This is a genomic window from Pseudomonas sp. GL-R-26 (assembly GCF_019947365.1).
Taxonomy (GTDB): domain Bacteria; phylum Pseudomonadota; class Gammaproteobacteria; order Pseudomonadales; family Pseudomonadaceae; genus Aquipseudomonas.
Genome location: NZ_JAGYGI010000002.1, coordinates 1 through 230,686, shown reverse-complemented (window position 1 = coordinate 230,686; position 230,686 = coordinate 1). Strand labels below are relative to the sequence as shown.

At 60.5% G+C, this 230,686-nt stretch carries 195 protein-coding genes, 4 pseudogenes and 1 riboswitch (1 of these 200 cut by a window edge); of the genes and pseudogenes, 111 read left to right on the top strand and 88 right to left on the bottom strand.

Annotated features, from left to right (window positions below):
* Together KGA96_RS04240 and gpmI are read right to left on the bottom strand one after the other, a co-directional pair.
* A protein-coding gene (locus tag KGA96_RS04240) for a murein hydrolase activator EnvC family protein (protein WP_046040875.1) crosses the window boundary here: on the bottom strand, positions 1 to 512 show its 5' portion. 784 nt of this gene lie to the left of the window's left edge; 512 of the gene's 1,296 nt are visible here — the first part of the coding sequence; it begins with the start codon at positions 510 to 512; its stop codon lies beyond the left edge, outside the window.
* Between the two features lie 251 nt (positions 513 to 763).
* A complete protein-coding gene (gene gpmI / locus KGA96_RS04235; protein ID WP_046040876.1) occupies positions 764 to 2,293 on the bottom strand; it encodes a 2,3-bisphosphoglycerate-independent phosphoglycerate mutase in 1,530 nt (509 codons plus the stop codon).
* A gap of 152 nt (positions 2,294 to 2,445) precedes the next feature.
* Between gpmI and KGA96_RS04230 the strand changes: the two genes are divergently transcribed.
* From KGA96_RS04230 to secB, 3 genes are read left to right on the top strand one after another with little or no spacing between them, the layout of a single operon-like run.
* Complete coding sequence (locus KGA96_RS04230) at positions 2,446 to 2,859, top strand: rhodanese-like domain-containing protein (RefSeq protein ID WP_046040877.1); 414 nt, start codon at positions 2,446 to 2,448, stop codon at positions 2,857 to 2,859.
* A 1-nt stretch (position 2,860) separates the two neighbouring features.
* Positions 2,861 to 3,115 carry a glutaredoxin 3 gene (gene grxC / locus KGA96_RS04225; RefSeq protein ID WP_008047737.1) on the top strand — a complete coding sequence of 85 codons (255 nt, stop codon included), beginning with the start codon at positions 2,861 to 2,863 and terminating at the stop codon, positions 3,113 to 3,115.
* A 56-nt stretch (positions 3,116 to 3,171) separates the two neighbouring features.
* Positions 3,172 to 3,657 (top strand): protein-export chaperone SecB, encoded by a 486-nt coding sequence (gene secB, locus KGA96_RS04220; protein ID WP_046040878.1) that lies wholly within the window; start codon positions 3,172 to 3,174, stop codon positions 3,655 to 3,657.
* Between the two features lie 132 nt (positions 3,658 to 3,789).
* Here the strand turns inward: secB and trmL are convergent, their stop codons facing one another.
* On the bottom strand, positions 3,790 to 4,245 hold the full coding sequence (trmL, locus tag KGA96_RS04215; protein ID WP_046040879.1) for a tRNA (uridine(34)/cytosine(34)/5-carboxymethylaminomethyluridine(34)-2'-O)-methyltransferase TrmL: 456 nt from the start codon (positions 4,243 to 4,245) through the stop codon (positions 3,790 to 3,792).
* On the opposite strand from trmL, the gene KGA96_RS04210 reads away from it, so the two are divergent.
* Entirely contained in the window at positions 4,244 to 4,684 is a 441-nt protein-coding gene (locus KGA96_RS04210; protein WP_046040880.1) for a hypothetical protein, read from the top strand. The genes trmL and KGA96_RS04210 overlap by 2 nt on opposite strands.
* Before the next feature lie 483 nt (positions 4,685 to 5,167).
* Here the strand turns inward: KGA96_RS04210 and ntrC are convergent, their stop codons facing one another.
* The 5 genes from ntrC to glnA form a co-directional block, all read right to left on the bottom strand.
* Entirely contained in the window at positions 5,168 to 6,604 is a 1,437-nt protein-coding gene (ntrC, locus tag KGA96_RS04205) for a nitrogen regulation protein NR(I) (RefSeq protein WP_046040882.1), read from the bottom strand.
* Positions 6,601 to 7,686, bottom strand: a complete 1,086-nt coding sequence (gene glnL / locus KGA96_RS04200; RefSeq protein ID WP_008047753.1) for a nitrogen regulation protein NR(II) — start codon at positions 7,684 to 7,686, stop codon at positions 6,601 to 6,603. Before glnL ends, ntrC begins: the two co-directional genes overlap by 4 nt.
* Before the next feature lie 228 nt (positions 7,687 to 7,914).
* Complete coding sequence (locus KGA96_RS04195) at positions 7,915 to 8,535, bottom strand: DUF4124 domain-containing protein (protein ID WP_223511721.1); 621 nt, start codon at positions 8,533 to 8,535, stop codon at positions 7,915 to 7,917.
* Positions 8,532 to 9,047: a DUF4124 domain-containing protein gene (locus KGA96_RS04190; RefSeq protein ID WP_046040891.1), complete on the bottom strand. Its 516-nt coding sequence runs from the start codon at positions 9,045 to 9,047 to the stop codon at positions 8,532 to 8,534. Before KGA96_RS04190 ends, KGA96_RS04195 begins: the two co-directional genes overlap by 4 nt.
* 211 nt (positions 9,048 to 9,258) lie before the next feature.
* Positions 9,259 to 10,665, bottom strand: a complete 1,407-nt coding sequence (glnA, locus tag KGA96_RS04185; RefSeq protein WP_008002929.1) for a type I glutamate--ammonia ligase — start codon at positions 10,663 to 10,665, stop codon at positions 9,259 to 9,261.
* Between the two features lie 328 nt (positions 10,666 to 10,993).
* Here glnA and thiI point away from each other — a divergent pair, with 328 nt between their 5' ends.
* A complete protein-coding gene (gene thiI / locus KGA96_RS04180) occupies positions 10,994 to 12,448 on the top strand; it encodes a tRNA uracil 4-sulfurtransferase ThiI (RefSeq protein ID WP_046041318.1) in 1,455 nt (484 codons plus the stop codon).
* Positions 12,449 to 12,587: 139 nt separating this feature from the next.
* The gene (typA, locus tag KGA96_RS04175) at positions 12,588 to 14,408 is read left to right on the top strand and encodes a translational GTPase TypA (protein ID WP_046041316.1); all 1,821 of its coding nucleotides are present in this window, start codon (positions 12,588 to 12,590) and stop codon (positions 14,406 to 14,408) included.
* A 206-nt stretch (positions 14,409 to 14,614) separates the two neighbouring features.
* On the opposite strand, the gene KGA96_RS04170 is transcribed toward typA, so the two are convergent.
* Positions 14,615 to 15,052 (bottom strand): YkgJ family cysteine cluster protein, encoded by a 438-nt coding sequence (locus KGA96_RS04170; protein ID WP_046041314.1) that lies wholly within the window; start codon positions 15,050 to 15,052, stop codon positions 14,615 to 14,617.
* Between the two features lie 256 nt (positions 15,053 to 15,308).
* On the opposite strand from KGA96_RS04170, the gene KGA96_RS04165 reads away from it, so the two are divergent.
* The 5 genes from KGA96_RS04165 (at position 15,309) to KGA96_RS04145 (ending at position 24,351) form a co-directional block, all read left to right on the top strand.
* Complete coding sequence (locus KGA96_RS04165) at positions 15,309 to 17,759, top strand: glycogen/starch/alpha-glucan phosphorylase (protein WP_046041313.1); 2,451 nt, start codon at positions 15,309 to 15,311, stop codon at positions 17,757 to 17,759.
* Positions 17,760 to 17,930: 171 nt separating this feature from the next.
* Entirely contained in the window at positions 17,931 to 21,137 is a 3,207-nt protein-coding gene (locus KGA96_RS04160; RefSeq protein WP_223465563.1) for a DUF2339 domain-containing protein, read from the top strand.
* The gene (locus tag KGA96_RS04155; protein WP_223465565.1) at positions 21,134 to 22,507 is read left to right on the top strand and encodes a DUF3999 domain-containing protein; all 1,374 of its coding nucleotides are present in this window, start codon (positions 21,134 to 21,136) and stop codon (positions 22,505 to 22,507) included. Before KGA96_RS04160 ends, KGA96_RS04155 begins: the two co-directional genes overlap by 4 nt.
* A 227-nt stretch (positions 22,508 to 22,734) precedes the next feature.
* Positions 22,735 to 23,745 (top strand): class 1 fructose-bisphosphatase, encoded by a 1,011-nt coding sequence (locus KGA96_RS04150; RefSeq protein WP_046041307.1) that lies wholly within the window; start codon positions 22,735 to 22,737, stop codon positions 23,743 to 23,745.
* A 3-nt stretch (positions 23,746 to 23,748) separates the two neighbouring features.
* Complete coding sequence (locus tag KGA96_RS04145) at positions 23,749 to 24,351, top strand: DUF924 family protein (RefSeq protein WP_046041304.1); 603 nt, start codon at positions 23,749 to 23,751, stop codon at positions 24,349 to 24,351.
* 117 nt (positions 24,352 to 24,468) lie between these two features.
* On the opposite strand, the gene KGA96_RS29835 is transcribed toward KGA96_RS04145, so the two are convergent.
* Both KGA96_RS29835 and KGA96_RS29830 read right to left on the bottom strand, forming a co-directional pair.
* On the bottom strand, positions 24,469 to 25,233 hold the full coding sequence (locus tag KGA96_RS29835) for a methyl-accepting chemotaxis protein (protein ID WP_404942359.1): 765 nt from the start codon (positions 25,231 to 25,233) through the stop codon (positions 24,469 to 24,471).
* Positions 25,234 to 25,326: 93 nt separating this feature from the next.
* Positions 25,327 to 26,349, bottom strand: a pseudogene (locus tag KGA96_RS29830) (cache domain-containing protein); the annotation flags it as partial.
* A 293-nt stretch (positions 26,350 to 26,642) separates the two neighbouring features.
* Between KGA96_RS29830 and KGA96_RS04135 the strand changes: the two are divergent.
* Together KGA96_RS04135 and KGA96_RS04130 are read left to right on the top strand one after the other, a co-directional pair.
* The gene (locus KGA96_RS04135; protein ID WP_007975531.1) at positions 26,643 to 26,897 is read left to right on the top strand and encodes a hypothetical protein; all 255 of its coding nucleotides are present in this window, start codon (positions 26,643 to 26,645) and stop codon (positions 26,895 to 26,897) included.
* Between the two features lie 30 nt (positions 26,898 to 26,927).
* Positions 26,928 to 27,497 (top strand): lipocalin family protein, encoded by a 570-nt coding sequence (locus KGA96_RS04130; RefSeq protein WP_046041300.1) that lies wholly within the window; start codon positions 26,928 to 26,930, stop codon positions 27,495 to 27,497.
* A 59-nt stretch (positions 27,498 to 27,556) separates the two neighbouring features.
* On the opposite strand, the gene KGA96_RS04125 is transcribed toward KGA96_RS04130, so the two are convergent.
* Positions 27,557 to 28,921 carry a formimidoylglutamate deiminase gene (locus KGA96_RS04125; RefSeq protein WP_223465567.1) on the bottom strand — a complete coding sequence of 455 codons (1,365 nt, stop codon included), beginning with the start codon at positions 28,919 to 28,921 and terminating at the stop codon, positions 27,557 to 27,559.
* Positions 28,922 to 29,067: 146 nt separating this feature from the next.
* Here KGA96_RS04125 and hutC point away from each other — a divergent pair, with 146 nt between their 5' ends.
* The 18 genes from hutC to mdoH all read left to right on the top strand — a co-directional run bounded on the left by hutC (position 29,068) and on the right by mdoH (position 52,215).
* Positions 29,068 to 29,778, top strand: a complete 711-nt coding sequence (gene hutC, locus KGA96_RS04120) for a histidine utilization repressor (RefSeq protein ID WP_173677901.1) — start codon at positions 29,068 to 29,070, stop codon at positions 29,776 to 29,778.
* Positions 29,779 to 29,788: 10 nt separating this feature from the next.
* Positions 29,789 to 30,358 carry a HutD family protein gene (locus tag KGA96_RS04115; protein WP_046041294.1) on the top strand — a complete coding sequence of 190 codons (570 nt, stop codon included), beginning with the start codon at positions 29,789 to 29,791 and terminating at the stop codon, positions 30,356 to 30,358.
* 490 nt (positions 30,359 to 30,848) lie between these two features.
* A complete protein-coding gene (gene hutU / locus KGA96_RS04110; RefSeq protein WP_223446450.1) occupies positions 30,849 to 32,531 on the top strand; it encodes a urocanate hydratase in 1,683 nt (560 codons plus the stop codon).
* A 77-nt stretch (positions 32,532 to 32,608) separates the two neighbouring features.
* On the top strand, positions 32,609 to 34,078 hold the full coding sequence (locus KGA96_RS04105) for a purine-cytosine permease family protein (RefSeq protein WP_046039588.1): 1,470 nt from the start codon (positions 32,609 to 32,611) through the stop codon (positions 34,076 to 34,078).
* Between the two features lie 69 nt (positions 34,079 to 34,147).
* Positions 34,148 to 35,116 carry an ABC transporter substrate-binding protein gene (locus KGA96_RS04100; RefSeq protein WP_046039590.1) on the top strand — a complete coding sequence of 323 codons (969 nt, stop codon included), beginning with the start codon at positions 34,148 to 34,150 and terminating at the stop codon, positions 35,114 to 35,116.
* Positions 35,117 to 35,186: 70 nt separating this feature from the next.
* The gene (locus KGA96_RS04095) at positions 35,187 to 36,038 is read left to right on the top strand and encodes an ABC transporter permease (RefSeq protein WP_046039591.1); all 852 of its coding nucleotides are present in this window, start codon (positions 35,187 to 35,189) and stop codon (positions 36,036 to 36,038) included.
* The gene (locus KGA96_RS04090; RefSeq protein ID WP_052960551.1) at positions 36,035 to 36,865 is read left to right on the top strand and encodes a glycine betaine/L-proline ABC transporter ATP-binding protein; all 831 of its coding nucleotides are present in this window, start codon (positions 36,035 to 36,037) and stop codon (positions 36,863 to 36,865) included. The genes KGA96_RS04095 and KGA96_RS04090 overlap by 4 nt, the downstream gene beginning before the upstream one ends.
* Before the next feature lie 183 nt (positions 36,866 to 37,048).
* Positions 37,049 to 38,572 carry a histidine ammonia-lyase gene (gene hutH, locus KGA96_RS04085; RefSeq protein ID WP_223511708.1) on the top strand — a complete coding sequence of 508 codons (1,524 nt, stop codon included), beginning with the start codon at positions 37,049 to 37,051 and terminating at the stop codon, positions 38,570 to 38,572.
* A 113-nt stretch (positions 38,573 to 38,685) separates the two neighbouring features.
* Positions 38,686 to 40,218 carry a histidine ammonia-lyase gene (gene hutH / locus KGA96_RS04080; RefSeq protein WP_046039596.1) on the top strand — a complete coding sequence of 511 codons (1,533 nt, stop codon included), beginning with the start codon at positions 38,686 to 38,688 and terminating at the stop codon, positions 40,216 to 40,218.
* A gap of 109 nt (positions 40,219 to 40,327) precedes the next feature.
* Positions 40,328 to 41,734, top strand: coding sequence for an amino acid permease (locus KGA96_RS04075; protein ID WP_046039597.1), 1,407 nt, complete (start codon positions 40,328 to 40,330; stop codon positions 41,732 to 41,734).
* Between the two features lie 17 nt (positions 41,735 to 41,751).
* Positions 41,752 to 42,957 (top strand): imidazolonepropionase, encoded by a 1,206-nt coding sequence (gene hutI / locus KGA96_RS04070; protein ID WP_046039598.1) that lies wholly within the window; start codon positions 41,752 to 41,754, stop codon positions 42,955 to 42,957.
* A gap of 10 nt (positions 42,958 to 42,967) precedes the next feature.
* Positions 42,968 to 43,771 carry an N-formylglutamate deformylase gene (gene hutG / locus KGA96_RS04065; protein WP_223465774.1) on the top strand — a complete coding sequence of 268 codons (804 nt, stop codon included), beginning with the start codon at positions 42,968 to 42,970 and terminating at the stop codon, positions 43,769 to 43,771.
* Between the two features lie 164 nt (positions 43,772 to 43,935).
* On the top strand, positions 43,936 to 44,892 hold the full coding sequence (locus KGA96_RS04060) for a choline ABC transporter substrate-binding protein (RefSeq protein WP_046039600.1): 957 nt from the start codon (positions 43,936 to 43,938) through the stop codon (positions 44,890 to 44,892).
* 208 nt (positions 44,893 to 45,100) lie between these two features.
* A complete protein-coding gene (locus KGA96_RS04055; RefSeq protein ID WP_046039601.1) occupies positions 45,101 to 46,006 on the top strand; it encodes an alpha/beta hydrolase in 906 nt (301 codons plus the stop codon).
* A gap of 104 nt (positions 46,007 to 46,110) precedes the next feature.
* Positions 46,111 to 47,082, top strand: a complete 972-nt coding sequence (gene pip, locus KGA96_RS04050) for a prolyl aminopeptidase (protein WP_046039602.1) — start codon at positions 46,111 to 46,113, stop codon at positions 47,080 to 47,082.
* Entirely contained in the window at positions 47,079 to 47,516 is a 438-nt protein-coding gene (gene dtd, locus KGA96_RS04045) for a D-aminoacyl-tRNA deacylase (RefSeq protein ID WP_008047807.1), read from the top strand. The genes pip and dtd overlap by 4 nt, the downstream gene beginning before the upstream one ends.
* A 321-nt stretch (positions 47,517 to 47,837) precedes the next feature.
* On the top strand, positions 47,838 to 49,652 hold the full coding sequence (locus KGA96_RS04040; protein ID WP_046039603.1) for a glucan biosynthesis protein G: 1,815 nt from the start codon (positions 47,838 to 47,840) through the stop codon (positions 49,650 to 49,652).
* Complete coding sequence (gene mdoH, locus KGA96_RS04035; RefSeq protein ID WP_223511706.1) at positions 49,645 to 52,215, top strand: glucans biosynthesis glucosyltransferase MdoH; 2,571 nt, start codon at positions 49,645 to 49,647, stop codon at positions 52,213 to 52,215. Before KGA96_RS04040 ends, mdoH begins: the two co-directional genes overlap by 8 nt.
* 209 nt (positions 52,216 to 52,424) lie before the next feature.
* On the opposite strand, the gene KGA96_RS29825 is transcribed toward mdoH, so the two are convergent.
* The 11 genes and pseudogenes from KGA96_RS29825 to ubiE form a co-directional block, all read right to left on the bottom strand.
* Positions 52,425 to 53,129 carry a methyl-accepting chemotaxis protein gene (locus tag KGA96_RS29825; RefSeq protein ID WP_411741582.1) on the bottom strand — a complete coding sequence of 235 codons (705 nt, stop codon included), beginning with the start codon at positions 53,127 to 53,129 and terminating at the stop codon, positions 52,425 to 52,427.
* Positions 53,130 to 53,279: 150 nt separating this feature from the next.
* Positions 53,280 to 54,341: pseudogene (locus tag KGA96_RS29820) on the bottom strand (methyl-accepting chemotaxis protein); the annotation flags it as partial.
* A 123-nt stretch (positions 54,342 to 54,464) separates the two neighbouring features.
* Positions 54,465 to 55,172 (bottom strand): 16S rRNA (uracil(1498)-N(3))-methyltransferase, encoded by a 708-nt coding sequence (locus tag KGA96_RS04025; RefSeq protein WP_046039609.1) that lies wholly within the window; start codon positions 55,170 to 55,172, stop codon positions 54,465 to 54,467.
* Positions 55,169 to 55,963 carry a twin-arginine translocase subunit TatC gene (tatC, locus tag KGA96_RS04020; RefSeq protein ID WP_046039611.1) on the bottom strand — a complete coding sequence of 265 codons (795 nt, stop codon included), beginning with the start codon at positions 55,961 to 55,963 and terminating at the stop codon, positions 55,169 to 55,171. Before tatC ends, KGA96_RS04025 begins: the two co-directional genes overlap by 4 nt.
* On the bottom strand, positions 55,960 to 56,412 hold the full coding sequence (tatB, locus tag KGA96_RS04015; RefSeq protein WP_223457562.1) for a Sec-independent protein translocase protein TatB: 453 nt from the start codon (positions 56,410 to 56,412) through the stop codon (positions 55,960 to 55,962). Before tatB ends, tatC begins: the two co-directional genes overlap by 4 nt.
* Before the next feature lie 10 nt (positions 56,413 to 56,422).
* Positions 56,423 to 56,695, bottom strand: coding sequence for a twin-arginine translocase TatA/TatE family subunit (locus tag KGA96_RS04010; RefSeq protein WP_007989280.1), 273 nt, complete (start codon positions 56,693 to 56,695; stop codon positions 56,423 to 56,425).
* A gap of 25 nt (positions 56,696 to 56,720) precedes the next feature.
* Positions 56,721 to 57,053, bottom strand: a complete 333-nt coding sequence (locus KGA96_RS04005) for a phosphoribosyl-ATP diphosphatase (protein ID WP_046039615.1) — start codon at positions 57,051 to 57,053, stop codon at positions 56,721 to 56,723.
* A complete protein-coding gene (gene hisI, locus KGA96_RS04000) occupies positions 57,046 to 57,447 on the bottom strand; it encodes a phosphoribosyl-AMP cyclohydrolase (RefSeq protein WP_007989281.1) in 402 nt (133 codons plus the stop codon). The genes KGA96_RS04005 and hisI overlap by 8 nt, the downstream gene beginning before the upstream one ends.
* 81 nt (positions 57,448 to 57,528) lie before the next feature.
* Positions 57,529 to 59,133: a ubiquinone biosynthesis regulatory protein kinase UbiB gene (gene ubiB / locus KGA96_RS03995; protein ID WP_223511699.1), complete on the bottom strand. Its 1,605-nt coding sequence runs from the start codon at positions 59,131 to 59,133 to the stop codon at positions 57,529 to 57,531.
* Positions 59,130 to 59,753 carry an SCP2 domain-containing protein gene (locus tag KGA96_RS03990; protein ID WP_223511695.1) on the bottom strand — a complete coding sequence of 208 codons (624 nt, stop codon included), beginning with the start codon at positions 59,751 to 59,753 and terminating at the stop codon, positions 59,130 to 59,132. The genes ubiB and KGA96_RS03990 overlap by 4 nt, the downstream gene beginning before the upstream one ends.
* Positions 59,753 to 60,523, bottom strand: a complete 771-nt coding sequence (ubiE, locus tag KGA96_RS03985) for a bifunctional demethylmenaquinone methyltransferase/2-methoxy-6-polyprenyl-1,4-benzoquinol methylase UbiE (RefSeq protein WP_007989286.1) — start codon at positions 60,521 to 60,523, stop codon at positions 59,753 to 59,755. The genes KGA96_RS03990 and ubiE overlap by 1 nt, the downstream gene beginning before the upstream one ends.
* Before the next feature lie 155 nt (positions 60,524 to 60,678).
* On the opposite strand from ubiE, the gene KGA96_RS03980 reads away from it, so the two are divergent.
* From KGA96_RS03980 to KGA96_RS03970, 3 genes are all read left to right on the top strand, one after another.
* On the top strand, positions 60,679 to 60,954 hold the full coding sequence (locus KGA96_RS03980) for a polyhydroxyalkanoic acid system family protein (RefSeq protein WP_015093124.1): 276 nt from the start codon (positions 60,679 to 60,681) through the stop codon (positions 60,952 to 60,954).
* Positions 60,955 to 61,198: 244 nt separating this feature from the next.
* Positions 61,199 to 61,621, top strand: a complete 423-nt coding sequence (locus KGA96_RS03975) for a phasin family protein (protein ID WP_008047828.1) — start codon at positions 61,199 to 61,201, stop codon at positions 61,619 to 61,621.
* 10 nt (positions 61,622 to 61,631) lie between these two features.
* Positions 61,632 to 62,480 (top strand): phasin family protein, encoded by an 849-nt coding sequence (locus KGA96_RS03970; RefSeq protein WP_223511693.1) that lies wholly within the window; start codon positions 61,632 to 61,634, stop codon positions 62,478 to 62,480.
* Positions 62,481 to 62,584: 104 nt separating this feature from the next.
* Here the strand turns inward: KGA96_RS03970 and KGA96_RS03965 are convergent, their stop codons facing one another.
* The 10 genes from KGA96_RS03965 to KGA96_RS03920 form a co-directional block, all read right to left on the bottom strand.
* The gene (locus tag KGA96_RS03965; protein WP_008047831.1) at positions 62,585 to 63,205 is read right to left on the bottom strand and encodes a TetR/AcrR family transcriptional regulator; all 621 of its coding nucleotides are present in this window, start codon (positions 63,203 to 63,205) and stop codon (positions 62,585 to 62,587) included.
* Positions 63,206 to 63,264: 59 nt separating this feature from the next.
* The gene (phaC, locus tag KGA96_RS03960; RefSeq protein WP_046039625.1) at positions 63,265 to 64,947 is read right to left on the bottom strand and encodes a class II poly(R)-hydroxyalkanoic acid synthase; all 1,683 of its coding nucleotides are present in this window, start codon (positions 64,945 to 64,947) and stop codon (positions 63,265 to 63,267) included.
* A gap of 116 nt (positions 64,948 to 65,063) precedes the next feature.
* Positions 65,064 to 65,918, bottom strand: coding sequence for a poly(3-hydroxyalkanoate) depolymerase (gene phaZ / locus KGA96_RS03955; protein ID WP_046039626.1), 855 nt, complete (start codon positions 65,916 to 65,918; stop codon positions 65,064 to 65,066).
* A gap of 156 nt (positions 65,919 to 66,074) precedes the next feature.
* A complete protein-coding gene (gene phaC, locus KGA96_RS03950; protein ID WP_056725720.1) occupies positions 66,075 to 67,754 on the bottom strand; it encodes a class II poly(R)-hydroxyalkanoic acid synthase in 1,680 nt (559 codons plus the stop codon).
* 259 nt (positions 67,755 to 68,013) lie between these two features.
* The gene (locus KGA96_RS03945; RefSeq protein ID WP_046039629.1) at positions 68,014 to 68,391 is read right to left on the bottom strand and encodes a gamma-butyrobetaine hydroxylase-like domain-containing protein; all 378 of its coding nucleotides are present in this window, start codon (positions 68,389 to 68,391) and stop codon (positions 68,014 to 68,016) included.
* 64 nt (positions 68,392 to 68,455) lie between these two features.
* A complete protein-coding gene (hslU, locus tag KGA96_RS03940; RefSeq protein WP_046039631.1) occupies positions 68,456 to 69,793 on the bottom strand; it encodes an HslU--HslV peptidase ATPase subunit in 1,338 nt (445 codons plus the stop codon).
* A 54-nt stretch (positions 69,794 to 69,847) separates the two neighbouring features.
* Positions 69,848 to 70,378, bottom strand: a complete 531-nt coding sequence (gene hslV, locus KGA96_RS03935; RefSeq protein WP_046031180.1) for an ATP-dependent protease subunit HslV — start codon at positions 70,376 to 70,378, stop codon at positions 69,848 to 69,850.
* Between the two features lie 287 nt (positions 70,379 to 70,665).
* A complete protein-coding gene (locus KGA96_RS03930) occupies positions 70,666 to 71,379 on the bottom strand; it encodes an SPOR domain-containing protein (RefSeq protein WP_007975583.1) in 714 nt (237 codons plus the stop codon).
* A 1-nt stretch (position 71,380) separates the two neighbouring features.
* The gene (gene argS, locus KGA96_RS03925) at positions 71,381 to 73,117 is read right to left on the bottom strand and encodes an arginine--tRNA ligase (protein ID WP_046039634.1); all 1,737 of its coding nucleotides are present in this window, start codon (positions 73,115 to 73,117) and stop codon (positions 71,381 to 71,383) included.
* 209 nt (positions 73,118 to 73,326) lie between these two features.
* Positions 73,327 to 75,546 carry a primosomal protein N' gene (locus KGA96_RS03920; RefSeq protein WP_223511685.1) on the bottom strand — a complete coding sequence of 740 codons (2,220 nt, stop codon included), beginning with the start codon at positions 75,544 to 75,546 and terminating at the stop codon, positions 73,327 to 73,329.
* A gap of 287 nt (positions 75,547 to 75,833) precedes the next feature.
* On the opposite strand from KGA96_RS03920, the gene rpmE reads away from it, so the two are divergent.
* The 3 genes from rpmE (at position 75,834) to KGA96_RS03905 (ending at position 78,327) form a co-directional block, all read left to right on the top strand.
* Positions 75,834 to 76,052 carry a 50S ribosomal protein L31 gene (rpmE, locus tag KGA96_RS03915; RefSeq protein ID WP_008047849.1) on the top strand — a complete coding sequence of 73 codons (219 nt, stop codon included), beginning with the start codon at positions 75,834 to 75,836 and terminating at the stop codon, positions 76,050 to 76,052.
* Between the two features lie 35 nt (positions 76,053 to 76,087).
* On the top strand, positions 76,088 to 76,876 hold the full coding sequence (locus tag KGA96_RS03910) for a thermonuclease family protein (RefSeq protein ID WP_223511683.1): 789 nt from the start codon (positions 76,088 to 76,090) through the stop codon (positions 76,874 to 76,876).
* Between the two features lie 182 nt (positions 76,877 to 77,058).
* On the top strand, positions 77,059 to 78,327 hold the full coding sequence (locus tag KGA96_RS03905) for a malic enzyme-like NAD(P)-binding protein (protein WP_223511681.1): 1,269 nt from the start codon (positions 77,059 to 77,061) through the stop codon (positions 78,325 to 78,327).
* A 130-nt stretch (positions 78,328 to 78,457) separates the two neighbouring features.
* Here KGA96_RS03905 and KGA96_RS03900 read toward each other — a convergent pair whose 3' ends face one another.
* Positions 78,458 to 80,899, bottom strand: coding sequence for a penicillin-binding protein 1A (locus tag KGA96_RS03900; protein ID WP_404942353.1), 2,442 nt, complete (start codon positions 80,897 to 80,899; stop codon positions 78,458 to 78,460).
* A 217-nt stretch (positions 80,900 to 81,116) separates the two neighbouring features.
* Between KGA96_RS03900 and KGA96_RS03895 the strand changes: the two genes are divergently transcribed.
* The 24 genes from KGA96_RS03895 (at position 81,117) to gspM (ending at position 108,935) form a co-directional block, all read left to right on the top strand.
* Positions 81,117 to 82,181 carry a pilus assembly protein PilM gene (locus KGA96_RS03895; RefSeq protein ID WP_223511679.1) on the top strand — a complete coding sequence of 355 codons (1,065 nt, stop codon included), beginning with the start codon at positions 81,117 to 81,119 and terminating at the stop codon, positions 82,179 to 82,181.
* Positions 82,181 to 82,747, top strand: coding sequence for a PilN domain-containing protein (locus KGA96_RS03890; RefSeq protein ID WP_046039643.1), 567 nt, complete (start codon positions 82,181 to 82,183; stop codon positions 82,745 to 82,747). Before KGA96_RS03895 ends, KGA96_RS03890 begins: the two co-directional genes overlap by 1 nt.
* The gene (locus tag KGA96_RS03885) at positions 82,744 to 83,367 is read left to right on the top strand and encodes a type 4a pilus biogenesis protein PilO (RefSeq protein ID WP_223511677.1); all 624 of its coding nucleotides are present in this window, start codon (positions 82,744 to 82,746) and stop codon (positions 83,365 to 83,367) included. Before KGA96_RS03890 ends, KGA96_RS03885 begins: the two co-directional genes overlap by 4 nt.
* Positions 83,364 to 83,891, top strand: coding sequence for a pilus assembly protein PilP (locus KGA96_RS03880; protein WP_046039648.1), 528 nt, complete (start codon positions 83,364 to 83,366; stop codon positions 83,889 to 83,891). Before KGA96_RS03885 ends, KGA96_RS03880 begins: the two co-directional genes overlap by 4 nt.
* 13 nt (positions 83,892 to 83,904) lie before the next feature.
* Entirely contained in the window at positions 83,905 to 85,974 is a 2,070-nt protein-coding gene (gene pilQ / locus KGA96_RS03875; protein ID WP_223511675.1) for a type IV pilus secretin PilQ, read from the top strand.
* 4 nt (positions 85,975 to 85,978) lie between these two features.
* Positions 85,979 to 86,497, top strand: a complete 519-nt coding sequence (gene aroK / locus KGA96_RS03870) for a shikimate kinase AroK (RefSeq protein WP_046039652.1) — start codon at positions 85,979 to 85,981, stop codon at positions 86,495 to 86,497.
* A 151-nt stretch (positions 86,498 to 86,648) separates the two neighbouring features.
* Positions 86,649 to 87,749 (top strand): 3-dehydroquinate synthase, encoded by a 1,101-nt coding sequence (gene aroB, locus KGA96_RS03865; RefSeq protein WP_046039654.1) that lies wholly within the window; start codon positions 86,649 to 86,651, stop codon positions 87,747 to 87,749.
* A gap of 10 nt (positions 87,750 to 87,759) precedes the next feature.
* Positions 87,760 to 89,352: an AAA family ATPase gene (locus tag KGA96_RS03860; RefSeq protein WP_223511673.1), complete on the top strand. Its 1,593-nt coding sequence runs from the start codon at positions 87,760 to 87,762 to the stop codon at positions 89,350 to 89,352.
* A gap of 505 nt (positions 89,353 to 89,857) precedes the next feature.
* Positions 89,858 to 94,303, top strand: a complete 4,446-nt coding sequence (gene gltB, locus KGA96_RS03855; RefSeq protein WP_046039656.1) for a glutamate synthase large subunit — start codon at positions 89,858 to 89,860, stop codon at positions 94,301 to 94,303.
* A gap of 125 nt (positions 94,304 to 94,428) precedes the next feature.
* Positions 94,429 to 95,847: an FAD-dependent oxidoreductase gene (locus KGA96_RS03850; protein ID WP_046039657.1), complete on the top strand. Its 1,419-nt coding sequence runs from the start codon at positions 94,429 to 94,431 to the stop codon at positions 95,845 to 95,847.
* A 253-nt stretch (positions 95,848 to 96,100) separates the two neighbouring features.
* Positions 96,101 to 97,168, top strand: a complete 1,068-nt coding sequence (gene hemE, locus KGA96_RS03845; protein WP_046039658.1) for a uroporphyrinogen decarboxylase — start codon at positions 96,101 to 96,103, stop codon at positions 97,166 to 97,168.
* 290 nt (positions 97,169 to 97,458) lie between these two features.
* The gene (gene gbpA, locus KGA96_RS03840) at positions 97,459 to 98,925 is read left to right on the top strand and encodes an N-acetylglucosamine-binding protein GbpA (protein ID WP_223465764.1); all 1,467 of its coding nucleotides are present in this window, start codon (positions 97,459 to 97,461) and stop codon (positions 98,923 to 98,925) included.
* Positions 98,926 to 99,002: 77 nt separating this feature from the next.
* Positions 99,003 to 99,551: a cytochrome b gene (locus tag KGA96_RS03835; protein WP_223511876.1), complete on the top strand. Its 549-nt coding sequence runs from the start codon at positions 99,003 to 99,005 to the stop codon at positions 99,549 to 99,551.
* 4 nt (positions 99,552 to 99,555) lie between these two features.
* The gene (locus tag KGA96_RS03830; RefSeq protein ID WP_223511671.1) at positions 99,556 to 100,098 is read left to right on the top strand and encodes a hypothetical protein; all 543 of its coding nucleotides are present in this window, start codon (positions 99,556 to 99,558) and stop codon (positions 100,096 to 100,098) included.
* Between the two features lie 8 nt (positions 100,099 to 100,106).
* Positions 100,107 to 102,026 (top strand): type II secretion system secretin GspD, encoded by a 1,920-nt coding sequence (gene gspD / locus KGA96_RS03825; RefSeq protein WP_046039661.1) that lies wholly within the window; start codon positions 100,107 to 100,109, stop codon positions 102,024 to 102,026.
* Between the two features lie 4 nt (positions 102,027 to 102,030).
* A complete protein-coding gene (gene gspE / locus KGA96_RS03820; protein WP_223511663.1) occupies positions 102,031 to 103,503 on the top strand; it encodes a type II secretion system ATPase GspE in 1,473 nt (490 codons plus the stop codon).
* Between the two features lie 3 nt (positions 103,504 to 103,506).
* The gene (gene gspF, locus KGA96_RS03815; protein WP_223511654.1) at positions 103,507 to 104,715 is read left to right on the top strand and encodes a type II secretion system inner membrane protein GspF; all 1,209 of its coding nucleotides are present in this window, start codon (positions 103,507 to 103,509) and stop codon (positions 104,713 to 104,715) included.
* Between the two features lie 3 nt (positions 104,716 to 104,718).
* Positions 104,719 to 105,174 (top strand): type II secretion system major pseudopilin GspG, encoded by a 456-nt coding sequence (gspG, locus tag KGA96_RS03810; RefSeq protein WP_223465757.1) that lies wholly within the window; start codon positions 104,719 to 104,721, stop codon positions 105,172 to 105,174.
* 3 nt (positions 105,175 to 105,177) lie between these two features.
* A complete protein-coding gene (gene gspH / locus KGA96_RS03805; protein ID WP_080925289.1) occupies positions 105,178 to 105,645 on the top strand; it encodes a type II secretion system minor pseudopilin GspH in 468 nt (155 codons plus the stop codon).
* Positions 105,638 to 106,021: a type II secretion system minor pseudopilin GspI gene (gene gspI, locus KGA96_RS03800; RefSeq protein ID WP_223465756.1), complete on the top strand. Its 384-nt coding sequence runs from the start codon at positions 105,638 to 105,640 to the stop codon at positions 106,019 to 106,021. The genes gspH and gspI overlap by 8 nt, the downstream gene beginning before the upstream one ends.
* A complete protein-coding gene (locus KGA96_RS03795) occupies positions 106,014 to 106,556 on the top strand; it encodes a type II secretion system protein GspJ (protein WP_223511649.1) in 543 nt (180 codons plus the stop codon). Before gspI ends, KGA96_RS03795 begins: the two co-directional genes overlap by 8 nt.
* Positions 106,553 to 107,404: a type II secretion system protein GspK gene (locus KGA96_RS03790; protein WP_223465754.1), complete on the top strand. Its 852-nt coding sequence runs from the start codon at positions 106,553 to 106,555 to the stop codon at positions 107,402 to 107,404. Before KGA96_RS03795 ends, KGA96_RS03790 begins: the two co-directional genes overlap by 4 nt.
* On the top strand, positions 107,401 to 108,507 hold the full coding sequence (gspL, locus tag KGA96_RS03785; RefSeq protein WP_223511647.1) for a type II secretion system protein GspL: 1,107 nt from the start codon (positions 107,401 to 107,403) through the stop codon (positions 108,505 to 108,507). Before KGA96_RS03790 ends, gspL begins: the two co-directional genes overlap by 4 nt.
* Positions 108,504 to 108,935 carry a type II secretion system protein GspM gene (gene gspM, locus KGA96_RS03780; protein ID WP_223511645.1) on the top strand — a complete coding sequence of 144 codons (432 nt, stop codon included), beginning with the start codon at positions 108,504 to 108,506 and terminating at the stop codon, positions 108,933 to 108,935. The genes gspL and gspM overlap by 4 nt, the downstream gene beginning before the upstream one ends.
* Positions 108,936 to 109,042: 107 nt before the next feature.
* Here gspM and KGA96_RS03775 read toward each other — a convergent pair whose 3' ends face one another.
* The 3 genes from KGA96_RS03775 to KGA96_RS03765 all read right to left on the bottom strand — a co-directional run bounded on the left by KGA96_RS03775 (position 109,043) and on the right by KGA96_RS03765 (position 112,347).
* A complete protein-coding gene (locus KGA96_RS03775; protein ID WP_223511644.1) occupies positions 109,043 to 109,684 on the bottom strand; it encodes a retron system putative HNH endonuclease in 642 nt (213 codons plus the stop codon).
* Positions 109,681 to 110,946, bottom strand: a complete 1,266-nt coding sequence (locus tag KGA96_RS03770; protein WP_223511635.1) for an AAA family ATPase — start codon at positions 110,944 to 110,946, stop codon at positions 109,681 to 109,683. Before KGA96_RS03770 ends, KGA96_RS03775 begins: the two co-directional genes overlap by 4 nt.
* Before the next feature lie 78 nt (positions 110,947 to 111,024).
* Positions 111,025 to 112,347, bottom strand: a complete 1,323-nt coding sequence (locus tag KGA96_RS03765) for an MFS transporter (RefSeq protein WP_263286869.1) — start codon at positions 112,345 to 112,347, stop codon at positions 111,025 to 111,027.
* A gap of 73 nt (positions 112,348 to 112,420) precedes the next feature.
* On the opposite strand from KGA96_RS03765, the gene KGA96_RS03760 reads away from it, so the two are divergent.
* From KGA96_RS03760 to KGA96_RS03750, 3 genes are all read left to right on the top strand, one after another.
* A complete protein-coding gene (locus KGA96_RS03760) occupies positions 112,421 to 113,323 on the top strand; it encodes a LysR family transcriptional regulator (protein WP_223466284.1) in 903 nt (300 codons plus the stop codon).
* An 89-nt stretch (positions 113,324 to 113,412) separates the two neighbouring features.
* Positions 113,413 to 113,718: a type II toxin-antitoxin system RelE/ParE family toxin gene (locus KGA96_RS03755; RefSeq protein WP_218475880.1), complete on the top strand. Its 306-nt coding sequence runs from the start codon at positions 113,413 to 113,415 to the stop codon at positions 113,716 to 113,718.
* A complete protein-coding gene (locus tag KGA96_RS03750) occupies positions 113,715 to 114,002 on the top strand; it encodes an addiction module antidote protein (RefSeq protein ID WP_223466285.1) in 288 nt (95 codons plus the stop codon). The genes KGA96_RS03755 and KGA96_RS03750 overlap by 4 nt, the downstream gene beginning before the upstream one ends.
* Positions 114,003 to 114,112: 110 nt before the next feature.
* On the opposite strand, the gene KGA96_RS03745 is transcribed toward KGA96_RS03750, so the two are convergent.
* Together KGA96_RS03745 and KGA96_RS03740 are read right to left on the bottom strand one after the other, a co-directional pair.
* Positions 114,113 to 114,367, bottom strand: a complete 255-nt coding sequence (locus tag KGA96_RS03745) for a hypothetical protein (RefSeq protein WP_223466286.1) — start codon at positions 114,365 to 114,367, stop codon at positions 114,113 to 114,115.
* Between the two features lie 68 nt (positions 114,368 to 114,435).
* A complete protein-coding gene (locus KGA96_RS03740) occupies positions 114,436 to 114,783 on the bottom strand; it encodes a DUF6124 family protein (protein WP_223466287.1) in 348 nt (115 codons plus the stop codon).
* Between the two features lie 449 nt (positions 114,784 to 115,232).
* On the opposite strand from KGA96_RS03740, the gene KGA96_RS03735 reads away from it, so the two are divergent.
* Positions 115,233 to 115,829 carry a helix-turn-helix transcriptional regulator gene (locus tag KGA96_RS03735; RefSeq protein ID WP_223466288.1) on the top strand — a complete coding sequence of 199 codons (597 nt, stop codon included), beginning with the start codon at positions 115,233 to 115,235 and terminating at the stop codon, positions 115,827 to 115,829.
* Positions 115,822 to 116,694 (top strand): queuosine precursor transporter, encoded by an 873-nt coding sequence (locus tag KGA96_RS03730; RefSeq protein WP_223511617.1) that lies wholly within the window; start codon positions 115,822 to 115,824, stop codon positions 116,692 to 116,694. The genes KGA96_RS03735 and KGA96_RS03730 overlap by 8 nt, the downstream gene beginning before the upstream one ends.
* Positions 116,695 to 116,745: 51 nt before the next feature.
* Here KGA96_RS03730 and queC read toward each other — a convergent pair whose 3' ends face one another.
* The 21 genes from queC to KGA96_RS03625 form a co-directional block, all read right to left on the bottom strand.
* On the bottom strand, positions 116,746 to 117,441 hold the full coding sequence (queC, locus tag KGA96_RS03725; RefSeq protein ID WP_223466290.1) for a 7-cyano-7-deazaguanine synthase QueC: 696 nt from the start codon (positions 117,439 to 117,441) through the stop codon (positions 116,746 to 116,748).
* A gap of 261 nt (positions 117,442 to 117,702) precedes the next feature.
* On the bottom strand, positions 117,703 to 118,929 hold the full coding sequence (locus KGA96_RS03720) for a beta-ketoacyl-ACP synthase (protein ID WP_223511615.1): 1,227 nt from the start codon (positions 118,927 to 118,929) through the stop codon (positions 117,703 to 117,705).
* Positions 118,929 to 119,657 carry a 3-oxoacyl-ACP reductase FabG gene (gene fabG, locus KGA96_RS03715; protein WP_223511613.1) on the bottom strand — a complete coding sequence of 243 codons (729 nt, stop codon included), beginning with the start codon at positions 119,655 to 119,657 and terminating at the stop codon, positions 118,929 to 118,931. The genes KGA96_RS03720 and fabG overlap by 1 nt, the downstream gene beginning before the upstream one ends.
* Positions 119,654 to 120,115 (bottom strand): hotdog family protein, encoded by a 462-nt coding sequence (locus KGA96_RS03710; protein WP_046039683.1) that lies wholly within the window; start codon positions 120,113 to 120,115, stop codon positions 119,654 to 119,656. Before KGA96_RS03710 ends, fabG begins: the two co-directional genes overlap by 4 nt.
* Positions 120,112 to 121,308, bottom strand: coding sequence for a beta-ketoacyl-[acyl-carrier-protein] synthase family protein (locus KGA96_RS03705; RefSeq protein WP_223511611.1), 1,197 nt, complete (start codon positions 121,306 to 121,308; stop codon positions 120,112 to 120,114). The genes KGA96_RS03710 and KGA96_RS03705 overlap by 4 nt, the downstream gene beginning before the upstream one ends.
* Positions 121,305 to 121,922, bottom strand: a complete 618-nt coding sequence (locus tag KGA96_RS03700; protein WP_080925291.1) for a hypothetical protein — start codon at positions 121,920 to 121,922, stop codon at positions 121,305 to 121,307. The genes KGA96_RS03705 and KGA96_RS03700 overlap by 4 nt, the downstream gene beginning before the upstream one ends.
* The gene (locus tag KGA96_RS03695; protein WP_046039686.1) at positions 121,922 to 122,647 is read right to left on the bottom strand and encodes a class I SAM-dependent methyltransferase; all 726 of its coding nucleotides are present in this window, start codon (positions 122,645 to 122,647) and stop codon (positions 121,922 to 121,924) included. Before KGA96_RS03695 ends, KGA96_RS03700 begins: the two co-directional genes overlap by 1 nt.
* A complete protein-coding gene (locus KGA96_RS03690) occupies positions 122,644 to 123,891 on the bottom strand; it encodes an NAD(P)/FAD-dependent oxidoreductase (protein WP_223466297.1) in 1,248 nt (415 codons plus the stop codon). The genes KGA96_RS03695 and KGA96_RS03690 overlap by 4 nt, the downstream gene beginning before the upstream one ends.
* Complete coding sequence (locus tag KGA96_RS03685; protein ID WP_223511609.1) at positions 123,878 to 125,038, bottom strand: sodium:proton antiporter; 1,161 nt, start codon at positions 125,036 to 125,038, stop codon at positions 123,878 to 123,880. Before KGA96_RS03685 ends, KGA96_RS03690 begins: the two co-directional genes overlap by 14 nt.
* Complete coding sequence (locus KGA96_RS03680; RefSeq protein WP_046039689.1) at positions 125,035 to 127,374, bottom strand: MMPL family transporter; 2,340 nt, start codon at positions 127,372 to 127,374, stop codon at positions 125,035 to 125,037. Before KGA96_RS03680 ends, KGA96_RS03685 begins: the two co-directional genes overlap by 4 nt.
* Positions 127,358 to 127,960: an outer membrane lipoprotein carrier protein LolA gene (locus KGA96_RS03675; RefSeq protein ID WP_046039690.1), complete on the bottom strand. Its 603-nt coding sequence runs from the start codon at positions 127,958 to 127,960 to the stop codon at positions 127,358 to 127,360. Before KGA96_RS03675 ends, KGA96_RS03680 begins: the two co-directional genes overlap by 17 nt.
* Positions 127,957 to 128,382, bottom strand: a complete 426-nt coding sequence (locus tag KGA96_RS03670) for an acyl-CoA thioesterase (RefSeq protein WP_046039692.1) — start codon at positions 128,380 to 128,382, stop codon at positions 127,957 to 127,959. Before KGA96_RS03670 ends, KGA96_RS03675 begins: the two co-directional genes overlap by 4 nt.
* A complete protein-coding gene (hutH, locus tag KGA96_RS03665; RefSeq protein ID WP_046039694.1) occupies positions 128,375 to 129,919 on the bottom strand; it encodes a histidine ammonia-lyase in 1,545 nt (514 codons plus the stop codon). The genes KGA96_RS03670 and hutH (KGA96_RS03665) overlap by 8 nt, the downstream gene beginning before the upstream one ends.
* Positions 129,900 to 130,841: a glycosyl transferase gene (locus KGA96_RS03660; protein ID WP_046039697.1), complete on the bottom strand. Its 942-nt coding sequence runs from the start codon at positions 130,839 to 130,841 to the stop codon at positions 129,900 to 129,902. Before KGA96_RS03660 ends, hutH (KGA96_RS03665) begins: the two co-directional genes overlap by 20 nt.
* Entirely contained in the window at positions 130,838 to 131,572 is a 735-nt protein-coding gene (locus tag KGA96_RS03655) for a glycosyltransferase family 2 protein (RefSeq protein WP_046039699.1), read from the bottom strand. Before KGA96_RS03655 ends, KGA96_RS03660 begins: the two co-directional genes overlap by 4 nt.
* A complete protein-coding gene (locus KGA96_RS03650; protein WP_046039700.1) occupies positions 131,565 to 133,244 on the bottom strand; it encodes an acyl-CoA synthetase family protein in 1,680 nt (559 codons plus the stop codon). Before KGA96_RS03650 ends, KGA96_RS03655 begins: the two co-directional genes overlap by 8 nt.
* Positions 133,241 to 133,786, bottom strand: coding sequence for a hypothetical protein (locus KGA96_RS03645; RefSeq protein ID WP_223466302.1), 546 nt, complete (start codon positions 133,784 to 133,786; stop codon positions 133,241 to 133,243). Before KGA96_RS03645 ends, KGA96_RS03650 begins: the two co-directional genes overlap by 4 nt.
* Complete coding sequence (locus KGA96_RS03640; RefSeq protein WP_008025124.1) at positions 133,783 to 134,037, bottom strand: acyl carrier protein; 255 nt, start codon at positions 134,035 to 134,037, stop codon at positions 133,783 to 133,785. Before KGA96_RS03640 ends, KGA96_RS03645 begins: the two co-directional genes overlap by 4 nt.
* Before the next feature lie 9 nt (positions 134,038 to 134,046).
* Entirely contained in the window at positions 134,047 to 134,307 is a 261-nt protein-coding gene (locus KGA96_RS03635; RefSeq protein ID WP_046039703.1) for a phosphopantetheine-binding protein, read from the bottom strand.
* Positions 134,288 to 135,097 carry a lysophospholipid acyltransferase family protein gene (locus tag KGA96_RS03630; protein ID WP_046039704.1) on the bottom strand — a complete coding sequence of 270 codons (810 nt, stop codon included), beginning with the start codon at positions 135,095 to 135,097 and terminating at the stop codon, positions 134,288 to 134,290. Before KGA96_RS03630 ends, KGA96_RS03635 begins: the two co-directional genes overlap by 20 nt.
* A complete protein-coding gene (locus KGA96_RS03625) occupies positions 135,073 to 135,798 on the bottom strand; it encodes a beta-ketoacyl synthase chain length factor (protein ID WP_046039705.1) in 726 nt (241 codons plus the stop codon). The genes KGA96_RS03630 and KGA96_RS03625 overlap by 25 nt, the downstream gene beginning before the upstream one ends.
* Positions 135,799 to 136,153: 355 nt before the next feature.
* On the opposite strand from KGA96_RS03625, the gene KGA96_RS03620 reads away from it, so the two are divergent.
* Positions 136,154 to 136,924: a ParA family protein gene (locus KGA96_RS03620; protein ID WP_015093167.1), complete on the top strand. Its 771-nt coding sequence runs from the start codon at positions 136,154 to 136,156 to the stop codon at positions 136,922 to 136,924.
* 65 nt (positions 136,925 to 136,989) lie between these two features.
* Here KGA96_RS03620 and trxC read toward each other — a convergent pair whose 3' ends face one another.
* The 6 genes and pseudogenes from trxC to KGA96_RS29810 all read right to left on the bottom strand — a co-directional run.
* Positions 136,990 to 137,424, bottom strand: a complete 435-nt coding sequence (trxC, locus tag KGA96_RS03615) for a thioredoxin TrxC (RefSeq protein ID WP_046039707.1) — start codon at positions 137,422 to 137,424, stop codon at positions 136,990 to 136,992.
* A 73-nt stretch (positions 137,425 to 137,497) separates the two neighbouring features.
* Positions 137,498 to 138,961: a protein adenylyltransferase SelO gene (gene selO / locus KGA96_RS03610; protein ID WP_223511606.1), complete on the bottom strand. Its 1,464-nt coding sequence runs from the start codon at positions 138,959 to 138,961 to the stop codon at positions 137,498 to 137,500.
* Between the two features lie 48 nt (positions 138,962 to 139,009).
* Complete coding sequence (mscK, locus tag KGA96_RS03605; RefSeq protein WP_046039711.1) at positions 139,010 to 142,378, bottom strand: mechanosensitive channel MscK; 3,369 nt, start codon at positions 142,376 to 142,378, stop codon at positions 139,010 to 139,012.
* A 34-nt stretch (positions 142,379 to 142,412) separates the two neighbouring features.
* Positions 142,413 to 144,155: a potassium/proton antiporter gene (locus tag KGA96_RS03600; protein WP_046039712.1), complete on the bottom strand. Its 1,743-nt coding sequence runs from the start codon at positions 144,153 to 144,155 to the stop codon at positions 142,413 to 142,415.
* 283 nt (positions 144,156 to 144,438) lie between these two features.
* Positions 144,439 to 145,302 carry a methyl-accepting chemotaxis protein gene (locus KGA96_RS29815; RefSeq protein ID WP_411741581.1) on the bottom strand — a complete coding sequence of 288 codons (864 nt, stop codon included), beginning with the start codon at positions 145,300 to 145,302 and terminating at the stop codon, positions 144,439 to 144,441.
* A pseudogene (locus KGA96_RS29810) lies at positions 145,294 to 146,049 on the bottom strand (MCP four helix bundle domain-containing protein); the annotation flags it as partial. The gene KGA96_RS29815 and the pseudogene KGA96_RS29810, both read right to left, overlap by 9 nt.
* 289 nt (positions 146,050 to 146,338) lie before the next feature.
* Here KGA96_RS29810 and KGA96_RS03590 point away from each other — a divergent pair.
* The 4 genes and pseudogenes from KGA96_RS03590 (at position 146,339) to KGA96_RS29800 (ending at position 148,900) form a co-directional block, all read left to right on the top strand.
* The gene (locus tag KGA96_RS03590) at positions 146,339 to 146,548 is read left to right on the top strand and encodes a hypothetical protein (RefSeq protein WP_046039713.1); all 210 of its coding nucleotides are present in this window, start codon (positions 146,339 to 146,341) and stop codon (positions 146,546 to 146,548) included.
* Complete coding sequence (locus KGA96_RS03585) at positions 146,545 to 146,847, top strand: cell division protein ZapA (protein WP_007981180.1); 303 nt, start codon at positions 146,545 to 146,547, stop codon at positions 146,845 to 146,847. The genes KGA96_RS03590 and KGA96_RS03585 overlap by 4 nt, the downstream gene beginning before the upstream one ends.
* A gap of 100 nt (positions 146,848 to 146,947) precedes the next feature.
* A pseudogene (locus KGA96_RS29805) lies at positions 146,948 to 148,036 on the top strand (cache domain-containing protein); the annotation flags it as partial.
* Positions 148,037 to 148,054: 18 nt separating this feature from the next.
* Entirely contained in the window at positions 148,055 to 148,900 is an 846-nt protein-coding gene (locus tag KGA96_RS29800; RefSeq protein WP_411741580.1) for a methyl-accepting chemotaxis protein, read from the top strand.
* A 55-nt stretch (positions 148,901 to 148,955) separates the two neighbouring features.
* Here the strand turns inward: KGA96_RS29800 and KGA96_RS03575 are convergent, their stop codons facing one another.
* Positions 148,956 to 150,758, bottom strand: a complete 1,803-nt coding sequence (locus tag KGA96_RS03575; protein WP_223511596.1) for an acyl-CoA dehydrogenase — start codon at positions 150,756 to 150,758, stop codon at positions 148,956 to 148,958.
* Positions 150,759 to 151,013: 255 nt separating this feature from the next.
* The gene (putA, locus tag KGA96_RS03570; RefSeq protein WP_223511594.1) at positions 151,014 to 154,964 is read right to left on the bottom strand and encodes a trifunctional transcriptional regulator/proline dehydrogenase/L-glutamate gamma-semialdehyde dehydrogenase; all 3,951 of its coding nucleotides are present in this window, start codon (positions 154,962 to 154,964) and stop codon (positions 151,014 to 151,016) included.
* A 460-nt stretch (positions 154,965 to 155,424) separates the two neighbouring features.
* On the opposite strand from putA, the gene putP reads away from it, so the two are divergent.
* The 5 genes from putP (at position 155,425) to KGA96_RS03545 (ending at position 161,342) form a co-directional block, all read left to right on the top strand.
* Entirely contained in the window at positions 155,425 to 156,909 is a 1,485-nt protein-coding gene (gene putP / locus KGA96_RS03565) for a sodium/proline symporter PutP (RefSeq protein WP_046039719.1), read from the top strand.
* Between the two features lie 297 nt (positions 156,910 to 157,206).
* Positions 157,207 to 158,622, top strand: coding sequence for a PAAR domain-containing protein (locus KGA96_RS03560; RefSeq protein ID WP_223511591.1), 1,416 nt, complete (start codon positions 157,207 to 157,209; stop codon positions 158,620 to 158,622).
* A 546-nt stretch (positions 158,623 to 159,168) separates the two neighbouring features.
* The gene (locus KGA96_RS03555; protein WP_046039722.1) at positions 159,169 to 159,558 is read left to right on the top strand and encodes a hypothetical protein; all 390 of its coding nucleotides are present in this window, start codon (positions 159,169 to 159,171) and stop codon (positions 159,556 to 159,558) included.
* A gap of 388 nt (positions 159,559 to 159,946) precedes the next feature.
* The gene (locus KGA96_RS03550) at positions 159,947 to 160,270 is read left to right on the top strand and encodes a hypothetical protein (protein WP_223511589.1); all 324 of its coding nucleotides are present in this window, start codon (positions 159,947 to 159,949) and stop codon (positions 160,268 to 160,270) included.
* 232 nt (positions 160,271 to 160,502) lie between these two features.
* A complete protein-coding gene (locus KGA96_RS03545) occupies positions 160,503 to 161,342 on the top strand; it encodes a 23S rRNA (adenine(2030)-N(6))-methyltransferase RlmJ (protein WP_046039726.1) in 840 nt (279 codons plus the stop codon).
* Between the two features lie 158 nt (positions 161,343 to 161,500).
* Here KGA96_RS03545 and msrA read toward each other — a convergent pair whose 3' ends face one another.
* The 5 genes from msrA to aceE form a co-directional block, all read right to left on the bottom strand.
* Positions 161,501 to 162,166, bottom strand: a complete 666-nt coding sequence (gene msrA, locus KGA96_RS03540) for a peptide-methionine (S)-S-oxide reductase MsrA (protein ID WP_046039728.1) — start codon at positions 162,164 to 162,166, stop codon at positions 161,501 to 161,503.
* A gap of 63 nt (positions 162,167 to 162,229) precedes the next feature.
* On the bottom strand, positions 162,230 to 164,923 hold the full coding sequence (locus KGA96_RS03535) for a putative bifunctional diguanylate cyclase/phosphodiesterase (RefSeq protein WP_223511586.1): 2,694 nt from the start codon (positions 164,921 to 164,923) through the stop codon (positions 162,230 to 162,232).
* Positions 164,924 to 165,156: 233 nt separating this feature from the next.
* Positions 165,157 to 166,551: an alkaline phosphatase D family protein gene (locus KGA96_RS03530; RefSeq protein ID WP_223511584.1), complete on the bottom strand. Its 1,395-nt coding sequence runs from the start codon at positions 166,549 to 166,551 to the stop codon at positions 165,157 to 165,159.
* A 275-nt stretch (positions 166,552 to 166,826) separates the two neighbouring features.
* Complete coding sequence (gene aceF / locus KGA96_RS03525) at positions 166,827 to 168,785, bottom strand: dihydrolipoyllysine-residue acetyltransferase (RefSeq protein WP_046039735.1); 1,959 nt, start codon at positions 168,783 to 168,785, stop codon at positions 166,827 to 166,829.
* An 11-nt stretch (positions 168,786 to 168,796) separates the two neighbouring features.
* Entirely contained in the window at positions 168,797 to 171,442 is a 2,646-nt protein-coding gene (gene aceE, locus KGA96_RS03520) for a pyruvate dehydrogenase (acetyl-transferring), homodimeric type (protein ID WP_046039738.1), read from the bottom strand.
* Positions 171,443 to 171,825: 383 nt separating this feature from the next.
* Between aceE and glnE the strand changes: the two genes are divergently transcribed.
* The 15 genes from glnE (at position 171,826) to KGA96_RS03445 (ending at position 189,911) form a co-directional block, all read left to right on the top strand.
* Positions 171,826 to 174,765 carry a bifunctional [glutamate--ammonia ligase]-adenylyl-L-tyrosine phosphorylase/[glutamate--ammonia-ligase] adenylyltransferase gene (glnE, locus tag KGA96_RS03515; RefSeq protein ID WP_046039740.1) on the top strand — a complete coding sequence of 980 codons (2,940 nt, stop codon included), beginning with the start codon at positions 171,826 to 171,828 and terminating at the stop codon, positions 174,763 to 174,765.
* A 194-nt stretch (positions 174,766 to 174,959) separates the two neighbouring features.
* Positions 174,960 to 175,994, top strand: coding sequence for a lipopolysaccharide heptosyltransferase II (gene waaF / locus KGA96_RS03510; RefSeq protein ID WP_046039741.1), 1,035 nt, complete (start codon positions 174,960 to 174,962; stop codon positions 175,992 to 175,994).
* A gap of 1 nt (position 175,995) precedes the next feature.
* On the top strand, positions 175,996 to 177,057 hold the full coding sequence (gene waaC / locus KGA96_RS03505; protein ID WP_046039742.1) for a lipopolysaccharide heptosyltransferase I: 1,062 nt from the start codon (positions 175,996 to 175,998) through the stop codon (positions 177,055 to 177,057).
* Entirely contained in the window at positions 177,057 to 178,178 is a 1,122-nt protein-coding gene (locus KGA96_RS03500) for a glycosyltransferase family 4 protein (protein WP_046039743.1), read from the top strand. Before waaC ends, KGA96_RS03500 begins: the two co-directional genes overlap by 1 nt.
* On the top strand, positions 178,179 to 178,985 hold the full coding sequence (gene rfaP, locus KGA96_RS03495) for a lipopolysaccharide core heptose(I) kinase RfaP (protein ID WP_223511582.1): 807 nt from the start codon (positions 178,179 to 178,181) through the stop codon (positions 178,983 to 178,985). It abuts the gene before it with no gap.
* Positions 178,985 to 179,719 (top strand): lipopolysaccharide kinase InaA family protein, encoded by a 735-nt coding sequence (locus KGA96_RS03490; protein ID WP_046039745.1) that lies wholly within the window; start codon positions 178,985 to 178,987, stop codon positions 179,717 to 179,719. The genes rfaP and KGA96_RS03490 overlap by 1 nt, the downstream gene beginning before the upstream one ends.
* A complete protein-coding gene (locus KGA96_RS03485; protein WP_223511580.1) occupies positions 179,716 to 180,468 on the top strand; it encodes a lipopolysaccharide kinase InaA family protein in 753 nt (250 codons plus the stop codon). The genes KGA96_RS03490 and KGA96_RS03485 overlap by 4 nt, the downstream gene beginning before the upstream one ends.
* Entirely contained in the window at positions 180,468 to 181,919 is a 1,452-nt protein-coding gene (locus KGA96_RS03480) for a lipopolysaccharide kinase InaA family protein (protein WP_223511578.1), read from the top strand. The genes KGA96_RS03485 and KGA96_RS03480 overlap by 1 nt, the downstream gene beginning before the upstream one ends.
* Before the next feature lie 239 nt (positions 181,920 to 182,158).
* Entirely contained in the window at positions 182,159 to 182,494 is a 336-nt protein-coding gene (locus KGA96_RS03475) for a YceK/YidQ family lipoprotein (RefSeq protein WP_046039986.1), read from the top strand.
* 166 nt (positions 182,495 to 182,660) lie between these two features.
* Positions 182,661 to 184,418 (top strand): carbamoyltransferase, encoded by a 1,758-nt coding sequence (locus KGA96_RS03470; RefSeq protein ID WP_046039750.1) that lies wholly within the window; start codon positions 182,661 to 182,663, stop codon positions 184,416 to 184,418.
* A complete protein-coding gene (locus KGA96_RS03465) occupies positions 184,402 to 185,532 on the top strand; it encodes a glycosyltransferase (protein WP_223466316.1) in 1,131 nt (376 codons plus the stop codon). Before KGA96_RS03470 ends, KGA96_RS03465 begins: the two co-directional genes overlap by 17 nt.
* Positions 185,532 to 186,428 carry an antimicrobial resistance protein Mig-14 gene (locus tag KGA96_RS03460; RefSeq protein WP_046039752.1) on the top strand — a complete coding sequence of 299 codons (897 nt, stop codon included), beginning with the start codon at positions 185,532 to 185,534 and terminating at the stop codon, positions 186,426 to 186,428. Before KGA96_RS03465 ends, KGA96_RS03460 begins: the two co-directional genes overlap by 1 nt.
* Before the next feature lie 8 nt (positions 186,429 to 186,436).
* Positions 186,437 to 187,879 (top strand): PIG-L deacetylase family protein, encoded by a 1,443-nt coding sequence (locus KGA96_RS03455; protein WP_046039988.1) that lies wholly within the window; start codon positions 186,437 to 186,439, stop codon positions 187,877 to 187,879.
* Entirely contained in the window at positions 187,876 to 189,030 is a 1,155-nt protein-coding gene (locus tag KGA96_RS03450; protein WP_223511576.1) for a glycosyltransferase family 4 protein, read from the top strand. The genes KGA96_RS03455 and KGA96_RS03450 overlap by 4 nt, the downstream gene beginning before the upstream one ends.
* Positions 189,027 to 189,911, top strand: a complete 885-nt coding sequence (locus KGA96_RS03445) for a glycosyltransferase (protein WP_223511574.1) — start codon at positions 189,027 to 189,029, stop codon at positions 189,909 to 189,911. The genes KGA96_RS03450 and KGA96_RS03445 overlap by 4 nt, the downstream gene beginning before the upstream one ends.
* 72 nt (positions 189,912 to 189,983) lie before the next feature.
* On the opposite strand, the gene KGA96_RS03440 is transcribed toward KGA96_RS03445, so the two are convergent.
* Together KGA96_RS03440 and KGA96_RS03435 are read right to left on the bottom strand one after the other, a co-directional pair.
* Entirely contained in the window at positions 189,984 to 191,201 is a 1,218-nt protein-coding gene (locus tag KGA96_RS03440; RefSeq protein ID WP_046039756.1) for an acyltransferase family protein, read from the bottom strand.
* On the bottom strand, positions 191,198 to 193,063 hold the full coding sequence (locus KGA96_RS03435; protein ID WP_046039758.1) for a bifunctional O-antigen ligase/aminoglycoside phosphotransferase family protein: 1,866 nt from the start codon (positions 193,061 to 193,063) through the stop codon (positions 191,198 to 191,200). The genes KGA96_RS03440 and KGA96_RS03435 overlap by 4 nt, the downstream gene beginning before the upstream one ends.
* 154 nt (positions 193,064 to 193,217) lie before the next feature.
* Here KGA96_RS03435 and msbA point away from each other — a divergent pair, with 154 nt between their 5' ends.
* From msbA to hldE, 4 genes are all read left to right on the top strand, one after another.
* Positions 193,218 to 195,020 carry a lipid A export permease/ATP-binding protein MsbA gene (msbA, locus tag KGA96_RS03430; protein ID WP_046039760.1) on the top strand — a complete coding sequence of 601 codons (1,803 nt, stop codon included), beginning with the start codon at positions 193,218 to 193,220 and terminating at the stop codon, positions 195,018 to 195,020.
* Positions 195,021 to 195,204: 184 nt separating this feature from the next.
* Positions 195,205 to 195,909, top strand: coding sequence for a sulfotransferase family 2 domain-containing protein (locus KGA96_RS03425; RefSeq protein ID WP_046039761.1), 705 nt, complete (start codon positions 195,205 to 195,207; stop codon positions 195,907 to 195,909).
* On the top strand, positions 195,902 to 196,507 hold the full coding sequence (cysC, locus tag KGA96_RS03420) for an adenylyl-sulfate kinase (RefSeq protein ID WP_046039762.1): 606 nt from the start codon (positions 195,902 to 195,904) through the stop codon (positions 196,505 to 196,507). Before KGA96_RS03425 ends, cysC begins: the two co-directional genes overlap by 8 nt.
* Before the next feature lie 102 nt (positions 196,508 to 196,609).
* A complete protein-coding gene (gene hldE / locus KGA96_RS03415; RefSeq protein ID WP_046039763.1) occupies positions 196,610 to 198,031 on the top strand; it encodes a bifunctional D-glycero-beta-D-manno-heptose-7-phosphate kinase/D-glycero-beta-D-manno-heptose 1-phosphate adenylyltransferase HldE in 1,422 nt (473 codons plus the stop codon).
* A gap of 221 nt (positions 198,032 to 198,252) precedes the next feature.
* Here the strand turns inward: hldE and KGA96_RS03410 are convergent, their stop codons facing one another.
* The 4 genes from KGA96_RS03410 to KGA96_RS03395 form a co-directional block, all read right to left on the bottom strand.
* The gene (locus KGA96_RS03410) at positions 198,253 to 199,218 is read right to left on the bottom strand and encodes a hypothetical protein (protein ID WP_046039764.1); all 966 of its coding nucleotides are present in this window, start codon (positions 199,216 to 199,218) and stop codon (positions 198,253 to 198,255) included.
* A 32-nt stretch (positions 199,219 to 199,250) separates the two neighbouring features.
* On the bottom strand, positions 199,251 to 200,063 hold the full coding sequence (locus tag KGA96_RS03405) for an aldo/keto reductase (RefSeq protein ID WP_046039765.1): 813 nt from the start codon (positions 200,061 to 200,063) through the stop codon (positions 199,251 to 199,253).
* Positions 200,060 to 201,235 carry an NAD(P)/FAD-dependent oxidoreductase gene (locus KGA96_RS03400; protein WP_046039767.1) on the bottom strand — a complete coding sequence of 392 codons (1,176 nt, stop codon included), beginning with the start codon at positions 201,233 to 201,235 and terminating at the stop codon, positions 200,060 to 200,062. Before KGA96_RS03400 ends, KGA96_RS03405 begins: the two co-directional genes overlap by 4 nt.
* 195 nt (positions 201,236 to 201,430) lie before the next feature.
* Positions 201,431 to 201,763: a DMT family transporter gene (locus KGA96_RS03395; RefSeq protein WP_046039768.1), complete on the bottom strand. Its 333-nt coding sequence runs from the start codon at positions 201,761 to 201,763 to the stop codon at positions 201,431 to 201,433.
* A 103-nt stretch (positions 201,764 to 201,866) separates the two neighbouring features.
* Between KGA96_RS03395 and KGA96_RS03390 the strand changes: the two genes are divergently transcribed.
* Positions 201,867 to 202,769, top strand: a complete 903-nt coding sequence (locus KGA96_RS03390; protein ID WP_185754764.1) for a LysR family transcriptional regulator — start codon at positions 201,867 to 201,869, stop codon at positions 202,767 to 202,769.
* Between the two features lie 11 nt (positions 202,770 to 202,780).
* The gene (waaA, locus tag KGA96_RS03385; RefSeq protein WP_046039772.1) at positions 202,781 to 204,058 is read left to right on the top strand and encodes a lipid IV(A) 3-deoxy-D-manno-octulosonic acid transferase; all 1,278 of its coding nucleotides are present in this window, start codon (positions 202,781 to 202,783) and stop codon (positions 204,056 to 204,058) included.
* Positions 204,059 to 204,141: 83 nt separating this feature from the next.
* Here the strand turns inward: waaA and KGA96_RS03380 are convergent, their stop codons facing one another.
* Positions 204,142 to 205,581 (bottom strand): TolC family outer membrane protein, encoded by a 1,440-nt coding sequence (locus tag KGA96_RS03380; protein ID WP_046039773.1) that lies wholly within the window; start codon positions 205,579 to 205,581, stop codon positions 204,142 to 204,144.
* Between the two features lie 204 nt (positions 205,582 to 205,785).
* Positions 205,786 to 205,891, top strand: a riboswitch (TPP riboswitch).
* Between the two features lie 165 nt (positions 205,892 to 206,056).
* Between KGA96_RS03380 and thiC the strand changes: the two genes are divergently transcribed.
* Positions 206,057 to 207,946 (top strand): phosphomethylpyrimidine synthase ThiC, encoded by a 1,890-nt coding sequence (thiC, locus tag KGA96_RS03375; protein ID WP_046039775.1) that lies wholly within the window; start codon positions 206,057 to 206,059, stop codon positions 207,944 to 207,946.
* Positions 207,947 to 208,160: 214 nt separating this feature from the next.
* Positions 208,161 to 209,453, top strand: coding sequence for a putative hydroxymethylpyrimidine transporter CytX (cytX, locus tag KGA96_RS03370; RefSeq protein ID WP_223511572.1), 1,293 nt, complete (start codon positions 208,161 to 208,163; stop codon positions 209,451 to 209,453).
* Here cytX and KGA96_RS03365 read toward each other — a convergent pair.
* On the bottom strand, positions 209,422 to 210,168 hold the full coding sequence (locus KGA96_RS03365; RefSeq protein WP_046039779.1) for an RsiV family protein: 747 nt from the start codon (positions 210,166 to 210,168) through the stop codon (positions 209,422 to 209,424). The genes cytX and KGA96_RS03365 overlap by 32 nt on opposite strands.
* Before the next feature lie 225 nt (positions 210,169 to 210,393).
* On the opposite strand from KGA96_RS03365, the gene KGA96_RS03360 reads away from it, so the two are divergent.
* The 9 genes from KGA96_RS03360 to KGA96_RS03320 all read left to right on the top strand — a co-directional run bounded on the left by KGA96_RS03360 (position 210,394) and on the right by KGA96_RS03320 (position 220,050).
* Entirely contained in the window at positions 210,394 to 211,011 is a 618-nt protein-coding gene (locus tag KGA96_RS03360) for an NUDIX domain-containing protein (protein WP_008016925.1), read from the top strand.
* A complete protein-coding gene (locus KGA96_RS03355; RefSeq protein WP_007977461.1) occupies positions 211,002 to 211,454 on the top strand; it encodes a DUF1249 domain-containing protein in 453 nt (150 codons plus the stop codon). Before KGA96_RS03360 ends, KGA96_RS03355 begins: the two co-directional genes overlap by 10 nt.
* 112 nt (positions 211,455 to 211,566) lie before the next feature.
* Positions 211,567 to 212,382 (top strand): 3',5'-cyclic-AMP phosphodiesterase, encoded by an 816-nt coding sequence (gene cpdA, locus KGA96_RS03350; RefSeq protein WP_046039783.1) that lies wholly within the window; start codon positions 211,567 to 211,569, stop codon positions 212,380 to 212,382.
* A 163-nt stretch (positions 212,383 to 212,545) separates the two neighbouring features.
* The gene (locus KGA96_RS03345; RefSeq protein WP_046039786.1) at positions 212,546 to 213,154 is read left to right on the top strand and encodes a YqiA/YcfP family alpha/beta fold hydrolase; all 609 of its coding nucleotides are present in this window, start codon (positions 212,546 to 212,548) and stop codon (positions 213,152 to 213,154) included.
* Positions 213,155 to 213,203: 49 nt separating this feature from the next.
* Positions 213,204 to 215,108: a DNA topoisomerase IV subunit B gene (gene parE, locus KGA96_RS03340; protein ID WP_046039788.1), complete on the top strand. Its 1,905-nt coding sequence runs from the start codon at positions 213,204 to 213,206 to the stop codon at positions 215,106 to 215,108.
* Complete coding sequence (locus KGA96_RS03335) at positions 215,108 to 216,097, top strand: esterase-like activity of phytase family protein (RefSeq protein ID WP_046039789.1); 990 nt, start codon at positions 215,108 to 215,110, stop codon at positions 216,095 to 216,097. The genes parE and KGA96_RS03335 overlap by 1 nt, the downstream gene beginning before the upstream one ends.
* Positions 216,094 to 216,618, top strand: coding sequence for a TIGR02281 family clan AA aspartic protease (locus KGA96_RS03330; RefSeq protein ID WP_046039790.1), 525 nt, complete (start codon positions 216,094 to 216,096; stop codon positions 216,616 to 216,618). Before KGA96_RS03335 ends, KGA96_RS03330 begins: the two co-directional genes overlap by 4 nt.
* A 7-nt stretch (positions 216,619 to 216,625) precedes the next feature.
* Entirely contained in the window at positions 216,626 to 218,893 is a 2,268-nt protein-coding gene (gene parC, locus KGA96_RS03325; RefSeq protein WP_046039792.1) for a DNA topoisomerase IV subunit A, read from the top strand.
* A gap of 443 nt (positions 218,894 to 219,336) precedes the next feature.
* Positions 219,337 to 220,050, top strand: coding sequence for a membrane integrity-associated transporter subunit PqiC (locus KGA96_RS03320; protein ID WP_046039793.1), 714 nt, complete (start codon positions 219,337 to 219,339; stop codon positions 220,048 to 220,050).
* Between the two features lie 251 nt (positions 220,051 to 220,301).
* Here the strand turns inward: KGA96_RS03320 and KGA96_RS03315 are convergent, their stop codons facing one another.
* The gene (locus KGA96_RS03315; RefSeq protein WP_223511570.1) at positions 220,302 to 221,819 is read right to left on the bottom strand and encodes an AhpA/YtjB family protein; all 1,518 of its coding nucleotides are present in this window, start codon (positions 221,817 to 221,819) and stop codon (positions 220,302 to 220,304) included.
* 135 nt (positions 221,820 to 221,954) lie between these two features.
* Between KGA96_RS03315 and serB the strand changes: the two genes are divergently transcribed.
* The gene (gene serB / locus KGA96_RS03310; RefSeq protein ID WP_046039796.1) at positions 221,955 to 223,169 is read left to right on the top strand and encodes a phosphoserine phosphatase SerB; all 1,215 of its coding nucleotides are present in this window, start codon (positions 221,955 to 221,957) and stop codon (positions 223,167 to 223,169) included.
* Positions 223,170 to 223,291: 122 nt separating this feature from the next.
* Here the strand turns inward: serB and asd are convergent, their stop codons facing one another.
* The 3 genes from asd to KGA96_RS03295 are packed head-to-tail and all read right to left on the bottom strand — an operon-like array spanning position 223,292 to position 226,566.
* Positions 223,292 to 224,152: an archaetidylserine decarboxylase gene (gene asd, locus KGA96_RS03305; protein WP_223466323.1), complete on the bottom strand. Its 861-nt coding sequence runs from the start codon at positions 224,150 to 224,152 to the stop codon at positions 223,292 to 223,294.
* 18 nt (positions 224,153 to 224,170) lie between these two features.
* On the bottom strand, positions 224,171 to 224,986 hold the full coding sequence (gene rhdA / locus KGA96_RS03300) for a thiosulfate sulfurtransferase (protein WP_046039798.1): 816 nt from the start codon (positions 224,984 to 224,986) through the stop codon (positions 224,171 to 224,173).
* 41 nt (positions 224,987 to 225,027) lie between these two features.
* The gene (locus tag KGA96_RS03295; protein ID WP_223466325.1) at positions 225,028 to 226,566 is read right to left on the bottom strand and encodes an HDOD domain-containing protein; all 1,539 of its coding nucleotides are present in this window, start codon (positions 226,564 to 226,566) and stop codon (positions 225,028 to 225,030) included.
* A gap of 167 nt (positions 226,567 to 226,733) precedes the next feature.
* Here KGA96_RS03295 and motA point away from each other — a divergent pair, with 167 nt between their 5' ends.
* Positions 226,734 to 227,585 carry a flagellar motor stator protein MotA gene (motA, locus tag KGA96_RS03290; protein ID WP_046039800.1) on the top strand — a complete coding sequence of 284 codons (852 nt, stop codon included), beginning with the start codon at positions 226,734 to 226,736 and terminating at the stop codon, positions 227,583 to 227,585.
* Between the two features lie 3 nt (positions 227,586 to 227,588).
* Positions 227,589 to 228,635, top strand: coding sequence for a flagellar motor protein MotB (gene motB, locus KGA96_RS03285; RefSeq protein ID WP_046039802.1), 1,047 nt, complete (start codon positions 227,589 to 227,591; stop codon positions 228,633 to 228,635).
* Between the two features lie 51 nt (positions 228,636 to 228,686).
* Here the strand turns inward: motB and KGA96_RS03280 are convergent, their stop codons facing one another.
* Genes KGA96_RS03280 through KGA96_RS03270 form a run of 3 tightly spaced genes read right to left on the bottom strand, consistent with a single transcriptional unit; the run spans position 228,687 to position 230,547 of the window.
* Positions 228,687 to 229,178: a toll/interleukin-1 receptor domain-containing protein gene (locus KGA96_RS03280; protein WP_046039803.1), complete on the bottom strand. Its 492-nt coding sequence runs from the start codon at positions 229,176 to 229,178 to the stop codon at positions 228,687 to 228,689.
* Positions 229,178 to 230,137, bottom strand: coding sequence for a caspase domain-containing protein (locus KGA96_RS03275; protein WP_046039804.1), 960 nt, complete (start codon positions 230,135 to 230,137; stop codon positions 229,178 to 229,180). The genes KGA96_RS03280 and KGA96_RS03275 overlap by 1 nt, the downstream gene beginning before the upstream one ends.
* Before the next feature lie 2 nt (positions 230,138 to 230,139).
* A complete protein-coding gene (locus tag KGA96_RS03270) occupies positions 230,140 to 230,547 on the bottom strand; it encodes a TIR domain-containing protein (RefSeq protein WP_046039806.1) in 408 nt (135 codons plus the stop codon).
* Between the last annotated feature and the right edge of the window lie 139 nt (positions 230,548 to 230,686).

Genomic DNA, 230,686 nt, shown 5'->3' with positions numbered 1-230,686 from the left:
ATGGCGATGTCTTTCTCGACATTGGACAGTTGGCGCAGGGTTTCGTTGAAATTCTTCAACTGCTCCAGGCGAGCCTGGCTCAGGTAGTCGTAATAGGTGAGGGTACGGGCGAATCTTTCCGGATTCTGCTGGTTGAGCAGCAGCTTGAGGTATTCCTGGCGACCGTTCTGGTAGGCCGCCCGAGCCTGAATGGCGATCAGTCGTTGCTGTTCAATGCGCGCGCTCTGGAGTTTTTTTTTCTCCGCATCGAGTCGCTGCAGCTCGGCTTCGCTTTTCTTCAGCTCTTTTTGCAGGGCGTCGACCTGCTTCTCGAGCTTGCCCATTTCGGTTTCGGTGCCCTTGAGCTCTTTCTGCACACCGGACTTTTCTTCCTGCAGCTTGCCCAGCAGCTTTTTCAGCTCGGCAATGTCCTGACGCGTGGCGTCCAACTGTTGTTGGGTATCTGCGCGCTCGTCAGCAAAGGCCGGTTGGAGCAGGCAAGTCAGAGCTAGGGCTATCAGGACGCGGAGCATAGGGGCGGGCGGCACCAGGGAAAGGGACGGCCTAGTATGCCCGCCATGGGCGGCAAAAAAAATGCCCATTTCTGACTGTGTGATAACTGGAGCAAGCGACAGACTGAATTCCATTTCGAAAACTCCATAAAGCACTGTGGGAGCGGGCTTGCTCGCGATGGCGTCCGATCATTCAACATAGATGTTGGCTGTCAGATTGCTATCGCGAGCAAGCTCGCTCCCACAGGTTTTGTGGCGTTTTGGAGATCCAGTCAGACCAGAATCGAAGTCCCGGTCATTTCCGCCGGTTGCTCAAGGCCCAGCAACTTCAGCATGGTCGGCGCCACGTCCGCCAGTACGCCGCCCTCGCGGACCTTCAGATCGCGCTTGCCGACATAGATGAACGGTACCGGCTCGGTGGTGTGCGCAGTGTGCGCCTGGCCGGTGGTTTCATCGGACATTTGCTCGACGTTGCCATGGTCAGCGGTGATCAAGGCTTCGCCGCCGACTTTTTCCAGGGCATCGACGATGCGACCCACGCACAGGTCCAGGCATTCAACGGCCTTGACCGCCGCTTCGAACACGCCGCTGTGGCCAACCATGTCGCCGTTGGCGTAGTTGACGACGATCACGTCGTAACGCTGGTTTTCGATGGCGTCGACGATGCGGTCGGTGACTTCCGGTGCGCTCATTTCCGGCTGCAAGTCATAGGTAGCGACTTTCGGCGACGGAATCAGGATGCGCTCTTCGCCCGGGAACGGTTCTTCGCGGCCGCCGGAGAAGAAGAAGGTCACGTGGGCATATTTTTCGGTTTCTGCGATGCGCAGCTGGGTCTTGCCGTTTTTCGCCAGGTAGTCGCCCAGCACGTTTTCCAGGCTGCCGGCAGCGAAAGCCGACGGTGCAGGGATGCTGGCGGCGTATTGGGTCAGCATGACGAAACCGGCCAGTTTCGGCTGGCGGGCACGCTCGAACTCACTGAAGTTGTCTTCGACGAACACGCGGGTCAGCTCGCGGGCACGGTCGGCGCGGAAGTTCATGAACACCACGGCATCACCGTCTTCGACTTTTACCGGCTCACCAATGGAGGTGGCTTTGACGAATTCGTCGCTCTCGCCGCGCTCGTAGGCCGCTTGCAGGCCTTCCTGAGCGGTGGCGGCGTTGAATTCGCCCTGGCCATCGACAATCAGGTTGTAGGCCTGGGACACGCGGTCCCAGCGATTGTCGCGGTCCATGGCGTAGTAGCGGCCGATGATGCTGGCGATCCGGCCTTTGCCCAGGGCCTGGAAGGTCGCGTCGAGCAGTTCGATCGATGACTGCGCGCTTTTCGGCGGAGTATCGCGGCCGTCGAGGAAAGCGTGCAGGTAGATGTTTTGCGCGCCGCGCTTGAAGGCCAGTTCGGCCATGGCGACCAGGTGATCCTGGTGGCTATGCACGCCCCCATCGGACAGCAGGCCCATGAAGTGCACGGCTTTGCCGGCAGCGACGGCTTTGTCCACGGCAGCGCAGATGGTCGGGTTCTCGAAGAACTCGCCGTCACGGATCGATTTGGTGACGCGAGTGAAGTCCTGATATACCACGCGGCCGGCGCCCAGGTTCATGTGGCCGACTTCGGAGTTGCCCATCTGGCCGTCCGGCAGGCCGACGTCCATGCCGCTGCCCGAGATCAGGCCGTTCGGCACGGTGGACCACAGACGATCCAGTACAGGCTTCTTCGCCGCAAAAATGGCGTTGGATTCGGGATTGTCGCTGTGACCGAAGCCGTCGAGAATCATCAGGACCAAAGGTTTAGGCGTGGTAGTCATGGAATCCGCTCTGGCTTAAGTAAAAAGGGGCAATGGAAAAGGGAGTCGCAGTTTAAAGCGAAGTTCCGGCCACGTCACCGCCGGACGGGGTTTGGCCCACCATAGTGGCTGTGTATACTGGCCGACATTTTAACGCCCTGGAACCTCCTTCGATGGTTGCTCACCTGATTGAATTTGCCACTAACCACTACATTCTCGTCGGTATCTTCGTCGTACTGGCGGCCCTGCTGTTGGCCTATCAAATGCAGGGCGGCGGCCGCAGCCTGAGCACCGGCGAACTGACCGGGCTGGTCAACAAGGACGCAGGCGTGGTGATCGACATTCGTCCAACCAAGGATTTCGCCGCCGGTCACATTGTCGGCGCGCTGAACATTCCCCAGGACAAACTGACCGCCCGCGTTGGCGAACTGGAAAAGCACAAGGCCAAGACCATCATCCTGGTTGACGCCATGGGCCAGACCGCCGGCACCCACGCTCGCGAATTGATGAAATCCGGCTTCACCGCCGCCAAGCTGTCCGGCGGTATCTCCAGCTGGAAAGCCGACAATCTGCCGCTGGTGAAGTGATATGAGTAGCGTCGTCGTCTATTCCAGCGATTACTGCCCTTACTGCTCGCGAGCCAAGTACCTGCTCGAGAACAAAGGCGTGGCCTTCGAAGAGATCAAGGTCGATGGCAAGCCGCAGGTGCGTGCTGCGATGGCCCAGAAGGCCGGGCGTACGTCTGTGCCGCAAATCTGGATCGGCAGCACCCACGTGGGCGGTTGTGATGATCTGTTCGCCCTGGAGCGCGCCGGCAAGCTCGACGCGCTGCTCAGGGCCTGACGGCAATACCCAAAACAAGCAAACCTAAAAGAACCCTGGATCAAGAAGGATCTGCGATGACTGACCAACAGAACACTGCTGCGAACGAAGAAGAAACTGCACCGCAATTCTCCTTGCAGCGCATTTATGTGCGTGACCTGTCCTTCGAAGCTCCGAAAAGCCCGGCGATCTTCCGCCAGCAGTGGGAGCCGAGCGTCGGTCTGGATCTGAACACCCGTCAGAAGACGCTGGAATCTGACTTCCACGAAGTCGTGTTGACCCTGTCGGTTACCGTGAAAAACGGTGACGAAGTGGCATTCATCGCTGAAGTGCAACAGGCCGGGATCTTCCTGATCAAGAATCTGGACGACGCTTCGATGAGCCACACCCTGGGTGCGTTCTGTCCGAACATCCTGTTCCCGTACGCTCGCGAAACCCTGGACAGCCTGGTGACCCGCGGTTCGTTCCCGGCACTGATGCTGGCTCCGGTGAACTTCGATGCGCTGTACGCGCAAGAGCTGCAACGCATGCAGGCTGCTGGCGAGACTCCGACCGTTCAGTAAGCATTCCTGAGCGTCGAAGCAAGTCCAATGTGGGAGCGGGCTTGCTCGCGAAAGCGGTTTTTCAGTCAACATTCATGTTGAAGCTGATGACCCCTTCGCGAGCAAGCCCGCTCCCACATTTGCTATGCGGTGTTATTTGAAGTCGTTCTGACGCCAGGCTTCGTAAACGGCCACCGCCACGGTATTGGACAGGTTCAGGCTGCGGCAGCCCTCGCGCATCGGCAGACGCAGGCGTTGCTCGTTGGGCAGGGCGTCCAGTACGTCGGCGGGCAGGCCCCGGCTTTCCGGGCCGAACAGGAACGCGTCGCCCGGGACGAAGCTGGCATCGTGGAACGGCCGCGAACCCTTGGTGGTGAAGGCGAACAGCCGTGGATGGCCGAGGCTCTCCAGGCAGCTGGCGAGGTCCGCGTGGCGTTGCAGGGTGGCATACTCGTGGTAATCGAGGCCGGCCCGGCGCAGGCGCTTGTCGTCCATCTCGAAACCCAGCGGCTCGATCAAATGCAGGTGGCAGCCACTGTTGGCGCACAGCCTGATAACGTTGCCGGTATTCGGCGGAATTTCTGGTTGGAAAAGGATGACGTGAAACATGCACGGCTCCGAAGGCAAAGATGACGCGCATTCTACGCCGCCAGAAGGCGTGCGTTCGAAACTATTCCTGCGGGTAATGGGCTCGCTGGCGATTGTCGGGGTGATGGTCGGGATGATGATCGGTCGCCTGACTACGCCAGACCCCAGTCAATTGCAGCAGGTTGAAGTGACGAACGACGGGCTGGTGGTGTGGTTCAACAACGAACCCAAGACCCACGGCGAGATGGTTGATGGCAGTGTCGCGCTGCTGTTTGGCGCCGAAGGCAAGGCGCAGAAAGGTCAGCTCAAGCTCGGCGGCAAGGACGTGAACTGGCGGGTACGTTTGAGCGATGGGGGGTTGTTGCTGACACTGGTGGCGGCCCGGCCCCTGCAGGGCGAGTGGGCCGGTAGCGAGGTCGATGACCGCTGGCGGCTGGAGATCCATCTCCGGGAGCAATAAAAGAGGGAATCCCCGGCCTGCCTGTACCAAGGTTCCCGAAACGGGAGGCTCGTCGCGAATGCGGTGTGAGCCCGGTGTAAAGAGGGAACCCCTGACCTGCCTGTATCAAGGGCCCCAAAACTGCTGGGCTCGTCGCGGATGCGGTATGAGCCCGATGTAAAGAGGGGAATCCCCGGCCTGCCTGTACCAAGGTCCCCGAAACCGGGTAGGTGAACTGATTCACTTGAAAGGGTTATTGCAGGGGGCGTGCCAGTTTTCATAAAGAGAAACAAAAAGCCGGTTTTAAACGCTGAAAGCCCCGAGATTCGGGGCTTTCGTGTTTTTTCGAAAGGGATTCGATTGCGAAAGCAGGCGGGGATTCGAAGCTGTTTTTGTGCGCGATTGCGGTTCACGGTGCATTGCGGCGGTGCACTGTTAACCCAAAAAAGCATCGCGAGCTTGCTCGCGATTGGGCCTAACGATCAGCGAAGTACTAAAGGCTGTTTAGCCCTCATCCCCCTCATCATCATCCCCGCCATCTACCTTCATCCCCAATTCCTTGATCTTGCGCGTCAGGGTGTTGCGTCCCCAACCCAGCAAGACGGCGGCATCGCGGCGGCGACCGGCGGTGTGTTTGAGGGCGGTTTCGATCATGATCCGCTCGAAGGCCGGCACGGCGCTGTCGAGCAGGCTCGACTGACCACGGGCCAGCGCCTGGTCAGCCCACTGGCGCAGGGCCTGTTCCCAGTTGGTCACGGGCGCCGAGTCCTGAGGCAGGCTCAGCAGCTCCGGCGGCAGGTCGCCGATGTGCACTTCGCGACCCGAAGCCATCACCGTGATCCAGCGGCAGGTGTTCTCCAGCTGACGCACGTTGCCGGGCCACGGCAGGTTCTTCAGGTATTCCTCGGTTTCGCTTTTCAGCAGCTTTGGCTCGACTGCCAGCTCCTGGGCAGCGCGGCCGAGGAAGTGCTTGGCCAGGGTCGGGATATCTTCGCGGCGATCCGACAGGCGCGGGATATGGATGCGGATCACGTTGAGGCGGTGGAACAAGTCCTCACGGAATTTCCCGGCGTGTACCAGGGTTTCCAGATTCTGGTGAGTCGCGGCGATGATGCGCACATCGACCTTCACCGGCACATGACCGCCGACACGGTAGAACTCGCCGTCGGCCAGTACCCGCAGCAGACGAGTCTGGGTGTCGGCGGGCATGTCGCCGATTTCGTCGAGGAACAGCGTACCGCCATCGGCTTGCTCGAAACGCCCGCGACGCAGGTTGGCCGCGCCCGTGAACGCGCCTTTCTCGTGGCCGAACAGTTCGGATTCCATCAGGTCTTTGGGGATCGCCGCCATGTTCAGCGCAATGAACGGCGAAGCGGCGCGCGGGCTGTGACGGTGCAGGGCGTGGGCCACCAGTTCTTTACCGGTACCCGATTCACCATTGATCAGCACGGTGATGTTGGAGTGGCTCAAGCGCCCGATGGCGCGAAACACTTCCTGCATCGCCGGCGCTTCGCCGATGATTTCCGGGGTGCGGGTCAGGGTCGGGGCAACTTCAAGGCCTTGTTGTTCCTGGGCGTGCTGGTTGGCGCGCTTGACCAGGGAAACCGCCTCGTCGACATCGAACGGCTTGGGCAGGTACTCGAAGGCGCCGCCCTGATAGGACGCGACAGCGCTGTCCAGATCGGAGTGCGCGGTCATGATGATCACCGGCAGCCGTGGGTGCTGTTCGCGAATCCGCGCCAGAAGCTCCAGGCCGCTGGCGCCGGGCATGCGGATGTCGGAGATGATCACGTCCGGCTGCTGGCGCGCCAGGCGGCTCATCACGCCATCGGCGCTGTCGAAGCTTTGCGTGGTCATGCCTTCCTGTTGCAGGGCTTTTTCCAGGACCCAACGGATAGAACGGTCGTCATCGACGATCCACACGGTTTCACTACGGCTCATGTCGATGTGGCTCCTTGTTCCAGTGGCAGAAAGATCGAGAAGGTGGTGTGGCCGGGGTGGCTGTCACATTCGATCAGGCCCTGGTGCTGGCTGATGATGTTCTGGGTAATGGCCAGGCCCAGCCCGGTACCGTCCGGACGACCGCTGACCATGGGGAAGAAAATGGTTTCCTGAAGTTCTGCCGGGATGCCCGGACCGTTGTCGATGATTTCGATCTTGGTCACCAGGCGATGGCGCACATGGCCGATGGTGAACTGGCGCATGGCGCGGGTGCGCAGGCTGATGCGGCCCAGGCGCAGTTCGTTCTGGGTGCTGATGGCCTGCATGGCGTTGCGCACGATGTTCAGGACCGCCTGAATCATTTGTTCCCGGTCGATCAGGACGTCGGGGATGCTTGGATCGTAGTCGCGCACCAAGGTGATGCAGCCCTGACTTTCGGCCTCCACCAGATGGCAGACGCGCTCAAGCACTTCATGGACATTGCACATGGCCAGCGACGGCAGCTTGTTGGAGCCGAGCATGCGGTCCACCAGGTTACGCAGGCGGTCGGCTTCTTCGATGATGACGTTGGTGTAGTCGCGCAGACTTTCTTCCGGCAGTTCCCGGGCCAGCAATTGTGCCGCGCCGCGAATCCCGCCCAAGGGGTTCTTGATTTCATGGGCAAGGCCGCGAACCAGCATCTTGCTGGTTTCCTGTTTCGACAGCTGTGCTTCTTCCTTGGTGATCCGCAACAGGCGGTCACGGGGGTGGACTTCGAGCAGCAGCATCGTGTCGCCGTTGCTCAGAATCGGCGTTACCGCGTAGTCGACGGTCAGGGTCTGGCCGGTGAGGGCGGTGAGCATGGCCTCGCGCTTGGTGAACGGGTGCGCTTGCTCGACGGCCTGGCGCAACGAGTTCAGCGCCTCGGTCGATTCGGTAAACAGCTCGCTGATGAACTGCCCATGGCTGCGCTGGCCGCTGATGGCCAGCAGCATCTCCGCCGCCGGGTTCATGTACTCGAGGCGCAGTTCGGCATCAAGCAGGATGGTGGCAGTGGTGAGGTTGTCGAGTAGCAAGCGGTGGAGTGCGTCGCTAATGGTCATCGGGACCTCTTTTAGGGCAGAGCATGCGCAAAAAAAACGCTGGTACGGGCAAAATGCAAAAACCAAACCAAGGCTCCGAAAAGAAGCGTTCAGCGCCTGAAACAGGCGTTTGACGCTCGTTTGCGTGGCGTTCTGCCAGCTTTCGCGGGTACTTTCGAACCAAAATGGGTTGGAATGTGAGTACGGTGCAATCTATTGCACCAATATAGTGCGCAAACCTGAACGAGGTTAGAAAAGTCTCAGGAAAGGATTTTTTTCTTCGCCGGGTTTGTCGCTGAGCGGGCATTCCGGCCGCTGGCCGTAGTCTTCGAGAGTGCAGGGTTTGATCCTGCGCTTCTGGGCGAGAGACGTGCGCTGCATGTGGAAAGGCTGGCTGGCGGTGCGTTCGACGATGCGTCCCTGTTCGTCGAGGATTTCCACGGACAGGGTATGGCTGCCGCGATCGATGTTGCTCAAGGCGAACACCGGGCTCAGGCCGGGTTCGGCGGTGGGCTGGCCGTCGAGCAGTAACCGGTAGCGGTGACCGGGTTGCAGGGCAGGTTCGTTGGTCGCGCTGACGATGACTTCGCCGGTGTTGCTGCGGATGGTTGCGTCGGGTTCCGGGATCAGGATGCGCAGCACCTCATAGTGGAACAGCGCTTGTACTTCGGGACTGCTCTGGGCAATCAACGGCGCTGCGCTGGTGGAGTTGGCCGCTATTCGATTGGTCGTTGTCAGCGGCACGCGCCTGGCGTCGCCGGGTTTGGGCTGGTCGGTGAATACCCGATTGCCCTGGGCGCCGACATACATGAAGACCTCTGCCGAAGTGGGCAGGGCTATCAGGCAGGCGATCAAAAGCCAGGCCTTCAAGGCTTGTGCACCCGCTGTACGGTGAATGTCACCGCAGGGCTCTGCTGTACAACGTTTTCGCCATCGATCACTTGCACGGCGAGGCGGTGCTCGCCGCGATCGATGTTCACCAGTTGCAGGGTCGGCACGTTGCCTGGCTGGCCGTAGGGTTGACCGTCCAGCAGCAGGCGCAACAGGTGGGGCCCTTGCAGGCGCGGCTGGATCAGTACTGTTACGGTGAACGTGCCGTTGTTGGCGCGCAGGGCTTCGGTGCTGGGCAGGCCTGTCAGCTCCAGCGCTTCATAGGTCTTGTGGGGTTGTTCTTTACGACCGGTCTCGGCAGCAGGTGCGACTTCGCCGGCAGGCTGGCGCTCGACGCTGTTGAGGGGCGGCAATTCGACCGGTTGGACGCTGACTCCGTCAGGCGGTTGATTGCTGTACGCGGTGGCACCGTTGGCGTCCGTGTACTTGTAGATCTGCGCCGTGGCGGGCAGAACGATCAGCAGCAGGATGAAGAGAAAACCACGACCCATGGAATCGACCGGAAACGAAAGCATTGGGTTGCAGCATAGGCCAGGCTGGGTGGTTATCCCAAGCCGCTAAATATTTGGATATGGTCTGCGAGATATTCACAGCGCCACAAATCCCACAGGGTCCATCGTCAATCATGGAAATGTGGGCAATAAAAAGGCCTCCCGAAGGAGGCCTCTTTTTTGTCACGCCGCGTGTTGCGACGCTACCGGATCAGCAGCTGTAGTACAGCTCGTACTCCAGTGGGTGTACGAAGGTACGTACCTTGATTTCTTCTTCGCTTTTCAGGGCGATGTAAGCGTCGATGAAGTCGTCGCTGAAAACGCCGCCTTTGGTCAGGAACGCACGACCTTTGTCCAGCTCTTCCAGGGCTTCTTTCAGGCTGCCGCAAACTTGTGGGATCTCTTTGGCCTCTTCAGGCGGCAGGTCGTACAGGTTTTTGTCAGCAGCATCGCCAGGGTGGATCTTGTTCTGGATGCCGTCCAGGCCAGCCATCAGCAGTGCGGCGAAGCACAGGTACGGGTTGGCAGCCGGATCCGGGAAGCGTGCTTCGATACGGCGGGCTTTCGGGCTCGACACGTAAGGAATACGGATCGAAGCGGAACGGTTGCGAGCCGAGTAGGCCAGCATCACTGGAGCTTCGAAGCCTGGAACCAGGCGCTTGTAGGAGTTGGTTGCCGGGTTGGTGAAGCCGTTCAGGGCCTTACCGTGCTTGATGATGCCGCCGATGAAGTACAGGGCGGTGTCGGACAGGCCGGCATAACCTTCGCCAGCGAAGGTGTTCTTGCCATCTTTCCAGATGGACATGTGTACGTGCATACCCGAACCGTTGTCGCCGTACAGAGGCTTAGGCATGAAGGTAGCGGTGCGGCCGTAGGCGTCGGCTACGTTGTGCACGACGTACTTCAGGGTTTGGGTTTCGTCGGCTTTCTTCACCAGGGTGTTGAACTTGACGCCGATTTCGTTCTGGCCGGCAGTCGCCACTTCGTGGTGGTGAACTTCGACGGTCAGGCCCATCTCTTCCAGTGCGTTGCACATGGAGGTACGGATTTCGTGGTCGTGGTCGAACGGCGGAACCGGGAAGTAGCCGCCTTTGACGCCTGGACGGTGGCCTTTGTTGCCGCCTTCGATGTCCTGGTCGGACATCCACGAACCTTGTTCAGAGTAGATCTTGAACATGGAGCCGGAAATGTCGGACTTGAACTTCACCTGGTCGAAGATGAAGAACTCTGGCTCTGGACCGGCGTATACGGTGTCACCGATTGCGGTGGCTTTCAGGTGCTCTTCAGCGCGCTTGGCGATCGCACGTGGGTCGCGGTCGTAGCCTTGCATGCTCGAAGGTTCGATGATGTCGCAGACCAGGATCAGGGTCGGTTCTTCAGTGAACGGATCCAGAACAGCGGTGGAGTCGTCCGGCATCAGGATCATGTCGGAGGCTTCGATGCCTTTCCAGCCAGCGATGGAGGAACCGTCGAACATTTTGCCGACTTCGAAGAAGTCGTCATCCAGCGCATCGCGAGCCGGCATGGTCACGTGGTGCTGAGTGCCTTTGGTGTCCGTGAAGCGCAGATCAATCCACTTGACGTCATGATCTTTGATGAGTTGAACCGACTTCGACATAGTGTCCTCCGGGTGGCTTCGGGCTAGTAGTGGATGCCCTTAAATGTGGGTGATGCCGGCGCGAATACTCTGCCAAGGCAACCTGCCTCACAAGGGAGCAAATTGCATGCCAGTGCCCCACCATGGGTTTTTTGCCCCAATTTCACGCCTGTCAGGCGGAAAAGTACCTTAAAGCGGAAAAACACGCCCTACAATGTGGCGCTCATTTCAATAAATGACCTGTTTTGGTGCGCGCGAAACCTTCTGCACATTAACTGGTTAAACCTTGAGCAATTTCCGCTATAATCCGCGCCCCCCTTTTTCGGCAGGCCATGCGCGCGCTGTTTCCATGAAATTAATCGTAAAAGTCTTCCCCGAGATCACCATCAAGAGCCGCCCGGTACGGATGCGTTTCATCCGTCAATTGGCCAAGAACATCCGTGCCGTGCTCCGCGATCTGGACCCGGCCGTGGTGGTGAACGGCGTGTGGGACAACCTCGAGCTGGAAACCCGCGTCAGCGACCCCAAGGCCTTGAAGGAGATGGGCGAGCGCCTGAGTTGCATGCCGGGCATCGCGCATTTCCTGCAGATCGATGAGTACCCGCTGGGCGATTTCGACGACATCGTTGAAAAGTGCAAGCAGCACTACGGTGATGCACTGGCCGGCAAGATCTTCTCGGTGCGTTGCAAGCGCGCCGGCAAGCACCCGTTCAGCTCGATCGATATCGAAAAATATGTCGGCAGCCAGTTGCGCCGTCAGTGCGGTGCCGCCGGAATCGACCTGAAAAAGCCGGAAATCGAAGTCCGGATCGAAGTTCGCGACCAACGGTTGTTCGTGATCCACAGCCAGCACAACGGCATCGGCGGATATCCGCTGGGCGCGCTGGAGCAGACCCTGGTGCTGATGTCCGGTGGCTTCGACTCCACCGTGGCGGCCTACCAGATCATGCGCCGCGGCCTGATGGCGCATTTCTGCTTCTTCAATCTGGGCGGACGTGCCCACGAACTGGGCGTCATGGAGGTCGCGCATTTCATCTGGAAGAAGTACGGCAGCTCCCAACGCGTGCTATTTGTCAGTGTGCCGTTCGAAGAAGTGCTGGGAGAAATTCTTGGCAAAGTCGATAACAGTCATATGGGCGTAGTATTGAAGCGTATGATGTTGCGCGCTTCCTCCCAAATTGCCGATCGACTGCACATTGAGGCGCTGGTCACTGGTGAGGCGATCTCCCAGGTATCGAGCCAGACACTGCCGAACCTGTCAGTGATCGATTGCGTGACCGACAAGCTGGTGTTGCGTCCGCTGATCGCGAGCCACAAGCAGGACATCATCGACCTGGCCAACGAAATCGGCACCGCCGATTTCGCCCGGCACATGCCGGAGTACTGCGGCGTCATCTCGGTCAACCCGAAGACCGCGGCCAAGCGCTATCGCGTCGAGCATGAAGAGAAAGAATTCGATATGGCGGTACTCGAGCGTGCGCTCGAAAACGCCAAGCTGGTGCCGATCGATCGCGTGATCGATGAACTGGGCCAGGATTTGCAGATTGAAGAAGTCAGCGAAGCGCTGGCCGGTCAGATCGTCATCGACATCCGTCATCCGGATGCCGCTGAAGACGACCCGCTGGACCTCGCTGGCATCGAGGTACAAACGATGCCGTTTTATGCAGTGAACGCTCGTTTCAAGGAACTGGACCCTACTCGCCAGTACCTGCTGTATTGCGACAAAGGCGTGATGAGTCGCCTGCATGCCCACCATTTGCTCAGTGAGGGGCATGCCAATGTGCGCGTTTATCGACCGAGCTAAGTGCCCGGGGCTGTTTGCCTGTGGCCTGCGTCACCGGCCCCCCGATGCCACCGTCAAGCTGTAACGGCTTTCACGGACGCTACTGTTAATCGCTGCCAAGACTTGTCAGCACACCGAATCCTCTGATCGAGATACACAAGTGATCGAAAATCTACGCAACATCGCCATCATTGCCCACGTTGACCATGGTAAGACCACCCTGGTGGACAAACTCCTGCGTCAATCCGGCACCCTGGAGCGCAACGAGCTCAACGACGAGCGCGTGATGGACTCCAACGACCAGGAAAAAGAGCGCGGTATTACCATTCTGGCGAAAAACACCGCCATCAACTGGAACGGCTACCACATCAACATCGTGGACACCCCGGGCCACGCCGACTTCGGCGGCGAAGTTGAACGCGTAATGTCGATGGTCGACTCCGTTCTGCTGCTGGTTGACGCTCAAGACGGCCCTATGCCGCAAACCCGTTTCGTGACCAAGAAGGCTTTCGAAGCCGGCCTGCGTCCAATCGTGGTCATCAACAAGGTTGACCGTCCAGGCGCGCGTCCGGACTGGGTTCTGGACCAGATCTTCGACCTGTTCGACAACCTGGGTGCTACCGAAGAACAGCTGGACTTCAAAGTCGTCTACGCCTCGGCCCTGAACGGTATTGCCGGTCTGGACCACACTGAAATGGCTGAAGACATGACCCCGCTGTACCAGTCGATCGTCGACAACGTACCAGCGCCGAAAGTCGACCGTGACGGTCCGTTCCAGATGCAGATCTCCGCACTGGACTACAACAGCTTCCTGGGTGTGATCGGCGTTGGCCGTATCGCTCGCGGTCGCGTCAAGCCGAACACTCCGGTCGTGGCTATCGACGCTGACGGCAAGAAGCGCAACGGTCGTATCCTGAAGCTGATGGGTCACCACGGCCTGCACCGCATTGACGTTGAAGAAGCTTTGGCTGGCGACATCGTCTGCATCAGTGGCTTCGACCAGCTGTTCATCTCCGACACCCTGTGCGACCCACTGAACGTCGAAGCGATGAAGCCGCTGACCGTTGACGAACCAACCGTTTCCATGACCTTCCAGGTAAACGACTCGCCTTTCTGCGGTAAAGAAGGCAAGTTCGTGACCAGCCGTAACATCAAGGAACGTCTGGACAAGGAGCTGCTGTTCAACGTTGCTCTGCGCGTTGAAGAAGGCGACACCGCCGACAAGTTCAAAGTCTCCGGCCGTGGTGAGCTGCACCTCTCGGTACTGATCGAAACCATGCGTCGCGAAGGCTTCGAAATGGGTGTTGGTCGTCCGGAAGTGATCATCCGTATGGTTGATGGCGTCAAGCACGAACCGTACGAAAACGTGACCATCGACCTGCCGGAAGAATCCCAGGGCGCGATCATGGAACAGATCGGTATCCGTAAAGGCGACCTGACCAACATGGTTCCGGATGGCAAGGGCCGTGTGCGCCTTGAGTACAACATCCCGGCCCGTGGTCTGATCGGTTTCCGTAACGAGTTCCTGACCCTGACCTCCGGTGCAGGCATCCTGACCTCGATCTTCGACCGTTACGACACCATGAAGTCCGGTGACATGTCCGGCCGTCAGAACGGCGTCCTGGTATCGGTTGCTACCGGTAAGGCACTGACCTACTCGCTGGAAACCCTGCAGTCGCGTGGCAAGCTGTTCATCGAACACGGCCAGGACATCTATGAAGGTCAAATCGTTGGTCTGAACAGCCGCGACAACGACCTGGGTGTTAACCCAACCAAAGGCAAGAAGCTCGACAACATGCGTGCTTCGGGTAAAGACGAAACCATCGCTCTGGTTCCGCCTGTACGCTTCACTCTGGAGCAAGCTCTGGAATTCGTACAAGAAGACGAGCTGTGTGAAGTCACGCCTAAGTCCATCCGTCTTCGCAAGAAGATCCTGGGCGAAAGCGAGCGTACCCGCGCTGCCAAGAAGTCCGGTAACTAAGTCATTTAGTTAGCTGACAAAAAAACGCCCCCGACCGCAAGGCCGGGGGCGTTTTTGTTTGTCTGCGATTTACTCGATTACTGTGGCGAGGGGGCTTGTCGGATCGCCGCACCGTCCCGTTCGGCTGCGTAGCGGTCGTAAAATCTTGGGGTCGCTTCGCAACCCGGCGGGAGCAAGCTCCCTCGCCACAGATGATGCAATACGGATCAGAACCGCTCGATACTCCGCGAATGACGCTCGCGCTCCACTTCCTTGGGCTTGTACGCGCAATATCCCGGCCGCGGGCCGATTTTCGGGTGATTGCGACAGGTATCCGGGCGCTTTTCATAAATAGTGCACAGACGGCTCTTACGATCCAGGTACAGGCAATCGTTGTTACTCATGCGCTGGAGGGTAAAGATTCCTGATTTCTGGTTGAAGCGTTCGACCAAACCTTCCTTTTGCAGGCGCTTGGCGATGTTCTTCGGCGGATCACCCAGCTCGAATTCATCGACCACGCCGATGCGGATCAGATCCTTGATCTTGACCTCGACGGGCAGGGTGCAGCAGCTGGACATGCACGAGCCGCACATCGGGGCAGAGTACTTGGCCCAGGTATCGAGGCGGTCGATCTCTGCGGCAGCGATCAGGTTCGGCTTCATCATCGTTTGTTACCAGCGTGTGCATCAGGGCGCGCGATCATACCGGGACTGGTGGATTTTTGAACAACCTTTCGCCAGTTTTTTTCGCAGGCGGTGCAAACAACCGGAAAATAGGCACGGGCCCTGCATTGATTCAGGCACAAGACAACGCAATGTCGATCCAGCTCGTATTCAAAGGAAAAACTGCCGAACCAGAGCCTCTACCGCCTGTCAGACCGTCTAGGCTCAGACAACTCCAAGCTCGCTCGAGGTCCTATCGATGACTCAAGAACCACTTGTTCGCGAAGCAGAGGTGGCCGCATTCCGCGACGCCGTCTTGACCAAACTCACTTATGCAGTGGGTAAAGACCCGGATCACGCCTTCGACCACGACTGGTTCGAAGCCATTGCCCTGGCCGCGCGGGATCACATGGTCGAGCACTGGATGGACCACACGCGGCAGATCTACCGCAAAGGCCAGAAGCGCGTTTATTACCTCTCCCTGGAATTCCTCATCGGCCGGCTGCTCTACGACAGCCTGAGCAACCTTGGCCTGCTCGACGTGGCCCGCGAAGCCCTGACCGAACTCGGCGTCGACCTTGAGCGCATCCGCCTGCTGGAGCCCGATGCGGCGCTGGGCAACGGCGGCCTGGGACGTCTGGCGGCGTGTTTCATGGAAAGCATGTCGACCCTCGGCATCGCCGGTCATGGCTACGGCATTCGTTACGAACACGGCTTGTTCCGCCAGGCCATCGTCGATGGCTGGCAACAGGAGCAGACCGAACACTGGCTGGATTTCGGCAACCCCTGGGAGTTCGAGCGCCCGGAGGTGGTTTACCCGATCGGCTTCGGCGGCGGTGTCGAGACCGTGACCGATGACAGCGGTAAGTCCAGGCAAGTCTGGCACCCGGCGGAAACCGTACGGGCCATTGCATATGACACGCCGGTGGTCGGTTGGCGCGGGGCAAGCGTCAACACGCTGCGGTTGTGGCGCGCCCGGGCCATGGAAGATCTGCATCTGGAGCGTTTCAATGCCGGCGACCACCTGGGCGCCGTGGCCGAAGTAGCCCGGGCCGAAAGTATCTCCCGGGTGCTGTACCCGGCGGACAGCACCGAGGCCGGCCAGGAATTGCGCCTGCGCCAGGAGTATTTCTTCGTCGCCGCCTCGTTGCAGGATCTGCTGCGCCGCCATCGCAACATGCACACCTCGGTGCTGACCCTCGGCGACCACGCGGCGATCCAGCTCAACGACACCCACCCTTCGATTGCCGTGGCTGAACTGATGCGGCAACTGGTCGACGTCTATGACGTGGCATGGGATGCGGCGTGGCAAGTTACTGTCGACACGCTTTCCTACACCAACCACACGTTGCTCCCCGAAGCGCTGGAAACCTGGCCGGTGGGCTTGATGGAACGCATGCTGCCGCGGCACATGCAGATCATTTACCTGATCAACGCCCAGCACATCGACTCCCTGCGGGCCAAAGGCATTCACGACTTCGACGTGCTGCGCGCGGTGTCGCTGATCGAGGAAGACAACGGACGCCGGGTGCGTATGGGCAACCTGGCGTTTCTCGGTTCCCACAGCATCAACGGTGTGTCCGGATTGCACACGCAACTGATGCGACAAACGGTGTTCTCCGAACTGCACAAGCTCTACCCGGAGCGGATCAACAACAAAACCAACGGCATCACCTTCCGCCGCTGGCTGTATCAGGCTAACCCCGAGCTGACCTCGATGCTGGTCGATACCCTTGGTCCTGAAGTGCTGGATAACCCGGAAGAGCGTTTGCTCGCCCTCGAACCGTTCGCCGAGAAAAGTGCATTCCGCAAGGCGTTTGCCGAGCAACGCCTGCACAGCAAGAAAGCCCTGGCGTACCTGATTCATGAGCGGTTGGGCGTGGCGGTCAACCCGGCGGCGATGTTCGACGTGCAGGTCAAGCGGATCCACGAATACAAACGCCAGTTGCTCAACCTGATGCACACCGTGGCGTTGTACCAGGCGATTCGCGCGGAACCTGAAATCGACTGGGTGCCACGGGTGAAGATCTTCGCCGGCAAGGCGGCCGCGAGTTATCACCAGGCCAAACTGATTATCAAACTGACCAACGACATCGCCCGGGTGGTGAACAACGACCCGACCGTGCGCGGCTTGCTCAAAGTGGTGTTCCTGCCCAACTACAACGTCAGCCTGGCGGAGAGCATCATTCCGGCGGCGGATTTGTCCGAGCAGATCTCCACCGCCGGTTTCGAAGCGTCAGGCACCAGCAACATGAAATTCGGGCTGAACGGCGCGCTGACCATCGGCACCCTGGACGGGGCCAACGTGGAAATGCGCGACCGCATCGGCGCCGAGCACATGTTCATCTTCGGCCTCAGCGCGCAGCAGGTGGAGGCGCGCAAGCAGAATCATGAATTCAGCGCGGTGCCGGATATCGCTGCCTCCCATCGTTTGAACGATGTGCTGCAAGCGATTCGTGGCGGGGTGTTCTCGCCGGATGATCCGTCCCGTTACACCGGGTTGATCGATTCGCTGGTGGACTACGACCGCTTCCTGGTCTGCGCCGACTTCGATTCCTACTGGCACGCCCAGATGCGCGTCGAAGCCCATTGGCACGATTCGAAGGAGTGGTGGCGCTCGGCGGTGTTGAACACGGCGCGGATGGGCTGGTTCTCGTCGGACCGGACCATTCGCGAGTACGCCACGGAAATCTGGAAGGCACTGGAGTAAGTCTTCAGGCAGGTGGATATACTGGCGCGCCGAAAAATATCCCAGCCTTCGGCAGCTCCTGCAGGATCGCGTAATACCGCGACTATGTAGGAACTGCCGAAGGCTGCGATCTTTATGGATACGGCTGAGCTAATCTTTCCGGATTGGCCAATGGGCTTAGGGATATCGACCATGCAATGGATGTTCATGCTGATAGGGCTGGTGCTCGGCTGGATACTCGACGAGTCATTCAGCGATGCGCTGCTGGGCGCGTTACTCGGATTGGGTATCGGCCAGGCCCTTCGCTTGGCTCGCATGGACTCGCAGGCCGTCGAGCAGCAGCGTTTGCTGGAGCAGGCGCAGGTAGCGCTGCACGCGGTCGAGCAACGGCTGGCGCTGCTCGAAGCATCGGGCGTCAAGGCGCCGGAAACCCGCGAGCCGCTTGTCTCACCTGAAACCATCCTCGATGAAGCACCGGCTGCAGCCCCGGAGCTGGTCTGGGAGCTGCCGCCCGAACTCGAACCGATCACCGCAGCGGCCACCGAAACCGGTCGTGCGCAGCCCGCCGATGCCTGGAAGGCCGAGACGACCGCTCGCGAGGCACAACCACCTGTCCCCCCGCGAGATCCGAACCTCATCGACCGCGCCATCAGCCGGGCCCGCGCCTGGTTGTTCGGCGGTAATACAGTGTTGCGGGTCGGCGTGGTGCTGCTGTTCCTCGGCCTGGCCTTTCTGCTGCGCTATGCCACCGAAGGCGTGGTGGTGCCGATTGAATTGCGTTACGCAGGCGTTGCGGCGGCAGCCTTGGGGTTGCTCGGCTTGGGTTGGTGGTTGCGAACGCGCAACAGCAGTTATGCGTTGATCCTGCAGGGCGCCGGGATCGCCGTGCTGTACCTGACGGTGTTTGCCGCGATGCGCCTGCATCCGCTGCTCGACCCTTCGGCGGGGTTTGGCTTGCTGGTGGCGGTGACAGTCTGTTCGGCGATTCTCGCCATTACCCAGGACTCCCTGGGGCTGGCCGCCGCTGCCGCACTGGGTGGCTTCGCCGCGCCCATCCTGGCCTCCACCGGCGCTGGTAGCCACGTCGCGTTGTTCAGCTACTTTGCCCTGCTCAACGCCGGCATCTTCGGTATCGCCTGGTTCAAGGCCTGGCGGCTGTTGAATGTCATCGGGTTCAGCGGCACCTTCGGCATCGGTTTCGCCTGGGGCCTGCGCTCCTACTCGCCGGAACTGCTGTGGAGCACTGAGCCGTTTCTGATTTTGTTTTTCCTGATGTACCTGGCCATTGGTCTGCTGTTCGCCCGACGCAGGCTGCTGGAAATGAGCGATGCACCGGTAGAGGGCAGTCGCGAATCGCTGCTGCAGTGGTCGGCGCGCAAGGGTGACTATGTCGACGGCACGCTGTTGTTCGGTCCGCCGCTGGCGGGTTTCGGCTTGCAGTTCGCACTGGTGCAGCATCTGGAGTTCGCAACGGCGTTCAGTGCCTTGGCGCTGGGCATGATTTACATGGGGCTTGCCCGTTGGCTGATGGCCGGGTGCACGCTGTTGCTGGGGGAAACCTGCCTGGCCTTGGGTGTGATCTTCGCGAGCCTGGCGATTCCGCTGGGGCTCGATGCACGCTGGACGACAGCGGCGTGGGCGGTGGAGGGCGCGGGTATCTTCTGGCTCGGCCTGCGCCAGCAAAGGCCCTTGGGGCGGGCTTTTGCCTTGCTCCTGCAACTGGGCTCGGCGCTAGCGTTTCTCAGCGAGCTGCATGACAGCGAGAGCAGCCTGCTCGGCGGTGTACCGCTAGGTGCGCTGTTACTGGGCGTCGCGTTGCTGTTCAGCTTCTACCAGTTGCGTAAAGCCTTGCCGGAGCAGATCAGGCCTTGGGAGCTCAAAGGCCTGCCAGTCCTGGCGTGCCTCGGGCTGGCGTTTCTCTATTTGCTGGCGCCGTTGTTTTTCTTCAGCCACGGCACGGTGATCAGTTGGGCCCTGGCCGGGGCGCTGACCTTGTTGGTTGGCTTGCGTCTGCCATCGCGCACCTTCGTGTTCACCGCGCTCGCTGTGCAGCTGTTGGGCGGCGCGCTGTTCCTGACGGCAGGACCGCTGTTCAGTGAAGGGCTGAATCCCTTGGCACATGCTGGATTCTGGGCGCCGCTGGTGTTGGGGTTGGCGGCGATGGTCGGGGCCTGGCGTTTGCAGATTGGTCATTCGCTCGGAGCGTTGGAAGGGCTGAGCCTGTTGCGATTGTCCCAGGCGCTGCTGGTGTGGGGCGCAGGCTGGTGGGCGCTGGCCTGGGGCATCGAAGTGCTGCATTTTGCGCCGTTGCCGATGCGGGCGACTTTGTTGTTGGGCATCGCTGCCGTGAGTGTGGCGCTGTGGACAGTATTGGCGCTGCGCCTGAAATGGCCGTCACTGGGGGTACTCGGCACGGTTTTGATTCCCGCGGCGGCACTGGTGCTGCTCGCGGCCTGGCATTCGCGTTATCACCCGGCGGCCAACTTTGGCTGGCTGGCGTGGGCCGCCGTGTTCGTCGTGCATTTCATGTCCCTGCGACGCCTGGCGCCCATGCTGCCGGTGCGCGTGACGAGCGTCGCCCATGTGCTCGGCTGTTGGCTATTGATGGGTGTATTGGCTCTGGAGCTGCGTTACGGCTTGCTGGTGTTGTCCGAGCAATACAACGCCTGGCGCTGGTTGGGTTGGGCGATTCTGCCCAGTCTGTATCTGGTGCTGATGGCGGCACCTCGCGCGTGGCCTTGGCCGGTGTCGGCGTATCCGCGCGAATACCGTGTATACGCCGCCGCGCCGCTGGCGTTGTTGATGCTCGGCTGGTTCTGGCTGGCGAATGTCGCCAGTGACGGCAACGCCGAGCCACTGCCCTACGTGCCATTGATCAACCCGCTGGAGCTGGGCCTGTTGTTCGCGCTGTTCGGCGTCTATGTCTGGTCCCGCAGCGCCATGACACAACTGGCGGTTCGCGAGGATTACGCCGCCATCGCCACGCAAGGGGTCGCAGGTGCCTCGCTGTTCGTGTTCTTTACGGCATTGGTAATGCGTACGGCGCACCATTGGAGTGGGGTGCCGTTCGAGCTGGATCTGTTGCTGGAATCGATGCGGGTGCAAGCCGGCCTGTCCATCGTCTGGACCTTGATGGCCCTGAGCCTGATGATCGGCGGTCATTTGCGTCGCCGCCGTGAAGTCTGGCTGATCGGCGCTGCCTTGATCGGCGTGGTCGTGGCCAAGCTGTTCTTTGTCGAATTGAGTAATCGCGGCGGACTGGCGCGGATCGTGTCGTTTATCGGTGTCGGCGTGTTGCTGCTGGTGGTGGGCTATTTCGCCCCGCTGCCACCTAAGCGCGCCGAAGCTGTGCCGGATGTCGAGAAACCGGTCCCGGAATCCGAAGGAGTGTCATCTTGAGTCAGAAGCTGAACCTGGGTTGGCTGGGCGCTGTTGCCATGGGTGTGATGTTGTCGGCGGTTGCCCAGGAAAAACCGGCGGACTTCACCACCCAAGTGCCTTTGTCGGTGACGGGTGAGGGCCCCTGGTATCGCCTTGAACTGCCCCTGAACATACAACTGAATGCACGGCAGGCCGACCTGAGCGACGTGCGTGTGTTCAATGCCGTGGGCGATGTTCAGGCTTATGCCTTGGCCCGGGAGTCGGCGCGGAGCAATGAAACGCGCACCTTGAACGAGGTGAAATGGTTTCCGTTGTACAACTCGTTGGACGCTACTGAAACCGCACCGAGCGTGCGGGTGCAATCGAGCACCAACGGCACATTGGTCCAGGTGCAGCCCTCCAGTCCGCTGGAGGCGGGTGAGGAGGAGCTGCGCGGCTGGTTGCTCGACGCTTCGGCTATCAAGGCGCCTTTGCAGCAGTTGATTCTCGACTGGACCAGCGAGCGCGACGGCTTCCAGCGTTTTACCGTCGAAGCCAGCGATGATTTGCAGCAATGGCAGTCCTGGGGCGAAGGGCAGGTGGCGCGCCTGACCTTTTCCGACGAGCGGGTCGAACAGCATGAAGTCAATCTGCCGGGCCAGTCGGCGCGCTACCTGCGGTTGCTGTGGATCACACCGCATTCGGCACCGACACTGACTTCTGCGCAATTGCAGAGCGCCACTATCCGCAGTCTGCCGCTGCCGTTGGTCTGGTCCCAGGGGTTGGCCGGCAGCAGCGTGAAGGCGGGTGAATACACCTGGCAGTTGCCGATGGGGCTGAATGTCGAGCGGGTGCAGGTCGAGTTGAGCCAGCCCAACAGCCTGGCACCGGTGAGCCTGGCCGGCCGGCGCGACAGCAGCCTGCCATGGCAGTCGTTGAGCAGTGGTTTGCTCTATCGCCTGACCCAGAATGATCAGGACGTGGTGCAAAACGAATTGCAGCTGTCAGGGCAAATCGTCCAGCAATTGAAACTGACCGTGGACGAGCGCGGCGGCGGCCTGGGTGATCAGGCGCCGACGCTGAAGTTTGCCGTGCGTGCCACGCAACTGGTGTTCCTGGCGCGCGGGCCGGGGCCTTACACGCTGGTCGTGGGCAATTCGACGGCGAAGGCGGCGAACTTGCCGCTGTCGACGCTGGTTCCGGATTACAGCCCGGCGAAGCTCGCGACCTTGGGTCGGGCCATGGTGGATGTCGGGGCGGTGGTCTCGAATGCATCGACAGTGAAAACGCTGGCGACGACGGACACCCAGTGGAAGAAGTTCGGCTTGTGGGCGGTGTTGTTGCTCAGTGTCTTGTTCCTGGCGGCGATGGCGTTCAGTTTGCTGCGTAAACCGCCGGTCAAACCCTAGGCTGGCGCTTCGCGCCAGATCGCGGGCTTGCACGCGATAGCGGTATATCAGTCAGTAAAGATGCTGATATGACCGCTACTTTCCGGCTCACCCCCAGCCCTTTTCCAACTACGCTCATCCCCGCACATGAACTCTCTTCAGCCGATCACGTCTGATAGGAGGAAATGCGCCCCGACTCGCGTTAAACTGCGCGGGTTTTTAGCCCCCCCATTCCACCGGAGCCTTCCATGTCCCGCGTTACCTTGAGTCGCTATTTGATTGAGCAGACCCGCAGCAACAACACTCCTGCCGATCTGCGCTTCCTGATCGAAGTGGTGGCGCGTGCCTGCAAGGAGATCAACCATGCCGTGTCCAAAGGTGCCCTCGGCGGCGTTCTGGGCAGCATGGACACTGAAAACGTCCAGGGCGAAGTGCAGAAGAAGCTCGACGTGATCTCCAACGAGATCCTGCTCGAAGCCAACGAATGGGGCGGTCACCTGGCCGGCATGGCGTCCGAAGAAATGGACAATGCCTACCAGATCCCGGGCAAATACCCGAAAGGCGCGTACCTGCTGGTATTCGACCCGCTGGACGGTTCGTCGAACATCGACATCAACGCCCCGGTCGGCACCATCTTCTCGGTACTGCGTTGCCCGAACGAATACCTGAGCCAGAACGAGCCTTTGAACGAAAAGGCTTTCCTGCAGCCAGGCACCCAGCAAGTGGCCGCCGGTTACGCGATCTACGGTCCGCAGACCATGCTGATCCTGACCCTGGGCGACGGCGTGAAAGGCTTCACCCTGGACCGTGAAATGGGCAGCTTCGTCCTGACCCACGAAAACATCACCATTCCTGAAGCCACCCAGGAATTCGCCATCAACGCTTCCAACCAGCGTCACTGGGAAGCACCGGTACAGCGCTACGTCAGCGAATTGCTGGCAGGCGATGAAGGCCCGCTGAAAAAGAACTACAACATGCGTTGGGTTGCCGCGATGGTCGCCGACGTACACCGCATCCTGACCCGCGGCGGTCTGTTCATGTACCCACGCGACAGCCGCGAGCCGTCGAAGCCGGGCAAACTGCGCCTGATGTACGAAGCCAACCCGATGTCGTTCCTCGTGGAGCAAGCGGGCGGCGCGTCCACCAACGGCCACCAGCGCATCCTCGACATCCAGCCGGAAGGCCTGCACCAGCGTGTTGCGGTGTTCCTCGGTTCGAAAGAAGAAGTTGCCCGCGTCACGGCTTACCACAAGGAATAAACCATGACCACGCCCTGGCAGCCGTTGCTTGATTGGTGGTTCGGAAGCTCCGGGTCAGCGAGGGAAGTGGCGGCGCAGAAGGGCAAGTTGTGGTTTGGCAAGCGCGACAGCCAGGACCTCGAAGCGCGTGAGCGTTTCGGGGACCAGGCCGAGCAGGCACTGGCCGGCGGATTGACCGAGTGGATGCAACGTCCCGAAGGTTGGCTGGCCCTGGTGCTGTTGCTCGATCAAATCCCGCGAATGATCTTTCGCGATACACCAAAAGCATTCTCCGGCGATTCCCGCGCACAGAAACTGGTAGCCCAAGGCATTGCCGCGGATTTCGATCGGCAGTTGCAGCCGATTCAGCGGGTGTTCATCTACCTGGTATTCGAGCACAGCGAGAATCTCGCGGTGCAGAACGAAGGTGTCTCGCGTTACATCGAGTTGGTGGCGCAGCAGCCTGAAAGTGACCGAGCCCTGTTTGCCGATTACCTGGATTACGCCGAGCGGCATCAGAGGGTGATTGCGCAGTTTGGGCGGTTTCCCCATCGCAATGCGGTGTTGGGAAGGGAGTCTACGGCTGAGGAGTTGGCGTTTCTCTCAAAGCCTGGTTCACGGTTTTAAATCTTCATTGTGGCTGATGCCGCCATCGCGAGCAGGCTCGCTCCTACAGTGGATTTGTGAACGCCACAGATCAAGTGTAGGAGCGAGCCTGCTCGCGATGGGGCCTTCAGCAGCGCCTTAGATCCTGAAACTACCCACCAACTGCTTCAACCGCGCCGCCTGCTGCTCAAGATCGGCACACGCACGCAAGGTCGACTGCAGGTTCTCCACACCTTCCTGGTTCAGCGTGTTGATCTCGGTGATGTCGACGTTGATCGACTCCACCACCGCCGTTTGCTCTTCAGTGGCGGTAGCGACCGACTGGTTCATGCCATCGATCTCACCGATGCGCTGGGTCACGCTGCCCAGGCGTTCGCCCGCCTGGTTGGCGATACCGACGCTGCTTTCGCTCTGCCGCTGGCTGTCGGTCATGATGCCCACCGCTGCCCGGGCGCCGACTTGCAGCTCTTCGATCATCGTCTGCACTTGCTGCGCCGAGTCCTGGGTACGGTGAGCGAGGTTGCGCACCTCATCGGCCACCACGGCAAAACCACGACCGGCCTCGCCAGCACGTGCCGCTTCAATGGCTGCGTTCAGTGCCAGCAAGTTGGTTTGCTGGGAAATGCTGGTAATCACTTCCAGGATCTGCCCGATGTTGACCGTGTTGCTGTTGAGGGTCTCGATGTTGCCGCACGAATCGCTGATCTTGGCCGACAGCTGCTGCATCGCCGCGATGGTTTTATCCACCACCTGTTGGCCGTCTTCGGCCAAGCTGCGGGCATCGCTGGAATGTTGCGAGGCCAGGGCGGCGTTCTGGGCGATTTCCTGGGCGGCGGCACCGAGTTGGTTGATCGCCGCGGCCACGCTGCTGGTGCGCGAGGCTTGCTGGTCTGAGTTGTACATCGAAGAGTTCGACGCGGCGACCACACGCAGCGCCACCTCGTTGACCTGTCCCGTGGCCGAGGATACTTCGATGATCGAGGTGTGAATGCGCTCGACGAAGCGGTTGAACGACAGTCCCAGCGCGCCGAATTCGTCGTGGCCGTGAATGACCAGGCGTTTGGTCAAGTCACCTTCGCCTTCGGCGATGTCGTGCATGGCGCGGCCCATGGTCAGCAGCGGCTGCATCAACAGGCTGATCAGCATGCCCAGCAACACAATGATGATCACCACGGCAATCACCATGGCGATGATCGCCGAGGTGCGGAATTCGCTGAGCATCGAGAACGCGGTGTCCTGGTCGAGCACCAGCGCTACGTACCAGTCCGCCGACGGTACGCCGTTGACGTGGGTGAAGGAGATGAATTGGCGCTTGCCGTCGATTTCGACTTCTTTCATGCCCGGGCTGACTTTCGGCGCACCGTTGGAGTAGGCCTCGGTCAGGTTCTTGAGTACCAGCTTGCTGTCCGGGTGAATCAGGATCTTGCCGTCGGCACCGACGATGAACGCATGGCCGTGACCGCCGAAGTTCAGCGAATTGATGATCGCACTGACGCTGGACAGGTCGATGTCGGCGCCGGCGACGCCGATCATCTGGCCCTGGTGCTGCACCGGGGTGGCGACTGTGATCACCAGCTTGCCGGAGGAGGCGGCGATGTAGGGTTCGGTGACGATGGTCTGTTGCGCACTATTGGCCGCCTTGTACCAGCCGCGGGCGCGCGGATCGGAGTCCGCCGCGCGGTTGCCCGCCGGGACCGAGAACATCACGCCGTCGGCGCCACCGAAGTAACTCAGCTGGAAATTGCCGGTGTAGGCGGGCAGGTCGATGATTCGTTTCAGGCCAGCGGGAGCATTGCCGTCGGCGTTGATCTGTTGGGCCATCGACTGCAGCAATTGCATGCGGCTTTCCAGCCAGGTCTGGATGTTTCTGGTGGTCAGGCTGCCGAGTTCCTGCATCGAGGCTTCGGTACTGTTGCGCAAGGTTTCGCGCTGGCGATAGTCGTTGAACAGGATGAAACAAGCGAATGCGACGGCCACCACGAGGGCGGCAGCCAGCAATATCTTGTGGCTGAACTTCATGTTTCTGGTCATGGATGAGCTACCGCAGAAGGGCTGTTCTACAAAATGGGGGAGCAAATGCCACCGACGTGGCTTTGCGTTGCATTTATGTCGACTGAACGGCGCCAAAGATTAGGCGGGTTTTCTGAAAAACGACGAAATGCTCGGTAAACAGGCAAAGTGGCTGATTTTCGGCAAAAGGTAGACGAGTGGCCCGATAAATAGCCTGCCTGGCAGGGAACCTGACAGGGGTTTTCTCTTCTAAGCTTCAGCTTGGCAGCCATGCCAATCCCCTACGCCCCCGGAGTTTCACCATGTCGTTGCGTTCCATCGCCCTGCTTTCGTTCTGCGTATTGCTCGCTGCCTGCAGCAAGGTCAATCAGGAAAACTACTCGAAGCTCTCCGCCGGCATGGCCAAGGCCGATGTGGAGACCCTGTTGGGCAAACCCGCCGATTGTTCAGGCGCGCTCGGCATGTCCAGTTGCACCTGGGGCGACAAGAACAGCTTTATCAGCGTGCAGTTCGCCGGTGACAAAGTGCTGATGTTTTCCGGCCAAGGCCTGAAGTAAACCGGGGCGATCGCCCACGGGAGAAAAACAATGAAGCGGTTATTGATCATCCTTTTTGCCGGCCTGGTGTTGGCCGGCTGTGCCTCGTCTGGCCAGGACACATTGGCCCCCAAGACGGTCAAAAGCGTCAATCTCAAGCGCTACCAGGGTACCTGGTACGAGCTGGCTCGCATGCCGATGTACTTCCAGCGCGACTGCGCGCAGTCCGAAGCCCACTACACGCTCAAGCCCGACGGCAACGTCGCGGTGTTGAACCGCTGCCTGACGGCACAATGGCAATGGGAAGAGGTCAAGGGCACGGCTTTTCCACAGGTGCCCGGCAAGAACGACAAGCTGTGGGTCGAGTTCGATACCTGGTTCTCCAGGCTGATCCCGGGTACGGCGAAGGGCGAATATTGGGTGCTGTACGTCAGCGATGACTACAAGACCGCCATTGTCGGTGACCCGAGCCGCAAGTATCTGTGGCTGTTGTCGCGCACGCCAACCGTGAACGGTGTGGTGCGTGAGGAGCTGCTGAGCAAGGCGCGCCAGCAGGGTTACGACACCACGCGGCTGATCTGGCGGGCGTCGGAACAGCAGATGGCCGAGACGTCCAACTGATACATGTAACCCTGTGGGAGCAATCGAGCGTCGACCGGCTGCTCCCACAGGTTTTTGTATCAGCCTAAAAGTTCGCGCAGTACCTGGGTGAAGGCGCGGCTGCTTTCTTCCTCGTCAGCATGCCGCCCGTCACGCACCACCCACTGGCCATTCACCAGCACATCCCGCACCTGGCGATCGCCACCGGCAAACAACCAGCGGTTGAGAATTCCGTCGCCGCTGGCTGTTGCCAGGTACGGATCGTTGCCGTCGAGCACCAGCCAGTCGGCGCGCTTGCCGACTTCCAGCGCGCCAATCGGCTGACCCAGCGCCTGGGCACCGCCATCCAGCGCCGCATCGAACAGCGTACGCCCGACCATCGGCTGATCCGCGCCATACAAACGATTACGCCGCTGGTCGCGCAGACGCTGGCCGTATTCCAGCCAGCGCAATTCTTCCACCACGCTCAACGACACATGGCTGTCGGAACCGATGCCCATGCGGCCGCCCTGGGCTAGGAAATCCACCGCCGGGAAAATTCCGTCGCCCAGGTTGGCTTCGGTGGTCAGGCACAGGCCGGCGATGGCACGGCTCTTGGCCATCGACGTGACTTCTTCCGGGTTGGCGTGGGTCGCGTGGACCAGGCACCAGCGCTGATCGACGTCGACGTTTTCGTACAGCCATTGCAGCGGACGACGACCGCTCCAGGTCAGGCAGTCGTCGACTTCCTTCTGCTGCTCGGCGATGTGGATGTGCACTGGGCATTGCTTGTCGCTGGCCGCCAGCACTTCGCTGATCTGCTGCGGCGTGACCGCGCGCAGCGAGTGGAAACACAGGCCCAGGGCTTGCGCCGGCTGCTGCGCCAGGGCCGGTTGCAGGCGCGATTGCAGCTTGAGGTAGTTTTCGGTGCTGTTGATGAAGCGGCGCTGACCTTCGTTCGGGGTCTGGCCGCCGAAACCGGAGTGGCTGTAGAGCACTGGCAGCAGGGTCAGACCGATACCGGCGGAACCCGCGGCCTGGCTGATACGCAGGGCCAGTTCGGCCGGGTCCGCGTAAGACTGGCCGTTAATGTCATGGTGTACGTAATGAAATTCCGCCACCGATGTGTAACCGGCCTTGAGCATTTCGATGTACAGCTGACGGGCGATGACGCCGAGTTGTTCCGGGCTGATTTTTCCGACGAGGCGATACATCAGGTCGCGCCAGGTCCAGAAACTGTCGTTCGGATTGCCCGCCACTTCCGCCAGCCCGGCCATGGCCCGCTGGAAGGCGTGGGAGTGCAGGTTCGGCATGCCAGGCAGCAGCGGACCGCTTAGCCGTTCGGCGCCATCTGCGTTGGAATCGGCCTGGATATGGGTCAATACGCCGTCGGCGTTGACCTCAAGACGTACATTGTTGGCCCATCCACTAGGCAGCAGCGCGCGTTCGGCAAAGAAGGCGGACATGGTTCAGCACCCCATCGTGTGTTATTTGTATATACATATACAGACGTTTGCCTGCCCGGTAAACTCCGGCAAGCTAGCGACATCTACTAAACGACCAAGGATTAACCGTGCCGACTCCGCCTACAGTCTCTCCGTTGGCCGCGAACATGGGCGACAGTCCGGCGCCCTTGTACGCCCGCGTCAAACAAATGATCACCCAGCAAATCGACAGTGGAAACTGGCCGCCGCACTATCGCGTTCCGTCGGAAAGCGAACTGGTCAGCCAGTTGGGCTTCAGCCGTATGACCATCAACCGCGCCCTGCGCGAGATGACTGCCGATGGCCTGCTGGTGCGCATGCAAGGCGTCGGCACGTTCGTCGCCGAGCCGAAAAGCCAGTCTGCCCTGTTTGAAGTGCACAACATCGCCGACGAAATCGCTTCTCGCGGTCATCGCCACACCTGCAAGGTCATCACCCTTGAAGAAGAGGCCGCCGGCTCCGAGCGCGCCCTGGCCCTGGACATGCGCGAAGGGCAGAAGGTGTTCCACTCGCTGATCGTGCATTTCGAAAACGATATCCCGGTGCAAATCGAAGACCGTTTCGTCAATGCGCTGGTGGCGCCGGACTACCTCAAGCAGGACTTCACCCTGCAAACGCCTTACGCCTACCTGAACCAGGTCGCGCCGCTGACCGAAGGCGAGCACGTGGTCGAGGCGATCCTGGCCGAGTCGTCCGAATGCAAGTTGCTACAGATTGAAAAGGGCGAGCCGTGCCTGCTGATCCGTCGCCGCACCTGGTCCGGTCGTCAGCCAGTGACCGCCGCTCGCTTGATCCACCCCGGTTCCCGTCATCGTCTGGAAGGTCGGTTTCATAAATAGAGAGCCATAAATGAGTATCGCAAAGCTTTTACGCGCCAAAGACTACCCACGCATGCCGTGGAAAAACGGCGGCGGCAGCACCGAAGAAATTACCCGCGATGCCGGCACCGGCCTGGATGGCTTTGGCTGGCGTCTGTCGATTGCCGACATTGGCGAATCGGGCGGCTTTTCCACCTTTGCCGGTTATGAGCGGGTAATCACCGTGTTGCAAGGCGAGGGCATGACCCTGACGGTGGATGGCCAGGACACTCGGTCACTGTTACCGCTGGACCCGTTTGCCTTCAGCGGTGAAAGCAAGGTTTCCTGCACATTGCTCGGCGGCCCGATTCGCGATTTCAACCTGATTTACGCGCCGCAGCGTTACGCTGCGCGGTTGCAGTGGTTGAGTGGCGAGCAGCGGTTTTTCAGCTCGGCGGGTACGGTGTTGGTGTTCAGCATCAGCGATGCGCTGGAAGTGGTGGTCGGTAACAGCGCTTCGAAGCTCGGTCGGCATGATTGCCTGCAACTCGACGGTAACACTGGCCTGCTGGAAATCTCCGTTAATAGCCCATGCTGTGTGATTGAGCTGGCCGCACACTGATTACCAGGCCAATGAGCCTCTCTGTGGCGAGGGAGCTTGCTCCCGCTGGAGGCCGAAGGACTCCAAATTCCGGCGGATGTCGGTTTTGGGCCGCTTCGCAGCCCAGCGGGAGCAAGCTCCCTCGCCACAAAAGCATTCACACTTCTTGTTTCCAAAGCCGCACCAACTTGTTACCGAACGCCCCAGCGTGGCGCAAAACCACGCTCAAGTAACAAAACCTCCTCGCCACAAAAATCCCCCGTAAAACTTTTCATCTTCGCCAGAACCCTTGCTCCAGGCGCTCTCCAGCCGTTTCAGGATTTTTCTTGAATGCTCATCCAACAAGTTGGCCGCTTGATTGCATATGCTTGTATGTACAAGTAAAGACGTATGCGTATGAGTCACGAGGACTCAACCATCGTCCACTGATTCGCCGGTGTGCATTGATGCCCATTGGCTTGCTCGCCCACTGCCTGGGTTGGTTTGGATTGATTGCTGAGGAGTCTTTTTCGTGACTGACATTAAACCTACTAAGTTTCGTGACGTTGAAATCCGTGCCGCACGTGGTAACAAGCTGACCGCCAAGAGCTGGCTGACCGAAGCGCCGCTGCGCATGCTGATGAACAACCTCGACCCGGAAGTCGCCGAGAACCCTAAAGAACTGGTGGTTTACGGTGGTATCGGTCGCGCTGCACGTAACTGGGAATGCTACGACAAGATTGTCGAAAGCCTGACCAACCTGAACGACGACGAGACCCTGCTGGTGCAATCCGGCAAGCCGGTCGGCGTGTTCAAGACCCACAGCAACGCCCCGCGTGTACTGATCGCCAACTCCAACCTGGTTCCACACTGGGCGAGCTGGGAACACTTCAACGAACTGGACGCCAAAGGCCTGGCCATGTACGGCCAGATGACCGCCGGCAGCTGGATCTACATCGGCAGCCAGGGCATCGTCCAGGGCACCTACGAAACCTTCGTCGAAGCCGGTCGCCAGCACTACAACGATGACCTGAAAGGTCGTTGGGTCCTGACTGCAGGCCTCGGTGGCATGGGCGGCGCTCAGCCTCTGGCCGCGACCTTGGCCGGCGCTTGCTCGCTGAACATCGAATGCCAGCAGGTCAGCATCGATTTCCGTCTGAAAAGCCGCTACGTCGATGAGCAGGCTACCGACCTCGACGACGCTCTGGCCCGCATCGCCAAATACACCAAAGAAGGCAAGGCGATCTCCATCGCGCTGCTGGGTAACGCCGCTGAAATCCTGCCGGAACTGGTCAAACGTGGCGTGCGCCCGGACATGGTCACCGACCAGACCAGCGCCCACGACCCGCTCAACGGCTACCTGCCGGCCGGCTGGACCTGGGACCAGTACCGCGCTCGCGCCAAAACTGAACCTGCTGCTGTGATCAAGGCCGCCAAGCAATCGATGGCCGTGCACGTCAAAGCGATGCTCGACTTCCAGAAAATGGGCGTACCGACCTTCGACTACGGCAACAACATCCGTCAGATGGCGCAGGAAGAAGGCGTGGAAAACGCATTCGACTTCCCAGGCTTCGTACCGGCGTACATCCGTCCGCTGTTCTGCCGTGGCATCGGCCCGTTCCGCTGGGCTGCACTGTCGGGCAACGCTGAAGACATCTACAAGACCGACGCCAAGGTCAAGGAGCTGATCCCGGACGACGCCCACCTGCACAACTGGCTGGACATGGCCCGCGAACGTATCAGCTTCCAGGGTCTGCCGGCCCGTATCTGCTGGGTTGGCCTGGGCCTGCGCGCCAAGCTCGGTCTGGCGTTCAACGAAATGGTGCGCAGCGGCGAGTTGTCCGCACCAATCGTGATCGGCCGCGACCACCTGGACTCCGGTTCGGTATCGAGCCCGAACCGTGAAACCGAATCGATGCAGGACGGCTCCGACGCCGTGTCCGACTGGCCACTGCTCAACGCTCTGCTGAACACCGCGAGCGGCGCGACCTGGGTGTCCCTGCACCACGGCGGCGGCGTCGGCATGGGCTTCTCCCAGCACTCGGGCATGGTGATTGTCTGCGACGGCACTGACGAAGCGGCCGAGCGTATCGCTCGCGTGCTGCACAACGACCCGGCCACTGGCGTTATGCGTCACGCCGATGCCGGTTATCAGATCGCCATCGACTGCGCCAAGGAACAAGGGCTGAACCTGCCGATGATTACCGGCAAGTAATGCTTGCCCTGTGGGAGCGAGGTTGCTTGCTCCCACAGGGACCAAAACAAAAACAAACAATCCATAGAGGTTGAACCATGGCTGTCAGCAGCGAACGTGCAAGCAACAAACCGTTGATCGAGAAGCGCTCGATCGACTACATCCCGGAAGCGGAAAGACACGGTCGTCTGTTAAGCCAGTTCACCCTGTGGATGGGTGCCAACCTGCAAATCACTGCGATTGTCACCGGTGCTTTGGCAGTGGTGCTTGGCGGCGATGTGTTCTGGTCGTTGATCGGTCTGTTGATCGGCCAACTGCTCGGCGGTGGCGTGATGGCGCTGCATGCCGCGCAAGGCCCCAAGCTTGGCCTTCCGCAGATGATTTCCAGCCGGGTACAGTTCGGCGTGTACGGCGCGGCCATCCCGATCGTGCTGGTCTGCTTGATGTACCTGGGCTTCACCGCAACGGGAACCGTGTTATCCGGCCAGGCGCTGGGCCAGTTGTTTGGCGTCAGCGACACCGTCGGTATCCTCCTTTTCGCCAGTGTCATCGTGCTGGTCACGGTGCTCGGTTATCGGGTGATCCATTGGATCGGCCGTGTTGCCAGTGTCATTGGCGTGATTGCCTTTGTTTATCTGTTCAGCCGTCTGATGAGCCAGGTTGACGTTGGCGCACTGTTGCAAATCCGCCACTTCAGCTGGAGCAGTTTCTTGCTCGCGGTGTCGCTCGCGGCGTCCTGGCAGATCGCCTTCGGCCCTTATGTGGCTGACTATTCTCGCTACCTGCCGAGCAAGATTTCCTCGGTGAAAACTTTTTTTGCCGCAGGCGCAGGTTCGGTCATTGGTGCACAGGTGGCGATGGTCCTCGGCGTGTTCGCTGCCGCTTCGGCCAACGGGCAATACGCCGGCCACGAAGTGGCCTACATCGTTGGTCTGGGTGGTACCGGTGCCACCGCTGCGCTGCTGTACTTCAGCATCGCGTTCGGCAAGGTCACCATCTCCACGCTGAACTCCTACGGCAGCTTCATGTGCATCGCGACCATCATCAGCGGTTTCCGTGGTGACCTGAAGGTAACGCGCTTGCAGCGTCTGGTGTTCGTGCTGGTCATCGTCGGGGCTGCGACCCTGATGGCGTTGCTCGGTCAACACTCGTTCCTCGGTGCGTTCAAGTCCTTCATCCTGTTCCTGCTGGCGTTCTTTACGCCGTGGAGCGCGATCAACCTGGTGGACTACTACTGCATCACTCGCGAGCGCTATGACGTACCGGCGCTGGCCGATCCGAATGGTCGCTACGGTCGTTGGAACCTTCTCGGTATCAGCGTTTATGTGTTTGGTGTGCTGGTGCAACTGCCGTTCATCTCCACCAAGTTCTACACCGGTCCGCTGGTGGCGGCCCTGGGTGATGTGGATATTTCCTGGATCATCGGTCTGGTGCTTCCCGCAGCCCTGTATTACCTGTGTGCGAAAAAATGGCACGGCACAGTGCCTGATCGTTTGATCCTGCCGGTCGAGCAGGACGCGGTCACCGAACAAAAGCTGGATGTCGGTCGCGCTGCGGCGCAGGCCTGATTGGACGTGGACAGGGCTGGATGCCTCTTGACTGCCGTAAGCCAATTCATGATTAGGAGCGTCACAACAATGAAATCGAACAAGACCCTGCTGACCACATTGCTTTCCATGGGCCTGCTGGCCAGCGCTGGCGCCACTCAGGCGGCGAGTTGGTGCGAGTCGGGCAAACCGGTGAAATTCGCCGGTTTGAACTGGGAAAGCGCCATGCTGCTGACCGACGTGATGCAAGTCGTGTTGGAGAAAGGCTACGACTGCAAGACAGACAGCCTGCCGGGCAACTCCATCACCATGGAAAACGCCCTGAGCAGCAACGATATTCAAGTGTTTGCCGAAGAATGGGTCGGCCGTAGCGAAGTCTGGAACAAGGCCGAGAAGGCCGGCAAGGTCGTCGGTGTCGGCGCTCCTGTCGTGGGTGCAATCGAAGGCTGGTACGTGCCGCGCTACGTGATCGAAGGCGACGCCAAGCGCAAGCTGGAAGCCAAGGCTCCGGACCTGAAAAACATTGCTGACCTGGGCAAATACTCGGCGATCTTCAAGGATGCCGAAGAGCCGTCCAAGGGCCGTTTCTACAACTGCCCCGCCGGCTGGACCTGTGAGCTGGACAACAGCGAAATGCTGAAGAGCTACGGCCTGGAAAGCACCTACACCAACTTCCGCCCGGGCACCGGCCCGGCGCTGGATGCCGCCGTGCTGTCGAGCTACAAGCGTGGCGAGCCGATCCTGTTCTACTACTGGTCGCCAACGCCGCTGATGGGCCAGATCGACGCGGTGAAACTCGAAGAGAAACCAGGCGTGAACAAGACCGTGGATATCAAGGTCGGCCTGTCCAAGACTTTCCACGACGAAGCGCCTGAATTGGTGGCCGTGCTGGAAAAGGTCAACGTGCCAATCGACCTGCTGAACCAGAACCTGGGGCGCATGACCAAAGAGCGGATCGAATCACCAAAACTGGCCAAGATCTTCCTGAAGGAACATCCTGAAGTCTGGCACGCATGGGTGAGCGAAGACGCAGCCAAGAAAATCGACGCGGCCTTGTAGGTTGAGCTTCTCCGGCTGTCGGCAACGGCAGTCGGATGCTTGATCGCAACCCCTTGATTGAGAGTCTCTTATGTTTCCCGAAAGCTTTACCTTTTCCATCGCCGACTGGGTCAACGGTTGGGTCGATTCGCTGGTCACCAACTACGGCGACGTGTTCCGGCACATCTCCGACACCCTGTTGTGGGCCATCGTCAATCTCGAAGGCCTGCTGCGCGCCGCACCCTGGTGGCTGATGCTGGCAATCGTGGCCGGTGTGGCCTGGCACGCGACCCGCAAGGTCGTGACCACTGCCGTCATCGTTGGTTTGCTGTTCCTGGTGGGTGCGGTTGGCCTCTGGGACAAACTGATGCAGACCCTGGCGCTGATGATGGTGGCGACGATCATCTCGGTGTTGATCGGCATTCCGCTGGGCATTCTCTCGGCGCGCAGCAACCGCCTGCGTTCGATACTGATGCCATTGTTGGACATCATGCAGACCATGCCGAGCTTCGTGTACCTGATCCCGGTGCTGATGCTGTTTGGCCTGGGCAAGGTCCCGGCGATTTTCGCCACGGTGATCTACGCCGCGCCGCCGCTGATCCGTCTGACCGATCTGGGCATTCGCCAGGTCGACGGCGAAGTGATGGAAGCGATCAACGCCTTCGGTGCCAACCGCTGGCAGCAACTGTTCGGTGTGCAACTGCCACTGGCCCTGCCGAGCATCATGGCCGGGATCAACCAGACCACCATGATGGCCCTGTCGATGGTAGTGATTGCCTCGATGATCGGTGCCCGTGGCTTGGGTGAAGACGTGCTGGTGGGGATTCAGACCCTCAACGTCGGACGCGGCCTTGAAGCCGGTCTGGCGATCGTGATTCTGGCTGTGGTGATCGACCGCATTACACAGGCGTACGGTCGCGCACGGCATGAGGTGAGCAAATGAACAATGCAACCGTGAGCAAGATCGAAGTCAAAAACGTCTTCAAGATTTTCGGCAACCGTGCCAAGGACGCGCTGGCCATGGTCGGCCAGGGCAAGACCAAGGACCAGGTGCTGGCCGAAACCGGCTGCGTGGTCGGCGTGAACGACCTGTCCCTGAGCATCGGCAGCGGCGAGATCTTCGTGATCATGGGCCTGTCGGGCTCCGGCAAGTCGACCCTGGTCCGCCACTTCAACCGCCTGATCGACCCGACCAGCGGCGCGATCCTGGTAGACGGCGTGGACATCCTGCAATACGACATGGAAGCCCTGCGCGAATTTCGTCGGCGCAAGATCAGCATGGTGTTCCAGAGCTTCGGCCTGTTGCCGCACAAGAGCGTGCTGGACAACGTCGCCTACGGCCTGAAAATCCGTGGCGAAACCAAAGCCATGTGCGCCGAGCGTGCGCTGCACTGGATCAATACCGTGGGCCTCAAGGGCTACGAAAACAAATACCCGCACCAGCTCTCCGGCGGTATGCGTCAGCGTGTGGGCCTGGCCCGCGCCTTGGCGGCGGACACCGACATCATCTTGATGGACGAAGCGTTCAGCGCCCTCGACCCGCTGATCCGCGCGGAGATGCAGGACCAGTTGCTGGAGCTGCAAAAGACCCTGCACAAGACCATCGTCTTCATCACCCACGACCTCGACGAGGCCGTGCGCATCGGCAACCGCATCGCGATCCTCAAGGACGGCCGCCTGATCCAGGTCGGCACGCCGAGAGAGATCCTGCATTCGCCGGCGGATGAGTATGTCGACCGCTTTGTGCAGCGTCGGGCGGCGGTGGTTTAAGGCGTACCGCTTTTTGTGGCGAGGGGGCTTGCCCCCGTTCGAGTGCGCAGCGCTCGCACAATCAGTTAACCGGATAAATCTGACACACCAGAAAGCCAGAACAGGGCTGCTTCGCAGCCCAACGGGGGCAAGCCCCCTCGCCACAGGGTGTCATTGGTCAACAGAATTGGTATGAGGCTCCAGATGTCCCAGGCTGAAAAAATCGTTATCACCGAGGCGCAGGTCAGTTGGCAGGATGTTGTCGCCGTTGCTCGTCATGGCGCACAGCTTGAGCTGTCGGCGCCGATCTGGGCGCGCATCGAAAACGCGCAGGCCATCGTCCAGCGCATCGTCACCAGCGGCGAACGTGCCTACGGCATCAACACCGGCCTGGGCGCGCTGTGCAATGTCTCGCTGCAGGATGAGCAACTCAGCCAGTTGTCGCGCAATACCTTGCTCAGCCACGCCTGTGGCGTTGGCGCGCCACTGACCAACGAGCAGACCCGCTCGATCATGTGTGCCGCCGTCGTCAACTACAGCCATGGTAATTCCGGCCTGCACCGTCAGGTTGTCGAAGCACTGCTGGCGCTGCTCAACCGTGGCATCACCCCGCAAGTACCGTCCCAGGGTTCCGTGGGCTACCTGACCCACATGGCGCACATCGGCATTGCGCTGCTGGGTGTCGGCAATGTCAGCTATCGCGGCCAGGTCGTTTCCGCGCAGCAAGCGCTGGCCGAAGAAGGCCTGCAACCGGTCAAGCTTGGTGCCAAGGACGGTTTGTGCCTGGTCAACGGTACGCCGTGCATGACCGGCCTGAGCTGCCTGGCGATTGCCGATGCGACGCGCCTGCTGGAATGGGCTGACGTGATTGGTGCCATGAGCTTTGAAGCCCAGCGCGGGCAGATCGACGCCTTCGATGCCGAAATCATCGCGCTCAAGCCGCACCCGGGCATGCAGCAGGTCGGGATTAATCTGCGGGCCTTGCTCGACGGCAGTGAAGTGATTGCCAAGAGCAAAGGCATCCGTACCCAGGATGCTCTGAGCATTCGCTCGATCCCGCAGGTGCACGGCGCCGCTCGCGACCAATTGGTACACGCGACCAAACAGATCGAAACCGAACTCAACGGCACCACCGATAACCCGATGGTGCTGGGCACCGCGGACAATTATCGCGTGGTGTCCCAGGCCAACCCCCACGGCCAGTCCGTGGCAATGGCGGCGGACCTGCTGGCGATTGCCATGGCGGAAATCGGCTCCATTGCCGAGCGTCGCCTGGACCGTTTGATCAACCCGCACGTTAGCGGTCTGCCGGCTTTCCTGGTGGCCAACCCGGGGGTGAACTCCGGGATGATGATCGTGCAGTACGTCGCCGCTTCGCTGTGCGCGGAGAACCGTCAACTGGCACAACCGGCGGTGCTGGATAACTTCGTGACGTCGGGCCTGCAGGAAGATCACCTGAGCCTGGGCACCAACGCCGCGCTGAAGCTGCATCGCGCGCTGGAAAACTGCACGCAGATCCTCGCCATCGAGTATTTGCTGGCGGCCCAGGCGTTTGAATTTTTGAAAGAACAACGCTTCGGCGCAGGCACCGATGCTGCCTGGCGTCTGCTGCGCGAGCACGTTGCCCCCTACGACCAGGATCGCTGGTTGGCACCGGACATCGCCGCCGCTGCCGCGGTATTGAAAGACCCGATTTTGCTGCACAACGCTTTTCCAGACCTGAACTGATTTCAACAACACCAGCGTGCCAAGGCGCGTCTCCCCAAAAGGCAGACGCGACGGACAACGGACATCTCCGGAGCGTCTGGTGAGTTAACAACAACTCTCAAAAGGAGCACAAAATGACTGCGCTAAACCTGATTCCCGGCCAACTGACCCTCTCCCAACTGCGTGACGTCTATCAGCAGCCGGTGAAACTGACCCTCGACCACAGCGCCTCGGCCCAGATCGAAGCCAGCGTGGCCTGCGTGGAGCAGATCCTCGCCGAGAACCGCACCGCTTATGGCATCAACACCGGTTTCGGCCTGCTGGCCTCGACCCGCATCGCCAGCGAAGACCTGGAAAACCTGCAGCGCTCGCTGGTGCTGTCCCACGCCGCCGGTGTTGGCCAGCCGATCAGCGATGAGCTGGTGCGTCTGGTCATGGTGCTCAAGGTCAACAGCCTGAGCCGTGGTTTCTCGGGTATCCGTCGTGTGGTGATCGACGCGCTGATCGCCCTGATCAACGCCGAGGTTTACCCGCACATTCCGTTGAAAGGATCGGTCGGTGCTTCTGGTGACCTGGCGCCTCTGGCCCACATGTCGCTGGTACTGCTGGGCGAAGGCAAGGCTCGCTACAAAGGCGAGTGGATGGAAGCCACCGAAGCGCTGAAAGTCGCAGGTCTTGCCCCGCTGACCCTGGCCGCGAAAGAAGGCCTGGCGCTGCTCAACGGCACTCAGGTGTCCACCGCTTTTGCCCTGCGTGGCCTGTTCGAAGGTGAAGACCTGTTCGCCGGTGCCTTGGCACTGGGCGGCCTGACCGTTGAAGCGGTATTGGGCTCGCGTTCGCCGTTCGACGCGCGCATCCACGCTGCCCGTGGCCAGAAAGGCCAGATCGACGCCGCCGCCGCGTATCGCGATCTGCTGGGCGAGCGCAGCGAAGTCTCCGACTCCCACGAAAACTGCGAGAAGGTACAAGACCCGTACTCCCTGCGTTGCCAGCCACAAGTCATGGGCGCCTGCCTGACCCAGTTCCGTCAGGCGGCCGAAGTGCTGGCGATCGAAGCCAACGCCGTTTCCGACAACCCGTTGGTGTTCGCCGCTGAAGGTGACGTGATCTCCGGTGGCAACTTCCACGCCGAACCGGTGGCCATGGCCGCTGACAACATGGCATTGGCCATCGCTGAAATCGGTTCCCTGAGCGAGCGCCGTATCTCGCTGATGATGGACAAGCACATGTCGCAACTGCCGCCGTTCCTGGTGGCCAACGGTGGCGTGAACTCCGGCTTCATGATTGCCCAGGTGACTGCGGCGGCACTGGCCAGCGAGAACAAGGCGTTGTCCCATCCGCATTCGGTGGACAGCCTGCCGACTTCCGCCAACCAGGAAGACCACGTATCGATGGCGCCGGCGGCTGGCAAGCGTCTGTGGGAAATGGCCGAGAACACCCGTGGGATTCTCGCGGTGGAATGGCTGGCGGCGGTACAGGGCCTGGACCTGCGCAACGGCCTGAAAACCTCGCCGAAACTGGAAAAGGCTCGGGCCATCCTGCGTAACGACGTGCCGTTCTACGAGAAAGACCGCTTCTTTGCACCGGACATCAATGCGGCGTCTGAATTGTTGGCTTCGCGCTGCCTGAACGAGCTGGTGACAACGAAGTTGCTGCCTAGTCTGTAATGGCCCCTTCGCGAGCAAGCCCGCTCCCACATGGATCACGCTGATCCTGTAGGAGCTGGCTTGCCAGCGATTCGATTTTGCGTCGAATAACAATAATTAGGGACGAGAAATGGCACAGCCAGAAAAAGGTTTGAAACGCGGGCTATCTGCCCGACATATTCGCTTCATGGCGCTGGGGTCGGCGATCGGCACCGGGCTGTTTTACGGTTCTGCCTCGGCCATTCAAATGGCCGGGCCTGCGGTACTGCTCGCTTACCTGATCGGTGGCGCGGCAGTGTTCATGGTCATGCGCGCCCTCGGTGAGATGGCGGTGCACAACCCGGTGGCTGGCTCTTTCGGCCAGTACGCCAGCACCTACCTGGGGCCGATGGCGGGCTTCATCCTCGGTTGGACCTACGCATTCGAAATGGTCATCGTCGGCATGGCCGACGTCACTGCATTCGGTATCTACATGGGCTTCTGGTTCCCGGAGGTTTCCCGCTGGATCTGGGTGCTGGGTGTTGTTTCCATCGTCGGCGGCCTGAACCTGTGCAACGTCAAAGTCTTCGGTGAAATGGAGTTCTGGCTGTCGCTGCTCAAGGTTGCGGCCATCGTCGCGATGATCCTGGGTGGTTTCGGCATCATGCTCTTCGGCATCAGCTCGGCCCCCGGCCAAGCGACCGACATCAGCAACCTCTGGACCCAGGGCGGCTTCATGCCCAATGGCATGGGCGGTCTGATCGCTTCGTTCGCGGTTGTGATGTTTGCGTTTGGCGGTATTGAAATCATCGGCGTAACGGCAGGTGAGGCCAAAGACCCGCAACACGTGCTGCCCCGGGCGATCAATGCCGTACCGTTGCGTATCCTGCTGTTCTACGTACTGACGATGCTGGTGCTGATGTCGATTTTTCCATGGCAGCAGATCGGCAGCCAGGGCAGCCCGTTCGTGCAGATTTTCGACAAGCTGGGGATCAGCTCGGCGGCCACTATCCTTAATATCGTGGTGATCACGGCGGCGATTTCGGCGATCAACAGTGACATCTTCGGCGCTGGCCGCATGATGTTCGGTCTGGCCCAGCAAGGTCATGCACCCAAGGGCTTCGCCCGCCTGTCGCGCAATGGCGTGCCATGGATGACGGTGGTGGTAATGAGTGCCGCGCTGTTGCTGGGTGTGTTGCTGAACTACCTGATCCCGGAAAACGTGTTCCTGCTGATCGCTTCCATCGCGACCTTTGCCACGGTGTGGGTCTGGCTGATGATTCTGGTGACCCAAGTGGCCATGCGCCGGTCCATGAGCGCCGAGCAGGTGGCACAACTGAAATTCCCGGTACCGCTCTGGCCCTATGCGCCGGCGGCGGCGATTGCCTTCATGCTGTTCATTTTCGGCGTGCTGGGCTATTTCCCTGACACCCAGGCGGCGCTGATCGTCGGCGTTGTCTGGATCGTATTGCTGGTGCTGGCTTACCTGACGTGGGTGAAACCGGCGGCGGGCCAGGCAGCCCTGGTAACGCAGGATCCTACTTTTTCTCATCGATAACCTAATGGAGGCCACGGATGAAAACTCTCTGGCAACACTGTCACGTCGCAACCATGGCACAAGGCGTCTACTCGATCCTCGAGGACGCGGCCATCGTGACGTCAGGAGCGCACATTGAGTGGATCGGCCCGCGCGGTGAGTTGCCGGCGGGCGAGTACCCGGCCGTCAATGATTTGAACGGGGCCTGGGTCACACCGGGCCTGATCGACTGTCACACTCACACGGTGTTCGGCGGTAACCGCAGCGGTGAATTCGAACAGCGCCTGCAAGGCGTCAGCTACGCGGAAATCGCCGCCAGCGGTGGCGGCATCGCCAGCACCGTGCGCGCGACCCGCGCGGCCAGCGAAGATGAACTGTTCGTCAGTGCCGCCAAGCGCCTGAAAAGCCTGATGCGTGATGGCGTCACCAGCATCGAAATCAAGTCCGGCTACGGCCTGGACCTGGCCAACGAGCGCAAGATGCTGCGTGTGGCCCGTCGCCTCGGCGCGGAACTGCCAGTCAGCGTGCGCAGCACCTGCCTGGCGGCTCATGCCCTGCCGCCGGAGTACAAGGACCGCGCTGACGACTATATCGATCACATCTGCGCCGACATGCTCCCGGCCTTGGCTGCCGAAGGGCTGGTCGACGCGGTGGACGCGTTCTGCGAGTACCTGGCGTTCTCGCCTGCGCAGGTTGAGCGTGTATTCATCACCGCTCAGAAGCTGGGTTTGCCAGTGAAGTTGCACGCTGAGCAATTGTCGTCGCTGCACGGCTCAAGCCTGGCGGCGCGTTATCACGCGTTGTCCGCCGATCACCTGGAGTTCATGACCGAGGATGACGCCATCGCCATGGCCGAGTCCGGCACGGTTGCGGTGCTGTTGCCCGGCGCCTTTTACTTCCTGCGCGAAACCCAATTGCCACCGATGGAAGCCCTGCGCAAGCACGGCGTGAAAATCGCCATCGCCAGCGACCTCAATCCGGGCACCTCGCCGGCACTGTCGTTGCGCCTGATGCTGAACATGGCTTGCACCTGCTTCCGCATGACCCCGGAAGAAGCCCTGGCCGGCGCGACGATTCACGCCGCCACCGCATTGGGTATGGCCGACACCCATGGCTCGCTGGAAACCGGCAAGGTCGCGGATTTCGTCGCCTGGCAAATCGATCGTCCGGCCGACCTGTGTTACTGGCTGGGCGGCGACCTGGAAAAACGCGTCGTGCGCCACGGCGTCGAATCAAGTCTGTAGGAGATCTGTTGTGGATAAGGTTCTGAACTTCAAACAAGGCCGCGTACCGCTGCTGATCAGCATGCCCCACGCCGGCGTGCGCCTGACGCCTGCGGTCGAAGCCGGGTTGATCCCTGACGCGAAAAGCCTGCCGGACACCGACTGGCACATCCCGCAGCTGTACGACTTCGCTGCCGAACTGGGCGCCAGCACCCTGGCCGCCGAGTACTCGCGGTTCGTCATCGACCTGAACCGGCCGTCCGACGACAAACCGTTGTACGTGGGCGCGACCACTGGCCTGTACCCAGCCACGTTGTTCGACGGCGTGCCGTTGTTCCGCGAAGGGCTGGAGCCTTCTGCCGATGAGCGTGCGACTTATCTGGAGCAGATCTGGACGCCGTACCACAGCACCTTGCAACAGGAACTGGCGCGACTGAAGGCCGAGTTCGGCTATGCGCTGCTGTTCGATGCCCACTCGATCCGCTCGATCATCCCGCACCTGTTCGACGGCAAACTGCCGGACTTCAACCTCGGCACCTTCAACGGCGCCAGTTGCGATCCACAGCTTGCCACTCAATTGGAAGCGATCTGCGCGCTTCACGACAACTACACCCACGTGCTCAACGGGCGCTTCAAGGGCGGCCACATCACCCGCCATTACGGCAACCCGGCCGAGAACATTCACGCGGTGCAGCTGGAGTTGGGGCAGTGCACCTACATGGAAGAGTTCGAACCGTTCCGTTATCGCCCGGATCTGGCGGAGCCTACGCGGGTGGTGTTGAAGGAGTTGTTGCAAGGGTTGCTGGCCTGGGGGCAGCAGCACTACAAGGGCTGAAGATCAAAAGATCGTCCGAAGGCTGCGATCTTTTTTTGTCGCCACCGTGCAAAACACGGTCGCCACAGGTCGCTTTCACCGCTCGTCTGCTGCGTAATGTTCTCGCCACGGTGCACAAAGACACCGCCCCGACAATAATCCGCTGCCGCACGAGAATGCTCTCTATGACAAGCCCCAAAGGTCTGTTCACCCGCTGTCTCTCAATCTTCTGTGGCGCCGCTCTATTTAGCGCCGGCGCCATGGCCGCGGACGACTCCTCCTGCAAAACCGTGCGCATGGGCGTGGTGAACTGGACCGACGTGATCGCCACCAGCGGCATGGCCGATGTGTTGCTCAACGGTCTGGGCTACGAAAGTAAGCAAACCAGCGCCGTGCAGCAAATCATCTTCGCCGGCATCCGCGACAAACGCCTGGACATCTTCCTCGGCTACTGGAAACCGGCGATGGATAAAAACATCGCACCTTTCGTGGCTGCCAATCAGGTCAAGGTCATGGACAAGCCGAGCCTGGCCGATGCCCAAGCCACCCTCGCGGTCCCTGACTATGTTGCAGCGGCCGGCCTGAAAACCTTCTCTGACATCGCCAAATTCAAGGATCAGCTCGGCGGCAAGATCTACGGCATCGAGCCGGGCAGTGGCGCCAACACCACGATCAAGACCATGATCGAGACCAATCACTTTGGCCTCAAGGATTTCAAACTGATCGAGTCCGGTGAAGCCGGCATGCTTGCGGCCGTGCAGCGGGCAGTGAATCGCAAGGAGTTCGTGGTGTTCGTCGGCTGGACCCCGCACCCGATGAACATCAACATGAAGATCGACTATCTGACCGGCAGTGAGGACGTGTACGGCCCGAATGAAGGTGCCGCAACCGTCTCCAGCGTGACTGCCCCGGATTACGCCGAGCGCTGCCCGAACGTCAATCGGCTGTTGGAAAACCTGACGTTCACCGCCGCCCAGGAAAGCCAGTTGATGGTGCCGATCATGGAGCGCCAAACGGCTCAGGATGTCGCGAAAAAATGGCTGCGTGATCATCCCGAAGACTTGCAGCGCTGGCTGGCGGGTGTCAGCAGTTTCGATGGCAAGGATGGTGTGGCGACGGTTCAGGCCAGCCTGAAGAATTGACCCCAAGGTCTTTGTGAACAAAAGGCTTTTGTGGCGAGGGAGCTTGCTCCCGTCCGAGTGCGCAGCACTCGCAAGTTTAGCGCCTCGGTGAGTCAGTTAAACAGCGAGTCGTGCAATATGGGGCTGCTTCGCAGCCCAACGGGAGCAAGCTCCCTCGCCACAGGGATCATTTCAATCCAAACCCTCTGAATCAACGGGCACCAGGCTCATGGCTCCTTACCCGCTTTCCAAACAGATGACGGCATTCGTCGACAAAACCCTGAGTTTCAACAGCGCCGACAGCAGAATCACCGGATTGCGCCAGGCCTACAGCGAGATGTGCCGGGCGTTTACCCCTGCACGCCCCGCCGGGTTGCATGTGGTCGATTTCGAGTTGGACGGTGTTGCGGTTCGTTCCTATCAGCCACCGGCCAGCGGTGCGTCGTGCATCGTTTATCTGCATGGCGGCGGCTGGGTGGTGGGGGACCTCGATTCCCACGATTTCATCTGCGCCGAATGGGCATCGACTCTCGGTGTACGGGTGGTCGCCGTCGATTACCGCCGGGCACCGGAGCATCCGTTTCCCGCCGCGTTCAATGATTGCCTGAAGGTCTGGCGAGCACTGCGCACCGGGCCGAATAAGCTCGACCCGGAGCGTACGCTGGTGGCTGGCGACAGTGCCGGTGGCAACCTCGCGGCGGCGTTGTGCCTGGCGCTGCGCGATGCCGGCGAGCCGGTGCCGTGCGCGCAGGTGCTGATTTATCCGGGGTTGGGCGGCGATCACCGCCTGCCGTCGCGCAGTGAGTGCATCGACGCGCCATTACTCAGCAGCAGTGACGTCGATTGCTATCACGCGCTTTACCTGCAAGGCACCCACCATCCGAACGCCTACGCCATGCCATTGCTCGCCACGGATTTCAGCGGACTGCCACCGGCATTGATCGCCGTGGCGCAATTCGACCCGTTGCGTGATGACGGCGTGCTGTATGCCGAGCGACTGAATGCCGCGGGCGTGGTTGCCACTCTGTATGTCGGCGAAGGTTTGGTCCATGGCTGTTTACGGGCTCGCGGGCAGGTGGCCGAGGTCGATGCGCTGTACGAAACCTTGTCTGGTTATCTTGCGGAAAAACTCTGACTTCGCGCGGGCATGCTCATTGACGTAATTCGGGTTTATGATGCCCAACGGCAGAATAATAGAAGTCCCCCCAGGGATGACCTCGACCCCTTACGGAGCGCGCAATGCAGACTTTGTACCCGCAGATCAAACCCCACGCCCGGCACGATCTGGCCGTCGACGAAACCCACACCCTGTACGTCGACGAAAGCGGTTCACCGGAAGGTTTGCCGGTGGTGTTCATCCACGGCGGCCCCGGTGCCGGATGCGATGCCCAGAGTCGTTGTTTTTTTGATCCCAACCTCTATCGCATTGTCACTTTCGATCAGCGCGGTTGCGGTCGCTCCACTCCCCACGCCAGCCTGGAAAACAACACCACCTGGGACCTGGTCGCCGACCTCGAGCGGATCCGCCAGCACCTGGGCATCGACAAATGGGTGCTGTTTGGCGGCTCCTGGGGTTCGACCCTGGCGCTGGCCTACGCACAAACCCATCCTGAGCGTGTGCACGGCCTGATCCTGCGCGGGATCTTTCTCTGCCGTCCGCAGGAAATCGAATGGTTCTACCAGGCTGGCGCCAGCCGCCTGTTCCCCGATTACTGGCAGGACTACATCGCGCCGATCCCGCTGGACGAGCGCGACGACTTGCTCACCGCGTTCCACAAGCGCCTGGTCGGCAACGACCAGATTGCCCAGATGCACGCGGCCAAGGCCTGGTCGACCTGGGAGGGCCGCACCGCGACCCTGCGTCCCAACCCGTTGGTAGTCGATCGCTTCTCCGAACCACAACGTGCATTGTCGATTGCCCGCATCGAATGCCACTACTTCACCAACAACGCGTTCCTGGAGCAGAACCAGTTGATCCGCAACATGGGCAAGATCGCCCATTTGCCCGGCGTGATCATTCATGGGCGCTATGACGTGATCTGCCCGCTGGATAACGCCTGGGAATTGCATCAAGCCTGGCCGAACAGCGAGCTGCAGGTCATCCGCGATGCCGGTCATGCCGCTTCCGAGCCTGGCATCACCGACGCGCTGGTACGCGCCGCCGATCAGATGGCCCGGCGTCTGCTCGACCTGCCGCCTGAAGAAGCATGAAGGGCCTGCTGCAGCGGGTGCGCGGCGCGCGGGTCGAGGTCGCGGGCGAGATCGTGGGTGCCGTCGATCAGGGATTGCTGGTCCTGGTAGCCGTCGAGCCCGACGATACGCGGGCTAGCGCCGACAAACTTCTTAATAAGCTGCTTAACTATCGAGTATTCAGCGATGCTGAGGGCAAGATGAATCTGTCCTTGGCGGATGTGGGCGGAGGGCTGCTGCTGGTCTCTCAGTTCACCCTGGCTGCCGATACCAAAAGCGGGCTGCGTCCGGGTTTCTCGACCGCGGCCCCTCCGGCGCTGGGCGAGGAACTGTTCGACTATCTATTAAGCAAAGCGAAACAGGTGCATGGCACTGTGGCATCAGGTAGATTCGGCGCGGATATGCAGGTACACCTGGTCAATGATGGCCCGGTAACCTTCCTGTTACAGACCTGAAAGCGTTTGAAACAAGTTTTTACGTTCATTTCGACTGAAAACAGGGCTTTTTCGCGATAAATACTTTGTTACCCCTGATGCGTTGTAACGCGGCCTGCTAGATAATCCCGCGCTACGGGGATCAGCGTTCGTTGGTCCATTTTGACTTAGGTAGAGACTTGTCCGGATCCGATTGGGGAATCATTTCGCCCCAGCGGAGTCGGAACAATGCTCGCCAACTTGGCAAGAGTGGTTTGCAAGGGCGGTTTTTTCATACCGTACACCGAGCAGACCCTTTAACTGGCCGTTGGTTTTTTGATCTGTTTTCGGCGAGGGTTGCTCGTGATTGTTAGTCCCTGTAACGCACCAAAATTGTCTGCCAAACGGTTACGCAGCGCCCTGGTAGCGGGCTCTGCACTGCTCTGCCTGCTCAGCGGCGGTCAGCTTTGGGCATTCAGTCTGGATGATGTATCGGCCAAGGCAAAAGAACTGGCCGCGCAGAAATACGAAGCGCCGCGCAGTAACCTGCCGAACGAGTTCCGCGACATGAAATTCGCGGACTATCAGAAAATTCGTTTTCTGACGGAAAAAGCCGAGTGGGCTGATCAGAAGACGCCGTTCAAGCTGTCCTTCTATCACCAGGGCATGCATTTCGATACGCCGGTGAAAATCAACGAAATCACCGCGAACACCGTCGAAGAGATCAAGTACGACCCGAGTCGTTTCGACTTCGGCGACATGCAGTTCGATCCCAAGGCCACCGAACAACTGGGCTATGCCGGTTTCCGTGTGCTGTACCCGATCAACAAGGCCGACAAGCAAGACGAAATCATGACCATGCTCGGCGCGAGCTACTTCCGCGTCGTTGGCAAGGGTCACGTCTATGGTTTGTCCGCTCGCGGCATGGCGCTGGATACCGCATTGCCGTCCGGCGAAGAATTCCCGCGCTTCCGCGAGTTCTGGATTCAGCAGCCCAAGCCAGGTGACAAGCACCTGGTGATCTTCGCCCTGCTGGACTCACCTCGTGCCACCGGTGCCTATCGCCTGACCCTGCGTCCGGGCAGCGACACCATCGTCGACGTCAAGGCGCAGATGTTCCTGCGTGACAAAGTCGGCAAGCTGGGTATCGCCCCGTTGACCAGCATGTACCTGTTCGGCGCCAACCAGCCGTCGAAAGTACTGAACTACCGTCGCGAGCTGCACGACTCCAGCGGCCTGGCGATCCATGCCGGCAACGGCGAGTGGATCTGGCGTCCGCTGAACAATCCGAAGCACCTGGCTGTGAGCAACTTCAGCGTGGAAAACCCGCGCGGGTTCGGTCTGCTGCAACGTGGCCGCGACTTCAGCCACTACGAAGACCTCGACGACCGGTACGACAAGCGTCCAAGCGCCTGGATCGAGCCGAAGGGTGACTGGGGCAAGGGCACCGTCGACCTGGTCGAGATTCCGACCGCCGACGAAACCAACGACAACATCGTTGCTTTCTGGAACCCGGAAAAATTGCCGGAACCTGGCCAGCCGCTCGATGTCGCTTATCGTATGCACTGGACCATGGATGAAGACACGATTCACGCGCCGGACAGCGCCTGGGTCAAACAGACCCTGCGTTCCACCGGTGACGTCAAGCAGTCCAACCTGATTCGTCAGCCGGACGGCAGCGTTGCCTACCTGGTGGACTTCGAAGGCCCGTCCCTGGCGGCATTGCCGGCCGATGCGGAAGTTCGCAGCCAGGTCAGCGTCGGCGACAACGCCGAGCTGGTGGAAAACAGCGTGCGCTACAACCCTGAAACCAAGGGCTGGCGCCTGACCCTGCGGATGAAGATCAAGGATCCGGGCAAGTCCACCGAGATGCGTGCCGCACTGGTGCAGAACATCGTGCCGGCGGACCTGGCCAAGACTTCGATTCCAGCGTCGAACTCTTCGGTTGCCAAGGCCGACAAGGTTGCCGCCAAGCAACAAGAGAAAGCGGACAAGGAAGCCAAGCAAGCGGAGGCCAAACAGGCTGAAGCGAAGCCTGTTGCAGATGCCAAGGACAAGACCAATAAAGACGCCAAGCAGCCTGTTGCTGCCGACGCGGCCCCAGCCACACCGGAATCGGCCCCGACTGAAGAAGTCCTGACCGAGACCTGGAGCTATCAGTTGCCTGCCGATGAGTAACTCTCAAGTACGGCCAGAAACTCTTTCCGAGTATCTGGCGCATCTGCCGATGACCGACGAGCAGCGCGCGGAACTCGCGGGCTGCCAGTCTTTCAGCGAATTGCATGAACGCCTGTCATCGTCGACGTTCGACGCCCCGACCGAAGCCGCCCAGGCTTCGGTGGGTAAACGCCTGACCCTGAGCACTGCCGAAGAGCTGCAGGACGCGGAAATGCTGGTGTTCGACGCCAACGGCCGGGTCTGCCTCAAGGCGACCCCGCCGATCCGGCGGACCAAGGTCGTGCCGGAGCCGTGGCGCACCAACATTCTGGTGCGTGGCTGGCGCCGGATGACCGGTCGTACCAACCCGCCGAAGCCGCCGAAGGACGAACGTGTGCTTCCGGCTGCGCGCTGGCGCACGGTGGGTTCGATCCGTCGCTACATTCTGTTGCTGCTGATGCTCGGTCAGACCATCGTCGCCGGCTGGTACATGAAAGGCATCATGCCGTACCAGGGCTGGTCGTTCGTCGACCTCAACGAAGTGCTGCACCAGCCACTGCTGCAAACCGCCACGCAAGTGCTGCCGTATGCCTTGCAGACCAGCATCCTGATCCTGTTCGGGATTCTGTTCTGCTGGGTATCGGCCGGTTTCTGGACCGCGCTGATGGGCTTCCTCGAATTGCTCACCGGTCACGATAAATACCGTATCTCCGGTAAAAGTGCCGGCAACGAGCCGATTCCGAAAGATGCCCGCACCGCACTGGTGATGCCGATCTGCAACGAAGACGTGCCACGGGTATTCGCCGGCCTGCGGGCGACCTTCGAGTCGGTGGCGGCCACGGGTGACTTGGACCGCTTCGACTTCTTCGTCCTCAGCGACAGTAACGACGCCGATATCTGTGTTGCCGAGCAACAGGCCTGGCTGGATGTCTGCCGAGAAGCCGGGGGCTTCGGCAAGATCTTCTACCGTCGCCGCCGTCGTCGCGTAAAACGTAAAAGCGGCAACCTCGACGACTTCTGCCGTCGCTGGGGCGGTGACTACAAGTACATGGTCGTACTCGATGCCGACTCCGTGATGAGCGGTGAGTGCCTGACCAGTCTGGTACGCCTGATGGAAGCCACGCCGGACGCCGGGATCATTCAGACCGCGCCACGTGCGTCGGGCATGGACACCTTGTATGCGCGCATGCAGCAGTTCGCCACTCGTGTGTATGGCCCGCTGTTCACCGCCGGCCTGCACTTCTGGCAACTGGGCGAGTCGCACTACTGGGGCCACAACGCGATCATCCGCATGAAGCCGTTCATCGACCACTGCGCCCTGGCGCCGTTGCCCGGTACAGGCGCGTTCTCCGGCTCGATCCTGTCCCACGACTTCGTTGAAGCTGCGTTGATGCGCCGTGCAGGCTGGGGCGTGTGGATTGCCTACGACTTGCCGGGCAGCTACGAAGAACTGCCGCCGAACCTGCTGGACGAACTCAAGCGTGACCGTCGCTGGTGCCACGGTAACCTGATGAACTTCCGCCTGTTCCTGGTCAAGGGCATGCACCCGGTGCACCGCGCAGTGTTCCTGACCGGCGTGATGTCCTACCTGTCGGCGCCGTTGTGGTTCTTCTTCCTGGTGCTGTCGACCGCGCTGCTGGCGGTCAACACGCTGATGGAGCCGCAGTATTTCCTTGAACCGCGTCAGCTCTATCCGCTGTGGCCGCAATGGCACCCGGACAAGGCGATTGCGCTGTTCTCGACCACCATCGTGCTGCTGTTCCTGCCGAAACTGCTGAGCATCATCCTGATCTGGGCCAAGGGCGCGAAAGAGTTTGGCGGCAAGTTCAAGGTGACCCTGTCGATGCTGCTGGAGATGCTGTTTTCCATGCTGCTGGCGCCGGTGCGGATGATTTTCCACACCCGTTTCGTCCTCGCCGCGTTCCTCGGCTGGGCCGCGACCTGGAACTCGCCGCAACGTGACGACGACTCCACGCCATGGAGCGAAGCGGTCAAGCGCCACGGCCCGCAAACCCTGCTGGGCTTCTTCTGGGCCATGCTAGTGATCTGGCTGAACCCGAGCTTCCTGTGGTGGCTGGTGCCGATCGTCGGTTCGCTGATGCTGTCGATCCCGGTGTCGGTGATCTCCAGCCGTGTCGGCCTGGGCCTGAAGTCCCGTGACGAGAGCCTGTTCCTGATCCCCGAGGAATACAATCCGCCGCAGGCCTTGCTGGCAACCGACCAGTACACCCACGAAAACCGCTGGCATGCGCTGAACGACGGCTTCGTCCGTTCGGTGGTCGATCCACAGCAGAACGCCCTGGCGTGCTCGCTGGCGACCTCCCGGCACAATCAGGCTGAGCCGATTGAGTGGTTGCGGATCGAGCGGGTTCGCCACGCTATGAAGGTTGGACCTGAAGGCCTGACCAACAACGAGCGTGTGCAACTGTTGAGCGACCCGGTGGCATTGGCCCGCTTGCATGAGCAGGTCTGGAGCGAAGGTCACCCAGAGTGGCTGGGCGCCTGGCGTAAGTCGGTCAAGGCCGACCCCCACGCACCGCTGCTGCCGCTCAAGCCAATGAGCGAACAGCCCCAGTTGGCATAATAGAAAAACCCGCGAAAGCGGGTTTTTTTATGGCTTGAAGTTTGTTCTTGAGCTTGCACCAGATGCTGTAACGGCAGCGTCTGGTCGGACGCTTTCGCGGGCAAGCCCGCTCCCACAAGGTTGTGTGTACAACGCAATTCCCAGTGGGAGCGGGCTTGCCCGCGAAGGCATCACCTCGGTCCTGAGTAAACCGAGGTATGCGGATCACCTCAAACCCTGAATTTGCCCACCAGCATCTGCAAATGCGTCCCCAACCGCGCCAGCTCAACGCTGGACGCCGCCGTCTCTTCACTCGCCGCCGAAGTCTGGTCCGACACATCCCGCACGTTCAGCACGCTACGGTTGATCTCCTCGGCCACAGCGCTCTGCTGTTCGGCGGCCGCAGCAATCTGCTGGTTCATTGCCTGGATCGCCGACACCGTGCGGGTGATGCTTTCCAGTGAGCCACCGGCGCGGCGTGTCAGTTCGACGCTGCTGTCGGTCAGGGTGCGGCTGTTGTCCATGATGGTCGCCACTTGCTGGGTACCGTTTTGCAGGCCGACGATCAGCTCTTCGATCTCCTCGGTGGACTTCTGGGTACGCTGGGCCAGGCTGCGGACTTCGTCGGCGACCACGGCAAAACCACGCCCGGCTTCACCGGCGCGGGCGGCTTCAATCGCAGCGTTGAGCGCCAGCAGGTTGGTTTGCTGGGCCACGGACTTGATGACGTCGAGCACGCTACCGATCTTGTCGCTTTCGCGCTTGAGTTCGCCCATGGCCTCGGTGGAATGACCGACTTCCTTGGCCAGGCGTTCGATCTGGGCGATGGCTTCACCGACCACTTTGTCGCCTTCGCGGGCCTGCTGGTCGGCGGCGACGGCGGCTTCGGAGGCTTCTTCGGCGTTGCGCGCAACTTCCTGCACGGTGGCGGCCATTTCGTTCATGGCGGTGGCGACCTGATCGGTCTCAATCTTCTGGCTGTTGACCCCGGCGCTGGTCTGCTCGGTGACGGCAGACAGCTCTTCGGCGGCGCTGGCGATCTGCGTGACGCCATCGCTGATGCCGCCGATCAGTTCGCGCAAGCCCTGGGTCATGCTCTGCATGGCACGCTGCAACTGGCCGAGTTCGTCACGGCGCTGCGACGTCAGGTTGTGGGTCAGGTCGCCACTGGCGACGCGCTGGGCCACGACCAGAGTCTGGTTCAACGGAATGATGATCTGCTGGGTGATCGCCCAGGCGGCCAGCAGGCCGAAGGCGATGGCCAGCACGGTGGCGAGGCTCAGCATGTTCTTGGCATGGGCGGCGTCGGTGTCGCGCACGACGGTTTGCGAGACGGTGAGTTTCTGGCTCATGTCCAACAGGATGTTGCCTTGGACGGACATGCGTGCCAGGGCCTTGGCGCTGGCCACCTGGGAGTCGCGGAACTGGCTGACGGCGGCGCGGTAGGCCTTCAGCGAATCTGTTGCCTGTTGCAGGTTGGCGATGTGTTCTTCAGGCAGTTTGGCCGGCAGGCTCTCGAGGTTCTTCAGGGCGTTGTCGATCGCGTCGAGGGCTGGCTGTTCGGCTTCGTTCTTGCCGCTGTAGGTGTAGCCGCGAACCTGGAAGCGCGCCTGCTGGATCAGCTTGCTCAGGTCGATGACGCTGTTGAACGCCGCCACGCTGTCACCTTGCAGCATGGATTTTTCCACTTCGGCGACGCGGGCCACTGCGTTGTCGGCGGTGGCGCCGAGTTTGCTGCGGGCGTCTTCACGCTGGGCGCCGGCCTGGGTCATTTCGTTGAAGGCGCGACGGTATTCGGCGACAGCGGCCAGTTGTTGATCGACCATGGCCGTATCGGCCGGTTGCTCGATCAGGCCGCGGGCGGTCTGCAGGCCGCTTTCTAGCTTGCCCAACAGATCGTTGACGGCGCCGGGACCTTGTTCACCGCGACGCATCTCGTAATCCAGGCGTGCAATGCGCAGGTCCTTGGTCAGGTCGTTGAGACTGGCGATGAACCCGAGTTTATCGCCACGGCTGGTTACGCCGCTCAGGCCGTTCCAGCCGGTGAAGGTGATCAGCAGGGTCAGTAACAGCACCAGGCCGAAGCCGATCCCCAGCTTGCGTTTGACGCTGACGTTTCCCAGATTCTCGGCTAGCCATTGGTACATGCTGAAACTCCCCTGACCACAATTTGGTTTTATGGGGAGGTTATCGGCCGGCGTGCGAAGTTCTGTAGTACAGGTGACTGACCATCCAGGGCAGATGACAGACCTGTGGGATTGTGTCCGGGATTAGAAAAGTCGTGCCAGCAGCGCGGTCACGGCGGTTTCGACGCGCAGGATGCGTTCGCCCAATTGCACCGGTTGCAGCCCGGACTTGCCCAGCAGGTCGATCTCGTAGGGAATCCAGCCACCCTCGGGGCCAATGGCCAGGGTCACCGGTTCACTGAGTGCGCGAGGGCAGGGCGGGTAATTGCCCGGATGCCCCACCAGGCCGAGGGTGCCTTCGGTGATCGCCGGCAGACGATCTTCGACGAAGGGCTTGAAGCGCTTCTCGATCACGACTTCCGGCAGCACGCTGTCCCGGGCCTGTTCGAGGCCGAGGATCAACTGCTCGCGAATCGCCTCTGGCTCCAGGAAGGGGGTCTGCCAGAAGCTCTTCTCGACGCGATAGCTGTTGACCAGCACGATCCGTGGCACACCCATGGCCGCCACGGTCTGAAACACCCTGCGCAGCATCTTGGGCCGTGGCAGGGCCAATACCAGGGTCAATGGCAGCTTGGCTGGTGGCGGTTGGTCGAGGGTGACGCGCAATTCCGCTTCATCGGCGTCCAGGCGCAGCACTTCGGCCGAACCCATCAAGCCGCCGATTCGCCCGACGCGCATGCTGTCACCGACTTCGCAGCGATGGACTTCCTGCATGTGGGTCAACCGGCGATCACACAGGACCGCGCGGTCGGCCGCAATGAAATCGGCCTCTTCAAGGAGCAGCAGGTTCACGCTTGGGTCGCTGGCGGCTGGTCGTTGTGATCGTCAGCCGGTTGGTCGTCCGGATGCTCGCCACGCTTGCTGATCAGGCTGCCAAACAGGATGCCGATCTCGAACAACAGCCACATCGGCACGGCCAGCAGGGTCTGCGAGAAGATGTCCGGCGGTGTCAGGATCATGCCGACTACGAAGCAGCCAATGACCACGTACGGGCGGATTTTCTTCAGGTATTTGACGTCGACCACGCCGATCCACACCAGCAGCACCACGGCCACCGGGATTTCGAACGCCACGCCAAAGGCGAAGAACAGCGTCATGACGAAATCGAGGTAACTGGTGATGTCGGTCATCATTTCCACACCGGCCGGGGTGGCGGCGGCGAAGAACTTGAAGATCAACGGGAACACCAGGTAGTAGGCGAACGCCATGCCGGCATAGAACAACACGATGCTGGACATCAGCAATGGCACAGCAATGCGCTTTTCATGCTTGTACAGGCCGGGGGCGATGAAGCCCCAGATCTGGTGCAGGATCACCGGGATGGCCAGGAACAGCGAGACCATCATCGTCAACTTCAGTGGCGTCAGGAACGGCGACGACACATCGGTGGCAATCATCGTCGCGCCGGCGGGCAGGTACGCGCGCAGCGGCGTCGACACGAAGGTGTAGATCTGCTGGGTGAAGGCGAACAGCCCGGCAAAGATGATGAAAATCGCCGCTACGCAGCGCAGCAGGCGGGTGCGCAACTCTGTGAGGTGCGAAACCAGCGGCATGTGCTGGTCGTTTTCAGGAAGATCGCTCATGGGGCTCGCGGCGGCAGTGTTGGGTCATGAGGGGCCGGCGCAACGGGCGCAGCCGCCGGTGTAACGGGTTCAACCGGAGTGGCTGCAACAACAGGCGCAGGTTCGACAGGCGCTACAACGGGAGCCGGTGTCGGGTCGACGGTAGCGGCAGGCGCATGAATCGTCTGCTCGCCCACGTGTTCCACCGGCGTCGGCTCCTGCTGGGTCGGCGTGAAGATTTTCCGCGCCTCCTGCTCAAGCGACAGGATGTGCTCGTTGTGCAGTTGCCGACGAATTTCGTCGGCACCGATTTCACGTTCAACTTCCTGTTTGATTGCGTTGAAGCTGCGCTTCAGACGCCCGACCCACAGGCCAGCGGTGCGCGCAGCGCCCGGCAGGCGCTCGGGACCCAGCACCAGCAGGGCAACGAGGCCGACGAGCAGCAGTTCAGAGAAGCTGATACCAAACATTAGTCAGTGCTCACACGTCTTTGCGGATCGGCTCTTCGACTTTCTGTGCCTGCACGTCGATGGTGTGCGGCTGGTTTACAGAGGCCTGGGGCTGTACCGGTGGAACCGGTTGGGCCGGGGTCGCATTTGGATCGGCCGGTTTTTCGTCGTCGTTCATGGCTTTCTTGAAGCCCTTGATCGATTCGCCGACGTCGGTGCCGAGGTTTTTCAGTTTCTTGGTGCCGAACACCAGTACCACGACAACCAGGATGACGATCCAGTGTTTCCAGTCAAAAATGCCCATGCTGCTGCTCCTCTCTAATAGTTATTCAGACGGACGGGCGCGAGGCTTTCTCGGCGTGTCCGGAGAGACCGAAACGACGGTCCAGTTCATCGAGTACAGCTTGTGGATGCTGCCCCAATTGGGCGAGCATGACCATGCTGTGGAACCACAGATCGGCGGTTTCGTAGATCACATCGCTACAGTCGCCGCTGACGGCGGCGTCCTTGGCGGCAATGATGGTTTCGACCGACTCTTCGCCGACTTTTTCCAGAATCTTGTTCAAGCCCTTGTGGTACAGGCTGGCGACGTACGAGCTGTCGGCAGCGGCGCCTTTGCGCTCTTCGAGTACCTCGGCGAGGCGGGTGAGAGTGTCACTCATGTTTGTGCCCTGCGGAATAGATGGCGTGCGGATCTTTCAGGACCGGGTCGACGGTTGTCCAGTCGCCGTTCTCATAGACGCGGTAGAAGCAGCTCTGGCGGCCGGTATGGCAGGCGATGTCGCCGATCTGCTCGACCATCAGGATGATCACGTCGGCGTCGCAGTCCAGGCGCATCTCGTGCAGGGTTTGCACATGGCCGGACTCTTCGCCCTTGCGCCACAGCTTGCCACGGGAGCGTGACCAGTAGATTGCACGGTTCTCGGCAGCGGTCAGTTCCAGTGCTTCGCGGTTCATCCAGGCCATCATCAGGACGCGCCCGGTCTTGTGATCCTGGGCGATGGCCGGCACCAGGCCGTCAGCGTCCCACTTGATCTCGTCCAGCCAGTTTTTCATCTTCGACTCCGACAGCGGGCTCGACACTTCAATAGCCGAGCTCAGGCGTTGAAACAGTGTGCCAGTCGTTCACACAACTGGCTATCGGCGCACGACCAGATACAAACCGACCGCCATCATGATTCCCGCCGGCCAATAGGCCAACTGGTTCAGCGGACCGCCCGCGGCAAGGATGGCGCCACCGGCCAGGTGTGCCGTACCGAGCAGGCGCAGGAACCAGTCGTCACGGCGTCGGTGCCACGCAGGTGGCGGGTCGTAGGCGTGGGGCTGGGACATGCGCTCGAGCAGGTCGCGGGCCATGTTGGCCAGGTGCGGCAGCTGTTCGAACTGGCTGTGCACGTTGCCGAGCAGGGTTTTGGGGCTGACCCGCTCGCGCATCCAGCGTTCGAGGAACGGCTGCGCGGTGTTCCACAGATCGAGGTCCGGGTACAGCTGGCGACCCAGGCCTTCGATGTTCAGCAGGGTTTTTTGCAGCAGGACCAACTGTGGCTGCACTTCCATGTTGAAGCGGCGCGCGGTCTGGAACAGGCGCATCAGCACCTGGCCGAAGGAAATATCTTTTAACGGTTTTTCGAAGATCGGCTCGCACACGGTACGGATCGCCGCTTCGAATTCGTTGAGTTTGGTTTCCGCCGGCACCCAGCCCGAATCGATGTGCAACTGCGCCACGCGACGGTAATCGCGCTTGAAGAAGGCGAACAGGTTGCGCGCCAGGTAATCCTGGTCTTCCGGGGTCAGGCTGCCGACGATACCGCAGTCGATCGCAATGTACTGCGGGCTCCACGGGTTCACTGTGCTGACGAAAATGTTGCCGGGGTGCATGTCGGCGTGGAAGAAACTGTCGCGGAACACCTGGGTGAAGAAAATTTCCACGCCACGCTCGGCGAGCATTTTCATGTCGGTGCGCTGGTCGGCCAGGGTCGCCAGATCGGTCACTTGAATGCCATAGATGCGTTCCATCACCAGCACTTTCGGCCGGCACCAGTCCCAATAGACTTGCGGCACGTACAGCAGCGGCGAACCGTCGAAGTTGCGCTTCAACTGGCTGGCGTTGGCCGCCTCGCGCAGCAGGTCGAGTTCGTCGTAGATGGTCTTTTCGTAATCGCTGACCACGTCCACCGGATGCAGCAGGCGCGCATCGGCCGAGAGTTTTTCGGCGGCGCGGGCGAGGATGAACAGCCACGCCAGGTCCTGGGCGATCACCGGTTTGAGGCCAGGGCGGATCACTTTGACCACCACTTCTTCACCGGTTTTGAGTTGCGCGGCATGCACCTGTGCCACCGAGGCCGAGGCCAACGGTTCGACGTCGAAACGGCTGAACACTTCGCTGATTTTCTTGCCCAGCTGTTCCTCGATCAGCTTGACCGACACCTGCGAGTCGAACGGCGGTACGCGGTCCTGCAGCTTCATCAGTTCGTCGGCGATGTCTTCGGGCAGCAGGTCGCGACGGGTGGACAGGATCTGCCCGAACTTGATGAAGATCGGCCCCAGGTCCTGCAATGCCAGGCGCAAGCGCGCGCCACGGCTCAGGTCCAGTGTCTTGCGCGGGAACCAGCGCCACGGCAAGGCGTAACGCAGCGCCCGCAGAAACCAGGGCAGCGGCAGGGCGAACAGCAGGTCATCGAGGCGGTAGCGGATCACGACGCGCTGGATGCGCAACAAACGGCGGACGGCAAGCAGCTTCATGCGTTATCGCTTGGGTCGAGGGATCGGGAAAGGCGCTCGAAACGCGCCTCGAGACGTTCCAGATCGAGCTTGATCTGGTCCAGTTCACTGAATCGGGCTTCGGCCTCGCGCTGCCCGACGAGGGTGCGCGATTCTTCGGCCAGGTATTCGCCCAGGTTCTGGCCCAGGCTGGCGAAGCCCTGCTGATAACAGCGGGCGCGGCTGCGCAGGTGACCGCCGACCAGTTGCGTGGCCACCGGGCCGAGCCAGCGCGAGAGTTCGTACTCCCAGTCCAGCTCAAGGTCCTGGAGGATCGCCGCCAGCTCCAGCAGCACGCCGCTGTTGCCGTCGAGTTCGACTTCAGGACTGTGCAGGATCGAGGTCTTGTCCTTGCTCATGGCCAGTTTCAGCAGGCTCGAGGCCGGTGCACGCAAGGTGCAGTCGGCGCCGGTTTCCCACTGGGAGGCGAGCATCAGGCCTTCGTCGCTGGGCAGGATGAACAGTTGCAGCGCCGGGCTGCGACAATCGACGGCAATCACTTTGCCGGTCAAGTGCGCCAGCCGCGGCAGCGCCGTGCTGTCGAGACGCAGCACCCGGTTCAGGCCGAGTTCAACGCTGGCGAGCAGGCCGGCGAGCAGCATCAGGGCTTGATGCCGCGGTGCAGGGCAACGATGCCTGCGGTCATGTTGTGATAGGTCACGCGGTCGAAACCGGCCTCGACCATCATCGACTTCAGGGTTTCCTGGTTCGGGTGCATGCGGATCGATTCGGCCAGGTAGCGGTAGCTTTCCGAGTCGTTGGTGATCAGCTTGCCCATCAGCGGCATGAAGGCGAACGAGTAGGCGTCGTAGGCCTTGGACATCAGCGCGTTGGTCGGCTTGGAGAACTCCAGCACCAGCAAGCGGCCGCCAGGCTTGAGCACGCGCAGCATCGAGCGCAGGGCATCTTCCTTGTGGGTCACGTTGCGCAGGCCGAAGGCGATGGTCACGCAGTCGAAATGGTTGTCCGGGAACGGCAGTTTTTCCGCGTCGGCCTGGACGAATTCGACGTTGCCGGCCACACCGAGGTCCAGCAGGCGGTCACGACCGACCTTGAGCATGGATTCGTTGATGTCGGCCAACACGACCTGGCCGGTCGGGCCTACCAGGTGCGAGAACTTGCGGGTTAGATCGCCGGTACCGCCGGCAATGTCCAGCACGCGGTTACCGGTGCGCACGCCCGACAATTCGATCGCAAAACGCTTCCACAGACGGTGCATGCCGCCCGACAGAAGGTCGTTCATCAGGTCGTACTTGGCGGCTACCGAGTGGAAAACCTCAGCGACTTTTTCCGCTTTCTGGCTTTCCGGAACGTTTTTGAAGCCGAAGTGAGTGGTGGGTTCGGCATCGCTGCCTTTGCGCTGATCAGTCATATCGCTGTCACCAAAAGAGAATGCGCGACATTCTAATCCCCAAGGCATGCTTTGTCTTGGCAAGGCTGAAGGTAAGATGGGCAACCATCGGGACGTTTTGACGCAGCAGAGGTCAAGATGCCTCGGGAAAGCATCCATAAAGCAGGAGTCATTCGATGGCCCGTATTAGTGTTGAACGTGCCCATGGCCTGGGTAAGGAAGCGGCTCGCGAAAAGGCCGACAAGCTGGCGCAGAAACTTTCCGACCAGTATGGCCTGGAGCCGCAGTGGTCCGGCGACACCCTGAACCTCAAGCGCTCGGGTGTGAAGGGCGCGGTGCATGTCAGTGAAGATTCGATCAAGGTCGACGTGGAACTGGGCCTGATGATGTCGGCCATGAGCGGCATGATCAAAGCGGAAATCGAAAAGGCGCTGGACAAGGCGTTGGTCTGATTTCCCCTTGAAATCACATCCCTTGTAGGAGTGAGCCTGCTCGCGATAGCGGTTAAATAGACAACATTGATGTTGGCTGACACTCCGTCATCGCGAGCAGGCTCACTCCTACATTTTTTATGTGGCGCGCCCGACGATTTATGTCATTTGTTAGGGTGCCGTTTCTAATTTTTCTCCCTACTTTGTGCCAGAGCCCGACACTTACCCGGGCAGTTCCTCAAACCTTCTGCGCGTGAGGTGCACCATGGCCAAAGTTATTTTGAAGAAAAAAATCGACCCGTCGACCGGCACGCTGGGCGACGTCAAATCCTATGCCCGCAAGATCTGGCTGGCAGGCCTGGGTGCCTACACCAAGGTCGGCCAAGAGGGCAGCGAGTACTTTCAAGAACTGATCAAGGCTGGTCAGGTTGTTGAAAAGAAAGGCAAAAAGGTAGTTGCCGAGAAACTTGAAGCGGCCAATGCCGAGATCGATGAAGCCAAGAGTGAAGTCAGCACTTTCAAAGGCCGTGTCGAAGTTCAACTCGACAAGGTCGAGAAGGCGTTCGACACGCGCGTCGCAAGTGCCTTGAATCGTATCGGTATTCCGTCTAAACATGACGTTGAGACACTCTCTGCTAAGCTCGATGAGCTGACGGCATTGCTCGAACGTGTCGCGCGTAAATCTTAAGGAGAACGGGATGGCTGTTAAAAAGAAAACCGAAAAAGAAGGCAGCTCGTGGATCGGGAAGGTTGAAGATTACTCCCGAAAAATCTGGCTGGCTGGTTTAGGCGTGTACTCGAAGATCGACACTGACGGCAGCAAACTCTTCGATGCATTGGTCAAAGACGGCGAGAAAGCCGAGAAGCTCACCAAGAGCGCTGTTGGCAAGACTGTCGACGCCGCCAAGGACTCCGCTTCTTCGGCCAAATCGCGCATCAGCGGCGTGAAAGATCGCGCACTGGGCAAGTGGGATGAGCTGGAAGGTGCTTTCGACAAGCGTCTGAACAGCGCCATTTCGCGTCTGGGCGTACCGAGCCGCAACGAAGTCAAGGCACTGCACAGCAAGGTCGAAACCCTGACCAAGCAAATCGAAAAACTGACCGGTGCCAAGGTTGCGCCTGTTGCGGCGAAAACCGCAGCAGCCAAGCCTGCTGCCAAGCCGGCCGCCAAAACCGCAGCCAAGCCACTGGCAAAAGCAGCGGCTAAACCTGCTGCCAAGCCTGCGGCTAAAACTGCAGCCGTCAAACCGGCCGCGGCAAAACCAGCGGCCAAGCCGGTAGCTGCAAAAGCCGCTGCTAAACCAGCGGCTAAGCCGGCCGCCAAGCCTGCAGCGGCCAAGCCAGCAGCCAAGCCCGCTGCAGCGAAAAAACCAGCGGTGAAAAAGCCGGCAGCTCCAAAAGCCGCCGCGCCAAAACCAGCAGTGGCAGCTGCCAAACCGGCAACGCCGGCAGCTCCGGTCAGCGCATCGAACTCCGCGACCGCGCCAACCCCTGCTGTCACCCCGACTGTCGCGCCGGCTCCATCGACGCCAACCAGTCAGTCCTGATTTTCAGGGCTCAAGAAAACGCCCGGCCTGTGAAGGCCGGGCGTTTTTGTTTGCGCGTGAATCTCTGAGCGACACAAGCCCACAGGGGTTCAATGTGCTCAGGATTACTCGTGGTCTTCCAGATACTCCATCGCCATCTGTTCGGTCGCCGCCTTCATCGATGGCAGCAGGTGTGGCGCCACCAGCATCATGATCTGGTAAACCACCAATCGCACCTCGCCCTGACGATCAAGAATCCGCTGGTAATCGAGCGAGAACAGCAGCGTCATGGTGATCTGCTCCACCAGTTGCCCCAGTGCCTGGGTATCGCTGACCAGCAGCCCTTGTGCCTGCAATCGTGCCAGCAGCGACGCCAGTGTGCGCTTGAGTGCGTTGAGCAGGTTGCGAATGCCCTTGGCCAGCTTCGGCAGGCGCCCGGCGAGGTTCGACAGGTCCTGGAACAGGAACCGGTAATGGGACAGGCGTTCGACGATCAGGTGCAGGAACAGCCAGTATTCTTCGGGCGCCAGTTCGGCATCGGCCGGTGGATCGAGCAAGGGCGCCAGTTCGCTCTGAAAGCGTTCGAACAGCCCGAGAATCAGCGGTTCCTTGCCGTGGAAGTGGTAGTAGAGGTTGCCCGGGCTGATCCCCATTTCATTGGCAACTTCCATGGTGGAGACATTCGGTTCGCCCTTTTGATTGAACAACTGCAGGGCACATTCGAGGATCCGGTCGCGGGTTTTCATCCAGTCTTCTTAATCATCGGGTCTTGCCACGGCCGACAGCGGCCGTGGCTCGTTGAACGTCAGCGCACGCGCACGTAAGTACCGGGTGCTGCCTCCATCGGTGGATAGTTCTGGTTGCCGAGGGCCATGTGGGTTTCTTTCTGCGCGCCGGAACGTTGCTGTATCCAGTCCAGCCATTGGGTCCACCAACTGCCGTCGACACGCTTGGCGTCGTAGTACCAGGCCCGTGGGTCGCTGCTCAGTTTGCCGTTCTCGACGTAGTTGGCTTTCGGGTTGCTCGGGGGGTTGAGGATGCTCTGCACATGGCCGCTGTTGGACAGCACGAAGCGGCGCTCGCCACCGAGCAACAGCGTCGAGCGATACACCGCGTCCCACGGCGTGATGTGATCGTTGATGCCGGCGACGCTGAAGCTGTCGACGGTAACCTTCTGCAAATCGATCGGTGTGCCACAGACTTCCAGGCCACCCGGGTGAGTCAGCGGGTTGTGCTTGAAGAAGTCCAGCAGGTCGCCATGCAGGGCGGCCGGCAGGCGTGTGTTGTCGTTGTTCCAGTAGAGGATGTCGAACGCCGGTGGCTCCTTGCCCAACAGGTAGTTGTTGACGAAGTAGCTCCAGATCAAATCGTTGGGGCGCATCCAGGCGAAGACCTTGGCCATGTCGCGGCCGTCCAGCACACCTTTTTGATAGGAGCGGCGCTTGGCGGCTTCCAGAGTCTGTTCGTCGGCGAACAGCGTCGCGGGGCTGTCCATCTGACTGTCGAGCAGGCTCACCAGGTAAGTCGCGCTGGACACTCTGCGCAGCTGTCGCTTGGCCTGCAAGTGACCCTGCAACGCGGCAATGGTCAGCCCGCCGGCGCAGGCGCCCATCAGGTTGACCTCCCGTGCGCCGGTGATCGCCCGGCAGACGTTCATGGCCTCTTCCACGGCTTCCACGTAGGTCGAGAGCCCCCATTCACGATGGCGCACATCCGGGTTACGCCAGCTGATCATGAAGGTTTGCAGACCGTTTTTCAGGGCGTACTGGACGAAGCTGTTGTGGGGGCTCAGGTCGAAAATGTAGTACTTGTTGATTTGCGGCGGCACCACCAGCAGGGGCTTGGAATACTGCTTTTCGCTCATCGGCTTGTACTGGATCAACTCCAGCAGCTCGTTGCGAAACACCACTGCACCAGTGGAGGTGGCGACCGTCTTGCCAACCTCGAACGCTTGCTTGGTGACTTGCCGGGGCAGGCCATCGTTGTGCAGCAGATCGTCCACCAAATGGCTGATGCCGCGCACCAGGCTGTTACCGCCGGAATTGAAAAGCTCCTTGACCGCCAGTGGATTGAGCAGGCTGTTGGAGGGCGATACGGCGTCGTTGAGCAAGGTGAACGCGAAGTGGGCGCGGGCGCGGTCGTCCGGGCTCATGTCGCTCTCGTCGATCCAGCTCTTGACCTGTTTCTGCCAGCTCAGATAGGCCTGCAGGCTACGGCGATAAAACGGGTTGAGGCTCCACGCCGGATCGGCGAAGCGAGCGTCCTGCGGGTTGGTCGGGTGCAGGGTTTCGCCCAGCAGCACACGGCCAAGCTGACCGCCGAGTTTGAGTGCATGTCGGGCGCTGTGCACCGGATTGCGCAAGCCATGGGCGGCCACACTGCGCAGGGTCGACAGCAGGTCCCGACCGCGCAGGCCGGTAATCGCACTCTGTGCATTGATGAACGCGGCGGGAGTCGGTAAGGAATCCCTCGCTGGTTTCTCGCGCATGAGTCAACACTCCTTCGTCTTCAGGCCAAAAACAAACACACTGAACCAGAACACCATAGACGCTGTAACGGGTTGTTGCGCGGCGTGGCGTCCTGCCGACCGCTGAACCAGCGGTTTTAGCCGCCCAATGGCGCCGGACGCGGATGCATCACCGCGCGCTGGCGCTCCTCTTCCAGGAATTTCATGATGATCGGGGCCACCGCTTCAGCCCGGGTAATCAGGAACAGATGCCCGTCATCGATGATGTGCAACTGGGCATTGGGAATCCGCCAGGCCAGCACGCGCATGTTGATCAACGGGATCAGTGGGTCATCGTCGCCGGCCAGTACCAGGGTCGGCTGGCGGATCTTGTGCAGCCAGTGGATGCTGGTCCAGCCGAGGCCGGCGAACAGCTGCCAGTAGTAACCGAGCTTGCCCGCCGAACGCACCTTGGCCGCATGGCTGGCGGCCAGCGTCGGGTCGCGACGGAACGCACCACCGTAGATCATCGGCGCAATGCGGATCACGTGGGATGGCTGGATGTAACGTCGCGGGCTGGCCATCATCCACAGTACTTTCGGTTTGCCCGGCACCATCACTGCACCCGCCGCCGTCGCGGCCAGCACGAGTTTCTTGCAGCGCTCCGGATAGTCGTAGGCGAACTGTTGGGCCAGGGCGCCCCCCCAGGACACGCCGATGACGTTGACCTGCCCGTAGTCGAGATAGTCGAGCATCCGCGCCGTGAGCTTGGCCAGCCCCGGAAAACGATACGGCCGGTTCGGCGTCGACGAACCGCCGACGCCGGGTACGTCGAAGGCGATGACTTCCAGGTCCGGGTCCAGCGCCGCGATGAATGGGAACACCAACTCCAGGTTGGCGCCGATGCCGTTGAAAATCAGCAGGGGCGTCAAGTGAGGCTTGCCGGGGCGTACCGCCGTGCGGAGCGTCTGGCCATCCAGATCGACGGTACGGAATATGAAGGGTTGCGGCATGCTTCTGGCCCTGTGGGTCGCTTTCTCAAATTCTTCCTCGATCCCCTTGTGGGAGCGGGCTTGCTCGCGAATGCGTCAGGTCAATCGACATCAATGCTGAATGATCAATTGCTTTCGCGAGCAAGCCCGCTCCCACAGGAGGATGAGGTGTGTCAGTTACCGCTCGTGTACATAAGTGCCCGGTGCGGCTTCACCCGCTGGATAGGCCTTGTTGCCCAGTTTCAGCGGAGCTTTTTTCAGGTTGCCCGAACGCTGTGCCTGCCACGCCTGCCAGTGCAGCCACCAGGAATCGGCGTGCTTGGTCGACTCTTCCTGCCAGTCATCGGCATTGGCGGGCATTTCGGTGCTGGTCATGTAACGCGATTTCGGATTGCCCGGCGGGTTCAGAATGCTCTGGATGTGCCCGCTGCTGGACAGCACGAATTCAACGTTGCCGCCGAACAGTTGCGCCGACTTGTAGCAGGAGCGCCACGGAGTGATGTGGTCGCTGGTGCCGGCCAGGGAGAAGATGTCGGCGGTGACCTTCTTCAGATCGATCGGCGTTCCGCACACTTCCAGTGCATCGGCACGGGTCAACGGGTTACTTTTGAACATTTCGATCAGGTCGCCATGGAACGCGGCGGGCAACCGGGTGGTGTCATTGTTCCAGAACAGAATGTCGAATACCGGCGGCTCGTTGCCCAGCAGGTAGTTGTTGACCCAGTAGTTCCAGATCAGATCGTTGGGGCGCATCCAGGCAAAGACTTTCGCCATGTCGCGGCCTTCGAGCACACCGGCCTGGTAAGACTGGCGCTTGGCGGCTTCGAGGGTTTGCTCGTCGACGAACAGGGCCACGTCGCTGTCCAGGGTGGTGTCGAGCACGCTGACCAGCAGGGTCAGGGCGTTGACCTTGTTCTCGCCGATTGCCGCGTAGTGGCCCAGCAGCGCGGTGCAGGTGATGCCGCCGGAGCAGGCACCGAGCATGTTCACGTCTTTGCTGCCGGTGATGGCGGTGACCACATCAACCGCTTCCTTGAGCGCTTCGATGTAGGTCGACAGACCCCATTCGCGCTGCTCCTTGGTCGGGTTGCGCCAGCTGACGATGAAGGTCTGCATGTTGTTGCGCAGGCAGAACCGCGCCAGGCTTTTTTCCGGGCTCAGGTCGAAAACGTAGAACTTGTTGATCTGCGGCGGTACCACCAGCAGTGGGCGTTCATGCACCTGCTCGGTGATCGGCTTGTACTGGATCAGCTCCAGCACGTCGTTGCGAAAGACCACCGCACCCTCGGTCACGCCAAGGGTCTTGCCGACCTCGAATGCGCCCATGTTGACCTGGCTCGGCATTCCGCCGTTATGCACCAGGTCCTTGGCCAGATGCGAGAGGCCGTCGAGCAGGCTCTTGCCACCGGTTTCGAAGAAGCGCTTGACCGCCGCCGGGTTGGCCGCCGTGTTGGTCGGGGCGAAGGCCTCGGTCATGAGGTTGATCACGAAGTGCCCGCGGCTGACGTCCTTGGCCGGCAGGTTACTGTCGTCGATCCAGTCGTGGAGTTCCTTGCGCCACGCCAGGTAGGTTTGCAGATAACGTTTGTAGAGCGGGTTCTGGCTCCAGGCCGGATCCGCGAAGCGACGGTCATCGCTGGTCGGCAGCAGCTCGGATTTGCCGAGCAGCACGTTCTTGAGTTCAAGGCCGAAATGCGCGACATGCTTGGCGCTGTGAATCGGTTGCTTGATGGCCTGCCTGAGCACCATTCGAGCAGAAGCCAGTAGATCCTTTCCACGCAGTCCAACGACAGGATTCAGCCCCAAGGTGTTTTCCGAGGCTTGACTCTTCAAGTCATCGTTATTCTTGTTACTCATCTACGACGCTCCATTGTCCTGAGACGAGTACCGGGTCCTGCTGTGTAGTCACACAGCCAATGCCAGGTACTACTGCTCGGGGTGACCGTTAATACTGCATCGCTGCTTTTTTAATGCAGAGAGCACTGCAGGGAACTTGCCAGTTCCATTGGTTACCCGAGTTTAATTTTTTTCGCAAGCAGGCCAATCGGCGGCCCTGGAGCGGAGCATTCAAACAGATGAAATTAGAAAATGCCCTCTAAAGAGCAAGAGGCTCGGATTAGAGCATCAGCTTGACGACGGATTCGTTCGGGTCGCGGGTTTTTCCGGCGGCTTTTAGCTCGGCCAGATAATCTTCCCAGAGTGCGTCATAACGTCGCCCCAGTTCGTACAGATATTCCCAGGTGAACAAGCCGCTGTCGTGGCCGTCGTCGAAGGTCAGTTTCAGTGCGTACTGACCGGCCGGTTCTACTTTGGTCAGTCCTACGTTGATCTTGCCAAATTGCAGGATGGGTTTGCCGTGGCCCTGGACCTCGGCGGAAGGAGAATGCACGCGCAGGAACTCGGCGGGCAGGGTGTATTCCTCACCGGACGCGTATTTGAGCGACAGGGTTTTCGAGGCTTTGTGCAGCTTGATGTCGGTGGGGAGTTGGGTCATGAGCGCCGTTCCGTTATGGATGGAACCCTGTAGGAGCGAGCTTGCTCGCTCCTACAAGTATGGCTTACAGGATATAACGGGACAGGTCTTCGTTCTGCGCCAATTCACCGAGGTGGCTGTTGACGTAGTCGGCGTCGATCTGGATTACCTTGCCGTCATGGACACTGGCCAGGTCGCCGGCGCTGAACGACACCTCTTCAAGCAGGCGCTCGAGCAGGGTGTGCAGGCGACGGGCACCGATGTTTTCGGTTTTCTCGTTGACCTGCCAGGCGATCTCCGCGATGCGCTTGATCCCGCTCGGCTGGAACTCGATGTCCAGGCCTTCGGTTTTCAGCAGTGCGCAGTATTGCTCGGTGAGCGAGGCGTGAGGCTCGCTGAGGATGCGTTCGAAATCCTCGGGGCTCAGGGCCTTGAGTTCGACACGGATCGGCAGGCGGCCTTGCAGCTCAGGCACCAGGTCGCTCGGCTTGCTCAGGTGGAACGCACCGGAAGCAATGAACAGGATGTGGTCGGTCTTGACCATGCCCAGCTTGGTGTTGACGGTGCAGCCTTCGATCAGCGGCAGCAGGTCGCGCTGTACGCCTTCGCGGGACACATCGACGCCACCGGAATTACCGCGTTTGGCGACCTTGTCGATTTCGTCGATGAACACGATGCCATGCTGCTCGACTGCTTCCAGGGCCTTGGCCTTCAACTCTTCATCGTTGACCAGGCGGCTGGCTTCTTCGTCGCGCACCAGCTTGAGCGCTTCCTTGACCTTGAGCTTGCGGGCTTTCTTCTTGCCCTTGCCCATGTTGGCAAACAGGCTTTGCAGCTGGTTGGTCATTTCTTCCATGCCCGGTGGCGCGGAGATATCGACGCCGGCCATTTCGGCGACTTCGATTTCGATCTCCTTGTCATCCAGCTGACCTTCGCGCAGGCGCTTGCGGAACAGCTGGCGGGTGTTGGAGTCGGCAGTCGGGGCGTCGTCGCTGCTGAAGCCCATGCGTGCCGGTGGCAGCAGGGCGTCGAGGATGCGCTCTTCGGCGGCGTCTTCGGCGCGGTGGCGAACCTTGACGATTTCCTGCTCGCGCAGCAGCTTGATCGCAGCATCGGCCAGGTCACGAATGATCGACTCGACGTCGCGGCCGACATAGCCGACTTCGGTGAACTTGGTCGCTTCGACCTTGATGAACGGTGCATTGGCCAGTTTGGCCAGGCGACGGGCGATCTCGGTTTTACCGACGCCGGTCGGGCCGATCATCAGGATGTTCTTCGGCGTTACTTCAACGCGCAGCTCTTCAGGCAGCTGCATGCGGCGCCAGCGGTTGCGCAGGGCAATGGCGACGGCGCGCTTGGCATCGTCCTGGCCGATGATGTGGCGATTGAGTTCGTGGACGATTTCACGGGGAGTCATGGACATAGTATTTAAAGGACCTCAAGCAAGAATGAGCCGTGGTGCGGTGGCTGCACGGGCTTACTCGGCGCAGTCCTGCTCCTCAATGGTCTGAGTGTGATTGGTGAATACGCAGATGTCGGCGGCGATGCCGAGGGCGGTTTCGACGATTTCCCGGGCCGACAGATCGGTTTTCTTCAGCAGCGCGCTGGCAGCGGCCTGGGCGTAACCGCCGCCGGAACCCATGGCGATCAGGCCTTCTTCGGGTTCAACCACATCGCCGTTGCCGGTGATGATCAGGGAGGCGTCTTTGTTGGCGACCGCGAGCATGGCTTCAAGGCGGCTCAGGGAGCGGTCGGTGCGCCATTCTTTGGCGAGTTCGACGGCGGCACGGACCAAATGGCCCTGATGCTTTTCAAGCTGGCCTTCGAAACGTTCGAAGAGGGTAAAGGCGTCGGCGGTGGCACCGGCAAAACCGGCAATGACCTGGCCGTGGTACAGGCGGCGAACTTTTTTCGCGTTGCCTTTCATCACGGTATTACCAAGGGAAACCTGGCCGTCGCCGCCCATGACGACTTTGCCGTGGCGGCGAACTGAAACGATGGTGGTCAAGGGAAGAGTCTCCACGCAGCGGGGCGAAAATGCCTTATGCAAACTCATATGGGGGTGGTGGAGCGTTTTTCAACCGTAGGGCGCGGCGGGGGACGAATGGCGTGCAATAACTGTGGCGAGGGGGCTTGCGCCCGCTGGGGTGCGAAGCGCCCCCAAAACCCGGACACCATGTTGCTTCAGACAAGTCCGGAATTCCGGTTTTGCGGCCGCTGCGCGACCGAACGGGGGCGAGCCCCCTCGCCACAGGGTTTTGTGGGCAACCTCAAGCAAGGTGCCCACAGGGAGCGTTATCGGCTTTGGCGTTGTTGTAACAGCAAGTTGCTAAAGCCTGCGCCCGCCAATTGTTTCTGCGCAGTGGTCAGTTGTTCGCGGTTGCTGAACGGTCCGACCAGTACTCGATACCAGGTTTCGTCCTTCACCGTGCCGGACTCAACCGCCACGGCCTGGCCCAGCAGGATGATCTGCGCCCGAACCTTGTCCGCATCAGTCTCTTTGCGGAACGAGCCAGCCTGCAGGAAAAACTTCGTCACAGGCGCAGCCTTGACCGGCGGCGCAGGAGGCGGAGTAATCCCGGCCAAGGCAGCCTGGGCGCGAGCCGTGTCGATCTTCGCCGCTTCGGCCGGGGTGACCGGCGTGGTCGGGATGGCCGGCACTTGCGGCGTCGGCAGGGTTTTTTCCGGCACGGCATCCGGCGGCACGATGACTTCCGATTCCGGCAGCAAGGTGTAGAAGTCGTACTTCGGCTTCACCGGTTGCGTCGGGCTCGGCGGGGTCTTGTTGGCCTCGGCGATCTTGCTGGCTTTCTGCTGTTGCTGTTGCTCGACTTTTTCACGCTTGACCGTGTCGCTGCCTTTGCCCGGTTCCAGCTTCATCAGGAATACGATGAAGGCGCCGACCGTCAGGCCGATGGCCATCCACAGCCAGCCCGGGATCGGTTGCTTTGCAGGAGCTTGGTAACGGCTGGCGCCACGTTTGGGTGCAGGTTTTTTCTTGGCAGCCAACTTACATACGCTCCAGAGTTTCCAGGCCCAAGAGTTCCAGGCCTTGCTTGAGGGTGCGTCCGGTCAGCGCGGCGAGGCGCAGGCGGCTCTGCATTTGTGCCGGGGTATCGGCGGCGAGGATCGGGCAGTTCTCGTAGAAGCTGGAGAACAGGCCGGCGACGTCGTACAGGTAAGTGCAAAGGATGTGCGGGGTGCCTTTTTCGGACACGTTGTTCAGGATCTCGCCAAACTGCGCGAGCTTCGCCGCCAGTTCGTGTTCGTGTGCCGCTTCCAGAACGATCTGGCCGTCGACTTCGCTGAAGTCCTTGCCGAGCTTGCGGAACACGCCGGCCACGCGAGTGTAGGCGTACAGCAGGTACGGCGCGGTGTTGCCTTCGAAGTTGAGCATAAGGTCGAAGTTGAAGCTGTAGTCACTGGTGCGATGTTTGGACAGGTCGGCGTATTTCACTGCGCCGATGCCCACCACCTTGGCGATGTTGCGCAACTCGGCTTCGGCCAGCTCCGGGTTCTTGTCCTTGACCAGGGTGTAGGCGCGCTCCTGGGCTTCGGTCAGCAGGTCGATCAGCTTCACGGTGCCGCCATCACGGGTCTTGAACGGACGACCGTCAGCGCCGTTCATGGTGCCGAAGCCCATGTGTTCCATTTCCATCGGATGGGTCACGAAACCGGCCTTGCGCGCCACGGCGAACACTTGCTGGAAGTGCAGGGCCTGACGCTGGTCGACGAAGTACAGCGCGCGATCGGCCTTCAGCTTGCCGCTGCGGTAGCGCACGGCCGCCAGGTCGGTGGTGGCGTAGAGGTAGCCGCCGTCAGCCTTGACGATGATCACCGGCAGCGGGTCGCCGTCGGCGTTCTTGAACTCGTCGAGGAACACGCACTGTGCGCCGTTGCTCTCGACCAGCATGCCCGCCGCTCTCAGATCGTTGACCACGTTGATCAGGTCGTCGTTGTAGGCGCTTTCGCCCATCACGTCGGCCATGGTCAGTTTGACGTTGAGCAGTTCGTAGATCTTCTGGCAGTGGGACAGCGAGATGTCCTTGAACTTGGTCCACAGTGCCAGGCAATCGGCGTCGCCGGCCTGCAACTTGACCACCAGGCCACGGGCGCGGTCGGCGAACTCTGCGGATTCGTCGAAGCGTTGCTTGGCGGCGCGGTAGAAGTTCTCCAGGTCCGACAGCTCGTCGCTGGTGATCGGGTTTTCCTGCAGGTAAGCCATCAGCATGCCGAACTGAGTGCCCCAGTCGCCGACGTGGTTCTGACGGATCACGGTGTCGCCGAGGAATTCCAGTACACGGGCCACGCCGTCGCCGATGATGGTCGAGCGCAGGTGGCCGACGTGCATCTCTTTGGCCAGGTTCGGTGCCGACAGGTCAACCACGGTGCGCTGCACCGGGCCGGCCTTGCGCACGCCGATGTGGGCGTCGGCCAGGGCGGCGTCCAGGCGGGTCGCCAGGGCGTCGGTGTTCTGGAAGAAGTTCAGGAAGCCTGGTCCGGCGATTTCGGTCTTGGCGACATTTTCGTCAGCCGGCAGCGCGGCAATGATTTTTTCCGCCAGATCGCGGGGCTTCATGCCGGCCGGCTTGGCCAGCATCATGGCGATGTTGCTGGCGAAATCGCCGTTCTTCTTGTCGCGGGAGTTTTCCACCTGGATCGCCGGCGACAGGCCTTCAGGCAACACACCTTCGTTGACGAGTTGGGTGATGGCTTGTTGGATCAGCTGGCGAATGGTGTCTTTCATGGTCTTCTCTTTCGACCGCAGGCGCGGCGGCGCATCATGCGCTGGTGGAAAAACTGGGCATTATCCGTTGCGAAGACGGGCTTGCCAACCATAGCAGGCAGGATATGGATGTGTGGTGACAAAAGGGGCAAAGATCGCAGCCTTCGGCAGCTCCTACGCTGATCGCGCTTTTCTGTAGGAGCTGCCGAAGGCTGCGATCTTTTAAACTTTCAATACAAATCGACTGGATCGACATCCAAAGACCAGCGCACCGCTCGTCCGCTCGGCATCTGCTCCAGCGCCAGCAACCAACTGGCCAGCAATCGATGCAAGGGTGCCCGCGCCGTAGCCTGTACCAACAGCTGCGCACGATAACGCCCGGCCCGGCGCTCCATCGGTGCCGGGACCGGTCCCAGTAATTCGATCCCCGTCAGATTCTGCTCGGCCAGCAATCGCTCCGCCTCGCTGCAAGCCTCATCCAGGAAGCCTTCGGCCTGACCCGGTTTGTGCGCCTCGGCCCGCAGCAGCGCCAGGTGCGCAAACGGCGGCAATCCGGCCGCACGGCGTTCGCTCAAGGCCTGTTCGGCGAAGGCGAAATAGCCTTGCTCGGTCAATTGCACCAGCAGCGGATGGTCGGCCAGGTGCGTCTGAATAATCACTTTGCCCGGCTCTTCGGCGCGACCTGCGCGGCCGGCGACCTGCACGATCAGTTGAGCCATGCGCTCGCTGGCGCGGAAGTCGCCGGAGAACAGGCCACCGTCGGCGTCGAGGATCGACACCAGTGTCACCCGTGGAAAGTGGTGACCTTTGGCAAGCATCTGCGTGCCGATCAGGATGCACGGCTGGCCTTTTTGAATGGTCGCGAACAACTGGTTCATCGCATCCTTGCGCGATGTGCTGTCGCGGTCGACCCGCAGCACCGGATAGTCCGGGAACAGAATCGCCAAGCGCTCCTCGGCCCGTTCGGTGCCGGCGCCAACGGGGCGCAGATCGACCTTGTTGCACTTCGGGCACTGGCGCGGCACGCGTTCGACGTAGCCGCAATGGTGGCAGCGCAGCTCGCCGTAACGCTGGTGCACGGTCATCCGCGCATCACAGCGCTGGCACTCGGACATCCAGCCGCAGTCATGACATAGCAGGGTCGGGGCGAAGCCGCGGCGGTTGAGGAACACCAGGACCTGCTGCCCGGCAGCCAGGGTCTGGCCGATGGCTTGTTGCATCGGCCCGGAAATGCCGCTGTCCAGCGGGCGACTTTTGACATCCAGACGCAGGAAACGCGGCTGTTTGGCGCCGCCGGCTCGCTCGTTCAAGCGCAGCAGCCCATAGCGGCCGGTGTAGGCATTGTGCAGGCTTTCCAGCGAAGGGGTGGCGGAGCCGAGGACAATCGGGATGTTTTCCTGTCGCGCCCGCACCAACGCAAGGTCGCGGGCGTGGTAGCGCAAACCTTCCTGCTGTTTATAGGAACCGTCGTGCTCTTCGTCGATGATGATCAGGCCGGGGTTCTTCATCGGTGTGAACAGGGCCGAGCGGGTGCCGATGATGATGTCGGCCTCACCGTCCCGGGCGGCCAGCCAAGCCTCAAGGCGTTCGCGGTCATTGACCGCCGAATGGATCAGTGCGATACGGGCATTGAAACGCTGCTCGAAGCGCGCCAGGGTCTGCGGGCCGAGGTTGATTTCCGGGATCAGCACCAGCGCCTGCTTGCCGGCCTCGAGGGTTTCGCGGATCAACTGCAGATAGACTTCGGTCTTGCCGCTGCCGGTGACACCGGCCAGCAGGAACGCGTGATAACTGTCGAAGCCGGCGCGAATCGCCTCATAGGCGGCACGCTGCTCCGGGTTCAGCGGGAGTTCCGGTTGCGCCAGCCAGTGTTCGTGGCGTGCGCCCGGGGCGTGCCGGCGGATCTCGACCTGCACCAAATCCTTGGCCAGCAGCAAATCCAGGCTGTCCTTGCTCAGCATCAGTTTGCTCAGCAATTGATGGGCGACGCCATGGGGATGCTGGGCCAGCGTGGCCAGGGCTTCGCGCTGGCGCGGGGCGCGGGCGATGCGCGGGTCATCGAGGCTGGCCCCCGGCGCGACGGACCAGAAACGCTCCTGGCGCGCTTCGGCCAGTTCACCCTGGCGCAGCAACACCGGCAGTGCCCAGCTCAAGGTGTCGCCGAGGCTGTGCTGGTAATACTGGGAGGTCCACAGGCACAGCTTGAACAGCGCGGGCGGCAGCGGTGGCGTAGCGTCGAGCAGGGCCAGGGCCGGCTTGAGTTTCTCGACCGGCACTTCGCTGGTGTCGGTGACTTCCACCAGAATACCGATCATCTCGCGTCGACCGAACGGCACCCGCAGGCGCATGCCAGGGTGCAACTGGGCGCGCAGGATGCCGGCCGGTGCGCGGTAGTCGAACAGGCGGCGCAGCGGCGAAGGCAGGGCGAGGCGCAAAATGGCGTCGGGCACGCGGGGGATCTCGATCAACAAACAATAGGGGGGCGTGACATATAACCTGTAGGAGTGAGCCTGCTCGCGATAGCAATCTTGCAGTCAACATTGCGGCGACTGGCAGACCGCTATCGCGAGCGGGCTCACTCCTACAGGGGATCGCGTATTGGGCCGGGAGCCTAGCAGACGGTCGGTCTCAGGGACAGCTTGCGTGATTGGCATTGTCTGGTAGAATCCGCGGCCTAATTACGTGCGGTATTCAACAATAGTGTTGGGTGGCGGCACGCTAGCCTGAGGAAGACACCATGAAAGCTGATATCCATCCAGAATACCCAGCAGTTGCTGTTACCTGCAGCTGCGGCAACAAGTTCGAAACCCGTTCGACCTTCGGCAAAGCCCTGGCGATCGACGTTTGCAACGAATGCCACCCGTTCTACACCGGTAAGCAGAAGACTCTGGACACTGGCGGCCGCGTTCAGCGCTTCGCCGACCGTTTCGGTGCTTTCGGCGCGAAAAAGGCCTAAGGCCAATCAACTTGGGAAGCCGTTCCGGTTTTTCCATGCTGATAAAAAAGGCGTCCCTCGCGGGCGCCTTTTTTATGTCCGCGATTTGGCTGTCCGGTGCCCAGGCGTTTTGCCCGGCACCCAGCGGCCTGACGCCCGTCGCGGTGCAGCGGGTGGTGGACGGCGACACCCTGCGCCTGAGCGATGGCCGCAGCGTGCGCATGATCGGCTTGAATACGCCGGAGCTAGGCAAGAATGGCCGCTCCGACGAACCGTTCGCCGTGGTCGCGCGCAAGCGACTCGAAGCCCTGGTGGCGGCGAGTGACGGGCAGGTTGGTTTGCTGCCCGGCAAAGAAAGCAAAGACCATTACGGCCGCACCCTGGCCCATGTCTACGGTGCCGATGGTGCCAACCTTGAAGCGCAAATGCTCGCCGAAGGCCTGGGTTTTCAGGTGGCCGTGGCGCCGAATGTCGATCTGGTCACCTGTCAGCAAGCCGCAGAAAGCAGCGCTCGGCAGGCCGGGCTCGGTGTGTGGCGCCAGTCTCCTGTACTGAAAGCGGATCAGATCAATGCTTCCGGTTTCGCCGTGCTCAGCGGTCGTGTGAGCAAGGTGCAACGCAATCGCGGCGGGGTTTGGATCGAATTGCAGGATTCGGTTGTATTGAAGGTTGCGCCCAATCTGCTGGGGCGGTTCGATGCAGCCTCGCTGGAAAGGCTCGAAGGCAAGCAGATCGAGGCGCGCGGTTGGGTGCTGGATCGTTCGCGTCGTGGCGGACTGAAAGAAGGTCAGGCGCGCTGGATGTTGCCCTTGACCGACCCGACGATGCTTCAAGTCGTGCAGTGATTAAAAGTTGTGGACATTTTTTCTGTCGATTGTGAACAGTAGATCCCTTGTGTTCCGCGGCTCTTGGCCCAAAGTCGTAGGGCCGGGCGCTTGACAGGGGTGACCGGTCAGTCTTGTGGGGACTTTGCGAGGCGCGTATCCTCGCTGATCAGTCTGTCCAACAGTAAAAGCGGAATGCCAAAATGTCTGATCTGAAAACTGCCGCTCTCGAATATCACGCCAATCCTCGTCCAGGGAAGCTGAGTGTCGAGCTCACCAAGGCCACTGCTACCGCTCGCGACCTGTCGCTGGCCTACAGCCCGGGCGTAGCCGAACCAGTCCGCGAGATCGCCCGCGATCCTGAACTGGCCTACAAGTACACCGGCAAAGGCAACCTGGTTGCAGTCATTTCCGATGGCACCGCGATTCTCGGCCTGGGTAACCTCGGCCCATTGGCTTCCAAGCCAGTGATGGAAGGTAAAGGTGTACTGTTCAAGCGCTTCGCCGGCATCGACGTTTTCGACATCGAAGTCGACTCCGAAAGCCCGCAAGCCTTCATCGACACCGTCAAGCGCATCTCCATCACCTTCGGTGGCATCAACCTGGAAGACATCAAGGCACCAGAGTGCTTTGAAATCGAACGCGCTCTGATCGAGCAGTGCGATATTCCGGTATTCCACGATGACCAGCACGGCACCGCTATCGTGACCGCCGCCGGCATGATCAACGCCCTGGAAATCGTTGGCAAAACCCTGCCGGAAGCCAAGATCGTCTGCCTGGGGGCCGGCGCTGCCGCTATCTCCTGCATGAAGTTGCTGGTGAGCATGGGCGCCAACATCGAAAACATCTACATGGTCGACCGTACCGGCGTGATCCACTCCGGCCGTGACGACCTGAACCAGTACAAGGCTGTATTCGCTCACGCGACCGACAAGCGCACCCTGGCTGACGCCCTGCAAGGCGCTGACGTGTTCGTTGGCCTGTCCGGCCCGAACCTGCTGAGCGCTGAAGGCCTGCTGGCGATGGCGCCTAACCCGATCGTGTTCGCCTGCTCCAACCCGGATCCGGAAATCGCCCCGGAACTGGCGCACGCTACCCGTAGCGACGTGATCATGGCCACCGGTCGTTCCGACTACCCGAACCAGGTCAACAACGTACTGGGCTTCCCGTTCATCTTCCGTGGTGCCCTGGACGTTCGCGCCAAGCGCATCAACGAAGAAATGAAAGTGGCTGCGGCCAATGCCCTGCGTGAACTGGCCAAGCTGCCAGTACCTCAGGAAGTGTGCGACGCCTACGGCGGTGTCAAGCTGGAATTCGGTCGTGAGTACATCATTCCGAAGCCAATGGATGCCCGTCTGATCACCCTGATCTCCGATGCCGTGGCCAAAGCCGCGATCGAGACCGGTGTGGCGACCCTGCCGTATCCGAAGAACTATCCGCTCAAAAGCGTGGATGACGTGTTCAACGGATAAAAGCAGTCGCCCATAAAAAACCCCAGCCAAGTGCTGGGGTTTTTTATGGGCTCAAAGCGGCAAGTTACAAGCTGCAAGTTAAAAGCAGGTGCGGGCCACTAGCTTCCTCTTGTGGCTTGCAGCTGCTGCTCTAGAACAAATCGATCGGCGCCGCTTCATCCGCTGGCAGCGGGCTGCCAGGTGCCAGGCCGTTGCCCAGTTCGTTCCCCGACGGTGGCGTATCTTCGACCTTGAACAGTTCGAAGTAGGCCCCAGGCGTGCCCGGGCTGGCCGCGCGGCCGCTGATCGGGTCGACTCGCAGGCTGAGGATGCCTTCGGGCTCCGGTTGCGTATGTGGCGGTTTGCCTTTGAGCGCGGCGCCCATGTAGTTCATCCAGATCGGCAACGCGACGGTGCCGCCAAATTCCTTGCGACCCAGGCTTTCCGGTTGATCGAAACCGGTCCACACGGTCGTCACGTAATCGGCGTTGTAGCCGGAGAACCAGGCGTCCTTGGATTCGTTGGTCGTACCGGTCTTGCCGGCAATGTCAGGGCGGCCCAAGGCCAGTGCACGACGACCGGTGCCGAGCTTGATCACGTCCTCAAGCATGCTGTTGAGGATGTACGTGGTGCGCCCGTCAACGATGCGTTCGGCCACGGCGGGTGCTTGTGGCGCCTGCGTAGCACCCGGGGCTTCGCCCTGCGTTGCGTTGACCGTGAAGGCTTGAGGGGCGCTTGGCGCGGCAATGCCATCGCTGGCGGCGCCGCCCTGAGGCACGGTCGGCGGGTTGGCGACGAACAGCGTGTCGCCGTTGCGGCTTTCGATCTTGTCGATGATGAACGGGGTGATCTTGTAGCCGCCGTTGGCGAAGGTGCTCCAGCCAGTGGCGATTTCCATTGGCGTCAGGGTCGCGGTGCCCAGCGCCAGGGACAGGTTGGGTGGCAGGTCCTGTTTGTTGAAACCGAAGCGCGTGATGTAGTCGATGGTCTTGCCGACGCCCATCGCTTGCAGCAAGCGGATCGACACCAGGTTGCGCGACTTGTACAGCGCTTCACGCAGGCGAATCGGGCCGAGGAAGGTGTTGGTGTCGTTCTTCGGACGCCAGACCTTGTCCAGGTACTCGTCGACGAACACGATCGGTGCGTCGTTCACCAGGCTGGAGGCGGTGTAGCCGTTATCCAGTGCGGCGGCGTAGACGAACGGTTTGAAGCTCGAGCCCGGCTGGCGCTTGGCCTGCAATGCGCGGTTGTAGTTGCTCTGCTCGAAGGCGAAACCGCCGACCAGCGAACGAATGGCGCCGTTCTGTGGGTCCAGGGACACCAGTGCGCCCTGGGCTTGCGGGATCTGGCTGAACTTGAGCGAATTGTCCGGCTGACGCTGCACGCGAATCAGGTCACCGACCTGGGCCACGTCCGAGGGTTGTTTCGGGTTGGCGCCCATGCTGTTGGTATTCAGGAACGGCCGGGCCCACTTCATGGTGTCCCAGTTCACGTGTTCCTGGCCGGTGCGGGTCAGCACTTGCAGGCCGTTCTTGTCGACCTGGGTCACGATGGCCGGTTCCAGGCCGCTGATGGTGCGTTGTTTGGTCAGCTCGGTTGCCCAGGCTTCGCGAGTCTTGCCTGGCAGTCGCGAGTCAGGCCCGCGATAGCCGTGACGCTGGTCGTAGGTCATCAGGCCTTCGTGGACCGCGGTGTTGGCCAGTTCCTGGAGGTCGCTCGGCACCGTAGTGGTGACGCGGAAGCCTTCGGTATACGCGTCGCTGCCATAACGTCCGACCATTTCGGCGCGGGCCATTTCGGCGATGTACGGGGCGTTCACTTCCGGCGTCGGCACGTGATAGCTGGCGTTCAGCGGCTCGTTGACTGCAGTGGTGTAGTCGGCCTCGCTGATTTTTCCGAGCTTGTACATGCGCCCCAGGATCCAGTCGCGGCGCTCCTTGCTGCGCGCCGGGTTGGCCAGCGGGTTGAAGCGCGACGGCGCCTTGGGCAGGCCGGCGATCATCGCCATCTGCGCCAGGCTGACATCGCGGATCGATTTGCCGTAATAGACCTGCGCCGCCGCCTCGATGCCGTAGGCACGGTTACCCAGATAGATCTTGTTGACGTACAGCTCGAGGATCTCGTCCTTGGTCAGCTGGCGTTCGATCTGCAGAGCCAGGAGGATTTCGGTGGTCTTGCGCGAAAAGCTGCGTTCGCTGGACAGGAAGAAGTTCTTCGCCACCTGCATGGTGATCGTGCTGCCGCCGGACTGGATGTGTCCGCTTTTGACCAGCTGGGTCGCGGCACGCATCAGGCTGCTCGGATCGACGCCATAGTGGTTGGCGAAATTGTCGTCTTCAGCACTTAGTAACGCATTGATGAAGTTGGGGGGAATGTCGGCGAAACGGATCGGTGTACGGCGCATTTCGCCAAATTCTGCGATCAACTTGTTATCGCTGCTGTAGACCCGCAAAGGGATCTGCAACTGGATGCTTCTCAGCGCCTCCACGGACGGAAGTCCGGGACTAAGGTAGAGGTACGCCCCGCTCAGACCCAGAAGGAGTCCGCAGAAAACCGCGACGATGGACCAACCGAAAAACTTCAGCAGACGAATCAAGGCTTTTGGATATCCAGGGTAAAAAATGAATTGGGCAACAGGGTTCAGGCTAAATGAGAACGACCCGCGCTTGAGCAAATGCGGAAAAAAACGCTGGGCATTATAAGCATTTTTCTGATCGGGAGCGTGGCTGGCGCTGCTGTCAAGACGGGCGGATTGAACGCAATGGACATTGCAGAGTCCGTAACTCACGGAAAGTCATAGGGAATTGGTAGTGCCAGGACTCTTCAACAAAAAATCCAATACGCTGCTGGGCATCGATATCAGCTCCACCTCGGTAAAACTTCTGGAGTTGAGCCGTCAGGGTGAGCGTTTTCGAGTCGAGGCGTATGCGGTCGAGCCGTTGCCGATCGGCGCGGTGATCGAAAAGAATATCGCCGAGCTCGAAGGCGTGGGGCTGGCCCTTGCGCGTGCGCTGGCCAAGGCCAGAACCGGCCTCAAGAACGTGGCCGTGGCCGTGGCGGGCTCGGCGGTGATCACCAAGACCATCGAGATGGAGGCCGGTCTATCCGAGGACGAGATGGAAAGCCAGCTGAAGATCGAGGCTGACCAGTACATTCCTTATCCCCTGGACGAAGTTGCGATCGACTTTGAAGTCCAGGGCACCTCCGGACGCAATCCCGAGCGCGTCAACGTGCTGCTCGCCGCTTGTCGCAAGGAAAACGTCGAAGTCCGCGAGGCGGCCCTGGCCCTGGCGGGGCTGACCGCCCGTGTGGTCGATGTCGAAGCCTACGCGCTGGAGCGTTCATTCGAATTGCTGGCCAGCCGGCTCACGGTTTCCGGGGAACCTTCGACGGTTGCAGTGGTGGACATCGGCGCCACCATGACCACCCTGAGCGTGCTGCACAACGGGCGGATCATCTACACCCGCGAGCAACTGTTCGGCGGACGGCAGTTGACCGAGGAAATCCAGCGTCGCTATGGCCTGACGCTGGAGCAGGCGGGGTTGGCGCAAAAAAAGGGCGGTCTGCCGGGTGACTATGCCGGTGAGGTCTTGCAGCCATTTTGCGAGGCGCTGGTGCAGCAGGTGTCGCGCTCGTTGCATTTCTTCTTTGTCTCCGGCCAGTACAGCGCCGTCGACCATGTCCTGTTGGCCGGCGGTACCGCGTCGATCCCGGGGCTGGACCGTTTGATCGAGCAGCAATTGGGCACGCCGACCCAGGTCGCGAACCCTTTTTGCGAAATGACTCTGGGCAGCAAGGTCAATGGCGCTGCCCTGGCGAGTGATGCCCCGGCGTTGATGATCGCCTGCGGTCTGGCCCTCAGGAGCTTCGACTGATGGCACGGATCAACCTTTTACCCTGGCGCGAGGAGCGGCGTGAAGTTCGCCGCAAGCGCTTCCTGCTGGTCCTGGTGGCGGCAATGGTGGGTGCGATGGGTGCGGTGCTGGTCGCGAACCAGGTCATCAGCGGTGCCATCGACCGGCAAGTCGCCCGTAACGATTACATCGGCAAGCAAGTCGCCGTGATCGATGAACGGATCACCCAGATCAATGATCTCAAGGCGCGTCGTCAGCAATTGGTCGAGCGCATGGATGTCATCCAGGACCTGCAAGGTAATCGCCAAATCAGCGGGCGGATATTTGACCAGTTAGCGCGAGCCCTGCCCGATGGCGTGTATTTCACCGAGGTGAAAATGAGCGCAAAGACCTTGTCCATCACCGGCGCTGCTCAATCCAACAACCGTGTTTCAGAATTGATGCGCAACCTCGAGGCATCAGACTGGTTCGATGCGCCGAGCCTGACCGAAGTCAAGGCCAGGGCTGCGGGTCAGGTGGAGCAGGCCAACGTCTTCCAGTTGACCGTTCGCCAGACTCAGCCCGCAAAACCGGAGGAGGGCAAATGAGCCTGTCCGAATGGTTCGAAGGGCTGCGCAAGATCGACATCAATGACCTGGATACCAGCAACATGGGTTCCTGGCCGCCGGCGATCAAGTTTCTGGTGGCTGGTTTGCTCGTGCTTCTGGTGATGACCTTTGGCTATAGCTTTTCCACCCGCGACCTTGTGAGCCAGCTCGATCTCAAGCGCGAGGAAGAGTCGACTCTCAAGGAGCAGTTCGCCGGCAAAGCCCGCATGGCGGCAAATCTGGATCTCTACACCCAGCAGTTGAAGGAGATGGAGAACGCCTTCGACGTACTGCTGCGACAACTGCCCAGCGACACCGAAGTGCCTGGCTTGCTGGAAGACATCACGCGTACGGGCCTCGGCAGCGGCCTGGAGTTTGAAGAGATCAAGTTGCTGCCGGAGGTCGCCCAGCCGTTCTACATCGAACTGCCGATCCAGATCACAGTCACCGGGGATTACCACGACCTGGCCACCTTCGTCAGTGGTGTGGCCGGGTTGCCGCGAATCGTCACCTTGCACGATTTCGACCTTGCCCCCGTCAGCCCCAAGGGTGGCCCGAAGCTGCGCTTGACCATCCTCGCCAAGACCTACCGCTACAACGACAAGGGACAGCATCAATGAGCCCGGCACGTTGTTTTTCGGTGGTGGTGTTGCTGTCTGCCCTGTCCGGTTGTGGCGCAGGTGATGACTACACCGATCTGGACGCGTACATGAACGAAATGCGCCTGCACGGGCCGGGGAAGATTGAACCAACGCCGGTATTCCAGTCTCACCCGGCATTCACTTACAACGCGACGAATCTGCGTAGCCCGTTTTCGCCGCAGATCAGCACTGATCTGGTAGCCCGGCGGCGGGGTTCGCATGACGTCAAACCCGACCCGGGTCGGGTCAGGCAGTACCTCGAAGGCTTCAACATCGAGCAGTTTGAAATGGTCGGCACCCTTTCCAATGCAACGGGCTCCTATGCCCTGTTGCGCGGGGCGGGTGGGGTGCACCGGCTGAAAGTCGGCGATTACCTGGGGCGTAACGACGGACGGATCGTTGCGATCAGCGGCTCTCAAGTCGATGTGGTTGAAATTGTCCCTGATGGTCAGGGGGCGTGGCTGGAGCGCCCCCGGACCATTTCCTTGAAAGAGCACTCATAGTGGAACTCCAATAATGAACAGGATTCTTTCCACCGTCGGCCTTTCGCTATGGATAGCGTTGTTGTCGCCGATGGTGCAAGCGGCCAATCTCAAGGCGCTGGATGTCGCTGCGCTGCCGGGTGACCGTGTCGAGTTGAAGTTGTCATTCGATGCGCCACCCCCGGTGCCCCACGGCTACACGACGGATTCGCCGGCCCGGATTGCCCTGGATTTGCCGGGTGTCACCAGTCAGTTGGCCAGCAAGACTCGCGATCTCGGCAGTGGAAATGCCCGTAGTGCGACGGTGGTGGAAGCCCGGGACCGTACGCGATTGATCATCAACCTGACCCAGCCGGCCCCGTATGACTCGCGAATTGAAGGCAACAATTTGCTGGTAGTTGTCGGCCAGGGAGTCAAACCGTCGACATCCAGGCCGGCGGTTACCGCAACGTCGGTCCCGGCACGAGCCGCCGCGACGGCAGGCAAGGCCATTCGGGGGGTGGATTTCCAGCGGGGAACCCAGGGCGAAGGCAACGTGGTGATCGATTTGTCGGATCCATTGATTGCGCCCGACATACAAGAGCGCGAGGGCAAGATCATCGTCGGGTTTGCCAAAACCCGATTGCCCGAGCCATTGCGCGTGCGTCTGGACGTGAAGGATTTCGCCACGCCAGTGCAGTTCGTCAATGCCAGCGCGAGTGGAGATCGAGCCGTCATCAGCATTGAGCCCGGCGGCACGTTCGATTACTCGACCTATCAGACTGACAATAAGCTCACGGTCAGCGTTCGCCCGGCGACGGTCGACGAGCTGCAAAAGCGCAATGTCGGGCAACAGGCCTACAGCGGCGAGAAGCTATCGCTGAATTTCCAGGACATCGATGTGCGCTCGGTGCTGCAGCTGATCGCCGATTTCACCAACCTCAATCTGGTGGCCAGCGACACGGTCCAGGGGGGAATTACCCTGCGCCTGCAGAACGTACCGTGGGATCAGGCGCTGGATCTGGTGCTGAAAACCAAGGGGCTGGACAAGCGCAAGGTCGGCAATGTCCTGCTTGTTGCGCCGGCCGATGAAATTGCTGCCCGTGAGCGTCAGGAGCTCGAATCACAGAAGCAGATTGCCGATCTGGCACCGTTGCGTCGGGAGCTGTTGCAGGTCAATTACGCCAAGGCGGCGGACATCGCCAAGCTCTTCCAGTCGGTGACCAGTGCCGAAGCGAAACCCGACGAACGGGGGTCGATCACCGTCGATGAGCGCACCAACAACATCATTGCCTACCAGACCCAGGACCGGCTGGACGAGCTGCGCAGGATTGTCACGCAACTGGATATCCCGGTGCGTCAGGTGATGATCGAGGCGCGCATTGTCGAGGCCAACGTCGACTATGACAAAAGCCTCGGGGTGCGCTGGGGCGGCTCGATACAGAACAAGGGCAACTGGAACACCTCCGGCGTCAGCAACGGACTCAATGGGTCATCGACCATCGGAACGCTCGGCAGTACCAGCACCAATTCGCCGTTCGTCGACATGGGTGTAGCCAACAATACCTCGGGAATCGGCATCGCGTTCATCACCGATAACGTCTTGCTGGACCTGGAGCTGACGGCCATGGAAAAAACCGGCAACGGGGAAATCGTCTCGCAGCCCAAGGTGGTCACGTCCGACAAGGAAACCGCGAAAATCCTCAAGGGCACCGAGATTCCCTATCAGGAGGCCAGTTCCAGCGGCGCGACTTCGGTGTCGTTCAAGGAGGCTTCGCTTTCGCTGGAGGTGACGCCGCAGATCACGCCCGACAACCGGATCATCATGGAGGTCAAGGTCACCAAGGACGAGCCGGATTACCTCAACAAGGTCCAGGATGTACCGCCCATCAAGAAAAACGAAGTCAACGCCAAGGTCTTGGTCAACGATGGCGAGACCATCGTCATTGGCGGCGTTTTCTCAAATACTCAGAGCAAGGTTGTAGATAAGGTGCCATTTCTTGGCGATGTGCCGTATCTTGGCCGCCTTTTCCGGCGTGATGTGGTTTCGGAGAAAAAATCCGAGCTGTTGGTATTCCTCACTCCGCGTATCATGAATAATCGGGCGATTGCTGTGAGTCATTGATTCTGTGCGAAATTTGATTCTTGTTGGACCGATGGGTGCTGGAAAAAGCACCATCGGCCGGTTGCTGGCCAAAGAGCTGCGCCTGCCATTCAAAGATTCCGATAAGGAAATTGAATTGCGCACGGGCGCCAATATCCCTTGGATCTTCGATAAGGAAGGCGAACCGGGCTTTCGTGATCGCGAGCAGGCAATGATTGCCGAGCTGTGCGATTGCGACGGTGTGGTGCTGGCGACAGGCGGGGGCGCGGTCATGCGCGAAGCCAATCGTCGGGCACTGCATGCCGGTGGGCGAGTGGTTTATCTGCATGCGTCGGTCGAGCAGCAGGTCGGTCGCACGTCCCGCGACCGCAACCGGCCACTGTTGCGTACCGCCGATCCGGCCAAGACCCTTCGGGATCTATTGGAGATCCGCGATCCGCTATATCGGGAAATTGCCGACCTGGTGGTCGAAACCGATGAGCGGCCCCCACGAATGGTCGTACTCGATATTCTAGAGCGTCTGCAGCAGTTGCCACCCCGTTAAAGCGCCGCGCGAAATGCGCTATCCTCGGCGTCTCGCCATGACCGCTCAAGGTTGTGGCGGATGGCTACCGAACGGCGTCACACCAGCGGAGGCCGTGGATATTCGTTAACTCAGGGCAGAACGCCTGATTCCATCTTCACTGTGGGGACACATGCAGACACTCAAGGTCGATCTAGGCGAGCGCAGCTACCCGATTCATATTGGCGAAGGTTTGTTGGATCAGCCCGAGCTGCTGGCCCCGCACATTCGCGGACGGCAAGTAGCGATCATCTCCAACGAGACTGTTGCGCCGCTCTATCTCGAGCGTCTGACCCGCAGCCTGGCGCAGTTCTCGGTGATTTCCGTGGTACTGCCCGACGGCGAAGCCTTCAAGACCTGGGAAACCCTGCAGCTGATTTTCGACGGTCTGCTGACCGCCCGGCATGACCGCCGTACCACGGTGATCGCCCTCGGTGGCGGTGTGATCGGTGACATGGCCGGCTTTGCCGCCGCCTGCTACCAGCGCGGCGTCGATTTCATCCAGGTTCCGACCACGCTGCTGTCGCAGGTCGACTCCTCGGTGGGCGGCAAGACCGGAATCAACCATCCGATGGGCAAGAACATGGTCGGCGCCTTCTATCAGCCGAACGTGGTGCTGATCGATACCGCCAGCCTCAATACCTTGCCGGCGCGCGAGCTGTCCGCCGGGCTGGCCGAAGTCATCAAGTACGGGCTGATCTGTGATGAGCCGTTCCTGACCTGGCTCGAAGACAATGTCGACCGCCTGCGCAATCTGGACCAGCAAGCCCTGACCTATGCCATCGAGCGCTCCTGCGCGGCGAAGGCGGCGGTGGTCGGTGCCGATGAGAAAGAGACGGGCGTTCGTGCCACCTTGAACCTGGGCCACACGTTTGGCCACGCCATCGAAACCCACATGGGCTATGGTGTATGGCTTCATGGTGAGGCAGTGGCTGCTGGCACTGTAATGGCGCTGGAAATGTCCGCGCGACTCGGCTGGATCAGCGAGCAGGAGCGTGATCGCGGCATTCGTCTGTTCCAGCGTGCGGGGCTGCCGGTCATTCCGCCGCAAGAGATGACAGAAGCCGATTTCCTCGAACACATGTCCATTGATAAAAAAGTGATCGACGGTCGTTTGCGCCTGGTGCTGCTGCGCCACATGGGCGAAGCGGTGGTGACCGACGATTATCCGAAAGAGGTTCTACAGGCCACGCTGGGGGCAGACTACCGCGCCCTGGCTCAGCTTAAAGGTTAATAAGAACACGATGACTAGTTTGCATGCCGACGAGGCTTTCCTCGGCCATTACCAGTTGAGTCATGACCCTTTTGCTCCACGGGTGCCTGGCTTCAAATTTTTCCCGGCCCAGCGCAAACCCGTGCTGGGACAACTGCATCACCTGGCCCGCTACAGCCAGTTGCTGCTGGTGGTCACCGGTCCCGAGGGCAGTGGCAAGACCCTGTTGCGTCAGGCCCTGGTCGCCAGCACCAACAAGCAATCGGTACAAAGTGTGGTGGTTTCTGCCCGCGGCGCCGGCGATGCGGCCGGTGTGCTGCGCCAGGTGGCCCAGGCGCTGAGCGTCGGCCAGGCTGATGCCGACGCGATTCTGGCACAGGTGGTGCAGCTTGCACTGACCGGCCAGGAAGTCTATCTGCTGGTCGATGACGCGGAACAACTCGACGAGTCCGCCCTTGAGGCTCTGATGGTCCTGGCTGCCGGCGCGCCTGAAGGCCGCCCGCATGTGTTCCTGTTCGGCGAGACCTCGATGATCGGTCAGCTAGAGGCTTTGCATCTCGAGGAAGAGCGTTTCCACGTCATCGAGTTGCAGCCCTACACCGAAGAAGAAACCCGCGAATATCTGGAGCAGCGGCTCGAAGGCGCGGGTCGCGGTATCGAACTTTTCACCGCGGATCAGATCTCTGATATTCACGAAAGCTCGGAAGGTTGGCCTGGCAGCATCAATCAGGTCGCCCGCGATGCAATGATCGAAGCCATGATCGCCAGCCGCTCAGCGGTCAAGCGTCCAAAAATGGGGTTCAATATGCCGAAGAAACACGTATTGGCGATTTCCGCCGTGGTCGTGGTCGCGGTAGCTGCCGCCTGGTTGATTCCGGGTCGCAACAAGACACCGACCACCGGTGCACCGGCCAATGAACAGGCGCAACTGCCGCTAGGCCAGGGCCAGCCAACCGCGAATGGCGGTGCTCCGGCCGTCGAATTCGCTGGTAACACGCAGCCGATGCCATTGCCGTTGGTCGGTAACTCGCAACCGGTCATGCGCGCCCCGCTGGCTGAAGCGGCAGGTGGCATTACCGAGGGCGACGACGGCGTTCCGGTCGAGGGTTCCAGCGCTACGCCACCGACCGTTACCACTACCGCACCTCCAGTGGGCGTTCCTGCCGGCCCTGCGCCGACACCGACACCAGCAGCCAAGCCGACGCCTGCGCCGACTCAGGTCGCCACCGCCAAGCCAGCGCCTGCTCCTGTGGCCAAGCCTGCTCCAGCGCCAGCCAAGCCAGTCGTTGCGGCGGCGAAGCCTGCCGAGAAACCGGCTCCGGCGGCCAAGGCTGCTGGCGGCACCTGGTATGCCGGTCAGGCACCGGGCAACTACGTGGTGCAGATCCTCGGCACCAGCTCCGAAACTGCCGCACAAAGCTTCGTCAAGGAGCAGGGCGGCGAGTACCGTTATTTCAAGAAAGTCCTCAATGGCAAGCCGCTCTACGTGATCACCTACGGCAACTTCGCCAATCGTGATGCAGCCGTTTCCGCCATCAAGGCCTTGCCAGCGAAGGTTCAGGCTGGTAAACCTTGGCCTCGCACTGTCGCCAGCGTCCAACAGGAACTGGCAACAACTCGCTGAAGATTCGGCGGCCTTACCCAGGCCGCCTCTCCAAGCACCTCAAAATTTCTACAAGTGCACGCCGCCTTCAGGGGCTGTTGGCACTTGCTGACGACCGCGACGCAGACCCATTTGGCGCTGGGCAAGGCGCGAGGAACGCAGTTTGGTTTTTCCAAATAAGTTCCGAGCAACGCTGCCCAGCGCCAAATGGGGCGCGTCCCTTCGGGTTGCGCGCCAACATCCCCTGCGGCTGCGTGCCTTGTGGTGTCTGCGTCACAGTAGTCTTTGAGTCGTTGCGGTCAAAATTAAAAAAAGTTTTGACTAGCACAGCAGATCGCTTTAAACCTTTCACAAATGCGACATAGATTTGCGACATTTCGTCGTCAAATTTGTGAGCCTCTGTGTCGGTGTGTACAATGACCTCCCTTTTGCCCCCGCAAAGCTGACGTACGTTCGGCGCGGTTGGTAAGTGGTTGAATTGAAAAGAAATTTGCTTCGCGAGAAGCAGCCTGGTGAGAAAGTGTCTATGAAAGCAGGTCTGTACCAACCAGATGAATTCAAGGATAACTGCGGTTTCGGCCTGATAGCCCATATGCAGGGCGAGCCCAGTCATACCCTTTTGCAAACGGCCATTGAGGCCCTGACCTGCATGACCCACCGCGGTGGGATTAATGCCGACGGCAAGACCGGTGACGGTTGCGGTCTGCTGATTCAAAAGCCGGACGTGTTCCTGCGAGCGATCGCCCAGGAAACCTTCGGCGTCGAAATGCCCAAGCAATACGCTGTGGGCATGGTCTTCTTCAACCAGGACCCGGTCAAAGCCGAAGCCGCTCGCGAGAACATGAACCGCGAAATCCTGGCCGCCGGTCTGCAACTGGTCGGCTGGCGCAAAGTGCCGATCGACACCAGCGTCCTCGGCCGCCTGGCCCTTGAGCGCCTGCCGCAGATCGAGCAGGTGTTCATCGGCGGTGAAGGCCTGAGCGATCAGGACATGGCCGTCAAGCTGTTCACCTCCCGTCGTCGCTCGTCCGTGGCCAACGCCGCCGACACCGACCACTACGTGTGCAGCTTTTCGCACAAGACCATCATTTATAAAGGCCTGATGATGCCGGCGGACTTGACCGCCTTCTATCCGGACCTGAGCGATGAGCGCCTGCAAACCTCGATTTGCGTGTTCCACCAGCGCTTCTCCACCAACACCCTGCCGAAATGGCCGCTGGCTCAACCGTTCCGCTTCCTGGCGCACAACGGCGAGATCAACACCATCACCGGCAACCGCAACTGGGCCGTGGCCCGTCGCACCAAGTTCACCAACGACCTGATGGATCTGGAAGAGCTCGGCCCGCTGGTCAACCGCGTGGGTTCCGACTCCTCCAGCATGGACAACATGCTCGAACTGATGGTCACCGGTGGCATCGACCTGTTCCGTGGCGTGCGGATGATCATTCCGCCTGCGTGGCAGAACGTCGAGACCATGGACCCGGATCTGCGTGCGTTCTACGAATACAACTCGATGCACATGGAGCCGTGGGACGGCCCGGCCGGCGTGGTAATGACCGATGGTCGTTACGCGGTGTGCCTGCTCGACCGTAACGGCCTGCGTCCGGCGCGTTGGGTCACCACCAAGAACGGCTTCATCACCCTGGCCTCGGAAATCGGTGTCTGGAACTACCAGCCTGAAGACGTGATCGCCAAGGGCCGTGTGGGCCCGGGCCAGATCTTTGCCGTGGACACCGAAACCGGTCAGATCCTCGACACCGATGCGATCGACAACCGCCTGAAGTCCCGTCATCCGTACAAGCAATGGCTGCGCAAGAATGCCCTGCGCATCCAGGCGACCATGGAAGACAACGACCACGGTTCGGCGTTCTACGATGTCGATCAGCTCAAGCAATACATGAAGATGTACCAGGTCACGTTCGAAGAGCGCGACCAGGTGCTGCGTCCGCTCGGTGAGCAAGGCTACGAAGCCGTGGGCTCGATGGGCGACGATACGCCGATGGCCGTGCTGTCCCAGCGCGTGCGCACGCCGTACGACTATTTCCGCCAGCAGTTCGCGCAGGTCACCAACCCGCCGATCGACCCGCTGCGTGAAGCCATCGTCATGTCGCTGGAAATCTGCCTCGGTGCCGAGCGCAACATCTTCCAGGAGTCGCCGGAACACGCTTCGCGCGTGATCCTCAGCTCGCCGGTCATTTCCCCGGCCAAGTGGCGCTCGCTGATGAACCTCGATCGTCCGGGCTTCGAGCGCGCGATCATCGATCTGAACTACGACGAGAGCGTCGGCCTGGAAGCGGCGATCCGCAACGTGGCCGATCAGGCTGAAGAAGCCGTGCGCGCCGGTCGTACCCAGGTCGTGCTGAGTGACCGTCACATTGCCCCAGGCAAGCTGCCGATCCACGCTTCGCTCGCCACCGGTGCGGTGCATCACCGCCTGACCGAGAAAGGCCTGCGTTGCGACTCCAACATCCTGGTGGAAACCGCGACCGCTCGCGATCCGCACCACTTCGCCGTGTTGATCGGTTTCGGCGCCTCTGCCGTTTATCCGTTCCTGGCCTACGAAGTGCTGGGCGACCTGATCCGTACCGGTGAAGTGCTGGGCGACCTCTACGAGGTGTTCAAGAACTACCGTAAAGGCATCACCAAAGGCCTGCTCAAGATCCTGTCGAAGATGGGTATCTCGACCATCACTTCGTACCGTGGTGCGCAGTTGTTCGAAGCCATCGGCCTGTCCGAGGAAGTTTGCAACCTGAGCTTCCGTGGCGTGCCAAGCCGCATCAAGGGTGCGCGTTTCGTCGACATCGAAGCCGAGCAGAAAGCCCTGGCCACCGAAGCCTGGAGCCCGCGCAAGCCGATCCAGCAGGGTGGATTGCTGAAGTTCGTCCATGGTGGCGAGTATCACGCGTACAACCCGGACGTGGTCAACACCCTGCAAGCCGCTGTGCAGCAGGGCGACTACAGCAAGTTCAAGGAATACACGTCGCTGGTGGACAACCGCCCGGTGTCGATGATCCGCGACCTGCTGAAAGTCAAAACCCTCGACACTCCATTGGACATCAGCGAGATCGAACCACTGGAATCGGTGCTCAAGCGCTTCGACTCCGCCGGTATCTCCCTGGGCGCCCTGTCGCCGGAAGCTCACGAAGCCCTGGCCGAAGCCATGAACCGCCTCGGTGCGCGTTCCAACTCCGGTGAAGGCGGCGAAGACCCGGCGCGCTACGGCACCATCAAGAGCTCGAAAATCAAGCAGGTTGCCACCGGCCGTTTCGGTGTGACCCCGGAATACCTGGTCAACGCTGAAGTGCTGCAGATCAAGGTCGCCCAGGGCGCCAAGCCCGGCGAAGGTGGTCAGCTGCCAGGCGGCAAGGTCAACGGTCTGATCGCCAAGCTGCGTTACGCAGTACCAGGCGTGACCCTGATTTCGCCACCGCCGCACCATGACATCTATTCGATCGAAGACTTGTCGCAGCTGATTTTCGACCTGAAACAAGTCAACCCGAAGGCGCTGGTCTCGGTGAAGCTGGTAGCAGAAGCGGGCGTCGGCACCATCGCCGCCGGTGTGGCCAAGGCCTACGCGGACTTGATCACCATCTCCGGTTATGACGGTGGTACCGGTGCATCGCCACTGACCTCGATCAAGTACGCGGGCGCTCCGTGGGAACTCGGCCTTGCCGAAACCCACCAGACCCTGCGTGGCAACGACCTGCGCGGCAAGGTCCGTGTACAGACCGACGGCGGCCTGAAAACCGGCCTCGACGTGATCAAGGCGGCCATCCTCGGTGCTGAAAGCTTCGGCTTCGGCACCGCGCCAATGATCGCCCTGGGCTGCAAATACCTGCGCATCTGCCACCTGAACAACTGCGCCACCGGCGTCGCGACCCAGAACGAGAAGCTACGCAAGGATCACTACATCGGTACCGTCGACATGGTGGTGAATTTCTTCACCTACGTCGCCGAAGAAACCCGTGAGTGGCTGGCCAAGCTGGGCGTGCGCTCCCTCGAAGAGCTGATCGGCCGTACCGATCTGCTGGAAATCCTCGAAGGCCAGACCGCCAAGCAGCATCACCTGGACCTGACCCCGTTGCTGGGCAGCGACCACGTGCCGGCGGACAAGCCGCAGTTCTGTGGCGTTGAACGCAACCCGCCGTTCGACAAGGGCCTGCTGGCCGAGAAAATGGTCGACATGGCCACCTCGGCGATCAACGACCTGAGCGGCGCTGAATTCGCCCTGGATATCTGCAACTGCGACCGTTCCATCGGCGCACGGATCTCCGGCGAAATCGCGCGCAAGCACGGTAACCAGGGCATGGCCAATGCGCCGGTCACGTTCCGCTTCAAGGGCACTGCCGGTCAGAGCTTCGGCGTGTGGAACGCCGGTGGCCTGCACATGTACCTGGAAGGCGACGCCAACGACTACGTCGGCAAAGGCATGACCGGCGGCAAGCTGGTCATCGTTCCGCCGAAGGGCAGTGTCTACCGCACCCAGGACAGTGCCATCATCGGCAACACCTGCCTGTACGGCGCCACTGGCGGCAAGCTGTTCGCCGCCGGCACCGCGGGCGAGCGTTTCGCCGTGCGTAACTCCGGTGCCCACACCGTCGTGGAAGGCACTGGCGATCACTGCTGCGAGTACATGACCGGTGGTTTCGTCTGCGTCTTGGGCAAGACCGGTTACAACTTCGGCTCTGGCATGACCGGCGGTTTCGCCTACGTGCTCGACCAGGACAACACCTTCGTTGACCGGGTCAACCACGAACTGGTGGAAATCCAGCGGATCAGCGGCGAGGCGATGGAAGCCTACCGCAGCCACCTGCAACGCGTGCTGAACGAATACGTCGAGGAAACCGACAGCGAGTGGGGTCGTGAACTCGCCGAGAACCTCGATGATTACTTGCGTCGTTTCTGGCTAGTCAAACCTAAGGCGGCGAGCTTGAAATCTCTGCTCTCCAGTACTCGTGCGAATCCGCAGTAACGACGCAGCTGCAAGCGGCAAGCTTCAAGCCGCAAGTTAACAGCAGTGCGCGTTGTGCCTGCCACCGTGATTGTCTTGCAGCTTGAAGCTTAGAGCTTGAAGCTGTCGTGTAAGAGGTTTTGAAGATGGGCGAACGACTCAGCAACGACTTCCAATTCATCGAGGTCGGGCGCAAGGATCCGAAGAAGAAACTGTTGCGTCAACGCAAGAAAGAGTTCGTGGAAATCTACGAACCCTTCAAACCCCAGCAGTCGGCCGACCAGGCACACCGCTGCCTGGGTTGCGGTAACCCGTATTGCGAATGGAAGTGCCCGGTGCACAACTTCATTCCCAACTGGCTGAAGCTGGTGGCCGAGGGCAACATCCTCCAGGCCGCCGAGCTGTCGCACCAGACCAACACCCTGCCGGAAGTCTGCGGCCGGGTGTGCCCGCAGGATCGTCTGTGCGAGGGTGCCTGCACCCTCAACGACGGCTTCGGCGCGGTGACCATCGGTTCGGTGGAGAAGTACATCACCGACACCGCGTTCGCCATGGGCTGGCGTCCGGACATGTCCAAGGTCAAGCCGACCGGCAAGCGTGTCGCGATCATCGGTGCCGGGCCTGCGGGCCTGGGCTGTGCCGACGTGCTGGTGCGTGGCGGCGTGACCCCGGTGGTGTTCGACAAGAACCCGGAAATCGGCGGTCTGCTGACCTTCGGCATTCCCGAGTTCAAGCTGGAAAAGACCGTGCTGAGCAATCGTCGCGAAGTCTTCACCGGCATGGGCATCGAGTTCCGCCTCAACACCGAGGTGGGCCAGGACGTGACCATGGAGCAACTGCTCGAAGAATACGATGCCGTATTCATGGGCATGGGCACCTACACCTACATGAAGGGCGGCTTTGCCGGGGAAGACTTGCCGGGCGTGTACGACGCGCTGGACTTCCTGATCGCCAACGTCAACCGCAACCTGGGCTTTGAAAAGTCGCCGGAAGATTTCGTCGACATGAAAGGCAAGAAGGTCGTGGTACTGGGCGGTGGCGACACGGCGATGGACTGCAACCGTACGTCGATCCGCCAGGGCGCCAAGTCGGTGACCTGCGCCTATCGTCGTGACGAAGCAAACATGCCGGGCTCGCGCAAAGAGGTGAAGAACGCCAAGGAAGAAGGCGTGAAATTCCTCTACAACCGCCAGCCGATTGCCATCGTTGGTGAAGACAAGGTCGAAGGCGTGAAGGTGGTCGAGACCCGTCTCGGCGAGCCGGACGCCCGTGGTCGTCGCAGCCCCGAGCCGATCCCGGGCTCCGAAGAGATCATCCCGGCCGACGCCGTGGTCATCGCTTTCGGTTTCCGCCCGAGCCCGGCGTCGTGGTTCGAGCAGTTCGAGATCCAGACCGACAGCCAGGGCCGCGTGGTGGCGCCGGAACAAGGTCAGTACAAGCACCAGACCAGCAACCCGAAAATCTTCGCCGGTGGCGACATGGTGCGCGGTTCGGACCTGGTAGTGACGGCGATCTTCGAAGGCCGTAATGCGGCGGAAGGGATCCTGGATTACCTGGGGGTCTAAACCCTGATCCTGAGCCGAATGCAGTAAAAATGTGGGAGCGGGCTTGCCCGCGAAGAGGGAGTATCAGTCGACAGTTTTGTTGCCTGACACACCGCATTCGCGAGCAAGCCCGCTCCCACAGTTGTTTCGCGGTGTTGCTAAACTCTGTATTTCATTGCGACAAATTGACCCGAAAGACAAAAGCCTCCGCTCTTGCCGTGCCTTTTGCGCCCGGCTCTGAGAAAATGCCCGTACTTTTTTTCCGGATGCCGACATGACTGCCCTGAAGAACGACCGTTTCCTGCGCGCCCTGCTCAAGCAACCCGTAGACGTCACCCCCGTGTGGATGATGCGTCAGGCCGGTCGCTACCTGCCTGAATACCGCGCCAGCCGTGCCAAGGCCGGCGATTTCATGAGCCTGTGCATGAACCCGGCGTTCGCTTGCGAAGTCACAATGCAGCCGCTCGACCGCTATCCACAACTGGACGCGGCGATTCTCTTTTCCGACATCCTGACAATCCCCGATGCAATGGGTCAGGGTCTGTATTTCGAAACCGGCGAAGGTCCGCGCTTCAAGAAAGTCGTCAGCACCCTGGCTGACATCGAAGCCCTGCCGATTCCTGATCCGCAAAAAGACCTGGGTTACGTGATGGACGCGGTCAGCACCATCCGCCGCGAACTGAACGGCCGTGTGCCGCTGATCGGCTTCTCCGGCAGCCCGTGGACCCTGGCGACCTACATGGTCGAAGGCGGTTCGTCGAAAGACTTCCGCAAGACCAAGGCCATGCTCTACGACAACCCGCAAGCCATGCACCTGCTGCTGGATAAACTCGCGCAGTCGGTCACCAGCTACCTCAACGGCCAGATCATGGCCGGTGCCCAAGCGGTGCAGATCTTCGACACCTGGGGCGGCAACCTGTCGGCAGCGGCGTACCAGGAGTTCTCCCTGGCCTACATGAAGAAAATCGTCAGCGGTTTGATCCGCGAGCATGAAGGCCGCAAGGTGCCGGTGATCCTGTTCACCAAGAACGGCGGCCTGTGGCTGGAAAGCATCGCCGACGCCGGTGCTGATGCACTGGGCCTGGACTGGACCTGCGACATCGGTAATGCCCGCGTCCGTGTTGGCGACAAGGTCGCGCTGCAAGGCAACATGGACCCGACCGTGCTCTACGCCAAGCCGGAAGCGATTCGCGCGGAAGTCGGGCGCATCCTGGCCAGCTACGGCAAAGGCAGCGGCCACGTGTTCAACCTCGGCCATGGCATCACGCCGGAAGTCGATCCGGAACATGCCGGCGCGTTCCTGCGCGCGGTACATGAGCTGTCGGCGCAGTATCACGAATAGCGATTGTCCGTTTTCAAAAAGCCTGTCCCGCCTAGTGCCGGACAGGTTTTTTTATGCCGATTAAAAGCTCAATCGATAAAGCATTACTAGCTGTAAGAATGTTTTCTTTCTTTGTCGGACCGAGGAATGGAGAGACTGTTCCTGCCTCGCGTGTTGATTACTCCTACATAGAACTTTCTTCCATCCCCGTAAGGTTTCAGGCTCTTGTCCGGCGTATCGCCGAACAGTCACGAAGCGAACAGGGGTGCCCACAAGGCGCCCTGTTTTCGATAAGCAGTCTGGAATACATCATGAAAATTACATTTGATAAAAGAAGTGCTTTAACGGCCTGCACTTCATCGATGATCCTGTTATCGGCAATGCTGGCCTCTCAAACCGTTTCCGCCCATGGCTATCTGGAAGTGCCGCCTTCGCGCGCGTTGGCTTGCCAGAAAGGCTTGAACACCAACTGCGGTGGCGCCCAGTACGAGCCGCAGAGTGTCGGTGAAACCTTCAAAGGCTTTCCGGCAGGCGTCGGCAGTGCTCCCTTGCAGGGGCCGGTCGATGGCAAGATCGCCAGTGGTGGTCACGCGCTGTTCTCTGCCATGGATGCACAGTCCGCCACCCGTTGGCACCTGACTGAAATCAAGGACCGCAACATCGATTTCAAGTGGCATTACACAGCGGTTCACCCGGCCACCAAGCACGAGTATTTCATCACCCGCAACGGCTGGAATCCGAACGAATCGCTCAAACGCACCACCTTTGAAAGCACGCCGTTCTGCACCATCAACGGCGACAACAAGCGTCCGGAGTCCAGCGACAAGCACAACTGCAACATTCCGGCAGACAAGTCTGGCCATCACGTCGTCCTGGCCATCTGGACCGTGGGCGATACCGATGCCGCGTTTTACAACGCTGCGGATCTGAACATCCTGGCGGAGCCTGAGCTGCCTGGCGGCTGGTCCTCCGTAGGCAGCATTGCGCCTTCGACGGCGCTGCTGGTGGGCGACAAGGTCAAGGCCCGGGCGTTCACCGCCAATGGCGAGAGCCCGGACTACAGTGTCGAAATCAGCATCGATAACGCTGAAGACGGCACGGCGCAAAACTGGTCGTTCAAGCTGGCCGAAAAAATCAACCAGACCCACAGCCTTGTTCGTGCCGGTATCCGCGACGAGAGTGGTAATGTCGAGCCGGTCAAAGGCACCAACAGCCTCTACGCACAAAAAGAAAGCGGGGTAGTCCGCTACGAAGTGCAACTGGACATGAAGGAGGACACCGCTGCGCGCATGGCGGTGGCCTCGCAGCAAGCCGAATACGTCCTGGATAAAGGCCGGGCGAAGGTCGAGTTCAGCATGATCGCGAACCGTGCGATGAACGTTGAAGCCACCTTGCTCGACCAGAGCAACAAACCGGTAGGTACCACCTCTACACAAGTGGCCAGTGGCTCCACCTCGTTGTCCATGGATGTGCGCAGCAACCCCGGCGCACACACTCTGACCCTGGTCGGCACCACCCTGGATGGCCGCACGACTCGTCAGGACACCCAGACCACCCAACTGACCGGTGAAGGCGCGGGCATCGAATACGATTTCGTGTTCCCTGAAGGCCTCAGCGACTACACCGCCGGCACCAAGGTGCTGCATCCAAAGACCAACGAAGTCTTTGAGTGCAAGCCGCTCCAAGTGTCGGGTTACTGCAAGCAGTACAGCCCCTCCGCCAACGGTTATGAACCGGGTGTCGGTGCTCACTGGCACATGGCGTGGAACAAGTTGTAAGTCCCCCTCGTAGTACTTCAGGCGATCGGTAGCCGATCGCCTGAAGGTTTACTTCTATGACGTTGATCGAGTTGAAAATGACGGTTTCAGGTTATTCCAGACAGCGCGTACTGCTGCATTGGTTGTCTGCGGCGGTGATCCTGTGGACCTTGCTGTCCGGTTTTCTTGCGGCCGGTTTCGAGGTGTCTGCGCACACCAGGGAGTCGGTTGCGTTCTTCAATGTTTCGCTGACGACTGTGTTCATACCGTTTTACCTGTGGCGCCTGTTTCTGTTTTTCACTCATACCCGTTTTTCGGGCCTGAGGTCGTTGTCGCTTGTCGAGGTGCTCGCACTGTTCGTGCACTCATCGATTTACCTCATCGTCGGTGCCGTTCTGGTGACCGGCGTGTTGATGATGGATCGCCCGATCAATGTATTCGGGGTTATCGAGATCGCTCAGCCGTTAAGCGATCCACGACTGATCGAATTGTTCGTCAAGGTCCACACGTGGGCGTGTGTGGTGTTGTCGCTGCTGCTGGCCGTCCACATCGGCGCCGTTATCGTGCATGAGGCCTGCAACCACCGGGTGCTGCGACGTATGTCTTTGCGCCTGTGCGGCAAGCCTGGGCCCGGGCGACTTGAGTGAGGCCATGGTGATGTTTTCGCGCGAGCGCTTGACCGGACTGGCCTTGCTCCTGGGCAAGGCGAGCCTGTTGGTCGTGCCGTTGGTCTACGGGGCATTCCTGGGCTGGCAGGAGTGGCGCTATCGCGAACAGTTGGTGTTGCCAGCACCGCTCGCGGCCTCGCGAGCCGCTCCCGCACCCCCTCAAGCGCTCGACGCAACGGCGGTTGCAACGGTGCTCGGTCTGACCACGGGTGCCGAATTGCTGCCGAGCGCGGAACCGCTGACCTTGAAGGCAAGCTTCGTCGTCACCCACGGCTTGTCCCGGGTGCTGCTGGCGGACTCGCAAGGCGCGCGCATCTACCAGGTCGGCGAGCGCTTGCCCGGTGGCAGCGTCTTGCGTCGCGTCGAGCCCGATCACGCGGTGTTGTGGAGCAAGGGCCGAGAGGAACTGTTGACGCTCCAGCCTCCCGCGACGGGTTTTCTGCAACGACTCGATCCCCACGGCAAGCCACAAGTGCCCAGCGTTTCTCCGCGTTTTTTTAGCCCGCTTGCCGGGTCGACAGAGTGATCAAGTTCATGAATAGCTTTCTCGGTGCGCAAGCACTGCGACCGGTGATTTTTTTCGTCGCCATGGTGGTAACGCTTTCCCATGGCGCGCTTCAGGCCGAGGAAGAAAAGTGGCAACTGGCGATGAACAACGCAGAGCTGCGCGACATCGTCGAAGAGATCTCCAACATTCTGGGGACCACCGTAGTGCTGGACCCCAAAGTCTCCGGTCGAGTCACGGTCATGTCCCGGCAGGCCCTCGATCGTGAAGGGGTGCGCCGGTTGTTCTATTCGGTGCTCGATGCCCACAACTTCACGGTGATCGATGAGGGCGACCGGATCCTCATCACCCCCGTCGCCGAGGCCAAGACCCGTGCCGGCCAGGGCACGGTCAAAACCACCACGGCGTCGCAGTTCGTGACCGAAGTCATCGGCTTGAACACCGGTAGCGCCACTGATATTGCCGGGTTGGTGCGGCCATTGGTCTCTGCCAATGGTTATGTCGGCCCTTCGGTGTCGGCCAACGCGTTGGTGCTGACCGATACGGCTGCCAATGTGAAGCGCATCGCCCGGGTGATCCGCGAACTGGACTCCGGTCAGAACAACCTGTACGCGGTGGTCCAGCTCAAGCATGCCCTGGCGGGCGATGTCGCGCCGGTGATCGAGGCCTCCATGGGCAAGCGCAATGCCGATTCAGCGATACAGGTACTGGCCGACACCAGGACCAATCGCCTGATTTTCATTGGCCCGCCGGTCGTTCGCCAGCGCCTGATCGAGCTGGCCCGAGGTCTGGATACGCCGGCCACCACGACCCTCGACAATGCCCGGGTGATTCGCCTGCGTCACAGCGATGCCAAGCAGTTGGCCGAGATTCTTGAGTCGATGGGGCAGGGCAGAAAACAGGTGGCCACCGTCGGCAGCGCCAAAGATTCATCTGGTGGTGCAGCCTTCATGATCAAGGCCGATGAAAGCCAGAACGCGCTGGTGCTGATTGCCGAACCAGCCCAGGTACGGACCATCGAAAACATCGTGCGTCAGCTGGACCAGCCACGGGCTCAGGTGTTGATCCATGCCGCCATCGTCGAAATCTCCGGCGACATCGCCGAGGCCGTTGGTGTGCAGTGGAACCTCAACACAGGCAACGCCAAGGGCTTCATCAACTTTCCCGGCACCGACATTCCGATCGTCGGTGGGCTGAAGTTCGACGAGAAGAGATCAGCGCCAGAAGGGGCGATCCTGCAACTGGGCGGTGACCGCTTCGGTGCGCTGGTTTCGGCGCTGGCCAGCAACACCCACAGCAACCTGCTGTCCACGCCGAGCCTGTTGACCCTGGACAATCAGGAAGCCGAGATCATCGTCGGCCAGAACGTGCCGTTCAAGACCGGTTCCTACGCCACCAACAGCAACGGTGCGGAGAATCCGTTCACCACCGTCGAGCGCAAGGACGTTGGCATCAGCCTGAAGATCAAGCCTTACATCAACGAAGGCTCGACGTTGCGCCTGGAGGTCGAGCAGGAAGTGTCGGACATCGCACCGTCGGTATCGGGCATCGACTCCTCGGACCTGATCACCAACAAGCGAGCGCTCAAGAGCACCATCCTCGCCGACGATGGCGAAATCATCGTGATCGGCGGCCTGATCAGGGACAGCGTGCGTACCCAGAAAAGCGGCGTGCCGCTGCTGCGAGACATTCCCTACCTCGGCGCGTTGTTCCGCTGGAGCCGCGACACCCAGACCAAAAGCAACCTGATGGTGTTCTTGCGCCCGACCATCGTGCGCAGCAAGGAAGACCTGTCCCAGGTCAGCCAGCAGCGGTACAACGCGCTGCGTGACTTGAGCAAATCAGGGGCGGGGGAAAACAACTCGCTGTTGCTGCCATCCGAGGCGCGCGGGTTGTTCGAGTCGGCCAGCGACGCGCCAGTATTCGATTTGCGCGGCAAGGCGCAGTGAACCCATGAGCGAACTCTGCGAGCAACTGCCCTTCGGCTTCGCCCGGCGTTTTGGTGTGTTGCTGGAGCATGACGGCGACGACTTGCGTCTTGCCCTGCGCAGTGATGCGCCGCTCACCGCATTGGCGGAAGCGCGCCGGGTGTGCGGGCGGGCATTGCCGTTTCAAATCGTCGGGGCCGATGAGTACGCCTCGCGCCTGGCGGCGGCCTATCGCGAGGGGCACAGTGCGGTCGAGCAAGTTGCCCAGGGGCTGGACGAAGAACTGGACTTGCTCAGCCTAGTCGATCAGGTCCCGCAAACCGCCGACCTGCTGGAGCAACAGGGCGACGCACCGATCATTCGCCTGATCAACGCGCTGCTCGGTGAAGCGGTGCGTGAGCATGCCTCGGATGTGCACCTGGAAACCTTCGAGCAGTACCTGTCGGTGCGCATGCGGGTGGATGGCCAACTGCGTGAAATGCTCAGGCCCAAGCGCGAACTGGCGACGCTGCTGGTGTCGCGGATCAAGGTCATGGCGCGCCTGGACATCGCGGAAAAACGCGTGCCCCAGGATGGGCGAATGGCCTTGCGCCTGGCCGGGCATGAAGTCGATGTGCGGGTCTCGACGCTGCCTTCGGCCCATGGCGAACGGGTGGTGCTGCGCTTGCTCGACAAGCAGGCCGGGCGGCTGGATTTGCATCGGCTGGGCATGCCGGACGATACCCTCGCGGCCCTGCGTCATCTGTTGGGCAAGCCCCACGGCATTCTGCTAGTGACCGGGCCGACCGGTTCCGGCAAGACTACCAGCCTGTACGCCGCGCTGAGCAGCCTGAATGACCAGACCCGCAACATTCTCACGGTCGAAGACCCGATCGAATATCACCTGCCGGGTGTCGGCCAGATGCCAGTCAATCCGAAGGTCGACATGACCTTCGCCCGGGGCCTGCGGGCGATTTTGCGCCAGGATCCGGACGTAGTGATGGTTGGCGAAATCCGTGACCGCGAAACCGCTGAGATCGCTGTCCAGGCGTCCTTGACCGGGCATCTGGTGCTTTCGACCCTGCACACCAACAGTGCGGTCGGAGCGGTCACACGGCTGGTAGACATGGGCGTCGATGCCTATCTGCTGGCGTCCTCGCTGGTGGGCATTCTGGCCCAGCGTCTGCTGCGCACCTTGTGCCCCCATTGCAAGGTTGCGTACCTCGCCGATGCGGCGGCCTGCCAGCGCCTGGGGTTCGACACGAGCACGCCGCACACCCTGTTCAAGGCCTCGGGCTGTGAACAGTGCCAGCACGGCTATCGCGGACGTATCGGCATTTACGAACTGATCAGCGTAACACCCGCAGTCTCGGCGCTGATCCATCAGGGCGCCAGTGAGCAAATCCTCGTCGACGAAACGCGCAAGGTCTCGCGCAGCCTGTTCCTGGACGGGCGCCAGCGAGTGCTGGAAGGATTGACCAGCCTCGATGAGTTGCTGCGTGTGACCCAGGAGAACTGACCGGTGCCGACCTTCGACTACCGCGCCCACGACGCCCAGGGACGATCCTGCAAGGGACGGCTGGAGGCCGATGGACCCCGCCATGCGCGACAGTTGTTGCGTGAGCGTGGTTTGTGGCCGCGTGTGTTGACCGAAGTCCGGATCGGCAGTGGCACAGGCAGGCAACCTCGCGGAGGAAGCCTGAGCGCAGCTGATCTGGCGTTGTTGACGTTGCAACTGTCAACGCTGGTTCAGGCCGGACTGCCCCTTGAGGAAGCGCTCGATGCGGTGGCGAAGCAGAGCTCAAAGCGCAAGGTTGCGGGCTTGCTCTCGGCGGTCAGGAGCCGGGTCATGGAAGGCCACGCCCTGGCCTCGGCACTGGGGCAATTTCCACGAGCCTTCCCCGAGTTGTTCCGCGCCACCGTGGCCGCTGGAGAACGCTCGGGGCATCTGGGCCAAGTGCTGGAGCAACTGGCGGCCTACACCCAGGCCCGCCAGGCCTCGCGGCAAAAGATCCAGATGGCTCTGGTGTACCCGTTGATCCTGATGTTGGCCAGTGTGGCGATCGTCGGTTTTCTGCTCGGTTATGTGGTGCCGGATGTGGTGAAGATCTTCGTCGACAGCGGCCAGCCGTTGCCCTGGCTGACCCAGGCGCTGATCGGCGTGAGTAACGGCCTGCGCGACCATTTCCTGTTGTTGATGAGCGTACTGGCGACGCTGTTCGGCCTGTGGCGCTGGAGCTGGCAGCAACCGAAATGGCGTCTGCGTTGGCATCGTTGGGTGCTGAATGCGCCCGTCCTCGGTGAAGTGCTGCGTGCCATGGAAGCCGCACGGTTTGCCAGCACCCTGGCAATCCTCGGCAAAAGTGCCGTGCCCTTGGTGGACGCCCTGGAAATTGCTGCCGCGGTCATCGGCAATCTGACCATCCGTGCGCGGATGGTCGATGTCGCCCGCTCGGTCCGCGAAGGCGGAACGCTGACCCGCGGCCTGGAACTGAGCGGCGACATCCCGCCGATGATGCTGCACATGATCGCCAGCGGCGAACGTGCCGGCGAGCTCGACCGCATGCTGGCCAGGGCCGCCGAACAACAGGAAAACAGCCTCGCCGCGCGCATTGCGCTGGTGGTGAGCCTCTTCGAGCCGGCGATGCTGGTGCTGATGGGCGGCGTCGTGCTGCTGATCGTCATGGCCATCCTGCTCCCGATTCTCAGCCTCAACCAATTGGTGAATTGATCCATGCAACCTGTCCGCAAAAACCTTTCCCGTGCGCAACGCGGTTTTACCCTGATCGAAATCATGGTGGTGGTGGTCATCATCGGCGTGCTGGGGGCCATTGTGGTGCCACAGTTCATGAGCCGCCCCGATCAAGCCAAGGTCACTGCCGCCAGAATCGATATCCAGGCCATCGCCACCGCCCTGGAAATGTACCGCCTCGACAACGCCCATTACCCCTCGACCCAGCAAGGCCTGGAAGCGTTGGTCAAACGTCCCTCCGGACTGCCCGCGGCACGGGGCTGGAACCCTCAGGGTTACCTCAAGAGCATGCCGGTCGACCCGTGGAACACGCCTTATCAGTACCTCAATCCGGGTGTGCGATCGGTAGACGGCACTTACGACCTGTATTCCCTGGGCGCCGATGGCGTAGCGGGCGGCGAAGGGTTTGCAGCCGAAATCGGCAATTGGGGCCATTGATCCGTGGGCTACCGCTGCCGAGGGTTTACCTTGCTGGAAATGATGGTCGTGATTGTCGTGGTCGGCATATTGCTGGGCATGGTGAGCCTTGCCGGTGGGGGTAATCTCGCGCGTCAGGTCAAGCAGGAAGCCGAGGCGATGGTGCAGGTGATTCATCAACTGCGTGAGCGTGCGGTGTTCGAAGGCCAGGAATATGGCCTGCGCCTGAGTGCCGATGGCTACCGGGTGATGCATCTGGGTGTTCGTGGATGGGAGCCGGTGAAGGAACTGACCGACTGGCCTCTGAACGTGCGAGTACGTTTGCAGCAGGACGGCTATGGGGCAGGGCTGGGCGCCGACGAAGGCCCCCCGCAGTTGCTGTTGCTCAGCAACGATGAAACCAGTGCCTTCACGCTGGCATTCGAGTCCGGCAACAGGACCTGGCTGAGCCTGTCCGGCGATGGCATCGGCGAGGTGGCGATCGATGACTAGCCGGTCATCCTTGTCGTCCATGGGTGGCTTCACGCTGCTGGAGATCATGGTGGCCCTGGCGGTCTTCGCGACACTGGCGGCAGCCATGCTGTCGGCCAGTCAATACGCGGTGAAGCAGCGCGGCGCTGTTGAGGAGCGACTGTTTGCGGCGTGGCTGGCGGACAACCGGTTGAACGAGCTACGCCTGCAATCCGGCTTGGCGGCCGGCCAGCAACAACAGATCGTGTCCATGGATCAGCGCGATTGGGTGCTGCAACAGCACATCAGCGCCACCGGCGATCCGCGTTTGCTCCAGGTCGACATTCAGGTCAGCCCGGCGAACAGTGCGCACGCCTTGCATCGTGCCAGTGGCTGGATACTTGCGGTTCATGACTAGGCAGCGTGGGTTCACCTTGCTGGAGCTGGTTATCGCCATGGCCATCTTCGCCGTGCTGGGGCTGGCCAGTTGGGGCTTGTTCGATAGCGTGCTGCGAGTGCAACAGGGCACGGCGGCCCACGAGCGAGAGCTGAGGAGCCTGCAACGAGCGATGGCGGTGATCGAGCGGGATCTGCTGCACGTCACCGCACAGCCGGTGGTGCTCGCAGCGCCGCTTTTGCAGTTCCAGCGCAGTCACTGGCGCAATCCTCTGGACCAGCCGCGCAGTGAGCGCCAGATGCTGACCTATCGACTCGACGGCGGCGTGCTGTGGCGCGAAAGCCAGGGCGAAGGTACGGAGTTGGTGCAGCGGCAAAAACTGCTCGAAGGCGTTCGTGAGTTGCGCTGGCGTCTGTTCGACAGCCAGTCCGGCTGGGTCGCTCATTGGGTGGACGGGCAGGAGGCGAAGGCGCTCATGGCGCTGGAGGTGCAAGTCTCTGTCGGGCGCTTCGAATCGATTCGTCGGGTGTTGCCGATGCCGGGTGCATTGCCGTGAACGGGCGCCAACGCGGCATTGCGTTGATCAGTGTATTGCTGGTCATGAGCCTGGCACTGCTGATCATTGGTGGCGTGTTGCGCAGCCATCACCTTTCGCTGCAAAGCAGTGGGCAACAGTTGCAGCAAATACAGCTGCGGCAACTCGCATTGGGCGGGGAAACCTGGGCGTTGTTGCTGTTGCGCGACGCGTTGCAGGACGCAAAAAAACCCGTCGAGCGGATTCAAGGCTGGACGGCCATGGCACCGGGTTTCGAGGTTGAAGATGCGCAGATCCGAATCGATATCGATGACCTCGCCGGACGCTTCAATCTCAATGGGTTGTTACGCCAGGGGCAGGTGGATCAGGTCACCCTCAACCGTTGGGCGCGCCTGCTCGAGTTGCTCGAACTGCCTCCTCTGCAACTGAGCCAGGTCGGGCCGCTGGGGGAACTGAGCCAACTGCGCTTGCTGCCTGGCATTGACGCTCGCCTGCTGCAGCGGCTGGAACCCTGGGTGGCGCTGCTGCCCGCCGACACCGCCTTGAACATCAACACCGCACCGGCGCTGCTGTTGAGAACACTCGGCGAGGTGGACGCCGCGACCGCCGATGCGCTGGCGCATCAGGCGGCAACAATGCCCTGGGCGAGCGTCCAGGCGTTTACCCAGGACCCGTTGCTCTCCGGGCAGGGCCTGAGCAGTCACGGGCTTGGCACCCAAAGCCGCTGGTATCGGATAAGGGTGCAGGTGACCCGGGACGGGCGCGAACTGCACTTGGCCACGGATGTCGGACACGACCCCAAGACTCGACAACTGACGGTGCTGCAACGACGTTTTCTTCCCATGAGTAGCCACGAGAGACCGCGATGAACACTTGGCTTTACCTGACCGCCGAGGGGCAAGACGCACCATCGGGCCTCTGGCCCTGCGTCCTGTGGTCGCCAACCCTTCGACGCCTGCCGATGCCGCTGAATCAGGCGGCCTCCGCATTGCAGGGGCAGGTAGTTGATGTGCTGTTGCCCATGGAAATGTGCAGTTGGGTTCGCAGCGAGCCATGGCCGTCGCGACGCAGGCCCGAAGCCCAGGCCATGGCCTACGCCGTGGAAGATCAACTGAGTGACGCGCTGGAAGTTGTGCATCTGAGCGTTGGCGCTCGTGATCGTGACGGCTGCTACCCGGTCATGGTCATTGACCGCGAACGGTTGGCCGCCGTACTCGACTTGCTGCGCGAGGCGGGTATTGAGGTGCGCGGGGTGTTCGTCGATGCCGATCTGTTGTCCGGCGATCAGCCGTGCGGCGCATGGTGGCTCGGTCGCTGGTTGTTGGGTGCAGGCCTGTCGGCGCGCCTCGCGATATCGCAAGACGACCTGGCTCTGCTCACTCCGTTATTGCCCAAGGACATGCAATGGCTGGATGAGCGTGAGGCCCCCGCCGTCATCGACCAATGCCTGACCCACCGCCCAACCCGGGCCATCAACCTGCTGCAGGGGGCATTCGCCCCACGGGGCAAGCGTCTGCCCTGGCGTGCCGGCGGGTGGGCGCTGTTGATGCTGGCGCTGTTGACCTGGGGTGCCAGCGAAACGCGGATCCGCTTCCTCGACAGCGAAGCCCGCCGCCTGGCCACCCAGAATGAACAGCGATTCAAGGCGCTTTACCCGGAGCAAAGCCGCATCGTCGATATGTCAGCGCAACTCAAGGCCCTGCAAAGCCAGCCTGTGGAGTCGCAAAACACCCGCATTGCCGGGCTGGTCCGGTTGATTGAGCAGGTGATTGGCGCCAGCCCGGTCGAGGTCCAGCGCATCGAGTTTCGAGCAGGCGAAGGATGGAAAATCCAGCTGACCGCCAGCGGCTTTACCGAGCTGGAGCAGTTGCGGGAACGCGGACGACAACAAGGCATGCCCGTCCGGCTCGATAGCGCAAATAAAACCGCTGACCGGGTGCACGCCACCCTCACCGTGGAGGACGAGGCATGAAGCAGACATGGCGACGCATTTCCGAGCGCGAACAACGGCTGTTGCAGGTGCTGGGGGCTTTTTTGTTGGCTGTCGTGGCTTTCAGCCTGATCTGGCAACCGACCCGGCAGCGGCTGGAAACAGCCGAGCGACAATACCAACAGCAGGCGGGGCTGGCCGCACAACTGCAACAGGCGTTGCCGCGCAGCCATGTCCCCGTCGACAGCGAAAAACCGCTTTCACTGCGCATCAGCGAAAGCGCTGCGGCGGCGGGGCTGGAGATCCGTCAGATGGAGAGTGACAGTGATCTGCTGCGCGTGACCCTCAATGGCAATGCGCAGCCCTTGATGCAGTGGCTCGATGGGATCGAGCGCGATGGAGTCGCGCTGCAAACCCTGACGCTGGAGAAGCGTGACGATGCCCTGGAGGCGCGGGTGGTGCTCAGGTAGTTGTGTCGTAGTACATGAGTTGTTGACGAAAAAACCGGAGTAATCATTGCTTAATGAAACGAACGTCCGGTTTGTACCGGACGTTATTTTTATTCGTTTTCAGCGTCTCAGCGTCCCAAGAGCTGTTCTGCGTAGCGAGCAATGACGTGGTCGAAAGCTTCATACTGGCCGTCTCGGGGGTGGCGGTATCGTTGAATAATTGCTTCGAGTTCTTCTATGGCAAAGCTAGCCAGAAACTCATTATCGAAGATGCCTTCCAGTTTTTCTTTACGCCGATTGTTCAAAAAACTGATATCGAGGGCGAGAATGTTAATCATATTCTCAGCAGGTTCGTCGGTATCCGTTGCCTCTATGCGGCCGATCAACGTAAACCTGAATCGGCTTTCGCAGTCCTCGTCCAGAGGAGATACATTGGAGTTTTCGTCGAATTTATTGCCTTTACTGTGCCCGCAATGTGCAGGTTTTGGATCTTCGGTTTCGCCTTGGCAGGAGGCGTGAAGGTTGGTGTACTCAAGATCTAAGTGAACGAAGTGATGTTGCGGCCGGAAATGCTCTACATGACTGGACTCACGAGTAATTTTGTTTCCGCAGTAACAACAAACATAGCCTTGCTCGCGAAGCAAGCTATCGTGAAGAGCTTGTTTTTCAGGGTTGCGTAGTATCGAGTAAGAGGGTGTCCAACCTTCATTCGCTAACGCTTTCCACTGGGTAAATAAAGCTGGCTCAGTTCCTTTGATCACTCGCTTCATCGGCCAATAATCTCCTTGCGCTTAAGCAAGGCTTCGGCTCTTAGAAACTCAGGTAAATCGGGGGCTATTTTTTTGAGTGTATGGAGTAACGATTTAGTTTTTTCGAGATTGTTGTCCTCCAAAGTGGAGAACAATTCAGAGAGCAACGCTTCAATTTTGGGTTCGCGCTGAGCAACATCCATGACCTCCTCAAGCACGCTGCTTGAGTCTAAACCATACGTGACGCGCGGGTGAGATGAATGTCCGTCATTCAGTACAATGACTTCTTCAGGCTTTAGGCTGCCGATGATTTGAGGAGAGTGGCTGGCCGCAACGAACTGAATTTTAGGAAATGCGTTCCTGAGCGTCGTCACTATGCTGCGCTGCCACGCTGGGTGAAGGTGAATGTCTAATTCATCTATGACGACGATTCCGCTAGTCAACTCTAGTACCTTGCTTCCAAATTGAGGATTCAAAAGGCACATGCGCCGTGCAATATCGGCAACAAGCGCGATCATTCCCCGCTGCCCGTCACTTAAATCACTAAAGAGGAACGACTTGCCTCCAATATTTACGACTAAGTTGCGTAGTTCTAGGTCGTACTCAATGCCTTGCGATTCTGGTAGTGCAACTTTTAGTGCAGAGTTCACCCATTGCAGTTCGTCGTCGAAATTTTTGCGAGGTCCGGAACGCGACATTCTCTGTAGTCTTTCTAAGGTTTTACCGATTATCCAGTTTTCAAATTCTTGAAGGTTTGCCGCTGCGTCAAGCCAGTTTAAGTATGCATCAAGTCGTGATGATTGTTGCTTGACGGCGGACTCAGCAGAGGTCTTGCTAGAAAGCCACCTGCGATCAGCTCGATACAATGCAATTAACGGAAGCTCGACGGTGCTTCCGTTATCTATAAGTTCCAATTGTTTAGAGATTGCTATGTTAATTTCAACGTCGAAACTTCCAGAAACACCATTGCGATCTTTAGAGATGCTCCAGGTTTTAAAGCCGAAGGCGGTGCCTGTTGCACTAACATTGAGTGGATAGGCTCTCTCAAATCGAAGGCGGTCATCGAATTTTTGAATGACAAACCGTACATCTTCATCTGGGATTTGCGAAGATTGCTTTCCCATTGAATTAAGGAAGTTTCTGAAGCATAGGGCTACTGCTTGCAGCAACGAAGTCTTACCACTCCCATTCACCCCTACTACCAGATTAAAACCCGGTTGGAAGTCGAAAGTGGCGTCCTCGTAGCAACGAAAATTCTGAATGTGGAGACGGTCCAGACGCATTCTGGCTTTCCTTTACCAAGACTGACGAATACCGTCAGTGTACCTCGGTCCACGGTTCTCGCTAGGGCGCCGTTATGGCTAAACCTGTGCTGTACCCGGCAGCAGTGGCAACTTCGCCAGTTTCAACGCCGTCAGCAGCGCCACCACCAGCAGCGTGCCGATGAACAACCCGATGCCGTTCCAGCCGCCCAGGTGCCAGAACACGCCACCTACCGTACCGGCGATGCTCCCCCCGGCGTAGTAGCTGAACAGGTACAAGGACGATGCTTGCCCCTTGGCCCTGGTGGCGCGGCGGCCGATCCAGCTGCTGGCCACCGAGTGGGCGCCAAAGAAGCCGAAGGTAAAGATCAGCATGCCGATGATCACCAGCGGCAATGGCGTGAACATCGTCAGGGCCAGGCCGCCGATCATCAGCGCGATGGTGCTCCAGAGCACTTTGCGGCGACCGAGTCTGTCGGCCAGCGAGCCGATTTTCGCTGAGCTGTAGATGCCCGACAGGTACACCACCGACAGCAATCCGACGAAGGCCTGTTCCATGTGGTACGGCGCGGCCAGCAGGCGATAGCCGATGTAGTTGAACAGCGTGACGAACGCACCCATCAACACAAAGGCTTCAAGAAACAGCAGCGGCAGGCCGGCGTCGCGAAAGTGCATGGTGAAACCGTCGAGCAGGCTGCGCGGGTGCAGCGAGCGGGCGCGGAAGTTACGCGATTCCGGGAGGATTTTCCAGAACACCGCCGCGGCAATCAGCGCCAGGCCACCGATCACCAGCATCGCCGTGTGCCAGCTGACGAAGTCGATCAATACCCCGGTGATCAAGCGTCCGCTCATCCCGCCAATCGCGTTGCCACCGATGTACAAACCCATGGCGAGGCCGATGTGCTGTGGGTGGATCTCTTCGCTCAAGTAGGTCATCGCAACCGCCGCCAGACCGCTCAACGACAACCCAATCAGCGCACGCATCAGCAGCACACCGTGCCAGCTCGGCATCATCGCACTGGCCATGGTGCACAGCGCAGCGGCGAACAGTGCGGCCACCATCACCGGTTTACGCCCGATACGGTCGGAAATCGGGCCGGTGATCAGCAGGCCGATGGCAAGCATGCCGGTGGCGATAGACAGGATCAGGCTGCTCTGCGCCGCGTTGATGGAATACTCGTGGGACAGCAGCGGCATCATCGGCTGCACGCAGTAGAGCAGGGCGAAAGTCGCGAAGCCGCCGCAGAACAACGCCAGCACCGTGCGCATGAACGCCGGGGTGCCTTTTTCGATGTAGATCTCCGCCAGCTCAGCGGCGATAGCGTCCGGTGCTGCGGGAGGAACTTCATGGGCGAGTGGGGCGACAGCAGTTTTCACGTGGGACCTCGGAGGACGCAGCCGGTCAGGTAATGAAAAAAGCATATAGCTGGCTAATGATTCAATCCAATATATTGTTCGACCTGTTTGATAGCTTTAACGACCTAATGGGGTTTCCATGGAATTGCGTCATCTGCGCTACTTCATCGCCGTCGCCGAAGAACTGCACTTCGGCCGCGCCGCACAGGTGCTGGGCATCTCCCAGCCACCGCTGAGCCAGCAAATTCAGGCGCTGGAACAGGAGGTTGGCGCGCGGTTGTTCGAGCGTACCAATCGTCGGGTCGAGCTGAGCGAGGCCGGTCGGCTGTTTCTGCAAGAGGCTCGGCTGGTGCTGGCGCAGGTCGACAAAGCGGCAGATGTCGCGCGACGGGCGCAACTGGGGGAGTTGGGTGAACTGAAAATCGGCTTCACCTCGTCGGCACCCTTCAACTCGACCATTCCCCAGGCGATTTTCTCTTTCCGCCAACGCTTCCCGGCGGTGCACCTGAACCTGCGGGAAATGAGCAGCACCCAGGTGGCCGATGCGCTGGTAGACGAGTCGATTGAAGTCGGCATCATGCGCCCGCTCGTGTTGCCGGATTGCCTCAGTGTGGTCGAATTGATGCGCGAGCCGCTGGTTGCGGTGCTCAGCTCCAAGCACCCATTGGTAGAGGGCAGCGAAGAGGGCTTGTTTCTGTCAGCCCTGGCGCTTGAGCCCTTTGTGTTTTTTCCGCGCAGCTATGGCAGTGGCCTGTATGCGCAGTTGCTCAGCCTGGCGCGGGATGCCGGTTTCACTCCGCATTTTGCACAAGAGGCTGGCGAGGCGATGACCATCATCGGGTTGGTGGCTGCGGGTCTTGGCGTCTCGGTGATGCCGGCGTCTTATCAGCGGATGCGTATTGACGGCGTGGTCTATCGACCGTTGCTCGATCCGGCGGCGGTGTCGGCGGTGTGGTTGGTGCAGCGTAAGGACCAGAAGTCGGCGATGGCGCGGGCGTTTGTGGAGTTGCTGACGCGCAAGGTTGAGCCGTCGAAGGCGTGACTGTCTGCGATGGTTTGCTCTGACTACCGAACATCGAATGATCAGAACTCGGTATTGAGTGGGTGTAGCTCAAGCGCTACACTTCGCGCATGACGGAGATCCTTCGAAGTTCTACATTTTCAGGCTGGCTAACAAAGCTGGCCGATAGCCGCGCCAGGATGCGTATTCAGGTGCGGATTGACCGCATGGCTGACGGGCATTTTGGAGATGTCAAAGCTATCGGAGATGGATTGAGTGAAGCACGAATCGACTATGGTCCTGGGTATCGGATCTACTTCATGCAACAAGGCCGTCAGTTGATCATTCTCCTGTGTGGTGGAGATAAAAGCAGCCAACCTCGTGATATCAAACAAGCCAGGCTTATTGCGAAATCCTGGCAGGAGCAAAACCCATGACCGAACAATTCACTCGCTGGGACTCTGCTGAGTACCTCAAGACCGAAGAGGACATGGCTATCTATCTGGACGCTTGCATGGAGGAAGCGGGAGATGATCCAGCATTCATCGCCAAAGCTCTCGGGACCATTGCACGTGCCCGCGGCATGACTCAGGTCGCCCGCGATTCGGGGCTTTCTCGGGAAAACCTTTACCGTGCATTGTCGGGTGAAGGGAATCCGGAGTTCGGCACCATTCTTAAAGTCATCAAGGCTCTAGGTTTGAAGCTACACGCTAGCACGTGAGTAGCTGTGCAAAACGATGCAGGTCTGAGTAAGTCTCCTCGGCCGATACAAAACCGACCTGTTTGTGAAGGGGCGCCGCAAGGCGCCCTTTGTCGTGTCTGGTGTACGAGCTACACCGAAATTTGCTTCTGCAATCGTCGCCCGATGACATCCATCAAATCGCAGCCATCACGCAATGAAGTGACCAGCACCCGCGCCAGTTCGCTGTAAATGCCTTCGTCAAACGCAAGGCTTTCCAGCAGTTGAGTCGCGGTGCGAATGCGGTAGGCCGCTGTTTCGTGCAAGACGTCCAGCGGTGCTTGGGTGTCGATCACCAACGATGCAATTTTGCAGTCGATGCCAGTGATAGGCATATATCGATCCATGACAAAAAACCTCCAGTGGTAAGTACGCGAACACAGGGTGCTCGCGGTTGGCGAACTTCAGGCGATCCCTAAGGCGGGTCCAGGTTGTCTAACGCCCGGTTTACCAGTAACTCGCCTAGCACCGCGAGTTGCTGAATGGCCAGCGCCACATTGCGGCGGGAGCCTTCCAGTTCGCCGGCAAGATCGGTGGTCATGACATTCAGCGAGGCGAGGGTTTCGCAGGCATGGCAGAGCAGGGACTCCGTGTCGATGTTCGGGACGATGGTGAACACGTGGCTGATGGGATCGGGGCGGTCCGGGTTGCGCAGTCGAGCACTGACGAGACGTTCGGTGATCTCGGAGAGTTTGGACAGTTCGACGAAGTCAGCGGGTGGAAGGTCTGGGGATTGCGACGGACTGGGGGTGGTTTTTTTCATCATGGAACTCCCTGCAGAGTTTAAGAAAATATCAAACCAATGCTGCTCAGCAGCAGTTTTTAATAGTTGGACTCGGGTGGTATGCAGGTGGAAGTATTACCAGAAAATTCGGATTTATTAATCAAGAAAATGAACATTTGTGCAATTAAATGATTCGTAATTTGCAGTGTGTAGGAATTGTCTGGCATTGCTTTTAAGTGTTGTGGTTTTTCCTGTCTGTGTAGGTTTTTTCTGTAGGTTAAGTCCATGAGAGATTGTTGTGGGTATTTTCCGATTGGGATGTCGGAAGTATCTCGACGGAAATATTATTTAACGGTTGTCATGCGTATTTTTATATTTGCTTTTGTGCCGTGCTTCGCTATGTAGGATGCTGCTCTCACAAAAAGCCTCGGTAGCGGTCAAGCCGTAGTGGCTACCTGATGTAATCGGAAATGTGAGTGGTAAGGTTGATGTACAAAAAAGAAAAGACGGAAAATTTGAAAAATAATATCAAATACTTGATAAAAAGCCGTGGGGAGACGCAGCTGTCGCTGTGTAATTCCAGTGGTTTGACCAGAACTACGATATACAACATTCTCGAAGGGCGGGTTGTAAACGTTCAGCAGTCGACGATTCGCAAAATTTCTGATTTTTTTGGTGTGTCATATAAAGAGATAGAAACTGTTGATTTTGAAGAGAGAGAAATAATTGAAAGTGATGTTTCTCCGGAAGGGAATATGAACCCGGCCGCTGTTCCTGTGATCAAGGAAAGCGATTTGATTCGGAGTTTGGATAAAAGAATTGGCGAGCTCTGCACGATTTACCCATTGACATACTATTTTGGAACGGCTTGCAATTTAATAGGTGTTCTTCTGGAAAATGAAATTTCCGGTATAAATGACTCGGGAGACTTGTTGATCGTAAAGAAGGGGCTGTCGATTTGCGGTAAAGAGCAGTTGGTGTACGACGCCGAGATCAAGAGGCTGCGTATAACATCTGAATGTTGTGTTGAGTCAGATGTTGTTCGTGTTGTAGGTGAAATAATAGAGGAAAGATTTAATGGGTAGTGATTGTGAGAACAGCAAGTATAAGTTGCTAGGTTTTGAGAGTAATAAAAGTCTAGCTGTAATTATGGTTATCTCTACTGGAAAAGTCATTAAGGTTAAGCTGGGTGAAGTGCTGGAGAGCGAAATTATAGATAACTTGAATAAGTCTGAAGTTAAAGACTTGTACAAAAAATATTACTCGGCTGGAGCAGCATTGACCACCTATGAAATGCAAGATCGTCATGAGCGATCATGGATGATTTATGTTGCGCTCAACGTTTTCCTGCTTGCGCTTTACGTTTTTACAAATATTGCGGCGACAAAGCTTGTTTATTTTCAGATGTTTGATCTGGTCCTTCCTCCTGCTGTATTTCTTTATCCATTGACGTTTTTAATAGTTGATTTGTTGAATGAAGCATATGGGCTTAGATTGGCAAGAAGAGCGTTGATATTTGCTTTTGTTAGCAACGCTTTCATTGTGCTATTGCTAAATGCCGTCATGTATCTACCGGAATTGCCTGATTGGAAACTTAATGCGTCATATTCTGAAATTGTTGCTCAGGTGTCATCTGTTTTAGTAGCGTCTTCAGTGTCGTTTCTTTTTTCTGAATACATAAATACTTACTTGTTGTGTAAGATAAAAGAGCTGACGAACTCCAGGTTTCTATTTCTGCGAGTTTTTTTCAGTACTTTTTTTGCGGTGATAATAGATAGCTTTCTTTTTTGTTATATTGCGTTTTATGGCGTTATGCAAAGCAACGACATTCTCAATGTTGTGTTTGCTCAGATAGCTGTAAAGATGTGCTTTGCTGTATTTAATGTTTTTCCGGCCTACGGAGCAAGATCATTGTTTAAAAGGTATGTGACTAGTGGGTACGATAAATAGCGTAAGGGCCGTTAGATGTTGATTGCTCACGACCCTTGCGTTAGGTTGTACTTATAGGTCTATTTTTGCCTTTAGGCTTTTTATGATTTCGCTTTGATTTATTAGGAACTCACTAAGTCCATTTGCCCGAAGGTTACAAGCATCACAGTTTTCACAACCACTTCCCTTTAACCCGTTATAGCAAGTCAATGTGTGGTCGCGGATCAAACCAAGTTGTTCGTGATGGTCAGCCAAAGCCCAAGTTTCTGCCTTATTTAGCCGCATAAGAGGAGCTTCGATGCGAACGCTGTAATCCATTCCCAAGTCAGTGGCGTTGTTTAAGGCCTTAACAAAATCATTGCGACAGTCAGGGTAGCCGGAGCATTCTGTTTCAGAAACACCAGTTATTACCGTTTCAGCACGTACTTGATAGGCATAGATACATGCCAAGGTTAAAAACAGAATATTCCTGCCTGGTACGAAGGTGTTTGGTACACCGCCGTCGGCGCTGTTTGCGCTAGGCACTGGGATGTTGTCGCGTGTCAGGCTGCTGATAGCCAGCTCATTGAGCACTGACACGTCCAATACTTTATGAGCGGTCACGCCAAGTCGATTTGCAAGCTGCTGCGCCACTTCAATTTCCGCTCGATGGCGCTGGCCATAGTCAAACGTAATGCAGTGAATTTCGTCGTACTTCGGTAACGCATGGATTAAGCAGGTCGTTGAGTCTTGCCCGCCACTAAAAACGATAACCGCCTTTTTTGTCATGGTTCGGTCTTCCCTGGGATGCCCTGACGGGGTGTCTGGGGGCATTGACCCTACCGGGAAGTTCAAACGCTGGCTGTGGGACGTTTCCGAATTTACGTACTCCGGTTTCCGTTTATGTCATTTCATTGCGGGACAATGTTTGTGGCGAGGGAGCTTGCTCTTGCGGGGTCGGGCTGGCGCTCCAGCGCGCAGCGACCCCAAAGGGGGCTGCTTCGCAACCCAACGGGGGCAAGCCCCCTCGCCACATTTGTCGCGTGGGGCTCAAGACCAGCGCTTGAAAATCAGCGAAGTATTCACCCCGCCAAACGCAAAATTATTGTTCATCACGTACTGGTTGCTCATCTGCCGAAACTCGCCGCGCAGGTAGTCGAGCTTGCCGCAATGCGGGTCGACTTCGTCGAGGTTGAAGGTGTGGGCGTAGAGGTCGTGGTTCATCATTTCGATGCTGAACCAGGACTCCAGCGCACCGCAGGCGCCGAGGGTGTGGCCGAGGAAGCTTTTCTGCGAGCTGATCGGCATGTGTTCGCCGAACAGGCTACTGGTGGCCAGGGTTTCGGCGATGTCGCCTTGTTCGGTGGCGGTGCCGTGGCCGTTGACGTAGCCGATGTCCGATGGTTTCAGCCCGGCGTCTTCCAGGGCCAGTTCCATGGCCCGGCGCATGGTGACTTGTTCGGGACGGGTGGTGTGCTGGCCGTCGGCGTTGCTGCCGAATCCGACGATCTCGGCATGGATGCGCGCGCCACGGGCCAGGGCGTGTTCCAGTTCTTCGAGCACCAGCATGCCGCCGCCTTCGCCGATCACCAGGCCGTCGCGTGCGGTGTCGTAAGGGCGCGGGCTGCGTTGTGGGGTATCGTTTTTCAGGCTGGTGGCGTAGAGCGCGTCGAAGACCATGGCTTCGGTCGGGCACAGTTCCTCGGCACCGCCGGCGAGCATCAGCGGCAGGCGCCCGAACTTGATCGCCTCGTAGGCATAGCCGATGCCCTGGCTGCCGCTGGTGCAGGCGCTGGAGGTGGGGATCAGGCGACCGGTGAGGCCGAAGAAGATGCTGATATTGGCTGCCGTGGTGTGCGGCATCATGCGCACGTAGGAGTTGGCGTTCAGGCCTTCGGCCACCGAGTTGAGCAGCATGTTGCCGAACGCCTTGATCTCGTCGGTGCTGCCGGTGGAGGAGCCGCAGGCAACGCCCATGCGCCCGTCCTTGATTGACTCGTCGCCCAACAGGCCGGCGTCGGCCAGTGCCATCTCCGCCGCACCCACAGCAAGCCGTGAAACCCGGCCCATGCTGCGCAGTTGCTTGCGGGTCCAGTGGCTCGGCACCTTGAAGTCATCGATGGGGCCCGCCAGGCGCGTGTTGAGCTCGGTAAAACGATCCCACTCGTCCATCCGGCGGATGCCGCTGCGGTTGGCCGCGAAGTTGCCGGCGATGGTCTCCCAGTCGCTGCCCAGTGAGGTGATGCCGGCCATGCCGGTGACGACGACGCGCTTCATCAGCACAGGCCTCCGTTGACGGCCAGAACCTGCCGGGTGATGTACGAGGCTTCCGCCGACATCAGGAAATTCACCGCGCCGGCCACCTCTTCAGGGGTGCCCATGCGTTGTGCGGGGATCATTTTCATCAGTTCTTCCACCGGCACATTTTCGTCGAGCATGGCTGTGTCGATCAGGCCGGGTGCGACACAGTTAACGGTGATTTTGCGCTTGCCCAGTTCGATCGCCAATGCCTTGGCCGCGCCGATCAACCCGGCCTTGGAGGCACTGTAGTTGACCTGACCACGGTTACCGATCAGCCCCGACACCGAGGTGATGCAGACAATCCGCCCGGCGGCGCGACGACGGATCATCGGCATCATCACCGGGTGCAGCACGTTGTAGAAACCGTCGAGGTTGGTGCGCATCACCACATCCCAATCCTCCTCGCTCAGGGCCGGAAAGGCACCGTCGCGGGTCAGGCCTGCGTTGAGCACCACGCCGTAATAGGCGCCGTGGATTTCCACGTCGGCTTCGAGAATTTCTTTGCAACGGGCGCGGTCGGACACGTCGAACTGCAGGCTGCGCGCACGACGGCCCAAGGCCTCGACTTCGGCCTTGACCGCTTCTACGTCCGCCAGGCCGCTGCGGCAATGCAACACGATGTCGTGCCCGGCCTGGGCCAGGCGCAAGGCGATGGCACGGCCGATGCCACGGCTGGAACCGGTGACCAGTACGGATTCAGTCATGACTGGACTCCTTCGGGTTCATGGAGATATTGAGCGGCCTGGGGTGGGCGGAATACGTTCAGACGAGCGGTAACGTGAATGCCGGGAGCGTTGATGTGGCACTCGAACACGCCCATGCCGTTTTCGTCTTCCAGGGAGCGAATCCCGTGGATGGTCAACTCGGTACCGGCCGGAAAACTTTCGACGTTGCATTCGAACTTTCGGCTGCCGAGCAGGAAGCCCAATTCCACCGCATCACCACGCTGGCGCGCATGGCAACCGGCGAAGGCGGCCACGCTCTGGGCCATCAGTTCGATGCCGACCCAGGCCGGCAGGCTGCCGTCGGGGAGATTGAACAGGCCATCGGGCTTGACGGTCAGGCGCGTGTGAATCTGCTCTTCATCGAACGCCAGGATCTGATCGATAAGGATCATGTCGCCAGCGTGGGGCAGCAGTTCGGCGAGCGGCCAGTCAATCATGGGGCGTCTCCGATAATCAGGCTGACGTTGTTGCCACCGAAGGCAAAGGAATTGCTCATCAGGTAGCGGGGTGCAATGGACGTCAGGCGAGTGGTCGGGGTCACCCATTGCAGCGGCGGCAGTTCGGGGTCGGGCTGTCCGTCCCAGACGTGGGGCGGCAGGGCATGCTCGCGATTGTCCGGGCTCAGGCTCAACCAGCAGAACGCCGCTTCCAGCGCCCCGGCGGCACCGAGGGTGTGGCCGGTCATGGGTTTGCTCGACGAACAGGGTACGCCGGCCGGGAACAGCGTCGCCACGGCCTGGCTTTCCATGGCGTCGTTGTGCTGGGTGGCGGTGCCGTGCAGGTTCAGATAAGCGATCTGCTCCGGTTGCAGGTTGGCACGGCCCAAGGCTTTGCGCATGGCTTGCAGGGCGCCACGCCCGCTCGGCTCCGGGGCGGAGATGTGATGCGCATCGGAACTGGCGCCGCTGCCGAGCAAGGCAATCGGTTGGCTGTCGCCTGCACGCCTGGTCATCAGGAACAGCACCGCCGCTTCGCCAATGTTGATGCCATTGCGGTTCACCGAAAACGGATTGCAACGCTGTTCCGAGACTGCTTCCAGCGCCGAGAAACCGTTGAGGGTCAGCTTGCACAAGGTGTCGACACCGCCACACAGCACCGCGTCGCAAATGCCCAGGTCCAACAGGCGTTGGGCGCTCATCAAGGCCCGGGCGCTGGAGGTGCAGGCTGTGGAAATGACATAGGCCGGCCCGCTCAATTGCAGCCACTCTGCGAGGAAGTTCGCCGGTGCCCCGAGTTCCTGTTGCTGATAGTCGTACTCGGCAGGGAACTGCTTTTCGCGCAGGTAATGCGCCAGGCCCTGGCTGGCCTCATCGATACCCGAGGTGCTGGTGCCCAGCACCACACCGATGCGGTCGCGGCCGTAGGTCTGGATCGCGCTGTCGATGTCCGGGCGAATTTGCAGCGTGGCCTCCAGCAACAACTGATTGTTGCGGCTGTGATGGCGCGACAGGTCGGCTGGAATGCTTGCCAGTTTGCCCTGGACCGCACCGACCGGCAGCGTGCGTTGCGGCACCCACCCGGTTTGCTCGCGCATGCCGCCGCAGTCGCCGGCAAACAGGTTGCGGGCAACTTCCTGCTTGTCGCGGCCCAGCGCGCACACCAATCCGAGGGCATTGAGGTAAGCCGTCATGGCGTTTCACCGCTCAGGGGGGTGACTTGATAGGCCGGACCATGCGGTAGCTTCAATTCAAAATTCTGCGGTTGTGCGTAGTGGATGTCCCAGCGCTCGGGCAGGTACCGTTGCCTGCCGTGCTGCCAGGCGCCGGGATAATTGGCCGCCAGTTCATCTTGCGGCGTCAGCGCAAACAGCAACGCTGCGAACAGCTCCCGGGCTCGCGGATTGGGCGGTAATAAACCATCTGACTCCCAGGTTTTATCGACCAATTTCTGGCGGGCCTGGGGAATGCCCAACAGGTCCATCATCGACCAGCGGATACCCGCCTCTTCACGCTGGATCACCAGCACCCAGTCCTCGCGTTCCTCGGCCTGCCCGCGCTGGATGTGCAATTGCAGCGGCAGCGGCAGATCCGGATTGTGTACGGGCAGCGGCGCCCGGCCGGCGCAGGCGCTCAGCAGCAGGGTTGCGGCGATCAACAGATATCGCATAGCACCGATAACCCCTGTAGGCGCGAGCCTGCTCGCGATGGCGGCGTTATAGTCGACATCCATTTTGACTGACCCACCGCTATCGCGAGCAGGCTCGCTCCTACAGGTTGTGCAGTTCAAGCGACGGGTAATCAACATCACACAGTTCCTTCAAAAGGTTTGCGCGCCACCACATTGACCAGGGTTTCTTCGCGTTGGCCAAAGGGTTTCGGCTTGCACACACCCAAGTGTTCGAGCAGGCCGAAATCCTTGGCGCGACTCCACCACAGGTACGGATAAGACACGTTTTGCGCGGTAAATTCGAAGCCCTGCTGGCGAATCATTTGCAGGTACTGCGCCGCGCTTTTCTGCACGTGCATCGGGTGGCGGAACAACCAGCGGATCACCCAAGTATCAATGTAAGCCTCGGTGGATTCGGCGAACAGCAGATAACCGCCGGGTTTGAGCACGCGGTAGAACTCGGCCAGTGCCTGTTCCTGCTCCACCAGATGATGGAAAGTCTGGTGACAGAACAGCAGGTCGATACTGGCGTCCGGCAGGTTGAGGCTGGCGCAGTCGCCGCCGATCAACTCCACTTCCATGCCCTGGCGGGCCGCTTCTGCGCGGCTCTGGTCCAGGCTCTGGGGATCGGCATCGATGCCAATCAGACGACCGGGCGCAAAGGCCTGGCGCAGCAGCGGGAATGACTTGCCCTGACCGCAACCGGCATCCAGCAACACCGGGCTTACAGGCAGCGCTTCGCTGAACAGGCTGCGCAAATCGTCGATCGCCAACCGCAGCACATAGTGTTGCCAGATCTGGCTGCGCAGGAACCACAAACCGAAACGGGTTTCTTCGACGTACTTGTCGCTCAAGTAGTTCATGTCGCATCCCTGGCACAGAATTCGGATATCGCCTTCAACCGGCGCCTGGCTTCGCTGACGAACGGATTGCGGCGGTCCCAGGCATATCCGGCAAGAATGGAGCTGATCATCCCGCGAATTTCAGGCGAACTGCTCTCGTGGAAAATCACATCCTGGAAAGTCCCGGCGTACCAGCCTTCGACGTAGCAACGGAACGTGTCGACGCCGCGCTTGAGCGGTTCGGCGAACTCGGTTTGCCAGTCGACGGCTTCGCCTTGCAGCTGACGGTGCAACACTCCGGCGGCCATGCTCGCCGAACGCATGGCGATGGTCACGCCGGAGGAAAACACCGGGTCGAGGAATTCCGCGGCATTGCCCAGCAGCGCGAAGCCCGGGCCGTGCAAGGTTTTGACGTTGGCCGAGTAACCGCCGATGGTTCGGGCTTCGGTGTCCCACTGCGCATTTTGCAACACGCTGGCCAAGCTTGGCGTCTCGGCGATAAAGCTGCGCAGGCACTCGTCCAGATTGTCGCTGCGGCCGGCGAAACGCTCTTCTGCGGCGACCACGCCGACCGAGCAGCGCCCGTTGCTGAACGGGATGGTCCAGAACCACACGTCGCGCTGGGTCGGATGAGTGGTCACCAGGATCTTGCTGCGGTCGAAGGCCGGGAGGTCGATACGGTCTTCGACGTGAGTGAACACGGCCTGACGCACCGGGAAGTTCGACGGCGCCTCGAGGTCGAGCATGCGCGGCAGTACGCGGCCGTAACCACTGGCATCGAGCAGGAAGCCGGCCTCGACGCGATACTCGCTACCGTCTTCGCGGCGCACGCCGAGCTGCGGTTTTCCGGGGGAAATGTCGACGCTGACGATGGTTTCGCCATAGCGGATATCCACGCCTTGCAGCGCGGCCTGATCGGCCAGCAGCTTATCGAAATCGGCGCGCTGGACTTGAAAGGTCGTCGATTTGCCGTGGCTGAACGTCTCGCCGAAATCGAACGCGCTGTAGCGCTCGCCCCAGGCAAACGCAGCACCGGTTTTCAGCTGGAAGCCGGCGGCGTTGACGGCGTCGAGCATGCCCGCTTCTTCGACGAAATCCAGGCAATGGGCCAACAGGCTTTCACCGATGGAAAACCGTGGAAAATGCTGACGCTCGATCACCAGCACATCGTGTCCCTTGCGCTTGAGCAGCGCGGCGGCGATGGCACCGGATGGACCGGCGCCGATGACCACGACCTGACGACATTCCATTTCAACGGTTGGCATGGGGGCTCCTTGCCGGGACAGCGGCTTTCAGGGGGATTCGGTGCATGCCGGTCAGGGCTGGTAGCAGTGTAGCGATCAGGCCCATGAGCATCAGGCCAAAGTACAGCGGTGGGCTGATGAGTTGCTGTTGCAGCAGCAGGTTGAGAAAAACGATCTCGCTCAAGCCGCGGATGTTCAGCAGCACACTTTCCCGCCAGCGGCTGGCGCCTTGGAACGAGGCCCCGGCCCAGCCGAGGCCGAGCCAGTTACCCAGCAGTTTGCTCAGCATCGGCAACAGCAGCAGGGCGAGCAGTTGCACCCAGCCGAGGCTGTCCATCGCGCTGTGCACGTTGATCTGCACGATGCCGAACGTGAGGATCAGCGGGATGGCGATGTACGTCTGCAAGCGGCCCATCCACACGGCCGGCAGCGGCAGGACCAGCGGGGCTTTCAGCGCGGTCATGATCAACACATAGCCGATGCCGAAAATCAGCGCGTTGAGCTTGAAGTGTTCGGCGACGACCAGCAGGGCGAAAAAGCACAGGCTGTAGAGCCATGTCTGGCGCAAACCGAGCAACCGCAGCAGCACCGGCAGGCACGCGCCAGCCAGGGGCAGCAACAGGCTGCTCAGGTGCAGGCTGCCCTGGGCGATGCCGAACAGCGTCCAGCAGGCGAGGTCGATGAGGATCGCGGTTTGCACCAGTCGCCGGGTGGCGGCGGGCGGGTAATCGATGTGCCGCAGGTACAGGTACAACACCGGAATCGCGGTGATAGCGAACAACAGGCCGACGGCCAGCGAGCTGATCCACGGTTGCGGCGGCAACAACCAGACGGCGGTGGCGAGGCCGCAGGCAAACGGAATGCAAAAGCTGGGCAGGGCGATTTTCAGGCTTTGGCGATCCAGTTGCAGGTCGATCACATCGCTGAGGATGTAGCCCAGCAACAGGGCAAAGCTCAGGCTGTAGAGGTTCTTCAGCCAGCCCGGCGATACCAGCAGCGCACCGCTCAATTGCCATTGGGGCTCGATCCAGAAATACATCAACAGCGGCAAGCCGAGGGTCGCCAGCAACAACTGGCTGACGATGGGAATCAGGCCAAAATGCCGGCCGAAGCGGGTCGCAAAGGCGAACAACACCAGCGCCATCGCCCAGAACAGAACGACCATCATGTTGCCCGCTCCATGGCCGTGGGCTCATGCACCTGGCGACCGGCCCACGGTGCAAGCAGGAAGCTGAAGATCAGGCCGAGGCTCACCGACAGACCGAAGTTGCTCACCGCCGGGGTGCTCGACACCGCCAGCAGGCCGAACGACAGCCAGGTGGTCAACGCCGCCAACAGGGTGCCCAGCAGGCTCACGGCCGCGCCGCCGACCTGTTCGCGCATCAGGATCGCGTAGTCGACACTGATCGCCGTCACCAGCAGCAGGCCGAACAGGCTGAACAGGGTCAACGGCTGCCCCAGCCAGCCGAGGCTGGCCAGGCTGCACAACGCCGCCAGCAGGGGCAGGGACACGATACGCAACGCGCCGCCGAGGCCGAATGGCAGGATCAGTACCAGCACGATCAACACACAGGAGGCGAGTTTCAGTTCCGCGGCACTGATTTGGGTGGCCGCGAAGACGTTGTTCAATTCACCCAGTCGATCCACCAGTGTCACGCCGGGTAAATCCTCACCCTGGAGCCGCAGCAGGGCCGGGTTGTTGATGCCTTGCAGGCTGACCATCGCCGCCACGCCGTCATCAGTCGGCCCCAGCCACAGCGGCCGGTAGGGTTCTGCCAACGGGCCGCTGAGCGCTGCGTCGATGTCCACGGTCGGCAATGCCTGTAGCTTCGTCAGCTCGGCTTGCAGCGCCTCGGCCGGTACGCCGATGTCGAGCAAGGGTTGCCAGAACGACGGCAGTTTGCTCAGCGCGTTGCGCACCTGTTGCTGTTCGTTCGGCGGGCTGACCAGTTGATTGAGCGACAGATAACCCTGGAGCTTTTCCAGGCCTATCAATTGATCCAGCCGCTCTCTCAGGGCGGTCTGGCGTTCGAGCAACTGCTGCTGATTGGCGGCGCGTATCAGGAAGAACTGGCTGGTGGGTTGATAGCCGGTGATCTGGGCAATGGTCCGGGCTTCGTCGGTCAACTGTTGCGGTGCGCTGATCCACTGGCGGATGTCGTTTTTGCTGCCCAGTTGCAACAGGCCGCCTACACAAAAGGCGATCAGCAGCGCCAGCAAGACAGGCGTTTTCAGCTGTTTGAGCAGCGCTTCACGACAGTCCAGCAAAAGCTCGCACATGCGCAATGGCCACTGCGCCGGGCGCAGGTCTACGCCCTTGAGCAATGCCGGCAGCAGGCACACGGCGGACAGATAGGCGCCGAGCAAACCGGCGGCAGAGAATGCGGCAATCTGGGTCAGCGCCGGGAAGGGTGTCCAGGCCAGGGCCAGGTAACCGATGCCGCTGGTGATCAGGCTCAGGGTCAATCCGGGCAAGGTCATGCGCAGGGCTGGCCAGCTGTGCCAGGGTTTCAGGCTCCAACTCTTGGACAGGTAGTGCAGCGGGTAATCGACGGCAACACCGATCAGGCTCGAACCCAGCACCAGGGTCATCACGTGCATATGGCCGAACAACGCCACGCAGGCCACCGCTCCGAAGAGCATCCCGACCAGCACCGGCACGAACGCCAACAAGACGCGCCAGCGCCGGAAGGCCAACAGCAGCAACAGCAAAATCCCCACGGTGGCACCGCCACCGACCCAGGTCATCTCCCGGGCGGCCTGCTGCTGCCCGCTGGCTGCGTACAACAGGCCGCTGGCGGCGAGCAGTTGCACGTCGTGCCGGGCGGCTACTTCGCGGCTGTGCTCGAGCAGGTCGGCCACTTGCAGCGGCAGGTTCATGTCGAAGGCGTTGCCGGTGGTGCGCGCGCGCAGCAGCACCCAGCTCTTGCCATCGGCATCGGCGACCAGGGCGCCGCTGCCGATGTCCAGTTGCACCGAGCCGCGTTGCGGCTGGCTGTTCTGGATGCGCCCGGTCAGGCCCAGCCAGTCGTCCTGGCCTGGCACCAGGCTGTAACCGTTGAACGGGTCGAACAACGCCTGAACCCGTTGCTGGATAAAGGTGTCGGGGTGCTCGATCAGCAGTTGTCGGTCCGCCGCCTGGAGCATCGCCAGGCGACCTTGCAGCAATTGCGTGCGCAGTGCCGGCAAGTCGGCTTGCAGGGTCCACTGGACCTTTTCGAACAAGCCGCTGGCTTGCCATTGCTCGCCGAGTGTCTGCGCCATGGCGACGGCCCGCTGGCGATCGCTGTGGCCGACCAGCACCAGCATTTCGCGGTTCAGCGGTTCTTGCATGCGTTGTTCGGCGCGCAGTTCCAGGGCATCGGGCGCTGTGCCGGGCACCAGGTCCATCAGGTTGGCCGACAGCGGCGCGGCGTCACGCCATTGCCAACCGGCGAGCGCCAGTACTGCCAGCAGCAGGAGCAGAAACAGCCGTGGCAACCACCGTTCACTCGGCAAAGTCATGTTGCTCCGCGTCGCTCAACGGTTGGGTGCTGGTGCTGTCCTGCATGCGCAACAACGTACTGTCGCCCTGGGTTTCGAGCAGTTCGATGCTGTGCACCAGTTCTGCGCCGGTAATGTTGATCTGGTTGAACACCTGCTTGAGCAGCATCGAGCGCGGCAGCAGCGTGAGCTTCCAGTTCTGCGCATCGCCGCTCAGGGACAGCTCGAAATCCCGTTGCAGGCCACTGCTGTCACCTTGCAGCACGGCGAGGAACAAACGGTTCTGCTCGGCACCGGCGCTTTTGCCCGGCAGCATTTGCCAAACAATGCCGTCACGCCGGGCAATGCCTTTGGCGGTGATGCGATAGTCCTGTTGCAGTGGTGTTTTCAGCAGCCATAACAAGCCGTGGTTTTTTGCCAGCACGAACGTGCCCTTGCTGGTCAGCGGCCGGGGCAGGGCGCGCAGGTGTTTTTCCTGGATGAAGCTGCCGTGGATCACCTCGGGCCGGGCCAATTGATCGCTGAGTTGTTGCAGGTCGAAGGCGCTGGCCACTGAAGAGAGCCCGAGCAGCGCCAGAGCAGCGAGGCATCTGAAGATCGACTTCATGCCAGCACCCTCGCCACAGCGTCGGTGAACACTGTCGGTGAAACCAGTTGCATCTCGCGGCTGGCGATGTCGACGGCCACCTGTACCGACATGCCCCGGGTCAGGCGCTCACCGGTTTGCAGGTCGCTGATCAGGTAGTTGATCTTCAAGCGGTTCTCCCACTCCACCAGGTTGGCGCGCACGTTGAGTGTCTGGCCGAACACCGCGCCGCGCACGTAGCGCAATTGCAGGTCGATCACCGGCCAGGCATAGCCGGATTCGTTCATCGCCGTGTAGTTGTGGCCGATCTTGTCCAGCAGCGCACAGCGGGCGACTTCCAGGTATTTGACGTAATGGCCGTGCCAGACCACGTGCATGCTGTCGACATCAAAGAACGGTACGACGATTTCCGTGTCGGTGTAGAGAAATCCCTTGCTACGCATGCAGCCTCCAGTGTTGTTCGGCGATGCGTTGCAGGCACAGGCGCAATTCGCCTTCCAGCGCGCGGTCTTCGATGACCGGTGGGAAGTCCTTGGCCAAGGCTTCATGCATGGCGGCCAATGCGGGTGGCAGTGGTCGTGCATCTTCGGCCTGGCCGCGCAGCCAGACGCCCTGATTGGCCGCCAGCAGCGTGGCTGCGGCCACCTGTTCGGTGAGTTCCAGCACGCGGATCGCATCCCGGGCGGCGATGGTGCCCATGCTCACCTTGTCCTGGTTATGGCATTCGGTGGAGCGCGAGAAGACGCTGGCCGGCATGGTGTTTTTCAGCGCTTCGGCGGTCCAGGCACTGGTGCCGATCTGCACCGCCTTGAAGCCGTGGTTGAGCATGGCGCGGTCGGCCGTGGCGCCCGACAGGTTGCTCGGCAAGCCATGGTTGTAGCGCTCGTCCACCAGCAGCGCGAGTTGCCGATCCAGCAGGTCGGCGACGTTGGCCACGAGGTTTTTCAGGCTGTCCATGGCGAACGCGATGTGGCCGCCATAGAAGTGCCCGCCGTGCAGTACGCGCTCGGCTTCGGCGTCGATGATCGGGTTGTCGTTGGCGCTGTTGAGCTCGATTTCGATGAACGAGCGCAGCCAGTTCAGGCTGTCGGCCAGCACGCCCAGCACATGGGGCGCGCAGCGCAGGGAGTAGCGGTCTTGCAGGCGATGCAGCGGTGCGGTCGGCGCGTCGATGGCCAGATCCTGGCGCAACCACGCGGCGACCTGCATCTGCCCCGGGTGTGGCTTGGCGGCGAACAGGCGCTCGTCGAAGTGCTCCGGGTTGCCTTGCAGGGCGACCACGTTCAGCGCGGTGATGCGCGTGGCCAGATGCAGCAGGTAATCGGCGCGTGCGTACGCCAGGCAAGCCAGACCGGTCATCACAGCGGTGCCGTTCATCAATGCCAGGGCTTCTTTCGGACGCAACACCAGCGGTTGCCAGCCGAGTTCACGGTGCACATCGGCAGCCTGCCGGCGCTCGCCACGGAACATCACCTCGCGCTCGCCGGACAGCGTGGCGGCCACATACGAAAGCGGCGTCAGGTCACCACTGGCGCCCACCGAACCTTCTTCCGGAATCAACGGCAGGATGTCGTGTTCAAGAAACGCCTGCAGGCGCTCCAGCAACTCCACGCGCACCCCGGAAACACCGTGGCACAACGACTGTAAGCGCGCCGCCAGTACCGAGCGGGTGGCCTGGGCGTCGAGCAGTTTGCCCAGGCCACAGCCGTGGAAGGTGTACAGGTGACGGGGCAGCGCCTCGACGTGATGCAGCGGCACCGCGACCACGCAGGAATCGCCGTAACCGGTGGTCACGCCGTAGATCACGCCTTCCTTGTCCAGCAGCGAGTCGAGAAAACGCGCGCCCTTGGCGATGCGCTCGCGGTAGGCGGGATCGCTTTGCAACTGCGTCGGCACCTTGCGGTTGGCCAGTGCCAGCACGTCTTCAATGCGCAAAGGGCGTTCGCCGAAGGTTACCGGCTCAAGCGTTGGCGTCGTCATCGGTCTTCCAGAAAGGGTAAAAGTTGAACCATTGTTGGGGCGCTTCGAGGCAATAGTGACCCAAGCGTTCGGCGTAGCGGGAGGCCCACTGATGAATGACCTGTTCGCGGTCGCTGCGCTTCCAGGTGATTGCCTCAGCGAAGGGTTCAATGGTCAGTCGATAGTCGCCGTCGGGCTTTTTCAGGCACAGCAGCAGGTTGACCGGGCATTTCAGCAGGCCGGCCAACAGCCACGGGCCCTGGGGGAGCCTGGCCGGATGACCGAGGAAGTCCACGGTCGCGCAGCGTCCGCCATGCAAGGGCACGCGGTCGCCGGCAATCGCCAGCCACTCGCCGCGCTCCAGGCGCTCGCTCAGTTGCAGCATGATCCCGGGGTCGAGTTCGCTGACCTGGATCAGGCGCAAATTGGTCGCCCCGGCTTCGCCCAGCAAACGGTTGAACTGTTCAGCGTGCTTGGTATGCACCAGCACGTTCATCGTGACCTTCTCGCCGATCTCCGCCAGTGCGCGGCAGACTTCCAGATTGCCCAGGTGTGCGCCCACCAGCATCTGCCCGCGGGTACCGCGCAACTGGTCGCGCAGCAGCGCCGGGTCGATGATCTCGATTTGTTCGATGCTCAGCTTGCCGTTCCAGACGTCGAGTTTGTCGAGCATGGAATCGGCGAAAGCCATGAACTGGCCGAACACCCGCCAATGGCTCGGGCGCAATTCGCTGCGCCCGCTCCAGTCGGTCAGGCGTTGCTGGTATTGCCAGGCACTGTGTCGAGCGCTGCGACCGAACAGGAAAAAGTACAGCACGATGCCGTACAACACTGGGCTCAGTACTCGACGGCCCAGCACTTTGGCGCCGAACGCGGTGAGCTTCATCAGCCAGAAGCTGCCCCGTTCTTCGCGGTCGGCCCAGTGCTGCTTGTCTGCGCTCATGCCCGCCACCGTCGCCAGAGGATCACTGGCGTACGCAGCAACATGCCGAAGAACAGCCGCGTGTGCATGCTGGAAATCAGCACGTTGTCGTGGAACATCCGAAAATGCGAAACACCATCCAGCGGGTAATGGACTTTGGTTTGCAGCCATTGCATCGGCTGATTGCGCCAGGCCAGACGCACCAGAATGTCCGAGTCGAAGTCCATGCGCTTGCCGATTTTCGCTGATTCGATCAATGCCAGGACTGGCGGCAATGGGTAAACCCGGAAACCGCACATGGAGTCGCGAATCTGCAACGACAGGGTGTTGATCCAGACCATGACGTGAGTCAGGTAGCGCGCATACAAACGGCCCTTCGGCACGCTGGCGTCGTATTGCGGATAACCGCAAATCACCGATTGTGGGTAGCGGCGCGATTGTTCGATGAAGCGTTTGACGTCCTGCAAGTCGTGCTGGCCATCGGCATCCACCTGCAAGGCATGGCTGAAACCCAGGCGCGAAGCTTCGCGCAAGCCGGTCATGACCGCGCCACCCTTGCCCTGGTTTTCGGCGAGGCGGATCAGGTAAACCATGTCACGTTGGGCCAGGCGATCCAGCACCCGGGCGCAGCGCGGGCTGCTGGCATCGTCCACCAGGATGCACGGCAGATGGCTGGCGATCAGCGCATCGACCACCGTGGTGATGGCAGTTTCATGGTTGTACACCGGGACGATGGCGCAGGGGCTATGCATGCGCCGCCTCCAGCAAGACCCGCCCGCTTGAGCAGGTGGCGGTTTCGTTGCGATAGGCGAAATACAATTTGCCGCGCGCCGGATCGAAGCGCAAGTGCAGCTGGATCTCATCCCCCGGACGCACCAGTTGCTGGAACTTCAAGACTTCCATGCCGGCGAATTTTTTCGGCAGGTTCATCAGTTGCTGGCCCAGGCTCAGCGCCCAGTCCACCTGCACCACGCCAGGCAACACCGGCGCCTTGGGGAAATGCCCGCTGAAATAGGCCAGGTCCGGTGGCACGGCCAGTTGCAGGCTCCACTCGCCATTGCTTTCGACTTGCTCCAGCACCTCGGGCGCTTTGGGGCGCGGTGCCAGCAGCAGGGCGTCGACGTCGGCCTGGGGCAATTTGCCTTGAGTGTTCAGCGGCAGTTGTCGCAGCAGGCGCCAGCGTCTTGGCAGGGCCAGGGCTTCGCAGTGTTGGCTCAGGTGCTGGCGCAATTGCTCGGTGAGGCTGCGTCGACCCTGATTGCGCAGCACATGCAAACCGGCCTCGCTCAGCACCAGCAATGCCCCCAGGGAGGCGCGGTTTTCCTGAACGACACCGAGCCGCGCTTCGATGATCCATTCATGGGCCGTCAGCGCTTGTTCCAGCATCGGCAGCGAGATGCGTTTTTCTTCCAGTTTGACGATCCGGTCCAGTCGCCCAAGCAACTCGAAGCGACCATCGATGGCGATGCGCGCAGCATCGGCAGTGTGTTCGACATGGCCATTGGGCAAATACGGCGAAGCGATCAGCAGCGCACCCTCACTGTCTTGGGTCAGCGTGACATCGGCAAAGGGCTGCCAGAGTTCCGCGCCCTGACGCCAGGCGATGCCGCCGGTTTCCGAACTGCCGAAGATTTCCGTTGGCCATTGCCCCAGACGCTCGTGCAGGCTCTGTGCGGCCTCGACCGGTAATGCGCCGCCGGAGGAAAACACCCGGCGTACAGAGCTCAAGGCCGGCCAGTCGAGATTGTCGCTCATACGCTTGAGCAGCGCCGGGCTGGCCACCCAGGCGAAAGCCGGGTACTCGCGGCTGGTGCGTTGCAGGTCTTCCGGAAAGGCCAACTGCCGACGTACGAACGGGCGCCCGGCGCACAGCGGCCACAGCACCCGAAACAGCAGGCCGTAGATGTGCTGGGTGGCGACGCTGCCAATGATGCACGCCGGGCCCAGGTCGGCGCCCCACAGCTGTTCCAGGGCTTCGACTTCATTGGCCAGTTGGCGCAGGTTTTTTTCGATGCGCTTGGGTTCGCCACTGGAGCCGGAGGTGCACAGGCTGAGTTGGCAGTTATCCAGGTCCAGCGCGGCGGGACTGAGCGGCAGCTGTTGGAGGTCGCCAAGGTGCGCATCGTCGGGCTGATCGCTCAGCCACAGATCAACTTCACCTGACCAGCGTTGGCGGGTCTGGGGTTGCAGGTCAGACGGCAGCAGCACGCTGACCCCGGCACGCCAGGCGCCGAACAGGGCAATCGCCAGGTCGGCGGCATCCTCGAGGTGCACAGCCATCTGCCGCACACCCCGGGCTTGCAGGCCGGCGGCCAGGCGCAGCGCCTGTTCGCACAGTCGAGCGTGATCCAGTGCCGGAGTGGTCGTTACGGCGCGTTCCGGCTGAGCCTTGAGCAGCAGGTGCTCAAGTTTTATCCAATTCATGGGCGGCCTCGTACCCTTTGTCGTATGAGCCATTCAATGGCAAACATCAGGCCTATCAATCCGTAGGAAATCAGGCCGGTGTACAACGTCCACCAGCTCAGCGGCGCCCAGAGGGTCAGGGCGGCGGCACACAAACCGTTGCATAGAAAAAAAACGCTCCAGGCGATGGTCACCTGACGGGTATAGCGAATGCCCTCGGCCGGCAATTGCGGTTCGCGCACCCGGGCCAGGCGTTCAACGATCGGTGGGCCGAATGTCAGGCTCGATCCAAACAGCACCAGCATGAAGCTGCTGATCAACACCGGATACCAGCGCAACAGCGCCGGGCTGTCGAACAGCGCCAGCAACAGACAGAACACAATGGCCGCCGTGGCCATCCACAGGCTGCCCGGCCGTCGTTTGCCGGTCAGCGCCCGGGCCAGCCACAGCCCACCCAGCAGCAGCCCGAACTGCCACGGGGCGAAATGCTCCATGCCGAAATACACCGCAAAGGGATACAAAAGGCCTGCCAGCAGCAGGCCGAGGCCAATCAGTCGATTCATGCGGCCGGTTGAACCAGACGGTAGACCGCCTCGACCACGTCACTGACGGTACGCACCGATTTGAATTCTTCGGCGGCGATTTTCTTGCCGGTCTGACGTTTGATGTGATCAATCAGGTCGACCGCATCAATGCTGTCGATTTCCAGGTCCTGATACAGGTTGGAATCCAGGCTCACACGCTCCGGGTCCAGTTCGAAGAGCTCGACCAAGGCATCGCGCAGGGTGTTGAAAATGTCGTCACGAGTTTGCATGGTCCGGTCTCAAGCTGCCTGTTTTGCAGTGACGAACGCCGCAAGGCTCGCCACGTTACTGAAGTGATTACGTGTGTCCTTGGCATCGGCGTCGATTTTGATGCCGTACTTTTTCTGGATGGCCAGGCCCAGTTCCAGGGCGTCCACCGAGTCCAGGCCCAGGCCTTCGCCGAACAGGGGCTGGTCGTTGCCGATGTCGTCGGCACTGATGTCTTCCAGGCCAAGGGCGTCGATGATAAGCATTTTGATATCACGGTGCAGATCGCTCATCTTCGGCGAGCTCCTTAATAAAGTAAGAATGTAGATAATCGTTGAGCTTGCGCGAGGCCTGCGGAGCCGGCCCCTGCGTGGCGAAGGTCTGTGGGTCTATATCGGCCCCGACCCGGAAACTGAAGTGCACGCGCCGCTTGGGGATGCGATACCAGGGCTCGGCCTTGGTCAATGTGGTCGGGCTGACCTTGATAATGACCGGGGTGAGGATTTTCGCACCACGCAGGGCGATTGCCGCGGCGCCCCGATGAAAGGCCGGGGGGTGGCCGGGTTGGGTGCGCGTACCTTCCGGGAAAATGATCAGGGTCTGGCCGTCTTTCAGCGCGTCGGCAGCGGCGTCGAGCATGTCCATGCTGCCGTCGTTGCTGATGTATTCGGTGCAACCCAGCGGCCCGCGGGTGAAATGGTTTTCCCAGAGGCTTTGCTTGACCACGCAGTTGGCGTGACGCACCAGGCCGATCAGAAAGACCACATCGATCAGCGATGGGTGATTGGCAATGATCATTTGCCCGGGACGACCGAGTTTTTCCGCGCCCTCAATGTTATAGGTCAGTACCCCGGTACGGGCCATGAAACGCACAAAAATCCAGAAACAGCGGCTGACCGTTTGCCGGGCCCGCAGCCGATGGGTCCGGGCGTCGCCGGGCAGGCAGTTCAGCAAAGGGAAAATCACCAGGCGTAGGCACAGCCCGCCCAACCCGAACAGGGCAAAGCTCGCGGCGGTGGCCAGCAAGCGCCAGTAATAGGCGTCGCGGTTTTTCTCGGTCACGGGTTGCGTTGCCAGGTCCATTCACGATTTTTCCAGGCATGTTGGCAGGTGGTTTGCTGGCCGAGCAGCGCACACAACAGATTCAGCGCGTGGGGCCAGCGGGATTTGGACAACGCATCCGAGGAGCTGTTCAGGGACAACTGCCAGTCGGTGCCAGGGGTAATCAGCAGGCCGATGGCATAAGGGAACGGCACGTCGTCGATCCAGGTTGAGTAAGCCTCGGGCGGCCGCTCTTCGGTGATCACCAACAGCACCGCGCTAGCGCCTTCGGCCAACAGCGCGGCAGCTTCGATCATGCCATGTTCCAGGCCATCGCCTGCGGCTGCCAGGGCCGTCATTTCGCTGGTTTCACCACGCATGATCGACCACAAGCCAATGATCGCGTTATGCACCGACAAGCTGAACTGAGTCGGCGATAGCGGTTGATCGGTGGCCAGATCACTGAGAATCTCGATCGTGCGGGGCGTTTCGCCGTGACGGGAAACAAAGACCAATGGCAGATCCTGCCGACCTTCGGCCAATGGCCAGCCGACACTGAATGCCATGCGCGCCAGACGACTGAGCCGCCGACGCTGCATGGCCGGCAGAAAGGAAACGTCGGGAGCGACATCGCTGTCCGGCAGCACGACCGGTTGTCGGCACCAGGCCTGCCAATCGTTCACGCTATCAAGCCCTGGGGCCCAAGCGCGCCATTGGGCGATGTTGAAGTTGATCACAGACATTCATCCCACCCTCACGGGCTTACTTGACGCGGGGAGCGGCCGTGAGCCGGGACTTACCCTGCGTGGCGTTTGGCGCCGAGTGGCGCGCATTATCCCGGTGCCGGGAACGTGTAGCAAATGCTGGTTACATTTTGCTCAGCAAGATGAAGCTGCAGGTTCGCAAAAATTGAACGATTGGTAATTATTCACAGAATTATGACTCCGTCTGTCGGTTCTGGCGTTGAATCACCGGGGCGTTCAGGGCTTTTCAAGCAGGAGAAGGCAACTGACTGTGTAGTCCCTTTGCTGACAAGGTAGCGAAGCAACGCTGTGGACCACTACACTCGGTCATTCATTGGTACACGGAGGTTTTGACATGCGGCGCGTGGTGTTCAATCAGAAAGGTGGCGTCGGCAAATCCAGCATTGCCTGCAATCTGGCGGCGGTCAGTGCCAGCGAGGGTTTTCGCACCTTGTTGGTGGATCTCGATGCCCAGGCCAACTCCACTCAGTACCTGACGGGGCTCACCGGTAGCGATATCCCGATGGGCATCGCCGATTTCTTCAAGCAGACGCTGTCTTCCGGGCCGTTCTCCAAAAAGAATCAGGTCGACATCTACGAAACCCCGTTCGATAACCTTCATGTCATTACCGCCACGGCCGAGCTGGCGGACTTGCAGCCAAAGCTTGAAGCCAAGCACAAGATCAACAAGCTGCGTAAGTTGCTGGAAGAGCTGAGCGAAGACTACGACCGGATTTACCTCGACACCCCGCCAGCGCTGAATTTTTATGCGGTTTCGGCGTTGATCGCCGCCGATCGTGTGTTGATCCCCTTCGATTGCGACAGTTTTTCACGCCAGGCACTGTACGGCCTGATGGCGGAAATCGAAGAGTTGAAGGACGACCATAACGAAGGCCTGGAAGTCGAAGGCATCGTCGTCAACCAGTTCCAGGCCCGCGCCAGCCTGCCCCAGCAAATTCTCGATGAACTGATCGCCGAAGGCCTGCCGGTGTTGCCGGTGTACCTGGCCAGCTCGGTACGCATGCGCGAATCCCACCAGGCCAATACGCCGCTGATCCATCTCGACCCGCGGCACAAGCTGACCCAACAGTTTGTCGAGCTGCACAATTTGCTGGAAAATGCCTGATCTTCCAGGCGACGCAAAACCCTGTGGGAGCGAGCAAGCTCGCTCCCACAGGGTCTGTGTTGCCTTCAGATCCCTTGGCTACGCAACCAGCTCATCAGTTGCGGTAGCGGAAAGGCCCCGCTCTGCCGGGCGATTTCCCGGCCGTTCTTGAACAGGATCAGGCTCGGAATCGAGCGAATCCCCAACTGTGCCGACAACTGCTGGTTCGCCTCGCTGTCCAGCTTGGCCAGCCGACACTTGCCCGCCAGTTGCCCGGCCGCCTGCTCGAACACCGGCGCAAACGACTTGCACGGCCCGCACCAATCCGCCCACACGTCCACCAGCAGCGGCAGATCGCCCTTGATCTGGCTGGCGTAGTCGCCTTGCTTCAATTCAAACGGCTTGTTCAGCAGGACTTCTGTCTTGCAGCGCCCGCATTTCGGGTGGTCATTGAGGCGCTCGGCGGGAATGCGGTTGAGGCCGTTGCAGTGGGGGCAGGGGATGAGGAGTGGGTCGGTCATGAAAAATCGTCCAGTCGAAAGCGAATGATCTTTATTTGGAGACATGACTGCGGATTTTCAATCGTGCAGTGCCTCACGACGAACAACTGATCTCCAGATGCTTGCCCCATTCCGGTGGTCGCTCGGCATAGCTTTCCATCCCCGGTTGTTCCTCGAACGGGTTACTCAGCACGGCGTGTAGCCGGCGGACTTCCGAGTAGTCGCCGTTCTGCGCCGCCTCGATGGCCTTTTGCGCCAGGTAGTTGCGCAGGATGTACAGCGGGTTGACCGCGTGCATCCGCTGGCGGCGCTGCTCTTGATCAAGCGTGCCTTCACGTGCCACCCGGGCGACGTAGAGCTCGCCCCAGGCGTCAAAGCCCTTCAGGTCGACGAAGTCGTCACGCAAGCGGGTGATGGCCTGTTCCGGTGCCTCATCACCCAAACGGCGGAAAAACAGACTGTAGTCGACGCCGCTGTTTTGCATGAGTTGCAGCAGGTTCTCCAGCAGTTTCTGGTCGTCCTCCTCGGCTGTGGTCAGGCCGAGGCGGCGGCGCATCAGGTCCAGGTAATGGGCCTGGAACAGCGGCAGGTACAGGCCGAGGGTTTCGCGCAGGGCCTCGACACTGATGAACGGCGTCAGGGCCTGGGCCAGCGCGCTGAGGTTCCACTGGCCAATCGGCACCTGGTTGCTGAAGGAGTAACGGCCCTGGTCGTCTGAGTGGTTGCAGATGAAGTTGGCGTCGAAGTCGTCGAGGAAGGCGAACGGGCCGAAATCGAAGGTGATGCCCAGGATCGACATGTTGTCGGTGTTCATCACTCCGTGGCAGAAGCCATAGGCCTGCCATTTGGCGATCAGTTCGGCGTTGCGCTCCACCACTTCGCGGAACATCGCCAAGTACGGCTCCGGTTGTTCCAGGCACTGTGGGAAGTGCATGGCCAGCACGTGATCACCCAGCTCTTTCTGCTGCTCTGGGCGCTTGGTGTAGTAGAAATACTCGAAGTGCCCGAAGCGCACATGGCTCGGCGCCAGGCGCAGGACCATGGCCGCGCGCTCCTGCTTTTCGCGCCACACCGGGGTATCGGAGCCGATCACGCACAAGGCGCGGGTGGTTGGGATGTTCAGGGCAATCAGGGCTTCGGAGGCGAGGAATTCGCGGATCGACGAACGCAGTACCGCCCGGCCATCGCCCATGCGTGAAAACGGCGTCTGGCCGGCGCCCTTGAGGTGCAGGTCCCAGTGTTCGCCGGCCTCGTTGTACACCTCGCCGAGCAACAGGCCGCGACCGTCGCCCAGTTGCGGGTTGTAGGACCCGAACTGATGCCCGGAATAGACCATCGCCCTTGGGATCGCGTCGGCCCAGAGCTTGTGGCCGCTGAACAGTTCGGCGAACTCCGGGGTTTCGGCCACGGCCGGGTCCAGGTCCAGCAGTGCCATGGCGGCAGGGCTGGCCACGACCAGGCGCGGATTATCGATGGGCTCGGGCAGCACGTGGGCGGAAAACGCGTCGCCCAGGCGGTCGAAGCGGTTATCGAAAGTGAGTTCGTCGAGGGCTTTCAAGGGCCGGCTCCAGCAGAATGTCCGAGCATTCTGCTGGGGAATGGCCAGTTAGTCGAGTTTGGCGGCGGGCGGTTCTTGCGCCGGCTTGCCGTCGACGACCGGCACGATGGTTTTCGCTTCCGGTTCGATCGGCACCATCTTGTATTCCTGGCCGTGCAGGTTCTTGAGGTAGACCTCCATCTGCCGGAACGAGATGTTGATGTGCTGCTTCTTGAACTCGCGGTTGATGAAGCGGTTGACCTCGTCGAGCACCGGGTTGCGGTCGCCGAGGTCGCGCACGTGCATGCGCAACTCGTGGTCGAGGGTGCTTTCGCCGAAGTTCAGGAAGTACACGTGGGGTTCCGGGTCTTTCAGTACGCGCGGGTTATCCCGGGCGGCCTTGAGCAACAGCTCTTTCACCAGGTCCAGGTCCGAGCCGTAGTCGACACCGAGCTTGAGGGTCACCCGGGTGATGGTGTCGGTCAGCGACCAGTTGATCAGTTGCCCGGTAATGAACGTCTTGTTCGGGACGATGATGTCCTTGCGATCGAAGTCGGTGATGGTCGTGGCACGGATGCGGATCTTGCTCACGGTGCCCGACAGGTTGCCGATGGTGATGGTGTCGCCGATCCGCACCGGACGTTCGAACAGGATCATGATGCCGGAAATGAAGTTGGCGAAGATCTCCTGCATGCCGAAACCGAGGCCGACCGACAGCGCCGCCACCAGCCATTGCAGCTTGTCCCAGCTTACGCCGAGGGTCGACAGCGTCGAGACGAAACCGACGCCAGCGATCACGTAGGACAGCAGCGTGGTGGTCGCATAGGCACTGCCCTGGGCAAGGTTGAGCTTCGACAGCACGAACACTTCGAGCAAGCCTGGCAGGTTGCGCGCCAGGGCGAAGGTGATGCCGATGATGATCAGCGCGCCAAGCATGTCGCCGATGCTGATCGGCACCATGCTCATGTTGGCGCCGGTACCGCTGGTGTATTCGTAGAGGGTGATGTTGTCCAGGTACGAGAAGACCGTGATCAGGTCGGCCCAGACCCAATACAGTGCCGCCATGAAGCCGCCGAGCAGCGCCAGGCGGATCAGGCGCAGGGACTGTTCGTTGACCTTCTCGATGTCCATTGTCGGCTCTTCGATGATGGCTTCGCCGTCGGCGGTCTCTTTCGCTGCGTTACGTTTGGCCAAGGCGCGCTGATAAGCCAGGCGACGCGCCGCTACGCTGAGACCTCGCACGAAGGTGGCTTCGATCACCAGCCAGAACATCAGCAGGTACAGGGTGTTGATCAAGCGGTCGCTGAGCTTCAGCGCGGTGTAGTAGTAGCCAAAGCACACGGCCACGAACAGCGCGACGGGCAGGGCGGTGAACAGGATCCCCACCAGTTTGCGGAACAGCGAGGCGTTCTCATGGGTCGGGCTGCTGATGAGCAGGCGGCTGAGCAGCAAGGTCATCAAGGCGTAGCAGATGAGCACCACCGGCATGCCGAGCACATCATCGGCCAGTGCCGCCGGTTGCAGCTCGGCAACGGCGACGACGGTCACCAGTGCCATCACCACGATGCCGAGGCGGCGGATCCATCTGCGCAGGAACTCCACCTGGGGCTTTTCCCAGCGGAAATGCAGTTCTGCCACACCACCCGGCGCGAGGATCCGGTAGGCGGTGTAGAACACCAGCCAGGCCCCGGCCATTTGCAGCAGCGCCGCACCCATATTGGCGTTCTGCCCACGGGCGTCAATTCGCAGGGCCAGCCCGCACAAGGCGAGGCCCAGTGAAACCGGCATCGCCAGCAGAATATTGATCAGAATCGCCTGCGGCGTGTGCCACTGGCTATCGCGCTTGAAGTGACCGATGTCCTGGTGAACCTTGTTCAGTCGCGCGTACAGATTCTTGCGCCGCCACAACAGCGCGCCGATCAGCAGGGCCAGTGGCAGGAACAGCAGAGGGCGCTGGGTCAGGCCGTCGGTCAGTTCGCTCAGGCTTGAAAGTACCGGCAGCGAATCGAGTTGCCGCTGGAGGCGATCCGGCACACTGTGAATCCACTCCAGGTCCAGCGGCTTGTTGCTGGGAATCCAGAACATCTGCTCATCGAGCGTCGCCCGCAGGCTTTGCGCGGTGCTGAGCAGTTGCTTCTGGTTCAGTTGCAAGGTGATGGATTCATTGAGCACCGCGCTCAGCTCGCGGTTCAGTCGCTCCAGCAGGTCGGCGCGGGTGGTGGCCAGTTCCATCAGGCTTTTGCGCAGCTGCGCCGTGACTTGCTCGGGGGGTTGGGTCGACAGCAGGTTTTCGACGTAGGTGGCCGGATTGCTCAGCAACTCCCGTTGCTGGCTGACTTCGAACTGATACAGGCGAATGTCGGCAATCTGGTCGGCCAGGTTGCGGTCGAGCCGCAGGCGCGGCAACGCCTGTTTCTGTTTGTAGAGAATCTTCGAGAGCAGCAGACTGCCTTTGAGCACGTTGATTTGCTCGTCCAGGGCCGCATCGCTCTGAGTCAGGCTGTCCAGTTGCTGCTTGGTCTGCAGGTTCTGCTGGGTGACTTCGTTCAGGCGGTCGGTGCTTTTGAGCAGGTAGTCCGAGAGCTTCAGGTTGGCCGCGCTTTCGGTGGCCAAAAGGCTGCTGCCGCCGGCCTTCTGCGCTTCGATGGATTGCTGGGTGACCGTTTCCTGGGACAACGCCAGACGCTTCTGGTTGATCAGGGTTTGCAGTTCCTGGATTTCCTGATCAAGGCGGTCGGATCGCTCCGACAACAGGTCATGCTGGCTGCTGCCAAGGTCTTGCAATTGGGTATTGCCGGCCAGCTCCTGGCGCCGCAGCGGGATCAGGGCGTTCAGCGCTGCCAGCTCGGCATTGAGCTGGTCGCGCTGCTCGGCGCTCAAAGCCTTGCCGGCGTCCTTGCCGTTCTTGAGGATGGTGTTGATCTGCTGGATGCGCGTCTGGCTGCTGGAAATCTCCGCTTGGGCGCGCTCGGGGCGGGTCTGGGCAGTGATGATCAGGCTGTTGGCATCGGCCAGGGCCTTTTGCAGGTCGCTTTGCTGGGTGGAGCGCTCGGTGAGCAATTGTTCCAGCTGCTGGATCGGTTCCTTGGCGAAACGCTGCGCCACCGGCACCACGGAACTGGCCTTGAGGCGGGTCAGTTCACGCTGGTTCTCGATGGTCTGTTTGGGCGCACTGCTCAATTGCTGCTTGAGTGTGACCAGCTTCTGCTCGTAGTCACGCTTGTTGTTGAGCTGGCTCAGCGTGCCTTGCAGGACGGATTGCAGGGCCTTCTGATCGGCTTCCGGCAGTTTGCGGTCGGCGATCTTGTCCAGGCTCGCCTGTACGGCTTCGCTGGAAGGCGGTTCGGTCGCTTGCGCCACTTGCGATAAACCAAGGGTGCCGACAGAGAGACTCAAGCCCAAAAGGGCGATGGCGAAAATGGAGCGCAGGTTAGGCATAAAGACCGGTCAAGCAAGTGATAGTGGAAGCAGTTTAGAGGAAGAGTCCGGGACCCGGGCGACTTCCTTCGGGGAATCTGACGCCCACTTTGCCGATCTTGTTCCCGTCCATGACGGCCACGGTCCAAATGGTGTTGTTCCATTCCACTTGGTCGCCTACCACCGGCGCGCCGCCGACCTTCTGGGCAATGAAGTGGCCCAGGGACATGTCCGGATCGATGCCTTCGACCTTCAGTCCATAGAGGGCTGCAACCGCGGCCAGCTGGGCGTCTCCTTCGAGTACGAAGTCGCCAAAGAAGCGCAGATCGAGGCCCCGTTGTGGCGCCTGGCTGAAGAGTTTTCCGAGGGCCGGCAGGTTGTGTTCATGGCCGATGACACACAGCAAATCATCGACTTCCAGCACCGTACTACCCGACGGATGGAGCAATTGTTGGCCGCGAAACAGGGCAGCGATACGGGTGCCTTCGGGCATTTTCAGCTCACGCAGGGGCGAACCGATGCACCATTTTTCCGCGCCGAGGCGATAGACGAACAGCTCCCACTCGCTGGTGACGTGCACTTCCAGGGCCGAGCGGGAGATGGGTGCAGGCTCCGGAGGCACCGTCACCTTCAGCAGCTTGGCGACCCACGGCAGGCTCGTGCCCTGAACCAACAGCGACACCAGCACGATAAAGAACGCGAGGTTGAAGTACAGCTGGGCGTTGGGCAGGCCGGCCATCAGCGGGAACACCGCTAGAATGATCGGGACCGCGCCGCGCAGGCCGACCCAGGAAATGAACGCTTTCTCGCGACCATGGAACGCCTTGAACGGCAGCAGGCTAACCATCACCGACAGTGGCCGGGCAAACAGAATCATCCACAGCGCCAGGGCCAGTGCCGGCAAGGCGATAGGCAGCAGGTCGTGAGGCGTCACCAGCAGCCCCAGCACCAGGAACATACCGATCTGCGCCAGCCAGGCCATGCCATCGAGCATGTGCAGGATGCCGTGGCGGCTGCGCACCGGACGGTTGCCGATCACCAGGCCGCAGATGTATACCGCCAGGAAGCCACTGCCGTGCAGGGCGTTGGTCAGGGCAAAGACGACCAACCCGCCAGCGATGACCAGAATCGGATACAAACCGGTGGCCAGGTTGATGCGATTGACCAGTTGCAGCATGAGCCAGCCACCGCCCAGGCCAATGACGCCACCTATGCCGAACTCGCGCAGCAGGTGGGTCAACAGGCTCCAGTGCAGGCCGGTCTGGCCGCTGGCGAGCATGTCGATCAGGGTGACGGTGAGGAACACCGCCATCGGGTCGTTGCTGCCGGATTCGATTTCAAGGCTGGCGGTTACCCGCTCGTTCAGGCCTTTGCCACCCAATAGCGAAAACACCGCCGCGGCGTCGGTGGAGCCGACGATGGCGCCGATCAGCAGGCCCTGGATCAGGTTCAGGTTGAACAGCCATGCGGCCGCCATGCCGGTCAGCCCGGTGGTAATCAGTACCCCGACTGTGGCCAGCGACAGCGCCGGCCATAACGCCACGCGGAAACTCGACACCCGGGTGCGCAAGCCGCCGTCGAGCAGGATCACTGCCAGTGCGAGGTTGCCGACCAGATAAGCCGTGGGGTAGTTATCAAAAAGAATGCCGGCGCCATCGACACCCGCCGCCATGCCGACTGCCAGGATGATCACCAGAATCGGGATGCCGAGACGGGACGAAAGTGAGCTCACCAGAATGCTCGCACCTACCAGCAACGCGCCGATCAAGAACAGGCTGTTGATGGTCGTTGCATTCAAAGGCAGTACTCCAGAAAGCTGAAAGGCGGGCGCAAACTGACCATGCAGTCTGCGTGCCAGCGATTCTAACCTGTTGAAATGTGATGCTGTCAAAAAGCTTTTTGCAGGCGATTCTTCACGCCGGGTGAAATCATTGTGGCGAGGGGGCTTGCCCCCGTTCGGCTGCGAAGCAGTCGTAAATCCGGTAGACGCGATTTAATGGATGTGCGCAGTTAACAGGTTTGGGGTCGCTGCGCGGCCCAACGGGGTGGTGCGGCATTCCGACAAGCCCCTCGCCACAGAGTTAAAGGCTGAACCGCCCAACCATCGTGTTCAGGTCCACCGCCAGGCGCGACAGTTCGTTACTGGCCGCACTGGTCTGGTTGGCCCCGGTGGCCGACTGCACCGACAGGTCACGGATGTTCACCAGGTTGCGATCCACTTCACGGGCCACCTGTGCCTGTTCTTCAGCGGCGCTGGCGATCACCAGGTTGCGCTCGTTGATTTCGACGATGGCGCTGTTGATGGTGTCCAGCGACATCCCGGCGCCACGGGCGATGTTCAGGGTCGATTCGGCGCGTTCGGTGCTGTTGCGCATCGAATCCACCGCGTGCTCCGTACCGCTCTGGATGCTGCCAATCATGCGTTCGATCTCGCTGGTCGACTGCTGGGTGCGGTGGGCCAGGGCACGAACCTCATCGGCCACCACCGCAAAACCACGACCGGCCTCACCAGCGCGTGCCGCTTCGATGGCCGCGTTCAACGCCAGCAGGTTGGTCTGGTCGGCCAGGCCACGGATCACGTCCAGCACCTTGCCGATGTCGCGGGACTCGTTGGCCAGGTCGCCGATCAGGGTCGCGGTGCTCTGTACGTCGGCGCTCATGCGTTCGATGGCGCTGACGGTTTCCTGCACCAGGTCACGGCCGTCACCGGCTGAGGTGGTGGCGTTTTTCGAGGCTTCGGACGTGCTCACCGCGTTGCGTGCGACTTCTTCCACGGCGCTGGTCATTTCGTTGACTGCGGTGGCGGCCTGTTCGATTTCGTTGTTCTGCCGGGTCAGGCCACGGGCGCTTTCGTCGGTGACGCTGTTGAGTTCTTCGGCAGCCGATGCCAACTGTGTGGCCGAGCCGGAAATACGCTGCAGCGTGTCGCGCAACTTGTCCTGCATCTTTGACATGGCCAGCAGCAAGCGGCCGGCTTCATCCTGGCCGTCAACGTTGATCGGACGCGTCAGGTTGCCTTCGGCGATCTGTTCAGCGGCGCCCAGGGCATTGGTGATCGGTTGGGTGATGCTGTTGGTCAGCAACCAGGCGAGCAGCAGCGTCAGCGCGGTGGCAATAACCAATAGGGCGATCACAAGGTTGAACGCCGAATCGTATTGATCCACCGCCTGTTGGTTGGTGTCGTTGGTTTGCTGGGTGTTGATCTCCAGCAGACGGTTCAACACGGTGTTGACCGCTTCGGAGTTGTTGAGCAAATCGGTGTTGAGCAAGCTGCGCAGTTCATCGACCTGATTGTTGCGCGACAGGGTTTTCATCCGGTCTTCGATCTGGCGGTACTGACCCAGCAGTTGTACGTATTGATCGTAGGTCGCACGCTCCTGCGGGCTGGCGATCAGCTTTTCGTAGGTTGCCTGGGCGGTGCGAATCTGCTGGTTGCGAGTCTCCAGCAGTTCCATGGTTTTCTGCTGCACGTCCGGCTCGCGGTTCACCAGCAAGCGGTAGGACAGCACCCGCAGGCGCAAGGTGAGTTGGGTGAACTCGTCCAGGCTCTTGATGCTTGGCACACTGTTGTTGGTGATGTTCTCGGCGGCGCCGCGGATCTTGCTCATCTGATTCAAGGCAAACACCCCCAGAACCATCATCAAGCCGCCAATCAGGGCAAAGCTGAGGAACGCGCGAGGGGCGATATTCATATTACGAAGGGACATGGCGATCACCGAAAAGAGCGCATCCGTGCGGGGCTGAGGCTGTTGTATGGATGACTTATCGGTCGCCAGGCTGAAGTCTTGAGCCCGCCGTGTTTCAGCCGGTTGCACCTTGTGGCGACGAAGTGCAGGAACCAGATGGGCCAATCACAGTCTTTAAAACTCGCGAGGAAGGTCGCCCGTCAGCAAAATCAAGGCTTTGCGTCTGTATAACCCTGGCATCCAGGGTGACTTTTCTTTATCGTACGCGCCCTTTGAAAAAGCCCGGAAAATCAAAATGTTGGAAGCATCCCTAAGCCAATTGGAACAACTGGTCAGTGACCTGGTGCAGCAGAACCAGAGCCTGACCACGGAACTGGCCCAGGCCAAAGATGAAAACGAAAGCCTGCAACTGAGCCTGATGGAACACGAAGAGAAGCAAGGCGCCACGGCGGCTCGCATCCAGGCCCTGGTTGAGCGCGTCAGCGCAGGCCCTGTCAGCGCATGAGTTACAACGCCGCAGGGGTAAAAGTCGTCTCGATCCTGGGAGAGGACTATTCGATCAAGGCACCGGCCGGGGAAGAACAAACCCTGCTCGATGCCGCGATGATGTTGAAGGCAGCCCTGGCCGAAACCAAGAGGAAGTACCCGACGCTGATCGGTGACCGACTGCTGGTGCTGGCGGCGATGAATCTGTGCTCCCAGCAGATCGAAATGCAGAAGCAGCACAAGCTCGAACTCGACCGTTACCAAGAGCAAGTCAGCGCCACGGTTGAAGTGATCTCCAAGACGATCAATCAGGCCTGATCGGCTTTGCGCACAACCAAAGAATAGATTGTCGGTTGGTTTGTATACAATCGGCACGGCTGTTGCAGTGTTTCAGCCTCTTATTCTTTGGGGGTGCTCCATGCAGTTCTGGCGACGCAGTATTCAATGGCAGTTGATCCTGAGCATGGGCACCGCTCTGCTCGTCAGTATTCTGATCGTGGTTGGCATTTATACCCTGGTGGTCAATCGTCTCGCCCAGAGCTATCTGGTCGAGCAGGCCTTGCCATCGAGCATCGAAGCGATGCGCAACGACATCGAACGTATCCTTGTCCAACCGCTCACCGCCGCCAAGGACATCGCCAGCAACAGCATGGTGCGCGACTGGCTGGCCGGGGGGGAAGACAGTGCCCAGGTCGGCACGTTTACTACCTATCTCGAAGGCATCCGCGCCGAGCACAAGGCCTTTACCGCGATTATTGTCGGCACCGCGTCCAACCATTACTTCACCGAAAAAGGCCTGGATCGGACCCTCAGTCGTTCCAATCCGAAAGACGCCTGGTTCTACTCGTTCCTCGACAGCAACCAGCCGCGCACTCTCAACATCGATAACGACACGGCCACCGGAGAATTGGCGCTTTTCATCGACTTCAAAGTCGAGCAGGCCGGTAAAGTCGTGGGCGTTGCCGGGCTTGGCCTGAGCATGAAAGAGCTGTCGGAGCTGATTCACAACTTCAGCTTCGGAGAGCGTGGCAAGGTCTATCTCGTGCGTTCCGACGGTTTGATCCAGGTGCATCCCGAGGCGCAATTTAGCGGCAAACGCACTTTGACCGAGCAGATTGGTGCTACGGCAGCGCAAGCGGTGATGAGTCAGCTTTCTACCTTCAAGGCCACTGCCACCAACAGCGGCTTCCAGCGTGACGGTGAAGACTTCCTCGCGTTAAGCCTGCCATTGCGTGATCTCGGCTGGACCCTGGTGGCCGAAGTGCCGCAATCGCAGATCTACGCCGAAGCCCGCCGCGCCATGTGGATAAGCAGTGGTATCGGCCTGGCGGTGGCCTTGGTGTGCCTGTTGCTGGTGGTGTTGCTGGCCCGTGGGCTGGTGCGCCCGATTCGTCAGGTAACAGCGGCATTGGTAGCAATCGGTAGCGGCGGTGGAGATTTGACCCACCGGTTAGATTCCAGCCGTGCTGATGAGCTGGGCGATCTGGCTCGCGGTTTCAATCGGTTCCTGGATAGCCAGCGCGACATGATCGGCGAAGTGCTGACCACCAGCGAGCAGTTGCGCACCGCTGTCGGCCAGGTTGCACGGGTTGTGGATAACACCGCTGAACGCTCCGGCCGCCAACAGGAAATGACCGACATGGTTGCCACTGCGGTTCACGAAATGGGCCTGACCGTTCAGGAGATCGCCCAGAACGCCGGCAACGCGGCGGTCGCATCGCAAACGGCTCGGGATGAGGCGATGCAGGCACGGGAAGTGGTAGGCGGATCGATTCGGCACATTGAAAATATGTCTGACGAAATCGGCGTCGCGGCCACGGCGGTGGGTGAACTGGCCCATCAAGTGGCGTCGATCGACCAGGTGCTGGCGGTGATTCGCGGGATTTCCGAGCAGACTAATCTGCTGGCGCTCAATGCCGCTATCGAAGCGGCGCGGGCCGGGGACATGGGGCGTGGATTTGCCGTGGTGGCCGATGAAGTGCGGACTTTGGCGCGGCGTACACAGTCGTCAACCGATGAAATCCAGCAGATGATCGGCAGCCTCAAGCAAGGTGCGGAAAACGCAGTGTCGTCGATGCATTCCGGGCAAGCGGCGACAGGTACAGGTGTCGAGTCGAGCCAACGTACCGGCGCCTCGTTGACTGCGATTACCGGGCAAGTGGAACGCATCAGCGACATGAACCATCAGGTGGCGACGGCGACAGAAGAGCAGTCGGCGGTGACCGAAGAGATCAACCGTAACGTGCAGGGTATTTCCGATCTGGCCCGGGCGACGGCGGGGGAGGTCAGGGCTTGTCGGGATGATTGCCAGACGTTGCAGCGGTTGGCGGATGATCTGGCGCGGCAGATGGGTGGGTTCAAGCTGAGTTGAGAGACAACTTTGTGGCGAGGGAGCTTGCTCCCTCGCCACAAATACTTGCCGGTCGTCAGAACCACTCATCCTGCATCGTCAGGCACACATCATCCCGCGCCTCAAGAATCGCCAGCTCATGGTGGCATCCCGGCACTTCCCACGTCAGGAAGTACCGCGCCGCCTGCAGCTTGCCTTTGTAGAAGCTCACATCCGTCGCATTCCCCTTGACCAAACCTTCCTCGGCGCGAATCGCCTGTTCCAGCCAGCGCCAGCCAATCACCGTGTGGCCGAACACCTTCAGGTACAGCGCCGAGTTCGCCAGGCTGCTATTAACCTTGCCCTGGCCCAGATCAACCAGCAGGCCGATGGTCACGGATTGCAAACGAGCAACCAGTTTTTCCAGCGGTTCACGCAGCGGCGTCAATGAAGCAAACGCCTGTGCTCGCTCACCAGTGTCAGCGATCAGGCGGATCAGTTGCTTGAGCCCCGCGCCACCGTTCTGCGCCAGTTTTCGGCCCAGCAGGTCCAGCGATTGAATACCGTGGGTGCCTTCGTGGATCGGGTTCAGGCGGTTGTCGCGGTAGTACTGCTCCACCGGGTATTCGCGGGTGTAGCCGTGGCCGCCGAGGATCTGGATTGCCAGTTCGTTGGCCTTCAGGCAGAACTCCGATGGCCAGGATTTGACGATCGGCGTCAGCAGGTCCAGCAGTTCATGGGCCTGCTTGCGTTCGGCTTCGGTCGCAAGCGTCGTGGTGTCATCGAACAGGCGCGCCGCATAAAGACCCAAGTCAAACGAACCTTCGACGTAAGCCTTTTGTGTCAGCAGCATGCGTTTGACGTCGGCGTGCTGAATGATCGCCACCGGCGCGGTGTTCGGGTCCTTGCTGTCCGGTAGGCGGCCCTGCGGACGCTCGCGGGCGTATTCCAGCGAATACAGATAGCCGGCGTAACCGAGCATCACCGCACCCATGCCGACGCCGATCCGTGCCTCGTTCATCATCTGGAACATGTAGCTCAAGCCCTGGTGCGGCTTACCCACCAGATAGCCGACACAGTCACCGTTATCGCCGAAATTCAGCGCGGTGGACGTGGTGCCGCGCCAGCCCATCTTGTGGAACAAGCCGGCCAGCAACACATCGTTGCGTTGGCCGAGGCTGCCGTCGTCATTGACCAGGAACTTGGGCACGATGAACAGCGAAATGCCCTTCACCCCGGCCGGCGCGTCTGGCAGCTTGGCCAGCACCATGTGCACGATGTTTTCCGACAGCGGATGATCGCCACCGGAGATGAAGATCTTGTTGCCCTTGAGGCGATAAGTGCCGTCGGACGCAGGTTCCGCGCGTGTACGAATATCCGACAACGACGAGCCGGCGTGCGGTTCGGTCAGGGCCATGGTGCCGAAAAAGCGGCCGTCGATCATCGGTTGCAGGAAGCGGCGCTTCTGCTCTTCGGTGCCGAAGCTTTCGATCAGGTTGGCCGCGCCCATGGTCAGGAACGGATACGACGTCGAAGCCGCGTTGGCCGACTGAAAGTGCGAAAAACAGGCTTGGGACAGCAAGGTAGGAAGCTGCATGCCGCCGGCGTCGAAACTGCGCGCGGCGTTCAGGAATCCGGCTTCGAGGAAGGCATCCACTGCCGGTTTCACTTCGGGAATCAGAATCGCCTGACCGTTCTCATAGCGCGGCTCGTTCTCGTCACCCTTGCGGTTGTGCGGGGCAAAGAACTTCTCGGCGATGCTGCGGGCGGTGCCAATGGCCGCATCGAAGGTTTCGCGGTTGTGCTCGGCGAAACGCTCACGCTGGGTCAGGCCCTCGGCATCGAGGACTTCATACAGCTCGAAAGCCAGATTGCGGGAACTGAGCAACGTCTCGGACATGGCGGCCTACCTTTTGTTGGAATGGGCCGAGTCTAAGTGGGGGGATAAAGGCTGAACAGGATGATTGATGACCGTGATAATGGGCCAGCGCAGCAACTTTGCAGGCACCACAAAACAACTGTAGGAGTGAGCCTGCTCGCGATGACGGCGGCACATCCGAAACAGATGTGACCGACAGACCGCTATCGCGAGCAGGCTCACTCCTACAGGGATTTGATTGCCAGGCAGCCATTGCAGCTGCCTGGCGTATCGGTTTTAGCCGATGGTCATCAGGCTGGCATTACCACCCGCCGCAGCGGTGTTGACGCTCAACGCACGCTCGATCACCAAACGCTCCAGCGCAATGTTGGTTTCGCCTTGCGACAGACCCTGCACACCGACGATGGCGCCGGCACGCTTGGCAACCTGCTGGCACACCGCACGCAACTGGTCGGAATGGCCGTGATGCACAACCCCATCAAACACCACTTCATCCTTGTTCCAGTCGGAAACCAGCTTGATGCGCGCCTGAATATCCTTCGGCAGACGTGCGAACAAGGCTTTGGTCATGTCAGCTTCAGGCCATACCGCCGAACCGCCGACTGCCAATACCGCCGCCAGTTGCGTCAGCAGATCACCTTCGACTTCCGCCAGGCACAGCACGTGTTCACGCGGCAGGATCGCATAGCTGTTGCGCTCGCCGGTCGGGCCAGCCAGTACGCGGGTGATACCGCTTTGCGATTGCGCGGCGAATTGCACGCACAGGGTGCTCAGGTCGGCGAGCTTGTGGCTGTCGGCCCAGGCTTTCAGGGCGGTCAGTGGCTTGCTCATGGCGTCGCGCAGACGAACGTCCGGTGCCGCGGCAGCATCGCCGCGAGCGAAGGATTGTTCGATCGCATCCGCAGGGCGGGTCGACAGCAGGCGGTACAGGTACAGCGGGCCGCCGGCTTTCGGGCCGGTACCCGACAGGCCTTCGCCGCCGAATGGCTGCACGCCTACTACTGCACCCACGATGTTGCGGTTGACGTAGACGTTACCGGCATTGACGTTGTCGATCACCTTGGCGATGGTCTCGTCGATGCGGGTGTGCACGCCCAGGGTCAGGCCGTAGCCGGAAGCGTTGATCTGGCCGATCAGTTGATCGATGTCCTTGCGCTTGTAGCGAACCACGTGCAGCACCGGGCCGAAGATCTCCCGTTGCAGTTCGTCGAAGCTTTCCAGTTCGATCAGCGTCGGCATCACGAAGGTGCCGCGTTTGACTTCTTCGGCATCGGCGATGGCCACCTGGTACACGCTGCGACCTTTGTCGCGCATGGCCTGGATGTGCTTCTCGATGCCCGCCTTGGCTTCGGCGTCGATGACCGGGCCGATGTCCACGGACAGACGCTCAGGGTTGCCGAGACGGCTTTCAGCCATCGCGCCCTTGAGCATTTCGATGACGCGGTCTGCGGAATCTTCCTGCAAGCACAAGACACGCAGGGCCGAGCAACGCTGACCGGCGCTGTCGAAGGCCGAGGAAACCACGTCGATCACGACTTGTTCGGTCAGTGCCGAAGAGTCGACGATCATCGCGTTCTGGCCACCGGTTTCGGCGATCAGCGGGATCGGACGACCCTGGCTGTCCAGGCGACCGGCGATGTTGCGTTGCAGCAAGCGCGCGACTTCGGTGGAGCCGGTGAACATCACGCCTTTGACGCGCTCATCACCCACCAGGCCGGCACCGACGGTTTCGCCACGCCCCGGCAGCAGTTGCAGCACGCCTTCCGGAATGCCGGCCTCGAGCAGCAGGCGCACGGCTTGGGCGGCAACCAGCGGAGTCTGTTCCGCAGGCTTGGCCAGTACCGGGTTACCGGCGGCCAGCGCAGCAGCCACCTGACCACTGAAGATCGCCAGCGGGAAGTTCCACGGGCTGATGCACACCACTGGACCCAGCGGACGGTGAGCGTCGTTGGTGAAATCGTTGCGTGCCTGCACCGCGTAATAACGCAGGAAGTCCACGGCTTCACGCACTTCGGCGATGGCGTTGGCGAAGGTCTTGCCGGCTTCGCGGGCCAGCAGGCCCATCAGCGGCTGGATCTCGGCTTCCATCAGGTCGGCGGCGCGTTCCAGGATCGCGGCGCGCTCGGCGGGCGGGGTGGCCTGCCAGATCGGTGCAGCGTTGATGGCGCACTGGATGGCGTTGTCGACGTCTTCGACGGTCGCTTCCTGCACATGGCCGACCACATCACGCAGATCGGACGGATTCAGGACCGGTGCCGGCGCTTCGGTGCTGGAGGTGCAACCGAGCATCGGCGCCGCTTTCCAGTGGTTGTGCGCAGTGGCGAGCAGGGCGCAGGACAGCGAAGCCAAACGATGTTCGTTGGCCATGTCGATGCCGCTTGAGTTGGCGCGTTCCGAACCATACAGGTCGCGGGGCAGTGGAATGCGCGGGTGCGGCAGACCGAAGCCACCTTCCACGGTTGCCATCTGCTCGATGCTGGCCACCGGATCGGCCACCAGTTCCTGGATCGAAATCGACTGGTCGGCGATGCGGTTGACGAACGAGGTGTTCGCGCCGTTTTCCAGCAGGCGACGTACCAGGTAGGCCAGCAGGGTTTCGTGGGTGCCGACCGGAGCGTACACACGGCACGGACGGTTCAGCTTGCCTTCGGAAACTTTGCCTACAACCTGTTCGTACAGCGGTTCACCCATGCCGTGCAGGCACTGGAACTCGTACTGACCCGGGTAATAGTTCTGACCGGCGATGTGATAAATGGCCGACAGGGTGTGGGCGTTGTGCGTGGCGAACTGCGGGTAGATGACTTCCGGCACCGACAGCAGCTTGCGGGCGCAAGCGATGTAGGAAACGTCGGTGTAAACCTTGCGGGTGTAGACCGGGTAGCCTTCCAGGCCTTCGACCTGGGCGCGCTTGATTTCGCTGTCCCAGTACGCGCCTTTTACCAGGCGGATCATCAGGCGATGACGGCTGCGACGAGCCAAGTCGATCACGTAGTCGATCACGTACGGGCAACGCTTCTGGTAAGCCTGGATCACGAAACCGATGCCGTTCCAGCCAGTCAGTTGCGGCTCGAAGCACAGGCGCTCGAGCAGATCCAGCGACAGCTCGAGGCGGTCGGCTTCTTCGGCATCGATGTTCAGGCCGATGTCGTACTGCTTGGCCAGCAGGGTCAGCGACAGCAGGCGCGGGTACAGTTCGTCCATCACGCGCTCGTACTGGGCGCGGCTGTAACGCGGGTGCAGGGCGGACAGCTTGATCGAAATGCCCGGGCCTTCATAGATCCCGCGACCGTGGGAGGCTTTGCCGATCGAGTGGATGGCTTGTTCGTACGAGGCCAGGTACTTCTGCGCGTCGTGCTCGGTGAGTGCGGCTTCACCCAGCATGTCGTAGGAATAGCGGAAGCCCTTGGCTTCGAACTTGCTGGCATTGGCCAAGGCTTCGGCGATGGTTTCGCCGGTCACGAACTGCTCGCCCATCAGGCGCATGGCCATGTCGACGCCCTTGCGGATCATCGGCTCGCCGCTCTTGCCGATGATGCGGCTCAGGGACGACGTCAAGCCGGCTTCGTTGTGCGTGGAGACCAGTTTGCCGGTCAGCAGCAAGCCCCAGGTGGCGGCGTTGACGAACAGCGACGGGCTGTTGCCCAGGTGCGGCTGCCAGTTGCCGGTGCTGATCTTGTCGCGGATCAGGGCGTCGCGAGTGCCTTTGTCCGGGATGCGCAGCAGCGCTTCGGCCAGGCACATCAGTGCCACGCCCTCCTGGGACGACAGGGAGAATTCCTGCAGCAGGCCCTGAACGATGCCGGCACGGCCGCCGGCGCTCTTCTGGTTGCGCAATTTTTCAGCAATCGAGGCGGCGAGTTTGTTGGTGGCGTCGCACATCGGCGCCGGCAGGCGAGCCTGCTCGATCAGCATCGGCACGACTTCCGGCTCAGGGCGACGGTAGGCGGCGGTGATCGAAGCGCGCAGTACCGATTGCGGCAGGATGCTTTCGGCGAATTCGAGGAAGCACTGGTGGGCGTGATCCAGAGGCGCGTCGACGCTGTCGTCGGAATCCTTGGTCAAACCGCTCAGCTCGGTCAGGGTTGCACCACCCTCGAGTTTTTCCAGGTAATTGAAGATTGCCTGCTTGATCAGCCAGTGCGGCGTGCGATCAATCGAGGTCGCGGCGGCCTTGAGGCGTTCGCGGGTCGGGTCGTCAAGTTTGACCCCAAGGGTGGTGGTAGCCATGTTTTTATCCTCATGTTTGCCACGACTGCGTGGCATCAGCTGGCGGCAAGATTAGCCGTGCGACTGTTGAGGTGCAACCGGGTGCAACCCTTTTTTTGTCGGAATATTACGCAACTCGTCAGGAAATAAATTCCGGTACGGCAGTGCCGCCTCTGCTTGGTGCTTTTTAGGGTGGTTGGCCCTCTTTCTTGCTCCGAAAAGGAGCAAAAACCGGGGTTTGATATTTATTTCCGACTGGGTGCAACTTATTCTCGAGAAACTGGTTGCACCTTATTTGCTTTGTTGAATAGCATTCGCGCCCAAGGTGCAACCCGGGAAAACCCGGGTGCTCCGGCTGATGGCTTTCCTGGGGAAACATCAGTCATAAATGCGCGGGAATCCGGATCGTCTGTCAAACGTATGCGTTTGCGAGCGGTTCACCAGCCGCCGCTACATAAAAACAAAGCCAGGGCGTAACTTAATGAGCGTAAGCAATCCAACCCTGATCACGTTTGTGATCTACATCGCAGCAATGGTGCTGATCGGCTTGATGGCCTATCGCTCCACCAACAACCTTTCCGACTACATTCTGGGCGGCCGTAGCCTGGGCAGCGTCGTGACCGCACTGTCCGCCGGTGCCTCCGACATGAGCGGCTGGTTGTTGATGGGTTTGCCCGGCGCGATCTACATGTCCGGTCTTTCCGAAAGCTGGATCGCCATCGGCCTGATCATCGGCGCCTACCTGAACTGGCTGTTCGTCGCCGGCCGTCTGCGTGTGCAGACCGAGCACAACGGTGATGCACTGACCCTGCCGGACTACTTCGCCAGCCGTTTCGAAGACAAAAGCGGCCTGCTGCGGATCATCTCTGCGGTCGTGATCCTGGTGTTCTTCACCATCTACTGCGCTTCCGGCATCGTGGCCGGGGCCCGTCTGTTCGAAAGCACCTTCGGCATGTCCTACGAGACGGCGCTGTGGGCCGGTGCTGCGGCGACGATTGCCTACACCTTTATCGGTGGTTTCCTGGCGGTGAGCTGGACCGATACCGTACAAGCCACCCTGATGATCTTCGCGCTGATCCTGACGCCGGTCATCGTGCTGCTGGCCACCGGTGGCGTCGACACCACCTTCCTGGCCATCGAAGCGCAAGATCCAAGCAACTTCGACATGCTCAAGGGCACCACTTTCATCGGCATCATCTCGCTGATGGGCTGGGGTCTGGGCTACTTCGGCCAGCCGCATATCCTGGCGCGTTTCATGGCTGCCGATTCGGTTAAATCGATCGCCAAGGCCCGTCGCATCTCCATGACCTGGATGATCCTGTGCCTGGGCGGCACCGTGGCCGTCGGCTTCTTCGGTATCGCCTACTTCTCGGCGCACCCGGACGTGGCTGGCGCGGTCTCCGAGAACCACGAGCGCGTGTTCATCGAACTGGCCAAGATCCTCTTCAACCCATGGATCGCGGGTATCCTGCTGTCGGCCATCCTGGCTGCGGTGATGAGCACCCTGAGCTGCCAGTTGCTGGTGTGCTCGAGCGCCCTGACCGAAGACTTCTACAAGACCTTCCTGCGTAAATCCGCTTCCCAGGTTGAACTGGTCTGGGTCGGTCGTGCCATGGTGCTGTTGGTTGCCCTGATTGCTATCGCACTGGCGGCCAACCCGGAAAACCGTGTACTGGGTCTGGTGAGCTACGCCTGGGCCGGTTTCGGTGCTGCATTCGGTCCGGTCGTGCTGATCTCCGTGATCTGGAAAGATATGACCCGCAACGGCGCACTGGCCGGCATCCTGGTCGGCGCGATCACAGTGATCGTCTGGAAACACTTCGAATTGCTGGGCCTGTACGAAATCATCCCTGGTTTCATCTTCGCCAGCCTGGCGATCTACTTCGTCAGCAAAATGGGTACGCCGACTGCTGGCATGTTCCAGCGTTTTGCTGCTGCAGAGAATGATTACCGCCTGAACAAGTGATGAGTGATGAGTGATGGGTTGAACTCTTCCCATCCCTGATAAAAGAACGGCTCGCAGCTCTATGCTGCGGGCCGTTTTTTTTTGAGGTCAATCTAGAGCGCGCTTTGGTTCCTGCCTCCGTTTGCGTCACCCTTTTCTTTGGAGCTTGTAGGAAATTTCCTGTTTTGCCCGGCTGCCTTGAATTACCTCTCTGGTCACGTACTTTGCGTTAGCCCACTCATTCCGAGTCGGTGTTACCCATCGTTATCAAGGGCGCGCTTCCCATGACTGGGGCGCCAGTAGAAAGGGAGATCAGCAATGGCAGAGGGATTTTTCATTCGCAAGGATGACAAGACGACCTGCGGTGGCAAGGTTCTGGAGGCTGATACAAACATCATGATGTTTGGTATCGCTCATGCTCGTGCGGGGGATCGGGTTTCCTGTGGCAAGGACGACAAAACCTATGTCATCGAGGGCGGTGTTTCATACATCGTGAGTCACGGAAAGCTGGTGGCGGGCTCGCTGGACAGCTACAGCAGCTGCCCCTGCAAAGCCGGGCTGATCCCATCGTTTTTCACAAATAGCTACATGTCCAGCCGCAATGCTGCGCCGCATGCCACCCGTGCAGCGACTCAACAGACGACCCCCACCGCCTCCAGCAACCCGGTAGCCTCACGACCTTCCAGCTTTGCGCCGGCGCCAAGCGTTCCCAATCCAGTGCGATCAAGCAGTACAGCGGCCGAGGAACCGGGCTTCTACATCGTGCCCAAAAGCACCACCCGCGAACAACTCGAGGCCTCGCTGTTCACCCTGCGCGACCCGGCGGTGATGGGCAAATTCAAGTTGCTCAATCCCAACCTGCGGGACGTCAAAGCTGGCTCGATGATCGTGCTGAGCGATCCCAATAACTACCAGTGCACCCGTGAAGAAGCGCTGCTTATGGATGTGGCAGCCAGGACCAATCAGGTGCTTGAAACGCTTACTCCGGAGGAGGCGGATTTTATGGTGGAACACCGGGATGCCCTTCAGACGATCTTGGGCTTCGGTTCGGGCGCCATAGGTGTCGGCGCGAGCATTTTCAAGAATAATCTGGATAACGTTGGCGATACCTTGCGTGAAATGGAAACGCTGCATCAGCGTTCATTCCTGCGCGATGGACATCTGAACTCACCGACATTTCTGGCCGAGCGCCAAAAGCTGCTGGCACAACTCGATAGTCACCTGACAAGCCTGACGCGCAAAGGCATCGGTTTCCCACACCACCCCAATTTGAACCGTGCAATGTTCCTCTCTCCTCCCAGTCTGGTTCACCGCTGGACGGAAGCCGGCGGCGTGGGGCAGATGCCGGGGTATGCGACTCATCTTGAAGGTGTGGCTAGGGCTTCAAAGTACCTCAAGTTCGGCGGCTGGGTCGGCACTGCGGTCGGTGGCGGGGCTTCGGCTATTAAGGTTCAGGATGTGTGTACGGCGGGCAGTACTGAAGTTTGCGAGCGAATCAGATTTACTGAGGCGGGTGCCTTTGCCGGGGGAATAGGAGGTGGTGTAGCTACTGGCACGATTTTATCGGCCCCCGTTGTCGGTGCAATATGTGCTGGTTTGAGCATACCTACAGCCGGTATAGGGACATTGGCATGCGGTATCGTAGTGGTTGGTGCTGGTTCTTTTGTCGGCGGCCTATATGGCGGAAAGGGTGGGGAGATAATCGGAGAACTTATATATGAGAATGTGAGATGACAACATCAGAATTAATTGTAGGTGGTTTGTGTGGGGGAGTGTTACTTGGGATCTATATTTGGATCGGGTTTGCGCTATACCTTGGCTATACAAGGGGTGAAGAATTGTCGAAATATTTCAAGAATAGCTCGTCACTGATTACTGCAAAGACGCACAAGCATACAGGCCCTTTTGGGAAGCTTCAGTTAGTGGGCGGCATAGCCAGTGTAGTTACGTTTCCTCGATTTTTTGTGAGATGTGGGTTGGCCAGCGCTGAGGATATAGAAAAATTTCCACTTATATTTAGGCGAAAACTAATTTTTTTGCAATGGAGTGTAATAGGCTTGCTCGCCAGTTTGGTGTTTCTAGTTACATTGTGGGAGTCAGGAGTTCTTAAGTAATATAAGCGTGGGTCAGTAGCTGGCTCGCGTAAGGCAAGACAGAATGCCAACTGCAGCCATTATTTTTGGCGAGTAAATTTGTTGTGGCAGGGCACTTCTTTGGCTGCTGGGGTTGCCTCGGTGAGGCGGGTTAAAAAACTGGCAAATTAAACTACGAGACGCTGACATGAGCGTGAGTGTCGCGCAAAAATTATTTTTGTGTATCAGCCTTACTGGTTTCGGCGGGCTTCTAATTTTCCTTTGCGTATCGTTGCATTTGGCTTACGCCAAAATGGATGTAATGCTGGATCATTTGAAAAACTGCCCGGCTATTATGGTCCGGGCTCCTTTCAAGAACGGCGGAGCTTGGGGAAGGCTATTCGTACTTGGTGCAGTAATGGGCGTGATGACTATGCCAAATTTTTATCTCCGTGATGGCGGGGCCGATGCGAAAGATCTGGAAGCTTTTCCTGGAGGACTTAGGAAAAAACTAATAGTTTTGCATTGGGGCGGGGTTGCTTGTATTGCTCTATTGCTAGCGCTTTTTGCAGTTAACGCGCTTGGCTACATCCAGTAATGCCCGGGTTAAGTTGCAAGAAGCTCTATGGTGGATTGAAATCGCTGCGAATTTTCTGGGCAAGGTCCTAGGACGTTTCCTTCAAAACGTAGCGGCTTTCATGAACTGGTGCCACGAGGGGTCTACCGATAGTCTTTGCCAGCCACTGACAACTCTGTGGCGGGGTGTAGGAACCTCTCAAGACCGTTAGAGCTACATTGGCGTCACTGCCTGGTTTGCGGCCGTTTTCATGCGGCCGTAAGATCAGTTGCGGCGGCTATGCGCGGGCACGCTTCGGCGTGGTCGAGTTTTGCTCTAAGGGTCTCGATATTCCTACCCCGTGCATAGCTGCCACCCTAGCCCGTAGGAAGGCTAATGGCAGGTCCATTTCTTCCTTAGAGCGTTAAAAATGAAATCAATACATCCCGATCCACCCTACGAAAAACCAATCCCCCATCCCGACAACCGCTTCATGGCATTGACCAGCAACTGCACCGATATGCCCACCCTGTTCGTCGATACCCATGCGCCACTCGACATCCTCACCGACGCCGCCAACTACCGAATTCGCGCAGTTACCCAAGTGCTTGAGAACCTGTCCATGCGCGGTTCGATTGAGTGCGAGTCCTTCATCCTCAGCGATTTTGCCTTGCTCTGCGCCATTGCGTTGCGCGATGGCTGTGATGTGCTGGATGTGGTTGGGCGACGGTTGCGGGCGCAGGCTTCGGCGTAGCGCCAGGCGGCTTTTGTGGCGAGGGAGCTTGCTCCCGTTCAACTGCGTAGCAGTTGTAGAACAGGTGGAGTGCGGTGTGTCAGACCAGACCGGGGTTCAGGTTTTGGGGCCGCTTCGCAGCCCAGCGGGAGCAAGCTCCCTCGCCACAGGGGGTGGTTACGGCCGCTCAGCTGCCAACCCCTGACTTGCCGGCCGGTAAAAGGTAAACTTCCCGGCCTTCGCAGGAGCAGCCATGAATTATCGTCACGCCTTCCATGCCGGCAATCACGCCGATGTGTTCAAACACCTGACTTTGACCCGGCTCATCGCCCTGATGTCGCGCAAGGAGCAGCCGTTTGCCTATCTCGACACTCACGCCGGCATCGGTCTGTATGACCTTCAGGGTGATCAGGCCAACCGTACCGGCGAGTACCTGGAAGGCATTGCGCGTTTGTGGGATCAGCCGGATCTGCCGATCCTGACCGCTGATTACATGCAGGTGCTGCACGAGATGAACCCGGATGGCCAGTTGCGCTATTACCCGGGCTCGCCGGAGCTGGCGCGACGCCTGACTCGCCCGCAGGACCGTGTGTTGCTCAACGAGAAACACCCGGAAGACGGCCTGCTGCTCAAGGACAACATGGCCGGTGATCGCCGGGTCAAGGTGCACCTGGGCGAAGGCTGGCATGTGCCGCGAGCCTTGCTGCCGGTGCCGGAGAAGCGTGCGGTGATGTTGATCGATCCGCCGTTCGAGAAGCTCGACGAGATGCAGCGCTGTGCCGCTTCGTTGAAGGAAGCGATCGGCCGCATGCGCCAGACCGTGGCGGCAATCTGGTACCCGGTGAAGGATCAGCGCGCGCTTCGCCGCTTCTATCAGGACCTGGCGGGTACCGGTGCGCCGAAGTTGTTGCGGGTGGAGTTGTTGGTGCATCCGCTGGATACGCCGAACAGCCTGAACGGTTCCGGGCTGGCGATTGCCAATCCGCCGTGGGGGCTGGAGGAAGAGTTGCGTGAGCTGCTGCCATGGTTGTCTGAGAAGCTGGGGCAGACACAGGGTGGGTGGCGGATGGATTGGTTGATTGCTGAGAGTTGATCAGCAATCAACAATCTGTGGCGAGGGAGCTTGCTCCCGCTGGGGTGCGAAGCACCCCTAAAAACCGGTAACTGCGTTCTTTCAGTAAGAACCGGTTCTCCGGTTTTGCGATTGCTGCGCAACCGAGCGGGAGCAAGCTCCCTCGCCACAGTTCAGGGTTAGTTGCCCGCCAGGCTCGGTGGCATGCACACGCCGGTACCGCCGATGCCGCAATAGCCTTCCGGGTTTTTCGCCAGGTACTGCTGGTGATACGTCTCGGCAAAGTAGACGGTCGGGGCCTGGTCGATTTCGGTGCTGATTTCACCGAGACCGGCCTTGGACAGCTCGGCCTGGTAGGTTTCCTTGCTCTTGAGCGCCGCGTCCAGTTGTTCCTGGCTGGTGGCGTAGATCGCCGAACGGTACTGGGTGCCGATGTCATTGCCCTGGCGCATGCCCTGCGTCGGGTTGTGCAGTTCCCAGAACATCGCCAGCAGTGCTTCGTAGCTGACCCTGGCCTTGTCATACACCACCAGCACTACTTCGGTGTGGCCGGTCAGGCCCGAGCAGACTTCTTCGTAGGTCGGGTTCGGGGTGAAACCGCCGGCGTAGCCGACCACGGTGCTGACCACGCCTTCGCGCTGCCAGAAGCGGCGTTCCGCACCCCAGAAGCAGCCGAGGCCGAAGATCGCGAAGTCGACGTCTTCGAAGAACGGGCCGAGCAACGGGGTGTCTTTAAACACAAAGTGCTTTTCAGGCAGGGTCATCGCGGTTTCGCGGCCGGGCAGAGCTTGTTCTTTAGTCGGGAGCACGTTTTTGTTCACCAGAATTTCCGAGCGCAGAACCATGATCAGTCCTCTCAGTCAGGATAATTAGACAGACAAGCAGTTTGCCCGAGAGTTGGATCGCTGTCAGGCGATTGGGCCACGGGGGTAGCGTTTGAGCTTGTCGATCAGCTCGTTGCCCGGGATCGGACGGTCGAACAGGTAGCCCTGGCCGACGTCGCAGCGGTGACGGCGCAGGAACGACAACTGCTCGGCGGTTTCGATGCCTTCGGCCACGACCTTGAGTTTCAGGTTGTGGGCCATGGCGATCACCGCGGAGGTGATTTCCATGTCGTCCTGGTTGTCCGGGATTTCGTGGATGAAGCTTCGGTCGATCTTGATGATGTCGATGGGGAATTTTTTCAAGTAGCTGAGCGACGAGTAACCGGTGCCGAAGTCGTCCATGGCCAGGGTCAGGCCCAGACGCTTGAGCTGGTCGAGCTGCAAGTGGGTGTCTTCGGTGGCTTCCAGCAGCAGGCCTTCGGTCAGCTCCAGCTCCAGCAAATGAGCCGGCAGGGCTTCCTCCTTGAGGATGTTGGCAATGGAGGCCACCAGGTCAGGGTCGGAAAACTGCTTGGGTGACAGGTTGATCGCTACTTGCAGGTTGCCCAGGCCGGCGGCGGTCAGCGCTTTGCTCATGCGGCAGGCCTGGCGGGCGATCCATTTGCCGATCGGAATGATCAGCCCGGTTTCTTCGGCGACGCTGATGAACTGATCCGGGCGGATCATGCCCTTTTCCGGATGGTCCCAACGCAGCAGTGCTTCCATGCCCAGCAGGCGACCGCTACGCAGGCACAGCTTGGGCTGGTAGAACACGTCGAGTTCGTTCTGGGTCAGGGCGCGGCGCAGGTTGTTTTCGACGAACAGCTTGTAGCTGGCCTCGGCGTTCAGCGCTTCGGTGAACACTTGCACCTGGTGCTTGCCGTTGGCCTTGGCCTTGTGCAGCGCCAACCCGGCGTTGCGCATCAGGGTTTGCGGGTCGCGCCCGTGCAGCGGCGCGCAGGCCAGGCCAACGGAGCCGGTGACACTGATCAACTGGTTGTCGACGAACATCGGTTTGTCGAGGGTCGCCAGCAACTGGTTGGCCACTTGCTGGCCGACGGTGAGGTCGCTGTTGTCCAGCAACACGGCGAATTCGTTGCTGGCGAATCGCGCCAGGCTGCCGCTCGGGATCAGGCTGTTGCGCAGGCGTCGGGCCAGGCTGATCAGCAGTTTGTCGCCGGTCTGGTGGCCAAGGCTGTCGTTGATCCGCTTGAAGTTGTCGATGTCCACCAGCAGCAGGCTGATCGGCGCGTCGCTGTCCCGGGCGAAGCGTTCATCGAGGTTGCGGATGAACGCCGGGCGGTTGCCGAGGTTGGTCAGGTTGTCGGTGTAGGCCAGGCGCTCGATTCGCTGCTGAGCGAGCTTGGTCTGGGTGATGTCTTCGTAGATGCCGATGTAGTGGGTCAGCTCGCGGTTGTCGCCGTAAACCTTGGAGATCGACAACTGGCCCCAATAGGGTTCGAGGTTTTTCCGGCGGCTCTTGAACTCGCCCTGCCAACTGTTGCTCTTGGCCAGCGCCGAAGGCGCGTCGAACAGCAGTTCGCTGAGGTTCTCCAGGGCCGGTAGTTCTGACAGGCGCTGACCGTGCACTTCTTCGGTGGAATATTGGGTGATCGCGGTGAAGCTCGGGTTGACGTATTCCACCACGCCGTCGCAGTTGACCAGCAAAAACGCGTTGGCACTCTGTTCGACCGCCCGCTGGAACAGGTGCAGGGCGCTGGTGGCGGTTCGCCGGTTGTGGTTGCTGATGACCTGGGCAAACTGGTCCGCCAGTTCTCCGGCGAAGGCGATTTCATCCGACTGCCAGGCGCGGGTCGCCCCGGTCTGCTCCAGGCACAAAACGCCGACCACCTGGCCGTCGACGCGAATACTGGCGTCGAGCATTGCGTTGACGTCGCGCGGGCGCAGGCTTTCGGCCATCTCCCGGGTACGCGGGTCGCGCATAGCGTTATGGGCGTCGATGGCGCGGCCGGTGTGCAAGGCGTCGAGGTAATCGGGGAAAACACTGACATCGATCGGCTGCGGCAGCAGGTATTCCTGCTTCGTGCGGTGATAGGCCGAGATCGGCACCAGCATCGAGCCTTCGAGGTGCCACAGGCTGGCACTGTCGATTTCGTAGATGTCGCAGGCGCTGCGGGTGATCAGCTCGGCGGCTTCGCGCAAGGAGTTGTTGCTGCTGTAGCGTTGACGGGTGAGCAGCAGGATCAGGTCCTGCTGGGCACGCACCCGCTCCAGGTGCAGCAGTTGCTCCTGCTGGGCCCGCTGATTGAGTTCCAGGGCGATTTGCAGGCGCGAATTCTGGGTTTCCAGATCCAGGGCCGGTTGCAGCGGGTCATCCTCGAACAGGCCGTCGATGACCAGCAGGTAGCCGCGCAACAGGTGTCGATTGTGTTGTTTGTAGGCTTCGCCCAGTTCAAGCAGAGTCAGGGAGCCAGCGGCGGTGTGCAGGGTGTAGCGGATCAGGTAGTGCGTGCTTTCAGTCAGTTGCTGCTGGATCGCGTCGTGCAGTTGATAGCGCGCTTGCGGCTCCATCAGGCTGGCGTAGGGCGAGCCCACCAGCGCGCACAGCTCAACGGCGGGCAGGCCGAACTGGCGTTCGCAATTGGGATCGAGAAACAGCAGTGCCCAGCTGGGTTCATTAAGCCGTTCGAAACGCAGCATGCCGAGCCGCGAGGGCACAGGCAACTGCGTCACTACCTCGGCCACCATACGGCTGGCGGCATCGGGTTGGCTTTTCATGGAGAGAACTCGCTTCGAATATGCTGAACGCGCTGGGCTCTCGCCCTCTTTACTGTTGCCTGCGGCAAGGTTGCATCATTGCGACACCGACTGACAAGAGAGATGAAGGCCAAGTGCTATAAGAATATGTCGGCAGACGACGGGATTTCTTCAGTCGGTGGCAGAAAGTATTGCTATTCGCCGAAAAATCGCAGTTTTGCAAGTATTGCCAATGACTGCGATCTGTTTCCGGGTCAGCGAATCTGGATGCCAACGGACTGCAAAGGCTTGCCCTCCCGGTCGTGGAAATTCACCTGAAGCTGCCCGGCATCGACGACCAGGTGGGCAAAGTTATCTTGGCTGATCACGTTGCTGGTCAGCTCATGTCGATAGTCGCCGGAGGCGGTGCGGACCAAGGGTTGATCGAGGACGAACGTGGAGGCTGTGGCATAGGGCAACATTCTGCTGTTGCACAGCGGTGACGAGACGATGGTGTGGACTTCGAAGTCCGCATCCTCGCTGTGGGTCAGGCGACTGGTCAGCGAGCCGTGGACATCGCCGGAAATGAACACGACGTTTTTGATGCTGTGTGTGCGAATGGTCTCCAGCAACCGTAGCCGTTGTTCGGGGAAGGCCTGCCAGGCGTCATCATCCGAGCGTTTTTGGTCAGGGTAGAACATGACACTGGTGACCACGAATTTGATCCGCGCCGGGCTGTGGATCAGCCAGTCGCACAAGGCCTGTTCCTGGGCTGCGTCGAGAATGCGTCGGTCAGTGGTCGACAGATTACGTCGGGTTCGACTGTCGGTAACAAACCATTCGATATCACCTTCAGTAAATTGATACCAATATTTGTCCAGTCGTTTATTTATCAGTCCATCACTGGTTAGTGCATGGGCTGGGCTATGGCTGGCCTGATACAACTCATAGGCCCTGATTGCGTTTGCATATAAGTAGTCATCGGACTTGCTCTTGTTGGCGGGCCAGTTGTCTTCTATTTCATGGTCGTCAAGGATCATGTAAGTGGGCAAACTGGACATTAACCTGGTGATATTTATCTGCGAAAACGCCACGCGATATTTATGCAGGATTTCCTTGAGCTCCCGATCCGGGGCAATGATGTTCAAATCATCGACATAGATTTGGTCACCCGTCATCACCATCGCACTGACGGGAGGACTGGCTTGCTCCACCAGGCGTGAAATTGAAGCGAAGATTCTGTCGCCCAAGTGAGGGGCGAATGCGATGCCTGCGGTCATGCGCAGGTATCGGCAAGAGCCGATAATGTAGGCCCTTGAAAGGCCGGCCTGGCTGGAGCGGGTATGCAGGTGATAAATCTGTCGTGGCCATCGCAGCGGCAGTTCTTTCACCGTGTCGACGGTGTGCGCCGGGCTCATCGGGCTGAACCACCCGGCCTGATATTCATAGTCGGAGTCGGCGGACAGGTTGTTTAGTGCAAAGACTTCGCACATGTCGTGCTCGGGTTCGAGTTTCGCAAAGTTGCCTTTTGACCAGTGATCTTCGCCTTGTCGTCTATAGCGAATGCCGGCAAATACCAAGGTGTTTTTATTGTGTTCGCCGCGCAAAAAAATACGTGCGTGATTAGTGGTGGTGTGACCAATAATCGGGCCGACAGTTGGTTTGAGCATGTTTGAGTCCATTCGGCTGCTAACGAATTAGGTAGATGATTGTTTCGGGTGTAATAAGTAGTCTTTCGGCCAAGGCTAGTTATTTGGCCCGAAAAAATATCTGGCAGAAATGGATTCGAGTTGTGGGCGATATCAGCCACAAATGTAGGAAGACGTTTTAAGTAAAAAATTCAGGCAAAAAAAAGCCCCGCCAAATTGGCGGGGTTGAGGTACGAGCGTGGCGCTCGGAAACGTGGAACGCAACAGGCCCTCCGGTGAAGGAGGGCCGGTCGGTGTTACAGGAGCATGGTGCGGATGTCGCCCAGCAGATCGCTCAGACGCTTGGTGAAGCGTGCAGCAGCGGCGCCGTTGATCACACGGTGATCGTAGGACAGCGACAGCGGCAGCATCAGTTTCGGCTGGAAGGCTTTGCCGTCCCAGACTGGCTGGATGGTTGCCTTGGAAACACCGAGGATCGCCACTTCCGGCGCGTTGACGATCGGCGTGAAGCCGGTGCCGCCAATGTGGCCGAGGCTGGAAATGGTGAAGCAGGCGCCTTGCATCTCGTCCGACGAGAGCTTCTTGGTCCGGGCTTTTTCAGCCAGGGAAGCAGCCTCGGCGGCCAGTTGCAGCAGGCTCTTCTGGTCGACGTTCTTGATGACCGGCACCAGCAGGCCATCCGGGGTGTCGACGGCGAAGCCGATGTTCACGTATTTCTTGCGGATGATCGCTTTGCCGCTTGGTGCCAGCGAACTGTTGAAGTCCGGCAGTTCCTTGAGCAGGTGTGCGCAGGTCTTGAGCAGCAACGGCAGGATGGTCAGCTTGACGCCGGCCTTCTCTGCAACGGCTTTCTGGGCAACACGGAACGCTTCGAGCTCGGTGATATCCGCCGAGTCGAATTGCGTCACGTGCGGCACGTTCAGCCAGCTGCGATGCAGGTTGGCAGCGCCGACCTGCATCAGGCGGGTCATCGGCACTTCTTCGATTTCACCGAAGCGGCTGAAGTCCACGACCGGAATCGGCGGGATGCCCGCGCCACCGGTTGCGCCAGCAGCAGCGGCCGGTGCTTCCTTGGCCTTCTGCATCATGGCCTTGACGTAAACCTGCACGTCTTCCTTCAGGATGCGCCCGTGCGGGCCGCTGGCGCCAACGGCGCTCAGCTCGACGCCGAATTCGCGGGCCAGTTGACGCACGGCTGGGCCGGCGTGAACTTTTGCACCAGGCTTGGCTGGAGCGGCAGCCGGGGCAGCAACAGGTGCGGCGGCGGCAGGTGCTGCAGCGGCTGGAGCAGGTGCGCTCGGTGCGGCAGCGGCAGGCGCTGTAGCAGCGGCCGGAGCGGCGCCTTTGACTTTCAGTTTCAGGATCAGGTCGCCGGTACCGACTTCGTCATCGAGCTTGATGGAAACGCTTTCCACCACGCCAGCGGCTGGCGATGGGATTTCCATGCTCGCCTTGTCGGATTCCAGGGTGATCAGAGACTGGTCGGCTGCAACGGTGTCGCCGGCCTTGACCAGGACTTCGATGATCTTGGCCTTGCCCGACGAACCGATGTCCGGAACGTGGATGTCCTGAACGCTGTCGGCCACTGGAGCAGCCGGTGCGGCAGCGGCAGGCGCTGGAGCAGCGGCGGCAGGTGCGGCCGCCTGAGCTGGAGCGGCAGCAGCCGGTGCAGCAGCACCTGCCACTTCCAGATCCAGGATCAGGTCGCCGGTGCCGACTTCGTCGTTGAGCTTCACGCTGATGGCCTTGACCACGCCAGCGGCAGGCGACGGGATTTCCATGCTCGCCTTGTCGGATTCCAGGGTGATCAGCGACTGATCAGCTGCGACGGTGTCGCCGACCTTGACCTGGATCTCGATGATCTGGGCCTTGCCCGACGAGCCGATGTCCGGCACGTGCACTTGCTGAACGCTGGCAGCAGCCGGCGCAGCAGGAGCAGGGGCGGCGGCAGGTGCTGCAGCCGGCTTGGCTTCAGCCTTGGCGGCTGGCGCAGCGGCAGCCGCAGGGGCCGCTTGCGCGGCACCTTCGACTTCCAGCTCCAGCAGTTCGTCGCCTTCTTTCAGACGATCGCCCAGCTTCACTTTCAGGCTCTTGATGATACCGGCCTTCGGCGCAGGCACTTCCATGCTCGCCTTGTCCGACTCAAGTGTCAGGATGCTCTGGTCGGCTTCGATACGGTCGCCGACCTTCACAAACAGTTCAATTACTTCACCTTCACCGCTGCCGATGTCAGGTACGCGAATGAGTTCGCTCACAGAATCTCTCCTCAGCAGTCCAGTGGGTTGCGTTTTTCCGGGTTGATACCGAACTTGGCGATGGCTTCAGCCACAACCTTAGGTTCGATGTCACCACGGTCAGCCAGTGCTTCCAGGGCTGCCAACACCACGAAATGACGGTCGACTTCGAAGAAATGACGCAGTTTCTTGCGGCTGTCGCTGCGGCCGAAACCGTCGGTGCCCAGGACTTTGAATTCCTTGGACGGTACCCACTGACGGATCTGCTCGGCGAACAGTTTCATGTAGTCGGTAGAGGCGATGACCGGACCTTTACGGCCGTTCAGGCACTCTTCGACGTAGCTCAGCTTAGGCTTCTGGCCAGGGTGCAGACGGTTGGTGCGCTCAACGGCCAGGCCGTCGCGACGCAGTTCGTTGAAGCTGGTAACGCTCCATACGTCGGCGCCGACGTTGAACTCTTCACGCAGGATCTTCGCTGCTTCACGGACTTCACGCAGGATGGTGCCGGAGCCCATCAGCTGAACGTGGTGCGCCGCTTCGCGGTTGTCTTCTTCGAGCAGGTACATGCCTTTCTTGATGCCTTCTTCGGCACCGGCCGGCATGGCTGGCTGCTGGTACGACTCGTTCATCACGGTGATGTAGTAGAAGACGTCCTGTTGCTCTTCGGTCATCTTCTTCATGCCGTCCTGAATGATCACCGCCAGCTCGTAGCCGTAGGTTGGATCGTAGGTGCGGCAGTTCGGGATGGTCGCGGCCAGCAGGTGGCTGTGACCGTCTTCGTGTTGCAGGCCTTCACCGTTCAGGGTGGTACGGCCGGCGGTGCCGCCGATCAGGAAGCCACGGGTGCGGCTGTCGCCAGCGGCCCATGCCAGGTCGCCGATACGCTGGAAGCCGAACATCGAGTAGAAGATGTAGAACGGCAGCATCGGCTGGTTGTGACTGGAGTACGAAGTACCGGCAGCGATGAAGGAGCTCATGGCGCCCGCTTCGTTGATGCCTTCTTCGAGGATCTGGCCCTTCTGGTCTTCCTTGTAGAACATCACCTGGTCTTTATCGACTGGCTCGTAGAGCTGGCCGACGGAGGAGTAGATGCCCAGCTGACGGAACATGCCTTCCATACCGAAGGTACGGGCTTCGTCCGGGATGATCGGCACGATGCGCGGGCCGATTTCCTTGTCCTTGACCAGTTGCGCGAGGATCCGCACGAAGGCCATGGTGGTGGAGATTTCGCGGTCGCCCGAGCCGTCCAGGATCGCCTTGAGGGTGTCCAGTGGCGGAGTCGGGATGTTGAAGCTCTTGGCGCGACGCTGAGGTACGAAGCCGCCCAGTGCGGTACGGCGCTCGCTCAGGTAACGGGCTTCGGCGCTGCCTTCTTCGGGTTTGAAGAATGGCAGGTTTTCCAGCTCGTCGTCCTGGACTGGGATGTCGAAACGATCGCGGAACAACTTCAGGCTGTCGACGTCGACTTTCTTGGTGTTGTGCGCAGTGTTCTTCGCTTCGCCGGCACCGGTGCCATAACCCTTGATGGTCTTGGCCAGGATGACGGTTGGTTGTTCTTTGTGGTTGACCGCTTCGTGGTACGCCGCGTAGACCTTGTACGGGTCGTGGCCGCCACGGTTGAGCTTCCAGATCTCGTCGTCGGACAGGTCTTCGACCATCGCCTTGAGTTCAGGCGTGTTGAAGAAGTGCTCACGGACGAACGCGCCGTCTTTGGCTTTGTAGTTCTGGTACTCGCCGTCGATGACTTCGTCCATGCGACGTTGCAGGATACCGTGGGTGTCCTTGGCAAGCAGCGGGTCCCAGAAACGGCCCCAGATGACTTTGGTCACGTTCCACTGAGCACCGCGGAACACGCCTTCGAGTTCCTGGATGATCTTGCCGTTGCCGCGAACCGGGCCGTCGAGGCGCTGCAGGTTGCAGTTGATGACGAAGATCAGGTTGTCCAGCTTCTCGCGGCCGGCCAGGGAGATCGCGCCCAGGGATTCCGGCTCGTCGCACTCGCCATCGCCCAGGAAACACCAGACTTTCTGCTTGCCGGCAGGAATGAAACCACGGTGTTCCAGGTACTTCATGAAACGTGCCTGGTAGATCGCCTGGATCGGGCCCAGACCCATGGATACGGTCGGGAACTGCCAGAAGTCAGGCATCAGCCAAGGGTGCGGGTAGGACGACAGGCCCTGGCCGTCGACTTCCTGGCGGAAGTTGTTCATCTGGTCTTCGGTGATGCGGCCTTCCATGAATGCGCGGGCGTAAACGCCTGGCGAGGTGTGGCCCTGGAAGTAGATCAGGTCGCCGCCGTGTTCTTCGGTCGGGGCCTGGAAGAAGTAGTTGAAGCCGATGTCATACAGGGTCGCACTGGAGGCGAAGCTGGAGATGTGACCGCCGAGGTCAGAATCCTTCAGGTTCGTACGCATTACCATGGCCATCGCGTTCCAGCGTACCAGCGAGCGAATGCGGCGTTCCATGAACAGGTCGCCAGGCATGCGTGCTTCGTGGGTTACCGGGATGGTGTTGCGGTAAGGCGTGGTGATGGCGTAAGGCAACTGCGAACCGCTGCGGGTCGCCAGTTCACCCATACGGGTCATCAGATAGTGAGCACGGTCTTCGCCTTCTTTGTCGAGAACCGATTCCAGGGCGTCCAGCCATTCCTGGGTTTCGACGGGATCGAGGTCTTGCATGGCTTGCTCCAGGGCGGAAAGGCTTCCAGAATCGGTTGCCTGAGTTTGCGACTGGCCTTGTGGGCAGACGATATAAATTCTTGGATTGCCGATAGGTTGTTCCGGCGGCGTGTAGTTTTACTACAAATCTTCCGGCATTTCAGCCCGGCTAATGTATATACGAGTAGTAAAACTACAGAAGAGCGGCTTGTGGCCCCCGGCTGCGTTGTGAGAATAATCGTTAAGGTTGGTCTTTTTCCAACTACAAAAGGTAAAAGCTTGATGCTGTCTGCCAAAATTGAAGAAATTTCAGCTATTTCTAACTTTTGTTCGACACTCCCTCAGGTAGTGGGTTTTCGAAAACCACTACATGCAGTCCGTTGTACGCCGATCAAGGATAGACCATGAGCCTCCCTTCGCTTGCCGAACTGCCCGCCATTCTCCTGCCGCTTGTCACCCGCGCCGAGCAGTCGTTCCGGGCTGCCGTCGCCGCCCTGGACGATGACCATTGGCTGTCTGCCTGGACGCCGGAACGCTGGGCGCAATTTGCCCGCGTCACCGCCGCCAGCGATTTCGTGATTGAACAGTGTGTTCGTGACCCTTTGATGTTGCTGGAGCTGGTGCAGTCCGGCGAACTGGACCGTAGCTTCGCTCCCGGCGAGTTGTGCGGGCAGATCGCGGCCGCCGTGAGCGTGGCCGAGACCGAGGATCTGCTTGGCCGCGCCTTGCGCCGCCAGCGTGCACGCCATCAAGTGCGGATCATCTGGCGCGACCTGACCCGCCAGGCCGATTTGATCCAGACCTGCCGCGACCTTTCGGACATGGCCGATGCCAGCATCGATCAGGCCTATCAATGGTTGTACGTGCGCCATTGTCAGCAGTTCGGCGTGCCGACCGGGCGGCGCAGCGGCGAACCGCAGCAGATGGTCGTTCTCGGCATGGGCAAGCTCGGTGCCGTGGAGTTGAACCTGTCGTCGGACATCGACCTGATTTTTGCCTACCCCGAGGGCGGCGAAACCGTCGGCGTCAAACGCCCGCTGGATAACCAGGAGTTCTTCATTCGTCTGGGTCAGCGGCTGATCAAGGCCCTGGACCCGATGACCGTCGACGGCTTTGTATTCCGCGTCGACATGCGCTTGCGTCCTTACGGTTCGGCGGGCGCGCTGGTGCTGAGCTTCAACGCGCTGGAGCAGTATTACCAGGATCAGGGTCGCGACTGGGAACGCTACGCGATGATCAAGTCGCGGGTGGTGGCCGGCGATCAGGTGGCCGGCGCGCAACTGCAAGAGATGCTGCGACCTTTCGTTTACCGACGTTACCTGGATTTTTCCGCCATTGAAGCGCTGCGCACCATGAAGCAGCTGATCCAGCAGGAAGTGCGGCGCAAGGGCATGGCCGACAACATCAAGCTCGGTTCCGGCGGTATTCGCGAAGTCGAGTTCATTGCCCAGGCGTTCCAGCTGATCCACGGCGGCCGCGATCTGAGCTTGCAGCAGCGCCCACTATTAAAGGTGCTGAGCACGCTGGAAGGTCAGGGTTACCTGCCGCCGGCCGTGATCAGCGAGCTGCGTGAAGGTTACGAATTCCTGCGTTACACCGAGCACGCGATTCAGGCGATTGCCGATCGCCAGACGCAAATGTTGCCCAATGGCGAGCAGGATCAGGCGCGTATTGCCTTTATGCTGGGTTTCGCCAACTGGACGGCGTTCCACGAGCAACTGATGTACTGGCGCGGCCGTATTGCCTGGCACTTCGGGCAGGTGATCGCCGATCCCGATGAAGAGCAGGGCGCCGAAAGCGAAGTGGTGGTCGGTGGTGAGTGGTTGCCGCTGTGGGAAGAGGCCCAGGACGATGAGGCCGCCTGCCGCCAACTGGAGGAAGGTGGTTTCAAGGATGCCCCAAAAGCCTTGAGGGCCCTGGCCGGCTTGCGCAGCAGCCCGCAGTTGAGGGCGATGCAGCGTCTGGGTCGCGAACGTCTCGATGCTTTTATTCCGCGTTTGCTGGCGCAGGCCGTGGAACATGACAATCCGGACCTGGTACTGGAACGGGTGCTGCCGCTGGTTGAAGCCGTGGCCCGTCGTTCCGCTTATCTGGTGCTGTTGACCGAGAACCCCAGTGCGTTGCGGCGGTTACTGACGCTGTGCGCGGCGAGCCCGTGGATCGCCGAGCAAATCACCCGCTTCCCGCTGCTGCTCGACGAATTGCTCAACGAAGGCCGGCTGTTCAAGCCGCCACTGGCGCCAGAACTGGCGGCAGAGTTGCGCGAGCGTCTGACACGAATTCCCGAAGACGACCTCGAACAGCAAATGGAAGCCCTGCGTCACTTCAAGCTGGCGCACCGCCTGCGGGTGGCTGCCTCGGAAATCGCCGGCAGCCTGCCGCTGATGAAGGTCAGCGATTACCTGACCTGGCTCGCCGAAGCGATCCTGGAGCAAGTGCTGGCACTGGCCTGGCGCCAGACCGTGGCCAAGTACGGCACGCCGCTGCGCACCGATGGCACTTTGTGCGATCCCGGGTTCATCATTGTCGGTTATGGGAAAGTCGGCGGCCTGGAACTCGGGCATGGTTCGGACCTGGACCTGGTGTTCATCCACGACGGCGATCCGCAGGCTGAAACCGATGGCGTCAAACCCATCGATGGTGCGCAATTTTTCACCCGGCTGGGGCAGCGGATCATTCACTTGCTGACGGCGCAGACCAACTCCGGGCAGCTGTATGAAGTGGACATGCGTCTGCGGCCGTCCGGGGCGTCGGGGTTGCTGGTGAGTTCCCTGGGGGCGTTTGCCCGTTATCAGGAGAACGAAGCCTGGACCTGGGAACACCAGGCGCTGGTGCGGGCGCGGGTGTTGGTGGGCAGTCAGGATGTCGGCCAGGCCTTCGAGAAAGTCCGCGCTGCGATATTGGGCAAGACCCGTGATCTGCCGACCCTGCGCCAAGAGGTCAGTGAGATGCGCGCCAAGATGCGCGATAACCTTGGCAGCAAGAGCACGGCGGCCGGCACCGGGGCAAATGCCTTCGAAGCCACGGTGCCATTCGATATCAAGCAGGACGCCGGAGGTATCGTCGATATTGAATTTATGGTGCAATACGCGGCCCTGGCGTGGTCCGAAACACACCCGCCATTGCTGCGCTGGACGGACAACATCCGCATTCTGGAAGGGCTGGAGCATGAAGGGCTGATGCCCGTCGAAGATGCCAGCCTGTTGCGTGAAGCGTATAAAGCTTACCGCTCCGCCGCCCACCGGCAGGCCTTGCAGAAGGACCCCGGGGTGATACCGGGCGACCAGTTCGCAGACGAACGGCAGCAGGTCATGCGGATCTGGCGTGAGCTGGGGCTGAGCTGAAACGCTCCGGTTGGAACGAAGAGATTCAAATGTGGGAGCGAGCCTGCTCGCGATGAAGTCGTCACAACCAGCATCTATGCTGACGGTCAGGCCGCTTTCGCGAGCAGGCTAGCTCCCACGGTAGATCTGCGGTGTTTTGTAGAATTCTCGAGGCGGGGAGGCATAGGCCTCCCCGGTTCGTTTATGGAAACCACATGAAAATTCTGATCGTTGGGCCCAGTTGGGTCGGTGACATGGTGATGGCGCAGACACTTTTCCAGTGTCTGAAACAACGCCACCCGCAATGCGAAATCGACGTGCTGGCCCCCGAGTGGAGCCGGCCGATTCTTGAGCGCATGCCCGAAGTTCGCCAGGCCTTGAGCTTTCCGCTCGGTCACGGTGTCCTGGAGCTGGCAACGCGTCGGCGCATCGGCAAATCCCTGGCTGGCCAGTACGACCAGGCGATCCTGTTGCCCAACTCCCTGAAGTCGGCGCTGGTGCCGTTCTTTGCCGGCATCCCGAAGCGCACCGGCTGGCGTGGCGAATTCCGCTATGGCCTGCTCAACGACGTGCGCACGCTGGACAAGGATCGTTACCCGTTGATGATCGAGCGCTTCATGGCCTTGGCGTTTGAGCCGGGCGTTGAGCTGCCAAAGCCGTATCCGCGTCCGAGCCTGCAGATCGACCCGGTTACCCGCGAAGCTGCACTGGCCAAATTCGGCCTGGCCCTCGACCGTCCGGTGTTGGCCCTGTGCCCCGGCGCCGAGTTTGGTGAGTCCAAGCGCTGGCCGTCCGAGCATTACGCCAAGGTTGCCGAAGCGAAGATCCGCGAAGGCTGGCAAGTCTGGCTGTTCGGTTCGAAAAACGATCACGCCGTGGGCGAAGACATCCGCGCGCGGCTGATTCCCGGCCTGCGTGAAGAGTCAGTGAACCTCAGTGGCGGCACCTCGCTGGCCGAAGCCATCGACCTGATGTCCTGTGCCGATGCGGTGGTGTCCAACGACTCCGGATTGATGCACGTTGCCGCCGCCCTGAATCGCCCGCTGGTCGCGGTCTACGGCTCGACGTCACCAGGTTTCACACCACCATTGGCCGAGCACGTTGAAGTCGTTCGCCTGGGTATCGAATGCAGTCCATGCTTCGACCGCACCTGCCGTTTCGGCCATTACAACTGCCTGCGCCAACTCATGCCGCAAGCGGTGAACGAAGCCCTGCAGCGGTTGCAAGGCACTCCGGTCGAGGTCAAATAGCTTGCGGGTTCTGTTGATCAAGACTTCTTCGCTGGGCGACGTCATTCATGCGTTGCCGGCGTTGACCGACGCGGCGCGGGCGATTCCCGGCATCAAATTCGACTGGGTGGTGGAAGAAGGCTTTGCCGAAATCCCGACCTGGCATCCGGCGGTGGGCAAGGTGATTCCGGTGGCGATCCGTCGCTGGCGCAAAAACATCTGGCAGACCATCAAGAGCGGTGAGTGGAAACGCTTCAAGCAAAGCGTTCGCGCCACCAAATATGACTTGGTGATCGACGCCCAGGGCTTGCTGAAAAGCGCCTGGCTGACCCGTTACGTCAAGGCCCCGGTGGCCGGTCTCGATAAAAACTCGGCGCGCGAGCCCATCGCTGCGCGCTTTTACGATCGACGCCTGGCCGTTGCCCGTGGGCAGCACGCGGTGGAGCGAGTGCGTCAGTTGTTCGCCATCGCGCTGGGCTATGACTTGCCCAAAGGCCTGGGCGACTACGGCCTGAATATCGAGCGCCTGGTGGAATTGCCGCGCAAGAACCCGTACGTGGTGTTTCTGCATGGCACCACCTGGGACACCAAGCACTGGCCCGAAGCCTATTGGCGCGAGCTGACCGAACGGGTCGGCTACCTGGGCGTAGGGGTGAAGCTGCCCTGGGGCAATGCCCTGGAGAAAGCCCGGGCCGAGCGCATCGCTGCTGGGTTCAAACACGCCGAAGTGTTGCCCAAATTGAATCTGGCCGGTGTCGGCAAGGTGCTGGCGGGCGCACAGGCCTGCGTGGCGGTGGACACCGGTCTGGGCCATCTGGCCGCCGCGCTGGATGTGCCCACGCTGTCGCTGTTCGGCCCGACGAATCCGGGCCTGACCGGCGCCTATGGCAAGGTGCAGATTCACCTGGCCAGCGACTTCCCTTGTGCGCCGTGCCTGCAAAAGAAATGCACTTATCAACCGACGGCTGAAGATGCCCGTCAATTTGACCTGAAACGCGAGTGGCCCCTGTGCTTCACGCGTCTGAATCCCGAGCGTGTCGCCAGCCGACTGAGCACGTTGTTAATGGCTGAGGAGCTGCGCTGATGCAATTGGCATTTGTCTTGTACAAGTATTTTCCGTTTGGCGGCTTGCAGCGCGATTTCATGCGTATCGCCCTGGAGTGCCAGAAGCGCGGTCATCAGATTCGCGTCTACACGCTGATCTGGGAGGGCGACGTACCGCCGGGTTTCGAAGTGTTGGTGGCGCCGGTCAAGGCGTTCTTCAACCATCGGCGCAACGAGAAGCTCAGCGAATGGATGGAAGCTGACCTGGCCAAGCGCCCGGTGGACCGCCTGATCGGCTTCAACAAGATGCCGGGCCTGGACGTCTACTACGCCGCCGACGGCTGCTTCGAAGACAAGGCGCAGAACCTGCGTAACTCGCTGTATCGCCGTTGGGGCCGCTATCGCCACTTCGCCGAATACGAGCGAGCGGTGTTCGCCAAAGAGGCGAAGACCGAAGTGCTAATGATTTCCGAAGTCCAGCAGCCGCTGTTCATCAAGCATTACGACACGCCGCTGGAGCGCTTTCACCTGCTGCCGCCGGGCATCGCCCAGGACCGTCGCCGACCGGCCGATGCCGATGAAATTCGCGCCGGGTTCCGCGCGGAATTCAACCTCAAGGACGACGAACTGCTGCTGGTGCAGATCGGCTCCGGGTTCAAGACCAAGGGTGTGGACCGCAGCCTCAAGGCGCTGGCGGCATTGCCCGCTGATCTTAAGAAACGCACCCGGCTGTTTGTAATTGGCCAGGATGACCCCAAATTATTCCAGATGCAGAGTGCGACATTGGGGCTCGGCGACAACGTCACGTTCCTCAAGGGGCGCAGCGATATCCCGCGTTTCCTGTTGGGCGCTGACCTGTTGATCCACCCGGCGTACAACGAAAACACCGGAACGGTTTTGCTCGAAGCCCTGGTGGCCGGCCTGCCGGTGCTGGTGAGTGCGGTGTGCGGTTACGCCCATTACATCGCCGAGGCCGATGCGGGCCTGGTGCTGGACGAGCCGTTCGATCAGGCACAACTGACGCAGTACCTGACCGGCATGTTGAACGACGCTCAAGCAAGGGCGGCCTGGAGCCGCAATGGTCTGGCCTTCGCCGAAACGGCCGACCTCTATAGCATGCCGCAGCACGCGGCCGATGTGATTCTGGCGGAGCACGCTTAAATGAAGTTGATGCTGGCTGAACCGTTCAAGAGCCTCTGGGCTGGACGCGACCCGTTCGCCGAAGTCGAGGGGCTCAAGGGCGAGGTGTACCGCGAGCTGGAAGCACGCCGGACATTACGCACGGAAGTCGACGGCAGCGGGTTTTTCGTGAAAATCCACCGTGGCATCGGCTGGGGCGAAATCTTCAAGAACCTGCTCACTGCCAAGCTTCCTGTACTGGGTGCCGGTCAGGAGTGGAAGGCGATTCAGCGCCTGCAGGAAGTCGGCGTGCCGACCATGACCGCCGTCGCGTATGGCGAAAAGGGCAGCAACCCGGCCGACCAGCACTCGTTCATCGTCACCGAAGAGCTGGCGCCGACAGTCAGCCTCGAAGATTTCAGCATCAACTGGACCCGGCAGCCGCCCGAGCCAAAACTCAAGCGCGCGCTGATCGCCGAAGTCGCCCGCATGACCGGCATGATGCACCGCGCCGGGGTCAACCACCGCGACTGCTACATCTGCCATTTCCTGCTGCACACCGACAAGCCGGTGACCTTTGATGACTTCAAGCTCTCGGTGATCGACCTGCATCGTGCCCAGACCCGCCCGGCGATCACCTCGCGCTGGCGCAACAAGGACCTGGCCGCGCTGTACTTTTCCGCGCTGGACATCGGCCTGACCCGCCGCGACAAGCTGCGTTTCCTCAAAGGCTATTTCCAGCAGCCGCTGCGTCAGGTCCTGATTGAAGAGGCGTCTTTGCTGGCATGGCTCGACGGCAAGGCCAACAAGCTCTACGAGCGTAAACAGCGATACGGGGATGCGCTCTGATGTCGGGTTGGAAACTGGATCCGGCCTACAGCGAGCTGGCCGATGACTTTGGCAGCCTCGAGGCTGTGTTTGCGCTGCAAGGCGAGCGTTTGACCAGTGACGTGCTCTCGGAGGTCATCCGTGTCGAGCGCAATGGCGTCAACTATTACGTCAAGCGGTATGTGGGCGCTGGCAAAGGCTTGCGGCGTTACCTGGGCAAGCCTCGGGTGAAGATGGAGTGGCAGAACCTCAAGCGCTTTGCCAAGTGGGGGATCCCCACTGCCGAAGTGGTGGCCTGGGGGCTGGAGCGGCGCGGTGCGGCCTACGCTCGCGGCGCGATGATTACCCGGGAGCTGCCGCGCACCGAGGACTTGTCGGCACTGGCCGAGCGCCGCGACCCGAAACTGTCGGATCGCGCCTGGGTCGATACCGTCAGTCGTCAGCTGGCCCAATACACCCGGACCATGCACGACCACCGCTTCACCCATAATGATTTGAAGTGGCGCAACCTGCTGATCGACGATGAGGCTCGAGTGTTTTTGATCGATTGCCCCAACGGCGATTTCTGGCGCGGTTTCTGGCTCAAGTACCGTATTACCAAGGATCTGGCGTGCCTGGACAAGGTCGCCAAATATCAATTGTCGGCTACCCAGCGCCTGCGCTTTTACCTGCAATACCGCAACCGGACCCGGCTCAACGCTGCGGACAAAAAACGTATCCGGCATGTGGTGAGATTTTTCGAGGGACGCGAATGACTGATTTTCTGGCCGCTGAGGACCGAGCGCTGCTTGAGCGCCATGGCCTCGGCACGTTCGAGGCACTCTGGGCCAAACAGCTCGATGCGGTGGACGAGCCCAACACCGGTCGCGGCGGCTGGAGCAGCGTGTTTCGGCTGGATCTGGAAGGTCATGGTTTCTACCTCAAGCGCCAAAGCAACTACCTGACCCGCACCCTGCGCGCACCATTCGGTGAGCCGAGTTTCGCTCGCGAGTTTCGCAACATCTCCCGTTACCGAAAGATGGGCATTCCGGCGCTGGAAGCGGTGTTCTACGGGGAGCGCAAGGTCAATGGCGAAGTCCGCGCGATCCTGATGACCCGTGCCCTGGACGGTTGGGACGACCTCGACTCGCTGTTGCAGCGCTGGGCTGACTTGAGCCCTGAGCAGCACTTGGAAATCCTCAAGGCCAGTGGCGAACTGGCCCGGCAGCTGCACGCTGCGCGCCAGGTGCACGGGTGCTTCTATCCCAAGCACATTTTCATGCGCGCCACCGGCAATGGCTATCAGGCTCAATTGATCGACTTGGAAAAGACCCGGCCGCTGCTGTACGGGCGGCGTGACCGAATCAAGGATCTGGAACCGCTGGCACGCCGCGCGCCCGAGTGGGGCGAGTCGCAACTGCGGCAATTACTGGCCGCTTATTTGGACCAACCGCAGGACAGCTTGTTGATCGACAGCTGGCTGCGGCGTTTGACGACGCGGCGCAGCCAAAAGGGACCACGCTGATGCGTTTATCCGAGTTGAAGTCCGCCGGCCGCAATCCGGCGTTGCCGCTGAGCGTTTCGCTGGCTGATGCCGCCGGCCCCGCCGAACTGCAACTGCTGAGCCTGTTGCGGGTGTTGCCGGGGCAGCGTTATGTCGGTGCCGGCGTCTGGCGTGGCCGGCCGGTGTTGGCCAAATTGCTGGTTGGCAGCAAGGCCGCACGGCATTTTCAGCGTGAACTGGACGGCGTGCGCCTGCTCTCTGCACAAGGGCTGACCACGCCGCAGCTGTTGGCCGATGGCCTGAAAGAAGGCGAGGGTGGCTGGCTGCTGTTTGATTTCCTTGAGCATGCCGAGAGCCTTGGTGACACCTGGAAGCAGGTTGAGCAGCAGCCCGTGCTGTCCGATGGACAAGGGGCGGTGCTGGCCGAGGCGTTGGGTGCAATCGGTCAGATGCATCGCAAGGGCCTGTGGCAGGAAGACCTGCACCTGGACAACTTGCTGCGCCAGGGCGGTCGCCTGTACCTGATCGATGGCGCGGGCATCTGCTGCGAGACGCCTGGCCAGCCGCTGTCCCGGCAGAAGGTCCTGGAAAACCTCGGGGTGTTCTTCGCCCAGTTGCCGAAGTCGATCGAACCCTTCATTGAAGAGTTGCTGGTGTATTACCTGCTCAGCAACGGCGAACACGCCTTGCCTATGGAAGCGTTGCAAAAGCAGATCGACAAGGTCCGCAGCTGGCGCCTCAAGGACTTCCTGATCAAGGTCGGCCGCGAGTGCACGCTGTTCAGCGTCCAGCGCGGGGCGTTCGGCTTGCGGGCGATTCGCCGCGAGGAAGAAGCGGCCATGCTGCCGGTGCTGGAGCAGGCTGATGCCTTGCTCGATCAGGGGCATCTGTACAAGACCGGCGGTGCGGCGAGCGTCGGCAAGGTCGAGGTGGATGGCCGCACGCTGGTGATAAAGCGCTACAACATCAAGGGTTTTGCCCACTGGCTCAAGCGTTTCTGGCGCCCGAGCCGGGCCTGGCATTCCTGGCGCGAAGGCAATCGCCTGGCGTTCCTCGGGATTGCCACGCCCAAGCCGCTGGCGTTGCTGGAAAAGCGTTTCCTGTGGCTGCGCAGCCGGGCTTACCTGATCACCGAGTACCTGCCGGGGCCGGACATCATCGAGCGTTTTGCGCCGTATGTGGAGCGTGGCGATGCACCGGAAGCCGAACTGGTGGCACTGGATCATCTGTTCGCCGAGTTGATTCGCGAACGCATCAGCCATGGCGACTTCAAGGGGCATAACCTGTTCTGGCAGCAGGATCGCTGGGCGTTGATCGACCTCGATTCGATGTGCCAGCACGGCTCCCTCGGCAGCTTCGCCCCGGCGTATGCCAGGGATCGCGCGCGGTTCATGCGCAATTGGCCTGAAGGCAGTGCCCTTTATCAGGTCATCGATCAGCGGTTGCCCAAGGACATCTCCAGCGCGGCCTGAATCGGACCTTCGGTCCTTTCGCGAACAAGCCCGCTCCCACATTAGCTCTCCAGCGAACACAAAATTTGTGCGCGACATGGATCAAGTGTGGGAGCGGGCTTGCTCGTGAAGGGGCCGGAACTGCCAACCGAGAAGGGCGACAGGTTCTTGTGAACCGTCCTACGCGATCTTGGGAAGTCATGAACTGTGGCTGAAACCGCCCCGATGCTAGTTTGCCTGACGTTCTCGGAGGGCAGGCTGTGACGATCAAAATGGCAGTTTCAGCGGGTGTTTTATCAGTGTCGCTAACGGGCTGCGGGACCGCTGCCACCGTCCTGCAGGATGAGGCCGACGCAGCGCGGGGGTTACGCAGGCAAAAGACCTATTGCCAGTCCATTCCCCGGGTCTACAGCGGCCTCGCTTACGACTTCTGTGTGTTAAATGCTCCGCCAGACCCTACGGGTATCCTTGTGCCGCTGGTTTTGGTGGACCTGGTCGTGTCTGGCGCGCTGGATACCGTTGTCTTGCCGTACACGATTTACCGGCAAAGCGTGGACGGTAGTATCTCCATCTATTGGCGACCTGTGCGCGGATAAAAAATGCCGCGAGGCCCCGGCCGTAGTTGCATGCCGCTTGCAGCTAGAGGTTTGCCGCCGCTTTTACGCTATAATCCCGCCCTTTAGCTGTCTCTCGCCCCTTGCGAGGGCACATTAATTTTTGAGGCGCTTGCGCCTGTATGCAGACTAAAGAGGCTAGACCCCTGTGGCATTGACGATTCTTGGCCTGTCCGGCGCCCTTAGCCATGATCCTTCCGCAGCCCTGTACATCGACGGCAAGCTGGTCGCGGCGGCTGAAGAGGAGCGCTTCGTACGCGATAAACATGCAAAGAACCGCATGCCCTACGAATCGGCGAAATTCTGCCTGGAACAGGCCGGTATCAAGCCGTCCGACGTTGACGTGGTCGCGATTCCGTTCGCACCGATCAGCCTGTTCGGCAAGGCCCGCTGGCAGTACGCCAAGCGTTACTGGTACGCCCCGGACCGCGCACTCGACGCAATCCTGATGGGTAACCGTCGCTACAAGCGCTATCGCAACAAGATCGTCTGGTGCCTGGAGCAACTGGGTTTTGATCCGAAGAAGATCAAGATCGAGCCGGTCGAACACCACCTGGCCCACGCCTCCAGCGCTTATCACTGCTCCGGTTTCAAAGAGAAAACCGCGATCCTGGGCATCGACGGCAAGGGCGAGTACGCCACGACCTTCTTCGGTTACGGCGAAAACGGCAAGATCCACAAGATCAAGGAATTCTTCGATCCGGACTCCCTCGGCGGCCTGTACGGCGCGATCACCGAGTTCCTCGGTTTCGATATGCTCGACGGTGAGTTCAAGGTCATGGGCATGGCGCCGTACGGCGACGCCAGCAAATACGATTTCTCGCGCCTGGCTTCGTTCGAAAACGGCGAGCTGGTGATCAACACCGACTACGCCAACGTCATCGGCCTGCGTCGCTACAAAGAGAAGGGCAAGGGTTACTACTTCTCGCCGAAGCTGATCGAGTGGCTGGGTCCAAAGCGCGAAGGCGACATCGCCGACGAGCCTTACATCCACTACGCCGCCAGCATTCAAGCGCTGTTCGAAAAAATTGCGCTGCAGATGATCGACTACTACCTGGGCAACGTGCTCAAGGAAACCGGCAAACTGGCCTACGCCGGTGGCTGTGCGTTGAACGTCAAGCTCAACCAGAAAATCATCGCCCGTGACGACGTCAAAGAGCTGTTCGTACAGCCGGCATCCGGCGACGCCGGTACCGCAGTGGGCGCGGCAGCCTATGTGTCCCACGCCCGTGGCGTACCGGTCGAGAAGATGGAACACGTCTACCTCGGCCCGTCGTACAGCAACGAAGACGTGATTGCCGCATGCGCCCGTCACGAGAACAAGCCGACGTGGCGCAAGCTCGACAACATGCCGGAGCAGATCGCCAAAATCATGGTCGATGGCAACCCGGTGGCCTGGTTCCAGGGCCGCATGGAGTTTGGTCCGCGTGCGCTGGGCGGTCGTTCGATCATTGGTTGCCCGAGCATTCCCGGCGTGGCTGACCGCATCAACCACCAGATCAAGTTCCGCGAGCGCTGGAGGCCTTTCTGCCCGTCGATGCTCGATACCGTCGCTCCGCAGATGATCAAGATCGATCACCCGGCTCCGTTCATGACCTTCACCTTCGAAGTGGCGGAAGAGTGGAAGACCCGCGTGCCGGAAGTCGTCCACGAAGACGGCACCTCCCGCGCCCAGGTGCTCAAGCGCGAATACAACCCGCGTTACTACGACATGATGAAAGCGTTGGAAGTGCTCACCGGCAACGGTGTGTCGCTGAACACCTCGCTCAACCGTCGTGGCGAGCCGATGATCTGCTCGCCGACCGACGCCCTGAACATGTTCTTCGGCTCGGATCTACAGTATCTGATCATGGAAGATATCCTGGTGGTCAAAGAGGGCGCGAACGCCTATGACACGTTCGGCTGAACGCCATGTGCTGCAGTTCTGCCACGGCTATGACGGGCCGTTCCTCGACTGCGCACGGCAGTACGCCAGCCTGTTCGCGGGGACCGGTTATCGCGTGACCACGGTGTTTCTCACCGGGGTTGCCGACACCGAAGTCGCTGCGGGCTGTGCTTGCGATGAAGTGCTGTTCATGGAGTACAGCTCCAAGGCCATTCGTGGCCTGAAGCTGGGCGCCATCGGCGATCTGCGCAAGATCGCCGCTTCGCGCAACTTCAGTTTCTGCATCGCCCACCGCTTCAAGCCGATCTATATCGCCTTGCTCGGCACGTCGTTGCCGGTCATTGGCGTGCATCACGCTTTTGACGATTACAAGCGTGGCAGCCGCAAACTGTTCGCGCATATTTTCCGCAAGCGTTTGAGTCTGCTCGGTGTGTCCGACGCTGTGCGCGACGACATGCGCCAATGCCTGCCGAAGTGGCCGGCTTCGCGGATCCAGACCTTGTATAACCGTATCGATGTGGACGCCTTGCAGGCGACCCAGGTGTCGGCTCGCGAGGCCCGGGAAACCCTCGGTTTGTCGGCGGATGCCTGGATCGTCGGCAACGTCGGACGGCTGCATCCGGACAAGGACCAGGCCACGCTGCTGCAGGGTTTCGCCGAGGCGCTGCCGGGTTTGCCCGCCAACAGCCAGTTGGTGATTCTCGGCAAGGGGCGCCTGGAGGAGAACCTCAAGGCCCAAGCCCGGGAGCTAGGTATCGGTGACCGGGTTCTGTTCCTCGGTCAGGTGCCGGATGCGCGTAACTACTTCCGGGCCTTCGATGTGTTCGCCCTGAGTTCCGATCATGAACCGTTCGGCATGGTGCTGCTGGAGGCCATGGCCGCTGGCGTTCCATTGCTCGCCACGGCGTGCGGCGGAGCGAAAGAGGTGGTCGAAGGCGTGGGCATCCTGTTCCCGTTGGGCGATGCCGAGCGTCTGGCCCAAGGGCTGCAACATCTGGCCGGCATGGATGATCAGCAACGCCGGCAGTGTGCCGAGTTGATGCTCGAGCGCTTGCGCGAACGCTTTTCCGACCGCGCAGTACGCGATGCTTTCTGGCACTTGCCGCACGTTACCGAACTGGCACAGAGGGGCTGATGCTCAACCGATTTCAAGGCTGGCGCGAGCGTGGCTGGGCGGTAGTCGACGCCTCGACTTACACCGAATCCTGGCAGCGTTATGGCGGCAGCGTCGCGACGCATCCCATGGTGGTCGAGCGGCTGGCGCAACTGGCTGACATTCCGGTGCGTTACCTTGCCTGGGTGCAGGGCGATGAGGTCAAGGCGGCGATCCCGACCTGGGGTCGCGACCTGGCCTTGTCCAAGGACGTACTCAAGCGTCGCGGCAAAAAAGGTCTGTTCGACCTGGGCAACGCCGAAATCATCCTGCCGGCCGCTGCCGATACCCAGGCGCCTTTGCGCCATCGCGCGCGGTATCTGTCGGCGCTGAACGAAGGTCGTTTCACTGGCATCAGGTTGCAGACCGAACAACTGGCCATGGCCCGCACGCCCGAAGAACTGTCGAAAAAATTTCGCTATAACCAGCGCCGCGAATTGCGCTTGCTGGAGGAGGCCGGCGGTGTGGTGCGGCCGGTGTCCGAATTTTCCAGCGCTGAGCTGGCGGCGATTTATTGCGACCTGTTCCAGCGCCGCTGGGGTTTCCCGGCGACGGGTGCCGAACGCATGGCCGAGGTCATCGAGTTACTGCGCGAGTTGCTGATCGGTTCGGTGATTTTCCTCAATGATGCTCCGATTGCGATTCAACTGGTGTACCGAGTCGAAACCCCGCAGTGGATCAGCGTCGAGTACATCAACGGCGGGGTCGATCCCGAGACTCGCGATTTCAGCCCTGGCAGTGTGTTGAGTTTCCTCAATACGCAAAGTGCCTGGGAGCATGCCCGGGCGCAGGACAAACCGTTGCGCTTTTCCTTCGGTCGCGCCGACCGTGAATACAAGGATCGCTGGTGCAACCCCGTGCCGGTCTTCACCGTATGAGCCAAGCCATGAGCCGCAAACAGCAACTGCTCAAGCGCCATCGGCGCAATAAACGTATCGGCCTGCTGATTGCGCTGGTGCTGTTGATTGTCATGGGTGTGCTGGTGGCTTGGTGGTTGCCGCTGGTGCTGGCGGTACTGGGCTGGATTGCCCACGAAGCCTGGTTTGCCGACCATCTGTTCTACTCACCGAAAGACGATTACCAGTACAGCTTTCCCCCCTACACGCCCCAGCCCAAGGTGCACCTGAACGGTGAACATTTGCGGCTGGACGAGGGCGTGATGCTGGTCGACGACGCGACGCTGGTGCTGGCTCTGCGGGTGAAAAGCACCTGGCTGGGTCGTTTTTTCGATCCGGTGGTCGAGTTGGCGGGGGGCGAAAACCCTGACCGACAAACCTTCGAACGGGGCGTGAACGGCCTGCGTTATCTCAATCTCAGTGGTCAGGCTCAGGCGCTGTCCCGTGGTGACCTGCGCTTGCGCGGGCGTTTCTGTCGCGTGTTCGGTGAGCCTGTGCTGTGGGCACTGGAACATCCGGATTACCGGCGTCAGCGGGTAATGGTCATCGCGCCCCACGCCGATGACGCCGAGCTGGCGGCCTACGGTTTGTACAGTCAGGCCGACGAAACCTGGATCGTCACGCTGACAGCGGGCGAAATCGAAGCCGAACACTACCAGCAGATGGGCCTGAGCAAGGTCGATGCGGCCCGTTTGAAAGGCCGCCTGCGTGCCTGGGACAGCATCGCCGTGCCACGTTGGGCCGGTGTAGCCGAGGCCCGCTGCGTACAACTGGGTTACTTCTGTCTGCAGCTGGCGAGCATGCAGGCTGCGCCTGCGGTGGCGGCGGGATCGCGGGAAGCAGACCTGAGCGACACCCGGCTGTTCCGTCAGTTGAATCCTTTCGCGCTGCCCGGCGATGCCGATGGTGCGCCGACCTGGAACAATCTGCTGGCGGATCTGCGAGAGTTGCTGCTGCGGGCCCGGCCCGAGGTCATCGTCCTGCCGCATCCGACCCTGGATCCGCATCCCGATCATATCTGCGCCCAGGCGGCAGTCCTCGAAGCCTTGCAAGGCCTGGACTGGCAACCGACCACGCTATTGGGCTATGCCAACCATCTGCACGACAACGACCGCTGGCCGATGGGCGATACCGGTGATGGCATCGCCTTACCACCTGCCTTCGATCCGGCCCAGGCGATGCAGCCTTATTGCCTGCCCTTGCCGCTGGAGCAGCAGCGAGACAAGGCCATGGCGATGGGAATGATGCACGACCTGCAGCCGGCGATGCCGTTCAAGCGTCGCTTGCGTCGGTTGATACAGCGCTTGTTGGCCGGCCGGTTGCCGCCCACCTATGGCCAGAACGAATTCTTTCGCAAGGCAGTCCGGCGCCACGAGCTTTTGTGGTCCATCAAGCACACACCAGGCAATGTTTCTCAGCGGGGAGAGTTATGAGTCAGCGGTCAAAGGTCCTGCAACTGCAGCCTGACTACAACGTCAAAGCCCATGATTTCGCCGACCTCGCGGAGCAAATCGTCAAGGCCCTGCCCAGTGATCGCTATGAAGTGACCGCTGCGTTTCTGCGCGGTAAGCCCGGGTCGGGCGAAGCGGTGAGCCGAGCCGACCGTTCGGTGTACTTCGAATTTTCAGACAAATCCCTCAAGGGCATGCGCCTGCGGGCCATGTGGCAGCTGTACAAGTTCTGCCGTCGGGAAAAATTCGATGTGGTGATCTGCAACCGCTTCAAGCCGGTGAACATGATGCTGGCGCTCAACCGCTGGTTGAAAGTGCCGTTATGCATCGGCATTTCCCACGGCTTTGGCGAGTACGACCGTTTTTACCGGCGCCGCCAGACCCAGCGCCTGATCGATCGTCACTGGCGCTTCGTCGGTGTGTCGCCTGCGGTGAAACATTATCTGCTGGACTGTGACTGTGGCTTCACCGACCAGAATACCTACGCCATCACCAATGCCATCGACATCGAGCAGGCCGAAGGTCTGCAACACAGTCGTGAAAAGGCCCGTGAACTGTTGGGCATCGATCCGTCAGTGCGGCTGATCGGTGCGTTGGGGCGACTGGTGCCGGTCAAGGGCCATATCTATTTGCTGCAGGCCTTTGCCGCACTCAAGGACAAATACCCCAATACCCAGCTGGCGATCATTGGTGCCGGCCGTGAAGAGTCGCGCCTGGCGGCGGAAATCGACCGCCTCGGCCTCAGTGGTCGCGCCCATTTGCTGGGGTTCAAGGAAATTGCCCTGCAGTACATTCGCGCTTTCGATATCTGGACCATGCCCTCCCTGGCCGAAGGCCTCGGGCTGGCGCTGCTTGAAGGCATGAGCGGGCATTTGCCGGTGATTGCCTCGAACGTGCCGGCCATGTTGCCGCTCATCGAGGGCGCCGGTGGCCTGGCGATTACGCCGAAGGATGTGCCGACGTTGCAGGCGGCGCTGGACACTTACCTTGGCCTTTCGGATGACGAACTCAAGGCCAAGGGCGAGCAAGCTTTCCGTTATCTGCAGCAACACCATGACATCGAGGAGTTCCGTCGCGAATACCTCAATCTGATCGAATCCGGCCTGGAACAGGCCCGCAAGGAACAGCCATGAGCGACGCGCAACCCATCGTCACTGTCATTATCGCGTCGTACAACCACGCCCCTTACATCGAGGAAAGCATTCTCAGCGTCCTCAACCAGACCTATCGGAACATCGAGTTGCTGGTGGTCGACGATGGCTCGAAAGATGACAGCGTCGAGCGGATCAAGGCGTTGCAGGCCATCCATGGTTTCGACTTTCGGGTTCAGGAAAACCAGGGGCTGACCAATACCCTCAATGGTGCGATTGCCCGGGCCAAGGGCAGCCTGATCGTGCCGTTCGGTTCGGATGACATCATGTTGCCGGAGCGAATCGCCACCCAGGTCGCGCATATGGACGGCAAGCCCGAGGTCGGCATTTGCGCCGGTAACATCGAATTGATCGATGCCGACGGCAATCTCTATCCCGAGAAGCGCCAGCGCCGGGATGTGCCGTTCCGTCGCCTGGACTTCGATGACATGTTTCTGGAGCGCAAGCCCTATCCTCCGGCACCCACCCTGATGATCCGCCGCGAAGCGCTGGACAAGGTGGGCGGGTTCGACCCGACCATTCGCCTGGAAGACTTGCTGATCGAGTTGAAGGTGACCCATGCCGGTTACTTCATCGATGGTCTGAATGTATTGATGGCACGCTATCGCAAGCATGCCACCAACTCCTACAAGAACCACCGCTTCATGATCGACAGCATCCTGCGCACCTACGCGCTCTTCAGCGATCACCCGCTGTATGACGAGGTGCGCTACAAGTTTCTCAATTCCATGTTCCTCAAGACCGCCAACCGTGATCGCAAGCTGGCGCGCGAGTTGCTGGCGCAGATTCCGTTCAAGGCCTGGAACAAGAAAACCTGGCGTGGGCTGGGCCGGATGTATTTCTCACGGCTGGAGAAAGACTGAGCCAAAGACTGGATTCAAGGGGGGGAAGGCGGGGCATTGTCCTTGGTGACATGCCCCGGCAATGGCTCACCGTTATTGAGCCGTCTCCTCTGGAAGTTCTTTCCTCGGCTTCCTGGTCTGGCGCAACCAGTGCAGGGTTTTCTTGCCTGCATTGATACCGGGCTTTTCAATGTACAGGTAAGTCAGGCTGCTGATGATGATCAGCAGGCAACTGCACACGGCCAGCAACGGCAGGAAGACCCAGGCTTGCCGGGCGTCCAGGTGCAATATCGGCGGCAGTCGCTGCACCAGTACCCAGAGCACGAATCCGTGCAGCAAATACGTGCTGTAGCTGATTTCCCCCAGCCAGCGAATGCTGCGTGGTCTCAGGGCGCCGAACAAGGTATTGCCGGACGCCACGATCACAAAGAACAGTGAAAGCAGCAGCAGCGCTACCAGGTTGAATGCCCGGTTGAACGCCGTAAAGGCGATCGTCAATGCGAGCAGGGCGATGATGCCCGCCAGCGGAGACAGGCTCCAGGCGACCCATTGTGGACGGCGAATCCAGTACGCCGCAGCGATGCCGCCGAGGAAGCTGGCCAGGTAGTGCTTCTTCAGCGAGTGTTCCCAGCCGACCACCTGGTACAGGGTGTAGATGCCGATCAGGCACAGCACCGTCTGCATCCAGCCGCCGCGGTATATGAACACCAAGGCGGCCAGTGGCAGGGCCAGGTAGAAAAACACCTCGTACCCCAGCGTCCAGGTGACGTTGGAGATCATCATGCCGGTCTGGTGGTATTGGTTGACGTCTGGCCGGTCGAAGGTCAGCCAGGCCAGGGCTTGGCCGATGACCTGGGCGCCGGAGTCCTTGAGTTCCCAGTCCTGCAAATAGAACACACAGACAAATACGGTCAACATCAGCGGCAGGTAGAGCGGATAGAGGCGAAACACCCGCGATACCGCAAATGCCAGCCAGTCGTGTTGCCGCCCGTGGGTGAGCAAGCGGTCCCAGAACAGAAAGCCGGTGATCATGAAAAAGAGGGCGACGCTGCCCTGGCCGAGCTGCGAGTAGAAGTTGCTCGGCGGAAAATCGATCACGCCGGTTTGCAGAAAGATCCACGTAATGATCGAGTGGTGAACGAACACGCCGAAGGCCAGATACCCGCGTAAGCCGTCGATGCCGGCAAAGCGGCTTTCGCCGGAATGTTCCAGCTGTCGGGTGATTCTCGGCACGTTGCGCAACAGTAGCGCAGCAGTCGCGATGGCGAGCAGGTAGGCCGTCATCGCGATAAGCGGGTTGGTTTCTATCATCCGTGAGCCCGGGCCGGAGGAATCCCGGCCAGCACGTGCCTGTTCAAATTATCCACGTCGGCTTTCGAAGCCGTCGCGGCGTATCCCTGCAGCAGCGCTTCGAAGTGATCCTCGAACAGCCAGTGCCGATCTGACGCATAGCGCTGCATGTGGCGCAGATTACGCCGACGCAGGGAAGGGCTCAATGATGATGGGTAAATTCGCAGGTCGGCCAGGTCGATCAGGCCGAACTCGCCGTCCTCCAGCACCAGTACATTGCCCAGGTGCAGGGAACGGAAGTAGACCCCTTGCTGGTGCAGTTGAGCCATGAATTTGCCGAAACGCTCCACCAGTGCCTGGCGTACCGCTGGCGCGGTGATACCTTGCAGGATCTGGCGCAGCGTGTTGCCCGGCAACGGGGAGTAATGCACAGCGCTGCTGCCGTCTTCGAACCGGTAAAGGTCGAGGATGTGCGGTGTCGGGATGCCCATGCTGCGCAGTTGCATGCTATTGACGGCAAAGCGATCGGAGTAGGGCGTGAAACTGCCCGAGGTATACCAGCGGCGGCGGCGGAACAGCTTGAGAAAACTGCCATCTGTCAGGCGCAGGACCTTGGGGCCCAGACCATCCTCTTCGATGATCCGGGCATCGGCAGTCAGCTGTTGCAGGGCGCTTGGTGTCGCGGTTTTGATCGGCATGTCCAGCAGGCGCCGGGCCCGTTGATTGATGCTCAATGCGGCAATCAGCGCCAAGGGGATCCACAGCAGGAACCAGTGCTCCTTGGGGCGAGAGATGATCCCGCCACCTTCAGTCAGGCCTGCACCGATACCGAAGGCCAGCCAGGCTGAGGCAATGATAAACAGCGGTTGCACGCGATGGCGCCGGCTGCTGATGAAGCCCCATGCGAGAAAGAACAGCCATGGCAGCAGGCCGATAAAACCGACGTAGTAGAGCACGCCCAGGGCAAAGCTATGGGGTTCCTGAAGGCTGTAGCCGACGCCGGGGTCCAGGGTCAGTTTGGCGTTGTAGCCGTGCCCGATCCATGGGTGTTCAGCGATCCTGCCCAGGGTCAATTGCCAGAGCTCGATGCGGAAGGAACTGCCTCTTTCGATGATCTTGTTCGAAAACAACGCGAACGTCGCCGTACCGGCGAAGAACATGGCGCCAAGCATGAAGGCCGAGCGTCGGCTCCAACAGATGAAGCACAGCCACAGCGTAGCCAGCGTCAGTGCAACCAGTGGCGTCCTGGAGCCGGTGGCCACTACTGTGGCGAACATGATCGCCATCGCCGGTACGCTCAGCCAAAGTACCTGGCGTCGCCTGCAGGTCATGCTCAGGCTCAGCCAGTAGGTACAAAAAAAGCCGAAAACGTGGGAGCTGAGCAGTGGGTTGTCGAAAGCGCCTAGACCGATCAGGCGCATTTCCGGTTGATAGATCTGGTCGAACCAGTACAGGTTGTAGACAGACATGACCAGCGCCACAGTCGCGGCGCAGAACAGCAGGGGCTGGATGATTTCGCTGCGATAGCGCACCAGCAGGTAGCAGCCAACGAACAGCAACAGGGTATGCAGTGGCGGTTTGAACTGACCAAAGTCGATTTCATCGCCTGGCCCCCAGGACAGGCTGAGCAATGCCCACGCCACAAACAGCAGGGCTGCAATGACGATCGGTTCGTGCAGCAGCTCTTTGCCGATCCGCGGACGCAAGCACAGTGCAATCAGTGCGGGAATGCTGAACAGGCCATAGTAAAGCTTGTGATGCACACTGCGCCCCGGCAGGAAAAACAGCGCACAAAGCAGTAATAAATAACCGAGCGGAAGGATCCACAAACAAATGAAATCGAAGATTCTGTTGGACGTGCTGTTCAAAGCGTTTAATTGCATGCTGGGTAACTTATTCCTGAATTGAGCGATCATACCAAGGCAGGGACATCTGGTGGCTATTTGACGCGTCACAATACACAGACTGTATGCGATTGCCAGAACCCAGGGGAAGCTGTGGTAAAGTCAGCGTCCTTTTCATCGACATTCGCGTGATATGGCCGACTCCAGTCTCTCCGCAAGCCCATCGAGCTTGAAAATCTACTTCCGCCTGCTCGGCTATGTCCGGCCGTATATCAGCCTGTTTCTGATCAGCATCGTCGGTTTTCTGATTTTCGCTTCGACGCAGCCAATGCTGGGCTACATCCTCAAGTACTTCGTCGACGGTCTATCCAACCCTGAAGCGGTGCTGTTTCCAAGTGTGCCCTACCTGCGGGATCTGCAACTGCTGCAGGCGGTGCCATTGTTGATTATCCTGATCGCCGCGTGGCAGGGGTTGGGGTCGTACCTGGGCAACTACTTCCTGGCCAAGGTTTCCCTCGGCCTGGTCCATGACTTGCGGGTCCAGTTGTTCAACAACCTGCTGGTGTTGCCAAACCGGTATTTCGACAAGCATAACTCGGGGCACCTGATTTCACGTATCACCTTCAACGTGACCATGGTCACGGGGGCGGCAACAGATGCGATCAAGGTCGTAATCCGTGAAGGCATGACGGTGATCTTCCTGTTTGCCTCGCTGTTGTTCATGAACTGGCGCCTGACGCTGGTCATGGTCGCCATCCTGCCGCTGATCGCCCTCATGGTGCGCACGGCCAGCAAGAAATTCCGCAAGCAGAGCAAGAAAATCCAGCTGGCCATGGGGGACGTGACGCATGTGGCGTCCGAAACGATCCAGGGCTATCGCGTGGTGCGCAGCTTCGGCGGTGAAAAGTACGAAGAGAAACGCTTCTTCGACGCCAGCCAGGGCAACACCGACAAGCAGTTGCGCATGACTCGCACCGGCGCCATCTACACGCCGCTGCTGCAATTGGTGATCTACACCGCCATGGCTGTGCTGATGTTCCTGGTGTTGTTCCTGCGTGGCGATGCGTCTGCCGGCGACATGGTGGCCTACATCACTCTGGCCGGCCTGCTGCCCAAGCCGATTCGCCAACTGTCCGAAGTCAGCTCGACCATCCAGAAGGGTGTGGCCGGTGCTGAAAGTATCTTCGAGCAACTGGATGTCGAGCCCGAAATCGATACCGGCACCATCGAGCGCGATGTCGTCAGCGGTCGCCTGGATGTGCGCAACCTCAGCTTCACCTACCCGGACACCGAGCGTCAGGTACTCAATGACATCAGTTTCTCGGTCGAGCCCGGGCAAATGGTGGCACTGGTGGGACGTTCGGGCAGCGGCAAGTCGACCCTGGCCAACCTGATTCCGCGTTTCTATCACCACGACAAGGGCGAAATCCTCATCGATGGCGTCGAAGTGGAGCAGTACAAGTTGTTGAACCTGCGTCGGCATATCGCCCAGGTGACTCAGCACGTGACCCTGTTCAGCGATACCGTGGCCAACAACATCGCCTATGGCGACCTGGCTGGCGCACCCCGTGAAGACATTGAAAAGGCGGCCAAGGATGCCTACGCGATGGACTTTATTGCTCAATTGCCTGAAGGCCTGGACACCCAGGTCGGGGAAAACGGCGTGCTGCTGTCCGGTGGCCAGCGTCAGCGCCTGGCGATTGCCCGGGCACTGTTGAAGAATGCTCCGCTGCTGATTCTCGATGAGGCGACTTCGGCACTCGATACCGAGTCCGAGCGGCATATTCAGGCAGCCCTGGATCAAGTCATGAAAGGTCGCACTACGCTGGTGATCGCTCACCGTCTGTCGACCATCGAGAAGGCCGACCTGATCCTGGTCATGGATCAAGGGAAAATCGTCGAGCGCGGCACCCATGAACAACTGCTGGCGCAAAACGGCTACTACTCGCGCCTCAATGCGATGGGCCTCGACGCCCCGGCCGAAGACATCGCCTGACCCCGAAAGGGCGAGCCAGGCTCGCCCTTTCGCACACCTGGCGTGCAACGCGTCAGGTGATTTGTATCCAGACCTTTACGCTTCTTGACCAAACCGGAATAAATCTCGGCAACGTGCTTGTTAAGGTTCCTGAACGAACTTTGACTTGAATCGAGAGGGCCCTCCCTTTCGTGCGGGTATCTGCATGTTGCAACGTTATCTCTGGAAGCTGTTGCCAAAATCGCAACGGGCTTTTTTGCTGGGGCGCCTGTCGGTCGTGGACCGTCAAGTGGTGAACAAGTCGATGTCGGCCAACGTCAGTTTCCCTGAGCCCTTCGAGCAGCGTTCCTGCCTGTTCATCCACGTCCCCAAATGTGCCGGCAGCAGCATCTGTGCGGCCATTTTTGACGACTGGAGCCCGGGCCACTTGCCGTTGTACTGGTACGAGCAGCAATTTCCCGAGCAGTTTGCCGCCAGCTTCAAGTTCGCGTTCGTTCGCGATCCCCTGGAAAGGGCCTACTCGGCCTACGCATTCCTGCGGGGCAACGCCTTGGGGAAGCGGGATCACGCGGCGCAGAAACTGGTCAGCCACTACCGTGACTTTGATGACTTCGTCGGCCGCTGGCTGCACTCCGAAACGATCCAGCGACAGTTGCACTTCGCCGCGCAAACGGATTTCCTGACGGATTCCATGGGGCATCTGGCGCTGGACTTCGTCGGCTACCAGGAGCACCTGGAGCGGGATTTCAGGCTGGTTTGCGAGCAATTGGGCTATCCGGTGGAGCTGCCCCACGTGAACAGGTCGCAGCAGCGGCGCCCGATGCTGGCGCGCGAGTTCTGCACGGTACGCACCCGCAGGCTGGTTCGGCGGGTCTATCAGCGTGATTACGAGGTGCTTGGATATGAATGAAGCCGTTTCGTTGTCCCGCCACTCGATCATGCCCTACCCGTTATTGCTGTCGAGCGAGGACCGTGCGGCCCTCAAGTCGCAGGCACCACGCTGTCTCTGGCTGACGGGGTTGTCAGGGGCCGGCAAGTCGACCCTGGCCAATGCCCTGGAGTTGCAACTCAATCTACAAGGGCTGCACACGTTCGTGCTCGATGGCGACAACCTGCGCGCCGGTCTGTGCCGTGACTTGGGGATGGGGGTTGAATGCCGTCGGGAAAATATCCGGCGCACCGCCGAGGTGGCACGCCTGATGGTCGACGCGGGGCTGATTGTGATCGTCGCGGCGATCTCGCCGTTCCGGGCCGAACGCGAGGCGGCGCGTCGATTGTTTGCCGACGGAGACTTCATCGAGGTGTTTGTGAGCACGCCGTTTGCGGTTTGTGCGCAACGAGATCCCAAGGGATTGTACCGGGCTGCCCGGGAAGGCCGGATCAAGGATTTCACCGGCATCGACAGTCCCTATGAGGCGCCGCTACACGCGGAGTGCGAAATCGATACACAGGCGATGGATATGAGCGAGGCGTGCTGTCGTCTCGCGGGTTTTCTGCTCAAAAAATGAGCAATAAAACCCGGCGAATCATCCGGTTGCAGCCACCGCACAAGCCGACACCAACCCTGTGTTAATATCGCGCCCCTGTTCATTCTGTATGTGGGTTGCACCATGAAGTTGTCCATGCCGCGATTCGATCAAGCCCCTGTCTTGGTAGTCGGCGATGTCATGCTCGACCGTTACTGGCATGGTGGTACCTCACGGATTTCTCCTGAGGCACCGGTGCCGGTGGTCAAGGTCGATCACATCGAAGACCGCCCGGGCGGTGCTGCCAACGTTGCCTTGAACATTGCCGCCCTGGGGGCTCCGGCCTCGCTGGTCGGTGTCACCGGCGACGATGAAGCCGCCAACAGCCTGGTCAACAGCCTCAAGGGCGCAGGCGTGCGGGCCATCTTCCAGCGCATTGCGCACCAGCCGACCATCGTCAAGCTGCGGGTCATGAGCCGTCACCAGCAATTGCTGCGCATCGACTTCGAAGAACCCTTCGCCACCGACGCGCTGGCGCTGGCCGCGCAGGTCGATGAGTTGCTCGAAGGCATCAAGGTGCTGGTGCTGTCCGACTACGGCAAAGGCGCGCTGAAAAACCATCAGGCACTGATCCAGGCCGCCCGTGCCCGTGGCATTCCGGTGCTGGCCGATCCCAAGGGCAAGGACTTCTCGATCTACCGCGGTGCGAGCCTGATCACGCCAAACCTCAACGAATTCGAAACCATCGTCGGTGGTTGCGCCGATGAGCACGAATTGGTGAGCAAGGGCGCGCAGCTGATGCACGACCTGGACCTCGGTGCCTTGCTGGTGACCCGTGGCGAGCACGGCATGACCTTGCTGCGTCCGGATCATCCGGCGCTGCACTTGCCGGCCCGTGCCCGTGAAGTGTTCGACGTGACCGGTGCCGGCGACACAGTAATTTCCACCCTGGCGGCCGCGATTGCCGCTGGCGAAGAACTGCCACACGCGGTGGCCCTGGCCAACCTGGCGGCGGGTATCGTGGTTGGCAAGCTCGGTACGGCGGCCATCAGTGCGCCGGAATTGCGCCGTGCGATTCAGCGTGAGGAAGGTTCCGAGCGTGGAGTGCTGGGCCTTGAGCAGCTGTTGCTGGCGGTCGATGATGCCCGCGCGCACAACGAACGGATCGTGTTCACCAACGGGTGCTTCGACATCCTGCACGCCGGTCACGTGACCTATCTGGAACAGGCGCGAGCTCAAGGCGATCGCCTGATCGTGGCGATCAACGACGATGCATCGGTCAGCCGCCTGAAAGGGCCGGGTCGTCCGATCAACAGTGTCGACCGACGCATGGCCGTACTGGCCGGTCTGGGTGCGGTGGACTGGGTCATCAGCTTCTCGGAAGGCACTCCGGAAAACCTGCTGAGCGCGGTCAAGCCGGACGTGCTGGTCAAGGGTGGTGACTACGGGATCGATCAGGTGGTCGGCGCGGACATCGTGACGGCCTACGGCGGTACCGTGAAAGTGCTGGGGCTGGTGGAAAACAGCTCCACTACTGCGATTGTCGAGAAGATCCGCAAGTCCTGATTGTGACGCGGGTTTGTTGTGGTGAGAGGGTTTGTTGTGGTGAGAGGGCTTGCTGTGGCGAGGGGGGCTTTGTGGCGAGGGGGCTTGCCCCCGTTCGGCTGCGAAGCAGTCGTAGAACCATGCTCTGTGGTGTATCAGGTAGAACACGGTTGCAGGTTTTAGGGCCGCTTCGCGACCCAACGGGGGCAAGCCCCCTCGCCACAAAAGCCTCTTTGTCCCTCTTATCGTGCCGCCTTGCGCGGCACGATTTTCTTCAGCAGCAATTTTGCCTTGCCGCGCAACCGCGCCAGACCCGAATCCTTCCCCGGCGGGGTCAGACCCTGCTGCCTCACCCAGTCCTTCCAGCGAATTCGTTCATCGCGAACCAGCCAGCCTTCCTGTCGGGCAAAACTCTCGGCCAGGTACAGTCCGCGCGTGCTGGCCGGGTACAGCTGATCCTTTTTCAAGGTGTACAGCTCGGCCATGGGGTGGCCGTCCTGCAAGGGCATCAAGTACAGATCGGGGCGCTTGCGGTCGAGACGGGCGACGAGTTGATCGCCTTCCAGTCGTTCATCGACATGGAACAGGCTCAGGGATTTGGCTTCCTTGGGTACGTCCAGGCGCAAGTCGTAGATCAGTTGCAGCGAGGCCGTTGGCAAATGCACGTAAGCCCGCGGGCGCTCCATCAGCATCAGGTTGGCGCAACGTACCGGCCGCGCCGAGCCGGACAGTGGTGACAAGCGAAACGGCAGGGCTTCACGGTAATGCAGGGCGGCCGAGTAGGGCGCCGGCAACCAGGTGTCGTTGAACCGCCCGCCGAGCCAACCTTCCGGGGTTTCCAGCAGGCATTCTTCGGCTATCTCCTGGATCGCCGTGTGCAAGGGCAGGTTCAGTTCATGGGCGGGCACGTACCCGGAGATCAGCTTGAGCACCACATCGCCACGGTCCTGCCGGCGTTGGCGCACCAGCACCCAATAGTCGCGATTCTGCCAATGCAGGGTCAGGCGCACCGAAACCCCAAGGTTGGCCAGTTCCAGGGCAAACCGTTCGCTGTCGCCGACCGTCACCGGGCGACGACGTTGCAGGGTCTGGGAGAAATTCAGCGGCCTGCCGACGCTCTGGTAAGCCAGGCCTTCGGGGGTCGCTTCGACAAATAACGGTAGGGTCTTGAAGTTGCTCGGGTTCTTTCTGATGAGCGTACGCGACATGTCGGCTCCTGCTTAAGGCCGCGTGGGCGGCGTCAGTGGCTACGTAGGACCTGGGCAACGGTCGCGACATTGTGGGCGAGGTGCAGCGGATTGATGGTCCCGACAATAGCACTGGCAACACCCGGATGTTCAAACAACAACTCGAAACTGGCGCGCACCGGATCCACTCCCGGACTCAGGCAGACATGACCGCTGGCGAGGGCTTTCTTGACCAGAATGGCTTTGCCGTGTGCAGCAGCATAGTCAATGACGGCCTTTTCGTTTTGTTCGTTCAGATTGTAGGTGACCATCGCGCAGTCGCCTTGCTCCAGTGCCTTCAGGCCACCGTCGACGGTTTTGCCGGAAAAGCCGAAACCGCGAATCTTGCCTTCGGCCTTGAGCGTGGCGAGGGTCTCGTAGACTTCGCAGTCATTGAGGATCGCCAGGTCGTTACCATCGGAGTGCACCAGCACCAGGTCGATGAAGTCTGTTTCCAGGCGTTGCAGGCTGCGTTCCACCGACATACGTGTGTGTGCGGCGCTGAAATCGTGACGGGACTGACCGTCGGCAAACTCTTCGCCGACCTTGCTGACAATCACCCAATCCTGACGTTGACCGCGCAGCAACGGGCCCAGGCGTTCTTCGCTGCGACCATAGGCCGGGGCGGTGTCGATCAGGTTGATGCCCAGGTCGCGGGCGAGTTTGAGCAGCATGCGTGCTTCATCGTCATCGGGAATCTGGAAGCCGTTGGGGTACTTCACCCCTTGGTCGCGGCCCAGTTTCACCGTGCCCAGGCCCAGGGGGGAAACCAGCAGGCCGGTGCTGCCCAGCGGGCGATGCAAGTCGTGCAGGGTCGGTTGGCTCATGGCAGCAGTTGCTCCCAGGCCGGTACGCCCATCGGCGGCTTCGGCAGTTCAGGCAGTGCTGCCGGGTGGCTTGGCTGGATACCGTCGCGGGTCAGGCTGGCGATCACGCGGTCGGCGAAGTCCGGAGCCAGGGCGAGTTTGGTCGGCCAGCCCACCAGCAGTCGGCCTTCCTCGGCCACAAAGGCGTTGTCGGGACGGGTCAAACCTGATTGCAGCGGTTCGGCGCGATCCACGCGCAAGGTGGCCCATTGCACCGTGCTCAGGTCGATCCATGGCAGCAATTGGCCGAGTTCTTTCTGTGCGGTGGCGATCTGCTCGGCGGGCTCACGGGTCACGCCTTCGGATTCTGCGATATCGCCGCCCAGGTACCAGACCCATTGGCCATCCGCCGCCGGGTGCGTGGTCACAGTGATGCGCGGTTTGGTGCCACCGCCCAGGCAGTGGGCGTACAGCGGTTTGAGGCTTGGCCCCTTGGCGATGATCATGTGCAACGGGCGGCGCTGCATGGCGGGCTGGCTCAGGCCCAGCGTTTCAAGCAATGCCGCGGTTCCGGCACCGGCGCTCAGGACGATGCGCTGGGCACGGATCTCGCGCCCGTCCACCTTCAGGCCGACCAGCACGCCGCCTTCCAGCAACGGCTCGATCTTCTGCCCGGCGAGCAAGCCATCTCCGGCCAGGTCGGCCAGGCGCTGGATCAGGCTCGGCACGTCGACCACCAGTTCCGCCAAGCGATAGACCTTGCCCTTGAAGCGCTTGTCTTGCAGGGCCGGCGGCAATTGCTCGCCCTTGACCTGATCGACGCGACCGCGCACGGCTTTGCTGGCAAAGAAACTGGTGAGGTTGCCGGCGAGGGTGCCGGGGGACCAAAGGTAATGGGCTTCGGACAGCAGGCGTACGCCGGACAGGTCCAACTCGCCGTCACCGGCCAGGGCTTCACGCCAGCGGCGCGGCATGTCGGCGATGGCTTCCGAGGCGCCGGTCAGGGCGCCGTGCAGCGCGTATTTGGCGCCGCCGTGGATGATGCCCTGGGACTTCACACTCTGCCCGCCGCCGAGGCTGGCGCTTTCCACCAGCACGGTCGAAAAACCCTGGCGACGCAGTCGCGCATTCAGCCAGAGGCCGGCGACACCAGCGCCGACAATCAGCACGTCGGTGGAAATAACGGATGGCATGCAGCGACCTCTGTGTTCAAGACGAGGGCGCAGTATACAGACTCAAAGTGGAGGGGATTTACTGGATCTAGAGGTGAACACAAAACCTGTGGGAGCGAGCCTGCTCGCGATGAGGGTGTATCAGTCGATATCAATGTCGACTGATACACCGCTTTCGCGAGCAGGCTCGCTCCTACAGTGAAATGTGCTTCGTCCTTAGTGGCCGGCCGTCTTGGAGAAGAGCTGGATGACCACGACGCCCAGCACAATCAACGCCATCCCCAGCATCGCCGGCACGTCCAGCTTCTGCCCATAAATAAACAGCGCCGCGACGCTGACCATCACGATCCCCATACCGGCCCACACGGCGTACGCTACGCCCACGGGAACGCTGCGCACCACCAGGGTCAGCATCCAGAAGGCGATGCCGTAACCGACGATGACCAACACCAGTGGCAGCGGGGTGCTGATGCCTTTGACCGCTTTCATCGAAACAGTGGCAATCACTTCGGCGCAGATGGCAATGGCCAGGTAGTAGTAAGCGGTCATGGGTCAATCCTCGTGTGAAGTGTTGCTCTCTGAGGTCGGCATTCTAGAGATTCGCCAGATGCGGTAAAGTCATTACCTATCTGTTTTGAAGATGGGTTGAGCCATGAGTATGCAATGGAATCTGGAGCAGCTACGGTTGTTTGTCAGCGTAGCGGAGCAGCGGTCGTTTTCTGCCGTGGCGCGGGATCAGCGCAAGGCGCAGTCGGCGGTCAGCAGTTCGATAGCGTTACTGGAGGAAGACCTGGGCGTCAGCCTGTTCGACCGCAGCAGTGGCCGTCAGCCGAAACTCACTGAAGCCGGCACGGCTTTGCTGGACGAAGCACGGGAGGTGTTGCGCCAGTGCGAACGACTCAACGGCCGGGCGCTGGCGATGATGCGCGGGCAGGAGGCGCGACTGCGTGTGGCGCAGGATGAAGCGATGCCTTATCAGCCGATCATCGAGAGCTTCGAGGCCCTGGCGGAAAAATTCCCCAGCCTTGAAGTGCAACTGACCAGCGCCGCCCAAGGCGATGTTGCGCGCAAGCTGGTGGAGCGGCGCGCCGATCTGGGGCTGCTGTTCTTTCACGATCAGATTCCCGAGGCACTTGAGCGACGGGTGCTGGGCAGTGTGGAAATGGTGACGGTGTGCGGCAAGGATCATCCGTTGGCGCTCAAAGGCGCAGTGGACGGCCAACAACTGGCGCAACATCGGCAGTTGCTGATGTCCACGGAGTCGAGCATTTATCCCGGCAGTGATCCTGCCAGCCCGCAAGTCTGGCGCGCCGACAGTTTCTATGTGATGGCCGAATGGCTGGTGCGCGGCCTCGGCTGGGCCTGGTTGCCACGCCACGTGGTGCAGTACCCGACCTATCAGAACCAGATGGTCGAACTGGTCAGCGAGTGGACCCCGCCGGCCCTGGTGGTGGAGCTGGTATGGCGCCGGGATGAACCGCTCGGCCCGGCCGCGCGCTGGCTCGCCGAACGTTTTGCCGTGCACTTGCAGGCGATTGGCGAAAAAAGCCGATAAACTCCGCCGCCATGAATAGAACTCTCTACACCGCGCTGTTTTATCTGGGGCTGCCATTGGTAGCGATTCGGCTTTGGCTGCGCGCGCGCAAGGCGCCGGCGTACGCCAGGCGCATCGGCGAGCGCTTTTCCTGCGGGATGCCGGCGATGAAACCGGGCGGTATCTGGGTGCACGCCGTGTCGGTGGGCGAAAGCATTGCGGCCGCACCGATGATTCGCGCCTTGCTGGCGCGTTATCCGGATCTGCCGATCACCGTGACCTGCATGACCCCGACCGGTTCGGAACGCATCCACGCACTGTTCGCCAATGAGCCGCGCATCCAGCACTGTTATCTGCCCTATGACTTGCCTTGCGCTGCCCGGCGCTTCCTCGATCGGGTCCAGCCGAAACTGGCGGTGATCATGGAAACCGAATTGTGGCCCAACCATATCCATCAATGTGCCAAACGCGGGATCCCCGTGGCGCTGGCCAATGCGCGGCTGTCCGAGCGTTCGGCCAAGGGTTACGGTCGGTTCCCCAAGCTGACCCAGCCAATGCTGGCCGAGATGAGTCTGTTCGCGGTGCAGACCGAGGCCGAGGCGCAACGCTTGCGCAACCTGGGCGCGCGGACCGAAACCGTCGAAGTGACCGGTTCGATCAAGTTCGACCTGACCATTGACCCGCAACTGCTGGAGCGCGCCGTTGAATTGCGCGGGCAATGGCAGGCGCTGGAGCGACCGGTGTGGATCGCGGCCAGTACCCATGACGGCGAAGACGAGGTGGTGCTGGCGGCCCACCGTCAGTTGTTGGCCAGTCACCCCGATGCCCTGCTGATTCTGGTGCCGCGTCATCCGGAACGCTTCAATTCGGTGTTCGGGTTGTGCCAGCAACAAGGGTTTGCCACGGTCCGGCGTTCCAGAGGCGATGCGGTCAGCGCGAATACTTCAGTGCTGCTTGGCGACACCATGGGCGAGTTGCTGTTTCTCTACGCCCTGGCTGACAGCGCATTCGTCGGTGGCAGCCTGGTGCCGAATGGCGGGCATAACCTGCTGGAACCGGCGGCCCTGGCTAAACCTGTGTTGAGCGGTCCGCATCTTTTCAACTTCCTCGAAATCGCCGCGCAGTTGCGCAGTGCCGGGGCGTTGCAGGAAGTGGAGGATGCCGAAGGGCTGGCGGTGGCGGTGCAGCGGCTGTTCGAACTGCCGCGAGATGCGCAGCGCATGGCAGAGGCCGGGTTGAAAGTGATGCGCGCCAATCAGGGGGCATTGCAGCGGTTGCTGGATGGGTTGGGGCGGTTGATCAAGCGGTAGACCGAGTCGTATTCATTCGCGAGCAGGCTCGCTCCCACACTCGAAACACTGTGGGAGCGAGCCTGCTCGCGAAGCTTTTGCTTTTACTGATCAGGCCGCGCTTTCAACTGCTCCTCTGCCGCCTTGGCCAGATCCGGTGGCAGGAAGTCCTTGTCCGGGTTGTAGTTCGGATTGAGCCAGCGTGCCAGGACTTGCAGATCCCCCGGATTCAATGTGCCGGCCTGTTGCTTCAAGCGCAGGTTGTCGAGGATGTAGTCGTAGCGGGTGTTGTTGTAGTCGCGCACCGAAGTGTAGAGCTGACGCTGCGCATCCAGCACGTCGACGATGTTTCGCGTACCCACCTGATAGCCGATTTCAGTCGCTTCCACCGCGCTCTGGTTGGAGATGATCGATTGCTTGCGCGCCTGTACCTGCTCGACATCGGTGTTCACCGCGCGGTGCAGGTCGCGGGTGTTTTCCACGATCTGTCGGCGCAGGGATTCGCGTTGCTGCTCGGTCTGGTCCAGTTGTGCATAGGACTGACGCACCTGGGAGTTGATCAGGCCGCCGCTGTAGATCGGGATGTTCAGTTGCAGGCCCAAGGTCGTTTGCTCGACGTTGCCGCCGTATGCCTGGGGCAGGTTGTTCGGGTTGCTGAAGCCCAGTGCATCGTTGTCACCTTTCTCGTACTTGGCGACCGCATCAACCGTTGGCAAGTGCCCGGACCTGCGCTGCTTGAGGGTCTGCTCGGCGGCGCTGACGGCATAGTTGCTGGCCAACAGATTGAGGTTCTGCCTGCCCGCCGTTTCGACCCAGGCCTTGGCGTCGTTCGGTACTGGCGGCAGGATCGGCAGGTTATGGCTGATGCCCCAGATTGAGTTGTACTGACGGTTGGTCAGGGTGATCAATGCTTCAAAGGCGTCGTCCACCTGGCGCTGAGCAACGATGCGGTTGGCGCGCGCGGTGTCGTAGCTGGCCTGTGAGTTCAAGACGTCGGTCTTGTCCGAGAGGCCGACATCGAAACGTTCGTTGGATTGGTCGAGCTGGCGTTTGAACGCCGCTTCTTCGGCCTTGGTCGAGGCCAGGTTGTCCTGGCTGCGCAGCACGTTGAAATAGCTGTCAGCGGTTTGCAGGATCAGGTTTTGCTCGGTCGCCGAGAGCTGCAGGGCAGCCTGTTCGTTGACTTCCTTGGCGGCCTGGAACTGGAACCAGCGATCGGCGCGGAACAGCGGCTGCGCCAAAGTGGCCTGGTAGGAATGAGCATCGCGGTTGGTCGTGCCCGAAGGTTGATCGAGCGAGGTGCGCACCTCGGCAACATTGGCGCCGCCCGAGAGGTTCGGCAGCAGCCCGGCGCGGGCCTGGGGTACGACTTCTTTCTGCGCGCCGTATTGGGCGATGGCAGCCGCCAGGTCGGCGTTGTTGTTGACGGCTTCCTGATACACGCTGACCAGGTCCGTCTTGGCCGATAAGGGCACATCTGCTGCCCAGGCCATTCCGTTGGACGCACAAGACACGGCGAGGGCCAGTGAGAGTTTGCGCAGCATAGACGATCCCTAGAATTGATATTACAGAGGTAATTTGAGCGCCAAGGCTAAGGCCCCGCTTTGACAGCGTCAATGCCGGCTCAGCGTAGCGAGTGTAGTTGTGCATTGGGGCGGCAACAATCCTGATACTGCGTGTAATTACGCCATTCATCACGGTATTTGCAGTGGGGTTGGCGTTCTTTGCCAGTTGTGTCTAGACTGGCCGGGTTCTTGTCGGGGTGCCTTGCTATGAGGCTGAGATCGAATAATTTCGGATCCCGTTGAACCTGATCAGGTTAGCGCCTGCGTAGGGAACAAGATTTCTCGTCACCCGGCGAGTCCTCTTGTGCTTCGTCCGGGATGTTGTTCGACAATCGAACACCCCTCGAGCACTGAGCACAGCACAGCTGGTCTTCCCAGCGCCCGTGCGTCCATTCGTTTACAGGTTCGCTCCGACAAAAATCCACTGCCTGGATGTGTGTCTGGAGAGCCCGTGATGACTACAAAAGCAAAAATCGCCACTAACCTGAGTGACTCGGCCAAGGTCGATCAGCAATCGGTTCAGCCGTTTACCCGCTCGCAAAAAATCTATGTTCAGGGCACACGCCCGGACATCCTCGTGCCGATGCGCGAAATCAGCCTGGACGTGACGCCGACCGACTTCGGTGGCGAGGTCAACGCACCGGTAGTGGTGTACGACACTTCGGGCCCGTACACCGACCCCAATGTCATCATCGATGTGCGTAAAGGCCTGGCCGACGTGCGTTCGCCGTGGATCGAATCCCGTGGCGACACCGAGCGCCTGAGCGGCCTGAGCTCGAATTTCGGCCAGGAGCGCCTTGCCGATCCGGAGCTGACCAAGCTGCGCTTCGCCCACGTCAACAACCCGCGCCGCGCCAAGCCGGGTGCCAACGTCAGCCAGATGCACTACGCGCGCCAAGGCATCATCACCGCCGAGATGGAATACGTTGCCATCCGCGAAAACATGAAGCTGGAAGTGGCCCGCGCCGCCGGCCTGCTGGACCAGCAACACGCCGGCCACAGCTTCGGCGCCAGTGTGCCGAAAATCATCACCCCCGAATTCGTCCGTGACGAAATCGCCCGTGGCCGCGCGATCATTCCGGCCAACATCAACCACACCGAACTGGAACCGATGATCATCGGCCGTAACTTCCTGGTGAAGATCAACGGCAACATCGGCAACAGCGCACTGGGTTCGTCGATCGAAGAGGAAGTGGCGAAACTGACCTGGGGTATTCGCTGGGGTTCGGACACGGTCATGGACCTGTCCACCGGCAAGCACATCCACGAAACCCGCGAGTGGATCATCCGCAACTCGCCGGTGCCGATCGGTACGGTTCCGATCTACCAGGCCCTGGAAAAAGTCGGCGGCGCGGCCGAAGACCTGACCTGGGAGCTGTTCCGCGACACGCTGATCGAGCAGGCCGAGCAGGGCGTCGACTACTTCACCATCCACGCCGGCGTGCTGCTGCGCTACGTGCCGATGACCGCCAAGCGCGTGACCGGCATCGTCTCCCGTGGCGGTTCGATCATGGCCAAGTGGTGCCTGGCGCACCACAAAGAGAACTTCCTCTACACCCATTTCGAAGACATCTGCGAAATCATGAAGGCCTACGACGTCAGCTTCTCGCTGGGCGATGGCCTGCGTCCGGGCTCGATTGCCGACGCCAACGACGAAGCGCAGTTCGGCGAACTGGAGACCCTCGGCGAGCTGACCAAGATTGCCTGGAAGCACGACGTGCAGTGCATGATCGAAGGCCCGGGCCACGTGCCGATGCAGCTGATCAAAGAGAACATGGACAAGCAGCTGGAGTGCTGCGACGAGGCGCCGTTCTACACCCTCGGCCCGCTGACCACCGACATCGCGCCGGGCTACGATCACATCACCTCCGGTATCGGCGCGGCGATGATCGGCTGGTTCGGTTGCGCCATGCTCTGCTACGTGACGCCGAAGGAGCACTTGGGCCTGCCGAACAAGGATGACGTGAAGACCGGGATCATCACCTACAAGATCGCCGCGCATGCCGCCGATCTGGCGAAGGGGCACCCGGGCGCACAGATCCGCGACAATGCCTTGAGCAAGGCGCGTTTCGAGTTCCGTTGGGAAGACCAGTTCAACCTGGGGCTCGATCCGGACACCGCGCGTTCGTATCACGACGAAACCCTGCCGAAGGATTCGGCCAAGGTCGCGCACTTCTGCTCGATGTGCGGGCCGAAATTCTGCTCGATGAAGATCACCCAGGAAGTCCGCGAGTATGCGGCCAACCAACGGATCGAAGCGGTCGACGTGGACGTCGCCCAGGGCATGGCCGAACAGGCCGAGCGCTTCAAGCAGGAAGGCAGTCAGCTGTACCAGAAAGTTTGATTCGGCACTGATAACCCTGTGGCGAGGGGGCTTGTCGGGCCGCCGCACCGCCCCGTTCGGCCGCGAAGCGGTCGTAAATCCGGCGATGAGTTCTCACAGGCAGAATTCAGTTGTCTGTTTTGGGGCTGCTTCGCAGCCCAACGGGGGCAAGCCCCCTCGCCACAAGGGCGTGTGTGAACAACACAACAACAAATGTCCCTCTGAGATAACACCCTTGAGCATTCAACCCAGCACTTATTCTCCCGATATCGCAGTGCCGACCGACAAACGTGTCTTCGGCGGCCGCGACCTGTTTTCCCTGTGGTTCTCCCTCGGCATCGGCCTGATGGTCCTGCAGACCGGTGCATTGCTCGCGCCGGGCCTGGGCCTGTCCGGATCGTTGCTGGCAATTTTTCTCGGCACCCTGGTCGGCGTTCTGCTGCTGGCCGCCGTCGGGGTGATCGGCAGTGACACCGGCCTGTCGTCGATGGCCGCGCTCAAGCTCAGCTTAGGCGCCAAAGGTGCGAGCCTGCCGGCGGTGTTGAACCTGCTGCAACTGATCGGCTGGGGTTCGTTCGAAATCATCGTCATGCGCGATGCCGCCAGCCTGTTGGGCGCGAAGGCTTTCAGCGAAGGCAGCCTGCTGTCCAATCCCGTGCTGTGGACGCTGTTCTTCGGCGCACTGGCGACCTTGCTGGCCGTCAGCGGTCCGCTGACTTTCGTGCGGCAGATCCTGCGCAAATGGGGCATCTGGCTGCTGCTGGCCGCGTGCACCTGGCTGACCTGGAACCTGTTCGCCAAGGCTGACCTGGCCGCGTTGTGGGCCCAGGCCGGTGACGGGTCGATGCCGTTCGCCGTGGGGTTCGACATCGCCATTGCCATGCCGCTCTCGTGGTTGCCGCTGATCGCCGACTACTCGCGCTTCGGCAAACGGGCGAAAAACGTCTTCGGTGGCACCGCCATCGGTTTCTTCATCGGTAATTTCTGGCTGATGAGCCTGGGCGTGGCCTACACCCTGGCGTTCGCGCCGAGCGGTGAAGTCAATGCCTTGCTGCTGGCGCTGGCCGGTGCCGGCCTGGGGATTCCGCTGCTGCTGATTCTTCTGGATGAATCGGAAAACGCCTTTGCCGATATTCACTCGGCGGCGGTGTCCAGCGGGATTCTGCTGCGCGCCAAAGTCGAGCACCTGGCACTGGCCATCGGCGTTATCTGCACGCTGATTGCCCTGCTGGCGCCATTGGCTCAGTACCAGAACTTCCTGTTGCTTATCGGTTCGGTGTTTGCGCCGTTGTTCGGCGTGGTGTTGGTGGATCACTTCATCCTGCGCAAGCGCAGCGCCCAGGTGGCCTCGGCCGCACTGCGCTGGCCGGCGCTGCTCGCCTGGCTGGGCGGGGTCAGCACCTATCACTTGTTGGCCAACCTGTATCCGGACATCGGTGCAACCCTGCCGGCACTGGTAGTGGCAGGGTTGCTCCAGCTCGTGCTGGGCCGGGCCTTCAGTTACGGCCGGGAAACAGCTCGGGCTTGATGATGCCGTTCAGGCGAGGGTAGGGGATCTTCAGTTCGACATGGCCCAGCGCGTAAGGCGCGATGGTGCTGGTTTCGTACTTGAGGATCACCCCTCCGTAGGTCAGCGCCACGTTCTGGGTTTTCTGGAACGGCCAGCTCTTCACGAACTCCGGTTCCTGATCGAGCTTGGTGCTGATCAGCCAGCTGTTGTGTGCCACTTGCGCGGCTTTCCAGAACGCGTCTTCCTGCCCTGGCACCAGCATGTCCGACAGCGTCAACACTTTATGCTGCTGGCGCGAATAGTTGATGAAACCTCGACCTGGGGTGCCATGGGCACCGCCAGTGTCCAGGTAGCTGGACAATTCGACGATCACCAAGCCGTCATGCTGCTCGCGTACCTTTGCCTGCAGATAGCTGCTGTTGCGCGGGCCGGCGGTGCGCAAAAACTCATCGCGATAGGCTGCCAGGGTCGGCGCGACGGGGGCGTCAGGCGAGGTACGGGTCAATTGCAGCAGGCGTTTTTCGATGATGCCGTCCAGTGCAGGCTCGTCCGGGAAGTGCAGGGTGTCGATGTTGACCAGCGGGCAATCCGGGTTGCTGCAACCGGGCTTGAGTTGCTCGGAGGCGTCGCGGGTGGTTTCCAGCGGCGTCCGGTAGTTGGGCTGGAACAGGCTCGCGCAAGCGCCCAGGGTCAGGGCGATAGCGGCCACGGAGGCGATTTTGAAAAGCGACATGAGCGTCCTTTCTGAAACAGGGGAAGGCAAAAAGTTACCGGCTTCGACTCTCAACAAAGCAGTCAGTTCGCCACTAAGCTAATTAGAGTGGGTTTCGCCCTCACCGTCTATCCCGCTGACGGGAAAGGGGCTGCATCAAACGTCACGGGCGCGTTAGGATGGCGCGAAGTCGAGGCCCAGGAAAAAAGCAACCTCGAACAGGATTTGCAGTAAAAGAGGATAGTCATGACGGATTTTGCCAACGCCATTCCGACCGCCGTTGATATCGTGCGGCGCGAAAAGTGCTACGAGGGCTTCTACAAACTCGAACGCGTGCACTTGCGCCACGAATTGTTCGCCGGGGGCATGAGCCGCGAGATCAATCGTGAAGTGTTCGTTCGCCATGACGCGGTCTGCATGCTGCCTTACGACCCGCAGCGCGATGAAGTGGTGCTGATCGAGCAGTTTCGCGTCGGTGCCATGGGCAAGACCGACAACCCGTGGCTGATCGAACTGGTCGCTGGTCTGATCGACAAGGATGAAGTGCCGGAAGCAGTTGCTCACCGCGAGGCGCAGGAGGAAGCTGGGCTGGTAATCGGGGCGCTCTGGCCGATGCTCAAATATTTTCCATCGCCGGGCGGCAGCAACGAGTTCGTGCATTTGTACCTGGGGCGTTGTGACACCACCGGGGTTGGCGGCCTGCATGGGCTGGAGGAAGAGGCAGAAGATATTCGCGTCACGGTCTGGGCTTTCGAAGATGCCCTGCAAGCCGTGCGCGACGGACGTATTGCCAACGCGGCGAGCATCATTGCCTTGCAATGGCTGGCTTTGAACCGTGTTGAAGTGAGGGGGTTATGGTCGTAAACAAGCTGCGCGATCGCTATCGGGTGGACCTGGTGGGGCTGCAAGCGTCCTGCGAGGCGAACTACGCGCGCCTGATGCGACTGCTGCCGGACATGCGCAGCGAGCCTGCCGCGCGGCGCATCGCCGTGACCCATGGCGACCAGATGCTCGGCGTGCTGGCCCTGGAAGTGCTGCTGACCTGTCCTTACACCACGACCCTGCAAGTGCGTCAGGAGCACAGCCTGCCCTGGCTGCCGGTGCCGCAACTGGAAGTGCAGGTCTATCACGACGCGCGCATGGCCGAAGTGGTCAGCGCCGAACATGCACGACGCTTTCGCGGCATCTATCCTTACCCGAATGCCTCGATGCACCAGCCGGACGAAAAGGCCCAGCTGAACATGTTTCTGGGCGAATGGCTGAGCCATTGCCTGGCGCTGGGGCATGAGTACGAAGTAGTACGTTAGTTGTGAAGCGCAGTTGTGAACTGTGTCAGGTTCACAGGTTTCCCCTTTTGATCGTCCCCCAGCATAATTGCGGCACTTATCCATCCCCGTGATCACGCCCTGGGAGAACGCCTTGCCGAGCGTATCCACATTGACCACCGCCGATCCGGCGTTGCTGGTGCAAATCTCCGACAGCCACCTGTTTGCCGAAGCGGACGGCGTGTTGCTGGGCATGAACACCCGCGACAGCCTGCAAAAGGTCATCGAACTGGTGCGCGCGCAACAGCCGCGGATTGACTTGATCCTGGCCACAGGTGACCTGTCCCAGGACGGGACGCTGGAGTCCTACCAGCTGTTTCGCGACATGACGCGCCAGCTCGATGCGCCGGCGCGCTGGATTCCCGGCAATCACGATGAGCCGCAGATCATGGCCGAGGCGGCGGTGCAGAGCGCTTTGCTGGAACCTGTGGTGGATATCGGCAACTGGCGGGTCACCTTGCTCGATTCGGCGGTGCCAGGCTCGGTGCCGGGTTATTTGCAGGATGAACAGCTGCAGTTGCTCGCCCGCTCGTTGAGCGAAGCGCCGGAACGCCATCATCTGGTGTGCTTCCACCATCACCCGGTGTCCATCGGTTGTGCATGGATGGAGCCGATTGGCTTGCGCAATCCCGAGGCGCTGTTCGCCGTGCTGGACCGTTTCGAACAGGTGCGTGCAGTGTTGTGGGGGCATGTGCATCAGGAAGTCGACCAGATGCGCAATGGTGTGCGGTTGATCGCCTCGCCCTCGACCTGCATCCAGTTCGAGCCGGGGAGCGAGGATTTCAAGGTCGGGGAACAGGCGCCGGGCTATCGCTGGTTGCGGTTGCTGCCCGACGGGCGGCTGGAAACCGGGGTGGAGCGGGTCACCGGGTTTGATTTCACCGTGGATTACGGTTCCAACGGCTACTGAAACACCCCCCCTGTAGGAGCAGCCGGTCGACGCTCGATTGCTCGCGATTAGCCTGAGAGCGCCGCAGGGCGCCAGGTTTTCACCGTTATCGTTGACGACCATCGCGAGCAAGCTCGCTCCTACAGTAAACTCCGCCTCTTTAGCCGACGCACAGGGAGCTCAAATGTCCGGTTCGATCCTTTATATCCACGGCTTCAACAGCTCGCCGTTGTCGAAGAAGGCCTGCCAGTTGATCGACGTGATGGAGCGACTGGGCCTGAGCGAACACTTGCGTGTTCCGGCATTGCACCACCACCCGCGCCGCGCTATCGAGCAGCTGGAACAGGCGATCGCCGAGCTGGGGCGACCACTGCTGGTCGGCAGCTCGCTCGGCGGCTACTATGCCACTCACTTGGCTGAGCGCCTTGGCTTGAAAGCCCTGTTGATCAACCCTGCCGTCAGCCCGCACCGGATGTTCGACGGCTTTCTGGGGACGCAGAAAAACCTGTATACCGAAGAGACCTGGGAAATGACCCACGACCACGTGACGGCCCTGGCCGAACTGGAAGTGCCGGCACCCCAGGAACCGCAGCGTTATCAGGTATGGTTGCAGACAGCTGACGAAACGCTGGACTATCGCCTCGCCCAGCAGTATTACCGGGCATGCGCCTTGCGTATCCAGGCCGGCGGCGACCACAGTTTCCAGGGTTTTGCCACGCGACTGCCGGCCATGTTGAGTTTTGCCGGCATTGGCGCCGATTTGTATCAGGCAATCGATTTCACCGCATTGTGAGCGATAGCCCATGAATTCTTTTTTCACCGAACACTGACGACGAGACCCCATGGCCACTCCCAGCGCTAGCTCTTATAACGCAGACGCCATCGAAGTCCTCTCGGGCCTCGACCCGGTGCGCAAACGCCCCGGCATGTACACCGACACCAGTCGGCCGAACCACCTTGCCCAGGAAGTCATCGACAACAGTGTCGACGAAGCCTTGGCCGGGCATGCCACATCGGTACAGGTGATCCTGCATGCCGACCATTCCGTAGAAGTCAGCGACGACGGCCGTGGCATGCCGGTGGACATTCACCCCGAGGAAGGAGTTTCGGGCGTTGAGTTGATCCTCACCAAGCTGCATGCCGGTGGCAAGTTCTCCAACAAGAACTACCAGTTCTCCGGCGGTCTGCACGGGGTGGGTATTTCCGTGGTCAACGCCTTGTCCACCGAAGTGCGGGTGCGGGTAAAGCGTGACGGCAACGAATACCAGATGACCTTCAAGGATGGCTACAAGGCCACCGAGCTGGAGATCATCGGTACGGTCGGCAAGCGCAACACCGGCACCAGCGTGTTCTTTGCGCCGGATCCGAAATACTTCGACTCCCCAAAATTCTCCATCAGCCGCCTCAAGCATGTGCTCAAGGCCAAGGCCGTTCTGTGCCCGGGCTTGCTGGTCAGCTTTGAAGACAAGGCCACCGGCGAGAAAGTCGAATGGCATTACGAAGACGGCTTGCGTTCCTACCTGGTGGATGCGGTCAGCGAATTCGAGCGCCTGCCGAACGAACCGTTCTGCGGCGCTTTTGCCGGTAACAAGGAAGCCGTGGATTGGGCGCTGCTGTGGCTGCCGGAAGGCGGCGATGCGGTGCAGGAAAGTTACGTCAACCTGATCCCGACCGCCCAGGGCGGTACCCACGTCAACGGCTTGCGCCAAGGCCTGCTCGACGCCATGCGCGAGTTCTGCGAGTTCCGCAGCCTGCTGCCACGTGGTGTGAAGCTGGCGCCGGAAGACGTCTGGGAGCGCATCGCCTTCGTGCTGTCGATGAAGATGCAGGAACCGCAATTCTCCGGCCAGACCAAGGAGCGCCTGTCTTCTCGTGAAGCGGCGGCGTTCGTCTCCGGTGTGGTCAAGGATGCGTTCAGCCTGTGGCTCAACGCCAACCCGGAAACCGGCATGCTGCTGGCGGAACTGGCGATCAACAACGCCGGTCGTCGCCTCAAGGCCAGCAAGAAGGTCGAGCGCAAACGCATTACCCAAGGCCCGGCGCTGCCGGGCAAGCTGGCCGATTGTGCCGGGCAAGACCCGATGCGTTCCGAGCTGTTCCTGGTCGAAGGTGATTCCGCTGGCGGCTCGGCCAAACAGGCGCGGGACAAGGAATTCCAGGCGATCCTGCCGTTGCGCGGCAAGATCCTCAACACCTGGGAAGTCGACGGCAGCGAAGTGCTGGCCAGCCAGGAAGTGCACAACATCGCCGTGGCCATCGGTGTCGATCCGGGCGCGGCAGACATGAGCCAGCTGCGCTACGGCAAGATCTGCATCCTCGCCGACGCCGACTCCGACGGTCTGCACATCGCAACTTTGCTGTGCGCCTTGTTCGTCCAGCATTTCCGCCCGTTGGTGGATGCCGGTCACGTCTACGTCGCGATGCCGCCGTTGTACCGCATCGACCTGGGCAAAGAGATCTACTACGCCCTCGATGAAGCCGAGCGCGACGGGATTCTCGATCGCCTGGTGGCCGAGAAGAAGCGCGGCAAGCCGCAAGTCACCCGATTCAAGGGGCTGGGCGAAATGAACCCGCCGCAGTTGCGCGAGACCACCATGGACCCGAACACTCGGCGTCTGGTGCAGTTGACCCTGGAAGATTTCGAGGCTACCTCGGAAATGATGGACATGCTGCTGGCGAAGAAACGCGCCGGTGACCGCAAGACCTGGCTGGAGTCCAAGGGCAACCTGGCCGAGGTGCTGGGCTGATGCGTCTGGGCTTTGCCCTGGCCTGTGGGTTGCTGCTGACGTCGATTACGGTATTTGCCGAGCCGGCGCCACAGCTGCGCCTGTTGTCCGGGCATGCCGTCGAAGGCATGCGCGGCGGCAACCTGTCCGGGCTGGCGCAGTGCGGCAATGACCTGTGGACGGTTTCCGACCGTGATGATGACCAGATCTACCGCCTCGATACCCGCGAATCCGTATGGCAGGCCGAAACGGTGCACATCGACGTACCGACGGTGCCTGACAGCGGTTTGCCTTGGGGGCTGAAGGCTCGCGTCTGGGGGGCTTCGTTTGTGCGTGGCGGTGATCTGGACTTCGAAGGCATCACCTGCGACAGCGCCGGCAATCGCTACATCGTCAGCGAAGGCCATGCCGCTGTCTTGCAAGTGCCGCCAACGGGGCCTGCCACCTGGCTGAAAGTTTCGCCGATGATGGTTCGCGAAGCACGGGCCAGAGGCCTGCTGTTGCAATTCAATGCGCTGTTCGAAGGGCTGGTGATCAATCCGGCGGGGGATCAGATGTGGCTCGCCGCCGAGCGTCAAGGCCGGGGACTGCTGATGATCAAGCGCCAGCAGACGTTGTGGGATTGCGACGGTGGTTGCGTGCTGCTGAGCGAGGCGGGCATGGAAATGCAGCCCGAGCAGTTTCCCCATGCCAAGCCTGTCCCGCGGGATTTTTCTGACCTGTCGCTGTTCAACGGCAAGCTGTTCACCCTTGAACGCAATGCCTTCCAGATCTGCCGCCGTGATGCACAGACGGCCAAGGTCGAGCGCTGCTGGTCGTACGCCGACGAGCTGTTGCAGGAAAACCGTCGTTATTCACAGAATTACGGGTTGGAAGAAGCGTTGATCGTGGATGCCGATGGCGCCTGGATCGGCGTTGACAATAACTTCGGCGCGCGCGCCGATGGCGAAGTCCGCCCGGTGGTCTGGCGCTTCGCTGCACCGGACGGTGGCTGGAGTGCCAATCCATGAGGCAACAAAGCCCGGGGCAGCGAATCGGCCGGGTGTTCATGGTGCTGGCCTGGTGTGCGGCGCTGTTTCTGGCCACGCGTTTTTTCGGCCAGTGGGAAGCGCGTCAGCAAAATCCGAATGTGGTAGTCAGTTCGGAGCAGGGCGAAGGTTTCATCGAGGTGAAACTGGTGAGCAATGTGCAGGGGCATTTCGTCGCCAGCGGCCAGATCAACGGCCAGCCGGTGGACTTCATGCTCGATACCGGGGCGACCGATGTATCGATCCCTCTGGACCTGGCCAAGCGTTTGAAGCTCGAAGAAGGATTCGGCGTGACCCTGAGCACGGCCAATGGCCTGAGCCAGGGCTATCGCACCCGTATCGAGCGCCTGCAACTGGGCGACATCGTGCTGCGGGATGTACGCGCACTGGTGGCCCCGGGGCTGCATGGCGATCAGGTGTTGCTCGGCATGAGCGCACTGAACAAACTTGAATTTACCCAGCGCGGTGGCACCATGCTGCTGCGCCAGACAACGAACCGATGAGGCCCGCATGAGCGACTCCCTTGATCTCAGCCTGGACGGTGTAGAACGCCGGTCACTGGCTGACTTCACCGAAAATGCCTACCTCAACTACTCCATGTACGTGATCATGGACCGTGCCCTGCCGCATATCGGCGACGGCCTGAAACCGGTACAGCGTCGCATCATTTATGCGATGAGCGAGTTGGGGCTGGACGCCGATTCCAAGCACAAGAAATCGGCGCGTACCGTCGGTGACGTGCTCGGTAAGTTCCACCCCCACGGCGACTCGGCCTGCTACGAAGCCATGGTGCTGATGGCCCAGCCGTTCAGCTATCGCTACACGCTGGTCGACGGCCAGGGCAACTGGGGTGCGCCGGACGATCCCAAGTCCTTCGCCGCCATGCGTTATACCGAAGCGCGGCTGTCGCGTTATTCCGAAGTGCTGCTCAGCGAGCTGGGCCAGGGCACGGCGGACTGGGGCCCGAACTTCGACGGCACGCTGGACGAGCCACTGGTGTTGCCGGCCCGTCTGCCGAACATCCTGCTCAACGGCACCACGGGTATCGCCGTGGGCATGGCCACCGACGTTCCGCCGCACAACCTGCGGGAAGTCGCCACGGCGTGCGTGCGTTTGCTCGACGAGCCGAAGGCCACGGTCGAGCAGCTCTGTGAACACATCCAGGGCCCGGACTACCCGACCGAAGCGGAAATCATCACCCCGCGCGCCGACCTGCTGAAAATCTACGAAACCGGTCGTGGTTCGGTGCGCATGCGCGCCGTGTATCACATCGAAGACGGCGACATCATCGTCACCTCGCTGCCGCATCAGGTCTCGGGCGCCAAGGTGCTGGAGCAGATCGCCGCGATGATGCAGGCCAAGCCGTCCAAAGCGCCGCAAATTGCCGACCTGCGTGACGAATCCGACCACGAAAACCCGTGCCGGATCGTGATCATTCCGGGTGCGCGGAAAAACTTCGACCACGATGCGCTGATGCAGCACCTGTTCGCCAGCACCGAGCTGGAGTCGAGCTACCGGGTCAACATCAACATCATCGGCCTGGACGGCAAGCCGCAGCTGAAAAACCTGCGGGCGCTGCTGGTCGAATGGCTGGAGTTCCGGGTGCAGACCGTGCGTCGTCGCCTGCAATTCCGCCTCGACAAGGTCGAGCGTCGCCTGCACCTGTTGGATGGTTTGTTGATTGCCTACCTCAACCTGGATGAAGTGATCCACATCATCCGAACCGAGGAGCATCCGAAAGCTGCGCTGATCGAGCGTTTCGCCCTGAGCGAAATCCAGGCTGACTATATCCTCGACACCCGTCTGCGTCAGTTGGCGCGACTGGAAGAGATGAAGCTGCGTGCCGAGCAGGATGAACTGCTCAAGGAACAAGCCAAGCTGCAGGCCCTGCTGAGCAGCGAAACCAAGTTGAAAAAACTGGTGCGCAGCGAACTGATCAAGGACGCTGAAACCTACGGGGATGACCGTCGGTCGCCTATCGTCGAGCGCGCCGAAGCCAAGGCCCTGACCGAGCACGATCTACTGCCGAACGAGAAAGTGACGGTCGTGCTGTCGGAAAAAGGCTGGATTCGCTCCGCCAAGGGCCACGAGATCGACGCCACCGGGCTTTCCTACAAGGCCGGGGACGGTTTCAGGGCGCTGGCAGCCGGGCGCTCCAACCAGTTTGCCGTGTTTATCGACTCCACCGGCCGCAGTTATTCGGTGGCCGCCCACACCTTACCGTCGGCCCGTGGCCAGGGCGAGCCGCTGACCGGTCGCCTGACGCCGCCGCCAGGGGCGAGTTTCGAATGTGTGCTGATGCCGGAAGACGATGCGCTGTATGTGATTGCCTCCGACGCCGGCTACGGCTTCGTGGTCAAGGGTGAAGACCTGCAGGCCAAGAATAAGGCGGGCAAGGCCCTGCTGAGCCTGCCGAACAACGCCAAGGTCATGCTGCCGCGCCCTGTGGCCGATCGTGAGCAGAACTGGCTGGCGTCGGTGACGACCGAAGGTCGCCTGCTGATCTTCAAGATCAGCGACCTGCCACAATTAGGTAAGGGCAAAGGCAACAAGATCATCGGGATTCCCGGTGAGCGAGTGGCCAGTCGCGAAGAGTATGTGACGGACATCGCCGTATTGCCGGACGGTGCAACATTGGTGTTGCAGGCCGGGAAACGTACCTTGTCACTGAAAGCGGACGACCTCGAACACTACAAGGGTGAACGTGGCCGTCGTGGCAATAAGTTGCCGCGTGGCTTCCAGCGGGTAGATGCGCTGCTCGTCGAAAACCTCAATTAGGCGACCTAGGGGGCGTTCTCGACTGGTTTCACCACCGCGCCGGGTCTGCTGTTGAGCAGGGCAAGGCGCGAGAAGCGAGGTTTGGTCATTCCAAATAAGCTTCGAGCAACACAGCCCTGCACAACAGCAGGTCCGGCCCTTCGGGTTGTGCCTTAAAGCGGGCCAGGCTGCGTTGGAGGCCTTGGAAAGGGAACAACCATTACCAGCGGCCTCCGCCTTGCCTGGCCCGCTTTAAGGCGACAACGCGGTGGTGAAACCAGGCGAGAACACCCCCTGGAAGCGCCGAACTACGAATTAACCCGTAGTTCGGCGCTTTGCGCTGGAGTCGGAACGCATATTCACGGATGATATGGCCTTTCAAACGCCGGCATTGCCGCGCGTTCTTCATATTTGTTGAGTATTTTCACTGTGGTCAGCCTTTTAGCAACCACCTGGATGGGACGATGACTGCTCTGCGCCTTCCTTTTATTCTTTTGCTCGCCGGCGTTCTTGGCCTGGCGGGTTGCAGCGTTCACCAACCGGTGTCGCTGTATCAGCTGGACGCTGGTAGTCCGGTTCAGCCTGCGCAGAACGCGGGCATGGCGGTATTGTTGGGGCCGGTCACGGTGGCCGACTACCTGCAACGCGAAACCCTGTTGCAGCGCCAGCCGGATGGCAGCCTGCAAGCCTCGACCGACGGTCGTTGGGCTGGCAGCCTTTCGTCGGATATCGATCAGCTGCTGCTGCGTCAGGTTGCAGGTCGCCTGGACAGCCAGCGCGTAGTGCTGGCCCCGGCGACAGTAGGCTTCACCCCAGACGTTCAGGTGCTGCTGACCATCACGCGCCTGGATTCGGGTGAAAAACAACCGGCGATTCTCGACGCGCAATGGCGCCTGATCGACCGTCGCGGGCAGGTTCGCGAAAACCGCATCATCCATTTGCAGGAGCAGCATGCCGGCAGTACGGCGGCTCAGGTTCAGGCACAGGGTGTGTTGTTGCAACGCCTGGCCGAACAACTGTCGGTGGCGCTCAAGCCCCTGGCCAATCAGCCACCGATCGCCGAAGTCCCGCGCAAGCCGGCAGCCAAGGCGGCAGCACCTGCGGTAGAACAGGAAAAACAGCCGAAGATTCCGATGGCCGCGCCTATTCGTACGGATATGGAAGTGTTCCGCTTCTAAGCCTGGATGGATTTGAAACAAAGCCCGCATTGATGCGGGCTTTGTTGTTTCTGCAGGTTGGAGATATCTGGTGTCAGTTCCGGCCTCTTCGCGGGCAAGCCCGCTCCCAGAATTATCTCTGTGAACACAGATCTTGTGTACGACCACGTCCCCTGTGGGAGCGGGCTTGCCCGCGAAGGCGTCATGACAGGCAACAAAAAAGCCCGCAGACGATCGCTCATCTGCGGGCGTCTTCACATCGGGGTCAAGGCTTAAGCGCGACGCTCGTGCATCCGCGCCAATTGCCGTTCAAGCATCGATGGATACGGCTCCATCAACCGTTCCACGCAGCACGCACCTTCAGGGCTGGCAATCGGGCGGATCCGTGCGCGTTGGCGGATCAACGCGTCGTCACTGATCTTGCGCTCCACCAGCAGCAGGTTGCGGCTGTGTTGCGACAGGGCCAGTGCGTCCTGGGCGGGATCAGTCAGCAGCAGGTCGATCTGGCTCAGGCCGAACAGTTCCTCACCCAGTGTCAGGCCCAGCTGCAATTGCAGGGTGATGCCGCTGTCCGCGACTTCGATCTGCAACTGGTGGCCCAGGGCCCGCAGCAGCTCGCCACAGCAAATGGCGTTGGTCAGGTAGTCGTCGCCGCTGTCTTCGGTGTGGAACAGCATCAACGTGCTGCCATCGTTCAAGGTTTCCACTTCGCCTTGATACAGCGACGCGGCCTGGTCGAGGCAGTCGCGATAGCGTTCGAGCAGTTCTTCAAGACGCGCCCGCGGCAGGCGTCGCAGTTGCTCCTGGGAGCCCAGTTGCACCGCCAGCACCGCGCTGTGTTGCGGCACGCTCGGTGTGGCCTTGCGAATCACCGGTTGCGGGGTGCTATCCAGCGACTCGTCGCGCAGATCGGCGAACGGGTCTTCATCATCGTCATCTTCGACGGTGCTGACGATCTGCCGTGGGGCTGGCTTGAGCGCCGCTACCGGGCGGCTCTCGTCGAAACTCGGATCGCGCAGGTTACGGACTTCGAAGGCCGGGTCGGCCTCGTCATCCATGTCGTCGAATTCCGGTTCCGGTTCCGGCACAGGGGCGGGCTCCGGGGCGAAGTTGGCGTGCAGCTGACGCGCCAGGTCGCCGATTTCGTCCTGGCGGTCGGTGGCCGGGGTGTATTCATCGATATTGCGCAGCCACACCCGCAATTGCAGCAGCGGCGTGGAGAGATAACGCCCCATGCGCAGGCTCAGTGCCAGGGACAAAGCCAGCAGGATGGCGCTCAGAATGCCCATGCTTTGCAGGCTGATGGTCATCGGTTGCTGGAACTGGTCCATGTCCAGGCTGATGCGCAATTGCCCGGCAGTCACGTCCTGGAAGGTGATCTTGCTCTGGTACATGCCCTCGGCTTCGCCCAGCAGGCCATGCTTGGGACGCTGGCCGGACTCGGCGAGGATGCGGTTGTCCGGGCTGTAGATGGCGGCGTGGGCCACCAGCTTGTTCTTGGTCAGGTTATTGAGCAGCACATTGAGGCTGAGGATGTCGTTGGACACCAGCAGCTCGGTGGCCGAGGTGGCCGTCTGCGTGGTCAGGCTTTCGCCCAGCGCATCCGCCTGCTCGTGCATGGCCTGCTTGAACTGCAGGCCCATCACACCGGCATAGATGACCAGGGCCAGGGCGACCAGGATCACGTTATGGCTGGCGATGCGCAATGCAATCGGTACACGGCGGTGGCGCAGTGCCCGGAAGATCAGCAGGAAGAAGTTGTCGGTTTTTACTGGCGTAGGCCGGTTCACTTGAGCTCGGCTCTTTTGTCCGTGGAGTTGACGCGCAGTATAGCGACAGGCCCTAGGCCGTCAAAGCGCTCACGGTGCCCGATGGTCACTGAAAGTGGGTAGAATGCGGTTTTTTTCCACCTGCGGGGGTGCGCCTTGCGCGAAATCGTCCTGATAAACATCACGGGAGTCGACCGTCCGGGTCTGACTGCGGCCATTACCGGCGTTCTGGCCCAGGGTGGTGTGAATATTCTCGACATCGGTCAGGCGGTGATCCACGACACCTTGTCGTTCGGCATCCTGGTTGAAATTCCCGACACCGAGCAAGGCAAGTCTGTGCTCAAGGACATCCTGTTCAAGGGTTACGAGCTCGATCAACAGGTGCGTTTCACGCCAGTGTCCGAAGTGGATTACCAGCAGTGGGTCGGCAACCAGGGCAAAAAGCGCCACATCGTGACCCTGTTGACCCGCAAGGTGACAGCCGGGCAGTTGCAGGCCGTGAGCTCGATCACCGCCAAATATGGCCTGAACATCGATCACATCGATCGTCTGTCCGGGCGCATGCCGCTGGACACCCCGGCCGACAAGGGCAAGGGCTGCATCGAGTTTTCCGTGCGTGGCGAAGCGGCTGATCCGCAGGCGCTGCGTGCCGAATTCCTCAGCGTCGCCCAGGAACTGAACGTCGACATCGCCTTCCAGGAAGATTCGCTGTTCCGTCGCAACCGTCGCCTGGCAGTGTTCGATATGGACTCAACCCTGATCGAAGCCGAAGTGATCGATGAACTGGCCAAGGCTGCCGGCGTCGGCGACAAAGTGTCGGAAATCACCGAGCGGGCGATGGCAGGTGAACTGGACTTCCGCGCCAGCTTCAAGGAGCGCCTGGCCTTGCTCAAAGGTCTGGACGTCAATGTGCTGGATTCCATCGGCGCCTCGCTGCGCCTGACCGAAGGCGCCGAAACCCTGTTCGCCGAACTCAAGCGCCTGGGCTACAAGACTGCGATTCTGTCGGGCGGCTTCACTTACTTCGCCAAGCAATTGCAGGCCAAGCTGGGTATCGACTACGTGTTCGCCAACGAACTGGAAGTGGTCGACGGCAAAGTCACTGGCGTGGCGGTCGAGCCGATTGTCGATGCGCAGCGCAAGGCGGATTTGCTGAAGGAACTGGCACACAAGGAAGGCTTGCGCCTGGAGCAGACCATTGCGGTCGGCGATGGTGCCAATGACTTGCCGATGCTGGCGATTGCCGGGTTGGGCGTGGCGTTCCGCGCCAAGCCGCTGGTGAAGCAGTCGGCCAAGCAGGCGATTTCCACCTTGGGCCTGGATGGCGTGCTGTACCTGCTGGGCTTCCGCGATCGCGACGGCCAGCTCTAAAGCGAACTGTAGGAGCGAGGCCTGCTCGCGATGGACGTTAACGATGACGCGGGCATTCTGAATGCACGCGTCGCCCTTACACTCATCGCGAGCAGGCTCGCTCCTACAGGTTTGCGAACAGGTCAGGCTTTTGGTGAGCCCATGCCCTGCCCCATCTGCACCGCTGTACCGGCGGTCATTTCTTCAGCCCACTTAACCTGATCCGGCCCGAACAGCACGACGGCGGTCGAACCCAGCTTGAAGCGTCCCAGTTCCGCACCTTTTTCCAGATGGATCGGCGCGCGCGCGGCTTCGTCGTAGCGGAAGGTTTTCAGCTCGCGTTTCGGCGGCGTAACCAGGCCGGCCCAGACGGTTTCAATCGACGCAACGATCATCGCGCCCACCAGCACCACGGCCATCGGCCCGCGCTCGGTGTCGAAAATGCACGCCACGCGCTCGTTGCGGGCGAACAGTTCCGGAACGTTTTCAGCGGTGGTCTGGTTGACCGAGAACAGGCGACCCGGGATGTAGACCATCTCGCGCAGGGTGCCGGCCAGCGGCATGTGCACGCGGTGGTAGTCCTTCGGCGACAGGTAGATGGTCGCGAAGTCGCCACCCATGAACGGCGCAGCGTTTGCCGCGTCGCCACCCAACAATTCCAGCACGCTGAAGCTGTGGCCCTTGGCCTGGAACACGCGGCCGTGCTCGATCGGGCCGAGCTGGCTGATCGCGCCGTCGGCCGGGCTGAGGATCGCGCCCGGGGTTTCGTCCAGCGGACGGGCGCCGTCTTTCAGGGCGCGGGTGAAGAAGGCGTTGAAGTGCTCGTAGGCGGTCAGGTCTTCGACCAGCGCCAGGGACATGTCCACCTGATAACGCTTGGCGAACCAGGCGGTAAAGGCATTCTTGAACCAGCGCACGCGGCATTCGGCGATGCAGCCGGCCAGTCGCGAGAGCAGGTTGTGGGGCAGCAGGTACTGGCCGAGGAGAAACAGACGCTTGTTCATTAACGGTCCTTAAAAATCTTAAATTTCTACCGGGGTATCGGGATGGTTGCCCCATTCGCCCCAGGAGCCGGCGTAGCCCTTGACCCGCGGATAACCGAGAGCCTTGGCCACCAGATAGGTGAAGCCAGAGCGATGGTGTGTCTGGCAGTGGGTAATCACTTCTTTGTCTTTGCTGATCCCGAGTTGTTCGAGAATCTGCGGCATGTCGGTGCGGATGCGCAGCTGGCGCGTCTGATCCATGCCGGCGGTCCATTCGAAATTGACCGCGCCGGGAATGTGCCCGCCCTTGGCTGCCAGGACTTTCTCACCGGAGTACTCCAGCGGCCCGCGTGCATCCCAGATCGCCAGGTCGGCGGCGCCGAGACGGCTTTGCAGGTATTCGCGGGTGGCGGTGGGTTCGTCGTGCAAGGTCAGTGGAACCGGGCCGCCCACGGATGGCGGGATCTGGATCGACATGGGCAAGCCTTCCGCCAGCCAGGCCGGCAGGCCGCCATCTATATAGTGGTACTTGCTGTGGCCGATGACATCCAGCAGCCAGATGAAGCGCCCGGCCCAACCGCCGCCTTCGTCGTCATACACCACGTAGACCGCATCGGGGTTGTGTCCCAGCTCACCAAACAGCGCTTCGAGTGCTGCCTGCGGAGGCATCAGCCCCGGGGCGGGGGCCTGGCCGAGCTGCGTGCGTTTCGGATCGACAAAGCGCGCGCCGGGAATGTGCCCTTCGGCGTAGCGGGCGGGACTGGTCAAGTCCACGAGAATCAGTTCGCGGGCGTCGAGTCGAGGGAGCAAGTCGCTCGGCTCGATCACCAGCGGCAAGCCAGAGAAGTCAGACATGTGAGGTCTCCAGAGCACAAAAGGGAGGATTGTAACGCAGCTTATTGGCCTCGGTGGCTAAAGCTGTGCAGGGCTTTTTCGATGCACTGTGCGGTTTTACCGAAGGCCTGTACGGAAATTTCCGAAAATGGCCCGCCGCCCTGATCCGCCACGACGATCATGATCACCCGGCCATTGTTGACCAGCGAACGCAGCAGCAAGTGTTCGCCGCTGAACTGCGAACGCAGGCTGTTGGGCAACAGGGCCGAGAATTGCGCGTTGTTGGCGGGCGTCAGGCGCACCTGGGCCTGCTGCGCGAGCAGGCGCTGCAACACGTTGCTCTGGCTGACCACGAAATTCAACCCGGCTGCCTCCTTCGGCAGCCCGGCCGTCTGGTGCACGCGCAGGTTGGCGTGGGTGCGGTCGGCCATCAGGATCATCACCCGGCGCATGCCGCAGGCCCCGAGGGCGTCCCGGGCGGCGATGGTCAAGTGCATGGCGTTGGTGAAGCGACTCGGCTCGACCAGTAATTCGGCGCATTGCTTGCGCCACTTCGCCAGGTCTTCGGCGGTGGGTGCCGCCGCCGGCAGCAAGCCTGCGTGGACACGGGTCATGCCCCATGGCCAGATCAGCGACTCGGCGGGGTGCCAGAGGTCGGGCATGGCGTGTTGGCGTGCGCTGTTTGCGGCCTGCTGGTGCAATTGTTGCTGCAGTTCGTCCATCGGCATTTGCAGGTAAAGGCTGGTCAGGTACTGCCAGCGCTCACTGTGGGGGCTGTCCCAGGCGTGTTGCGCCGACAGTGCCAGCCCGTTGGCCAGCAGCACCGTATTGGCTGGTTGATTGAGCCAGCGGCGAAGGGTCGGATCGTCATCGAGGCGGTTCTGCTGGCGCAGTGGATGCCCGCTGTCACGGGCAATGCGCAGCACTTTCACCAATTCCCGCTGCTCGGTGAGCAGCAGTCGATAGCCTTGCTGCACCCAGATCGGCAAGCGCCAGGCCTCCACCAGCGCCTGGCCGATGTCCAGCAGGCGTACGCCAAACAGTTGCTGCTCGACTTTGTGTGCCGACTCGCCTTTATGGATGACCCGCAGCTCCCAGTCTTCGAGCAGTTTTGGATGGGTCAGTGCCAGTGGCCACAGGGGCGAAAGAAACAGCAGGCTGCCCCAGTGGATGTCCTGCCACAGGCGCGCCAGGCGACTGGCAAAAAAACCGTTGGCCTGTTGCGTGGCGTGCTGGCTGATCATCTGCAACTGACGCAGGGCTTTGGGAATCTCGGACTGGGGTTCGGCGGGCAGGCGCGCGAGCAGTTCTTCGGTGCGTTTCAGGCCGAGGCGATTGATCGCGACCTCAAGGTTTTCCGCAGGCTCGGCCATGCCGCCATGGGGGTGCCGGTTGGCTTCGCGAATCACGCTCAAGGCCAGGGCCGGGCTGCTTTGCATGAGGTCGGCGATATCGCGCAGCGAGCTGCGATTGTCGCGGATGGCCCTGCAAACCAGGTCGTGGCTGGCTTGCGGAACCGGCAGGCGCACGCCATCGAGAAGCTTGACCCAGCCTTCGAGAGTGGTCGGTTTCGGGGTTGGGACGTTCGTTTCGTTAACCATGGTGGGAGGCGATCATCGTCAACATTACCTATGCCCGCAAGGGGTCAAATTAGCTTTTCGCCTGAACTGGCTATAGTCTGGCGCAGTTTTGCCGATAAGTAGAAGAAGAGATTTTTTAACTTCCGAATATGACCTTGAACCCGACTCAGTAAGTGCTCTCCTAACCTATGGCTAAAATTATCGGCATCATCGTCGTATTCGCGAGCGTGCTCGGCGGATACGTGCTTTCCCACGGCAAGATTGCCGCCCTGATCCAGCCTTTCGAGGTCATGATCATCGGCGGTGCGGCCCTCGGCGCCTTCTTGCAGGCCAACCCCGGCTACATGACGATGCACGTGCTCAAGAAGTCCCTGGGCATGTTCAGTTCGCGTTTCAACCACGCCTTCTACCTTGAAGTGCTGGGCCTGATCTACGAGATCCTCAACAAGAGCCGCCGCGAAGGCATGATGGCCATCGAAGGTGACATCGAAGATGCCGCCGCGAGCCCGATCTTCGCCAAGTACCCGACGGTGCTAAAGGACGAGCGCATGACTGCGTTCATCTGCGATTACCTGCGCATCATGTCCTCCGGCAATATGGCTCCCCACGAGCTGGAAGGCCTGTTCGACATGGAACTGTTCAGCCTCAAGGAAGACCTCGAACACCCATCCCACGCGGTCAACGGCATCGCCGACGCCATGCCTGGTTTCGGTATCGTCGCGGCGGTACTGGGGATCGTGGTGACCATGGCCTCGCTGGGTGAAGGCGACCAGAAGTCCATCGGCCTGCACGTGGGTGCGGCACTGGTGGGTACCTTCTTCGGTATTCTCGCCGCCTACGGCTTCTTCGGCCCGCTGGCCCATTCCCTGGCCCACGATGCCAAGGAAGAGCTGAACGTCTACGAAGCCATCAAGGCCTCGCTGGTGGCTTCGGCTTCCGGCATGCCGCCATCGCTGGCCGTGGAGTTCGGGCGCAAGGTCCTGTACCCGGCGCACCGTCCAAGCTTCGCCGAGCTGGAACAAGCGGTTCGCGGTCGTTAAGCCATGGAAAATAACCAGCCGATAATCATCAAGCGCGTCAAGCGCATCGCCGGCGGGCACCACGGGGGCGCCTGGAAAATCGCCTTCGCCGACTTCGCCACGGCGATGATGGCGTTCTTCCTGGTGTTGTGGCTGCTGTCCACCGCCACGCCGGAACAGAAGATTGCCATCGCCGGTTACTTCAAGGACCCGATCGGCTTTTCCGAAAGCGGCACGCCCTACATCATCGATCTGGGCGGCACGCCGACCCTGGCGCCGGAAAACACCCTCAACCCCGAGGTGAAGTCCCAGCCGCAGCCGGACAAGGTCACCGTCGATACCGATCAGGTCGAAGGCATGGCCGAGCAGGTCGAAAAAGAGCGCCTCGAACTGTTGCTGCAAGAACTGCAGAACAAGGTCGAAGAAAACCCGCAGATGCAGAAGTTCAAGGATCAGATCCTGTTCGAAATCACGCCGGACGGCCTGCGAATCCAGATCATGGATGCGGAAAACCGCCCGATGTTCGACTCTGGCTCAGCTCGCTTGAAGCCGTATTTCGAAGACATCCTGCTGGCTATGGCAGACACCATCAAGGCGGTGCCGAACAAGATCAGCATCAGCGGCCACACCGATGCCAAGCCATACACCGGCACCGGTGACTTCGGTAACTGGGAGCTTTCGGCCAACCGTGCCAACGCCGCACGGCGTGCGCTGGTGGCGGGCAGTTATCCGGATGCTCAGGTGGCGCGTGTGGTCGGCTATGCCTCGTCGGCGCTGTTCGATCGCGAGCATCCGTTCAACCCGGTGAACCGCCGTATTGACATCGTGGTGCTGACCAAGAAAGCCCAGCGTGCGATCGAAGGTTCGCAAGGGGCGGAGCCTGCTCCTGATGCGCCGCAAGGTTCGGCTGTTCCGGGGGCCGCACCGGCTGCACCGGCCGACCCGAACGCGTTGCCGGCGGACAAGGAACCGCTGCCGGCCCACGAACTGCGCGAGCGTCTAAACCTGTTCGACGACCCGGCACCGAAACCGGGCGAGCCAGCCAAACCGGCTGAACCGCCCAAGCAGTGACCCACAAAAAAGCCGACAGCGATGTCGGCTTTTTTGTCGGCGTTCTCTCCGTTAAAAGCCGCGGATGACTCGGGACTTGAGATCGGCGTGAAAACGATCCGCATTGGATTTGTTGACGCTGCGCGCCGACTCGCTGCCGGTCACTGATTCCAGTGACATCGAGCGCTTGAGTGTCGCTTCGTTGCGATAAGCATCGATAAAGAACTCGATGTCCCGGTCGCTGGTCAGCTTCGGCCATTTATCGAGGTACAGCGGCAGCTCTGTCGGGCCGGTCTTGAACGAGCATATGCGTCGGTTGGTAATGGTCGCCTCGCCGATTTCGAACGGCACCCACCAGGACAGCGCGGTTTTCTCCGACACCACTGCCAGCAGGTGCGTGCATTCGCTGATGTTGCGGGTGATCACCCCGGTGATGTCGTCGGTGGTCTGGGATTCGGCATCCAGTACGTCGAGGTAGGTCTTGATGTTGGCCTGGATCAGGCGCGCGTTGATCTTGACCGCGTGGGCGCGGTCCATGTGGCGGTAGCTGATAAACACTGGCATCAGAAATGTCCCTTGATCGCGAGTTCGCGGTAATAGGCACCGAGGGCGGTGAGGCGGCAACCGGTGGAGTGGATGGCGGCGTAGTACATGTGTTCGGCGTCCACCGGTTCGACCAGGCTGTGGCGGTTGCACTTTTGCAGCTGCGCGAAGACCTCGCCCTGTTCCGGGTTGAACTCGGGTTCGGTGGGCTCAAAGCTGGGGGCGAGGGGGTACACCGACTCCGCTTCGGCAAACCATTCGGGGAGTTTGCGCAGGATTTCCTTGGGGATCAGCGGCGATACTTCGCGCAGGGAAATGAACTGCGAGACGTTGGTCTTGAACACCGGACGCTGTTCCCAGGCATCAAGGGCGTTGTCGACGAAGGAATAGAGGCTGCCGGGGGTGATCTTGCCCAGGATGTTCGCTGCTCCACCGTGCAGGGCCTGGAGCAGCAATCCGGTGAACACGCCGTGCTGCACGCCCTCCATTGCCGGCTCTTCCTTTTTGCAGGCGGTCAGAATCGTCATGCCTTCTCCGACCACGCTGCCCTCACTGCGCAAGGCGCGCAGTTCGCCGGCCGAGCCGCTCTGGCAGCAGTCGAGAATGATCACTTTGTTTTTGATCTTCGTGGCCTTGCTCGCCCAGTTGAGAATGTCGCTGAGGCGTATCCCGTCCTTGGCGCTCTTGTAATCCTGCGGGATCAACATGCCTTCGTCGGTGTCGGTATCGAAGCTGCCGTGGCCGGCGAAATACAGCAGCGCGACATTGCAGTCCCCGGAAAACAGCTCGACGATCTGGTCTTCGAGTTTTTCCCGGCTCAGGTAGTCCTCGGCGGAGGTCAGTACGATGTTCTTGAAGTTCGGATCGCCATTGGCGTCGGTCCTCAACACCGAGGCCATGGCCATGGCGTCATTGCTGCAACCGCTCAGGCGCGACACATGGGTGTAGTCGTTGATGCCGATAAACAGTCCCTTGCGCATGGTTACACCGCCGTATGCTTGCGAATCGCATCGATGATGCTGTTGGTGTTCCACGCACATTCGGCATGTGCCGCGTCACGCACCACCGTGGAAATGCGCTCGGCACCGAACGGCTTGATCGCAATGATCACCTTGCCCATGCGCTTGGCGATCTCGATTTCCTTGTTGATCCACTTGCTGTACGTGGAATACATCCCGGCCATGATCAATACCGCCGAACACGGGCGGATCTTGTTTTCGATGGCCTCCTCGAGTTGTTTGTCGGTTTTTGCGCCGACAATCGGGTTGTCCGGTGGCACCGAAAAATTCTTGTAGGTGAAACCGGGCTTGGCGTTGAGCAGGCGCACGAGATTGTCGTGGGCGTCGGAGTAGTTCCACGAATGGCTGATGAACAGGTGGTAGGTTTGCATGGGTGTCCCTCGGAGTCGCTGGAGTGCGAAGAGGGTCTGAAACTAGGCTATTGGCTGGCGGCTACAAGGGGATGTGATTTAAAGAGAAATGCCCTACAAGCGTCGGTGCGGGTGTCTTACAGATGTCTCTTATACACAT

Excerpts from the sequence above, each read along its gene's own strand:
- KGA96_RS03635 (WP_046039703.1), bottom strand. The coding sequence starts at position 134,307 with ATGAGCGATCTGCACCGTGATATCAAAATGCTTATCATCGACGCCCTT.
- aceE (WP_046039738.1), bottom strand. The coding sequence starts at position 171,442 with ATGCAAGACCTCGATCCCGTCGAAACCCAGGAATGGCTGGACGCCCTG.
- thiI (WP_046041318.1), top strand. The coding sequence starts at position 10,994 with ATGAAATTAATCGTAAAAGTCTTCCCCGAGATCACCATCAAGAGCCGC.
- fabG (WP_223511613.1), bottom strand. The coding sequence starts at position 119,657 with ATGACTGAATCCGTACTGGTCACCGGTTCCAGCCGTGGCATCGGCCGT.
- mscK (WP_046039711.1), bottom strand. The coding sequence starts at position 142,378 with ATGCCTAACCTGCGCTCCATTTTCGCCATCGCCCTTTTGGGCTTGAGT.
- KGA96_RS03905 (WP_223511681.1), top strand. The coding sequence starts at position 77,059 with ATGTCTGATCTGAAAACTGCCGCTCTCGAATATCACGCCAATCCTCGT.
- KGA96_RS04165 (WP_046041313.1), top strand. The coding sequence starts at position 15,309 with ATGACTCAAGAACCACTTGTTCGCGAAGCAGAGGTGGCCGCATTCCGC.
- KGA96_RS04190 (WP_046040891.1), bottom strand. The coding sequence starts at position 9,047 with ATGGGTCGTGGTTTTCTCTTCATCCTGCTGCTGATCGTTCTGCCCGCC.
- trxC (WP_046039707.1), bottom strand. The coding sequence starts at position 137,424 with ATGACCGACCCACTCCTCATCCCCTGCCCCCACTGCAACGGCCTCAAC.
- KGA96_RS03730 (WP_223511617.1), top strand. The coding sequence starts at position 115,822 with ATGGGTAGTGATTGTGAGAACAGCAAGTATAAGTTGCTAGGTTTTGAG.
- KGA96_RS03860 (WP_223511673.1), top strand. The coding sequence starts at position 87,760 with ATGACTAGTTTGCATGCCGACGAGGCTTTCCTCGGCCATTACCAGTTG.
- rpmE (WP_008047849.1), top strand. The coding sequence starts at position 75,834 with ATGAAAGCTGATATCCATCCAGAATACCCAGCAGTTGCTGTTACCTGC.
- KGA96_RS03850 (WP_046039657.1), top strand. The coding sequence starts at position 94,429 with ATGGGCGAACGACTCAGCAACGACTTCCAATTCATCGAGGTCGGGCGC.
- KGA96_RS03555 (WP_046039722.1), top strand. The coding sequence starts at position 159,169 with ATGAGCGTGAGTGTCGCGCAAAAATTATTTTTGTGTATCAGCCTTACT.
- phaC (WP_046039625.1), bottom strand. The coding sequence starts at position 64,947 with ATGCGCGAGAAACCAGCGAGGGATTCCTTACCGACTCCCGCCGCGTTC.
- cysC (WP_046039762.1), top strand. The coding sequence starts at position 195,902 with ATGAATGAAGCCGTTTCGTTGTCCCGCCACTCGATCATGCCCTACCCG.
- KGA96_RS03425 (WP_046039761.1), top strand. The coding sequence starts at position 195,205 with ATGTTGCAACGTTATCTCTGGAAGCTGTTGCCAAAATCGCAACGGGCT.
- KGA96_RS03680 (WP_046039689.1), bottom strand. The coding sequence starts at position 127,374 with ATGACTTTGCCGAGTGAACGGTGGTTGCCACGGCTGTTTCTGCTCCTG.
- KGA96_RS03700 (WP_080925291.1), bottom strand. The coding sequence starts at position 121,922 with ATGTTGATTACCCGTCGCTTGAACTGCACAACCTGTAGGAGCGAGCCT.
- KGA96_RS03705 (WP_223511611.1), bottom strand. The coding sequence starts at position 121,308 with ATGACGGCTTACCTCAATGCCCTCGGATTGGTGTGCGCGCTGGGCCGC.
- motA (WP_046039800.1), top strand. The coding sequence starts at position 226,734 with ATGGCTAAAATTATCGGCATCATCGTCGTATTCGCGAGCGTGCTCGGC.
- glnE (WP_046039740.1), top strand. The coding sequence starts at position 171,826 with ATGAGCCTCCCTTCGCTTGCCGAACTGCCCGCCATTCTCCTGCCGCTT.
- KGA96_RS03500 (WP_046039743.1), top strand. The coding sequence starts at position 177,057 with ATGCAATTGGCATTTGTCTTGTACAAGTATTTTCCGTTTGGCGGCTTG.
- msrA (WP_046039728.1), bottom strand. The coding sequence starts at position 162,166 with ATGGTTCTGCGCTCGGAAATTCTGGTGAACAAAAACGTGCTCCCGACT.
- putA (WP_223511594.1), bottom strand. The coding sequence starts at position 154,964 with ATGGCTACCACCACCCTTGGGGTCAAACTTGACGACCCGACCCGCGAA.
- KGA96_RS03550 (WP_223511589.1), top strand. The coding sequence starts at position 159,947 with ATGAAATCAATACATCCCGATCCACCCTACGAAAAACCAATCCCCCAT.
- motB (WP_046039802.1), top strand. The coding sequence starts at position 227,589 with ATGGAAAATAACCAGCCGATAATCATCAAGCGCGTCAAGCGCATCGCC.
- msbA (WP_046039760.1), top strand. The coding sequence starts at position 193,218 with ATGGCCGACTCCAGTCTCTCCGCAAGCCCATCGAGCTTGAAAATCTAC.
- KGA96_RS03445 (WP_223511574.1), top strand. The coding sequence starts at position 189,027 with ATGAGCGACGCGCAACCCATCGTCACTGTCATTATCGCGTCGTACAAC.
- KGA96_RS03335 (WP_046039789.1), top strand. The coding sequence starts at position 215,108 with ATGCGTCTGGGCTTTGCCCTGGCCTGTGGGTTGCTGCTGACGTCGATT.
- KGA96_RS03670 (WP_046039692.1), bottom strand. The coding sequence starts at position 128,382 with ATGCGTAGCAAGGGATTTCTCTACACCGACACGGAAATCGTCGTACCG.
- ntrC (WP_046040882.1), bottom strand. The coding sequence starts at position 6,604 with ATGAGCCGTAGTGAAACCGTGTGGATCGTCGATGACGACCGTTCTATC.
- KGA96_RS03480 (WP_223511578.1), top strand. The coding sequence starts at position 180,468 with ATGCGTTTATCCGAGTTGAAGTCCGCCGGCCGCAATCCGGCGTTGCCG.
- KGA96_RS03685 (WP_223511609.1), bottom strand. The coding sequence starts at position 125,038 with ATGATGGTCGTTCTGTTCTGGGCGATGGCGCTGGTGTTGTTCGCCTTT.
- KGA96_RS03640 (WP_008025124.1), bottom strand. The coding sequence starts at position 134,037 with ATGCAAACTCGTGACGACATTTTCAACACCCTGCGCGATGCCTTGGTC.
- hutI (WP_046039598.1), top strand. The coding sequence starts at position 41,752 with ATGAAAACTCTCTGGCAACACTGTCACGTCGCAACCATGGCACAAGGC.
- KGA96_RS04105 (WP_046039588.1), top strand. The coding sequence starts at position 32,609 with ATGGCTGTCAGCAGCGAACGTGCAAGCAACAAACCGTTGATCGAGAAG.
- KGA96_RS04135 (WP_007975531.1), top strand. The coding sequence starts at position 26,643 with ATGTCGTTGCGTTCCATCGCCCTGCTTTCGTTCTGCGTATTGCTCGCT.
- KGA96_RS03295 (WP_223466325.1), bottom strand. The coding sequence starts at position 226,566 with ATGGTTAACGAAACGAACGTCCCAACCCCGAAACCGACCACTCTCGAA.
- grxC (WP_008047737.1), top strand. The coding sequence starts at position 2,861 with ATGAGTAGCGTCGTCGTCTATTCCAGCGATTACTGCCCTTACTGCTCG.
- KGA96_RS04150 (WP_046041307.1), top strand. The coding sequence starts at position 22,735 with ATGTCCCGCGTTACCTTGAGTCGCTATTTGATTGAGCAGACCCGCAGC.
- phaZ (WP_046039626.1), bottom strand. The coding sequence starts at position 65,918 with ATGCCGCAACCCTTCATATTCCGTACCGTCGATCTGGATGGCCAGACG.
- KGA96_RS04055 (WP_046039601.1), top strand. The coding sequence starts at position 45,101 with ATGGCTCCTTACCCGCTTTCCAAACAGATGACGGCATTCGTCGACAAA.
- KGA96_RS03545 (WP_046039726.1), top strand. The coding sequence starts at position 160,503 with ATGAATTATCGTCACGCCTTCCATGCCGGCAATCACGCCGATGTGTTC.
- KGA96_RS03890 (WP_046039643.1), top strand. The coding sequence starts at position 82,181 with ATGGCACGGATCAACCTTTTACCCTGGCGCGAGGAGCGGCGTGAAGTT.
- KGA96_RS03460 (WP_046039752.1), top strand. The coding sequence starts at position 185,532 with ATGCTCAACCGATTTCAAGGCTGGCGCGAGCGTGGCTGGGCGGTAGTC.
- KGA96_RS03795 (WP_223511649.1), top strand. The coding sequence starts at position 106,014 with ATGACTAGGCAGCGTGGGTTCACCTTGCTGGAGCTGGTTATCGCCATG.
- KGA96_RS03750 (WP_223466285.1), top strand. The coding sequence starts at position 113,715 with ATGACCGAACAATTCACTCGCTGGGACTCTGCTGAGTACCTCAAGACC.
- phaC (WP_056725720.1), bottom strand. The coding sequence starts at position 67,754 with ATGAGTAACAAGAATAACGATGACTTGAAGAGTCAAGCCTCGGAAAAC.
- argS (WP_046039634.1), bottom strand. The coding sequence starts at position 73,117 with ATGAAAGACACCATTCGCCAGCTGATCCAACAAGCCATCACCCAACTC.
- parC (WP_046039792.1), top strand. The coding sequence starts at position 216,626 with ATGAGCGACTCCCTTGATCTCAGCCTGGACGGTGTAGAACGCCGGTCA.
- KGA96_RS03620 (WP_015093167.1), top strand. The coding sequence starts at position 136,154 with ATGCGGCGCGTGGTGTTCAATCAGAAAGGTGGCGTCGGCAAATCCAGC.
- KGA96_RS03485 (WP_223511580.1), top strand. The coding sequence starts at position 179,716 with ATGACTGATTTTCTGGCCGCTGAGGACCGAGCGCTGCTTGAGCGCCAT.
- KGA96_RS03440 (WP_046039756.1), bottom strand. The coding sequence starts at position 191,201 with ATGATAGAAACCAACCCGCTTATCGCGATGACGGCCTACCTGCTCGCC.
- KGA96_RS04170 (WP_046041314.1), bottom strand. The coding sequence starts at position 15,052 with ATGATGAAGCCGAACCTGATCGCTGCCGCAGAGATCGACCGCCTCGAT.
- aroB (WP_046039654.1), top strand. The coding sequence starts at position 86,649 with ATGCAGACACTCAAGGTCGATCTAGGCGAGCGCAGCTACCCGATTCAT.
- KGA96_RS03395 (WP_046039768.1), bottom strand. The coding sequence starts at position 201,763 with ATGACCGCTTACTACTACCTGGCCATTGCCATCTGCGCCGAAGTGATT.
- gltB (WP_046039656.1), top strand. The coding sequence starts at position 89,858 with ATGAAAGCAGGTCTGTACCAACCAGATGAATTCAAGGATAACTGCGGT.
- KGA96_RS03400 (WP_046039767.1), bottom strand. The coding sequence starts at position 201,235 with ATGCCATCCGTTATTTCCACCGACGTGCTGATTGTCGGCGCTGGTGTC.
- pilQ (WP_223511675.1), top strand. The coding sequence starts at position 83,905 with ATGAACAGGATTCTTTCCACCGTCGGCCTTTCGCTATGGATAGCGTTG.
- glnA (WP_008002929.1), bottom strand. The coding sequence starts at position 10,665 with ATGTCGAAGTCGGTTCAACTCATCAAAGATCATGACGTCAAGTGGATT.
- parE (WP_046039788.1), top strand. The coding sequence starts at position 213,204 with ATGGCCACTCCCAGCGCTAGCTCTTATAACGCAGACGCCATCGAAGTC.
- KGA96_RS04210 (WP_046040880.1), top strand. The coding sequence starts at position 4,244 with ATGCACGGCTCCGAAGGCAAAGATGACGCGCATTCTACGCCGCCAGAA.
- gspE (WP_223511663.1), top strand. The coding sequence starts at position 102,031 with ATGAGCGAACTCTGCGAGCAACTGCCCTTCGGCTTCGCCCGGCGTTTT.
- hutH (WP_046039596.1), top strand. The coding sequence starts at position 38,686 with ATGACTGCGCTAAACCTGATTCCCGGCCAACTGACCCTCTCCCAACTG.
- KGA96_RS03660 (WP_046039697.1), bottom strand. The coding sequence starts at position 130,841 with ATGAGCGCAGACAAGCAGCACTGGGCCGACCGCGAAGAACGGGGCAGC.
- hslU (WP_046039631.1), bottom strand. The coding sequence starts at position 69,793 with ATGTCCATGACTCCCCGTGAAATCGTCCACGAACTCAATCGCCACATC.
- KGA96_RS04160 (WP_223465563.1), top strand. The coding sequence starts at position 17,931 with ATGCAATGGATGTTCATGCTGATAGGGCTGGTGCTCGGCTGGATACTC.
- KGA96_RS03575 (WP_223511596.1), bottom strand. The coding sequence starts at position 150,758 with ATGTCCGAGACGTTGCTCAGTTCCCGCAATCTGGCTTTCGAGCTGTAT.
- dtd (WP_008047807.1), top strand. The coding sequence starts at position 47,079 with ATGAAGGGCCTGCTGCAGCGGGTGCGCGGCGCGCGGGTCGAGGTCGCG.
- KGA96_RS04115 (WP_046041294.1), top strand. The coding sequence starts at position 29,789 with ATGAGTATCGCAAAGCTTTTACGCGCCAAAGACTACCCACGCATGCCG.
- KGA96_RS04230 (WP_046040877.1), top strand. The coding sequence starts at position 2,446 with ATGGTTGCTCACCTGATTGAATTTGCCACTAACCACTACATTCTCGTC.
- secB (WP_046040878.1), top strand. The coding sequence starts at position 3,172 with ATGACTGACCAACAGAACACTGCTGCGAACGAAGAAGAAACTGCACCG.
- KGA96_RS04005 (WP_046039615.1), bottom strand. The coding sequence starts at position 57,053 with ATGAGTGACACTCTCACCCGCCTCGCCGAGGTACTCGAAGAGCGCAAA.
- KGA96_RS03365 (WP_046039779.1), bottom strand. The coding sequence starts at position 210,168 with ATGTCGCTTTTCAAAATCGCCTCCGTGGCCGCTATCGCCCTGACCCTG.
- KGA96_RS03330 (WP_046039790.1), top strand. The coding sequence starts at position 216,094 with ATGAGGCAACAAAGCCCGGGGCAGCGAATCGGCCGGGTGTTCATGGTG.
- putP (WP_046039719.1), top strand. The coding sequence starts at position 155,425 with ATGAGCGTAAGCAATCCAACCCTGATCACGTTTGTGATCTACATCGCA.
- tatC (WP_046039611.1), bottom strand. The coding sequence starts at position 55,963 with ATGAGCGATCTTCCTGAAAACGACCAGCACATGCCGCTGGTTTCGCAC.
- KGA96_RS03410 (WP_046039764.1), bottom strand. The coding sequence starts at position 199,218 with ATGTCGCGTACGCTCATCAGAAAGAACCCGAGCAACTTCAAGACCCTA.
- gspM (WP_223511645.1), top strand. The coding sequence starts at position 108,504 with ATGAAGCAGACATGGCGACGCATTTCCGAGCGCGAACAACGGCTGTTG.
- KGA96_RS03625 (WP_046039705.1), bottom strand. The coding sequence starts at position 135,798 with ATGTCTGTGATCAACTTCAACATCGCCCAATGGCGCGCTTGGGCCCCA.
- KGA96_RS03765 (WP_263286869.1), bottom strand. The coding sequence starts at position 112,347 with ATGCTTTTTTCATTACCTGACCGGCTGCGTCCTCCGAGGTCCCACGTG.
- KGA96_RS04010 (WP_007989280.1), bottom strand. The coding sequence starts at position 56,695 with ATGGGCATTTTTGACTGGAAACACTGGATCGTCATCCTGGTTGTCGTG.
- waaA (WP_046039772.1), top strand. The coding sequence starts at position 202,781 with ATGAATAGAACTCTCTACACCGCGCTGTTTTATCTGGGGCTGCCATTG.
- KGA96_RS03760 (WP_223466284.1), top strand. The coding sequence starts at position 112,421 with ATGGAATTGCGTCATCTGCGCTACTTCATCGCCGTCGCCGAAGAACTG.
- waaF (WP_046039741.1), top strand. The coding sequence starts at position 174,960 with ATGAAAATTCTGATCGTTGGGCCCAGTTGGGTCGGTGACATGGTGATG.
- hutC (WP_173677901.1), top strand. The coding sequence starts at position 29,068 with ATGGGCGACAGTCCGGCGCCCTTGTACGCCCGCGTCAAACAAATGATC.
- KGA96_RS03270 (WP_046039806.1), bottom strand. The coding sequence starts at position 230,547 with ATGCAAACCTACCACCTGTTCATCAGCCATTCGTGGAACTACTCCGAC.
- KGA96_RS03655 (WP_046039699.1), bottom strand. The coding sequence starts at position 131,572 with ATGCATAGCCCCTGCGCCATCGTCCCGGTGTACAACCATGAAACTGCC.
- KGA96_RS04100 (WP_046039590.1), top strand. The coding sequence starts at position 34,148 with ATGAAATCGAACAAGACCCTGCTGACCACATTGCTTTCCATGGGCCTG.
- KGA96_RS03990 (WP_223511695.1), bottom strand. The coding sequence starts at position 59,753 with ATGCTGCTCGCCGGCCTGCTCGCCAGCGTTGAACTCGGCCTGAACCGG.
- KGA96_RS03975 (WP_008047828.1), top strand. The coding sequence starts at position 61,199 with ATGGCCAAAGTTATTTTGAAGAAAAAAATCGACCCGTCGACCGGCACG.
- KGA96_RS03970 (WP_223511693.1), top strand. The coding sequence starts at position 61,632 with ATGGCTGTTAAAAAGAAAACCGAAAAAGAAGGCAGCTCGTGGATCGGG.
- KGA96_RS03390 (WP_185754764.1), top strand. The coding sequence starts at position 201,867 with ATGAGTATGCAATGGAATCTGGAGCAGCTACGGTTGTTTGTCAGCGTA.
- KGA96_RS03380 (WP_046039773.1), bottom strand. The coding sequence starts at position 205,581 with ATGCTGCGCAAACTCTCACTGGCCCTCGCCGTGTCTTGTGCGTCCAAC.
- KGA96_RS03690 (WP_223466297.1), bottom strand. The coding sequence starts at position 123,891 with ATGCCAACCGTTGAAATGGAATGTCGTCAGGTCGTGGTCATCGGCGCC.
- KGA96_RS03355 (WP_007977461.1), top strand. The coding sequence starts at position 211,002 with ATGGTCGTAAACAAGCTGCGCGATCGCTATCGGGTGGACCTGGTGGGG.
- hisI (WP_007989281.1), bottom strand. The coding sequence starts at position 57,447 with ATGAAAAACTGGCTGGACGAGATCAAGTGGGACGCTGACGGCCTGGTG.
- KGA96_RS03735 (WP_223466288.1), top strand. The coding sequence starts at position 115,233 with ATGTACAAAAAAGAAAAGACGGAAAATTTGAAAAATAATATCAAATAC.
- KGA96_RS03650 (WP_046039700.1), bottom strand. The coding sequence starts at position 133,244 with ATGAATTGGATAAAACTTGAGCACCTGCTGCTCAAGGCTCAGCCGGAA.
- KGA96_RS03695 (WP_046039686.1), bottom strand. The coding sequence starts at position 122,647 with ATGAACTACTTGAGCGACAAGTACGTCGAAGAAACCCGTTTCGGTTTG.
- KGA96_RS03770 (WP_223511635.1), bottom strand. The coding sequence starts at position 110,946 with ATGCGTCTGGACCGTCTCCACATTCAGAATTTTCGTTGCTACGAGGAC.
- KGA96_RS03320 (WP_046039793.1), top strand. The coding sequence starts at position 219,337 with ATGACTGCTCTGCGCCTTCCTTTTATTCTTTTGCTCGCCGGCGTTCTT.
- KGA96_RS29825 (WP_411741582.1), bottom strand. The coding sequence starts at position 53,129 with ATGGCCGCCACCGTGCAGGAAGTTGCGCGCAACGCCGAAGAAGCCTCC.
- KGA96_RS04090 (WP_052960551.1), top strand. The coding sequence starts at position 36,035 with ATGAACAATGCAACCGTGAGCAAGATCGAAGTCAAAAACGTCTTCAAG.
- KGA96_RS03880 (WP_046039648.1), top strand. The coding sequence starts at position 83,364 with ATGAGCCCGGCACGTTGTTTTTCGGTGGTGGTGTTGCTGTCTGCCCTG.
- glnL (WP_008047753.1), bottom strand. The coding sequence starts at position 7,686 with ATGACCATTAGCGACGCACTCCACCGCTTGCTACTCGACAACCTCACC.
- gspG (WP_223465757.1), top strand. The coding sequence starts at position 104,719 with ATGCAACCTGTCCGCAAAAACCTTTCCCGTGCGCAACGCGGTTTTACC.
- gbpA (WP_223465764.1), top strand. The coding sequence starts at position 97,459 with ATGAAAATTACATTTGATAAAAGAAGTGCTTTAACGGCCTGCACTTCA.
- KGA96_RS03630 (WP_046039704.1), bottom strand. The coding sequence starts at position 135,097 with ATGGACCTGGCAACGCAACCCGTGACCGAGAAAAACCGCGACGCCTAT.
- KGA96_RS03560 (WP_223511591.1), top strand. The coding sequence starts at position 157,207 with ATGGCAGAGGGATTTTTCATTCGCAAGGATGACAAGACGACCTGCGGT.
- KGA96_RS03535 (WP_223511586.1), bottom strand. The coding sequence starts at position 164,923 with ATGAAAAGCCAACCCGATGCCGCCAGCCGTATGGTGGCCGAGGTAGTG.
- mdoH (WP_223511706.1), top strand. The coding sequence starts at position 49,645 with ATGAGTAACTCTCAAGTACGGCCAGAAACTCTTTCCGAGTATCTGGCG.
- ubiB (WP_223511699.1), bottom strand. The coding sequence starts at position 59,133 with ATGAAGCTGCTTGCCGTCCGCCGTTTGTTGCGCATCCAGCGCGTCGTG.
- KGA96_RS04095 (WP_046039591.1), top strand. The coding sequence starts at position 35,187 with ATGTTTCCCGAAAGCTTTACCTTTTCCATCGCCGACTGGGTCAACGGT.
- ubiE (WP_007989286.1), bottom strand. The coding sequence starts at position 60,523 with ATGACTGATCAGCGCAAAGGCAGCGATGCCGAACCCACCACTCACTTC.
- KGA96_RS03830 (WP_223511671.1), top strand. The coding sequence starts at position 99,556 with ATGGTGATGTTTTCGCGCGAGCGCTTGACCGGACTGGCCTTGCTCCTG.
- KGA96_RS03835 (WP_223511876.1), top strand. The coding sequence starts at position 99,003 with ATGACGGTTTCAGGTTATTCCAGACAGCGCGTACTGCTGCATTGGTTG.
- KGA96_RS04060 (WP_046039600.1), top strand. The coding sequence starts at position 43,936 with ATGACAAGCCCCAAAGGTCTGTTCACCCGCTGTCTCTCAATCTTCTGT.
- KGA96_RS03945 (WP_046039629.1), bottom strand. The coding sequence starts at position 68,391 with ATGACCCAACTCCCCACCGACATCAAGCTGCACAAAGCCTCGAAAACC.
- rhdA (WP_046039798.1), bottom strand. The coding sequence starts at position 224,986 with ATGTCTGACTTCTCTGGCTTGCCGCTGGTGATCGAGCCGAGCGACTTG.
- KGA96_RS03980 (WP_015093124.1), top strand. The coding sequence starts at position 60,679 with ATGGCCCGTATTAGTGTTGAACGTGCCCATGGCCTGGGTAAGGAAGCG.
- KGA96_RS03965 (WP_008047831.1), bottom strand. The coding sequence starts at position 63,205 with ATGAAAACCCGCGACCGGATCCTCGAATGTGCCCTGCAGTTGTTCAAT.
- KGA96_RS03275 (WP_046039804.1), bottom strand. The coding sequence starts at position 230,137 with ATGCGCAAGGGACTGTTTATCGGCATCAACGACTACACCCATGTGTCG.
- hldE (WP_046039763.1), top strand. The coding sequence starts at position 196,610 with ATGAAGTTGTCCATGCCGCGATTCGATCAAGCCCCTGTCTTGGTAGTC.
- KGA96_RS03455 (WP_046039988.1), top strand. The coding sequence starts at position 186,437 with ATGAGCCGCAAACAGCAACTGCTCAAGCGCCATCGGCGCAATAAACGT.
- KGA96_RS03775 (WP_223511644.1), bottom strand. The coding sequence starts at position 109,684 with ATGAAGCGAGTGATCAAAGGAACTGAGCCAGCTTTATTTACCCAGTGG.
- queC (WP_223466290.1), bottom strand. The coding sequence starts at position 117,441 with ATGACAAAAAAGGCGGTTATCGTTTTTAGTGGCGGGCAAGACTCAACG.
- KGA96_RS04125 (WP_223465567.1), bottom strand. The coding sequence starts at position 28,921 with ATGTCCGCCTTCTTTGCCGAACGCGCGCTGCTGCCTAGTGGATGGGCC.
- trmL (WP_046040879.1), bottom strand. The coding sequence starts at position 4,245 with ATGTTTCACGTCATCCTTTTCCAACCAGAAATTCCGCCGAATACCGGC.
- KGA96_RS03280 (WP_046039803.1), bottom strand. The coding sequence starts at position 229,178 with ATGCCAGTGTTTATCAGCTACCGCCACATGGACCGCGCCCACGCGGTC.
- KGA96_RS03755 (WP_218475880.1), top strand. The coding sequence starts at position 113,413 with ATGACGGAGATCCTTCGAAGTTCTACATTTTCAGGCTGGCTAACAAAG.
- KGA96_RS04130 (WP_046041300.1), top strand. The coding sequence starts at position 26,928 with ATGAAGCGGTTATTGATCATCCTTTTTGCCGGCCTGGTGTTGGCCGGC.
- hemE (WP_046039658.1), top strand. The coding sequence starts at position 96,101 with ATGACTGCCCTGAAGAACGACCGTTTCCTGCGCGCCCTGCTCAAGCAA.
- KGA96_RS03590 (WP_046039713.1), top strand. The coding sequence starts at position 146,339 with ATGTTGGAAGCATCCCTAAGCCAATTGGAACAACTGGTCAGTGACCTG.
- hutH (WP_223511708.1), top strand. The coding sequence starts at position 37,049 with ATGTCCCAGGCTGAAAAAATCGTTATCACCGAGGCGCAGGTCAGTTGG.
- KGA96_RS03585 (WP_007981180.1), top strand. The coding sequence starts at position 146,545 with ATGAGTTACAACGCCGCAGGGGTAAAAGTCGTCTCGATCCTGGGAGAG.
- gspD (WP_046039661.1), top strand. The coding sequence starts at position 100,107 with ATGAATAGCTTTCTCGGTGCGCAAGCACTGCGACCGGTGATTTTTTTC.
- KGA96_RS03910 (WP_223511683.1), top strand. The coding sequence starts at position 76,088 with ATGCTGATAAAAAAGGCGTCCCTCGCGGGCGCCTTTTTTATGTCCGCG.
- rfaP (WP_223511582.1), top strand. The coding sequence starts at position 178,179 with ATGAAGTTGATGCTGGCTGAACCGTTCAAGAGCCTCTGGGCTGGACGC.
- gspI (WP_223465756.1), top strand. The coding sequence starts at position 105,638 with ATGACTAGCCGGTCATCCTTGTCGTCCATGGGTGGCTTCACGCTGCTG.
- KGA96_RS03885 (WP_223511677.1), top strand. The coding sequence starts at position 82,744 with ATGAGCCTGTCCGAATGGTTCGAAGGGCTGCGCAAGATCGACATCAAT.
- KGA96_RS04075 (WP_046039597.1), top strand. The coding sequence starts at position 40,328 with ATGGCACAGCCAGAAAAAGGTTTGAAACGCGGGCTATCTGCCCGACAT.
- KGA96_RS03450 (WP_223511576.1), top strand. The coding sequence starts at position 187,876 with ATGAGTCAGCGGTCAAAGGTCCTGCAACTGCAGCCTGACTACAACGTC.
- KGA96_RS03360 (WP_008016925.1), top strand. The coding sequence starts at position 210,394 with ATGACGGATTTTGCCAACGCCATTCCGACCGCCGTTGATATCGTGCGG.
- KGA96_RS03405 (WP_046039765.1), bottom strand. The coding sequence starts at position 200,063 with ATGAGCCAACCGACCCTGCACGACTTGCATCGCCCGCTGGGCAGCACC.
- KGA96_RS03435 (WP_046039758.1), bottom strand. The coding sequence starts at position 193,063 with ATGCAATTAAACGCTTTGAACAGCACGTCCAACAGAATCTTCGATTTC.
- KGA96_RS29835 (WP_404942359.1), bottom strand. The coding sequence starts at position 25,233 with ATGTACAACTCAGACCAGCAAGCCTCGCGCACCAGCAGCGTGGCCGCG.
- pip (WP_046039602.1), top strand. The coding sequence starts at position 46,111 with ATGCAGACTTTGTACCCGCAGATCAAACCCCACGCCCGGCACGATCTG.
- KGA96_RS03720 (WP_223511615.1), bottom strand. The coding sequence starts at position 118,929 with ATGAAGCGCGTCGTCGTCACCGGCATGGCCGGCATCACCTCACTGGGC.
- KGA96_RS03530 (WP_223511584.1), bottom strand. The coding sequence starts at position 166,551 with ATGCTCAAACCAACTGTCGGCCCGATTATTGGTCACACCACCACTAAT.
- KGA96_RS29800 (WP_411741580.1), top strand. The coding sequence starts at position 148,055 with ATGATCGGCGAAGTGCTGACCACCAGCGAGCAGTTGCGCACCGCTGTC.
- KGA96_RS03645 (WP_223466302.1), bottom strand. The coding sequence starts at position 133,786 with ATGAATCGACTGATTGGCCTCGGCCTGCTGCTGGCAGGCCTTTTGTAT.
- KGA96_RS03745 (WP_223466286.1), bottom strand. The coding sequence starts at position 114,367 with ATGGATCGATATATGCCTATCACTGGCATCGACTGCAAAATTGCATCG.
- KGA96_RS03465 (WP_223466316.1), top strand. The coding sequence starts at position 184,402 with ATGACACGTTCGGCTGAACGCCATGTGCTGCAGTTCTGCCACGGCTAT.
- hutH (WP_046039694.1), bottom strand. The coding sequence starts at position 129,919 with ATGACGACGCCAACGCTTGAGCCGGTAACCTTCGGCGAACGCCCTTTG.
- gspL (WP_223511647.1), top strand. The coding sequence starts at position 107,401 with ATGAACACTTGGCTTTACCTGACCGCCGAGGGGCAAGACGCACCATCG.
- gpmI (WP_046040876.1), bottom strand. The coding sequence starts at position 2,293 with ATGACTACCACGCCTAAACCTTTGGTCCTGATGATTCTCGACGGCTTC.
- KGA96_RS03490 (WP_046039745.1), top strand. The coding sequence starts at position 178,985 with ATGTCGGGTTGGAAACTGGATCCGGCCTACAGCGAGCTGGCCGATGAC.
- asd (WP_223466323.1), bottom strand. The coding sequence starts at position 224,152 with ATGAACAAGCGTCTGTTTCTCCTCGGCCAGTACCTGCTGCCCCACAAC.
- KGA96_RS03345 (WP_046039786.1), top strand. The coding sequence starts at position 212,546 with ATGTCCGGTTCGATCCTTTATATCCACGGCTTCAACAGCTCGCCGTTG.
- KGA96_RS03710 (WP_046039683.1), bottom strand. The coding sequence starts at position 120,115 with ATGATTGACTGGCCGCTCGCCGAACTGCTGCCCCACGCTGGCGACATG.
- thiC (WP_046039775.1), top strand. The coding sequence starts at position 206,057 with ATGACTACAAAAGCAAAAATCGCCACTAACCTGAGTGACTCGGCCAAG.
- KGA96_RS29815 (WP_411741581.1), bottom strand. The coding sequence starts at position 145,302 with ATGCAGGACAAGTTGCGCGACACGCTGCAGCGTATTTCCGGCTCGGCC.
- KGA96_RS04145 (WP_046041304.1), top strand. The coding sequence starts at position 23,749 with ATGACCACGCCCTGGCAGCCGTTGCTTGATTGGTGGTTCGGAAGCTCC.
- KGA96_RS03740 (WP_223466287.1), bottom strand. The coding sequence starts at position 114,783 with ATGAAAAAAACCACCCCCAGTCCGTCGCAATCCCCAGACCTTCCACCC.
- tatB (WP_223457562.1), bottom strand. The coding sequence starts at position 56,412 with ATGTTTGGTATCAGCTTCTCTGAACTGCTGCTCGTCGGCCTCGTTGCC.
- KGA96_RS03675 (WP_046039690.1), bottom strand. The coding sequence starts at position 127,960 with ATGAAGTCGATCTTCAGATGCCTCGCTGCTCTGGCGCTGCTCGGGCTC.